Source organism: Pseudomonas moraviensis subsp. stanleyae (assembly GCF_036283065.1).
In the GTDB taxonomy this organism is placed as follows: domain Bacteria; phylum Pseudomonadota; class Gammaproteobacteria; order Pseudomonadales; family Pseudomonadaceae; genus Aquipseudomonas; species Aquipseudomonas stanleyae.
Window position 1 is genome coordinate 1 of the sequence record NZ_JAADJI010000004.1, and the last position, 230,686, is coordinate 230,686.

General features: G+C 60.1%; 200 protein-coding genes, 1 tRNA gene and 4 pseudogenes (1 of these 205 cut by a window edge). 95 read left to right on the forward strand and 110 right to left on the reverse strand.

The window, feature by feature from the left end; translation table 11 throughout:
- Positions 1-60 precede the first annotated feature (60 nt).
- Positions 61-498 (reverse strand): multidrug/biocide efflux PACE transporter, encoded by a 438-nt coding sequence (locus tag GXB78_RS07475; protein WP_329514949.1) that lies wholly within the window; start codon positions 496-498, stop codon positions 61-63.
- 89 nt (positions 499-587) lie between these two features.
- On the opposite strand from GXB78_RS07475, the gene GXB78_RS07480 reads away from it, so the two are divergent.
- Positions 588-1,442 carry a LysR family transcriptional regulator gene (locus tag GXB78_RS07480; protein ID WP_329514950.1) on the forward strand — a complete coding sequence of 285 codons (855 nt, stop codon included), beginning with the start codon at positions 588-590 and terminating at the stop codon, positions 1,440-1,442.
- 106 nt (positions 1,443-1,548) lie between these two features.
- On the opposite strand, the gene GXB78_RS07485 is transcribed toward GXB78_RS07480, so the two are convergent.
- From GXB78_RS07485 to GXB78_RS07495, 3 genes are read right to left on the reverse strand one after another with little or no spacing between them, the layout of a single operon-like run.
- A complete protein-coding gene (locus GXB78_RS07485; protein WP_329514951.1) occupies positions 1,549-2,778 on the reverse strand; it encodes an RNA polymerase sigma factor in 1,230 nt (409 codons plus the stop codon).
- Positions 2,771-3,115, reverse strand: a complete 345-nt coding sequence (locus GXB78_RS07490) for a YciI family protein (RefSeq protein ID WP_329514952.1) — start codon at positions 3,113-3,115, stop codon at positions 2,771-2,773. The genes GXB78_RS07485 and GXB78_RS07490 overlap by 8 nt, the downstream gene beginning before the upstream one ends.
- A gap of 40 nt (positions 3,116-3,155) precedes the next feature.
- Positions 3,156-3,581 carry a YybH family protein gene (locus GXB78_RS07495; RefSeq protein WP_329514953.1) on the reverse strand — a complete coding sequence of 142 codons (426 nt, stop codon included), beginning with the start codon at positions 3,579-3,581 and terminating at the stop codon, positions 3,156-3,158.
- Between the two features lie 142 nt (positions 3,582-3,723).
- Between GXB78_RS07495 and GXB78_RS07500 the strand changes: the two genes are divergently transcribed.
- Positions 3,724-4,209, forward strand: coding sequence for a GNAT family N-acetyltransferase (locus tag GXB78_RS07500; protein WP_329514954.1), 486 nt, complete (start codon positions 3,724-3,726; stop codon positions 4,207-4,209).
- Positions 4,210-4,362: 153 nt separating this feature from the next.
- Here GXB78_RS07500 and GXB78_RS07505 read toward each other — a convergent pair whose 3' ends face one another.
- The 3 genes from GXB78_RS07505 to GXB78_RS07515 all read right to left on the reverse strand — a co-directional run bounded on the left by GXB78_RS07505 (position 4,363) and on the right by GXB78_RS07515 (position 6,157).
- A complete protein-coding gene (locus tag GXB78_RS07505) occupies positions 4,363-4,851 on the reverse strand; it encodes a GNAT family N-acetyltransferase (RefSeq protein ID WP_329514955.1) in 489 nt (162 codons plus the stop codon).
- An 88-nt stretch (positions 4,852-4,939) separates the two neighbouring features.
- Positions 4,940-5,425 carry a GyrI-like domain-containing protein gene (locus tag GXB78_RS07510; RefSeq protein ID WP_329514956.1) on the reverse strand — a complete coding sequence of 162 codons (486 nt, stop codon included), beginning with the start codon at positions 5,423-5,425 and terminating at the stop codon, positions 4,940-4,942.
- A gap of 69 nt (positions 5,426-5,494) precedes the next feature.
- Complete coding sequence (locus GXB78_RS07515) at positions 5,495-6,157, reverse strand: LysE family translocator (RefSeq protein WP_329514957.1); 663 nt, start codon at positions 6,155-6,157, stop codon at positions 5,495-5,497.
- Between the two features lie 138 nt (positions 6,158-6,295).
- Here GXB78_RS07515 and alaC point away from each other — a divergent pair, with 138 nt between their 5' ends.
- Positions 6,296-7,513: an alanine transaminase gene (gene alaC / locus GXB78_RS07520; protein ID WP_329514958.1), complete on the forward strand. Its 1,218-nt coding sequence runs from the start codon at positions 6,296-6,298 to the stop codon at positions 7,511-7,513.
- A 235-nt stretch (positions 7,514-7,748) separates the two neighbouring features.
- Here the strand turns inward: alaC and GXB78_RS07525 are convergent, their stop codons facing one another.
- Both GXB78_RS07525 and GXB78_RS07530 read right to left on the reverse strand, forming a co-directional pair.
- A complete protein-coding gene (locus GXB78_RS07525; RefSeq protein WP_065616750.1) occupies positions 7,749-9,101 on the reverse strand; it encodes a GntP family permease in 1,353 nt (450 codons plus the stop codon).
- An 82-nt stretch (positions 9,102-9,183) separates the two neighbouring features.
- Positions 9,184-9,717 carry a gluconokinase gene (locus GXB78_RS07530; RefSeq protein ID WP_252873248.1) on the reverse strand — a complete coding sequence of 178 codons (534 nt, stop codon included), beginning with the start codon at positions 9,715-9,717 and terminating at the stop codon, positions 9,184-9,186.
- A 216-nt stretch (positions 9,718-9,933) separates the two neighbouring features.
- On the opposite strand from GXB78_RS07530, the gene gntR reads away from it, so the two are divergent.
- Entirely contained in the window at positions 9,934-10,965 is a 1,032-nt protein-coding gene (gntR, locus tag GXB78_RS07535; RefSeq protein ID WP_042607241.1) for an HTH-type transcriptional regulator GntR, read from the forward strand.
- 139 nt (positions 10,966-11,104) lie between these two features.
- Here the strand turns inward: gntR and GXB78_RS07540 are convergent, their stop codons facing one another.
- Positions 11,105-11,977 (reverse strand): LysR family transcriptional regulator, encoded by an 873-nt coding sequence (locus GXB78_RS07540; protein WP_329514959.1) that lies wholly within the window; start codon positions 11,975-11,977, stop codon positions 11,105-11,107.
- A gap of 122 nt (positions 11,978-12,099) precedes the next feature.
- Between GXB78_RS07540 and GXB78_RS07545 the strand changes: the two genes are divergently transcribed.
- On the forward strand, positions 12,100-12,540 hold the full coding sequence (locus tag GXB78_RS07545; RefSeq protein ID WP_329514960.1) for a PACE efflux transporter: 441 nt from the start codon (positions 12,100-12,102) through the stop codon (positions 12,538-12,540).
- Between the two features lie 125 nt (positions 12,541-12,665).
- Positions 12,666-14,090, forward strand: a pseudogene (locus tag GXB78_RS07550) (MFS transporter).
- 135 nt (positions 14,091-14,225) lie between these two features.
- Here GXB78_RS07550 and GXB78_RS28105 read toward each other — a convergent pair.
- The 6 genes and pseudogenes from GXB78_RS28105 to GXB78_RS07575 all read right to left on the reverse strand — a co-directional run bounded on the left by GXB78_RS28105 (position 14,226) and on the right by GXB78_RS07575 (position 19,641).
- Positions 14,226-14,765 carry a methyl-accepting chemotaxis protein gene (locus GXB78_RS28105; protein ID WP_253505351.1) on the reverse strand — a complete coding sequence of 180 codons (540 nt, stop codon included), beginning with the start codon at positions 14,763-14,765 and terminating at the stop codon, positions 14,226-14,228.
- A gap of 3 nt (positions 14,766-14,768) precedes the next feature.
- A pseudogene (locus tag GXB78_RS28110) lies at positions 14,769-15,545 on the reverse strand (PAS domain-containing protein); the annotation flags it as partial.
- 562 nt (positions 15,546-16,107) lie between these two features.
- Complete coding sequence (locus GXB78_RS07560; RefSeq protein WP_329514962.1) at positions 16,108-17,121, reverse strand: ABC transporter substrate-binding protein; 1,014 nt, start codon at positions 17,119-17,121, stop codon at positions 16,108-16,110.
- Positions 17,118-17,645: a sigma-70 family RNA polymerase sigma factor gene (locus tag GXB78_RS07565; protein ID WP_329514963.1), complete on the reverse strand. Its 528-nt coding sequence runs from the start codon at positions 17,643-17,645 to the stop codon at positions 17,118-17,120. The genes GXB78_RS07560 and GXB78_RS07565 overlap by 4 nt, the downstream gene beginning before the upstream one ends.
- 123 nt (positions 17,646-17,768) lie before the next feature.
- Complete coding sequence (locus GXB78_RS07570; protein ID WP_329514964.1) at positions 17,769-18,560, reverse strand: phosphate/phosphite/phosphonate ABC transporter substrate-binding protein; 792 nt, start codon at positions 18,558-18,560, stop codon at positions 17,769-17,771.
- 139 nt (positions 18,561-18,699) lie between these two features.
- Positions 18,700-19,641, reverse strand: a complete 942-nt coding sequence (locus GXB78_RS07575) for a fatty acid desaturase (protein WP_329514965.1) — start codon at positions 19,639-19,641, stop codon at positions 18,700-18,702.
- Positions 19,642-19,965: 324 nt separating this feature from the next.
- Here GXB78_RS07575 and GXB78_RS07580 point away from each other — a divergent pair, with 324 nt between their 5' ends.
- Positions 19,966-20,388: a GNAT family N-acetyltransferase gene (locus GXB78_RS07580; RefSeq protein WP_329514966.1), complete on the forward strand. Its 423-nt coding sequence runs from the start codon at positions 19,966-19,968 to the stop codon at positions 20,386-20,388.
- Positions 20,389-20,503: 115 nt separating this feature from the next.
- On the opposite strand, the gene def is transcribed toward GXB78_RS07580, so the two are convergent.
- The 3 genes from def to GXB78_RS07595 form a co-directional block, all read right to left on the reverse strand.
- Positions 20,504-21,043 (reverse strand): peptide deformylase, encoded by a 540-nt coding sequence (def, locus tag GXB78_RS07585; RefSeq protein WP_329514967.1) that lies wholly within the window; start codon positions 21,041-21,043, stop codon positions 20,504-20,506.
- Positions 21,040-21,996 (reverse strand): YihY/virulence factor BrkB family protein, encoded by a 957-nt coding sequence (locus GXB78_RS07590; RefSeq protein WP_137213982.1) that lies wholly within the window; start codon positions 21,994-21,996, stop codon positions 21,040-21,042. Before GXB78_RS07590 ends, def begins: the two co-directional genes overlap by 4 nt.
- A gap of 163 nt (positions 21,997-22,159) precedes the next feature.
- Entirely contained in the window at positions 22,160-22,351 is a 192-nt protein-coding gene (locus GXB78_RS07595) for a CsbD family protein (protein ID WP_042607250.1), read from the reverse strand.
- A gap of 194 nt (positions 22,352-22,545) precedes the next feature.
- On the opposite strand from GXB78_RS07595, the gene GXB78_RS07600 reads away from it, so the two are divergent.
- Complete coding sequence (locus tag GXB78_RS07600) at positions 22,546-22,923, forward strand: hypothetical protein (RefSeq protein ID WP_042607251.1); 378 nt, start codon at positions 22,546-22,548, stop codon at positions 22,921-22,923.
- Positions 22,924-23,081: 158 nt separating this feature from the next.
- Here GXB78_RS07600 and fadD1 read toward each other — a convergent pair whose 3' ends face one another.
- Positions 23,082-24,779 (reverse strand): long-chain-fatty-acid--CoA ligase FadD1, encoded by a 1,698-nt coding sequence (gene fadD1 / locus GXB78_RS07605; protein WP_123418887.1) that lies wholly within the window; start codon positions 24,777-24,779, stop codon positions 23,082-23,084.
- A gap of 341 nt (positions 24,780-25,120) precedes the next feature.
- On the reverse strand, positions 25,121-26,815 hold the full coding sequence (gene fadD2 / locus GXB78_RS07610) for a long-chain-fatty-acid--CoA ligase FadD2 (protein WP_329514968.1): 1,695 nt from the start codon (positions 26,813-26,815) through the stop codon (positions 25,121-25,123).
- 225 nt (positions 26,816-27,040) lie between these two features.
- Between fadD2 and GXB78_RS07615 the strand changes: the two genes are divergently transcribed.
- Both GXB78_RS07615 and GXB78_RS07620 read left to right on the forward strand, forming a co-directional pair.
- On the forward strand, positions 27,041-27,985 hold the full coding sequence (locus GXB78_RS07615; RefSeq protein ID WP_329514969.1) for an alpha/beta hydrolase: 945 nt from the start codon (positions 27,041-27,043) through the stop codon (positions 27,983-27,985).
- A gap of 42 nt (positions 27,986-28,027) precedes the next feature.
- Entirely contained in the window at positions 28,028-28,498 is a 471-nt protein-coding gene (locus GXB78_RS07620) for a MaoC family dehydratase (protein ID WP_003227420.1), read from the forward strand.
- A gap of 253 nt (positions 28,499-28,751) precedes the next feature.
- On the opposite strand, the gene GXB78_RS07625 is transcribed toward GXB78_RS07620, so the two are convergent.
- A complete protein-coding gene (locus tag GXB78_RS07625; RefSeq protein WP_329514970.1) occupies positions 28,752-29,219 on the reverse strand; it encodes a ferritin-like domain-containing protein in 468 nt (155 codons plus the stop codon).
- A gap of 206 nt (positions 29,220-29,425) precedes the next feature.
- Here GXB78_RS07625 and GXB78_RS07630 point away from each other — a divergent pair, with 206 nt between their 5' ends.
- A complete protein-coding gene (locus tag GXB78_RS07630; protein ID WP_003227425.1) occupies positions 29,426-29,662 on the forward strand; it encodes a DUF3820 family protein in 237 nt (78 codons plus the stop codon).
- A gap of 30 nt (positions 29,663-29,692) precedes the next feature.
- Positions 29,693-30,874 carry an aminotransferase class V-fold PLP-dependent enzyme gene (locus GXB78_RS07635; protein WP_329514971.1) on the forward strand — a complete coding sequence of 394 codons (1,182 nt, stop codon included), beginning with the start codon at positions 29,693-29,695 and terminating at the stop codon, positions 30,872-30,874.
- Here GXB78_RS07635 and GXB78_RS07640 read toward each other — a convergent pair.
- The 4 genes from GXB78_RS07640 to zwf all read right to left on the reverse strand — a co-directional run bounded on the left by GXB78_RS07640 (position 30,871) and on the right by zwf (position 34,473).
- Positions 30,871-31,353, reverse strand: coding sequence for a peptidase associated/transthyretin-like domain-containing protein (locus GXB78_RS07640; protein ID WP_329514972.1), 483 nt, complete (start codon positions 31,351-31,353; stop codon positions 30,871-30,873). The two genes, GXB78_RS07635 and GXB78_RS07640, sit on opposite strands and share 4 nt — an antisense overlap.
- Positions 31,354-31,623: 270 nt before the next feature.
- Positions 31,624-32,289, reverse strand: coding sequence for a bifunctional 4-hydroxy-2-oxoglutarate aldolase/2-dehydro-3-deoxy-phosphogluconate aldolase (locus tag GXB78_RS07645; RefSeq protein ID WP_016773539.1), 666 nt, complete (start codon positions 32,287-32,289; stop codon positions 31,624-31,626).
- A 17-nt stretch (positions 32,290-32,306) separates the two neighbouring features.
- Entirely contained in the window at positions 32,307-33,020 is a 714-nt protein-coding gene (pgl, locus tag GXB78_RS07650) for a 6-phosphogluconolactonase (protein ID WP_329514973.1), read from the reverse strand.
- The gene (zwf, locus tag GXB78_RS07655; protein ID WP_016773537.1) at positions 33,007-34,473 is read right to left on the reverse strand and encodes a glucose-6-phosphate dehydrogenase; all 1,467 of its coding nucleotides are present in this window, start codon (positions 34,471-34,473) and stop codon (positions 33,007-33,009) included. The genes pgl and zwf overlap by 14 nt, the downstream gene beginning before the upstream one ends.
- Before the next feature lie 226 nt (positions 34,474-34,699).
- On the opposite strand from zwf, the gene GXB78_RS07660 reads away from it, so the two are divergent.
- On the forward strand, positions 34,700-35,560 hold the full coding sequence (locus GXB78_RS07660) for a MurR/RpiR family transcriptional regulator (protein ID WP_169842436.1): 861 nt from the start codon (positions 34,700-34,702) through the stop codon (positions 35,558-35,560).
- 219 nt (positions 35,561-35,779) lie between these two features.
- Here GXB78_RS07660 and GXB78_RS07665 read toward each other — a convergent pair whose 3' ends face one another.
- From GXB78_RS07665 to edd, 11 genes are all read right to left on the reverse strand, one after another.
- On the reverse strand, positions 35,780-36,634 hold the full coding sequence (locus GXB78_RS07665) for a D-hexose-6-phosphate mutarotase (protein WP_329514974.1): 855 nt from the start codon (positions 36,632-36,634) through the stop codon (positions 35,780-35,782).
- 298 nt (positions 36,635-36,932) lie between these two features.
- Positions 36,933-38,282 (reverse strand): carbohydrate porin, encoded by a 1,350-nt coding sequence (locus GXB78_RS07670; protein ID WP_329514975.1) that lies wholly within the window; start codon positions 38,280-38,282, stop codon positions 36,933-36,935.
- A gap of 191 nt (positions 38,283-38,473) precedes the next feature.
- On the reverse strand, positions 38,474-39,634 hold the full coding sequence (locus GXB78_RS07675) for an ABC transporter ATP-binding protein (protein ID WP_329514976.1): 1,161 nt from the start codon (positions 39,632-39,634) through the stop codon (positions 38,474-38,476).
- Positions 39,635-39,636: 2 nt separating this feature from the next.
- Entirely contained in the window at positions 39,637-40,482 is an 846-nt protein-coding gene (locus GXB78_RS07680) for a carbohydrate ABC transporter permease (RefSeq protein ID WP_042607262.1), read from the reverse strand.
- The gene (locus GXB78_RS07685) at positions 40,475-41,383 is read right to left on the reverse strand and encodes a carbohydrate ABC transporter permease (RefSeq protein WP_042607263.1); all 909 of its coding nucleotides are present in this window, start codon (positions 41,381-41,383) and stop codon (positions 40,475-40,477) included. Before GXB78_RS07685 ends, GXB78_RS07680 begins: the two co-directional genes overlap by 8 nt.
- A 119-nt stretch (positions 41,384-41,502) precedes the next feature.
- The gene (locus GXB78_RS07690; RefSeq protein ID WP_329514977.1) at positions 41,503-42,804 is read right to left on the reverse strand and encodes an ABC transporter substrate-binding protein; all 1,302 of its coding nucleotides are present in this window, start codon (positions 42,802-42,804) and stop codon (positions 41,503-41,505) included.
- A gap of 118 nt (positions 42,805-42,922) precedes the next feature.
- Positions 42,923-44,182 carry a D-mannose isomerase gene (locus GXB78_RS07695; RefSeq protein ID WP_329514978.1) on the reverse strand — a complete coding sequence of 420 codons (1,260 nt, stop codon included), beginning with the start codon at positions 44,180-44,182 and terminating at the stop codon, positions 42,923-42,925.
- A 199-nt stretch (positions 44,183-44,381) separates the two neighbouring features.
- Positions 44,382-45,851 carry an ATP-binding protein gene (locus tag GXB78_RS07700; RefSeq protein WP_329514979.1) on the reverse strand — a complete coding sequence of 490 codons (1,470 nt, stop codon included), beginning with the start codon at positions 45,849-45,851 and terminating at the stop codon, positions 44,382-44,384.
- Positions 45,841-46,572: a response regulator gene (locus GXB78_RS07705; RefSeq protein WP_039758123.1), complete on the reverse strand. Its 732-nt coding sequence runs from the start codon at positions 46,570-46,572 to the stop codon at positions 45,841-45,843. The genes GXB78_RS07700 and GXB78_RS07705 overlap by 11 nt, the downstream gene beginning before the upstream one ends.
- Before the next feature lie 179 nt (positions 46,573-46,751).
- Complete coding sequence (locus tag GXB78_RS07710) at positions 46,752-47,711, reverse strand: glucokinase (RefSeq protein WP_329514980.1); 960 nt, start codon at positions 47,709-47,711, stop codon at positions 46,752-46,754.
- Positions 47,708-49,534 (reverse strand): phosphogluconate dehydratase, encoded by a 1,827-nt coding sequence (gene edd / locus GXB78_RS07715; protein WP_071173347.1) that lies wholly within the window; start codon positions 49,532-49,534, stop codon positions 47,708-47,710. Before edd ends, GXB78_RS07710 begins: the two co-directional genes overlap by 4 nt.
- A gap of 220 nt (positions 49,535-49,754) precedes the next feature.
- Between edd and gap the strand changes: the two genes are divergently transcribed.
- The 9 genes and pseudogenes from gap (at position 49,755) to GXB78_RS07755 (ending at position 60,386) form a co-directional block, all read left to right on the forward strand.
- On the forward strand, positions 49,755-50,756 hold the full coding sequence (gap, locus tag GXB78_RS07720; protein WP_016773526.1) for a type I glyceraldehyde-3-phosphate dehydrogenase: 1,002 nt from the start codon (positions 49,755-49,757) through the stop codon (positions 50,754-50,756).
- Between the two features lie 199 nt (positions 50,757-50,955).
- Positions 50,956-51,483, forward strand: coding sequence for an RNA polymerase sigma factor (locus GXB78_RS07725; protein WP_329514981.1), 528 nt, complete (start codon positions 50,956-50,958; stop codon positions 51,481-51,483).
- A gap of 110 nt (positions 51,484-51,593) precedes the next feature.
- Positions 51,594-52,559, forward strand: coding sequence for a FecR family protein (locus GXB78_RS07730; RefSeq protein ID WP_329514982.1), 966 nt, complete (start codon positions 51,594-51,596; stop codon positions 52,557-52,559).
- Between the two features lie 122 nt (positions 52,560-52,681).
- Positions 52,682-55,267 carry a TonB-dependent receptor gene (locus GXB78_RS07735; RefSeq protein WP_329514983.1) on the forward strand — a complete coding sequence of 862 codons (2,586 nt, stop codon included), beginning with the start codon at positions 52,682-52,684 and terminating at the stop codon, positions 55,265-55,267.
- A 111-nt stretch (positions 55,268-55,378) separates the two neighbouring features.
- Positions 55,379-55,975, forward strand: a complete 597-nt coding sequence (locus GXB78_RS07740) for a biliverdin-producing heme oxygenase (RefSeq protein ID WP_329514984.1) — start codon at positions 55,379-55,381, stop codon at positions 55,973-55,975.
- Between the two features lie 152 nt (positions 55,976-56,127).
- Entirely contained in the window at positions 56,128-56,538 is a 411-nt protein-coding gene (locus GXB78_RS07745) for a YbaN family protein (RefSeq protein ID WP_329514985.1), read from the forward strand.
- A 441-nt stretch (positions 56,539-56,979) separates the two neighbouring features.
- Positions 56,980-57,987, forward strand: a pseudogene (locus tag GXB78_RS28115) (PDC sensor domain-containing protein); the annotation flags it as partial.
- A 102-nt stretch (positions 57,988-58,089) separates the two neighbouring features.
- Positions 58,090-58,845: a methyl-accepting chemotaxis protein gene (locus GXB78_RS28120; RefSeq protein WP_455710272.1), complete on the forward strand. Its 756-nt coding sequence runs from the start codon at positions 58,090-58,092 to the stop codon at positions 58,843-58,845.
- A gap of 191 nt (positions 58,846-59,036) precedes the next feature.
- Positions 59,037-60,386: a CoA transferase gene (locus tag GXB78_RS07755; protein ID WP_329514987.1), complete on the forward strand. Its 1,350-nt coding sequence runs from the start codon at positions 59,037-59,039 to the stop codon at positions 60,384-60,386.
- A 197-nt stretch (positions 60,387-60,583) separates the two neighbouring features.
- Here the strand turns inward: GXB78_RS07755 and arcD (GXB78_RS07760) are convergent, their stop codons facing one another.
- Positions 60,584-62,011: an arginine-ornithine antiporter gene (gene arcD, locus GXB78_RS07760; RefSeq protein WP_329514988.1), complete on the reverse strand. Its 1,428-nt coding sequence runs from the start codon at positions 62,009-62,011 to the stop codon at positions 60,584-60,586.
- Positions 62,012-62,449: 438 nt separating this feature from the next.
- On the opposite strand from arcD (GXB78_RS07760), the gene arcD (GXB78_RS07765) reads away from it, so the two are divergent.
- The 6 genes from arcD (GXB78_RS07765) (at position 62,450) to GXB78_RS07795 (ending at position 69,567) form a co-directional block, all read left to right on the forward strand.
- Complete coding sequence (gene arcD / locus GXB78_RS07765) at positions 62,450-63,877, forward strand: arginine-ornithine antiporter (protein ID WP_329514989.1); 1,428 nt, start codon at positions 62,450-62,452, stop codon at positions 63,875-63,877.
- A 35-nt stretch (positions 63,878-63,912) separates the two neighbouring features.
- A complete protein-coding gene (gene arcA, locus GXB78_RS07770; protein ID WP_064364996.1) occupies positions 63,913-65,169 on the forward strand; it encodes an arginine deiminase in 1,257 nt (418 codons plus the stop codon).
- A 69-nt stretch (positions 65,170-65,238) separates the two neighbouring features.
- Positions 65,239-66,249, forward strand: coding sequence for an ornithine carbamoyltransferase (locus GXB78_RS07775; RefSeq protein ID WP_329514990.1), 1,011 nt, complete (start codon positions 65,239-65,241; stop codon positions 66,247-66,249).
- A 189-nt stretch (positions 66,250-66,438) separates the two neighbouring features.
- Complete coding sequence (arcC, locus tag GXB78_RS07785) at positions 66,439-67,368, forward strand: carbamate kinase (RefSeq protein ID WP_329514991.1); 930 nt, start codon at positions 66,439-66,441, stop codon at positions 67,366-67,368.
- A gap of 62 nt (positions 67,369-67,430) precedes the next feature.
- Positions 67,431-67,793, forward strand: a complete 363-nt coding sequence (locus tag GXB78_RS07790; protein ID WP_329514992.1) for a DUF5064 family protein — start codon at positions 67,431-67,433, stop codon at positions 67,791-67,793.
- 265 nt (positions 67,794-68,058) lie between these two features.
- Positions 68,059-69,567 carry a sigma-54-dependent transcriptional regulator gene (locus GXB78_RS07795; protein WP_329514993.1) on the forward strand — a complete coding sequence of 503 codons (1,509 nt, stop codon included), beginning with the start codon at positions 68,059-68,061 and terminating at the stop codon, positions 69,565-69,567.
- Positions 69,568-69,784: 217 nt separating this feature from the next.
- Here the strand turns inward: GXB78_RS07795 and GXB78_RS07800 are convergent, their stop codons facing one another.
- Entirely contained in the window at positions 69,785-69,952 is a 168-nt protein-coding gene (locus GXB78_RS07800; RefSeq protein ID WP_329514994.1) for a hypothetical protein, read from the reverse strand.
- A gap of 65 nt (positions 69,953-70,017) precedes the next feature.
- Here GXB78_RS07800 and gcvH point away from each other — a divergent pair, with 65 nt between their 5' ends.
- The 6 genes from gcvH to GXB78_RS07830 all read left to right on the forward strand — a co-directional run bounded on the left by gcvH (position 70,018) and on the right by GXB78_RS07830 (position 77,300).
- Positions 70,018-70,401 (forward strand): glycine cleavage system protein GcvH, encoded by a 384-nt coding sequence (gene gcvH, locus GXB78_RS07805; protein ID WP_039758162.1) that lies wholly within the window; start codon positions 70,018-70,020, stop codon positions 70,399-70,401.
- An 11-nt stretch (positions 70,402-70,412) separates the two neighbouring features.
- Positions 70,413-73,265, forward strand: a complete 2,853-nt coding sequence (gene gcvP / locus GXB78_RS07810) for an aminomethyl-transferring glycine dehydrogenase (RefSeq protein ID WP_329514995.1) — start codon at positions 70,413-70,415, stop codon at positions 73,263-73,265.
- 179 nt (positions 73,266-73,444) lie between these two features.
- Positions 73,445-74,821, forward strand: a complete 1,377-nt coding sequence (locus tag GXB78_RS07815; protein ID WP_329514996.1) for an L-serine ammonia-lyase — start codon at positions 73,445-73,447, stop codon at positions 74,819-74,821.
- 152 nt (positions 74,822-74,973) lie between these two features.
- Entirely contained in the window at positions 74,974-76,098 is a 1,125-nt protein-coding gene (gcvT, locus tag GXB78_RS07820) for a glycine cleavage system aminomethyltransferase GcvT (protein ID WP_329514997.1), read from the forward strand.
- 403 nt (positions 76,099-76,501) lie between these two features.
- Positions 76,502-76,714: a cold-shock protein gene (locus GXB78_RS07825; protein WP_003227496.1), complete on the forward strand. Its 213-nt coding sequence runs from the start codon at positions 76,502-76,504 to the stop codon at positions 76,712-76,714.
- A 97-nt stretch (positions 76,715-76,811) separates the two neighbouring features.
- On the forward strand, positions 76,812-77,300 hold the full coding sequence (locus GXB78_RS07830) for an RDD family protein (RefSeq protein ID WP_329514998.1): 489 nt from the start codon (positions 76,812-76,814) through the stop codon (positions 77,298-77,300).
- Between the two features lie 133 nt (positions 77,301-77,433).
- Here GXB78_RS07830 and nadA read toward each other — a convergent pair whose 3' ends face one another.
- From nadA to GXB78_RS07925, 19 genes are all read right to left on the reverse strand, one after another.
- Positions 77,434-78,492: a quinolinate synthase NadA gene (gene nadA / locus GXB78_RS07835; RefSeq protein WP_016773509.1), complete on the reverse strand. Its 1,059-nt coding sequence runs from the start codon at positions 78,490-78,492 to the stop codon at positions 77,434-77,436.
- Between the two features lie 271 nt (positions 78,493-78,763).
- Positions 78,764-78,839, reverse strand: a tRNA-Lys gene (locus tag GXB78_RS07840).
- A gap of 63 nt (positions 78,840-78,902) precedes the next feature.
- Complete coding sequence (gene queC / locus GXB78_RS07845) at positions 78,903-79,595, reverse strand: 7-cyano-7-deazaguanine synthase QueC (protein WP_329514999.1); 693 nt, start codon at positions 79,593-79,595, stop codon at positions 78,903-78,905.
- Between the two features lies 1 nt (position 79,596).
- Positions 79,597-80,244 carry a 7-carboxy-7-deazaguanine synthase QueE gene (gene queE / locus GXB78_RS07850; RefSeq protein WP_329515000.1) on the reverse strand — a complete coding sequence of 216 codons (648 nt, stop codon included), beginning with the start codon at positions 80,242-80,244 and terminating at the stop codon, positions 79,597-79,599.
- A gap of 167 nt (positions 80,245-80,411) precedes the next feature.
- Positions 80,412-81,251: a tol-pal system protein YbgF gene (gene ybgF / locus GXB78_RS07855; protein WP_329515001.1), complete on the reverse strand. Its 840-nt coding sequence runs from the start codon at positions 81,249-81,251 to the stop codon at positions 80,412-80,414.
- Between the two features lie 6 nt (positions 81,252-81,257).
- A complete protein-coding gene (gene pal, locus GXB78_RS07860) occupies positions 81,258-81,755 on the reverse strand; it encodes a peptidoglycan-associated lipoprotein Pal (protein ID WP_003178634.1) in 498 nt (165 codons plus the stop codon).
- 52 nt (positions 81,756-81,807) lie between these two features.
- Entirely contained in the window at positions 81,808-83,088 is a 1,281-nt protein-coding gene (gene tolB, locus GXB78_RS07865) for a Tol-Pal system beta propeller repeat protein TolB (protein ID WP_016773506.1), read from the reverse strand.
- 17 nt (positions 83,089-83,105) lie between these two features.
- Positions 83,106-84,182: a cell envelope integrity protein TolA gene (gene tolA / locus GXB78_RS07870; RefSeq protein ID WP_016773505.1), complete on the reverse strand. Its 1,077-nt coding sequence runs from the start codon at positions 84,180-84,182 to the stop codon at positions 83,106-83,108.
- A complete protein-coding gene (gene tolR / locus GXB78_RS07875; RefSeq protein WP_160767866.1) occupies positions 84,182-84,634 on the reverse strand; it encodes a protein TolR in 453 nt (150 codons plus the stop codon). The genes tolA and tolR overlap by 1 nt, the downstream gene beginning before the upstream one ends.
- A 23-nt stretch (positions 84,635-84,657) precedes the next feature.
- Entirely contained in the window at positions 84,658-85,353 is a 696-nt protein-coding gene (gene tolQ / locus GXB78_RS07880) for a protein TolQ (RefSeq protein ID WP_008080223.1), read from the reverse strand.
- Positions 85,343-85,810 (reverse strand): tol-pal system-associated acyl-CoA thioesterase, encoded by a 468-nt coding sequence (ybgC, locus tag GXB78_RS07885; protein ID WP_253504768.1) that lies wholly within the window; start codon positions 85,808-85,810, stop codon positions 85,343-85,345. The genes tolQ and ybgC overlap by 11 nt, the downstream gene beginning before the upstream one ends.
- Positions 85,811-85,937: 127 nt before the next feature.
- Positions 85,938-86,999: a Holliday junction branch migration DNA helicase RuvB gene (gene ruvB, locus GXB78_RS07890; protein WP_024014087.1), complete on the reverse strand. Its 1,062-nt coding sequence runs from the start codon at positions 86,997-86,999 to the stop codon at positions 85,938-85,940.
- Complete coding sequence (ruvA, locus tag GXB78_RS07895; RefSeq protein WP_024014088.1) at positions 87,000-87,608, reverse strand: Holliday junction branch migration protein RuvA; 609 nt, start codon at positions 87,606-87,608, stop codon at positions 87,000-87,002.
- Positions 87,609-87,722: 114 nt separating this feature from the next.
- Positions 87,723-88,250 carry a crossover junction endodeoxyribonuclease RuvC gene (gene ruvC / locus GXB78_RS07900; protein ID WP_016773501.1) on the reverse strand — a complete coding sequence of 176 codons (528 nt, stop codon included), beginning with the start codon at positions 88,248-88,250 and terminating at the stop codon, positions 87,723-87,725.
- Between the two features lie 157 nt (positions 88,251-88,407).
- Positions 88,408-89,154 carry a YebC/PmpR family DNA-binding transcriptional regulator gene (locus GXB78_RS07905; RefSeq protein ID WP_034153419.1) on the reverse strand — a complete coding sequence of 249 codons (747 nt, stop codon included), beginning with the start codon at positions 89,152-89,154 and terminating at the stop codon, positions 88,408-88,410.
- Positions 89,155-89,273: 119 nt separating this feature from the next.
- Positions 89,274-91,049: an aspartate--tRNA ligase gene (gene aspS / locus GXB78_RS07910; RefSeq protein WP_329515002.1), complete on the reverse strand. Its 1,776-nt coding sequence runs from the start codon at positions 91,047-91,049 to the stop codon at positions 89,274-89,276.
- A gap of 98 nt (positions 91,050-91,147) precedes the next feature.
- Positions 91,148-91,369 carry an FmdB family zinc ribbon protein gene (locus GXB78_RS07915; RefSeq protein ID WP_016773499.1) on the reverse strand — a complete coding sequence of 74 codons (222 nt, stop codon included), beginning with the start codon at positions 91,367-91,369 and terminating at the stop codon, positions 91,148-91,150.
- 130 nt (positions 91,370-91,499) lie between these two features.
- Positions 91,500-91,838, reverse strand: a complete 339-nt coding sequence (locus tag GXB78_RS07920; RefSeq protein WP_329515003.1) for a ribbon-helix-helix domain-containing protein — start codon at positions 91,836-91,838, stop codon at positions 91,500-91,502.
- A 181-nt stretch (positions 91,839-92,019) separates the two neighbouring features.
- Entirely contained in the window at positions 92,020-92,490 is a 471-nt protein-coding gene (locus tag GXB78_RS07925) for a Dps family protein (RefSeq protein ID WP_016773497.1), read from the reverse strand.
- Between the two features lie 310 nt (positions 92,491-92,800).
- On the opposite strand from GXB78_RS07925, the gene GXB78_RS07930 reads away from it, so the two are divergent.
- The gene (locus GXB78_RS07930) at positions 92,801-93,403 is read left to right on the forward strand and encodes a cold-shock protein (protein WP_329515004.1); all 603 of its coding nucleotides are present in this window, start codon (positions 92,801-92,803) and stop codon (positions 93,401-93,403) included.
- A 65-nt stretch (positions 93,404-93,468) separates the two neighbouring features.
- On the opposite strand, the gene GXB78_RS07935 is transcribed toward GXB78_RS07930, so the two are convergent.
- The 3 genes from GXB78_RS07935 to GXB78_RS07945 form a co-directional block, all read right to left on the reverse strand.
- Positions 93,469-93,675, reverse strand: coding sequence for a SlyX family protein (locus GXB78_RS07935; protein WP_329515005.1), 207 nt, complete (start codon positions 93,673-93,675; stop codon positions 93,469-93,471).
- Between the two features lie 3 nt (positions 93,676-93,678).
- Positions 93,679-94,104 (reverse strand): HIT family protein, encoded by a 426-nt coding sequence (locus GXB78_RS07940; RefSeq protein WP_329515006.1) that lies wholly within the window; start codon positions 94,102-94,104, stop codon positions 93,679-93,681.
- A 450-nt stretch (positions 94,105-94,554) separates the two neighbouring features.
- Positions 94,555-94,917: a hypothetical protein gene (locus tag GXB78_RS07945; RefSeq protein WP_329515007.1), complete on the reverse strand. Its 363-nt coding sequence runs from the start codon at positions 94,915-94,917 to the stop codon at positions 94,555-94,557.
- 75 nt (positions 94,918-94,992) lie between these two features.
- On the opposite strand from GXB78_RS07945, the gene GXB78_RS07950 reads away from it, so the two are divergent.
- Entirely contained in the window at positions 94,993-96,357 is a 1,365-nt protein-coding gene (locus GXB78_RS07950; protein ID WP_329515008.1) for an OprD family porin, read from the forward strand.
- A gap of 108 nt (positions 96,358-96,465) precedes the next feature.
- Here GXB78_RS07950 and GXB78_RS07955 read toward each other — a convergent pair whose 3' ends face one another.
- Both GXB78_RS07955 and GXB78_RS07960 read right to left on the reverse strand, forming a co-directional pair.
- Complete coding sequence (locus GXB78_RS07955; protein ID WP_329515009.1) at positions 96,466-97,308, reverse strand: mechanosensitive ion channel family protein; 843 nt, start codon at positions 97,306-97,308, stop codon at positions 96,466-96,468.
- A 165-nt stretch (positions 97,309-97,473) separates the two neighbouring features.
- Entirely contained in the window at positions 97,474-97,959 is a 486-nt protein-coding gene (locus GXB78_RS07960) for a YajQ family cyclic di-GMP-binding protein (protein WP_016773491.1), read from the reverse strand.
- A gap of 140 nt (positions 97,960-98,099) precedes the next feature.
- Between GXB78_RS07960 and GXB78_RS07965 the strand changes: the two genes are divergently transcribed.
- Genes GXB78_RS07965 through GXB78_RS07975 form a run of 3 tightly spaced genes read left to right on the forward strand, consistent with a single transcriptional unit; the run spans position 98,100 to position 101,687 of the window.
- On the forward strand, positions 98,100-99,017 hold the full coding sequence (locus GXB78_RS07965; protein WP_329515010.1) for a putative 2-dehydropantoate 2-reductase: 918 nt from the start codon (positions 98,100-98,102) through the stop codon (positions 99,015-99,017).
- Positions 99,018-99,062: 45 nt separating this feature from the next.
- Entirely contained in the window at positions 99,063-101,099 is a 2,037-nt protein-coding gene (locus tag GXB78_RS07970; protein ID WP_329515011.1) for a sensor histidine kinase, read from the forward strand.
- Between the two features lie 3 nt (positions 101,100-101,102).
- Complete coding sequence (locus GXB78_RS07975) at positions 101,103-101,687, forward strand: cob(I)yrinic acid a,c-diamide adenosyltransferase (protein ID WP_329515012.1); 585 nt, start codon at positions 101,103-101,105, stop codon at positions 101,685-101,687.
- Positions 101,688-101,800: 113 nt separating this feature from the next.
- Here GXB78_RS07975 and GXB78_RS07980 read toward each other — a convergent pair whose 3' ends face one another.
- The 4 genes from GXB78_RS07980 to secA all read right to left on the reverse strand — a co-directional run bounded on the left by GXB78_RS07980 (position 101,801) and on the right by secA (position 107,618).
- On the reverse strand, positions 101,801-102,748 hold the full coding sequence (locus GXB78_RS07980; protein WP_329515013.1) for a Nudix family hydrolase: 948 nt from the start codon (positions 102,746-102,748) through the stop codon (positions 101,801-101,803).
- Complete coding sequence (locus tag GXB78_RS07985; RefSeq protein WP_329515014.1) at positions 102,745-103,377, reverse strand: glutathione S-transferase family protein; 633 nt, start codon at positions 103,375-103,377, stop codon at positions 102,745-102,747. The genes GXB78_RS07980 and GXB78_RS07985 overlap by 4 nt, the downstream gene beginning before the upstream one ends.
- A 159-nt stretch (positions 103,378-103,536) precedes the next feature.
- Positions 103,537-104,754, reverse strand: coding sequence for a bifunctional glutamate N-acetyltransferase/amino-acid acetyltransferase ArgJ (argJ, locus tag GXB78_RS07990; protein ID WP_065616720.1), 1,218 nt, complete (start codon positions 104,752-104,754; stop codon positions 103,537-103,539).
- A 122-nt stretch (positions 104,755-104,876) separates the two neighbouring features.
- A complete protein-coding gene (gene secA, locus GXB78_RS07995) occupies positions 104,877-107,618 on the reverse strand; it encodes a preprotein translocase subunit SecA (RefSeq protein WP_329515015.1) in 2,742 nt (913 codons plus the stop codon).
- A 308-nt stretch (positions 107,619-107,926) separates the two neighbouring features.
- Here secA and GXB78_RS08000 point away from each other — a divergent pair, with 308 nt between their 5' ends.
- Positions 107,927-108,382 (forward strand): DUF721 domain-containing protein, encoded by a 456-nt coding sequence (locus GXB78_RS08000; RefSeq protein WP_329515016.1) that lies wholly within the window; start codon positions 107,927-107,929, stop codon positions 108,380-108,382.
- Positions 108,383-108,472: 90 nt separating this feature from the next.
- On the opposite strand, the gene GXB78_RS08005 is transcribed toward GXB78_RS08000, so the two are convergent.
- The gene (locus tag GXB78_RS08005; RefSeq protein ID WP_329515017.1) at positions 108,473-109,960 is read right to left on the reverse strand and encodes a helicase HerA-like domain-containing protein; all 1,488 of its coding nucleotides are present in this window, start codon (positions 109,958-109,960) and stop codon (positions 108,473-108,475) included.
- Positions 109,961-110,146: 186 nt separating this feature from the next.
- Between GXB78_RS08005 and GXB78_RS28285 the strand changes: the two are divergent.
- From GXB78_RS28285 to GXB78_RS08025, 5 genes and pseudogenes are all read left to right on the forward strand, one after another.
- Positions 110,147-111,178 (forward strand): annotated as a pseudogene (locus GXB78_RS28285) (HAMP domain-containing protein); the annotation flags it as partial.
- Positions 111,179-111,271: 93 nt separating this feature from the next.
- On the forward strand, positions 111,272-112,036 hold the full coding sequence (locus GXB78_RS28290) for a methyl-accepting chemotaxis protein (protein ID WP_425375757.1): 765 nt from the start codon (positions 111,272-111,274) through the stop codon (positions 112,034-112,036).
- A gap of 217 nt (positions 112,037-112,253) precedes the next feature.
- Positions 112,254-113,345, forward strand: coding sequence for a glycosyltransferase family 4 protein (locus GXB78_RS08015; RefSeq protein ID WP_329515225.1), 1,092 nt, complete (start codon positions 112,254-112,256; stop codon positions 113,343-113,345).
- Between the two features lie 4 nt (positions 113,346-113,349).
- Positions 113,350-114,108: a DUF2334 domain-containing protein gene (locus GXB78_RS08020; protein ID WP_329515019.1), complete on the forward strand. Its 759-nt coding sequence runs from the start codon at positions 113,350-113,352 to the stop codon at positions 114,106-114,108.
- Positions 114,105-115,103 (forward strand): lysylphosphatidylglycerol synthase transmembrane domain-containing protein, encoded by a 999-nt coding sequence (locus GXB78_RS08025; RefSeq protein ID WP_329515020.1) that lies wholly within the window; start codon positions 114,105-114,107, stop codon positions 115,101-115,103. Before GXB78_RS08020 ends, GXB78_RS08025 begins: the two co-directional genes overlap by 4 nt.
- Here the strand turns inward: GXB78_RS08025 and GXB78_RS08030 are convergent.
- Both GXB78_RS08030 and purU read right to left on the reverse strand, forming a co-directional pair.
- Positions 115,087-115,263, reverse strand: coding sequence for a hypothetical protein (locus tag GXB78_RS08030; RefSeq protein WP_329515021.1), 177 nt, complete (start codon positions 115,261-115,263; stop codon positions 115,087-115,089). The two genes, GXB78_RS08025 and GXB78_RS08030, sit on opposite strands and share 17 nt — an antisense overlap.
- Positions 115,264-115,344: 81 nt before the next feature.
- Positions 115,345-116,193 (reverse strand): formyltetrahydrofolate deformylase, encoded by an 849-nt coding sequence (gene purU, locus GXB78_RS08035; protein WP_016773477.1) that lies wholly within the window; start codon positions 116,191-116,193, stop codon positions 115,345-115,347.
- A 337-nt stretch (positions 116,194-116,530) separates the two neighbouring features.
- Between purU and mvaT the strand changes: the two genes are divergently transcribed.
- Positions 116,531-116,908, forward strand: a complete 378-nt coding sequence (mvaT, locus tag GXB78_RS08040) for a histone-like nucleoid-structuring protein MvaT (protein WP_016773476.1) — start codon at positions 116,531-116,533, stop codon at positions 116,906-116,908.
- A 96-nt stretch (positions 116,909-117,004) separates the two neighbouring features.
- Here mvaT and sbcB read toward each other — a convergent pair whose 3' ends face one another.
- Entirely contained in the window at positions 117,005-118,435 is a 1,431-nt protein-coding gene (sbcB, locus tag GXB78_RS08045; protein WP_329515022.1) for an exodeoxyribonuclease I, read from the reverse strand.
- Between the two features lie 267 nt (positions 118,436-118,702).
- Here sbcB and GXB78_RS08050 point away from each other — a divergent pair, with 267 nt between their 5' ends.
- The 6 genes from GXB78_RS08050 to GXB78_RS08075 are packed head-to-tail and all read left to right on the forward strand — an operon-like array spanning position 118,703 to position 125,413.
- Positions 118,703-119,431, forward strand: coding sequence for an RDD family protein (locus GXB78_RS08050; RefSeq protein WP_329515023.1), 729 nt, complete (start codon positions 118,703-118,705; stop codon positions 119,429-119,431).
- Positions 119,428-120,405, forward strand: a complete 978-nt coding sequence (locus GXB78_RS08055) for a stage II sporulation protein M (protein ID WP_329515024.1) — start codon at positions 119,428-119,430, stop codon at positions 120,403-120,405. Before GXB78_RS08050 ends, GXB78_RS08055 begins: the two co-directional genes overlap by 4 nt.
- A complete protein-coding gene (locus tag GXB78_RS08060) occupies positions 120,392-121,930 on the forward strand; it encodes a DUF4129 domain-containing protein (RefSeq protein ID WP_329515025.1) in 1,539 nt (512 codons plus the stop codon). Before GXB78_RS08055 ends, GXB78_RS08060 begins: the two co-directional genes overlap by 14 nt.
- The gene (locus GXB78_RS08065; protein WP_329515026.1) at positions 121,927-123,090 is read left to right on the forward strand and encodes a DUF4350 domain-containing protein; all 1,164 of its coding nucleotides are present in this window, start codon (positions 121,927-121,929) and stop codon (positions 123,088-123,090) included. The genes GXB78_RS08060 and GXB78_RS08065 overlap by 4 nt, the downstream gene beginning before the upstream one ends.
- The gene (locus tag GXB78_RS08070; RefSeq protein WP_329515027.1) at positions 123,087-124,088 is read left to right on the forward strand and encodes an AAA family ATPase; all 1,002 of its coding nucleotides are present in this window, start codon (positions 123,087-123,089) and stop codon (positions 124,086-124,088) included. Before GXB78_RS08065 ends, GXB78_RS08070 begins: the two co-directional genes overlap by 4 nt.
- Positions 124,085-125,413: a DUF58 domain-containing protein gene (locus tag GXB78_RS08075; RefSeq protein WP_329515028.1), complete on the forward strand. Its 1,329-nt coding sequence runs from the start codon at positions 124,085-124,087 to the stop codon at positions 125,411-125,413. Before GXB78_RS08070 ends, GXB78_RS08075 begins: the two co-directional genes overlap by 4 nt.
- On the opposite strand, the gene GXB78_RS08080 is transcribed toward GXB78_RS08075, so the two are convergent.
- The 4 genes from GXB78_RS08080 to GXB78_RS08095 form a co-directional block, all read right to left on the reverse strand.
- Positions 125,414-129,475: an Ig-like domain-containing protein gene (locus tag GXB78_RS08080; protein WP_329515029.1), complete on the reverse strand. Its 4,062-nt coding sequence runs from the start codon at positions 129,473-129,475 to the stop codon at positions 125,414-125,416.
- Positions 129,468-133,565 (reverse strand): Tc toxin subunit A-related protein, encoded by a 4,098-nt coding sequence (locus GXB78_RS08085; protein WP_329515030.1) that lies wholly within the window; start codon positions 133,563-133,565, stop codon positions 129,468-129,470. The genes GXB78_RS08080 and GXB78_RS08085 overlap by 8 nt, the downstream gene beginning before the upstream one ends.
- A gap of 65 nt (positions 133,566-133,630) precedes the next feature.
- A complete protein-coding gene (locus GXB78_RS08090; RefSeq protein WP_329515031.1) occupies positions 133,631-137,278 on the reverse strand; it encodes a Tc toxin subunit A in 3,648 nt (1,215 codons plus the stop codon).
- A 150-nt stretch (positions 137,279-137,428) separates the two neighbouring features.
- Positions 137,429-140,614, reverse strand: coding sequence for a hypothetical protein (locus GXB78_RS08095; protein ID WP_329515032.1), 3,186 nt, complete (start codon positions 140,612-140,614; stop codon positions 137,429-137,431).
- 463 nt (positions 140,615-141,077) lie between these two features.
- Between GXB78_RS08095 and GXB78_RS08100 the strand changes: the two genes are divergently transcribed.
- Complete coding sequence (locus GXB78_RS08100; protein ID WP_329515033.1) at positions 141,078-141,455, forward strand: DUF6124 family protein; 378 nt, start codon at positions 141,078-141,080, stop codon at positions 141,453-141,455.
- A gap of 93 nt (positions 141,456-141,548) precedes the next feature.
- Here the strand turns inward: GXB78_RS08100 and GXB78_RS08105 are convergent, their stop codons facing one another.
- Together GXB78_RS08105 and GXB78_RS08110 are read right to left on the reverse strand one after the other, a co-directional pair.
- Entirely contained in the window at positions 141,549-141,908 is a 360-nt protein-coding gene (locus GXB78_RS08105; protein WP_329515034.1) for a PilZ domain-containing protein, read from the reverse strand.
- 238 nt (positions 141,909-142,146) lie between these two features.
- Positions 142,147-142,533 (reverse strand): tetratricopeptide repeat protein, encoded by a 387-nt coding sequence (locus tag GXB78_RS08110; protein ID WP_208939991.1) that lies wholly within the window; start codon positions 142,531-142,533, stop codon positions 142,147-142,149.
- A 172-nt stretch (positions 142,534-142,705) separates the two neighbouring features.
- On the opposite strand from GXB78_RS08110, the gene pyk reads away from it, so the two are divergent.
- Positions 142,706-144,157 (forward strand): pyruvate kinase, encoded by a 1,452-nt coding sequence (gene pyk / locus GXB78_RS08115; RefSeq protein WP_024014116.1) that lies wholly within the window; start codon positions 142,706-142,708, stop codon positions 144,155-144,157.
- Positions 144,158-144,327: 170 nt separating this feature from the next.
- Here the strand turns inward: pyk and GXB78_RS08120 are convergent, their stop codons facing one another.
- Genes GXB78_RS08120 through GXB78_RS08130 form a run of 3 tightly spaced genes read right to left on the reverse strand, consistent with a single transcriptional unit; the run spans position 144,328 to position 147,135 of the window.
- Entirely contained in the window at positions 144,328-145,071 is a 744-nt protein-coding gene (locus GXB78_RS08120; RefSeq protein WP_329515035.1) for an enoyl-CoA hydratase-related protein, read from the reverse strand.
- Between the two features lie 29 nt (positions 145,072-145,100).
- Positions 145,101-146,036: an iron-sulfur-binding ferredoxin reductase gene (locus GXB78_RS08125; protein ID WP_329515036.1), complete on the reverse strand. Its 936-nt coding sequence runs from the start codon at positions 146,034-146,036 to the stop codon at positions 145,101-145,103.
- A complete protein-coding gene (locus GXB78_RS08130) occupies positions 146,029-147,135 on the reverse strand; it encodes a GGDEF domain-containing protein (protein WP_329515037.1) in 1,107 nt (368 codons plus the stop codon). The genes GXB78_RS08125 and GXB78_RS08130 overlap by 8 nt, the downstream gene beginning before the upstream one ends.
- Before the next feature lie 438 nt (positions 147,136-147,573).
- On the opposite strand from GXB78_RS08130, the gene GXB78_RS08135 reads away from it, so the two are divergent.
- The 8 genes from GXB78_RS08135 to GXB78_RS08170 all read left to right on the forward strand — a co-directional run bounded on the left by GXB78_RS08135 (position 147,574) and on the right by GXB78_RS08170 (position 164,898).
- Entirely contained in the window at positions 147,574-149,097 is a 1,524-nt protein-coding gene (locus GXB78_RS08135; protein ID WP_329515038.1) for a fumarate hydratase, read from the forward strand.
- A 199-nt stretch (positions 149,098-149,296) separates the two neighbouring features.
- Entirely contained in the window at positions 149,297-153,778 is a 4,482-nt protein-coding gene (locus tag GXB78_RS08140) for a SpvB/TcaC N-terminal domain-containing protein (RefSeq protein ID WP_329515039.1), read from the forward strand.
- Positions 153,775-156,558 (forward strand): RHS repeat domain-containing protein, encoded by a 2,784-nt coding sequence (locus GXB78_RS08145; protein ID WP_329515040.1) that lies wholly within the window; start codon positions 153,775-153,777, stop codon positions 156,556-156,558. The genes GXB78_RS08140 and GXB78_RS08145 overlap by 4 nt, the downstream gene beginning before the upstream one ends.
- Complete coding sequence (locus GXB78_RS08150) at positions 156,548-159,187, forward strand: RHS repeat domain-containing protein (protein ID WP_329515041.1); 2,640 nt, start codon at positions 156,548-156,550, stop codon at positions 159,185-159,187. The genes GXB78_RS08145 and GXB78_RS08150 overlap by 11 nt, the downstream gene beginning before the upstream one ends.
- A gap of 84 nt (positions 159,188-159,271) precedes the next feature.
- On the forward strand, positions 159,272-161,032 hold the full coding sequence (locus GXB78_RS08155; protein WP_329515042.1) for an ATP-binding protein: 1,761 nt from the start codon (positions 159,272-159,274) through the stop codon (positions 161,030-161,032).
- Positions 161,032-162,360 carry a sigma-54-dependent transcriptional regulator gene (locus GXB78_RS08160; RefSeq protein WP_329515043.1) on the forward strand — a complete coding sequence of 443 codons (1,329 nt, stop codon included), beginning with the start codon at positions 161,032-161,034 and terminating at the stop codon, positions 162,358-162,360. The genes GXB78_RS08155 and GXB78_RS08160 overlap by 1 nt, the downstream gene beginning before the upstream one ends.
- A 371-nt stretch (positions 162,361-162,731) precedes the next feature.
- Positions 162,732-164,051 (forward strand): MFS transporter, encoded by a 1,320-nt coding sequence (locus GXB78_RS08165; protein ID WP_024014128.1) that lies wholly within the window; start codon positions 162,732-162,734, stop codon positions 164,049-164,051.
- A gap of 217 nt (positions 164,052-164,268) precedes the next feature.
- Positions 164,269-164,898 (forward strand): flavin reductase family protein, encoded by a 630-nt coding sequence (locus tag GXB78_RS08170; protein WP_329515044.1) that lies wholly within the window; start codon positions 164,269-164,271, stop codon positions 164,896-164,898.
- Here GXB78_RS08170 and GXB78_RS08175 read toward each other — a convergent pair whose 3' ends face one another.
- Both GXB78_RS08175 and GXB78_RS08180 read right to left on the reverse strand, forming a co-directional pair.
- A complete protein-coding gene (locus tag GXB78_RS08175; protein WP_329515045.1) occupies positions 164,899-165,141 on the reverse strand; it encodes a hypothetical protein in 243 nt (80 codons plus the stop codon).
- 42 nt (positions 165,142-165,183) lie between these two features.
- Positions 165,184-165,537 (reverse strand): putative quinol monooxygenase, encoded by a 354-nt coding sequence (locus tag GXB78_RS08180; protein WP_329515046.1) that lies wholly within the window; start codon positions 165,535-165,537, stop codon positions 165,184-165,186.
- A gap of 396 nt (positions 165,538-165,933) precedes the next feature.
- Between GXB78_RS08180 and GXB78_RS08185 the strand changes: the two genes are divergently transcribed.
- Positions 165,934-166,863, forward strand: coding sequence for an AraC family transcriptional regulator (locus tag GXB78_RS08185; protein WP_042607330.1), 930 nt, complete (start codon positions 165,934-165,936; stop codon positions 166,861-166,863).
- 195 nt (positions 166,864-167,058) lie between these two features.
- Here the strand turns inward: GXB78_RS08185 and GXB78_RS08190 are convergent, their stop codons facing one another.
- Together GXB78_RS08190 and GXB78_RS08195 are read right to left on the reverse strand one after the other, a co-directional pair.
- Entirely contained in the window at positions 167,059-168,507 is a 1,449-nt protein-coding gene (locus GXB78_RS08190) for an aldehyde dehydrogenase family protein (RefSeq protein WP_329515226.1), read from the reverse strand.
- Entirely contained in the window at positions 168,507-170,144 is a 1,638-nt protein-coding gene (locus tag GXB78_RS08195) for a 5-guanidino-2-oxopentanoate decarboxylase (RefSeq protein ID WP_329515047.1), read from the reverse strand. The genes GXB78_RS08190 and GXB78_RS08195 overlap by 1 nt, the downstream gene beginning before the upstream one ends.
- A 219-nt stretch (positions 170,145-170,363) precedes the next feature.
- Between GXB78_RS08195 and GXB78_RS08200 the strand changes: the two genes are divergently transcribed.
- Entirely contained in the window at positions 170,364-171,245 is an 882-nt protein-coding gene (locus GXB78_RS08200) for a LysR substrate-binding domain-containing protein (RefSeq protein ID WP_329515048.1), read from the forward strand.
- 196 nt (positions 171,246-171,441) lie between these two features.
- On the opposite strand, the gene GXB78_RS08205 is transcribed toward GXB78_RS08200, so the two are convergent.
- Both GXB78_RS08205 and GXB78_RS08210 read right to left on the reverse strand, forming a co-directional pair.
- Positions 171,442-172,056: an NAD(P)-dependent oxidoreductase gene (locus tag GXB78_RS08205; protein ID WP_329515049.1), complete on the reverse strand. Its 615-nt coding sequence runs from the start codon at positions 172,054-172,056 to the stop codon at positions 171,442-171,444.
- 45 nt (positions 172,057-172,101) lie between these two features.
- A complete protein-coding gene (locus GXB78_RS08210) occupies positions 172,102-172,980 on the reverse strand; it encodes an MBL fold metallo-hydrolase (RefSeq protein ID WP_329515050.1) in 879 nt (292 codons plus the stop codon).
- Positions 172,981-173,093: 113 nt separating this feature from the next.
- Here GXB78_RS08210 and GXB78_RS08215 point away from each other — a divergent pair, with 113 nt between their 5' ends.
- Positions 173,094-173,999 (forward strand): LysR family transcriptional regulator, encoded by a 906-nt coding sequence (locus GXB78_RS08215; protein WP_329515051.1) that lies wholly within the window; start codon positions 173,094-173,096, stop codon positions 173,997-173,999.
- 217 nt (positions 174,000-174,216) lie between these two features.
- Positions 174,217-174,393: a hypothetical protein gene (locus tag GXB78_RS08220; RefSeq protein ID WP_016773438.1), complete on the forward strand. Its 177-nt coding sequence runs from the start codon at positions 174,217-174,219 to the stop codon at positions 174,391-174,393.
- Between the two features lie 133 nt (positions 174,394-174,526).
- Here the strand turns inward: GXB78_RS08220 and GXB78_RS08225 are convergent, their stop codons facing one another.
- Complete coding sequence (locus tag GXB78_RS08225; RefSeq protein WP_329515052.1) at positions 174,527-175,417, reverse strand: helix-turn-helix domain-containing protein; 891 nt, start codon at positions 175,415-175,417, stop codon at positions 174,527-174,529.
- A gap of 174 nt (positions 175,418-175,591) precedes the next feature.
- On the opposite strand from GXB78_RS08225, the gene pobA reads away from it, so the two are divergent.
- Positions 175,592-176,785 (forward strand): 4-hydroxybenzoate 3-monooxygenase, encoded by a 1,194-nt coding sequence (gene pobA, locus GXB78_RS08230; protein WP_329515053.1) that lies wholly within the window; start codon positions 175,592-175,594, stop codon positions 176,783-176,785.
- Positions 176,786-176,864: 79 nt separating this feature from the next.
- On the forward strand, positions 176,865-178,382 hold the full coding sequence (locus tag GXB78_RS08235; protein WP_329515054.1) for an MDR family MFS transporter: 1,518 nt from the start codon (positions 176,865-176,867) through the stop codon (positions 178,380-178,382).
- Positions 178,383-178,466: 84 nt separating this feature from the next.
- Here the strand turns inward: GXB78_RS08235 and GXB78_RS08240 are convergent, their stop codons facing one another.
- The 4 genes from GXB78_RS08240 to GXB78_RS08255 form a co-directional block, all read right to left on the reverse strand.
- Positions 178,467-179,315 (reverse strand): cache domain-containing protein, encoded by an 849-nt coding sequence (locus GXB78_RS08240; RefSeq protein WP_329515055.1) that lies wholly within the window; start codon positions 179,313-179,315, stop codon positions 178,467-178,469.
- 235 nt (positions 179,316-179,550) lie between these two features.
- On the reverse strand, positions 179,551-180,408 hold the full coding sequence (locus GXB78_RS08245; protein WP_329515056.1) for an ATPase: 858 nt from the start codon (positions 180,406-180,408) through the stop codon (positions 179,551-179,553).
- Positions 180,409-180,524: 116 nt separating this feature from the next.
- Positions 180,525-181,517 (reverse strand): NAD-dependent epimerase/dehydratase family protein, encoded by a 993-nt coding sequence (locus GXB78_RS08250; protein ID WP_329515057.1) that lies wholly within the window; start codon positions 181,515-181,517, stop codon positions 180,525-180,527.
- A gap of 107 nt (positions 181,518-181,624) precedes the next feature.
- On the reverse strand, positions 181,625-182,512 hold the full coding sequence (locus GXB78_RS08255) for a LysR family transcriptional regulator ArgP (protein ID WP_329515058.1): 888 nt from the start codon (positions 182,510-182,512) through the stop codon (positions 181,625-181,627).
- A gap of 96 nt (positions 182,513-182,608) precedes the next feature.
- On the opposite strand from GXB78_RS08255, the gene GXB78_RS08260 reads away from it, so the two are divergent.
- From GXB78_RS08260 to GXB78_RS08300, 9 genes are all read left to right on the forward strand, one after another.
- Positions 182,609-183,211, forward strand: coding sequence for a LysE/ArgO family amino acid transporter (locus GXB78_RS08260; protein ID WP_329515059.1), 603 nt, complete (start codon positions 182,609-182,611; stop codon positions 183,209-183,211).
- A 175-nt stretch (positions 183,212-183,386) separates the two neighbouring features.
- Positions 183,387-183,983 (forward strand): superoxide dismutase, encoded by a 597-nt coding sequence (locus tag GXB78_RS08265; protein ID WP_016773431.1) that lies wholly within the window; start codon positions 183,387-183,389, stop codon positions 183,981-183,983.
- 329 nt (positions 183,984-184,312) lie between these two features.
- On the forward strand, positions 184,313-186,364 hold the full coding sequence (locus GXB78_RS08270; RefSeq protein ID WP_329515060.1) for a putative bifunctional diguanylate cyclase/phosphodiesterase: 2,052 nt from the start codon (positions 184,313-184,315) through the stop codon (positions 186,362-186,364).
- 216 nt (positions 186,365-186,580) lie between these two features.
- Positions 186,581-187,939, forward strand: coding sequence for an imelysin family protein (locus tag GXB78_RS08275; RefSeq protein WP_329515061.1), 1,359 nt, complete (start codon positions 186,581-186,583; stop codon positions 187,937-187,939).
- 278 nt (positions 187,940-188,217) lie between these two features.
- Positions 188,218-189,645 (forward strand): di-heme oxidoreductase family protein, encoded by a 1,428-nt coding sequence (locus tag GXB78_RS08280; RefSeq protein WP_329515062.1) that lies wholly within the window; start codon positions 188,218-188,220, stop codon positions 189,643-189,645.
- Positions 189,646-189,672: 27 nt separating this feature from the next.
- A complete protein-coding gene (locus tag GXB78_RS08285) occupies positions 189,673-190,737 on the forward strand; it encodes an imelysin family protein (RefSeq protein ID WP_024014143.1) in 1,065 nt (354 codons plus the stop codon).
- A 14-nt stretch (positions 190,738-190,751) separates the two neighbouring features.
- Positions 190,752-191,852, forward strand: coding sequence for a DUF1513 domain-containing protein (locus tag GXB78_RS08290; RefSeq protein ID WP_329515063.1), 1,101 nt, complete (start codon positions 190,752-190,754; stop codon positions 191,850-191,852).
- Between the two features lie 659 nt (positions 191,853-192,511).
- On the forward strand, positions 192,512-193,660 hold the full coding sequence (locus GXB78_RS08295) for an efflux RND transporter periplasmic adaptor subunit (RefSeq protein WP_329515064.1): 1,149 nt from the start codon (positions 192,512-192,514) through the stop codon (positions 193,658-193,660).
- 13 nt (positions 193,661-193,673) lie between these two features.
- Positions 193,674-196,700, forward strand: a complete 3,027-nt coding sequence (locus GXB78_RS08300; protein ID WP_329515065.1) for a multidrug efflux RND transporter permease subunit — start codon at positions 193,674-193,676, stop codon at positions 196,698-196,700.
- A 179-nt stretch (positions 196,701-196,879) separates the two neighbouring features.
- Here the strand turns inward: GXB78_RS08300 and GXB78_RS08305 are convergent, their stop codons facing one another.
- The 5 genes from GXB78_RS08305 to colR form a co-directional block, all read right to left on the reverse strand.
- Complete coding sequence (locus GXB78_RS08305; protein ID WP_016773424.1) at positions 196,880-197,107, reverse strand: hypothetical protein; 228 nt, start codon at positions 197,105-197,107, stop codon at positions 196,880-196,882.
- A gap of 2 nt (positions 197,108-197,109) precedes the next feature.
- Positions 197,110-197,826, reverse strand: coding sequence for a lipopolysaccharide kinase InaA family protein (locus GXB78_RS08310; protein ID WP_329515066.1), 717 nt, complete (start codon positions 197,824-197,826; stop codon positions 197,110-197,112).
- Positions 197,827-197,828: 2 nt separating this feature from the next.
- Positions 197,829-198,497, reverse strand: coding sequence for a class I SAM-dependent methyltransferase (locus GXB78_RS08315; protein ID WP_329515067.1), 669 nt, complete (start codon positions 198,495-198,497; stop codon positions 197,829-197,831).
- A gap of 151 nt (positions 198,498-198,648) precedes the next feature.
- Positions 198,649-199,932, reverse strand: a complete 1,284-nt coding sequence (locus tag GXB78_RS08320) for a sensor histidine kinase (RefSeq protein WP_329515068.1) — start codon at positions 199,930-199,932, stop codon at positions 198,649-198,651.
- Positions 199,922-200,605 (reverse strand): two-component system response regulator ColR, encoded by a 684-nt coding sequence (colR, locus tag GXB78_RS08325; RefSeq protein ID WP_041479855.1) that lies wholly within the window; start codon positions 200,603-200,605, stop codon positions 199,922-199,924. The genes GXB78_RS08320 and colR overlap by 11 nt, the downstream gene beginning before the upstream one ends.
- A gap of 211 nt (positions 200,606-200,816) precedes the next feature.
- Here colR and GXB78_RS08330 point away from each other — a divergent pair, with 211 nt between their 5' ends.
- Complete coding sequence (locus tag GXB78_RS08330; protein ID WP_329515069.1) at positions 200,817-201,560, forward strand: phosphatase PAP2 family protein; 744 nt, start codon at positions 200,817-200,819, stop codon at positions 201,558-201,560.
- Positions 201,561-201,748: 188 nt separating this feature from the next.
- On the opposite strand, the gene groL is transcribed toward GXB78_RS08330, so the two are convergent.
- The 4 genes from groL to GXB78_RS08350 form a co-directional block, all read right to left on the reverse strand.
- The gene (gene groL / locus GXB78_RS08335) at positions 201,749-203,395 is read right to left on the reverse strand and encodes a chaperonin GroEL (protein WP_016773419.1); all 1,647 of its coding nucleotides are present in this window, start codon (positions 203,393-203,395) and stop codon (positions 201,749-201,751) included.
- A 50-nt stretch (positions 203,396-203,445) separates the two neighbouring features.
- Entirely contained in the window at positions 203,446-203,739 is a 294-nt protein-coding gene (locus GXB78_RS08340; RefSeq protein WP_007916610.1) for a co-chaperone GroES, read from the reverse strand.
- Between the two features lie 260 nt (positions 203,740-203,999).
- Positions 204,000-204,476, reverse strand: coding sequence for an FxsA family protein (locus tag GXB78_RS08345; protein WP_137214053.1), 477 nt, complete (start codon positions 204,474-204,476; stop codon positions 204,000-204,002).
- A 71-nt stretch (positions 204,477-204,547) separates the two neighbouring features.
- The gene (locus GXB78_RS08350) at positions 204,548-205,273 is read right to left on the reverse strand and encodes a HugZ family pyridoxamine 5'-phosphate oxidase (RefSeq protein ID WP_329515070.1); all 726 of its coding nucleotides are present in this window, start codon (positions 205,271-205,273) and stop codon (positions 204,548-204,550) included.
- Between the two features lie 163 nt (positions 205,274-205,436).
- Between GXB78_RS08350 and GXB78_RS08355 the strand changes: the two genes are divergently transcribed.
- Positions 205,437-206,195, forward strand: a complete 759-nt coding sequence (locus GXB78_RS08355; RefSeq protein WP_329515071.1) for an SDR family oxidoreductase — start codon at positions 205,437-205,439, stop codon at positions 206,193-206,195.
- Positions 206,196-206,327: 132 nt separating this feature from the next.
- Here the strand turns inward: GXB78_RS08355 and apbC are convergent, their stop codons facing one another.
- On the reverse strand, positions 206,328-207,422 hold the full coding sequence (gene apbC / locus GXB78_RS08360; protein WP_329515072.1) for an iron-sulfur cluster carrier protein ApbC: 1,095 nt from the start codon (positions 207,420-207,422) through the stop codon (positions 206,328-206,330).
- Between the two features lie 306 nt (positions 207,423-207,728).
- Between apbC and metG the strand changes: the two genes are divergently transcribed.
- The 8 genes from metG (at position 207,729) to GXB78_RS08400 (ending at position 214,528) form a co-directional block, all read left to right on the forward strand.
- The gene (gene metG, locus GXB78_RS08365) at positions 207,729-209,780 is read left to right on the forward strand and encodes a methionine--tRNA ligase (RefSeq protein ID WP_329515073.1); all 2,052 of its coding nucleotides are present in this window, start codon (positions 207,729-207,731) and stop codon (positions 209,778-209,780) included.
- 114 nt (positions 209,781-209,894) lie between these two features.
- Positions 209,895-210,464 (forward strand): Rnf-Nqr domain containing protein, encoded by a 570-nt coding sequence (locus tag GXB78_RS08370; RefSeq protein WP_329515074.1) that lies wholly within the window; start codon positions 209,895-209,897, stop codon positions 210,462-210,464.
- On the forward strand, positions 210,461-211,465 hold the full coding sequence (rsxB, locus tag GXB78_RS08375) for an electron transport complex subunit RsxB (protein WP_329515075.1): 1,005 nt from the start codon (positions 210,461-210,463) through the stop codon (positions 211,463-211,465). Before GXB78_RS08370 ends, rsxB begins: the two co-directional genes overlap by 4 nt.
- The gene (locus GXB78_RS08380) at positions 211,452-212,435 is read left to right on the forward strand and encodes an RnfABCDGE type electron transport complex subunit D (RefSeq protein ID WP_329515076.1); all 984 of its coding nucleotides are present in this window, start codon (positions 211,452-211,454) and stop codon (positions 212,433-212,435) included. Before rsxB ends, GXB78_RS08380 begins: the two co-directional genes overlap by 14 nt.
- Entirely contained in the window at positions 212,432-213,034 is a 603-nt protein-coding gene (locus GXB78_RS08385; protein ID WP_329515077.1) for an RnfABCDGE type electron transport complex subunit G, read from the forward strand. Before GXB78_RS08380 ends, GXB78_RS08385 begins: the two co-directional genes overlap by 4 nt.
- Positions 213,034-213,606 (forward strand): Rnf-Nqr domain containing protein, encoded by a 573-nt coding sequence (locus GXB78_RS08390; RefSeq protein WP_329515078.1) that lies wholly within the window; start codon positions 213,034-213,036, stop codon positions 213,604-213,606. Before GXB78_RS08385 ends, GXB78_RS08390 begins: the two co-directional genes overlap by 1 nt.
- The gene (nth, locus tag GXB78_RS08395) at positions 213,603-214,241 is read left to right on the forward strand and encodes an endonuclease III (RefSeq protein ID WP_016773410.1); all 639 of its coding nucleotides are present in this window, start codon (positions 213,603-213,605) and stop codon (positions 214,239-214,241) included. Before GXB78_RS08390 ends, nth begins: the two co-directional genes overlap by 4 nt.
- A 107-nt stretch (positions 214,242-214,348) precedes the next feature.
- Positions 214,349-214,528 (forward strand): PA3496 family putative envelope integrity protein, encoded by a 180-nt coding sequence (locus tag GXB78_RS08400; RefSeq protein ID WP_329515079.1) that lies wholly within the window; start codon positions 214,349-214,351, stop codon positions 214,526-214,528.
- Between the two features lie 87 nt (positions 214,529-214,615).
- Here the strand turns inward: GXB78_RS08400 and GXB78_RS08405 are convergent, their stop codons facing one another.
- Positions 214,616-215,242: a response regulator transcription factor gene (locus tag GXB78_RS08405; protein WP_129997567.1), complete on the reverse strand. Its 627-nt coding sequence runs from the start codon at positions 215,240-215,242 to the stop codon at positions 214,616-214,618.
- A gap of 432 nt (positions 215,243-215,674) precedes the next feature.
- Here GXB78_RS08405 and GXB78_RS08410 point away from each other — a divergent pair, with 432 nt between their 5' ends.
- Entirely contained in the window at positions 215,675-216,388 is a 714-nt protein-coding gene (locus GXB78_RS08410; RefSeq protein ID WP_329515080.1) for a hypothetical protein, read from the forward strand.
- A 124-nt stretch (positions 216,389-216,512) separates the two neighbouring features.
- Here GXB78_RS08410 and GXB78_RS08415 read toward each other — a convergent pair whose 3' ends face one another.
- Positions 216,513-217,730, reverse strand: a complete 1,218-nt coding sequence (locus tag GXB78_RS08415; RefSeq protein ID WP_011335737.1) for an argininosuccinate synthase — start codon at positions 217,728-217,730, stop codon at positions 216,513-216,515.
- Positions 217,731-217,859: 129 nt separating this feature from the next.
- The gene (locus tag GXB78_RS08420) at positions 217,860-218,774 is read right to left on the reverse strand and encodes a flagellar protein MotY (RefSeq protein WP_329515081.1); all 915 of its coding nucleotides are present in this window, start codon (positions 218,772-218,774) and stop codon (positions 217,860-217,862) included.
- A gap of 160 nt (positions 218,775-218,934) precedes the next feature.
- Between GXB78_RS08420 and pyrC the strand changes: the two genes are divergently transcribed.
- Positions 218,935-219,981, forward strand: a complete 1,047-nt coding sequence (pyrC, locus tag GXB78_RS08425) for a dihydroorotase (protein ID WP_016773405.1) — start codon at positions 218,935-218,937, stop codon at positions 219,979-219,981.
- Positions 219,978-220,655: a ribonuclease T gene (gene rnt / locus GXB78_RS08430; RefSeq protein WP_016773404.1), complete on the forward strand. Its 678-nt coding sequence runs from the start codon at positions 219,978-219,980 to the stop codon at positions 220,653-220,655. The genes pyrC and rnt overlap by 4 nt, the downstream gene beginning before the upstream one ends.
- A 73-nt stretch (positions 220,656-220,728) precedes the next feature.
- Here the strand turns inward: rnt and GXB78_RS08435 are convergent, their stop codons facing one another.
- Complete coding sequence (locus GXB78_RS08435) at positions 220,729-221,331, reverse strand: peroxiredoxin (protein WP_003227723.1); 603 nt, start codon at positions 221,329-221,331, stop codon at positions 220,729-220,731.
- Positions 221,332-221,643: 312 nt separating this feature from the next.
- Between GXB78_RS08435 and GXB78_RS08440 the strand changes: the two genes are divergently transcribed.
- Complete coding sequence (locus GXB78_RS08440) at positions 221,644-221,862, forward strand: bacterioferritin-associated ferredoxin (RefSeq protein ID WP_003227725.1); 219 nt, start codon at positions 221,644-221,646, stop codon at positions 221,860-221,862.
- Positions 221,863-222,062: 200 nt separating this feature from the next.
- A complete protein-coding gene (gene bfr, locus GXB78_RS08445) occupies positions 222,063-222,536 on the forward strand; it encodes a bacterioferritin (RefSeq protein WP_042607368.1) in 474 nt (157 codons plus the stop codon).
- Positions 222,537-222,725: 189 nt separating this feature from the next.
- Here bfr and grxD read toward each other — a convergent pair whose 3' ends face one another.
- From grxD to GXB78_RS08460, 3 genes are all read right to left on the reverse strand, one after another.
- Positions 222,726-223,067: a Grx4 family monothiol glutaredoxin gene (gene grxD / locus GXB78_RS08450; RefSeq protein ID WP_130912021.1), complete on the reverse strand. Its 342-nt coding sequence runs from the start codon at positions 223,065-223,067 to the stop codon at positions 222,726-222,728.
- Between the two features lie 97 nt (positions 223,068-223,164).
- On the reverse strand, positions 223,165-225,270 hold the full coding sequence (locus GXB78_RS08455; protein ID WP_329515082.1) for a molybdopterin oxidoreductase family protein: 2,106 nt from the start codon (positions 225,268-225,270) through the stop codon (positions 223,165-223,167).
- A 135-nt stretch (positions 225,271-225,405) separates the two neighbouring features.
- Positions 225,406-225,696, reverse strand: coding sequence for a hypothetical protein (locus GXB78_RS08460; RefSeq protein ID WP_042607370.1), 291 nt, complete (start codon positions 225,694-225,696; stop codon positions 225,406-225,408).
- 406 nt (positions 225,697-226,102) lie between these two features.
- Here GXB78_RS08460 and argF point away from each other — a divergent pair, with 406 nt between their 5' ends.
- Positions 226,103-227,023 carry an ornithine carbamoyltransferase gene (gene argF, locus GXB78_RS08465; RefSeq protein WP_329515083.1) on the forward strand — a complete coding sequence of 307 codons (921 nt, stop codon included), beginning with the start codon at positions 226,103-226,105 and terminating at the stop codon, positions 227,021-227,023.
- Positions 227,020-228,129, forward strand: coding sequence for an ABC transporter ATP-binding protein (locus GXB78_RS08470; protein ID WP_329515084.1), 1,110 nt, complete (start codon positions 227,020-227,022; stop codon positions 228,127-228,129). Before argF ends, GXB78_RS08470 begins: the two co-directional genes overlap by 4 nt.
- A gap of 119 nt (positions 228,130-228,248) precedes the next feature.
- Here GXB78_RS08470 and GXB78_RS08480 read toward each other — a convergent pair whose 3' ends face one another.
- Complete coding sequence (locus tag GXB78_RS08480) at positions 228,249-229,031, reverse strand: PhzF family phenazine biosynthesis protein (RefSeq protein ID WP_329515085.1); 783 nt, start codon at positions 229,029-229,031, stop codon at positions 228,249-228,251.
- Between the two features lie 99 nt (positions 229,032-229,130).
- Positions 229,131-229,601, reverse strand: a complete 471-nt coding sequence (gene ybaK, locus GXB78_RS08485; RefSeq protein WP_329515086.1) for a Cys-tRNA(Pro) deacylase — start codon at positions 229,599-229,601, stop codon at positions 229,131-229,133.
- 351 nt (positions 229,602-229,952) lie between these two features.
- Here ybaK and GXB78_RS08490 point away from each other — a divergent pair, with 351 nt between their 5' ends.
- Positions 229,953-230,686 carry the 5' portion of an MIP/aquaporin family protein gene (locus tag GXB78_RS08490; RefSeq protein ID WP_329515087.1) on the forward strand. The gene runs 118 nt beyond the window's last position, so the window shows 734 of its 852 coding nt (coding positions 1-734); its start codon is at positions 229,953-229,955; its stop codon lies off the right edge, out of view.

Genomic DNA, 230,686 nt, shown 5'->3' on the forward strand with positions numbered 1-230,686 from the left:
ATCTTTAAAATCAAAGTCAAAAGATCGCAGCGTTCCGCAGCTCCTACAGGGGGCTCGGCGTTAGCTTTCACATGTGCGGCGGGTCATGAAGCGCTCGCGCAGTACGTCGTAACCCCAGTGGTAAATGTAGGTGTATGGCAGGAAAAACAGCAGCACGCCGATGTCGAGCAACAACGCCTGCCACAGACTGACCGACAGCCACCAGGCAATCAGCGGCACGCCCATCACGATCAGTCCGCCTTCGAACAGCAAGGCGTGCACCACGCGGACCCAGGCGTTGTGCGCTATGTCCATCCGCGCCAGAGCACGGTCGAAAAATCGGTTGAACACCACGTTCCACGCCAGCGCCAACATCGCAATCAATACGGTCACCGCGCCCATGTCGAGCAGCGGCTTTTGCATGATCCACGCCAGCAACGGTGTGCAAATCAGGATGGCGAGAAATTCGAAACCTACAGCCTGGAAAACGCGTTCGGTGATGGACTTGTGGGCAGTCATGGCCTGACTCCTTGTTTGACGATGGTTGCCATGATCCAACTGAATACCGATACTTCATAACCAATAACCATCGATCAAGGCGATAGTTCATGGCTTCGCAGGAAGTGCTGTTGGCGTTTGTCCAGGCAGCGACGCAAGGCTCGTTCTCTGCGGCGGCGCGCAAGTTGGGGCGTAGCCAGTCGACTATCAGTGCAGCGGTGGCGAGCCTGGAGATCGATCTGGATCTGCAACTGTTCGACCGCAGCAGCCGCAAGCCGACCCTCACCCCCGCCGGCCACGTCATGCTGCAAAAAGCCGAGGCGATTCTGGCTGCCATCAGTCGTCTGGAAATGAGCGCACGGCAATTGGCGCAAGGCGTGGAACCGAAACTGACCGTGGCGATTTCCGATACCTATCAGTCTTATCGTTTCGAGGCGGCACTGGTGAGTTTCGAGCAGCGCTATCCGGAGCTGGAGCTGGAATGTCTGATTGCCGAATGCGATGACCTGATTGAACTGGTCCAGCGCGGCCGGGCGCATCTGGCCTTCGCGGAAATGCAGGACAACTACCCGCCGGATCTGGTGACCTCGACCGTCGCCGAGCGCACGGAGATTGCCCTGTTCGTCAGCCGCGAGCATCCATTGGCGAAGCTTGAGCATGTCGATCAGCAGATCCTCGAGCAACACCGCGAGCTGCGTCTGGCGACTATCGTCAATCCCTATGACAGTCGCGGCAAAGGCCGGGTGTGGTCGGCGCCGAGTTATCTGATGTTGCTGGAGATGGCTGAAAAAGGCTTTGGCTGGGCACCTTTGCCTAGGTGGCTGGTGCAGCGTTATGCCCATGATTTGCTGGTGGAGTTGAAGGTGCGCGGCTGGCCGAAACCGGTGTTTGTCGATGCCTTGTGGTCACGGTTGTATCCGCCGGGGCCGGCGGGAAGCTGGTTGTTGAGCAAGATGCTCGAATAAGCGGTGCTGCCATTCGCGAGCAGGCTCGCTCCCACAATTGGAATACGTTCACCTGTGGGAGCGAGCCTGCTCGCGAAAGGGCCAGCATCGCCAACGCAGATCCAGATCAATCCAGTTCCTTCAGTCGCCCCTCGATAAACCGCCGCTCCGGCTCCTGCCGCGTCAGCTCCAGCGCCCGCTGATACGCCGCCCGCGCTTCCTCCACCCGCCCCAACTGCCGGCAAAACTCCGCCCGCGCCGAATGCGCCAGGTGATAATCCTGCAACTCGCCCCGCGCCAGAATCCCTTCGATCAACAACAACCCGGCCAACGCCCCATCACGCTTGGCCACCGCCACCGCCCGGTTCAGCTCGATCACCGGCGACGGCAGCGCGCGCAGCAAGACGTCGTACAGACCGACAATCTGCTGCCAGTCGGTTTCTGCCGCCGACGGCGCTTCCGCATGCACCGCTGCAATTGCCGCTTGCAGGCAATAGGGCCCGAAGCGCCGCGTGCTCAGCGCGCGCTCGACCAGCGCGCAACCCTCAGCCATTAAACCGGCATCCCACAACGCGCGATCCTGATCGTCGAGCAGCACCAGTTCACCGCTTGGCGAAGTGCGTGCCGGTCGGCGGGATTCGTGCAGCAGCATCAGCGCCAGCAGGCCCATGACTTCCGGTTCCGGCAGCAGCTCCATCAACAAGCGCCCCAGGCGGATCGCTTCGCGCGTCAGATCCTCGCGGGTCAGCTCTGCACCGACCGAAGCCGAATAGCCTTCGTTGAACACCAGATAAATCACCCGCAACACGCTGTCGAGGCGCTCGGGCAATTCGTTCAGCGTAGGCACTTGATAAGGGATTTTTGCGTCGCGGATCTTCGCTTTGGCACGGACGATGCGCTGGGCGATCGCCGCCGGTGCCGAGAGAAAAGCACGGGCGATTTCTTCGGTGGTGAGGTCGCAGACTTCGCGCAAGGTCAGCGGCACTTGCGCATCCGCCGCCAGCGCCGGGTGGCAGCAGGTGAAGATCAGCCGCAAGCGATCGTCTTCCACGTCTTCACCACTCCAGTCAGCCTGTTCCAGCTCATCGAGTTGCGCCAGCAGCAGCGGTTGCGAAGCCTTGAACCGCGCGCGCCGGCGCAGCACATCGATGGCTTTGAAACGTCCGGTAGAGACCAGCCAGGTGCGCGGATTGTCCGGGACGCCGTCGCGTTGCCAGCGTTCGACCGCGACGAAGAACGCCTCGTGCAAGGCTTCTTCGGCGAGGTCGAAATCACCCAGCAAGCGAATCAGCGTCGCCAGGATCCGCCGCGAATCCTCGCGGTAGGCCTGCTCGACCCGCGCCCTGACGTCAGACATTCAACTGCCGCACCGGACGCACTTCAACGCTGCCGACCCGGGCTGCGGGAATGTTGCCGGCGACCTGAATCGCTTCGTTGAGATCCTTCGCATCGATCAGGTAGAAACCGGCCAATTGCTCCTTGGTTTCAGCGAAAGGCCCGTCGGTGATCGACAACTTGCCGTTGCGCATGCGCACGGTGGTCGCGGTCTGCACCGATTCCAGCGCTTCGGCGGCGATCATCCGCCCGCTGCCCTGCACCGACTCGGCGTACGCCCAGCATTCGGCGTCCTCGGGACTGTCGGGCAACGAGTGCAGCAGGCGTTCATCGCTGTAGACCAGGCAGAGATATTTCATGGCGATCTCCTGATTCGAACGGATCAACTATGGCTGAAGATCAGGGTTGCACATCGAACAGCGTCGCGCCGCTCATCGGATCGAACGGTGCTGACCAGTGCTCGTGAGCAATCTTCCACGCCCCGCCAACCTGCCGATAACAGGCAGTGACCCGCATCCAGCAACTCTGGGTTTCGCCCTTGTCATTGGTGCCGCCGCAATTGGCCACCCAGTGAGCGAAGGCGATGTTGTCGGCGCTTTCGATGGCGATTTCGTGGAACTCGAAGATGTGCGGGCCTGGGCACATTTCCATGCACTCGACCCAGTGCGCACGGTACGCCGCTTTGCCTTTGAATTGCAGGGCCTTGATCGCATCGAACGAGACGATGTCATCGGCATACAAGGCCATGACTTTCTCGACGTCCTTGGCCATCACCGCTTCGCGATAGCTGTTGATCAGGGTCTGGATATCAGTCTGTGCGCTCATGGTGTTCTCCGTGGTTTTTGTTGTGAAGACACCCTTAGTCGTTTGCCCTTTGCGCAGATCGACAGGGCAAACAAAAAAATTTCGCTGCCGACAATGTCGCTAGAATCCGAGGCTCACTCTTTGTAGGAAAAAGGAAATTCCCGTGTCAGCCCAACTCGTGCCGTACGACAGCCTCAGCCCTTTGCAGCGTCAGCAAGTCGAGGCCATTGAAATTCACCCCGAGCAAATCAAATTCTCCGGCGACATCCACGGTGCCTTGCACACCCTGCTGTCGAAGCCCGGCCCCGGCGTGAAAGGTTTTGCCCTGCTGGCGGACGACGTACCGGTGGCATTTTTGCTGCTCAAGCGCCCGCCGGTATTGCCCGACTGGGCCAACGAACACAGCGCCACGTTGCATGCCTTGCAGGTCGATCGCCACGCGCAGGGCAAGGGCTACGGCAAGGCTTGCCTGCAAGCGCTGCCCGCTGTCGCGCGCGAGGCCTGGCCGGAGATCAAAGGACTGGAATTGTCGGTGGACGCTGATAACGAGGCGGCGATTGCGCTGTATGCCAGGCATGGCTACGTCGATAGCGGCGAAGCGTACAAGGGCCGGATCGGTTACGAACGGCGGATGGGGCTGTTTTTCTGAGTCTCCAGAAACGCCGACAACAACCTTCGCTGACCCGACACGATCCCCGGTAGGAGCTGCCGAAGGCTGCGATCTTTTGATCCTCAGCTTTTTAAGCAAGATCAAAAGATCGCAGCCTTCGGCAGCTCCTACAGTTTCGAGCGGCGTTGTGGATCAGAGCGTCAGGATCATCTCGTGCCACGCCATGCCGCCATGGTCGGACTCCGAGGGTTTGATGTAGGCAAAACCAAACCCGGCATACAGGGCGATGTGCTGCTCTTTGCACATCAGATGAATCGTCGCTTTATCCATCACGCGCATGCGCTCGATGAATTCGCCGAGCAGGCGCTTGGCCAGGCCCTGCCCCTGGTAATCCGGGTGTACTACCACTGACATGATCACCACGTTCGGGCCTTTCGGGTCGTGGCCGATCAGTTCCTTGAAGGCCTCGTCGGACATCTGCACGTCGAACGCCGCGCCGGCATTGATGAAACCGGCGACTACACCGTCCACCTCGGCGACGACAAAGCCGTCCGGCCAGGTGGCAATGCGCGTGGCGATCTTCTCGCGGGTGGCGGCTTCGTCGCCTTCGTAGGCGACGGTTTCGATGGCGTAGCAGCGCTCGAGGTCGGCGGCGCTGACGTTGCGGATCACGGTGTTCATGGCAACTCGGAAATCAGTGGAAACAAGGCCCGCCAGCATAAAGCACAACCACCGGGGCGGACATGCTGCGCCTCGATTGTTACGCCGCTCAGGCCTTGATCGGCAGCCAGACTTCCAGGGTGCCGGTGTTGAGTTTCGGATTGAAATCCTCGCTGTAGCGCTCGAATTCCGGTGCGTCCGCCGCTTCGTGGCCGGACTGCGGCAGCCAGGTGTTCCAGATGTACTGGAAGGTGTCAGGGAGTTGCGTCAGTGACCCCTTGTGCTCGAACACCGCATATTTCTGCGGCTGGATTTCAACCCATCGATACTGCTCCGGCAGCTCGTCGAGCTTGTCGATCTGCACCCCTGCGATGTATTCGAAACCGCCCTCGCCGTCCGCGTTGCAGCAAACGCCGTAGGTCACTTCGTTGACTTGCGCGGGGATTTTTCCCAAGTGCGGGATCAGTTTGTCCCACAACGCGGGGATGTCTTCGGTGGTCTCCTGAGTGAATCGCCCGCCAAAACCGGCAATCAACAAAAACGGCCCGTGTTCGAAGCGAGGTTCGGCTATTTCCACGCGTGTTTGTTCATCCATGACGCGGCTCCTCAGAACGGTAAAGTGGGTTCGGCTGGGAGTATAGAAAGCCCGACCCATTTCGCACGTTTACAGCGCATGCAACTGCTCGACGGCGCCTGAACCGACAAACTCGTTGTAACCCGAAACGATCACGTACACCGCGAAATAGCAGAAGATCGCTGCCGATGCCAGATAGGAGTAGCGCAAAAGCTTGTCGCCCAACAACTTGCCACCGTGGCTGGCGGCGAAACACAAACCGGCCGACCACAGCAGCCCGGCGCAGAGAAAGCCGCCCAAAAACAGCGCCGAACTCAACGGACCACCGCCACCGGATCGCGCGATCAACGTGCCGCCGACCGCAGCAAACCAGAGAATCGCGCTTGGCGACGACATGGCGAGAAAGATGCCGCGAAAGAATTCCTTGCGATGTGAGTTCTGCCCCACCTCGGCCGTCTCCGCCAGCAGCGCTTCGTGATGAATCGCCGAGTAGATCATCTTCGCCGCGAAGTAGATCAGCAGCGCCGAGCCGCCAATCCACAGGACCCAGCGCAGGCTTTCGTATTGCAGCAAAACGGTCATCCCGGCCAGTGCCAGCACCGCATAAATCAGGTCGCCGACGCAGGTGCCCAGGCCGAGGGCGAAGCCCTGAAAGTAGCCGCGCTGCATGGCCAGGGTGATCATCGCGATGTTGGCCACGCCGATATCCAGGCACAGCGAAAGGCTCAGCAGGAAGCCGCTGGTGAATTCCATTGACCGATTTTCCTTGAAAAAAATGTTTACAACCGCGCTGGACAGTATGCCATCACTGCCCTTATCTTCCGCCACAGGTCACCGCAGTGACCAGCGTCGCTCGGACGGTTCCGGGCGCTTACGTTATCCGAGGCAACAATGGCCGAACAAGGTTCGCCGCGCCGCTTTGCGCGCATAGATCGACTCCCCCCTTACGTTTTCAACATCACCGCCGAGCTGAAGATGGCCGCTCGCCGCCGTGGTGAAGACATCATCGACCTGAGCATGGGCAACCCCGACGGCGCCACGCCGCCGCACATCGTCGAAAAACTCGTGCAGGTCGCCCAACGTGAAGACACACACGGTTACTCGACGTCCAAGGGCATTCCGCGCCTGCGCCGGGCGATTTCCAACTGGTACAAGCAGCGCTACGAAGTCGATATCGACCCGGAAAGCGAAGCCATCGTCACCATCGGTTCCAAGGAAGGCCTGGCGCATTTGATGCTGGCGACCCTGGATCAGGGCGACACGGTATTGGTGCCGAACCCGAGCTATCCGATTCATATCTACGGCGCGGTGATTGCCGGCGCTCAGGTGCGTTCGGTGCCGCTGGTGCCGGGGGTGGATTTCTTCGATGAGCTGGAGCGCGCGATTCGCGGGTCGATCCCCAAGCCGAAAATGATGATCCTCGGCTTCCCGTCGAACCCGACGGCGCAGTGCGTGGAGCTGGATTTCTTCGAACGGGTGATTGCCCTCGCCAAGCAGTACGACGTGCTGGTGATTCACGATCTGGCTTACGCCGACATCGTCTACGACGGCTGGAAAGCGCCGTCGATCATGCAGGTGCCGGGCGCCAAGGACATCGCGGTAGAATTTTTCACCCTGTCCAAGAGCTACAACATGGCCGGCTGGCGCATCGGGTTCATGGTCGGCAATCCGGAACTGGTCAGCGCCCTGGCGCGGATCAAAAGCTACCACGACTACGGCACCTTCACCCCGCTGCAAGTGGCGGCGATTGCCGCGCTGGAAGGTGATCAGCAATGCGTGCGCGACATCGCCGAGCAGTATCGCCAGCGCCGTAACGTGCTGGTCAAGGGCCTGCATGAACTGGGCTGGATGGTCGAGAATCCGAAAGCGTCGATGTATGTCTGGGCGAAGATTCCGGAGGCGTATGCGCATCTCGGCTCGCTGGAATTTGCCAAGAAACTGCTGGCCGAGGCCAAGGTCTGCGTGTCGCCGGGGGTGGGGTTTGGTGAGTATGGCGACGACCACGTGCGCTTTGCCCTGATCGAAAACCAGGACCGCATCCGCCAGGCCGTGCGCGGGATTCGCGGGATGTTCCGCGCGGATGAGTTAGTCGCAAGAACTGGCGGCTAACGCAGTACCTGCAGAACAACACTTATGTGGCGAGGGAGCTTGCTCCCGCTGGACTGCGCAGCAGGCCCAAATCCTGCAATCGCGGGCTGTCTGGTTCACTGGGTGCAGAGGTTTTTACGACTGCTGCGCAGCCGAGCGGGAGCAAGCTCCCTCGCCACAACATCGTGTGACCACAGATTTTTTACCCACAAAAAAACCGCATCACTGCGGTTTTTTTGTGCCTGCAAACGGCCGCTTAAACGAACAGCGACAACAACAGGATAAAGCCCAACGCGACGATGGACAGAATGGTTTCCATCGCGGTCCAGGTCTTGAAGGTTTCGGCCACGGTCATGTTGAAGTACTGCTTGACCAGCCAGAAACCGGCGTCGTTGACGTGGGACAGGATCAGCGAACCGGCACCGGTAGCCAGTACCAGCAGTTCACGGTTGACGCCCGGAATCATGCCGACAACCGGCACCACAATACCGGCACCGGTGATGGTCGCCACGGTCGCCGAACCGGTGGCGATACGAATCACCGCCGCCACCAGCCACGCCAGCAGGATCGGCGAGATCTGCGCGCTCACCGCCATGTGGCCGATCACGTCACCTACGCCGCTGGTCACCAGCATCTGCTTGAAGCCACCGCCGGCACCGATGATCAAGATGATCGCGGCGGTTGGCGCCAGACTCGCGTCCAGCCATTTCAGCATCTGGTTGGAACCGATGCCCTGCTTGTAGCCGAAGGTGTACAGCGATAGCAGCAACGCCAGCAGCAGTGCGGAGATCGGGTGGCCGATCATGTCCATCCAGATGCGGAAGAAGTTGCCGTCCGGCAGCGCCACGTCAGCGAAGGTTTTCAGCAGCATCAGGAACACCGGAAGCAGCACGGTGACCAGGGTGATGCTGAAGCTCGGCAGGATGGCCGAATCGTTTTCGCGGGCCAGTTGATCGACCAGTTCCTGATTCGGGTGACCTGGGATGTGCTTGGCGATGAAGGTACCGAAGATCGGACCGGCAATGATAGCGGTCGGCAGCGCGACGATCAGGCCGTAGAGAATGGTCTTGCCGATGTCAGCGCCGAACACGCCGATGGCCAGCAGCGGACCCGGGTGCGGTGGCACCAGACCGTGCACGGCAGAGAGGCCGGCGAGCAGCGGGATACCGATCTTGATGATCGACACGCCGGTGCGGCGCGCTACGATGAAAACCAGCGGAATCAGCAGCACGAAGCCAATTTCGAAGAACAGCGGAATGCCCACCAGGAACGCGGCGAACATCATTGCCCATTGCACCTTGTCCTTGCCAAAGGCGCGGATCAGGGTCTGGGCGATCTGATCGGCGCCGCCGGATTCGGCCATCATCTTGCCGAGCATGGTGCCCAGGGCGAGGATGATGCCGACGAAACCGAGTACGCCACCGAAGCCGTCCTGGAACGCCTTGATGATGGTGTTGATCGGCATGCCGGAAGTCAGGCCGAGGAACGCGGCGGCGATGGTCAGGGCAATAAAGGGGTGAATCTTGAATTTGGTGATCAGGATAATCAGGCCGATTACCGTGACCACCGCATCGAGCAGCAGGAACGTCTCGTGGGACATGCCAAACATGGGGGGTGTCTCCTGGATTGTTGTTGTTATTAAAGCGGGTTGAACAGAAGTCGGGAGGACAGCGCTGTCTTTTTCAACATACTCATACCGCTTGTTTCAGGCCGTTGGCCTGCCACCAGACGTGAGCCTGCAGGGCCAGCTCTTCGACGCTGTGAACGGAGGCATTGAGAGCCAGGGTCAGCGGCTCGCCCTTGGGCGATTCGAGGGTGGCGAACTGGCTTTCGATCAACGTCGCCGGCATGAAGTGGCCCGGGCGGTGCGATACACGCTCGGCGGCGACTTCCGGAGTCAATTCAAGAAACACGAAGCCCAGGCCCGGCAAGGCACTGCGCAGACGTTCGCGGTAACTGTGTTTAAGGGCCGAGCAGGTCAGCACCGGGCGCTGGCCTTCGGCATCGACGCGACGCAGTTCATCGCACAGGCTGTCGAGCCAGCCGGCACGGTCTTCGTCGTTCAGGGGGATCCCCGCGCTCATCTTTTCGATGTTCGCGGCCGGATGAAAAGTATCGCCTTCAATGGCAGTGGCGCCGCTCAAATGGCACAGGGCCTGGCTGACGCACGTCTTGCCGCAACCGGCAACGCCCATGATGACCAGGGCGGTGATGGGATGACTCATATAACACCTCAGCGCGCAGACAGCGCTACCTTTGCTAGCTATGACTCTAGTGCACAGGCAGAAGTTGCCGACGCCTTCTTGTCGTTTTTTTGGGTTGCAGCAGGTTTGTTCCCGAAGCCAAAGAGCACAGATCAGGCAGGACCGCGCTCACGCATTTGCAGCTGCATCAGGACAGCGCTACCTTAGTGCCTTGATTTTTGTTTGGCAAGCCGCCCGATGACCTCCCCCAAGAACGATAAAAATACCCGCACCACCGGCCGTCCGACCCTCAACGAAGTAGCCCGCCTGGCCGGCGTCAGCCCGATCACGGCCTCGCGCGCCTTGCGCGGGGTGAGCACGGTGGCCACCGAACTGGTGGAAAAAGTGCAGAAAGCCGCGCTCGAACTCAACTATGTGGTCAACCCCGCCGCCCGCGCGCTGGCCTCGGCGCAGAGCCATTCGGTGGTGGTGCTGGTACCGTCGCTGTCCAACCTGCTGTTCATCGACACATTGGAAGCCATTCATCGGGTGCTGACGCCCAAGGGCTTCGAAGTGTTGATCGGCAACTTCCACTACTCGCGCGATGAAGAAGAGAACCTCCTGCGCAATTACATGGCCTATCAGCCGCGCGGGTTTCTGCTGACCGGTTTTGATCGCACGGAAAGTTCGCGGCGGATGATCGAGCTCAGCAACATCCCCTGCGTGTACATGATGGAGCTGGACAGTGCTGCCGGAGTCAATTGCGTGGGCTTTTCGCAGTTGAGCGCCGGCGAGACTGCCGCCGAACACCTTCTGTCTCGCGGGCGCAAGCGCCTGGCCTACATTGGCGCGCAGCTGGATCAGCGTACGTTGTTGCGTGGTGAGGGTTTCCGCAAGGCACTGCAGAAGGCTGGCCGCTACGACCCGGATCTGGAAGTGCTGACGCCGCGTGCTTCGTCGGTGGGTTTGGGTGGCGAGTTGTTTCTGCAACTGCTGGCGGCGCATCCGGATGTCGATGCGATTTTCTTCGGCAACGATGACCTGGCCCAGGGTGCACTGTTGGAAGCCTTGCGCAACGGCATCAAGATTCCCGAGCAAGTGGCGATTCTCGGTTTCAACGATCTGCCGATGTCCGAGCACATGGTCCCGCGCCTGAGCAGCATCAACACCCCGCGTGAGGCTATCGGCCGGCGCGCGGCGGAACAGATGCTGACGTTGATGGCGGGCAACAAAGTAGCGCGGCCGGTAGAGGATATGGGGTTTGAATTGAAGGTTCGCGAGAGTACCTGATCCTCCGCTGATCGTGGGGTCAAACACAATTCCTGTGGGAGCGAGCCTGCTCGCGAATGCGGTGTGTCAGGTTAGCAAGGCGCGACTGACATGACGCCTTCGCGAGCAGGCTCGCTCCCACAGGGGATCTCTACCAAACTCAATGGCTGAGCAGGTCAACCAAGGCCTGTGCGCCCTTCTGCAATGGCTGGCTCTTGAGCCACACCGCGTGCACCGGCAGGACCAGGCCATTTTCGATGTTGCGAAAATTCAGCCGTTTCAAGCGTCCGGCCTCCAGCCACGGCTGCACCACCGATAGCGGGAAATTGCCCCAGCCCAATCCCGCTTCAACCATTTCCATCGCCGTCTCGAGATTGTCCGTGCGCCAGTAGGATTCAGCCACCAATGGCCGCGTCTCGCTGATTGGCAAGTCGCGGCTGGCGACGATGATCTGCCGCACCTGCACCAGATCTTCGAGAAACACATCGCGCCCCTGCAGCAACGGACTGTCCGCCGCCAGCGTGGCGATCATGCGTTCGCTGCCGACGAACTGGAAACGCTCCAGCGCATTTACGCTCAACCCGGCGAAGGCCAGGCACACGCTGACCCGGCCGCTGTGCAACATCGCCAGCACATCATCCTGCGGCGCGGTCAGCACTTCGATGTCGAGCAACGGATGTCGCTCGGCAATCACTTTGATTGCTGCCAGCAAGCGCCGTCGATCAAGGTCCGCGACCACGCCAATCGACAACCTGCTTTCCAGCCCCAGCGACAACTCCACCGCGTGCACCTGCAACTGCTTGAGCTGCTCGGCGATCAGTCGCGCGTGCGGCACCAGTGATTGGGCCATCGCCGTGGGTTGCGGCTCGCGATGGCTGCGATCGAACAACGGGTAACCGAGTTCGGCTTCAAGATTGGCGATGCCCATGCTTACTGCCGACGGCACCTTGCCCAACTGTCGCGCCGCTGCGGAAAACGAACCGCGCTCGATGACCGCGAGAAACAATTCAATGCTGTCGCTGTTGAAATTCAAACGATCCACCTATCAATAAAACTGAAAGCTACCGACTTTTTCTGTCAGGTCTATTGAAGCTATCTTTCGCCGCCTTCGCCAGCCCTGCTGGCCAACATTCGGCAAGAAAGAGGCAAATCTGCATGCAAGGCGTGAAACGTAAACTGGTCTACGTGTCGCTCTATGAAGTGATCGGCATGACCTTCTCCGCCCTCGGTCTGGCCCTGTTGTCGGGCACTTCCCCGGGCAGCACGGGACCACTGGCAGTGATCATCACCAGCATCGCCGTGACCTGGAATTTCATCTACACCTCGTTGTTCGAACGCTGGGAAAGTCGCCAGATCTCGCGCACCCGCACAGTAAAACGGCGCATCGCCCATGCGGTCGGCTTTCAACTGACGCTGATCGTGTTCCTGATTCCGCTGATCGCATGGTGGATGAACATCAGTCTGGTGCAGGCATTCCTGCTGGATCTGGCGCTGATCATTTTCATCCCGTGCTACACATTCGTGTTCAACTGGCTATTCGATCGGATCTTTGGCCTGCCGAGCTCGGCGCTGCCGGATTCTACCGCTGCGGCATAAATCACTAATTCGTAAGCAGATATTGCGGGAATGTAGCGGCTTAACCGAGTTACCCGCCCATATTCACAATCCGCGAACACCGATAGCAGGCTAAGCTTTTCCATCAATAAAAAATGGATCAGCTCATGACTGCTCACACTTCCGCTGCCGCGCACAGGGACGGCATAGACCCGGTACGCGCCGCCGAAATTTCCGCCCGCATCGATCGGCTGCCCGCCGTCGCCACGATCTGGCGTCTGGTGGCGCTGCTGTCGATCGGCGGATTTTTCGAACTCTACGATCTGTTCCAGACCGCCTATATCAGCCCCGGCCTGATCCGCGACGGCCTGTTCGCCACCGGCAACCAGGGCGTATTCGGCTTCTCCGATCAGGCGGCTTTTGCTTCGGCGACTTTCCTCGGCCTGTTCCTCGGCGCCAGCCTGCTCAGTCCGTTGGCCGATCGTTTCGGTCGCCGGGCGATCTTCACCTTCGCACTGATCTGGTACACGCTGGCGACCGTTCTGATGGGGATTCAGACCTCGGCGCTGGGCATCATCGGCATGCGTTTTCTGGTCGGCATCGGCCTCGGTATCGAGTTGGTGACCATCGACGCTTACCTCTCGGAACTGGTGCCCAAGCGCATGCGCAGCTCGGCGTTTGCCTTTGCGTTTTTCGTGCAGTTCCTCTCAGTGCCGGCGGTGGCTTTGATGTCGTGGTGGCTGGTGCCGCAAGCGCCGTTCGGCGTGTCTGGCTGGCGCTGGGTGGTATTGGCCAGCGCGGTGTTCGCGCTGTTTATCTGGTGGCTGCGCAAGCGTCTGCCGGAATCGCCGCGCTGGCTGGCGCAACACGGTCGCTTCGATGAAGCCAATCGCATCCTCGATAACCTCGAAGCGCGCTGCGCCAAGGATCACGGCAAAGCGCTCGATACGCCGGAACCGGTGCCGGTGGATGTCGAAGGCAAGGGCCGCTTCGCCGATATCTGGCAACCGCCCTAACGGCGCCGCGCGTTGATGCTGATCGTTTTCCACATCTTTCAGGCGATCGGTTTCTTTGGTTTCGGCAACTGGTTGCCGGCGCTGCTTTCCGGCCAGGGTGTCAGCGTCACCCACAGTCTGATGTACGCGTTCATCATCACCCTCGCCTACCCGCTCGGGCCGTTGCTGTTCGTGAAGTTCGCCAACCGCTTCGAAAACAAATGGCAGATCGTCGGCTCGGCCCTCGGCGCGATGACCTTCGGCACCCTGTTCGCCCTGCAGACCAGCGCGTTCGGGCTGATCTTCTGCGGGGTGATGATCACCTTTTGCAATGCCTGGCTGAGCTTCAGTTATCACTCCTATCAGAGCGAACTGTTCCCGACCAACATTCGCGCTCGTGCGGTCGGATTCTGCTATTCGTTCAGTCGTTTATCGACGGTGTTCAGCAGTCTGCTGATCGGCATGTTTCTGGACAATTTCGGCACGCCGGGAGTGTTGGCATTCATCGCCAGCAGCATGCTGATCGTAATGCTGACCATCGGCTGGTTCGGCCCACGCACGCGCAATCTGGCCCTGGAGAATATTGCCCATCGCTGAAGGCCAACACAGGACTCCACTGTGGGAGCGAGCCTGCTCGCGAAGGCGCCGTGTCAGACAGGCATGTATTAGCTGACATAACGCTTTCGCGAGCAGGCTCGCTCCCACATTGGGCATTGGTGATGTTGAAACAGGTCAGTTCAATTGCAGGGTTTCATTGAACTGGCTGATCGCATCCACTACATGCCGCGAACCCTGCTGAATCTCGAGGATCACCTCGCCCGCCTCGTTCGCCAGTTCCACGCCCAGCCCGGTGCGACTCAAACTCGATTGCATGCTCGACACTGCGCTCAGCGACAGGTCATGGTTCTTGCGCACCACGTCGACGATTTCCACAGTCGCCTGACTGGTGCGCGCCGCGAGGCTACGCACCTCGTCCGCTACCACGGCAAATCCGCGCCCGTGTTCCCCGGCACGCGCCGCTTCGATCGCGGCGTTGAGCGCCAGCAGGTTGGTCTGATCGGCAATGCCGCGAATGGTCTGAACGATGCTGCCGATGATGTCCGACTGTTTGCTGACCGCATCGATGCTCACCGCCGCTTCGTTCAGATCGCGGGAAATGTCCTGAATGATCTGCACGGTCTGCTGCACCACTTGTGAGCCTTTCTGCGCGCAGGCGTCGTTTTGTACCGAGGTGCTGTGGGCCGATTCCGCAGCGTTTTGCAGGGTGGTCATCTGTTTGGTGATGTCACTGGCGAACTTGACCACTTTGTACAAGCGGCCCTTGGCGTCGAACAGCGGGTTATACGAAGCCTCCAGATAAACCATCTGCCCGGATTTGTTCTTGCGCTCGAAACGGTGCGAGTGATATTCGCCGCGATTGAGCGAAGCCCAGAACGCTTTGTACTGTGCGGATTCGGCTTCGGCGCGGTGACAGAACAGGCTGTGGTGCTGGCCGACAATTTCGTTTTGCGAGTACTGCATGGTCTGCAGGAAGTTATCGTTGGCCCTGATGACATTCCCTTCGGGAGTGAACTCGATCACCGCCATGGAACGGCCGATCGCCGCCAGCATGGCTTCCTCTTCGTGCTCTTTGTTGATGCGCGCGGTGATGTCCGCCGCAACCTTGATGACACTTCTGACCTGTTTGTCGGGACCGAACACCGGCATGTAACTGGCTTCGAGCCAAATCTCGCGGCCGCTCTTGTTCAGGCGCAGGAAAGTGCCGCTGAGCGGTTCACCGCGGGCCAGGTCGCGCCACAACTTTGCGTAATCTTCGCTGCGATAAAAGCTTTCTTCACAGAAGATCCGATGGTGTTTGCCGCGCACTTCATCGGCGCTGTAGCCCATGGTCTTGCAGAAGTTCTCATTGGCGTCGAGGACGATGCCTTCCGGGGTGAACTCGATCATCGCCATCGAGCGGCTGATCGCTTCGATTTTCGCGTTGGCCTCGGTCAGCGCACAGCTGAAGCGCTCGATTTCCCGCAGGTCAGCCTTGCGATGTAGGTTGAACATGGTTGTATCACCTTCCGCGCGTTCTTTTGATTTGATGAAAGTTCAGGTCTTCCAAGATCCATCACTACGTTCCACAGAACAGGCTCACGCCTTCCTCCAAGGGAGGAAGTTGTCAGGTGATAAACGATGATCAATCGGAGGGGTCGTGCAGCGACGCTCTGATCAAGACATCCTTTTCTTGATAGCCCGCATGCGGGCCAGCCCTAACGCGTAGAAGAACTTCCATGTAGGTGATGCTCCTTGTTGGTTCAGTGTCGGTGCCTTGAATTGCGCACTCTGGCAGCATGAATCACGGACCAACCGGTGCCGTCGCCTGTCGGCATGACGGTCGACATGGTTAGTTACCTGCAAGGATAGCCAGCCTGACGCCGGGCGCAAGGCCACTAGTCGGCCAGTATCTGGCATTTTTTGCACAAGAAACGGTTCAGCGCGGGGAAATTGGTGACCAGGGCAGGCGCTTTCGCGAGCAGGCTCGCTCCCACAGTTGGTACGCATCCCAATGTGGGAGCGAGCCTGCTCGCGAAGACGTCATGTGATGCACCACAGAAACATCGGAGAAGAACTACAAACTCCCCTTCACCTTATTCGCCACCTCCCCCGGCACCCAAGCCGCCCACACCTGCGGCTGATCACGCAAAAACGCCTCGGCCACCGCCCTTGGTTGCAAGCGTTTTTCACTCATTCCCGCCAACGTCTGGTTGAGCAGATCAATCGGCAGATCGACTTTTTCAAAGAACGCGACCAACTCCGGATACTGCGCCTTGAACGGTGCGGACACGCCAATCGCCAGGCTTGCCGGCATTGACCGCGTGCCTTTTGGATTCGGGTTGTTGGCATCGGCCAGGGTCTTCCACGCCTCGGCATCGAACGGCGGCTCTTCGAGCTTCACCAGTTTGAAGCGCCCGAGCAGCGGCGTCGGCGACCAGTAATAGAACAGCACCGGTTTGCCGCGTTTGATCGACGACGCCACCTCGGCATCCAGTGCCGCGCCAGAGCCGGTGCGGAAGTTGACGAAGCTGTCGGTCAAGCCATAGGCCTTGAGCTTCTGGCTGTTGACGATTTCCGAAGTCCAGCCGGTCGGGCTGTTGAGAAAACGCCCACGGCCCGGGTCTTCCGGGTCACGGAACACATCCTTGTAGCGCGGCAGATCGGCGACCGATTTCAGTTCCGGCGCCAACGCCTTGATCCCGCGTTCCGGGTCACCCTTGATCACATATTCCGGTACCCACCAGCCCTCGGTGGCACCTTTGACCGTGTCGCCGAGGCCGAATACCTTGCCCTCGGCGGCAGCCTTGACCCACGCCGGACTGCGCCCGGCCCACTCTTCGCCGATCACCTGAATATCGTTCTTCGCCAACGCCGCCTCCAGGCTGACCGTGCTGCCCGGCAACGTGTCGGTCGGATAGCCATAGCCTTTTTCGACGATCAGGCGCAGCACCTCGGTGATGAAGCTGCCGCTTTCCCAAGTGATGTCGCCGAAGTGAATGGGTGCGGATTTCTCCGCCGCTGAAACAGCGCCGACGCTTAGGCTCAGCGCCAGCAGCGTGCGGCCGAGCAGGGTTTTGATCGATCTCATGCGGACCTCTTTTCTTCCAGGAATTGATTGGCGCTGTGGCGATCGCACAGCGCCTGGGAACGAGCCATGTACACGCTCACCGAACGTTGCGAGATGCCCAGTTCGGCAGCGATTTGCGGGTAGGTCAGGCCATCGATGCGCGCCAGCAGAAACGTCGAACGGACCTTGGCCGGCAGGCGATGCAGGCTGCGGTCGAGGCGATCGAGGGTTTGCGCAAGCTGTGCGAGGTCTTCAGGCGAAGTTGCGACATCAAGATCGGACTGCAGAAGATGGCGACGCTGCAGATCAGCACGGCGCCAGTGTTGGTAGAGCAGACGCTGCGCGATCGTCGTCAGCAAGGCGCGAGGTTCGCGAATGGCAGTCAGCGATGGGGCTTCGAGCAATTGGGCGAAGGTTTCACAGGCGATGTCCTCAGCGCCGGACACGTCAAGCAGGTGTCGACGCAGGCAATTGCAAAGCCAGCCGTAGTGCGCGCGGAACAGACATTCCACGGTGTCGCGATGGGATTGATCGGCGCCGGACATAGTGGCTCCTCGGTAAGGGTCGCTGAATGTCCGGTGTTCCGGTGGCGCGATCGTAGCAAGGCGCCTTATGCGTTAATAATATTTAAATCTTATGCTTATATTCGATTTGGGAATTTCAACTGACTAGCGCAAATAGCGGTAACTGCGATCTGCCGCCTCCCGTTGATAGTCAAGGAGGACCTGATAGTCGTCTTCGCTGGCCGGGAGAATTTCAGGCAAACCCAAGGTCTGCACCACATCAGGCAATTCATTCAAGGTGCGATTCATCGCTTGCAGCAGCCGTTCGACCTGCTCGTCGCTGGCACCGGCAGCCGTAATGAATGGCAGCGTCGGACTCGACGCACTGCGCCCAACTACACGCAAACCGCTGACTTCTTCCGGTGCATGCCGGGCGATGTAGGTGAACGTTACGCTGTCGATAGCGGCCAGATCGGCAAGGTTTTCCCGCAGCCAGCGCAGGCTTTCGCGGTGACCGCCACTGATGCCGACACTGGCGAAAAACCGGCCGTTTTCCTGCAGCGGCGCCAGACGCTGGCGCAGCAGATTCATGCCGCTGTTGGAGTCTTCGCTGTTGATCACGCCACGGCTGTGGCGAAAGTCGCCCAGCGAGTAGCGCGGATCAGCGGCGCGGCCAAGGATCAGGCTGCAATGCTGGCCGGCGCTGGCGTCAGGCAATTCATAGCGCGGTCGGCCAATGAGGCGGATCCGGCCACACAGCGCTGTCATCAGCGGATAGCCGCAGGTCTGGGTGAGCAGCAGATGCGGCGATAGCCACAGTTCGGGCAGCGTCAGCTTTGTCGCGTCGAGTCGGCTGTGGCCCAGGTATTCGAGGATGCGCGCCAGCCACTGCTCGTTGGCCACGCGGACGGGCTCGGGGGCTGGATACATCGGTAGCTCGGCGTGGTGTTGGGTCATCGAAGCTTTTCCATTCGGTGAAATACCCTGTGGGAGCGAGCCTGCTCGCGAAGGCTTTGTCCCATTCAGAATAGTTTGGACTGATACACCGTTTTCGCGAGCAGGCTCGCTCCCACAGGGGTTTGCGGTGGCCTGACAATTAGTGAAACGGATGTTCCGGGCTATCAATCGGTTTGAAGCCATTGCGCCGCCACAATTGCCCATATCCGCGCACGACAAATCCGCCACTGCGAGCAATCCAGCGCTCACGGTGCATCCGGTAGACCCTCGGCAAGTCGTACCACGCCAGCCCCGGCAAGTCGTGATGCACCAGATGAAAATTCAGGTTGAGAAACAGCCAGCGCCATGGCCAGCCTGCTTCGTTGAGCACGGTACGTTGCTCGGCCTGTGCATGCGGTCGATGCTCGTGAAACGAACGGATCATGGCAATCGACAGCGCCGGTACGCTGATCAACAGCAGGTAATGCCAGACCGGCAGGACGCTGTGACTGGCGATGAACCAAAGCATCAGCAGGGTGACGAAACCGTGGTTCAGCCACATCAGCCAGGCCTGCGGATCGAGGTTTCTCAAGCGCTGCAGCTCCTCACGCGCCAACCCGATCAACGCCAGCGGCGCGCCAATCACAAAGCGGCCGAGCAGTGTCTTGTTCAGCCAGTGCAGGCTGCGCTCGAACATCGAGCTGCCCTGCCAGTTCGCCGACTTCAGATAGCGACTTTCCGGATCGACACCGGGCACCGTCAAGTCTTCATCGCGGTGATGACGCAGATGACTGTCGCGGTACAGGGTGTACGGATACCACACGGCAAACGGCGCGTAGCCGAGGATTTTATTGACCAGAGTCCAGCGAGTCGGATGACCGTGGAGCAGCTCATGCTGCAGCGACAGCCACAACACCAGCAGCGGGATCAGCAGCAACGTGCTCAAGCCGCGTCCCAGCCAGGCGCTGTCAAGCACAATGGCGAACCAGCCGGCGTACACACCGATCAGCAACAGCCAGGTCGGCCATTCGCTGCGGGCGGTAAAGCGCTGGCGCAGGGTCTCGATTTGCTGGCGATGCTCGGCATCAAAGTAAAAAGCCATGGCGTTGCTCGGAACGGGAATCGTCCCCTTCTGTGCAACGACGGCTTTGAATCTTGCAGATTATTTTTTCAGATGGCGTGGAAGCCCGAGAAACGGGCTTCCGAATGGTTTGCTCAATGGCCGAAGATGTCGACTTTCTTGGCTTTCTTTTCCGCGCGTTTTTCAATCGCGGTCTTGGCCGGCTTCTTCTTCGCGGCTTTCTTTGAATCCATACCTTTGGACATGATCGATACTCCACTCACAGGGGTGTGAGTTCAGGTATACACCTATCCGCAAGCGCGCGTTCTTTTATAATCAGCGCTTTTCGCAGCGACAGCCGAACCCATGTCCGACATCCACTACAGCCAGCTCGACGAATCGTTGTGGCCGCTGATGAACAAGTTCTACCGCAGCCACCAATCGTCGATGAAAGCCGTGCGCGAGGCGCAGTTGTGGGTCGCAAGGCGCAGCGAGATTGTAGCGGCGCTGTGCCTGCGGCGGGTATCGGGCGGGCATTGGCTGACCGGGTTGTTTGTTGATCCGCAATGTCGTGAGCAGGGTGTTGCTGCGCAGTTGATTGCGACGGCGGTAGCTCAGGTGAACGAGCCGGTGTGGCTGTTCTGTCATCCGGATCTGCGCGGGTTTTATGAGCGGCGCGGATTCAGCTTCGACCCGCCGCTGCCGCAAGCGATGGCCGAGCGGTTGAGCCGGTACGCGCGGAGCAAGCCGATGATTGCGATGGGGCTCAATCCCGCAGATTTACGCTGAAACCCTGTGGGAGCGAGCCTGCTCGCGAATGCGGTGGGTAAGCGCCGAATCTGGTTCTGATATTCCGCGTTCGCGAGCAGGCTCGCTCCCACAGGGGTTGATGGTGTTCTGACAATCAGTCATCAGCGTTGGGATCAAGATCCGGGAATAGCACTTCGGTAAAGCCGAACTTGCTGAAGTCGCTAATTCGCGACGGATACAGCCGGCCGATCAGGTGATCGCATTCATGCTGCACCACGCGTGCATGAAACCCCGAGGCCACACGCACGATCGGCTCACCCTTCGGATCAAAGCCCTCGTAGCGAATCTGCTGATAGCGATCCACTGCGCCGCGCAGGCCCGGCACCGACAGGCAGCCTTCAAAGCCCTCTTCCATCAGCGGATTCAACGGCGTGATCAGCGGATTGATCAGGATCGTCTGCGGCACCGCTTCGGCGTCCGGGTAACGCTCGCTGTGCTCGAAGCCGAAGATCACCAGTTGCAGGTCGACGCCGATCTGCGGCGCCGCGAGGCCGACGCCGCCGACGCTTTCCATGGTCTGGAACATGTCGTCGATCAGTTGCCACAGCTCGGCGCTGTTGAACATCTCCGGCGGTACCGGCGGGGCGATGCGCAGCAGGCGCTCATCGCCCATTTTCAGAATTTCACGAATCATGGTCGCGCTTCATCAGTGTCCGGCTTGAGCGAATGATCGCGGCCCAGGCCCGAGACGTGTTGTTTGGTGGATTCGTCGGGCTCGCCAGGGGCTTTCTCGCCCTTGTCCTTGCCTTCGGCGGACATGTGCTCGATCACCGCATTCATTTCCGCGCCGAGCAACAGCACCGCCGCAGAAATATAGAAATACAGCAAGAGCACGATGATCGCCCCGATGCTGCCATACATCGCGTTGTAGTTGGCGAAGGTTTTCACGTAGAAGGCAAAGCCCAGTGAAGCGAGAATCCACACCACCACCGCCAGCACAGATCCTGGGGTGATGAAGCGGAAGTCCTGCTTGACGTCAGGCATCACGTAGTAGATCAGCGCCACCGCGACCATCATCAGGATCACGATCACCGGCCAGCGTGCGATGGTCCACACCGTGACGATGAAGTCTTCCAGCCCCACCTGTGCGGCGATCCAGCCCATCACTTGCGGCCCGAGCACCATCAGCGCGGCGGCGATCAGCAGCATGCCGGCGATGCCGACGGTGTAGACGATCGACAGGGGAAAGCGCTTCCAGACCGGCCGGCCTTCGACCACGTCGTAAGCGGCGTTCATTGCGCTCATCATCAGGCGCACGCCGGCGGACGCGGTGTACAGGGCAATAACAATACCGATTGAAAGCAGGCCACCCTTGGATTGCTGCAACTGGTCGATCACCGGGTTGACCTGCTCCAGCGCCTGCGGCGGCAGGACCAGTTCGGATTGCAGGCGCAGCCAGGAGAAGAAGTCCGGCAGGTGCAGGAAACCGATCAGCGCGATCAGGAAAAGAATGAACGGAAACAGCGAGAACAGCATCTGGTAGGCCAGTGCCGAGGCGTAGGTCGACATTTCGTCATCGACGAATTCAGTGACCGTGCGCACCATCACCCGGTGCAGGGGCAGACCTTTCATGTCCGGAAATATCATTCGCGTCTCCTTGCGCCGCAAAAGGTTGAAGTCGTGGCGACTCAGGGGCCGTTGTTTACCTCAAGGTAGCCTGTTTGGCGATCCTTTGGCGGATGACCGCAGGGTTCTGATACAAAAACGGCCATCCTTGGATGGCCGCTCGTGTGATTCGTTCAAGGCTTGCTTACGCCTTGTCGACGCCCTTTTTCACAGCGTCCTTGGCGTTGCCGACCGCTTGCTGGGCTTCGCCTTTTTTCTCTTGGACTTTGCCTTCAGCACGCAGCTTGTCGTTGTCAGTAGCTTTGCCGACGCCTTGTTTGACGTTGCCGACGGCTTCGTTGGCCATGCCTTTTACTTTATCGCCTGTGCTGCTCATGGTGTTTCTCCGTGATGCATGTAGGGAAGAAAAGTCATTACGTAACGATTGACCGGTGCGCTTGGCGCCGAGTTTCATTTATTTTGCCGGCATTTCGTCGCGATCCGCAGGTTGCGCTTTATGTTTGCCGGCGTTGCCCCGAGAATGCTCAGCCTATGGGCGTTGCGCCCCGCACACCGATTCGCAGGAATGTCATGAAGCTCAATAAAACCCAGGCCATCGCCCGTCGCAACCAGCAACTGGGCGGCGCCGTGCTCGGCACCAACAACTGCCACTTCGCCGAACTGAACCGCAACCGCAACATCTGGTGGTTTGACTTGCCGGTATCGCGCCTGGCCATCGGTCAGTACGAGTGGATTCACTTGCTGCTGCACACCCCGGCCACCGACGAGTTGCTGCACCTGAAAGTGCCGACGGTGTTCCTGCGCGAAAAGCTCGAAGGCCTGGTGATTCGCAACGAAGGCAAGCGCAAGGCGGCGCTGAGCCTGGAATTGAGTGCGGACAAGGATTCGTATCTGCAGGACATGCGCCCGGCGGGGACCAATGTGAATTTCGCGCCGTTTCGTCAGTAACAGCTTCGCGAGCAGGCTCGCTCCCACACTCAACCGCGTTCGCCAGTTGCAACACGGTCAAATGTGGGAGCGAGCCTGCTCGCGAAGGCGGCTTCACAGTTGATACAAGTCTAAAGTCACGCACCAACAAAAAGCCCCGCATCTGCGGGGCTTTTTATTTACGCGGCAGACTTGGCCTTGAGCTTCTTCAGCTCTTCATCCCGCAATTCGCGGCGCAGGATCTTGCCGACGTTGGTGGTCGGCAGCGCGTCGCGGAATTCCACCGAGCGCGGCACCTTGTAGCCGGTGACGTTGGCGCGCATGTGGTCCATGACCTGTTCTTTGGTCAGGGTCACACCCGGTTTGGCGACGATGAAAATTTTGATCGCCTCGCCCGATTTCTCGTCCGGTACGCCAATCGCCGCACACTGCAACACGCCCGGCAAAGTCGCCAGCACGTCTTCCAGTTCGTTCGGATAGACGTTGAAACCAGACACCAGAATCATGTCTTTCTTGCGATCGACAATGCGCATGTAGCCGTCCGGCTGGATCAGCGCGATGTCACCGGTTTTCAGCCAGCCGTCGCTGTCGAGCATTTCATCGGTGGCTTCCTGACGCTGCCAGTAGCCCTTCATGACTTGCGGGCCCTTGACGCACAGTTCACCGATTTCGCCCAGCGGCTGCTCGACACCGGCATCGTCGATGACTTTGCACAGGGTCGACGGCACCGGAATGCCGATCGTGCCGATCTGGATGTGCTGGATCGGGTTGACCGTGGCCACCGGGCTGGTTTCGGTCATGCCGTAGCCTTCGCAGATGGCGCAACCGGTCACGGCTTTCCAGCGCTCGGCTGCGGCCAATTGCAGGGCCATGCCGCCGGACAGGGTGACTTTCAGCGCGGAGAAATCCAGCTTGCGGAAACCTTCGTTGTTGCACAGCGCCACGAACAGCGTGTTCAGCCCGACGAAACCGCTGAACTTCCACTTCGACAGCTCCTTGACCATCGCCGGCAGGTCGCGCGGGTTGCTGATCAGGATGTTGTGGTTGCCGATCAGCATCATCGCCATGCAGTGAAAGGTGAACGCATAGATGTGATACAGCGGCAGCGGCGTGATCAGGATCTCGCAGCCTTCGTTGAGGTTGGAGCCCATCAGCGCCTTGCATTGCAGCATGTTGGCGACCAGGTTGCGGTGGGTGAGCATCGCGCCCTTGGCCACACCGGTGGTGCCGCCGGTGTATTGCAGCACCGCGACATCGCCGCTGTCCGGGTTCGCTTCGGCCACTGGCTGGCCGTGGCCCTTGCTCAGCACGTCGTTGAACTTGATGGCTTTGGGCAGGTGATAGGCCGGGACCATTTTCTTCACGTACTTGATGACGCTGTTGATCAGCAGGCGCTTGATCGGCGGCAGCAGGTCGGCGACTTCGGTGACGATGATGTGCTTGACGCCGGTCTTCGGCACTACGGCTTCGGCCAGGTGCGCCATGTTCGCCAGGCACACCAGTGCTTTGGCACCGGAGTCGTTGAATTGGTGTTCCATTTCCCGCGCGGTGTACAGCGGGTTGGTATTGACCACGATCAGCCCGGCGCGAATGGCACCGAAGACCGCGACCGGGTACTGCAAGACGTTGGGCAGTTGCACGGCGATTCGATCACCGGGCTGCAAGTCGGTATGCTGTTGCAGATACGCGGCAAAGGCACCGGACAGCTCGTACAGCTCACCATAGGTGATTGTCTTGCCCAGGTTGCTGAAAGCCGGTTTGTTGGCGAAGCGTTGGCAGGATTGCTTCAACACTGCCTGAATGTTCGGATACTCGTCTGGATTGATCTCGGCTGCGATTCCAGCCGGGTACTTATCCTTCCAAAAGTCTTCGATCATGGAAGCCCACTCCTCAGCAACGCGAATTCTTCACCGCATTTGATGCGATTATTATTGGTGTGTGTTTTGTATTGGTGAATCCGGCGTTTTACAGGCCGAGAAGTCACAAAGCGCGCCGAGAGTAGCAGCTTTGCCAAGGGTCGACCAGAGCCAAACGTGGGCCCTACAGTCATATTGATGACTCAAGACTTGCCAGCGGTCATTTTAGAGCAAAAATCCTATAACTCCCTAAAACCCCCGAATTCAGCGGGCACAAAAGATTCGCGAGCAGGCTCGCTCCCACAGTAAACATCGATACCTGTGGGAGCGAGCCTGCTCGCGAATGTCACAAGCGCTGCGGTTCAGGCCTGGGCAATATCGCGCAACTCGCGCCGCAGAATTTTCCCTACAGGCGTCATCGGCAACGACTCACGCAGCACGATGTGTTTCGGCACCTTGTAGGCCGTGAAATTCTCTTTGCAGTAGGCCTTCAGCTCTTCCAGGCTGACCCCGCTTTCCCGCGCCACCACAAACAGCTTCACCGCCTCACCCGAACGCTCGTCCGGCACACCGATCACCGCGCAGTTGGCGACTTTCGGGTGCGCCATGACCACGTCTTCGATTTCGTTGGGATAAACGTTGAAACCGGAGACGATGATCATGTCCTTCTTGCGATCGACGATGCGCACAAAACCGTCGGGGTCGATCACCGCAATATCGCCGGACTTGAACCAGCCCTCGGCATCGAGCACTTCGGCAGTGGCCTCGGGTTTGTTCCAGTAGCCCTTCATGATCTGCGGGCCTTTGATGCACAGCTCGCCACGCTCGCCCGGCGGTTGCTCGACGCCGTCATCGTTGATGATTTTCACCAGCGTGCCCGGCACCGGCAGGCCGACAGTGCCCAAGCGCGATTGGTCGCCGTAAGGGTTGGTGCAGGCCACGGGCGAAGTTTCGGTCAGGCCGTAGCCTTCGGTGATACGGCAACCGGTCATCTGCTCCCAGCGCTCGGCGGTGGCCTTGACCAGCGCGGTGCCGCCGGAGTTGGTCAGCTTCAGGCTGGAGAAATCCAGGGTCTTGAAATCGGGATGATCCATCAGCGCAACGAACAAGGTGTTCAAGCCCAGCAGCGCCGAGAAACGCCAGTTCTTCAGTTCCTTGATGAAGCCGGCGATGTCGCGCGGATTGGAAATCAGCACGTTGTGGTTGCCCGACACCATCATGCACATGCAATTCGCGGTGAAGGCATAGATGTGGTACAGCGGCAGCGGCGCGATCATCACTTCCTGGCCTTCACGCAACAGCGGCTGACCGTCCGGGCCGAGCTGTGCCAGACAGGCGCGCACTTGCTGCATGTTCGCCACCAGATTGCCGTGGGTGAGCATCGCGCCTTTCGCCAGGCCGGTGGTACCGCCGGTGTATTGCAGCACGGCGATGTCATCGAGGCCGACGTTAAGCGGCTTGATCCCCAGGCCGCGGCCCATGCGCAGCGCGCTTTTGAACGAGATGGCCTGTGGCAGCGAATATTCGGGAACCAGTTTTTTCACCTTGCTGACCACGGTGTTGACCAGCCAGCCCTTGGCGGCGGGCATCAGGTCGCCCATCTTCGCTTCGATCAGGTATTGGATGTCGGTGTCAGGCAGCACTTCCTGGACTTTCTGCCCGAACAGGTTCAGGTAGACCAGCGCCCGCGCGCCGGAATCCTTGAACTGGTGGCGCATCTCCCGTGGCGTGTACAAGGGATTGGTGTTGACCACGATCAGCCCGGCGCGCAGTGCGCCGAACACGGCAATCGGATAATGCAGGACGTTGGGCATCTGCACCGCAATGCGATCACCCGGCACCAGATCAGTATGAGCCTGCAGGTAACCGGCAAACGCCGCGCTCTGGCGCTCGAGTTCGGCGTAGGTCAGGGTGATGCCCATGCTGCTGAACGCCGGGCGGTCAGCGAATTTCTTGCAGGAACGCTCAAACACTTCGATGACCGACTTGAACTCGCCCATGTCGATGTCCAGCGGTACGCCGGCCGGGCGTTTGTCATTCCAGAAATCAGGTTGCATTGTTCTTGTCCTCTTTACCTGAGCCGATCCGGGAGCCGCTTTCTGTCGTTTCTGCTTCGTCCATGGAAGGCGAAAAGCACAAAGCGGAGCTTCACGGACACTAGCAGCTATGGCCAGTGAGGCAAATATGACGCAAGCCGTCATTGATCGCGTGAATCTTCCTGCCGTGGCGTGGGCTGATCAGACGCGCTATACACTGTGGCGATGCTGAGCAAAGGAATCGCCATGACCCACGACACCTTCTGGCTGGACGCAAGTGACCGCAGCCGCCTGTACGTCAACCGCTGGCTGCCGGCCACGCCTTTGAAAGCGGTGATTCTCGTCGTCCATGGCATGGCCGAACACAGCGCTCGCTACGCCCGTCTCGCCGACACGTTTTGCGACAAAGACTATGGCGTCTACGCACCCGATCTGCGCGGCCATGGCCGCACCGCCGACAACGGCACCCTCGGCCACTTTGCCGATGACGATGGCTGGTGCAAGGTCGTAGGCGATCTGGCCAGCCTCAACCAGCACATCGGCCAGCAGCATCCCGGCGTGCCGATCATTCTGCTCGGCCACAGCATGGGCAGTTACCTGGCCCAAGCCTATCTGCTGCACCACAGCGCAAGTCTGCATGGGGCGATTCTCAGCGGATCGAATTTCCAGCCAGTGGCCCTGTATCGCGTCGCCCGGCAGATTGCCCGGCTGGAAAAACTGCGGCAGGGCGGCAAGGGCCGCAGCGCGTTGATCGAGTGGCTGTCGTTCGGCTCGTTCAACAATAAATTCAAACCGCTGCGCACCCGCTTCGACTGGCTGAGCCGCGATCCGGCCGAGGTCGACAAGTACGCCGCCGACCCGTTGTGTGGCTTTCGCTGTACCAATCAGTTCTGGATCGACCTGCTCGGCGGCTTGCAGCAAATCAGCAAAGCGTCCAATCTCGCGCAGATCGATCCGGGCCTGCCGCTGCTGGTGATTGGCGGCGAATGTGATCCGGTGAGCGAGGGCAAGCGTCTGACTGATCTGGCCAACGCCTTGCGCAGGGCCGGCAGCCAGCACCTGCAACTGAAGATCTACCCGCAGGCCCGGCACGAATTGTTCAATGAAAGCAATCGCGACGAAGTGACCGCCGATGTGCTCGCCTGGATCGATCAGGCCTTGAGCCATCCGCGCCCGCAGCGCAGCGAATAATTTTTTGTGGATTCACTGAATCCGTCACAGGAATCGAAACCGATGACCCAGGTTACCAACATCCCTTACGAAGCCCTCGAAGTCGGCCAGACCGCCAGCTACAGCAAGACTGTCGAAGAGCGCGACATCCAGCTGTTCGCCGCGATGTCAGGCGACCACAACCCGGTGCACCTGGACGCCGAGTTTGCCGCAGCGAGCATGTTCAAGGAACGCATTGCCCACGGTATGTTCAGCGGTGCGCTGATCAGCGCCGCGGTCGCTTGTGAACTGCCTGGGCCGGGCACTATTTATATCGGTCAGCAGATGAGTTTTCAGAAACCGGTAAAGATCGGCGACACGCTGACGGTGCGTCTGGAAATTCTCGAGAAGCTGCCGAAGTTTCGTGTGCGCATTGCCACTCGGGTGTTCAACCAGCGTGACGAGTTGGTAGTGGATGGCGAGGCGGAGATATTGGCGCCGCGCAAGCAGCAGACGGTGACGTTGCCGACTTTGCCGGCGATCAGTATTGGTTGATTGATTGATGGGGTGTCAGGTAGATCTTCTCCCCCTCACCCCAGCCCTCTCCCCCACGGGGGCGAGGGGGAAAGGGAGCCGACTTCCTGGCTTTTCAAATCCTGAGTTCGACTGGATATTTCACAGCGACGTAACTTTCAGGAACACCTCGGTCAGTCCCCTCTCCCTCCGGGAGAGGGCTAGGGTGAGGGGCTTTTCCTGCGGGCACAAAAAAACGCCAGACTAGCTGGCGTTTTTTGTAGCCGACTAACTCTTACGAGTTGGCACGAGCCTGGTTACGCAGGGCTTTCACCTGGTCGTGGTTGCGTTGTACGCCGTGATACTGACGCTCAACCAGATCCTTGATGCCTACCAGATTGTGCTTGTTGATTTTCTCGAGGGCTTCACGATAAGCCTTCAGCGCATGGTCTTCACCGCGCTCGGCTTCGTTCAGCACAGCTTCTTCGTCTTTGCCGGTGAACATGGATTTTACGTCAACCCAGCGACGGTGCAGGTCACCGGCAACGCTGGTCGAAGTTTCCGGATCACCGCCCAGCGAACGTACCTGAGCCTGCAGCTCGGCAGCTGCGGTGGCGCAATCGGCGGCGCGAGTCACAAACAGAGATTTCAGTTCAGGATGCTTGATGTCTTCGGCGCAAGTCTTGAACCCTTCCTGACCGTCCTTGCAGGTTTCAATCAGGTCATTGAGTACCGAGATGGATTCTTTGTTTACGTCAGTCATTTTCCAATTCCTTGCGGTTGGTTGAAGATGCAAGGGATATTGCAGTGTGCGTGCCAGTTTGCTTTGCGAGAATAAAACCTTGTTTTTCATGGACTTATAAAACATTGAACCATCTGTATGCTGGTTTTTTGCATGATCTGTCATTTGGCCTGCATGCAGAATGCCTGTATTTTCCCTGCTGTAATGTGAATCGATGAAGCGTGCTGATGAATCCGGAAAAACTCGAACTGCTGATCACCCGCGAGATGCCTTTCGGCAAGTACAAGGGCCGAATCATTGCCGACCTGCCTGGCCCTTATCTGAACTGGTTCGCCCGTGAAGGCTTTCCCCACGGCGAACTCGGTGGCCTGCTTGCGCTGATGCAGGAGATCGACCACAACGGCCTGTCCGACCTGCTCGAACCGCTACGCGCCAAACACGGCAAACCCGCCCCGCGCCACTGACGCGCCCTCCTCTCTTGAGCCTTGTCGACCATGCCTGACAACACCCGCCGCGCCCGTGATGAAGCCTTCTGGCAAACCTTCGCCGACCGATACGATGTGCAGCCCGGCCCGGTCAACCTGGAGAACGGTTACTTCGGGCGCATGTCGCGCACGGTGATCGAGGAATACCAGCGCAACATCGAGCTGATCAACACCAGCAACTCGGTGTACGTGCGCCAGCGCTTTGAGCAACACGACAACCTCGAGATCCGCGCGCAGGTGGCCGAATTGATCGGCGTACGCGCGCAAAGCGTGGCCCTGACGCGCAATGCCACCGAAGGCCTGCAATCGCTGATCCGCAATTACAATCGCCTGCAACCGGGCGATCAGGTGCTGATCTGCGATCTCGAGTACGACACGGTCAAGGGCGCCATGCGCTGGCTGGCGAAACATCGTGGCGTCGAGGTGATCGAGATTGCCCACCGCCATCCGGCCAGCTTCGACAGCTTGCTGGAGACCTACCGCGAGGCTTTTCTCCGCTACCCGAAACTCAAATTGATGGCCCTGACCCATGTCACCCATCGCACCGGCCTGGTCATGCCGGTGCAGGCCATCGCTGCATTGGCGAAGGAGCATGGCGTTGACATCATCCTCGACGGCGCCCACGCCCTCGGCCAGATCGAATTCGATCTGCAAGCGTTGGGCATCGCTTTCGCCGGCTACAACCTGCACAAATGGATCGGCGCGCCGCTGACCCTCGGCTTCATTTATATCGCCCCGCAGCGTCTGGCCGACATCGATCCAGACATGGGCGAGATGCATTATCCGGTCACCGACATTCGCGCGCGCACCTCGTACAGCACGCCTAACATCCCGGCGCTGATGACCTTGCCGCTGGTCTTCGAAGAGCACAATTCCCTCGGCGGTGCCGCAGCCAAAAGCCCACGCCTGAACTACCTGCGCAACCTATGGGTCAGCGCCGTGCGGCACCTGCCGGGCATCGAAGTACTGACGCCGGACGATCCGCAACTGTATTGCGGGATCACCGCGCTGCGTTTCACCCGCCAAGCCGATCAACAGGCGATGGCCGAGCGCCTGCTCAGCGAATTCAACCTGTTCACCGTGGTGCGCACCGGCGCCGCGTGCGGGCCGTGTATCCGCATCACTCCGGGGCTGACCACCACGGCTGGCGAGATGGAGCAGTTGGTCCACGCATTGAACCAGCTGCGCTAGAACGGCGCAGCGGAGTTTTTTTCGTAGCCTTCGAGGCCAAGCTGCGACGACACGGCGAAGGTGTCGATGCCGAGGGTCTGGCAGGCGAAGGCACCGTCTTCGAGATTCTCGCCAGCGATCGGCTGCAACACCAACCGCAAGGCGTCCTCAGCGATCGCCTCACAACCGCAGCGACCGGGCAGGTGCAAGGTGCCGGCCCAGGCTTCGTGGTGAGCTTGCGCTCCTGCTTCATCGCCGGGAATAAACACGTTGAGGCTCAGGCAAGCAGTGCCGGGGGCCGGGCGATCCGGATAGATGCTGGTAAAGCGCACGATGCCATGGCTATCGGTGGATTGACTGCCGGAGAGGCTGGTGCCGCCATCAACTCGCTGTTGAATGCGCACCAGCGCACCGATGACCGGCTCGCTGGTCATCGCATCGACCAGCGCCAGACGCAGGATCAGCGGCAGGCCTTCGACACCCTGGCTGATATTGCGCACCCTGGATCCGGCTGCGGGCCGATCGGGCCGGCCAAGAGGCCGTTGCTTCGGTTGATAAAGGGATTGTGGCGCAAGGGTCAGAGACTGAAGGTCGTCCATGAGGCGTTCTCTCTTCCATAAGATGAACGCAGGTTAACCCCGGCAAACGGACCGCGTGCGTTAACTATGTATCGCGGCATGTATGTTTACTTTCTTCGGCGCAAAAAAAAGGTGCGCCGACCAAGCGCACCATAAAGCCGTAAAGCACACAACGAGGTGTAGGGGTAAAGATCAGTCCAGCAGCGCCAGGGCTTCGGCGGTGCATTCCTGAATGCGCGCCCAGTCGCCGTTCTTGATCCACTCCGGATCAAGCATCCAGCTACCGCCCACGCACATGACGTTTTTCAGCGCCATGTAGCTTTTGATATTGGCCGGACCGACGCCGCCAGTCGGGCAGAATTTCACTTCGCCAAACGGACCGCCGAGGGCCTTGATTGCCGCCACGCCACCGCTGACTTCCGCCGGGAACAGCTTGAAGCGGCGATAGCCCAGACCGTAGCCTTCCATGATCCCCGAGGCATTGCTGATCCCCGGCAACAGCGGAATCGGGCTGTCCACGCTGGCTTCGAGCAGGTCGCGGGTGATGCCCGGGGTGACGATGAATTGCGAACCGGCCGCTTCCGCCGCCGCGAGCATGTTGCGGTCGAGCACGGTGCCAGCACCGGTCATCAGTTCCGGGCGCTGTTCGCGCAGGATCTGGATCGCTTTGAGGCCGAACTGCGAACGCAGGGTCACTTCCAGCGCGGTCAGGCCACCGGCAGCGAGGGCGTCGGCCAGCGGCAGCACGTCCTGTTCGCGAGCGATGGTGATCACCGGCAGAATCCGCGCCTTGGCGCAGAGACTGTCGATCAGGGCAACTTTGTCCGCCATGGAAACGGTCGGGGATGGGGTTGTCATAGCGGCTGTTCCTTGGCTCATGGGCACCAGTAAATCTCTAACGTAGGTTGCAGAAACGCGCGCACCGGCATGGCCGAGACGTCATCGGATGCCAGCGCGGCATTCAGAGTGGTCAGTTTCGATTGACCGGAAATCGACAGAATCTTGTGCCGGGCCGAGGCCAGCAGTGCACGGCTCATGGTCAGGCGCTGACGCGGCACGCTTGGCGCCAGCATCGGCCAGCAACGACGCGTGCCTTCGGTTTGCAGGGCTTCGGCGAGGTTCGGGCTGTCGGGGAACAGCGATGCGGTGTGGCCGTCATCACCCATCCCCAGCACCAATACGTCGATCGGCGGCAGCTCGGCGAGCAGACGGTCGGCCTGTTCAGCAGCCTGTTCGACGTTGGCCGCCGCACTGTAGAGGCTGAGGAACTGTGCCTTGGCCGCCGGGCCTTTGAGCAGGTATTGCTTGAGCAGGCCGGCATTGCTGTCGGCGTGCTCGACCGGCACCCAGCGCTCGTCGGCCAGGGTCACAACGACTTTCGCCCAGTCCAGCTCCTGCTTGGCCAGGTGCTGGAAAAATGCTACCGGGCTGCGCCCGCCGGACACCACCAGCACCGCGTTGCCGCGTGCCGCAATCGCTTCGCTCAGTTGCTGGGCAACGTTCAGCGCCAGACCTTCGGCGAGCAGCACCGCGCTGTTGAATTCGCGGGCAGTCACGCCCGTTGGCAGTTGCACATCAGATATCGCCATACCACGACCTCCCGTCCCGCGTGATCAATGCAATGGAGCTCATCGGCCCCCACGACCCGGCCGCATACGGCTTGGGCGCGTCACCGGATTTTTTCCACCCGGCGATCAACTGGTCACACCACTTCCACGCGGCTTCGATTTCATCTTTACGGACAAACAGGTTCTGATTGCCGTTCATCACTTCCAGCAACAGCCGTTCGTAGGCGTCGGGGATCCGCGCGCTACGCCAGGTGTCGGAGAAATTCAGTTGCAGCGGCCCGCTGCGCAGTTGCATGCCCTTGTCCAGGCCCTGCTCCTTGGTCATCACCCGCAAGGAAATGCCTTCGTCCGGTTGCAGGCGGATGATCAGTTTGTTGCTGATCTGCAGGCGCTGCTCAGGGGCGAAGATATAGTGCGACGGTTCCTTGAAATGGATGACGATCTGCGACAGCTTCTGCGGCATGCGCTTGCCGGTGCGCAGGTAGAACGGCACGCCGGCCCAGCGCCAGTTACGGATATCGGCACGCAGGGCGACGAAGGTTTCGGTGTCGCTCTGGGTATTGGAATTCGGTTCTTCGAGGTAACCGGGAACGGATTTCCCCTCGCTGTGTCCGGCGATGTACTGGCCGCGCACCACTTGCGTGGTCAGGCCTTCCGGGCTGATCGGCGCCAGCGCCTTGAGCACCTTCACCTTTTCGTCACGGATGCTGTCGGCGGACAGGTCGGCCGGCGGGTCCATGGCAATCAGGCAGAGCAGCTGCAACAGGTGATTCTGGATCATGTCGCGCAGTTGGCCGGCCTTGTCGAAATAGCCCCAACGGCCTTCGATGCCAACCTTCTCGGCCACGGTGATTTCCACGTGGGAGATGTAATTCTGGTTCCACTGGGTTTCGAACAGGCTGTTGGCGAAACGCAGGGCGATCAGGTTCTGAACGGTTTCTTTGCCCAGGTAGTGGTCGATGCGGTAAGTGCGGTCTTCCGGGAAGAACTGCGCGACGGCATCGTTGACCTTGCGCGACGACTCAAGGTCAGAGCCGATCGGCTTTTCCAGCACCACCCGGGTATTTTCGGCCAGACCGACTTTTTCCAGGTTCTCGCAGATCGCGCCGTACACCGCCGCCGGAGTGGCGAAGTAGGCGATCATGCGCTGGCTGCTGCCGGCCAGTTCCGCCAGCGCCACGTAGTCTTCGGCCTTGAGGAAGTCGACGTGCAGATAGGTCAGGCGCGCGAGAAAGCGCTCAGCTACGGTTTCGTTCAGCTCTTTGCCGACGTAACGGCGCAATTCGGCGGCGATGAACGCCATGTGCTGCTGCTCGCTGCCGGGCTCACGGGCCAGCGCGATGATGCGCGTGTCCTCGTGCAGCAAGTCGGCACCGTCAAGGTGATACAGGGCAGGAAACAGCTTGCGCAGGGCCAGATCGCCCAGCGCGCCGAACAAGGCAAAGGTGCACGGTTCAACCGTAATGGAAGGCATGATGTTTGTTCTTTTATCAAGTTAAGCTACAAATACCTTTTTTCAAGGCATCACTCAAGGGAAAATGTAGTAATAACCACAACATTTTCCCACAATGCACAATCCGAGTGGTGGTCGCCCGGACGCATCAGTAGGATAGGCCACCGTCACGGGCCATATCAAAGGCCCAATTTGCATAGCCCGACGCAACTCTGCGTTGGTGAATCAGGAATTCCATATGGACCGCGTGCGAAATTTACTGGAACAGATCCAGAGTCGCCTTGAAGAGCTGAACAAGGCCGAACGTAAGGTCGCCGAGGTGATCCTGCTCAACCCACAGCAGGCCACCCGCTTCAGCATCGCCGCCCTCGCCCAGGCCGCCTCGGTGAGCGAACCGACGGTCAACCGTTTCTGCCGTTCGTTCGGTGTCAGCGGTTATCCCGAACTCAAGCTGCAATTGGCCCAGAGCCTGGCCAGTGGCGCGGCGTATGTCAGCCGCGCGGTCGAGGCTGACGACAATCCCGAAGCCTACACGCAGAAGATTTTCGGCAGCGCCATCGCCTCGCTTGACAGTGCTTGCCAGGCGCTGGACCCGAACCTGATCAGCCGCGCCGTCGACCTGTTGATCCAGGCGCGGCAGATCCACTTCTTCGGCCTCGGCGCTTCGGCTCCGGTGGCACTGGATGCGCAACACAAGTTCTTCCGCTTCAACCTCGCCGTCACCGCGCATGCCGATGTGCTGATGCAGCGGATGATTGCCTCGGTGGCGCACACCGGTGAGCTGTTCGTGATCATTTCCTACACCGGGCGTACGCGCGAACTGGTGGAAGTGGCGCGGATTGCCCGGGAGAACGGCGCGTCAGTGCTGGGCCTGACCGCGGAAAATTCGCCGCTGGCCAAGGCCAGTACCCTGAGCCTGAATATTCCGTTGCCGGAAGACACCGACATTTATATGCCGATGACGTCGCGGATCATCCAGCTGACCGTGCTGGATGTGCTGGCGACCGGGATGACCTTGCGCCGTGGCGTGGATTTCCAGCCGCATTTGCGAAAGATCAAAGAGAGTTTGAATGCCAGCCGGTATCCGGTGGGTGATGAGTTCAATTGAAGCGTTAAATGCGAAAAGCCAACCCTCACCCCAGCCCTCTCCCGGAGGGAGAGGGAGCCGACGGAGGTGTCTCGCGCTGGACATCGACCTGAATGACCGAGTCGATTATGGATTCACCGACATTCGTTCAGGTCGGTGGATCTCCTGAATATCCCCCATTCGGTCCCCTCTCCCTCTGGGAGAGGGCTAGGGTGAGGGCCCGCGCTCCAACTGACACACTCAAGCCGCCGCCCACGCCTGCAAACTCAAATGCGCCTTCTCCCCCGGCGCCAGGTGCAGACTGTCCGTTCCGCCCGCCGCTGCTTCCACGCAAACAAACTCGGAAATCTCGTCCCAGCTCACTCCCAGCAACGGTCGCGCGCCGGGATGCCACACCACGGTGTCACCACTGTCGCCGGTATCGATGCACAACTCGCGCTGCCAGGCGTGATCCTTGATCTGCAATTCGCCGTCATGCTGGAACACCCGCTGACAACCGCCATCAACCCGCAACTCACCTTCCTGCTGACAGACCTGACGGTTCAACTGGTCATAACCCTGTGCGCCTTCGAGGCCAGACAGCGCTATCTCACCGACATCGCCAATACGCCAGTAAGCGTGCAAAGCCTGGCTCAACTGGCACGGCATGTCGTCCTGATGCTCGGTGCTCAAGCGTAATTCCATGCGTTCGCCCAGATGCGCGTGCAGGTCGACCTGCCAATCGCACAGCTGCAGTTGCCAGTGCAGGCGCACGCCATCCTCGGCGCTGCTGCTGTCGAGCAGTTTCCAGTCGAGCAGCCGCGCCCAGCCATGTGACGGCCAGGCGTTTTCGCTCGGATGACGGCCATACCAAGGCCAGCACACCGGCACGCCACCACGGATCGCGCCGACATGCGGCCACTTCGCCGCGCACCACAACCACGGCTTCTGCCCACGCGGTTGAAAGTGCAGCAATTGCGCGCCTTGACGACTGAACACCGCCTGACACAGCGGATGATCGATCACCAACACGTCGCGCATCTGATAGCGCTCCCAGGCGAACACCGGTCGCTCGCGCAGGGACTTGAAAAAGCGTTGCAGCGGATGCTCATGCATTTGCCACGATCCTGAAAATCATCGAGTACCAAATTCCACATTGCTTTTGTGGCGAGGGCGCTTGTCGAATCGTCGCACCGTCCCGCCGGACTGCGAAGCGGCCCAAAAACCATTTACTGCTGTGTGTCAGCAAGACTGCATTGACCGGGTCTACGACTGCTGCGCAGCCGAGCGGGAGCAAGCTCCCTCGCCACAAATGCGTACGACACAAGGCTTGTATACGGGTCTGGCAAAAAAAAGCGGACAGCCTGGGCTGTCCGCAAAATGCGCACATAGAGAGGAGCTTATCGCAGACGCGTCAGAACGTTGACTGAATTTTCAGGCCAGCGACCAAAGCGTTATCGACTTCATCCACACCGCCCGGATGGGTGATGTATTGCAGGTTGGGACGCACGGTCAGCCAGTTGGTGACGTGGATGCCGTAGTTGAGCTCGTAGTTGTATTCGGTTTCACGAATCGGCGAGAACGCGGCGTTGTCGTAGTCGGACACACCGTTGGAAGCGTTCAGCAGTTCAGCGTTGCGCTTGACGTCCTTGTTGACGTGGATACGCGCCGCGCCAATACCGATGTCATCCTTCGGACGTGCATCGAACGGGCCTTTGTAGACAAACATCACCGACTGGTAGTTGTCGATGAAGTTGGTGTCCTTGTCGTGGAAGGTCGCGTTGGCAGCGATGTTCAGACCGCGAGTGGCATCACCGTTGTGGCTGGTGAGTTGTTGTTGCGCGACGAACCAGTAGCCGTGCTTGCTGTTGTGCGACTTGTAGTCGTCACCGGTGGTTGCTGCGTCGAAACCGTTGACGTCTTCGCGAACGTCGTCGGCGTCGGCCGTGCTCTTGTAGTAACCGACGCGGTATTCGCCCGGCAGGCTGTTGACCTTTGGCGACCAGACCAATTCAACGGGCAGAACGGTACCCTTGGTGCCGCTGCCGCTGAGCTTGAAGCCGTTGCCGTGTTCCAGCTGCGACGGGTTCTGGTTGTACGCACCGATCTGTGCGTAGAGCTCGTCGTTGATGTTGTACTTCACACGGATCGCGGCCTGGCTGACTGGCCAGTTGTACCAGATGTTGGTCGCCCAGTTACCCACTTGCGAACCGCAGAACGCGAGGTTCTGGAAGTCGCACGGGAAGGTGTTGAAGTCTTCGCCTTCGCCGAAGTAACCGGCCTTGACGTCGAGCTTGTTGTCGAAGAACTGGTGCTGAATCCACAGCTGGGTCAGACGCACCATGTGGCCACGGCCGTAGACTTCCTGCGAGGAGCTGAGGGTGCCGGCACGCGGATCGCCAACGCGGTCGTTGGAGATGTTGTAGCCGTTACGGTTGGTCAGCTGGATCTTCGCTTGGGTGTTGTCCCAGCCCCACAGCTTCTGCAGGTCGAGGGCCACGCCGAGGCCGAACTGGTCGCTGTAGCGGCCGGTCTTGTCGTCGTCATAACCGCCGTGAAGATTGGCGCCCATCTCGCCAACGTAGTCGGCCTTGATGTCGATACCCTGCTCGATCAGCCTGGTGCGCTCGCCGCCCCAGTCGCCGGTCATCCATTTGGAGTCGGAGCTGAAGGCATCCGCCGCCATTGCGTTACCGGCCAGCACCAGTGCAGCTGCCGCTGAAACCTGGCAGATCAACCGGGCATTGACGTGTTTCTTTTTCATCCCTACATCCTCGTCTTTATTGTTATTAACTGTTTTTATCTAACGCGGTTTACATAAAGTGCGACGAATGACAGGCCATTCACCGCGTGCTCCTTGTAGGAGTGAGCCTGCTCGCGATAGCGGTTTGACATTCAACATCTCTGTCGACTGATACACCGTCATCGCGAGCAGGCTCACTCCTACATTGTTTTTCAGCGCCCTTTGAACTGCGCCACGTTCGCAGACCGCGCATCGGTCTGTGGTTGGCCGGCAGTGCCCAGACGCTCGCCGGTATTGGCATCAAACAACAACACTTTCGATGGATCGAACTGCAGCGTCAGGCTTTCGCCCACCTGCGGTGCCACGTCCGGTGCCAGTCGGCAGCAGACCTTGGTGTCATTCAGGTTGACGAACACCAGGGTGTCCGGCCCGGTCGGTTCCGTGACCTGCACTTCCGCGCGGATGCTCGGCAGGCCATTGCCCTCGCCGTTCGCCAGACAGATCTGCTCCGGCCGCAGGCCGAGGATCACTTCGCGATCTTCAAGCCCGGCGTCCTGCATGCTCATCGGCAATTCACAACGCGCCTGACCGCTGTCGAGCAGCGCCAGCAGACGACCATCCTTGCGCTGCAGACGCAGGGGGATGAAGTTCATCGGCGGCGAACCGATGAAGCTGGCGACGAACAGGTTCGCCGGGTCGGTGTAGATGTCTTTCGGCGTGCCGAACTGCTGGATGATGCCGTCCTTCATCACCGCCACTTTATCGCCCAGAGTCATCGCTTCGATCTGGTCGTGGGTCACGTAGACCGTGGTGGTTTTCAGGCGCTGGTGCATCAGTTTCATTTCGGTACGCATCTCGACGCGCAGCTTGGCGTCGAGGTTGGACAGCGGTTCGTCGAACAGATAAATCTTCGGACGCCGCGCCAGGGCACGACCCATCGCCACGCGCTGTTGTTGACCACCGGAGAGCTGGCCCGGCTTGCGATTGAGCAGGTGTTCGATCTGCAGCAGCTTGGCCACGCGGGCGACTTCTTCGTCGATCGCCGCCTGGGGCATCTTGCGGATTTTCAGGCCGAACTCGATGTTTTCGCGCACGCTCATGGTCGGGTACAGCGCGTAGGACTGGAACACCATGGCGATGTCACGATCCTTGGGGCTCATGCCGCTGACGTCCTGATCACCGATCATGATCGCGCCGCCGGTGATGGTTTCCAGACCGGCGATGCAGTTCATCAAGGTCGATTTGCCGCAGCCCGACGGGCCGACGAGGATCAGGAATTCACCATCCTTGATCGACAGTTCGATGTTCTTCAGGGTGTCCGGCAGGCCGGCCCCGTAGGTCTTGTTTACGTTGCGAAGTTCAAGCGTAGCCATGATTACCCCTTGACCGCGCCGGCCGTCAGCCCGCGCACGAAATACTTGCCTGCGACCACATAGACCAGCAGGGTCGGCAGGCCGGCGATCATCGCCGCTGCCATATCCACGTTGTATTCCTTGGCGCCGGTGCTGGTGTTGACCAGGTTGTTCAGCGCCACGGTGATCGGTTGCGAATCACCGCTGGAGAACACCACCCCGAACAGGAAGTCGTTCCAGATCTGGGTGAACTGCCAGATCAGGCAGACCATGATGATCGGCGTCGACATCGGCAGGATGATGCGGCGGAAAATCGTGAAGAACCCGGCGCCATCCAGGCGTGCAGCCTTGACCAGCGCATCGGGAATGCTCACGTAGTAGTTGCGGAAGAACAGCGTGGTGAACGCCAGACCGTAAACCACGTGAACGAAGACCAGGCCGGTGGTGGTGCTCGCCAGGCCCATCTTGCCAAGGGTGAACGAGGCCGGCAGCAGCACGGTCTGGAACGGCAGGAAGCAGCCGAACAGCAACAGACCGAAAAACAGCTGCGAACCCCGGAAGCGCCACATCGACAGCACGTAACCGTTCAACGCACCGATGGCGGTGGAGATGATTACGGCCGGTACGGTGATCTTGATCGAGTTCCAGAAGTAGCCATCAACCGTGGCCCAGGCCTTGACCCAACCGATGCCGCTGACCACGGTCGGCCAGCTCAGCAGGTTGCCGGTGCTGATGTCTTCCGGTGTCTTGAAGCTGGTCAGCAACATGACCACCAGCGGCACCAGATAGAGAAACACCGCGAAGATCAGCACCGCATAGATTGCGATGCGGCTCAAGCTGATAGCGGGTTTGGCAGCGAGACTAGTCATTACGCTTGGTCCTCAGCTCGGAGTACAGGTAAGGCACGATGATCGCGAGGATCGCACCGAGCATCAGAATCGCACTGGCCGAGCCCATGCCCATCTGGCCGCGACTGAAGGTGAAGGAATACATGAACATCGCTGGCAGGTCGGAGGAATAACCCGGCCCGCCGGCGGTCATTGCCGCAACGAGGTCGAAGCTCTTGATCGCGATGTGCGCAAGGATCATCACCGCACTGAAGAACACCGGACGCAGGCTTGGCAGCACGACTTTCCAGTAGATGCGCGGCATGCTCGCGCCGTCGATCTGCGCGGCACGGATGATCGATTGATCGACGCCACGCAGGCCGGCGAGGAACATCGCCATGATGAAGCCCGAGGCTTGCCACACAGCGGCGATCACCAGGCAATAAACCACGCGATCCGGGTCGATCAGCCAGTCCAGACGGAAGCCTTCCCAGCCCCAGTCACGCAACAATTTGTCCAGGCCCATGCCCGGGTTGAGCAGCCATTTCCACGCAGTACCGGTGACGATCATCGAGAGCGCCATCGGGTACAGGTAAATGGTGCGGATAAAGCCTTCGCGACGGATGCGCTGGTCGAGGAACACCGCCAGCAACACGCCGATCACCAGGGTGATGCCAATGAACATGCCGCCGAACACGGCGAGGTTCTTGCTCGCCACCCACCAGCGATCGTTGTCGAACAACCGCGCGTATTGCGCCAGACCGGCCCACTTGTAGTTGGGCAGAAAGGTCGACGTGGTGAACGACAGAATGAACGTCCACAGGATGTAGCCATAGAAGCCCACCAGCACGATGAACATGCTCGGCGCCAGCACCAGTTTCGGTAGCCAGCGCTGCAATGCATCGAACGGCGAGGCCTTGCTGAACACAGCAACAGAACTCATGAGCAAATCCAGAAAAGAAAGAGAAGAACAGCTGCAAGCTGCAAGCTACAAGACCAACAGCGCGCAAGCCTTTAACTTGCAGCTTGAAGCTTGAAGCTTGCAGCTCGCCGCCAAGGCGCTTATTTAGCCGACTGCACTGCCGCGCCAAGTTTCTTCGCCGCATCAGCCGGGTCGGCTTTCGGGTCGTTGATGTAGTTGGTGACTACGTCAAAGAACGCGCCCTGCACGGCCAGCGTGGTCGCCATGTTGTGCGCCATGCTTGGTTGCAGGCCGCCGGACTTGGCGTCCGCGAGGAAGTCCTTGGCAGCGGTCTGTGCGCAGGAATCGAAGCCGAGCTTGTCCATGTTGTTCAACATGTCGTTGCGTACCGGGATCGAGCCTTTGTTGATGCTGAAGACTTTCTGGAAGTTCTCACCCAGCACGACCTTGGCGATGTCCTGCTGACCGGCCGCCGTGCCTGCGTCCTTCTGCTTGAACACGGCCAGCGAGTCGATGTTGTAGGTGAACGCCTTGTCGGTGCCCGGGAACGCTACGCACTCGTAGTCCTTGCCGGCGACTTTCTTGGCGGCGGTCCATTCGGACTTGGCCCAGTCACCCATGATCTGCATGCCGGCCTTGCCGTTGATGACCTTGGCCGCTTCGAGGTTCCAGTCCTGACCTTTGCCGTCAGCGTCCATGTAGGTCGCGACTTTTTTCAGCTCGGTGAGCGCCTTGACCATTTCCGGACCGGTCAGCGCCTTGTTGTCGAGATCGACCAGGGCTTTCTTGTAGCCGTCCACGCCCATGACCGAGAGCACCACGGCTTCGAACACGGTGCTGTCCTGCCAAGGCTGACCGCCGTGGGCGAGCGGAATGAAGCCCGCGGCTTTCAGCTTGTCGCCGGCAGCGTAGAATTCTTCGAGGGTGGTTGGATTCTTGGTGATACCGGCTTTCTTGAAGACTTCCGGGTTGATCCACAGCCAGTTGACGCGGTGAATGTTCACCGGCACGGCCACGTAATCACCGTCGTACTTCACGGTATCGGAGACTTTCTTGTCGAGCAGGCTGTCCCACTTTTCCGACTTGGCGACGTCTTTCAGCACGTCGGTGTCGAGCAGTCCGGTCGACGCCCATTCCTGGATGTCCGGGCCTTTGATCTGCGCAACGCCAGGCGGGTTACCGGCAACGGCGCGGCTCTTCAGCACGGTCATGGCAGTCGCACCGCCACCACCGGCGACAGCGCCGTCCTTCCAGGTGAAACCGTCTTTTTCGACTTGGGCCTTGAGCACATCAACAGCGGCTTTTTCGCCACCGGAAGTCCACCAGTGCACGACTTCGACCGAACCTTTGGAATCGGCAGCGGAGACACTGAACGGCAGGATTGCGAGCGGGAACAGGGAGGTGACAGAAATGACAGTAGCGAGGCGAGAAATCGCATTCATTCGAGATGTACCTTTCTTGTTGTTATGCATTGCAAGTCTGGTGCTTGCGCTGCACGGAGTTTAAACAGAGCGTTTCGCTTCGCAGGTAACGAAGGGACGCGTAAATGTCACGACATGGTTACACAGGAACAGGCCGAGATAACCGCGCCAAAGCCGTGGCCATGCTCGGCGCCAGCGGCAACCGCGGAATCAGCACAGCCTGCCAGGCGTGATAAAGATCGGGCTTGCCCGGCCAGATATCGGCACTGGGCACATTCTGTGGATTGAGTTCGTGGTGCCAGCTGCCGTTGCAGCGGTCGATGAAATTCGTCTCACAGAATTCCCAGAACAGTCGGTACCAGCTTTCGTATTGCGCGTCGCCGGTGCGTTTGAGCAAGGCACTGGCGGCGGCGCTGGCTTCGGCATGCGTCCAGTGCAGGCGATGGCGGACCACGGCCTGGTTATCCCAGTCGAGGGTGTAGACGATGCCCGGCGCACCATCGACATCCCAGCCGTGGCGGCAAGTGTTTTCAAACAGCTTTTGCGCATCAAGGGCCAGCCAGCCCGGCGTGAGCATACCCGCCTGCCCCCGCGCGGCTTCGAGGTGCAGAAGCAATCGCGCCCACTCGAAACCATGGCCCGGCGTGGTGCCGTAAGGACGGAAACCGTCAGCAGGATTGTCGTGGTTGTATTCGCGCAGCGGCTGCCAGTCGCGATCGAAGTGTTCGATGACCATGTAATCATTGGCCGCCGCGTGACCGTGGATCACCCGTTCAACGATGCGCTGCGCGCGCACCAGCCAGCGCGGATCCTCGGTGACATCGGCCAGCGCAAGGAACGCTTCGGTCGCGTGCATGTTGCTGTTGGCGCCGCGATAGGCTTCTTCTTCGCTCCAGTCGCGATTGAAGAATTCGCGCATGGCGCCCTCTTCTTCGCTCCAGAAATAGGTGTCGATGATGTCGATCGCATCATCGAGCAAGGCCTGGGCGCCGGGCCGTTGCGCGACCACGGCGGAACTGGCGGCGAGCGCGACAAAGGCATGCAGATAGGCGTTCTTGCCGGTGTTGTCGTCGCGGTGTTCGGCCACCGCAAACCAGCCACCGTGCAACGCATCACGCAGTGGCCCGCGCAGAGCGGCGATGCCGTGGTCGACCAGCTCGGCAAACCCCGGCAGCCCCTGAATGTGGGCCATGGCGAAGCTGTGGGTCATGCGCGCGGTGTTCATGGTTTCGGCTTGCGCGTGCGCCGGCAAATGGCCGCGCTCGTCGAGATTGCCGAAACCTTCGGGCAGCTTCGCCGCCTTGGCGAAATCCAGCAGACGCAGGCCTTCGGCGGCGAGCCATTGCTGGTGGGCAGGGGCGTTCAGCCAACTGCTGAAGTCTGGGTGAAAGGTGTCCATGGAGTGACCCTTTTTTGTTGTTAGGACTGCGGGCAGTCTAAACAACGGGCCGGGGCGGGCTTGTAACGAAGGGGACGGTGTTTGTCACTGGCTTGTGACATTAGCAAAGCAAAGTCAAAAGATCGCAGCCTTCGGCAGCTCCTACATGGAAATGCATTCCCAAATGTAGGAGCTGCCGAAGGCTGCGATCTTTTGATCTTCAATCTACCGAGCGCGGCAACTGCAACGTCACTCGCAACCCGCCTTCACGCAGGTTCTGCAGCGTCACCTCACCGCCGTGGCTGTGGGCAATGTTGCGCGCAATACCCAGACCGAGTCCGTAGCCCTGCTGCTGCCCCGCCAGGCGGAAGTGCGGTTCGAACACCTGCTCCAAGCGCTGCTGCGGTACGCCCGGCCCTTCGTCATCGACGTGCAGGACAAAGGCGCTGTCATCGTCATCAATGTGCAGGTGCGCGTTCTGTCCGTATTTCAAGGCGTTGTCGATCAGGTTGCCGATGCAGCGCTTGAGCGCCAGCGGTTTGCCCGGATATGCCGACAGCGCGCGGCCATGCTGGGTTACGCGGCCATTGCCGTTCGGCGCCAGATACGGCTCGACCAGGCAATCGAGGACGTGATTGAGATCCACCGGCTCGATGTTCTCGTGGATGTCGGTGTCTTTCACGCATTGCAGCGCGCCCTTGACCAGCAGCTCCAGCTCATCCAGATCGCGGCCGAACTTGGCTTGCAGTTGTTCGTCTTCGAGCAGTTCGACGCGCAAACGCAAGCGGGTGATCGGCGTGCGCAGGTCGTGGGAAATCGCGCTGAACAACTGGCTGCGTTCGGTCAGGTAACGGCTGATGCGTTCGCGCATGGTATTGAACGCGCGGCCGACTTCGACCACTTCACTGCCACCGCCCTCCGCCACTGGCTCGACATCGGCGCCCAGCGACAGATCCCGCGCCGCCCGCGCCAGACGCTTGAGCGGGCGACTCTGCCAGTGCACCAGCAGGCCGATGAACAGCAACAGAAAACCGCTGGTGAGGACGATGAACCACACCTGCTGCGCCGGCAGGCCTTGCTCTTCGAGACTGGTGTACGGCTCGGGCAGCAACGAGGCGATGTACAGCCACTCGCCCGGGGCCATCTGAATTTGTGTGACCAGCACCGGCGGGTTCACCGGTTCCAGGGTCAATGCGTAATGCGCCCAGGAGCGCGGCAATTCATCGAGTTTCAGTCCGGCGTTGAAAATGCGCAGGTCTTCGGGGCTGACAAAGGTCACCGAAATATCCGTGTCATGGCCGAGGGACTGGCGCAGCACTTCGTCCACCGCTTGCATCACCGCGGCTTTGCGCGGCGTTACTGGCAGCACGTCCATGCCCAGCGGCTTGTCGTTGAGGGTCACGACAAATCGGGTGCCGCCCATGCTGCGCAATTGATCGAGCACCAGCGGGCGATAGGCCACCGGCAAGGAACGGAAATAACTGACGCTGGCGGTCATCGAATGGGCCAGGCTGCGGGCACTGGTGACCAGGCCTTCGAGCTGGGTGGCGCGCAGTTGCGAAACCCAGATCACACTCGACAACGTCTGTGCGAACAGCACCGCCAGCAGGGTCAGCAGTAACATCCGCCCGAGCAGCGAACGCGGCACCGGCACGCGGCCGGCGAACTTGCGCAGTGACTCAGTGAGCATTGCCGGCAACCACATTGGCTGCCAACTGGTAACCGCTGCCACGCACTGTGCGAATCAGTCGTGGCGGTTTTTCGGTGTCGCGCAGGCGTTGGCGCAAACGGCTGACGGCCATGTCGACGATGCGATCGAGCGGCATCAGATCGCGGCCACGGGTGGCGTTGCCGATGGTGTCGCGGTCGAGGATTTGCTGCGGGTGGTCGAGAAACAGTTTCAGCAAAGCGAAATCGGCGCCGGAAAGAATCACTTCCTCGCCGTCGGTGTGGAACAGCCGATGGCTGACCGTGTCCAGGCGCCAGTCGTCGAAGGCCAGCACTTCACTGCCGCTGCGTTCGTGGGCGAATTGCGCGCGGCGCAACAAAGCCTTGATGCGCGCTTGCAGTTCGCGCGGGCTGAACGGTTTGCCGAGGTAGTCATCGGCGCCGAGCTCGAGACCGATCACCCGGTCGGCTTCGTCGGAACTGGCGGTCAGCATGATGATCGGCACCTGCGCCTGGCGCGGATGCTGGCGCACCCAGCGGCACAGGCTGAAACCGTCTTCGTCGGGCAGCATCACATCGAGGATCACCAGATCGCTCGGCGCCTCGTTGAGCGCCTGACGAAAACCGGCACCATCGGCGGTGGCCCGCACCTGAAACCCGGCGCGGGTCAGGTAGGTTTCCAGCAACTCGCGTATTTCCTGGTCGTCATCGACCAACAATATCGACTTGTTGACTGAGCTCACTTCGAAGGCATCCTTGTTGTTGGAGTTGGGGCGGATTATGCCTTAAGCGCTGATTTTACAAACACCACAAAACCATTGTAGGAGCGAGCCTGCTCGCGAATCGGTTTTACCTTCAACACATTTGCTGACTGATACACCGCTTTCGCGAGCAGGCTCGCTCCCACAGGGGTGATTGCATCTCAGGTTCGGATTGCCTGGTCCAGGGCGACGCCGGCGCCGACCAGGCCGGAATACGGCGCCGTCACCAGCCACACCGGGATGCCTTTGAAGTAATCGCTCATGCAGCCCTTGTCGGCGAAGCAGCGGGCAAAGCCGCTTTCGAGGAAGAAATCGGCGAAGCGTGGAATCACCCCGCCAACGATAAACACGCCGCCGCGCGCGCCGGTGGTGAGCACGTTGTTACCGGCAACGCGACCGAGCCAGCAGCAGAACTGCTCGAGCACTTCCAGGGCAATCGGGTCACCGGCCAGACCGGCGGCGGTGATTGCTTCCGGCGTTTCAAGCTTTGGCTCATGACCATCCACCGCGCAGATTGCCCGGTAAAGGCGCGGCAAGCCGCCGCCGCTCAACGCGGTTTCCGCGCTGACATGGCCGATTTCGTTGTAGATGTGTTGCCACAATTGCGTTTCGCGCGGGCTGCTCAGCGGCAGATCAACGTGGCCGCCCTCGCCCGGCAGCGCCGCAAAGCGCCCGTCGCCGAGATCGAGCAAGGTGCCGACACCCAGGCCAGTGCCCGGGCCGATCACCACCGCCGGGCGCAACGGCTCCGGCGTGCCTTCGCAGACCACGCGGAATTCGCCGGGCTGCAAACGGGTCATGCCCAGTGCCATCGCCGAGAAGTCGTTGGTCAGCAACAACTGCTCGACCTGCAAGGTCTTGCAGAACGCGCTGCGACTCAGCCGCCAGTGATTGTTGGTGAACTTGAATTCATCGCCGCTCACGGGGCCGGCCACCGACAGGCACACCGAACCGATCGAACCCGGCGTCAGGCCGAGCCCGCTCAGGTACAGGCCGATCGCCTCTTCCGGCGTGGCGAAGTCGGCTGTGGCCAGCACCTGAACCGATTGCAGTTGCTGGTTTTGCCACAACGCGAACCGCGCGTTGGTGCCTCCGATGTCACCGACCAAAGCCAGTTTCAATTAAGCGTCTCCAGGGCAGAAGTGAAGGCGCTGGCGCCCTGCTCCGCCGAGCTGAAGGCCATGCGCATGAAGCCAAACAGCTCGCGGCCGCTGCCAATGTTGTTGCCCAACAGGCCCTTGGCAGGTTCGCGCGCTGCAAATTCGGCGGCGTCGACCTTCAGTTCCAAGGTGCCTTTGACGCCATCGACGCGGATGATATCGCCCTCTTGCACCCGCGCCAAAGCACCACCGACATAAGCTTCGGGGCTGACGTGGATCGCCGCGGGGATTTTCCCCGAGGCGCCGGACATACGCCCGTCGGTAACCAGCGCGACTTTGAAGCCGCGATCCTGCAGCACGCCGAGGAACGGCGTCATCTTGTGCAGCTCTGGCATACCGTTGGAGCGAGGGCCCTGGAAGCGCATCACGGCAACGAAATCCTTCTCCAGCAGACCGGCCTTGAATGCGTCCGCCAAGTCCTGTTGGTCCTGGAAGACCATCGCCGGGGCTTCGACGATCTGGTTTTCCAGCGCAACGGCAGAAACCTTCATCACACCGCGACCGAGGTTGCCTTCCATCACTCGCAAGCCGCCCTCTTGCGAGAACGCACGGGACACCGGACGCAGGATGTTTTCGTCGAGGCTGTCGGTCGGCCCTTCGCGCCAGACCAGCTCACCGTTATCGAGGAACGGCTCCTTGGTGTACTGGCTCAGGCCGTGGCCGAGCACGGTGTTGACGTCTTCGTGCAGCAGACCGGCGCCAAGCAGTTCGCGGATCAGGAACGACATGCCACCAGCCGCCTGGAAGTGGTTGATGTCGGCCTTGCCGTTCGGGTAGACGTGGCTCAGGGTCGGGACGACTTCGGAGAGGTCGGCCATGTCCTGCCAGGTCAGTTGAATGCCCGCCGCCATGGCGATGGCCGGCATGTGCAGAGTGTGGTTGGTCGAACCGCCGGTGGCGTGCAGGGCAACGATGGAGTTGACCAGCGCTTTCTCGTCGACGATTTCGCCGATCGGCATGAAGTTGCCGTTCTGCTTGGTCAGGCGCGTCACCTGATGCGCGGCTTCGCGGGTCAGCGCGTCGCGCAGCGGCGTGTTCGGGTTGACGAAAGAGGCGCCCGGCAAGTGCAGGCCCATGACTTCCATGAGCAACTGGTTGGTGTTGGCGGTACCGTAGAAAGTGCAGGTGCCCGGGCTGTGGTAGGACTTCATCTCCGATTCCAGCAGCTCTTCGCGGGTCGCCTTGCCTTCGGCGTACTTCTGGCGAACGTCGGCTTTTTCCTTGTTGGAAATCCCCGACACCATCGGCCCGCCCGGTACGAAAATGGTCGGCAGATGACCGAAGCGCAGCGAGCCCATCATCAGGCCCGGCACGATCTTGTCGCAGATGCCGAGCATCAGCGCGCCGTCGAACATGTTGTGCGACAGCGCCACGGCAGTCGACATGGCGATCACTTCGCGGCTCGGCAGGCTCAGTTCCATGCCCGGCTCGCCTTGGGTCACGCCGTCGCACATCGCCGGAGTGCCGCCGGCGAACTGGCCGACCGAGCCGATTTCGCGCAGGGCATTCTTGATCTGTTGGGGGAAAACTTCGTACGGCTGATGCGCCGAGAGCATGTCGTTATACGAAGACACAATGGCGATGTTCGCCGAGTTCATCATCCGCAGGCTGTGCTTGTCTTCGCTGCCGCAACCGGCCACGCCGTGGGCGAAGTTGGCGCATTGCAGCTTGCCGCGCATCGGGCCGTCGGTGGCCGCGCCGCGAATCAATGCAAGGTAAGCCTGACGCGTGGCGCGGCTGCGGGCGATAAGCCGTTCGGTGACCTCAAGAACGCGGGGATGCATGTGTAGAACTCCAGGCTAACGGATGTGGCGACCTGATTGTCTATGCTGGTCAAACGCCGTTGTTGTTGGAATGACAGACGGTTTCTTTGACCATTCGGACCAGTTGATTCAGGTCACTCGTTGTAGATAAAACAAAATATTGCCACTAAAAAGGCTTGTTTTCTATTTTTATGCGAATAATCTTGTAATTCCAACAACAAAACGACGGCGGCGCTGTTCCATGACTCTTCGAATCGCAATCAATGGTTTTGGCCGCATCGGCCGTAATGTGCTGCGCGCACTGTATACCCAAGGCTATCGTCAGGACCTGCAGATCGTCGCGATCAACGATCTGGGTGACAGTTCGATCAATGCCCATCTGCTCAAATACGACACCGTCCACGGCACTTTCGACGCCGAAGTTGCCCACGATAACGAAAGCCTGACGGTCAATGGCGACCGCATTGCGGTCAGCGCCATTCGTAACCCGGCCGACCTGCCATGGGCCGCGGAAAAAATCGACGTGGTCTTCGAATGCACCGGTCTGTTCACCGACCGCGCCAAAGCCGCCGCGCATATCAGCGCCGGCGCCCGCAAGGTGATCATCTCAGCGCCGGCCAAAGGCGCCGACGCCACCGTCGTCTACGGCGTCAACCACGACATTCTGCGCCAGTCGCACCAGATCATTTCCAACGCTTCGTGCACCACCAACTGCCTCGCGCCAGTGGCGCAGGTGCTGCATCGCGAGCTGGGTATCGAAAGCGGCTTGATGACCACCATTCACGCCTACACCAACGACCAGAACCTCACCGACGTCTATCACAGCGACCCGTACCGCGCCCGTTCGGCCACGCAGAACATGATCCCGAGCAAGACCGGCGCTGCCGAAGCGGTGGGCCTGGTGCTGCCGGAACTGGCCGGCAAACTGACCGGCATGGCCGTGCGTGTGCCGGTGATCAACGTCTCGCTGGTCGACCTCACCGTGCAACTGAAGAAAGAAGCCAGTGCCGACGAAGTCAACGCACTGCTGAAAGCGGCCAGCCAGCATTCGAAAATTCTCGGTTACAACACCTTGCCGCTGGTTTCCAGCGACTTCAACCACAACCCGCTGTCGTCGATCTTCGACGCCAACCACACCAAAGTCAGCGGCAAGTTGCTCAAGGTGCTGGCCTGGTACGATAACGAATGGGGCTTCTCCAACCGCATGCTGGATAACTGCCTGGCGTTGTGTAACGCCGAATAATTGCGGATATCCCCAAACCTGTGGGAGCGAGCCTGCTCGCGAAAGCTTTCTGTCAGTGGATATGGAATTGACTGACACGACGCCTTCGCGAGCAGGCTCGCTCCCACAGGGATATGCATTGCAATCGATGAAATCAGCGCTTGACCATTCAGTTGGATGATAAGCATTATCATTCGCTCGAAATGGATCAGGTCCTCCCGTGAGTCAATCGCGCTTCAACAACGTCTTCCTCGCCCAGCGCACTTCCCTGCTGCGCACGCTGGAACGGATGGTCAACAATCACAGCACCGCTGAAGACCTGTTGCAGGAGACCTACCTGCGCGTGACCCGGGCGTTGAGCGAGCGGGCCATCGATCACCTTGAACCCTTTGTCTTCCAGACCGCGCGCAATCTGGCGCTGGATCATTTGCGTGCGCGCAAGATCCATGCGCGAACCATGGTCGATGACGTTCCCCAAGCCGTGGTGCAGAGCATCGCCGCGCCCGCCAGCAGCGCCGAAGACGCCGCCCACGCCGAACAACTGCTGGAGCGTTTGAACGTGAGCCTCAGCCAACTCAGCCCGCGCCAGCAGCAGATCTTCATCCTCAGCCGCCTGCACGGGCACAGTTATCAGGAAATCGCCGACGAACTGAACGTGTCGCTGAGCACCGTGCAGAAAGAACTGAAACTGATCATGTCGATCTGCATCGGCGTCGCCGAACGACATAACAGCAGCGGCAAGCTTTGAGCTGCAAGCTACAAGTAAAAACAAAAAGCAGTAAGGCATCCGGCTTGCAGCTTGCAGCTTGCAGCTTGAAGCTAGAAACTGCTTCTCGCCAGAAGCCCCGAGGAACCACCGTGACGGATACCCACCGCTCGCCTTCGCCCGATTCGGCGCGGGACGCTGCAGCAGCAATGGACCAGGCGCTGGACTGGCTCATCGTGCTCGGCAGCCCGGACGCGGAACAGACCCGGCAATTTCATGCCTGGCTGGCGGCTGATCCGTTGAATGCCGAGGCGTTCGCCAAGGCCCAGGCGATCTGGGACGGCCCGCAAGTCGCGCTGTGCGCCGAAGCCCTGGCAGCAAAACCGGCCAAGATCACTTTCCTCAAACGCTTGCGTCCGCACTGGAAACCGCTGGCCACTGCTGCGGTGCTGGTGCTCGGGCTGTTCAGTTTCAGCAACCTGCCGATGCGTCTGCAGGCCGATCATCTGACCGTGGTCGGCGAGCGCCAGCGCTTGCAACTGGAGGACGGCTCGAAGGTTCTGCTCAACACCAATTCGGCATTCTCCAGCACCATCAATGACCAGCAACGCGTGGCCCGGCTGTTTCAAGGCGAGGCGTTTTTCGAGATTGCCAGCGGGCGCAATCTGCCGCTGGAGATCGACGCCGGCCCGGTAACGGCCAGTGTGCACGACACTGCATTTGCCGTGCGCAATCTCGACGGGGTCGCGCAAGTGAATGTGCAGCGCGGCGATGTCGATCTGCGCGCCACCCACAACGATGCCCGCGTGCGCCTGCGTGCTGGGGAAAGCATTCGCATCGGCCCCAACGGTTTTGATCGCCCGGCCAAACTCGACAGCAATACCGATCTGGCCTGGGTTGAAGGCCGCCTGGTGTTCGAGAACTGTCCGCTGAACCAGGTGCTCGCCGAGCTGCGCCGCTACTATCCGGGCTGGATCATCAACAACAACGAGCAACTGGCCGACGTCGCCGTCACCGGCAATTACCGTCTCGACCAGCCGCTCGACGTGGTCCGCTCCCTCGCCCACATCACCTCGGCGCGACTGCAGGAATTCCCGGCGCTGGTGATCTTGAACTAAATGAGAATTATTTTTACTCGATAGCCAACGGTAGTACGTCTCGTTATAGCCAATGCAATTGATTCGCATCTAACCATGCCGATCAGCACCTATAAAGATTCGTGCGACACGGAGCGCTATCGATGTCCTCACGCCTTACCCGCCAGACCTCTTCCCCTTCCCGCGTACTGTCGCTGCTGACCGCGGCCATTCTCATGGCCAGCACCGCGCCGCTGCTGGCAGCTGCCGAGCAACCGGCGCGCAACATGGGCAATTACGCGTTCGCCATTGGCCAGCAACCGCTGGTCTCGGCACTGAACGCCTTTACCGCCGTGACCGGTTGGCAGGTCGGCTTGCCGGCAGAGCTGGGGCAGAACGTTTCATCGCCCGGCGTGCGCGGTTCGCTGCCGCCGGAGAAAGCCCTGGAGCGCCTGTTGGTGGGGACCAACCTGAGCTTTCGCAAGCTGGGCAACAACAACATCGTGCTGGAAAAACGCAGCGGCAGCGGCACGCTGAATCTCGATCAGGTGACCATCAGCGCCACCCGCCAGGAACAGTCGGTCAACAGCGTGCCTTCAACAGTCAGCGTGCATGATCGCGTTGAACTCGATCGCAACAACGTCAACACCATCAGGGATCTGGTGCGCTACGAGCCGGGCGTTTCCGTCGGCGGCGCCGGCCAGCGCGGCGGCATCAGCGGCTACAACATTCGCGGTATCGACGGCGACCGCATCCTGACCCAGGTCGACGGCGTGGAAATCCCCAACGGTTTCTTCAACGGCCCATACGCCAAGAGCCAGCGCAATTACGTCGACCCGGAAATCGTCAAGCGCGTCGAAATCCTCCGCGGCCCGGCCTCGGTGCTGTACGGCAGCAACGCCATCGGCGGCGCGGTCAGCTATTACACGCTGGACGCCGACGACATCATCAAACCGGGCAAGGATGTCGGCGCACGTCTGAAAAGCGGCTACAGCTCCGCCGACGACAGCTGGCTGAAATCCGCCACCGTCGCCGGGCGCAGCGGTGAGTTCGACGGTCTGCTGCATTACAGCCAGCGCGACGGTCACGAAAGCGAATCCTTCGGCAGCCACAACGGCACCGGTCTGGACCGCACCGCCGCCAACCCGGAAGACGTGCGCACGAGCAACGTGCTGGCCAAGCTCGGCTGGAACTACAACGACGATTCGCGCCTGGGCCTGACCTACGAGAAATACAAGGACGATCGCGACACCGATCAGAAAAGTGCCTACGGCGGCCCGTACTTCAACGGCGCGCCGACTATTCCAAGCAGCGTTCTGCCCGGCGGCATGTACCAGTGGCGCACCGGTAACGACACCATCACCCGCGAGCGTTTTGGCATCGAACACTCGTTCGCCCTCGACAGCCTGCTGGCAGATAACGTGAAGTGGAGCCTCAACCACCAGATCGCCAAGACCGACCAGAGCACCGAAGAGTATTACTTCCCGATCACTCGTAAAGTACTGCGTACCCGCGACACGATCTACGAGGAAAAGCAGTGGGTGTTCGACGCGCAACTGGACAAGGCGTTCGCCATCGGTGACACCGATCACCTGCTGACTTACGGCACCACCATCAAACAGCAGAAAGTCACCGGCTCGCGCAGCGGCGACGGCACGTGCGTGGCGGTCGGTCGCGGCTGCACGGCGATTGGCGCGACCAGCGCGGCGGACGTGCTGGCCAAGGCCACTGATTTCCCCGATCCGACCATCAACACTTACAGCCTGTTCGCTCAGGATCAGATCAGCTGGAACGACTGGACCTTCCTGCCGGGCCTGCGCTACGACTACACCCAGCTCAAGCCGCACATCACCGAGGAATTCCTCAACACCGTGAATGCCGACGGCAAAGGCACGGTCAGCGACAAGAACAAGACCTGGCACAAAGTCTCGCCGAAATTCGGCCTGACCTATGCGCTGACGGAAAACTACACTTGGTACGGCCAGTACGCCGAAGGCTTCCGCACGCCGACGGCGAAAGCCCTGTACGGGCGTTTCGAGAACAACACCAGCGGCTACACCGTGGCGCCCAATTCCGACCTTGAGCCGGAAAAAAGCAAAGGCTTCGAAACCGGCCTGCGCGGCAATTTCGAGCAGGGTTCGTTCGACGTCGCGGTGTTCTACAACAAGTACCGCGACTTCATCAATGAGGACGCGGTCAAGCCGGGTGATGACCAGTTGACCTTCCAGAGCCACAACATCAAGCGCGCCACGATCAAGGGCGCGGAAGTCAAAGGTCGCTTGAATCTGGATGCCTTCGGCGCGCCGCAAGGCCTCTACACGCAAGGCTCGATCGCCTACGCCTACGGGCGCAACAACGACAACGGCGAGCCGATCAACAGCGTCAACCCGCTCACCGGCGTGTTCGGCCTCGGTTACGACCAGGACACCTACGGCGGCCTGCTGAGCTGGACCGTGGTGAAGAAGAAGGACCGTGTCGACGACAGCAACTTCAAATCGCCGGACGGCGTCAGCAGTCAGTTCAAGACCCCGGGCTTCGGCATTCTCGATCTGGCCGGCTACTACAAAGTCACCAACGACGTCACCGTCAGCGGCGGCCTCTACAACCTCACCGACAAGAAATACTGGCTGTGGGATGACGTGCGCGGTTACGACAGCGTCGGCGAAGCCTCGGTGACGCAACCGGCCAACCTCGATCGCCTGACCCAACCGGGACGCAACTTCGCGATCAATCTGATCTGGGACATCTGATCCCGCCGGCCTCACTGCGCACGTTATCGCCGCGCAGTGAGGTTTTTTTACTGTCCGGCGCCCGCCCGTACGTCTTGTTATCAAGCGCCTCATTTATCAAGGACACCCCCAATGACTGCCTCGGAAAAAGCCCTGCGTTCGCAACGCCTGAACCAGATCACCCATGAGCCGCACAGCAAACTCGATGCGCTGGTCAAAGCCCACGCACCATTCGAAACCCGCGCCAGCTTCGCCCGTTTCGTCGTTGCGCAATACCTGTTCCAGGCGGAACTGGTCGAGCTGTACAACGATGCTGAACTGACCGCGATCGTCCCCGACCTGCCGGCCCGCTGCCGCGCCGAAGCGGCCAAGGCTGACCTCGCCGACCTCGACAGCGAAGTCCCGGCCCCGGTGGCCGGCGCCCTGAAAAACCCGAGCAAGGCGCGCGCACTGGGCTGGATCTTTGTTTCGGAGGGTTCCAAGCTTGGCGCGGCGTTTTTGATCAAACGCGCGGTGGCGCTGGAGTTGAGCGAAACCTTTGGGGCCAGGCATTTGGCCGAACCGCAAGGTGGCCGTGCCGAGGGCTGGAAGAGCTTTGTGCGCACCCTCGACGCGCTGCAGTTCACGGCAGAGGAAGAAGCCGAAGTGGAGCAAGGCGCGCTGGATGCGTTCAACCGCTTCACCGTGTTGCTGGAACGGGCTTATGCCGTCGAAGCCGAACCTGCCTGAGAGCCACGCTTAACCGGTGTAGGAGCTGCCGAAGGCTGCGATCTTTTGATCTTCAAAGCAACATCAAAAGATCGCAGCCTTCGGCAGCTCCTACAGGGGTTGCCGTAAGTCTGTAAGATCCCCGTTCCGCTCCAGAAGCCGCCGCTGAGCCCATGCCCGCACCCGCCCCATCAAAACTCGTCCGTCTGCTGTTCGCCCTGCTGGCCTATGTCAGCCTCGGCATTGGCCTGATCGCCATTGTCGTGCCCGGCCTGCCGACCACCGAGTTCATCCTCCTTGCCGCGTGGGCGGCGACCCGCAGTTCGCCGCGCCTGAGTGCCTGGCTGGAAAACCATCGTCTGTTCGGGCCGATCCTCAGTAACTGGCGCAACGGCAAGATCATCGCGCGCAAGGCCAAGCTCAGTGCCACCGTGAGCATGCTGCTGTGCGCAACGTTGATGCTGGTGCTGCTCGATCACGGCTGGCCGATCTATCTGGCGATCGCCGGGATGGGCTTGGGCAATCTGTGGATCTGGTCGCGACCGGAAACAGCCGCTGCCGTCACGAAACATTCCTGTAATTAAAGACTTTTCAGCACTTTCCCCTGCGCAAACGTTTAGCTGCGACCGTCTGTCGGCGAGCGCCTCATGCCGTCTCGCTTGACGCCGATGAGCATTGAATGGCGCTGAATGGATTTGGCAAACCGGGCTGCGGCCCAGGCCACCTGTTTATTCCATTCGCGAGATCGCCCCATGTTCGACGCTCTGTCCATTCGCCTGAAAATCGTCCTGCTCTCCGGCCTGTGCCTGCTCGGAGTGGTGGCGCTGATTGTCAGCATGAACATTTACCAGACCAACCAGAACGACGAACTGGTCAGTCAATCCAGCAACCAGTTGCTCACCGCCAGCGTGCAGAACCTGTTGCAGGCCAAGGCTGCCGAGCAAGCGGTGCGCGTGCAGAAAACCTTTGGCGAAAGCCTGCTGGTGGTCACCGCCCTCGCCGACCAGATCAAGGATCTGCGGGCGATGGCGGCCAAGCGTTCGCTCGAAGCCGGTGCGGTTCGTGAAGAGTTGAACCAGAACCTGAAAACCGCCTTCGAGCGCAACGACAAAGTGCTGGGCATCTGGCTGGCTTTCGAACCCGACGGCCTCGACGGCAAGGACAGCGAATTCGCCAACGACGCTGCACGCCAATCCAACGAAGCCGGGCGCTTCGCTTCGTACTGGAGCCGTGCCGCCGGCGCCGCGCTGAACACGATCATGGTCGAAGATGACCTGACCAAAACCACCCTCAGCGTCAGCGGCACGCCATACAACAGTTGGTACACCTGCCCTCGCGACAACAAGCGCACCTGCCTGCTCGACCCGTATGCCGACACCGTCGGCGGCAAGGAAATGCTCATGACGACCATTTCCGTACCGCTGCTGATCGACGGCAAAGCCATCGGCGTGGTTGGTGTCGACATCGCGCTCGATGCCTTGCAAGCCGCCGCCGTCGACTCGCAACGCAGCCTGTTCAACAACGCCGGGCACATGTTGATTGTTTCCGGCAGCGGTGTGCTGGCGGCTGACAGTGCTGACGCGACGCGGGTCGGCAAAAAAATCAGCGAGACCCTTGGCGCTGACGGCAAGGACGTATTGCAACTGGTCGGCAGCGGCACCGCGAAAATTCTCGAACAGGGCGATTTGATTCGCGCGGTTTACCCAGTCGATCCTATCGGCAATTCGCGCGCTTGGGGCGTGGTCATCGACCTGCCCGAACACGTGCTGTTGGCCGATTCGGTCAAGCTGCAAGCGGTGCTCGATGACGCGCAACAAACCGGCGTGATCACCGCGCTGCTGGTCGCGGGCGTGGCCGGTCTGGTCGGCCTGCTGCTGATCTGGCTGACCGCCTCCGGCGTCACCCGTCCGATCAACAGCGTCGCCGACATGTTGAAGAACATCGCCAGCGGCGAAGGCGATCTGACCCAGCGGCTGAATTACAGCAAGAAAGACGAACTGGGCGAACTGGTGAACTGGTTCAACCGCTTCCTCGACAAGCTGCAACCGACCATCGCGCAGATCAAACAGAGCATCACCGAAGCCCGTGGCACGGCTGACCAGTCTTCGGAAATTGCCCGGCAGACCAGCGAAGGCATGCAGGTGCAGTTCCGCGAAATCGATCAGGTCGCCACCGCGTCCAACGAAATGAGCGCCACCGCCCACGACGTCGCCAACAGTGCCTCGAACGCCGCCAACGCGGCCAAGGGTGCCGATCAGTCGGCGAAGGACGGCATGGCGATCATCGAGCGCAGCACCCGCGACATCAATCAACTGGCCGACGAGGTCAGCAAAGCGGTGACCGAGGTCGAAGCGCTGGCGGTCAACAGCGAGCAGATCGGTTCGGTGCTGGAAGTGATCCGCAGCATCGCCGAACAGACCAACCTGCTGGCCCTCAACGCTGCCATCGAAGCTGCGCGCGCCGGCGAAAGCGGTCGCGGTTTTGCCGTGGTCGCCGACGAGGTGCGCAACCTGGCGAAACGCACGCAGGATTCGGTGGAGGAAATCCGCCTCGTCATCGAGCGCATCCAGACCGGCACCCGTGGCGTGGTAGCGACCATGCACTCGAGCCAGACCCAGGCGCACAACAACGCCGGGCAGATTCGTCAGGCGGTCGATGCACTGGGCAAGATCAGCGACGCGGTGACGGTGATCAGCGACATGAACCTGCAGATTGCCAGCGCCGCCGAAGAGCAGAGCGCCGTGGCCGAAGAGGTCAACCGCAACGTCTCGGCGATTCGCACCGTCACCGAAACCCTCACCGAGCAAGCCACCGAATCAGCGGCGATCAGCAGCCAGCTCAACAGCCTCGCGAGCCAGCAGATGAAATTGATGGATCAGTTCCGCGTGTAACAATCCAGCATAAATCCCTGTGGGAGCGAGCCTGCTCGCGAAGAAATCGTCATATCCAACATCAGTGTTGGCTGACACGACGCCTTCGCGAGCAGGCTCGCTCCCACAGGGGAAATGGGTTCACATCCTGGTTTCATCTAAACCGCGATTTTTTTGCACTATCATCGCCCTCTCGCTCCGGAGGGCCTTCGATGACTGATCTGCTCACGTCCATCCAAACCGCGCTCGACCTGCCCCGCAGGCCAATCCCCTTCAACGGTGACGGCACGCTGCCCTCGGCATTCGCCGTCACCGAGCTGGCCTGCGCCAGCATCGCCGTTGCCGGGCAAGCAGTCAGCGAATTGCTCCACCAGCAAACCGGTCACTTGCCTGCGGTTGCAGTCGACCGCCGCCTGGCCTCGTTCTGGTTCTCCACCTCGCTGCGCCCGATCGGCTGGCAAGTGCCGCCGTTGTGGGATCCGGTCGCTGGCGATTATACGACCCGGGACGGCTGGATCCGCCTGCACACCAACGCCCCGCATCACCGCGCCGCCGCTGAACGCGTGCTCGGTGCGTGCGCAGATCGTGTAGCGATGGCGGCGAAAGTCGCACAATGGCACAGCGCGGATCTGCAACAAGCGGTAGTCGCCGCCAAGGGTTGCGCCGCTGAAATGCGCAGTTGGGCGCAGTGGCAGCAGCACCCGCAAGGGCTGGCGGTGAATGCCGAGCCGCTGGTGCAATTTATCGAGCAGCCGGATGAGAACCGGACAGCGTGGCAAGGTTCGATCGCACGACCTCTGGCCGGAATCAAGGTGCTGGACCTGACCCGCGTCCTCGCCGGGCCGACCGCCAGCCGCTTTCTCGCAGGGCTTGGCGCCAATGTGTTGCGCATCGATCCACCGAGCTGGAACGAACCCGGCGTGGTTCCGGAAATGACCGTGGGCAAACGCTGTGCGCGGCTGGATTTGCGGATTCCAGCGGATCGCACAGTGTTTGAGAATTTATTGAAAGACGCCGACATTCTGCTGCACGGCTATCGCGCCGATGCACTGGAACATCTGGGATTTGGTATTGAGCGCCGTCGGCAACTGGCACCGGGACTGATCGACGTCTGCCTCAACGCCTACGGCTGGAGCGGGCCCTGGCAGAACCGCCGGGGTTTCGACAGCCTGGTGCAGATGAGCAGCGGCATTGCCGAAGCCGGACAGCGCTGGAAGCACAGCGATAAACCGGTGCCGCTGCCGGTGCAGGCGCTGGATCATGCGACCGGGTATCTGATGGCGGCGAGTGCGATCAGGTTGCTGACTGAACGACTGGCCAACGGACGCGGGGGTTCGGCACGGTTGTCGCTGGCACGTACGGCGAAGCTGTTGATTGAGCATGGGCCGGGCATGCTTGAACCGCTGCGGGCCGAAGACGCGCTGGATCAGGATTCGGCGCTTGAACAGACCGCGTGGGGTCCGGCGCGGAGGTTGCGCGTACCGGTGCAGATCAGCGGGGTGGCGGTGCGGTGGGATTGGCCGGCGATGGAGTTGGGCTCACATCCTGCGCAGTGGCTCTAGAAGAAGCCCCTCACCCCAGCCCTCTCCCGGAGGGAGAGGGGGGCCTACCGAGGTGTCTTGCGCTATACGCCGACCTGAAAAAACCAGTCGATTATGGATTCGGTAAAGGTCTTTCACGTCGGCGTAATTCGCCAATATCCCACAATCGGTCCCCTCTCCCTCTGGGACAGGGCTAGGGTGAGGGGCGGCTTTTCAGATCACAACGACAACACCCCGCTATACAACCCATAAGCCGCCAGCCCCGCGCCAATCACCACGCAGGCAAAAATCCCTTTCTCTACCATGGTAAAAACCGGCTGGCCCTGTTCATGCTTGGCCTTGGCAAACAGGATCACCCCAGGGGCATACAACAGCGCCGACAGCAGCAGATACTTCACCCCGCCGGCATACAACAGCCACACCGCGTAAACCAGTGCGATGCCGCCGATCAGCAGATCCTTGGTGCGTTCGGCCGAGGCGTGTTCGTAGGTTTCGCCGCGCCCGCTGAGCAGCACCGCGTACGCCGCCGACCATAGGTACGGCACCAGAATCATCGACGAGGCCAGGTAAATCAGACTGGTGTAAGTCCCCGCCGAGAACAGCGTGATCAGCAGGAAAATCTGGATCATCGCATTGGTCAGCCACAGCGCATTGACCGGTACGTGATTCTTGTTTTCCTTCTTCAGGAACGCCGGCATGGTCTTGTCCTTGGCCGTGGCGAAGAGGATTTCTGCGCACAGCAGAGCCCACGACAGCAATGCGCCCAACAGCGAAATCGCCAGCCCGACGCTGATCAGCAACGCGCCCCACGGCCCGACAATGTGTTCGAGCACCGCCGCCAGTGAAGGGTTCTGCAGATTGGCCAGTTCCGGCTGGCTCATGATCCCCAGCGACAGCACGTTGACCAGCACCAGCAGCGCCAGCACGCCGAGAAAGCCGATCACCGTGGCGCGGCCGACGTCGCTGCGTTTCTCCGCGCGGGCCGAATAGACGCTGGCGCCTTCAATGCCGATGAAGACGAACACGGTGACCAGCATCATGTTGCGCACCTGATCCATCACCCCGCCGAAGTTCGGATTGCTGCGGCCCCAGATGTCGCGGGTGAAGATGTCCGCCTTGAACGCCACGGCAGCGATGACGATGAACATGATCAGCGGCACGACCTTGGCCACGGTGGTCAACTGGTTGATCAGCGCCGCCTCCTTGATCCCGCGCATCACCAGAAAATGCACCGCCCACAACAGCACCGAGGCGCAGCCGATGGCGATCGGCGTATTGCCCTGGCCGAACACCGGAAAGAAATAGCCGAGGGTGCTGAACAGCAGGACGAAATAACCGACGTTGCCCAGCCACGCACTGATCCAGTAACCCCAGGCCGACGAGAAACCCATGTAATCGCCGAACCCGGCCTTGGCGTAGGCATAGACGCCCGAGTCCAGCTCCGGTTTGCGATTGGCCAGGGTCTGAAAGACGAACGCCAGCGTCAGCATGCCGATCGCGGTGATGCCCCAACCGATCAGGATTGCCCCGGCATCGGCGCGCGCCGCCATGTTCTGCGGCAGAGAGAAAATCCCCCCGCCGATCATCGACCCCACCACCAGCGCGATCAACGCACCAAGGCGCAGCTTTTGCGTCGGTTGCGACATGCAGATCTCCTTGGAAAAGCCGCTGTTGCTCATTTGTAACAACAGCTGACTAAAAAGCTAAGAGTAGATGACGTTTATCAGGTAATGCCTGATCGAGGACACTTTTATATAGCTGATGACGATAACGCGTAGCACGTTAAGTCAGTTTTGTGCGCTGATCCTGATAATTCGATTCTGTACTGAAAACAGATGACGGACATTTGCCAAACGCGCAAAAGCAACTAGCGTCATAGTTCGAAAGCATTAATAGCTATTCCCAATTGCGTTAGCGAAACGGCTCTGGAACGGGCCTCCCAGAGCACCGAGTCTTGCCCCGCAACGGGTGGATAAGTCATTCATTAACAATGGAATGTGACCATGCACTGATCCAAGTCAGCTGTTCGAACAGACAACGGTACTAGGCTGTGAGCTCTCCTTTCCTGCAATGGAGTCATGCAAATGTCTGAAGCGCCCGGAAAACTAAGACTCGGTGCACTGGTTGCACTGGTAGTCGGTTCAATGATCGGCGGCGGGATATTTTCCTTGCCACAAAACATGGCTGCCAGCGCCGACGTCGGTGCCGTGCTGATCGGCTGGGCCATTACCGCCGTCGGCATGCTCACCCTCGCTTTCGTCTTTCAGACCCTCGCCAATCGCAAGCCTGACCTGGACGGCGGGGTCTACGCCTACGCCAAGGCCGGATTCGGCGACTACATGGGTTTCTCGTCCGCCTGGGGCTACTGGATCAGTGCCTGGCTGGGCAACGTTGGCTACTTCGTTCTGCTGTTCAGCACCCTCGGCTACTTCTTTCCGATCTTCGGCGAAGGCAATACGCCGGCGGCGGTGATCGGCGCGTCGTTGTTGCTGTGGGGCGTGCATTTTCTGGTGCTGCGTGGGATCAAGGAGGCGGCGTTCATCAACCTCGTGACCACTGTCGCCAAGGTCGTGCCGCTGTTGCTGTTCGTGCTGATCGCCATCTTCGCGTTCAAACTCGACATCTTCACCGCCGACATCTGGGGCGTGAAAAACCCTGATCTGGGCAGTGTGATGAACCAGGTGCGCAACATGATGCTGGTCACCGTCTGGGTGTTCATCGGCATCGAAGGCGCGAGCATCTTCTCCGCCCGCGCCGAGAAACGTTCGGATGTGGGCAAGGCGACCGTGATCGGCTTCATCACCGTGCTGCTGTTTCTGGTGCTGGTGAATGTGCTGTCGCTGGGCATCATGACCCAGCCGGAACTGGCAAAACTGCAGAACCCGTCGATGGCCGCCGTGCTTGAACACGTCGTGGGCCACTGGGGCGCGGTGCTGATCAGCGTCGGTCTGATCATTTCGCTGCTGGGGGCGCTGCTGTCGTGGGTGCTGCTGTGTGCGGAGATCATGTTCGCCGCCGCCAAAGACCACACCATGCCGGAGTTTCTGCGCAAGGAAAACGCCAACCACGTGCCGGTCAACGCCCTGTGGCTGACCAATGCGATGGTGCAGATTTTCCTCATCATCACGCTGTTCTCGGCCAGCACTTATCTGTCGCTGATCTACCTCGCCACCTCGATGATTCTGGTGCCCTACCTGTGGTCGGCGGCCTATGCCCTGCTGCTGGCGGTGCGCGGCGAGAGCTACGAAGGCTTTGCCGCCGAGCGGCGCAAGGATCTGATCATTGGCGGTATCGCCCTGATCTATGCGGTGTGGTTGTTGTACGCCGGCGGGGTCAAGTACCTGCTGCTGTCGGCCCTGCTCTATGCGCCTGGGGCGATCCTGTTCGCCAAGGCCAAGCTGGAACTCAAACAACCGGTTTTCACCACCGTCGAGAAGCTGATTTTCGCCGCAGTGGTCGTGGGCGCCGTGGTGGCGGCCTACGGTCTCTACGATGGCTTCCTGACGCTGTAACCCCTGATTGATCTGTCATCTGGAGGAACACAGAAATGACCACGGAAAAAGTGAAGTACGGCGTCCACTCCGAAGCCGGGAAACTGCGTAAAGTCATGGTTTGCTCCCCAGGTCTGGCCCATCAGCGGCTGACCCCGAACAACTGCGATGAACTGCTGTTCGACGACGTGCTGTGGGTGGCGCAGGCCAAGCGCGACCACTTCGACTTCGTCACCAAGATGCGCGAGCGCGGCATCGACGTGCTGGAAATGCACAACCTGCTGACCGACATCGTTGCCATCCCCGAGGCGCTGGACTGGATTCTTGAACGCAAGGTCACTGCCGACTCGGTAGGCCTGGGCCTGATCAGCGAAGTGAAATCCTGGCTGAAAAGCCTCGAGCCACGGCACATCGCCGAATTTTTGATTGGCGGCGTCTCGGCCGATGATCTGCCGGACAGCTTCGGTGGCAAGACCATCCAGATGTTCCGCGACTTCCTCGGCCACTCCAGCTTCATCCTGCCGCCGCTGCCCAACACCCAGTTCACCCGCGACACCACCTGCTGGATCTACGGTGGCGTGACGCTAAACCCGATGTACTGGCCGGCGCGCCGTCAGGAAACCCTGCTGACCACCGCCATCTACAAATTCCATCCGCAATTCACCAACGCCGAATTCGAGATCTGGTACGGCGACCCCGACAAGGATCACGGCAACTCGACGCTTGAGGGCGGCGACGTCATGCCGATCGGCAACGGTGTGGTGCTGATCGGCATGGGCGAGCGTTCATCGCGTCAGGCCATCGGCCAACTGGCGCTGAACCTGTTCAACAACAAGGCTGTGGAAAAAGTCATCGTCGCCGGCCTGCCGAAGTCTCGCGCGGCGATGCACCTGGACACCGTGTTCAGCTTCTGCGACCGCGACCTGGTGACGATCTTCCCGGAAGTGGTCAACCAGATCGTCGCCTTCACCCTGCGCCCTGACGAAAGCAAGCAGGGCGGCATCGACATCCGCCGCGAAGAAGGCAGCTTCCTCGACACCGTCGCCGCTGCGCTCAACCTGCCGAAACTGCGCGTGGTGGAAACCGGCGGCAACAGCTTCGCCGCCGAGCGCGAGCAATGGGACGACGGCAACAACGTGGTGGCGATGGAGCCCGGCGTGGTCATCGGCTACGACCGCAACACCTACACCAACACCCTGCTGCGCAAGGCTGGCGTTGAGGTCATCACCATCAGCGCCGGCGAACTCGGTCGCGGCCGTGGCGGCGGCCACTGCATGACCTGCCCGATCATCCGCGACCCGATCGATTACTAAACCTCTGAGCCCTGGCCGGCACTTACCCAGTGCGGCCAGGGGGATAACCGACACCGAAGGAGATCCATCATGGCTTTTAATATCCACAACCGTAATTTGCTGAGCCTGGAACACCACACCCCTCGCGAATTGCGTTATCTGCTCGACCTGTCCCGCGATCTCAAACGCGCGAAATACACCGGCACCGAGCAGCAACACCTGAAGGGCAACAATATCGCCCTGATCTTCGAGAAAACCTCGACCCGCACCCGTTGTGCATTCGAAGTGGCGGCCTATGACCAGGGCGCCAACGTCACCTACATCGACCCGAACTCCTCGCAGATCGGCCACAAGGAAAGCATGAAGGACACCGCCCGCGTGCTCGGGCGCATGTACGACGCTATCGAATACCGTGGCTTCAAACAGGAAATCGTCGAAGAGCTGGCCAAGTTTGCCGGTGTGCCGGTGTTCAACGGCCTGACCGATGAATATCACCCGACCCAGATGATCGCCGACGTGCTGACCATGCGTGAGCACGCCGACAAGCCGATCCATGAAATCAGCTACGCCTACCTCGGCGATGCGCGCAACAACATGGGCAACTCGCTGCTGCTGATCGGCGCCAAACTCGGCATGGACGTGCGCATCTGCGCGCCAAAAGCCCTGTGGCCGCTGGACGAGCTGGTGGCGCGCTGCAAAAAATACGGTGAGGAAAGTGGTGCGCGCATCACCCTCACCGAAGATCCGAAGGAAGCGGTCAAAGGCGTCGATTTCATTCACACCGACGTCTGGGTGTCGATGGGCGAGCCAGTGGAAGCCTGGGCCGAGCGCATCCAGCAGCTGCTGCCGTATCAGGTCAACGCCGAGCTGATGAAAGCCACCGGCAACCCGCGCACCAAGTTCATGCACTGCCTGCCGGCGTTCCATAACAGCGACACCAAGGTCGGCAAACAGATCGCCGAGCAATATCCGCATCTGAAAAACGGCATCGAAGTGACCGACGACGTGTTCGAGTCGCCGGCCTGCATCGCCTTCGAGCAAGCGGAAAACCGCATGCACACGATCAAGGCGATTCTGGTTTCGACCCTGGCTGATCTCTGACGCCACTGCGCTCCCACTGAAGGAACAGGAGCCAAAGGTGGGAGCGAGCCTGCTCGCGAAAGCGTCATTTCAGACAACATCACTGTTGAATGACATACCGCATTCGCGAGCAGGCTCGCTCCCACAGGTTCCCGGTTTCGACAGAGAGATCGAGTCGTTTGCCACTCCTCTGCTTAGAAGGATTGCACCATGCGTATCGTCGTAGCCCTGGGCGGTAACGCCCTGCTCCGCCGTGGTGAGCCGATGACCGCTGACAACCAGCGCGCCAACATCCGCATCGCCACCGAGCAAATCGCCAAGATCCATCCCGGCAACCAACTGGTCATCGCCCACGGCAATGGCCCGCAAGTCGGGCTGCTGTCGCTGCAAGCGGCGGCCTACACTTCCGTCACTCCGTACCCGCTGGACGTGCTCGGCGCCGAAACCGAGGGCATGATCGGCTACATCATCGAACAGGAACTGGGCAATCTGCTCGACTTCGAAGTGCCGTTCGCCACCCTGCTCACCCAGGTCGAAGTCGACGCCAACGACCCGGCCTTCAAGAACCCGACCAAGCCGATCGGCCCGGTGTATGAAAAAGCCGAAGCGGAAAAACTCGCCACCGAGAAGGGCTGGGCGATTGCTGCCGACGGCGACAAATTCCGCCGCGTCGTCGCCAGTCCACGGCCGAAACGCATCTTCGAAATCCGCCCGATCAAGTGGCTGCTGGACAAGGGCAGCATCGTCATTTGCGCCGGTGGCGGCGGCATTCCGACCATGTACGACGAGCAGCGCAATCTCAAAGGCATCGAGGCGGTGATCGACAAGGACCTGTGCTCGTCGCTGCTCGCCGAGCAACTGGAAGCCGACCTGCTGGTGATCGCCACCGACGTCAACGCGGCGTTCATCGACTACGGCAAACCCACTCAGAAAGCCATCGCCGAAGCCCACCCGGACGAACTCGAACGCCTCGGTTTCGCCGCCGGCTCCATGGGGCCGAAGGTGCAGGCAGCCTGCGAATTCGCGCGCCATACTGGCAAGGTCGCGGTGATCGGTTCGCTGGCTGATATCGAAGCCATCGTCCAGGGCACCGCCGGTACGCGGGTCAGCACGGCGAAGCCGGGGATCAGCTACCGATAACAATAAACACCGGGGCAGATTCAACACCTGCCCCGCTCCCATGCCTTGAAAGGAGTAGCTCAATGGCCCAATTCGAACCCGGTCACCTGCATATCGAGCGGCACGCGTTGACGCCGGATGACGTCAATTACAACGTGCATCTGGACTATGAAGTGTTCACCGATCCGCAGAAAGGCAAAGGGATTCAGTTCACCCTGCATGGCAGCATGCAGGGCAAGGACATGAAGGAGACGTTTTTCCTGCCCAAGGAAGAGGCCTACAACTTCGCCCGCGATGTCACGCGGATCGCCGAGAAGTACGGAATCCCCAAGGCTCACAGCCAGATCGGCTCGGTGCACAAGCATTACGATCTGATGTTCGAAGACATTCGGCAGAAGTTGAATATGCAGTCCGGGGATCCGGTCAATCCCGAGCATTTCGAATAAAAATCAAAAGCCCCTCACCCTAGCCCTCTCCCGGAGGGAGAGGGGACCGATTGGGGGATGCTGCAGCATTGCTGCCGACCTGATGTTGCATCACTGAATCCATAATCGACCGGTTTTCTCAGGTCGATGCATAACGCCCAGACGCCTCGGTCGGCCCCCTCTCCCTCCGGGAGAGGGCTGGGGTGAGGGTGCTTTTGCTTTCACCTCTATCCAAGCCCAAGGCATACTTGCCCCCCTCCGCTCTGCAGATCACTGAACCGCCCCCATGCGTATCCACGTCAGCTTCATCGACCGCGTCGGCATCACCCAGGAAGTCCTGGCTATCCTCGGTGGGCGCAATCTCAATCTGGATGCGGTGGAGATGATTCCGCCGAACGTCTACATCGACGCGCCGACCCTGAGCCCGCAAGTGCTCGAAGAACTGAAAGATGCGCTGTTTCGCGTGCTCGGCGTGGTAGCGGTAACCGTGGTCGATATCCTGCCCGGCCAGCGCCGGCATTTGCAGCTCGACGCATTGCTCGCGGCGATGACCGATCCGGTGCTGGCGCTCGACAGCGCCGGCAAGGTGTTGCTGGCCAATCCGGCGTTGATCGCGTTGTACGGTCGCGAACCGGCCGGCGAAAGTGTCTCGGCGCTGTTCAATGATCCCGGCCTGCTCGACACCCTGCTCGAAAACGGCTTCCGCCTGCCGCTGCGCGAAATCACTGTCAACGGCCAGACCCTGTTGCTCGACGCCACGCCGATCACCGACGCCGGCGCCCTGCTCACCCTCTATCAACCGAACCGCATCGGCGAACAACTCTCGGCTTTGCACCACGACCACGCCGAAGGCTTCGACGCGCTGCTCGGCGAGTCCCCGGCGATCCGCACGCTCAAGGCCCGTGCGCAACGGGTCGCGGCCCTTGATGCACCGCTGTTGATTCAGGGCGAGACCGGCACCGGTAAAGAACTCGTCGCCCGCGCCTGTCACGCGATCAGTGCGCGGCACAGCGCTCCTTTTCTGGCGTTGAACTGCGCGGCACTGCCGGAAAACCTCGCCGAGAGCGAACTGTTCGGCTACGCCCCCGGCGCCTTCACCGGCGCCGCGCGTGGCGGTAAACCGGGACTGATGGAACTGGCCAACCAGGGCACGGTGTTTCTCGATGAGATCGGCGAGATGTCGCCGTACTTGCAGGCGAAACTGCTGCGTTTTCTCAACGACGGCAGCTTTCGTCGAGTGGGCGGGGATCGTGAAGTGAAGGTCAACGTGCGCATCCTCAGCGCGACCCACCGCAACCTGGAAAAAATGGTCAGCGAAGGCCTGTTCCGCGAAGACCTGTTTTATCGCCTCAACGTGCTCAACGTCGAAGTGCCGCCGCTGCGTGAACGCGGCCAGGACATTCTGCTGCTGGCGCGTTACTTCATGCAGCAGGCCTGTGCGCAGATCCAGCGCCCGGTCTGTCGTCTGGCACCGGGTACGTATCCGGCGCTGCTTGGCAATCGCTGGCCGGGCAACGTGCGGCAGTTGCAGAACGTGATTTTCCGCGCGGCGGCGATTTGCGAAAGCAGCCTGGTCGATATCGGCGACCTCGACATCGCCGGCACCTCGGTGGCGCGCCAGGCCGACACTGATGTGGAAAGTCTCGAACAAGCGGTCGAATCGTTCGAAAGGGAGCTGCTGGAAACGCTCTATGTCAGCTATCCCTCGACCCGCCAACTGGCGAGCCGCCTGCAGACCTCGCACACCGCCATCGCCCATCGACTGCGCAAGTACGGCATCCCGAACAAACCCTGAGAGCACCTCATATCCCTATTGCGGGAAATTCCCCATGTGGGAGCGAGCCTGCTCGCGAAAGCGGTCTATCAGCAAAATAGCTGGCGCCTGACACGCCCTCTTCGCGAGCAGGCTCGCTCCCACAAGTTTTTATGGCGAATTCGAAATCCGTTCAAAAACGACCTCCATCTGTACCGAAAGCGCTACAGCGGAACGATATCGCTACACGCTCCCTTGATCACCGCTGCGCAAGGCTTTGATCCCGTTCAGCTTTTATCCTCGCACCTGGCTGTAGCGATTTCGCTACAGAAGCAACTTCCCGCAAAACACCGCATCCAGCCAAACCATTGATTTGCATGAATAATTCAACCTTGGCCGCATTCTTGCTACCTGTCTCCTCATCCATGAGGGCTTCCCCGCCCCACGCTTACCACCGCGTCCACCAGACGAGTCTGGCCCTGAGGAGTTTCCATGAGCGAGTTGCGTTTTACTGAAGATCACGAATGGCTGCGCACCGAAGCCGACGGCAGTGTCACTGTCGGCATCACCGCATTCGCGCAGAACGCCCTGGGCGACGTGGTGTTCGTGCAACTGCCTGAGCTGCAGGCTTACGAAAAAGGCGCCGAAGCCGCCACCGTGGAATCGGTGAAAGCCGCCAGCGGTGTGTACATGCCGCTCGATGGCGACGTGCTGGAAGTCAACCCGGCGCTGCAAGATGCTCCGGAACTGGTCAACGAAGACCCGCTGGGCGAAGGCTGGTTCTTCCGCTTCCAGCCAAGCGACGCCGCCGCTGTCGGCAAACTGCTAGACCAGGACGCCTACGACCGTCTGATCAAAGCCCAAGCCGAAGCCTGAGGAGTTACGCCATGACCGCCATCAATCTCGGCACCGCCAACGAATTCATCGCCCGTCACATCGGCCCGCGCGCCGGTGATGAGCAAGCCATGCTCAACAGCCTCGGCTTCGACTCCCTCGAAGCCTTGAGCGCCAGCGTCATTCCGGAAAGCATCAAGGGCACCAGCGTGCTCGGCATGGACGACGGCCTCAGCGAAGCCGACGCGCTGGCGATGATCAAGTCGATCGCGGGCAAAAACCAGCTGTTCAAAACCTACATCGGCCAGGGCTACTACAACTGCCACACGCCGTCGCCGATCCTGCGCAACCTGCTGGAAAACCCGGCCTGGTACACCGCTTACACACCCTACCAGCCAGAAATTTCTCAGGGCCGTCTCGAAGCGCTGCTGAACTTCCAGACCCTGATCAGCGACCTCACCGGCCTGCCGATCGCCAACGCATCCTTGCTCGACGAAGCCACCGCCGCTGCCGAAGCCATGACCTTCTGCAAGCGCCTGAGCAAGAACAAGGGCAGCCACCAATTCTTCGCCTCGATCCATAGCCACCCGCAAACCCTCGACGTGCTGCGCACCCGTGCCGAGCCTCTGGGCATCGATGTCGTTGTCGGCGATGAGCGCGAGCTGACCGACGTGACGCCATTTTTCGGCGCACTGCTGCAATACCCGGCGAGCAACGGTGACCTGTTCGACTACCGCGAACTGACCGAACGCTTCCACGCCGCCAACGCGCTGGTGGCCGTGGCCGCTGATCTGCTGGCACTGACCCTGCTCACCGCACCGGGCGAGTTCGGTGCTGACGTGGCGATCGGTTCGGCGCAACGCTTCGGCGTGCCGCTGGGCTTCGGTGGCCCGCACGCCGCTTACTTCTCCACCAAGGATGCGTTCAAACGCGATATGCCGGGCCGTCTGGTCGGTGTCTCGGTTGACCGCTTCGGCAAGCCGGCCCTGCGTCTGGCGATGCAGACCCGCGAGCAACACATCCGTCGCGAAAAGGCCACGTCGAACATCTGCACCGCCCAGGTCCTGCTGGCCAACATCGCCAGCATGTATGCCGTTTATCACGGTCCGAAAGGACTGACCCAGATCGCCAACCGCGTGCATCATCTGACCGCGATCCTGGCCAAAGGCCTGACCGCTCTCGGCGCTCAAGTCGAACAAACCAGTTTCTTCGACACCCTGACCGTCGCCACCGGCGCACACACCGCCGCACTGCACGACAAGGCGCACGCTGCGCAGATCAACCTGCGTGTGATCGACGCCGAACGTCTGGGCCTGTCGGTCGACGAAACCACCACCCAGGCGGATATCGAAACCCTGTGGGGCCTGTTCGCCGACGGCAAGACCCTGCCGGACTTCGCTGCGCTGGCTGCTTCGGTACAGAGCAGCATCCCTGCTGCGCTGGTGCGTCAGTCGCCGATCCTCAGCCACCCGGTATTCAACCGTTATCACTCGGAAACCGAGCTGATGCGCTACCTGCGCAAACTGGCCGACAAGGACCTGGCACTGGATCGCACGATGATCCCGCTGGGCTCGTGCACCATGAAACTCAACGCTGCCAGCGAAATGATCCCGGTGACCTGGGCCGAGTTCGGTGCGCTGCACCCGTTCGCCCCGGCCGCACAAAGCGCCGGTTATCAGCAACTGACTGACGAGCTGGAAGCGATGCTCTGCGCCGCCACCGGTTACGACTCGATCTCGCTGCAACCGAACGCCGGTTCGCAAGGTGAATACGCTGGCCTGTTGGCGATCCGCGCCTATCACCAGAGCCGTGGCGATGAGCGCCGCGACATCTGCCTGATCCCGTCGTCGGCCCACGGCACCAACCCGGCCACCGCACAAATGGCCGGCATGCGCGTGGTCGTTACCGCGTGCGATGCGCGCGGCAACGTCGACATCGAAGACCTGCGTGCCAAAGCCATTGAGCACCGCGAGCACCTCGCCGCGCTGATGATCACCTACCCGTCGACCCACGGCGTGTTCGAAGAAGGCATCCGCGAAATCTGCGCGATCATTCACGACAACGGCGGCCAGGTGTATATCGACGGCGCCAACATGAACGCCATGGTCGGCCTCTGCGCCCCGGGCAAGTTCGGCGGCGACGTCTCCCACCTGAACCTGCACAAAACCTTCTGCATCCCGCACGGCGGTGGCGGCCCGGGCGTCGGCCCGATCGGCGTCAAATCGCATCTGACCCCGTTCCTGCCGGGCCACGGCCAGATGGCACGCAAGGAAGGTGCGGTCTGCGCGGCGCCGTTCGGCAGCGCAAGCATTCTGCCGATCACCTGGATGTACATCCGCATGATGGGTGGCGCCGGGCTGAAGCGCGCTTCGCAACTGGCGATCCTCAACGCCAACTACATCGCCCGTCGTCTTGAAGAGCACTATCCAGTGCTGTACTCGGGCAGCAACGGCCTGGTCGCACACGAGTGCATCCTCGATCTGCGTCCGTTGAAAGACAGCAGCGGCATCAGCGTCGATGACGTCGCCAAGCGCCTGATCGACTTCGGCTTCCACGCCCCGACCATGTCGTTCCCGGTCGCCGGCACGCTGATGATCGAGCCGACCGAAAGCGAATCCAAGGAAGAGCTGGACCGTTTCTGTGACGCGATGATCCGCATCCGCGAAGAAATCCGCGCAGTGGAAAACGGCACCCTGGACAAGGAAGACAACCCACTGAAAAACGCCCCGCACACCGCAGCGGAACTGGTCGGCGAATGGACCCATCCGTACAGCCGCGAGCAAGCGGTTTACCCGGTCGCGTCGCTGATCGAAGGCAAATACTGGCCGCCGGTCGGCCGGGTCGACAACGTCTTCGGCGATCGCAACCTGGTATGCGCCTGCCCGTCGATCGAAAGCTACGCTTAAGAGCGGCAGCTGCAAGTTTCTAGCTGCAAGCTGCAAGTTAAAGGCGGATCGGCTTTTTACTTGCGGCTTGCGTCTTGCTGCATGTATCGCGGCGCGAATACCAGCTGCAAGGAAAACCCGATCCGCTTTTACTTGCAGCTTGCAGCTTGAAGCTCACAACTGCTCCGCAGGAGCCCCCCATGTCGTTAAGCGTGTTCGACCTGTTCAAGATTGGCATCGGTCCCTCCAGTTCCCATACCGTCGGCCCGATGCGCGCCGCTGCGCGTTTCGCCGAGGGTCTGCGCCGTGAAAACCTTTTAACCAGCACCGCCAGCGTGCGCGTCGAGCTGTACGGTTCGCTGGGCGCTACCGGCAAAGGTCACGGCAGCGACAAAGCCGTGTTGCTCGGCCTTGAAGGCGAGCACCCGGACACGGTCGACACCGAAACCGTTGCCGCGCGCTTGCAGGAGATTCGCGGCAACGGCCGGCTGAATCTGCTCGGCGAGCACAGCATTGCGTTCAACGAGAAAGAACATCTGGCAATGATCCGCAAACCGTTGGCCTACCACCCCAACGGCATGATCTTTCGCGCCTTCGATGCGGCCGGAATTCAGATTCGCAGCCGCGAGTACTATTCGGTCGGCGGTGGTTTTGTCGTCGATGAAGATGCCGCTGGCGCTGACCGCATCGTCGAAGATGCGACGCCGCTGACTTTCCCGTTCAAAAGCGCCAAGGACTTGCTTGGCCATTGCGCCACCTACGGGCTATCGATCAGCCAGGTGATGCTGACCAATGAAAGCGCCTGGCGCCCGGAAGCGGAAACCCGTGCCGGCCTGCTGAAAATCTGGCAGGTGATGCAGGACTGCGTTGCTGCCGGCTGCCGAAACGAGGGGATTCTGCCGGGTGGTTTGAAGGTCAAGCGCCGGGCCGCAGCGTTGCATCGGCAACTGTGCAAGAACCCGGAATCGGCCCTGCGTGATCCGCTGTCGGTGCTTGATTGGGTCAACCTCTACGCACTGGCGGTCAACGAAGAAAACGCCAACGGTGGGCGCGTGGTCACTGCGCCAACCAATGGCGCGGCCGGGATCATTCCGGCGGTGCTGCATTACTACATACGGTTTATCCCCGGGGCGAATGACGACGGCGTCGTACGCTTTCTGCTGACCGCTGCCGCGATCGGCATTCTTTACAAGGAAAACGCTTCGATCTCCGGCGCCGAAGTTGGCTGTCAGGGTGAAGTCGGTGTGGCCTGTTCGATGGCGGCCGGCGCCCTGTGCGAAGTGCTCGGCGGCAGCGTGCAGCAAGTCGAGAACGCCGCGGAAATCGGTATGGAACACAACCTCGGCCTGACTTGCGACCCGATCGGCGGCCTGGTGCAGGTGCCGTGCATCGAGCGCAACGCGATGGGCTCGGTGAAAGCCATCAACGCCGTGCGCATGGCCATGCGTGGCGACGGCCAGCATTTCGTCTCCCTCGACAAAGTCATCCGCACCATGCGCCAGACCGGCGCCGACATGAAAAGCAAATACAAGGAAACCGCCCGCGGCGGCCTGGCGGTCAACATTATCGAATGCTGATCACGAACCAAGCCAAACGAAAATTGACCACCTCTCCCCCAGGGAGAGAAACGTAATTAGCCCCCTCTCCCTCCGGGAGAGGGCTGGGGTGAGGGGCTTTTGATCTTGATCTTTCCGCTTACCCCCAAACTCAAATTTTCAAGGAGCCACGCATGTCCACCGAACAACTGTCGAAAACCCCGCTGCACGCGCTGCACCTCGAACTTGGCGCGCGCATGGTGCCGTTCGCCGGCTATGACATGCCCGTGCAATACCCGCTCGGCGTGATGAAAGAACATCAGCACACCCGCGAACAGGCCGGGTTGTTCGACGTCTCGCACATGGGCCAGATTCGCCTGACCGGTGCCAGCGCCGCCAAAGCCCTGGAAACTCTGGTCCCGGTGGACATCATCGACCTGCCAGTGGGCATGCAGCGTTATGCGATGTTCACCAACGAAAGCGGCGGCATCCTCGACGACCTGATGGTCGCCAATCTTGGCAATGACGAGTTGTTCCTGGTGGTCAACGCCGCGTGCAAGGATCAGGATCTCGCGCATTTGCAAAAACACATCGGCGATCAGTGCACCATTACGGCGCTGTTCGAAGAGCGCGCCCTGCTCGCTTTGCAAGGTCCGGCAGCCGTAACCGTGCTGGCGCGTCTTGCGCCGGACGTGGCGACGATGACTTTCATGCAGTTCAAGCGTGTGTCATTGCTGGGTGTGGATTGCTTTGTCAGCCGTTCGGGCTACACCGGTGAAGACGGTTTCGAAATCTCGGTACCGGCCGCTGAAGCGGAAAAACTCGCTCGCGCCCTGCTCGCCGAGCCAGAGGTCCAGGCTATCGGCCTCGGCGCCCGCGATTCGCTGCGCCTGGAAGCCGGCCTGTGCCTGTACGGCCACGACATGAACACCGAAACGACGCCGATCGAAGCGAGCCTGCTCTGGGCCATCTCCAGGCCACGCCGCGCCGATGGCGCACGGGCCGGCGGTTTCCCGGGTGCGGATCAGATTTTCGCCCAGCAACAAAACGGTGTCGCCCGCAAACGCGTCGGCCTGCTGCCACAGGAACGCACCCCGGTGCGTGAAGGCGCAGAAATCGTCAACGAGGCAGGCGAGATTATCGGCAGCGTCTGCAGCGGCGGCTTCGGTCCGACCTTGGCCGGGCCGTTGGCGATGGGCTACCTCGACAGCGCTTATGGTGCGCTGGATACGCCCGTGTGGGCCATTGTCCGTGGGAAAAAGGTGCAGATGCTTGTAAGCAAAATGCCATTTGTTCCACAACGCTACTATCGCGGTTGATCGACTGTTTCTATAAGTAACGCGCTTGCGTTATACGTGCACTAATGTGTAACGCAATCGCCATAAAACAGTGCGTTTTTTTACATCCGTTTCGAATATGAACGTTGCTTATAACGTTTGCAAAAAATAGAACCAGACAATCGTCTAAGACTGTACTAGTGAACTGATGAACTGCCATCAAAGGCAGTAAAACCGGGGCCTTCGCGGGGCTTGTTTTTTCTCCCGTAGTTGGCGTAGAGTTTGTCCACTGTGTTTGCATGGGTCAGCTTGGAATCGTGACCTGGGCAGTAGCCTACAAGTTAGCTACATCCCGCTCGACGTCTTCTTACTCCTTGCAACCAGCTCCAGTACTCTTTCATGTGAAAGGGGCTGTCATCAATTTATGCGTCAAAGGAAATAAGAAATGTCCACACGTCAGAGCGGTACCGTCAAGTGGTTTAACGACGAGAAAGGTTTTGGTTTTATCACTCCAGAAAGCGGTCCGGATCTGTTCGTACATTTCCGCGCCATTCAGGGCAACGGCTTCAAAAGCCTGAAAGAAGGCCAGAAAGTGACTTTCGTTGCTGTGCAAGGCCAGAAAGGCATGCAGGCTGACGAAGTACAAGCAGAAGCTTGATCTGCTGATACGAAAAAGCCCCTGATATTGATATCAGGGGCTTTTTTGTGCGCGCCAATCCGTAAAATGGCGCTTCCATCCGCATCCCGAGGCTGCCATGTCGAAACACCTGCTCACGCCGCAAGGGGACTTTCCTCCCGTTGCTCTTGGTCGTCGTCTGGCTGCGATGTTCTATGACTTCCTGCTGTGCACCGCCCTGCTGATCGTCACCGGTTTCATTTACAAGTTGATCCAGGCCGCGATCATTGGCGAAGAACGCCTGCGGGCGATGACCGATGCCGGCCAGCTCGACGGCGATCCGCTTTATTCCACGGTACTGCTGTTGGTATTGTTCGGCTTCTTCGCCAAGTTCTGGACCCATGGCGGGCAGACACTCGGTATGCAGGTGTGGGGCATTCGCGTGCAGAACGCCAACGGCACAGCGATCAGCCTGTGGCAGGCGCTGTTGCGCTTTATGGTGTCGATCGCGTCGTGGTTGTGTATCGGGCTGGGTTTCTTCTGGTCGCTGTTCGACAAGCAGAAGCGCACCTGGCATGACATTTATTCGGATACCCGCGTGGTGCGGATTCCGAAAAAGAGCAAATAACCGCCTGACACCGAATACCGCTGTGGGAGCGAGCCTGCTCGCGAAAGCGCTGTATCAGTCAATGTTTTAGTCGACTGACACACAGCTTTCGCGAGCAGGCTCGCTCCCACAGGTTTTGTGTTGTTTGTGAACCTTATGCGTTACCGGCCAATTTCATCCGCGCTGCCTGGGTGAAGTCGAGCATGCGCTTCAAAGGGCGGATCGCTTGGGGAATCAGCGCCGGATCGACAAAGATCTCGTTCGTGCCTTCCTTCAAGCTCTTGAGTGTTCGCTCAAGGGTATTCATGGCCATCCACGGGCAATGTGCGCAGCTGCGGCACGCCGCGCCGTTACCGGCAGTAGGCGCCTCGATGAAGACCTTGTCCGGGCAAAGCTGCTGCATCTTGTAGAAGATGCCACGATCGGTGGCGACGATCAGGGTCTTGTTCGGCAGGCTCTGTGCGGCTGCGATCAACTGACTGGTGGAACCGACGGCGTCCGCCAGCTCGATCACCGATGTCGGCGACTCCGGGTGAACCAGAATCGCCGCGTCCGGATACAGCGCCTTCATGTCCTCGAGCTGCTTGGACTTGAACTCTTCGTGAACGATGCAGGCACCGTCCCAAAGCAGCATGTCGGCGCCGGTCTTGCGCTGAATGTAAGTGCCCAGGTGCTTGTCCGGGCCCCAGATGATCGTCTCGCCGTTGTCCATCAGGCTTTCGACGATTTCCAGTGCGCAGCTCGACGTCACCACCCAGTCAGCCCGAGCCTTCACCGCGGCGGAGGTGTTGGCGTAAACCACCACGGTGCGCTCCGGATGCTGATCGCAGAACGCCGAGAACTCGTCGACCGGGCAACCCAGGTCCAGCGAGCAGGTCGCCTCAAGGGTCGGCATCAGCACGCGTTTTTCCGGGTTGAGAATTTTTGCCGTCTCCCCCATGAACTTCACGCCGGCGACCACTACTGTCTTGGCAGGATGGGCGTTGCCGAAGCGGGCCATTTCCAGGGAATCGGAAACACAGCCACCGGTTTCTTCGGCCAGGGCCTGAATCACCGGATCGCAATAGAAGTGAGCCACGAGCACCGCGTCCTGAGCCTTGAGCTCGGCGGCGATGGCGGAACGGTAGTAGGCCTCCTCCTCTGCCGTCAGCGGTTTGGGCTGCTTGGCGTCGAGGTGGGCTTGAACCAGAAGGCGTTCGGAAATCTGCGTCATGTTCGCAAGACCTGCAGGCGCATTCGCGCGAAAGTCGAGTATACACCCGGCTCCGGACCGCTAGAGGGTACCGCCGGGAAAGTGAGGATCATCAGGCACGGACAGCGTTGAAGCTGCGCAAGGCTACAGAATATCCCGTTGATACAAAAGATGATTCTGACCTGTGTCAGGCCGGGCGGCGCTGCAACGCAGAGCAGCCGAATCGCGGGCAAAAAAAAACCCGGAAATCCTCACTTTCGTGGGCCTTCCGGATTTTCTAAACCGCCAAATATGGTGGGTCGTGTGGGATTCGAACCTACGACCAATTGGTTAAAAGCCAACTGCTCTACCAACTGAGCTAACGACCCGCTGTGTGGTGGCGCGTATAATACTGATTTTTAAGGACTATTCAACACCTTTTTTGAAAATAATCAAAAATAAGGTGTTGGATCCGCCACACCAGCTGCCGCGAAGCCGTCTGCACGCAGGCGGCAGCTGTCGCATTTGCCGCAGGCGCGGCCGTCATCGTCGGCCTGATAGCAGGAAACGGTGAGCCCATAATCCACGCCGAGCTTCACGCCAGCCTGGACGATCTGCGCCTTGCTCAGGTTCTGCAACGGTGCCTGAATGCGGAAGCCGTTACCTTCCACGCCAGCCTTGGTCGCCAGATTGGCCATGCGCTCGAACGACTCGATGAACTCGGGACGGCAATCGGGGTAGCCGGAATAATCCACCGCGTTGACGCCGATAAAGATGTCGCGGGCGCCGAGCACTTCGGCCCAACCCAATGCCAGCGACAGGAACACGGTGTTGCGCGCCGGCACATAAGTCACCGGAATGCCTTCGCCCAGCTCCTCCGGAATGTCGATGCTGGTATCGGTCAGCGCCGAGCCGCCCATGCCGTTGAGGTTCAGGCCAATGACCTTGTGCTCGACCACACCCAGATCGCGAGCGACGCGGGCGGCGGCGTGCAATTCGGCATGCGATCGCTGGCCGTAATCGAAGCTCATGGTGTAACAGGCGTAGCCTTCTGCGCGAGCCATCGCCACGACGGTGGCCGAGTCGAGGCCGCCGGACAGCAGAATGACTGCACGTTTTTCGGTGGTATTCATTTGTTCAGTCATCTCAGCGCCCCGGCTCGTCGTTCCAAAGATATTTATGCAGCTGCAATTGCAGGCGTACCGGCAGGTTATCCGCCACTACCCAGTCTGCCAGTTCACGGGCATTGAGGTCGTGGTGACTTGGGGAAAACAGCACTTCGCCAGCTCGCTGGTCGAGACCGTACTGGATCAGTTTCGATACCGCCCAGTCATAGTCCTCACGCGAGCAGATGACAAACTTCACCTGATCGTTGCGGGTCAGCAGCTCGATGTTCTCGTAACGGTTGCGATGGGCTTCTTTCGAGCCCGGCGTTTTCAGATCGACGACGCGACTGACACGCGGATCGACAGCGGATACGTCAAGGGCGCCGCTGGTTTCCAGCGACACCTCGTAACCGGCATCACATAAGCGTTCAAGCAAAGGAATGACATTCGGCTGGGCCAACGGCTCACCGCCGGTGACACAGACGTAGCGCGGACGATATCCGGCCACTTGCTCAAGGATGTCGTCGAGGGTGCGGACGGTGCCGCCGCTGAACGCATAAGCGCTGTCGCAGTACTGGCAACGCAACGGGCAACCGGTCAGGCGCACGAAAACCGTGGGCAGCCCGGCAGTCCGAGTTTCCCCCTGCAACGAGTAGAAAACTTCGGTGATTCTCAATGTGTCTTGCATAGTCGCCACGGGCGTAACAGCTAAACAGGCTGTCCGCCTCCGTCAGGCACTTCAGGCAATCCCGCCAACGCGTAGACCGCAAGAAGCGTGTTTCAGAAAAAGGGCGTGAATTCTAACGAAAAAACCCGCGACAAGCGCGGGTTTCTTCAAAACACGGATAAACAGGCTTACATGCGCTGCAGATCACGCTGAGCCAGCTGCGCGGCGGACGTGCCCGGATATTGGGACACCACCTGCTGCAGAATGCCTTTGACCTTGTCGGTGTGACCGAGGCGGCGCTCTACGTCAGCCAGTTTGTACAGCGAGTCCGGCACTTTATTGTGCTTGGGATACAGCTGCGAAACCTTGGCAAAGGCCTGACCTGCACCTTGCAGATCACCCTTGGCCAGGTTCACTTCGCCCAACCAGTACTGGGCGTTGCCCGCGTACTGGCTGTTCGGGTATTTGCGCAGGAAAGCGGCGAAGGCCTGGCTGGCCTTGTCGAAATCCTTGGCTTTGATCAGGTCGAAAGCGGCATCGTAATACAGCTTTTCCTTGGCCGGATCAGCCGGTTCGCTACCCGCAGCAGGGCCTTGGGCTGCCGCAGCAGCACCCGCGCCTGCAGCAGCACCGGCGGCAGCACTTGCATCGCCACCGGCAGAAGAATTCTCGGGAGTCGCGGCTGGTGCAACGCCGGATCCTATGCGCCGATCAAGATCCTGGTATCGCTCCAGGGATTCCTGCTTCATGCGCGCAACCTGATTCTGCAGTTCTTCGATCACGCCCTGTTGGCGCGAGATCTGATCCTGCATCTGTTGCAATTGGTTGAACAGCATGCCTTGTGCCGAGGCAGGGGCCGAAGCCGCTCCCCCGGCATAGGCGCCGTTCGTACCGTAACCCGCAGGCGGATAACTGCTCCCGCTATTGTTATAACCGGAGTTGTCATCGACCACAGGAACCGCAGCCCACGCCGCAAGCGGCGCAAGGCTGAGAGCCAGAACAGTTACAGCACGACGGCACGTTCGCATATCGAATTACTTACGCAGTTCGACGCGACGGTTCTGGGCCCAGGACTGCTCGTCGTTGCCGGTAGCAACTGGACGCTCTTCGCCGTAGGAAACCAGTTCCAGCTGAGCTGGGGAAACACCTTGCAGTACCAGGTAGCGCTGAACGGCTTTCGCACGACGCTCGCCCAGTGCCATGTTGTACTCACGAGTACCACGTTCGTCGGTGTTGCCTTCCAGAACAACGCGAGCGCCGTTTGCTTTCAGGTCTTTGGCGTGAACGTCCAGAGCGCGCATGGCTTCTGGCTTCAGGTCCGAGCTGTCGTATTCGAAGTAGAAGGTGGTGATTGCGCGCAGAGCAGCTTCTTCGCTCAGGGAACCGTCAACGGCACCAGTGTTTGCGCCGTAACCAGCGTTTGGATCAACAGCGCCTTCACCGGCGTTGTCGCCGCCTTTGGACGAGCAACCTACAGCTACAGCCATGGCCAGAGCCAGCGCAGCAAATTTACCAAACTTCAGCATTTCCATCGTGAAACTCCTAATGAACCCCAGTGTGTTAAGTAAAACGTGTAGCGCCCGCTCACTTCAGGTAAGGGGACCAGGACGGTTCTCTGACTTCGCCTTGAGCGGTAGGAAGCGGGAGCCTCACGCGTCCATTGATGGACACGAGCATCAAGACTCCCCGGCCCTGTTGGCGGGTGGCGTAGATTACCATGGTGCCGTTGGGCGCAACAGTAGGTGACTCGTCCAGAGTGCTATCAGTGAGGATCTTTACACTACCCCGCTGCAGATCCTGAGCTGCCACCTTGAAATTGGTGAAGCCATCCTGACGATGAATCATCACCAAAGTCTTTTCATCAGCCGACAGTTTCGGGTTGGCGTTGTAGTTGCCAACGAACGTCACACGCTCGGCACCACCGCCACCAACGCTGGTTTTATAGATTTGCGGCTTGCCGCCACGGTCGGAGGTGAAGTAGATGGTCGAGCCATCCTTGCCCCAGAACGGTTCGGTATTGATCCCCTGGCCGTTGGTTACACGGCTGATCTGACGCGAACCGAGGTTCATCACGTAGATGTCCGGGTTGCCGTCTTTCGACAGCACGAATGCCAGGCGATTGCCATCCGGCGACCAGGCTGGCGCGCCGTTGAGGCCTTCGAAATTGGTGATCTGCTCACGGCGACCGGTGTCGATGTTCTGCATGAAGATGCGCGGACGCTTCTGCTCGAACGACACGTAGGCGATACGCTTGCCATCCGGTGCAAAACGCGGCGACAGGATCGGCTCACGCGATTGCAGCAGAGTCACTGCGCGGGCGCCGTCATAGTCGGAACGTTGCAGGGTGTAGCGCGTGTTCTTCTCGGAGAAACGCTCGGCCGTTACGTACAGCAGACGCGTCGAGAAAGCACCCTCGATACCGGTCAGCTTCTGGAAAGACTGGTCGGAAATGAAGTGCGCCATGTCACGAATCTGATCGGTCGTGCCGGAAACACTGCCGTCAGCCACTTTCTGCTCGGTGGCGACGTTGAACAGTGCCCACTGCACCTGCAGGCGACCGCCCGCCGGAGCGATGCTGCCGACCATCATGTATTGAGCACCCACCGCCTTCCAGTCACGGAAGATGATTTCGCTCGGCTGGCTTGGCTGGCTGATCATGTTGGCTTTTGGAATCGGCGAGTAATAGCCCGAGTTGCGCAAGTCGTTGCCAATGATTTCAGCCATGTCGTCTGGCAGCACGGCGCCGCCCTGCATGCCGAACGGTACGACGGCGATCGGAGTAGCCCGATCGCTGCCGCTGGTGACCAGAATGTTCTTTTCATCTGCCGCCGCGATCCCTGCCATGCAGCAGATCACGACCAGCATTCCTCGAAGAAGGTTTCTCACAAGGCTAGATCCTCAGGTGTGAATGTCATCTTGAATGAACGATACGGAGCGAAATCGCTCGGCTTCATTCCCTGCATTTCTGTCAAACGTCCAATATTCTTCACTGCCGCAACTGCCGAAGCATCGAACGGACCGTCGCCGCTGGATTTGGCCACGCTGACCGAAGTCACCGTACCATCCGGCAACATGCCGATTTGCAGCACGACCGTCATGCCTTTGCGCGCCGAAGGTGGACGAGCCCAGCCTTCTGCTGCGCGAGCGCGAATCAGGTCATCGAAACTGCCGGCAACCTCGTCACCCTGCTCATCTGCCAGGGCCTGCTGGCGCTGTGGCGTGTCGGAAAGCAAATCTGCCAAGGCCTGGGCCTTTTTGTCTTCGGCGGATTTGCGTGCCGCTTCCTGCGCTTTTTTCTTCGCAGCATCGGCAGCAGCTTTCTTCTTCGCGTCTTCGGCGACTTTCTTCTTCGCCTCTTCAGCTTCAGCTTTTTTCTTGGCGTCTTCGGCGGCTTTCTTTTTCGCGTCTTCGACGATCTTTTTCTTGGCTTCTTCGGCAGCGGCTTTCTTCGCCTCTTCCTCAGCAGCCTTCTTCGCTTCGTCTTCGGCCTTCTTCTTGGCTATATCAGCCAATTGTTTCTCTTCGGCCTTTTTCGCTTCGGCTTTCTTCGCGTCGTCGGCTTTTTTGGCTTCATCAGCCTTTTTTGCTTCGTCGGCTTTTTTCGCCTCGTCGGCCTTCTTGGCTTCTTCGGCCTTTTGAGCCGCTTCCTCTTTCTTTTGTTCCGCCGCCTTCACCGCTTCCTGCTCGATCTTTTTCTGTTCCATCTGCTCGACTTCGGTCTGGCGCGCGGCGGATTTCTTCGCCTCACCCGCAATCTTCTGATTGGTCTGGGTGGTTGCCTGACTTTTCGATTTCAGTTGGTACAGAGTCGCCTGGACGATCGGCTTGGCCGGCGGCAGTTCGGGCGTGAAGGCAAAACTGACGAACAGCATGCCGAATACCAGCACGTGCAGGACAATTGCCAGAACACTAGGCCAGAAGTAGCTTTCCGAGGCGGACGGCTCTCGCTGTTGCTGCATCAGGGGGCCTCGGTAATCAGACCAACGTTACCGACCCCGGCTTTCTGCAACCCGCCCATGGCACCCATGACGGCGCCGTAGTCGACAGTCTTGTCGCCACGAATGAACACCTGGGTGCGTTTGCCGCCCTCGGTGCCGGCGCGAATGATCTTGGTCACCGCGTCGGTCATTTGCGGCAGGGTCATGGCCCTGTCCTGTTGCTTCTCGGTGTCGACTTCGCTGCCAAGGTTCCAGTAGTAGGTCTTGTCAGCCTTGATCGAAATGGTCAGGACCTGGGTGTTGTTGTCCTGCGGCAAGGCTTCGCTGGAAACCTTGGGCAGATCAACTTTCACGCCCTGATTGAGCATCGGCGCGGTCACCATGAAGATGACCAGCAGCACCAACATCACGTCGATGTAGGGCACCACGTTCATCTCGGCGACCGGCTTGCGCTTTTTGCGGGCTCGAGCGATTAAAGCCATCGGGAAATACCTGCTTATTCTTCGCTGGTGTGCACTTTGCGGTGCAGGATCGCCTGGAATTCATCGGCGAAGGTGTAGTAGCGGCCCAGCAAGGTTTCGCTGCGCGCAGCAAAACGGTTGTAAGCGATGACCGCCGGGATCGCAGCGAACAGGCCGATCGCGGTGGCGATCAGGGCTTCGGCGATACCCGGGGCAACGGTGGCCAGGGTCGCCTGCTGGGCGCTGGCCAGGCCGCGGAAGGAGTTCATGATCCCCCACACGGTGCCGAACAGACCGATGTACGGGCTGACCGAACCGACGGTGGCGAGGAACGGCAGGCTCTGCTCGAGTTTCTCTTCTTCGCGCGAGATGGCCACGCGCATCGCACGGGCGACACCTTCCATCACGGCTTCAGGATCGACACCTGGCTGCTGACGCAGACGGGAGAATTCCTTGAAGCCGGCACGGAAGATCTGCTCCACGCCCGAATCCGGATCAGGGTTGCTGCCGGCCTGACGGTACAGTTTCGACAGGTCGATACCCGACCAGAAGCGCTCTTCGAAGCTCTCCAGGGCGCGTCGACCGGCACGCAGCAAATTGCTGCGCTGAAAGATCATGATCCATGAGGTCACCGATGCGGCCACCAGGGTCAACATTACCAACTGCACCACGATGCTGGCATTGCTGACCAGGCTCCACATGGAGGAATGGTCGACGACGTTAGCTTCCACGCTTTATCTCCTGCTTTGAGTGTGTACCCGGGCCGACCGCGTCGGCGAAGGCCGCACGCAGGTCTTCGGGAAGGGCCCGGGGTTTCAAACTGTCGGTGCGCACGCAGGCCACCAAAAACTGCCCTTCGCAGAGCAGCACATTATCCGTGGCCCGCCTGACCTGCTGTCGGAAGCGCAGGCTGGCACGGTTCAATTCGATTACATCAGCGCTTACCAGCAGTTCGTCATCCAGTCGCGCCGGCGCGTGGTAGCGCGCTTCGCTGGAATGCACGACGAACAACAGGTCCTCTCCGGCAAGCTGCGATTGAGCAAAGCCCAGTTCCCGTAGCCGTTCGGTTCGAGCCCGTTCCATAAACTTGAGGTAATTAACGTAATACACGATGCCGCCCGCATCGGTGTCCTCGTAATAAACGCGACAACGATGTGCGAACGGCTCAAGCCCGTTTTGCGCGCGCATACTCTAGTGCTTACTCCTCAGGTTGCCAATCCGGCCAGACAACTGTTTTTCGTGGTTTCAAAGCTTTAACGCAAAAGTACCGTCGTCTGACAGTACAAACCCTGAATAAATCACCAACAAATGTGTATCAATCGTCGACGGCGTCGAGAAACTCGTCTGCCACGGGCATCTCTCCCATGCGTGACGGAACGTTCAAACCGAAATGCAGATAGGCATGACGCGTCACCACCCTGCCCCGTGGCGTGCGCATGATGTAGCCCTGCTGGATCAGATACGGTTCGAGCACGTCTTCAATGGTGTGGCGTTCTTCACTGATCGCCGCCGCCAGACTGTCGATACCGACGGGGCCACCGTCGAACTTCTCGATCATGGTCAGCAGCAGCCGCCGGTCCTGGTGATCGAAACCGTGTTCGTCGACATCCAGCAGATTGAGCGCGAGATCCGCCACCGCTTTGGTGATGTGGCCCTTGGCGCGAACTTCGGCGAAGTCCCTGACTCGACGCAGCAGACGGTTGGCGATACGCGGCGTGCCACGAGCACGACGGGCTATCTCGAATGAACCTTCCGGATCCAGCGGCAGACCGAGAATCGCCGCCGAGCGACTGACGATGGTTGCCAGGTCCGCGGTGCTGTAGAACTCCAGGCGCTGGACAATACCGAAGCGATCACGCAGCGGATTGGTCAGCATGCCGGCGCGAGTGGTAGCACCGACCAGAGTGAACGGCGGCAGATCGAGCTTGATCGAGCGCGCCGCAGGGCCTTCGCCGATCATGATGTCGAGCTGGAAATCTTCCATCGCCGGGTACAGCACTTCTTCAACGATCGGCGACAGACGATGGATTTCGTCGATGAACAACACATCGTGCGGTTCGAGATTGGTCAGCAATGCGGCCAGATCACCGGGACGCTCGAGCACCGGGCCCGAAGTGCTCTTGATCGACACGCCCATTTCCTGGGCAATGATGTTGGCCAGCGTGGTTTTGCCCAGCCCCGGCGGGCCGAAGATCAAAGTGTGATCGAGGGATTCGCTACGGCCACGGGCGGCCTGGATGAATAGTTCCATCTGCTCGCGCACGGTCGGCTGGCCAATGTAGTCGGCCAGACTGACCGGGCGAATCGCTCGGTCCTGGACTTCTTCGCGCTCGCGCGGGCTGTGCGCGGCGGCGATCAGACGATCAGCTTCAATCACTTAAATCATTCCCTTCAGAGCGCGGCGGATCAGGTCTTCGCTGCTCAGGTTCTTGTCTTTGATCGCGGAAATCGCCTTGCTCGCTTCCTGCGGCTTGTAGCCCAGCGAGATCAGCGCGCTGACCGCATCGGTCTCGGCGCTGTTGACCGGCGCCGGGCCGTCCGGCTGATTCGGCACCAGTGCGAACATCGCCGGCGAGGTCTCCCAGGCCTTGAAGCGATCCTTGAGTTCGACCAGCAAACGCTCGGCGGTCTTTTTGCCAACCCCCGGCACCTTGGTCAGCGCGGAAGTATCCTGGGACTGCACGCAGCGCACCAGCTCATCGACTTCCAGGCTCGACATCAACGCCAGCGCCAGTTTCGGCCCGACCCCGTTGAGACGAATCAGCTCGCGGAAAAAGTCTCGCTCGCGCTTGCCGGCAAAACCATAGAGCAATTGCGCATCTTCGCGTACGACCAAATGGGTGTGCAGGGTCAGCGGTTCGCCGACCGACGGCAGGCGATACAGGGTGGTCATCGGCACTTCCACCTCATAGCCGAGGCCGTTCACATCGAGAATCAGGTGCGGCGGCTGTTTCTCAGCCAGGGTGCCGCGCAAGCGTCCAATCACGTTTGAAATCCTTGAGCGCTGGCCAGCCGTGGGCTGGCGACGATTGAAGGTGACTGCCGTGCCGACAACACAGGCACCGCAAGGCCACTTTCAGGAAAATTGATGCTGATGCTATCAGAGACGCAGGCGCCCGCCACGACTGCGTGCGGTTCCCAGACCGTGGGGGAGCAGGCTCGAGCGTGTATGCGCATGGCAGATGGCGATCGCCAAGGCGTCGGAGGCGTCGATTTGCGGCTTGCTGGTCAACTTGAGCATGTGCATGACCATCATCTGCACCTGCTCCTTATTGGCCGCACCCGTGCCAACCACGGCCTGTTTGACTTGCGTGGCAGTGTACTCGGCAATTTCCAGACACTCTTCTGCACCGGCGACAATCGCCGCGCCACGCGCTTGGCCGAGCTTCAGCGCCGAGTCGGCGTTTTTCGCCATGAACACCTTTTCGATGCCCATGGTCACCGGGCCGTAGGTCTTGATGATTTCGCGCACGCCGCGATAGACGATTTGCAGACGCTCATGCAGCTCGCCGGACCCGGTGCGAATGCAGCCCGAAGCCACATAGATGCAGCCGCCCCGCCCGGTATCGCGAACGATCCCGTAACCGGTGATGCGCGAACCGGGGTCGATACCAAGAATTAGAGTCATAACGCCTGCAGATTCATAAAAAACGATTTACCTGACATCCAATAGCAAATGTGGGAGCGAGCTTGCTCGCGAAGGCGGTATGTCAGCAGATACAGGTGCTGAATGACACACCGCTTTCGCGAGCAGGCTCGCTCCCACAGGGAAGACTAGTCGCTAATCAGCCTAGCTGAGCAGCGACGTCTTCCGGGATATCCGCGTTGGAATAGACGTTCTGCACGTCATCCAGATCCTCGAGCATGTCGATCAGCTTGAGCACCTTCTCCGCACCTTCCAGATCCAGTTCGGCGCTGGTGGTCGGCTGCATGACGATTTCCGCGTCGTCGCCCTTGAACCCGGCCGCTTCCAGCGCATTGCGCACCGCATAGAAGCTGGTGAAGGAGGTGAACACGTCGATCGATCCGTCTTCGTGGGTAACCACGTCATCGGCATCGGCTTCCAGCGCCGCTTCGGTCAGTGCGTCTTCATCGACGCCCGGAGCGAAGCTGATCTGGCCCTTGCGCTCGAACAGATACGCCACCGAACCGTCGGTGCCGAGGTTGCCGCCACACTTGCTGAACGCATGACGCACGGCTGCGGCGGTACGGTTGCGGTTATCGGTCATGCACTCGACCATCACCGCCACGCCGCCCGGGCCGTAACCTTCGTAGGTCAGCTCTTCAACGTTGTCCGCTTCAGTGGCACCGGCACCGCGCGCGACCGCGCGGTCAATGATGTCGCGGCTCATGTTGGCGCTCAACGCCTTGTCCAGGGCCAGGCGCAGACGCGGGTTGGAACCCGGATCACCGCCACCCTGACGGGCCGCAACGGTCAGTTCACGGATCCACTTGGTGAAGATCTTGCCCCTCTTGGCATCCTGACGTTCTTTGCGGTGCTTGATGTTTGCCCACTTGGAATGACCTGCCATAACTTGCTCCGAATGCTCTTTGAAACCTTGCCCGCCCTGCCGAGGCAGTGGCCGGCAATTGAAAAATTCGACCTGAGAAAGAAAAAAGGCGCATCCGAAGATGCGCCTTCAGGCCCGTCTTACTCAGCCTTTGGCGTTTCGCGCAGGCGAATGTGCAGCTCGCGCAGCGCCTTGGCATCGACCACGCCCGGAGCCTGCGTCATCACGTCGGCAGCACTCTGGGTTTTCGGGAAGGCGATCACTTCACGGATCGACTGGGCGCCGGTCATCAGCATCACCAGACGGTCCAGACCGAAAGCCAGGCCACCGTGCGGCGGTGCACCGTACTTCAGCGCGTCGAGCAGGAAGCCGAACTTCTCTTCCTGTTCCGCTTCGTTGATGCCCAGCAGACGGAATACCGCTTGCTGCATTTCCTTGCGGTGGATACGGATCGAACCGCCGCCCAGCTCAGTGCCGTTCAACACCATGTCGTATGCGCGGGACAGCGCACCGGCCGGGTTGGCTTCGAGTTCCTGCGGGGTGCACTTCGGTGCGGTGAACGGGTGGTGCAGCGCGGAGAAGCTGCCGTCGTCGTTTTCTTCGAACATCGGGAAGTCGACGACCCACATTGGCGCCCACTCGCAGGTCAGCAGCTTCAGGTCGTGACCAAGCTTGATACGCAGCGCGCCCAGGGCTTCGCTGACGATCCTGGCCTTGTCGGCACCGAAGAACACGATGTCGCCATCGACTGCGCCAACGCGATCGAGGATCACGTTGAGCTTGTCTTCAGGAATGTTCTTCACGATCGGCGATTGCAGACCTTCAACACCGGCAGCACGCTCGTTGACCTTGATGTACGCCAGGCCCTTGGCACCGTAGATGCCGACGAACTTGGTGTAGTCGTCGATCTGCTTGCGCGGCATGCTCGCCCCGCCTGGAACACGCAGTGCGGCGATGCGGCACTTGGGATCGTTGGCCGGGCCGCTGAACACCTTGAATTCAACTTCCTTGAGCTGGTCGGCAACGTCGACCAGTTCCAGCGGAATGCGCAGGTCCGGCTTGTCCGAACCGTAGCGGCGCATGGCTTCTTCGAAGGTCATGTGCGGGAATTCGCCGAATTCCAGATTCAGCACTTCCTTGAACAGGTTGCGGATCATCTGCTCGGTCAGGCCCATGATCTCTTTTTCATCGAGGAAGCTGGTCTCGATGTCGATCTGGGTGAATTCCGGCTGACGGTCGGCACGCAGGTCTTCGTCACGGAAGCATTTGGCGATCTGGTAGTAACGGTCGAAGCCGGCGACCATCAGCAGTTGCTTGAACAGCTGCGGCGATTGCGGCAGGGCGAAGAACGAACCGGCGTGGGTACGGCTTGGCACCAGATAGTCACGCGCACCTTCAGGGGTGGCACGGGTGAGGATCGGCGTTTCGACGTCGAGGAAGCCGTTCTCGTCGAGGAAGCGACGGATGCTGGTGGTCATGCGCGAACGCAGACGCAGCTTCTCGGCCATTTCCGGACGACGCAAGTCGAGGAAGCGATAGCGCAGGCGGGTTTCTTCGCCGACATCGGAAAACTCGTTGAGCGGGAACGGCGGGGTTTCCGACTCGTTCAGCACTTCGAGTTCGTAGCCCAGCACTTCGATCATGCCCGAGGCCATGTTGGCGTTGGTCGCACCGGCCGGACGCAGACGCACCTTGCCGGTGATTTTCACCACGTATTCGCTGCGCACGCGATCGGCGGCGGCGAAGCTCTCGGCGCGATCCGGATCGAACACCACCTGAGCCAGACCGTCACGATCACGGATATCGAGGAAAATCACCCCGCCGTGGTCGCGGCGACGGTGAACCCATCCGCAAAGGGTAATTTCCTGGCCTTCCAGGCTTTCGTTCAGTTGGCCGCAATAGTGGCTGCGCATCATGGTGTGGTTCGCTTCTCGTAATTCGAAATTCGGTGGAGCAACCGTCGCTTTCAAGCAAGGCGGCCACTCACGCGTGTCGTTCGTTCAGGGTTTGAACCCTAGTCAGCTTTGTCGCCACCGGCCAGATTCTTCTTGGCTCCGGTCTTGAAATCGGTCTCGTACCAACCGTTGCCGCTGAGGCGAAAACCCGGCATGGACAGCTGCTTCTTCAGTTCGGGCGCCTGACAGGCGGGGCAGTCGACCAACGGTGCGTCGCTGATCTTCTGAATGGCTTCCAACTGATGACCACAGGAAGCACATTGGTAATCGTACATTGGCATGGGGGTGTCTCGGCGATCAGATTGTTGCCGCGCGCAGGGCTTTGCGGCGAAAGCGCGGGATTATATCGATTAAATGCAGGCTGTGCAGCCGTAACACTGCACAGCCTGCAACCTCGTTGCAACCGCCGTTTCAGGGCGAAACTGCGGGTGCGAGGTCTTTGATCCCGTTCATGACGCAAACCACCCGTACCAGCGCACTGAAGTTCTTCACCCCGCCGTGACGCAGATGCACCTCACGGTCGACATGGGACAGCAGTGTGCTGATCGAACAGTGATTGGCCTCGGCCATGCCGCCGAGGATATTCCAGTAGACCTGCTCGAGGCGCAGGCAGGTCGCAAAACCGTTGAGACGAATCGATCGCGACAACGGCCGGATCAGATTCATGTCGAACCCGCTGACAAACGGGTCGACCTTTATTACGTGCCGCGAAGCCGACATCCTGTCGCTTCGCCTGTCTCCTTCCACCATAGCGTTGACACTCCTTTGCCATGACTGCTGATTTATAAGGCAACATCCTGCGCCTTCATAAAAACCCAGTGACAAAGTTCGCGCCATACGACTTGTTGACCAGCCTCGTAGGATAAGCCAACGACAGTGGTAAGAGTCTGGACAGCGTGCGGACGACCTCAAGCCGTCCGCAGCGGCCGGATCACTCCTCGAGCAGCGCGCGCAGCATCCATGCGGTTTTCTCGTGCACCTGCATACGCTGGGTCAGCAGGTCAGCGGTCGGCTCGTCGCTGACCTTGTCCAGCAGCGGGAAGATCCCCCGCGCTGTGCGGGTCACCGCCTCCTGGCCCTCGACCAACTGCTTGATCATGTCCTCGGCGCTCGGCACACCGACTTCTTCCTTGATAGAAGAAAGACGGGCGTACGTCGCGTAGGCACCCGGTGCCGGGAAGCCCAACGCACGGATACGCTCGGCGATCGAATCGACGGCCAGCGCCAACTCGTTGTACTGCTCTTCGAACATCAGATGCAGCGTGCGGAACATCGGGCCAGTGACGTTCCAGTGGAAGTTATGGGTTTTCAGATACAGCACGTAGGTGTCCGACAGCAGTCGCGACAGCCCTTCGACGATGGATTTGCGGTCTTCTTCGCTGATACCGATATCAATTGCCATGCTTACCCCCTAACAGTGATTGAATTCATCCAGCAGGTTCAGCCCCACTTTAGCAAGGCAAGCGCAGGCTCGCAGCTATGAATCCGCACGCAGAGTGCGACAAATCGACCGTTTCCCTGCCGCTGGCCGGGCTGATTTGAGTAGCCGCAGGCTTTGCTGTTAAATAGGCAGTGTGTCGCCATCCCCCATTTTCCGGGGTGTTGCGCATAGGCTGATCCGTGTACGTGTCCACCGCCTCTTATTTTGTCCTGAAGCGAACCGTGCGCCTTCAGCTCTTCCTTGTGAGCCGTCATAACGTGAGCCAATCAAAATGTTGAAAATCGTCCACCTGCTAATGGGCGCAGCAGCCTTGCTGCTGTCGTTCATACCCAGCCTGAAAGCCGAAGCCGTTCCTTACCTGCAACAGCCCGATGCACTTTACCTGGCCTTTTTCGGCCTGCTGAACCTGGTCATCGCTCCAGTGATCCCCTACTGGAACAAAGGCCCGCGCCAGCATCTGCAAAATCTGGTCAGCGCCCTCCTGGTGCTGACTGTCGTCCTGCAAACCCTGACCCTGATCGCGCCGATGCCAGTCATCGCTGGCCAGCCGGCCGTGTTGTTCAGCCTGGCGATCGCGCTGGTTGCCGTGCTGTTGCACCTGGCCGTCAGCTTCTACAAGTCGTCACCGGCCGCTGCGCCGACCAGCTATGACATGAGCAATCGCGATACCGGCACCGTGAAGTGGTTCAACACTTCCAAGGGTTTCGGCTTTATCTCCCGGGATTCCGGCGATGATATTTTCGTGCACTTCCGCGCCATTCGTGGCGAAGGCCACCGTGTTCTGGTCGAAGGCCAGCGCGTCGAGTTCTCGGTGATGAACCGCGACAAAGGCCTGCAGGCCGAAGACGTGATCGCCGCACTGCCGCGCCGCTGATCCAAAGCAAAAAAAAACCGCGAACAGCCTGGCTGTCCGCGGTTTTTTTATGCCTGCCGAATGGCTCAGTAATGCGGCGGTGGCGTGTCTTCTTCAAAGGCACCGAACTGCCCGACCATCTCTTCGTGACGCTTGATCAGCGCTTCCATCTGCAATTGCAGGCGCTCGATGACTTTCTGCTGGGCCACCAGTACATCGTTCAATGCTTGAATGGTGTCATCCTGAAACGCCTGACGGCTTTCAAGATCGGTAACGCGCTCTTCAAGGCTCATGACTCAGCCCTCCACAAAGGTGAATTCTTCGGTCAGCACCAGACGCAAGCGTTCGCGAATGACCGCAACCTCCTCGGCGCTGTACGGCTTGGCGGGGTGCTTGCCCCAGATCGGCGCCGGCCACGCAGCATCATTGCGTTTACGCACGATGACATGCATGTGCAGTTGACTGACAACGTTACCCAGTGTTGCGACGTTCAGTTTGTCAGCGTCGAACGAATCCTTGAGCAACTCGGCCAGCGTCGTGGTTTCCTGCCAGAGCTGCTGCTGATCGGCGACATCCAACTGAAACAACTCGCTTATATCCTCGCGGCGAGGCACCAGGATGAACCACGGGTAATTGCTGTCGTTGGACAGCAACAGCCGGCACAACGGAAAGTCGCCGATGACCAGGGTGTCCTGTTGAAGTCGTGAATCCAAGGCAAACACTGTACGTACTCCCGGCTGTATCTATAACTCAGCTTAGCGGCGGCTCTCGAGAGACAGCGCGCCAAGCGACAGAACGGCAGCATACCTGCGAATGCAGTGAGCTTCACTCTGCCCCGGCAGTTAATCGCCAGCCGCTTCGACATGAGACATTTGTCCGTGCCGCGCACCAACATAAGCCATGACATGAGCCTTGACGTGAAAAGCCGGATGAAAAGTCTTGATCTGCCAAGCCTCGACTCACTCATCGCCAGATCACCTCAGGGCCATTGGTGATTTTTTTGCACCAAAACTGCACAACACGTCTACGCTCAGTGGGTCGGGCATCCGCCAAATACTCAATGCGGGGTGAACCGGTAACGTTTTTGGTTGTCCTGCGCGCCTTTGGTGCGTTGCAACACCATTGGGAGATCGTCGTCAAGCCCGGGATAAAATGGGCGCAGGACCCCGTTTTCACAAGGTTTTCACATATGCGGGTACTGCCTGAAAAAATAACCGCACCGATTTTGCGGTTTGTGCACGCTTGTTGCATTCGTAACGGTATGGACTATAAGCGCACCACTGGAAGTGGTCGCCTGAAGCCAATAAAAACAGTGGCAGGGTTGCCCGATGGAGATTCAAGCGTTTTGCCAGGGACTCTTTTTTAGCGATGCAAAAAGGCCCGGAAACAGCGATAAAGTTGTCAGTCCGGCTGCATCGGTACTGTGAATTTGCGACATCCAGCGCTCCTTTTGCGACAACGCCGTAAAGAAGCTGAAAGGTTGGTTTCGCAAGTATCGCCAACATTGTCAGCGTGATATAAGTTTGCGCCGACACAAAAAGAAAGAGCCGCCCAGATAATAAAACAGGTGGGACGGCAGTACTCTTCTAAAACCAAAGGAGCAAATCACGATGCGCGTGATGAAGTGGAGCATGATCGCACTGGCAGTTGCTGCAGCTGCTGGTTCTCAGTTGGCTACGGCCGCACCATTTGTAAGTGACCAGGCAGAAGCCAAAGGCTTCGTTGAAGGCGCGACACTCACTGAAACGGTGAAGAACTACTACTTCAACCGTGACAACAAAGATGGCGGCGCTGATCAGAAAGACTGGACCCAGGGTTTTCTGACCAATTTCACCTCCGGCTATACCCAAGGTACCGTTGGTGTTGGTATTGATGCGTTCGGTTATCTGGCGTTGAAACTCGACGGTGGTGACGGTACTTCCGGCTCGGGCAACATGAGCCGCAGCGACACCGTTGACCCATTCAATGATTCGCGTGACGTCAATGACAGCCAGGGCAAAGCCGGCGCAGCGATCAAATTCCGCGTATCCAAGACCGAGCTGAAATTCGGCGACATGCAGCCTAGCACCTCGCCTGTATTCGCTGTGGGTGGTTCGCGCATCCTCCCGCAAAGTGCCAGCGGCTTCCAGCTGCAGAGCAGCGAGATCAAAGACCTTGATCTTGAAGCCGGTCACTTCTACTCGGCGACCAGTCAGGACAAGAACTCCCGTGAGGGCGGCCTGTACTCCAACTACTCGGGCATCGAAGCCAACTCCATCGATTACTTCGGCGGCAAATACGGCATCACCGATAACCTCAGTGCATCGCTGTATGGCGCCAAGCTGGAAGACATCTGGAACCAGTACTACGCCAACGTGAACCTGACCACGCCATTGGGTGGTGACACGTCGTTGAACACTGACTTCAACATCTACCGCACCACCGACACCGGTGATAAAGATGTTGGTGACATCAGCAACACCACGTTCTCTCTGGCAACTGCGCTGTCGTTCCTGAAGGCACACACCTTCACCCTGGCCTTCCAGAAGGTCAATGGCGACACGCCGTTCGACTATATCGGCGTGGGCAAGAACAACCGTGGCGGCGACTCGATTTTCCTCGCCAACTCCATCCAGTACTCTGACTTCAACGGTCCTGGCGAGAAATCGGTTCAAGCCCGTTACGACCTGAAAATGGCCGAGTACGGTGTTCCTGGTCTGAGCTTCATGGTTCGCTACGTCAAAGGCTGGGATATCGACGGTACTGGTCTGGCTGACAACAGCCAATATCGCACCAGAACTGGCGCACCTCTTTACGGTGAAGATGGTGAGCACCACGAAACCAACTTCGAAGCCAAATATGTTGTTCAGTCTGGCCCGGCAAAAGATCTGTCCTTCCGCATTCGTCAAGCTTGGCACGTTGCCAACGATGACCAAGGTGAAGGTGATGTCAAAGAGTTCCGTCTGATCACCGAGTACCCGCTGAACATCTTGTAATAGTCAGTGGTTAGTTTTAAAGCATGAAAAAAGGCCCATCTTTCGATGGGCCTTTTTTATTTTCACCGGGATTCTAAGACTGGCGAATATTACTTAGCTAGCAACCTATCATTGCGCCGCCGATTCCTGCACTACGCGTATAACGCGCTGCGGAAATGGAATATCAATACCGGCACTCTTCAAACGATCACGCGCCTGCTCATTAAACATGAACATCACATCCCAATAATCCGCAGTTTTAACCCACACCCGCAGCGAGACAGTGATCGAACTGTCGCCCAGTGTCGAAATTACCGCCTGTGGCTCCGGGTCCTGCATGACGCGGGCATCCTTGGCCAGATCCAGCAGCACCTGACGGGCCTTTTGCAGATCCGCTTCGTAATCCACGCCCACGTCGAACACGACTTTGCGGGTTGGCTGACGATTGGTGTTAGTGATGATGCCGTTGGACAGATTGCCGTTGGGCACGATGATGGTCTTGTTGTCGCCGGTGCGCAGCACGGTGTGGAAAATCTGGATGCTGTCGACGGTACCCGCCACGCCTTGGGCTTCGATCCAGTCACCGATACGGAACGGACGGAACAGCAGAATCAGCACGCCGCCAGCGAAGTTCGCCAGGCTGCCCTGCAAGGCCAGACCGATTGCCAGGCCGGCAGCACCGATGGCCGCGACGAACGAAGTGGTTTCGACGCCGATCATCGACGCGACGCTGACAATCAGCAGCACCTTGAGAATGATGTTGGCCAGGCTGCTGATAAAGCCTTGCAGCGCCAGGTCGGCATTGCGCAGGGCCAGCAGCCCGCCGAGTTTTTGCGTGACCTTGTTGATCAGCCACCAGCCAATGGCCAGGGTAATCACTGCGAGCAGCACGCGGCTGCCGTATTCCATGATCATCGGGATCCACGCCTGGGACGCCTTGACCAGGTGGTCCACTTCCGCATTCAAATCCATGTTCTATCTCCTGATTTCCGGCTTCCCGGGGTATACACAAAAAAATGTGGGAGCGAGCCTGCTCGCGAAAGCGCTGTGTCATTCAGCAATAAATTGACTGACACATTGCATTCGCGAGCAGGTCGAGGCGTCGAACCGTCGCTCCCACACAGTCACAAAACAAGCTTAGTCGCGGAAGTTGTTGAACTGCAGCGGCATGCCGAATTCCTTGGCACGCAGAGCCGCGATGGCTTCCTGCAGGTCGTCGCGCTTCTTGCCGGTGACACGCACCTGCTCGCCCTGGATGGCGGCCTGTACCTTGAGCTTGGCTTCCTTGATGTGGCCGACGATCTTCTTCGCCAGCTCCTTGTCGATGCCTTCCTTGAGGATGGCGTCCTGTTTCATCAATTTGCCGGAAGCGTAAGCGTCCTTGACCTCGAGGCACTGCACGTCGATCTTGCGCTTGGTCAGCGCCAGCTTGAGGATTTCGATCATCGCTTCGAGCTGGAACGCGGCTTCGGCGGTGAGGCTGACGGTCAGGTCTTTTTCCTTGAACTCGAAGCTGCCTTTGCCTTTCAGGTCATAACGACGATCGAGTTCCTTCACGGCGTTCTCGACCGCGTTGGTGAGTTCGTGTTTGTCCAGTTCGGATACCACGTCGAACGACGGCATGTAATCTCTCCAATAAAAAGGCGCGCTCGATGTACATGGAGCGCGCTTGGCTTGCGGTTAAAATCGGGCTCATTATAACGGGTCTTTTCCTACCGATACGGCGAGCCGCACATGCCTGCAAGCAATCGAGCAAAAAACTGATGTCGACGATCTGGCATGTACTGGGCGCCGGCAGCCTCGGCACACTCTGGGCGACCCGTCTGGCCCGCGCCGGCTTGCCCGTGCGGCTGATCCTGCGTGACGCGGCGCGCTTGCGAAGCTATGCGGTGACTGGTGGATTAACCCTGGTAGAAAACGGACAAGCTCATATCTATGCAGTTCCCGGCGAAACCCCGGACAGCCCCGAGCCCATTCGCCGTCTGCTAGTCGCGTGCAAGGCCTATGACGCCGAAGAGGCCGTCGCCCGCCTCGCTTCACGCCTCGCTCCGGATGCCGAATTGATCCTCCTGCAAAACGGCCTTGGCAGTCAGGACGCCGTTGCCGCGCGGGTGCCGCAAGCGCGCTGCATCAGCGCATCCAGCACCGAGGGCGCATTTCGCGACGGCGATTGGCGCGTGGTATTTGCCGGCCACGGTTTCAACTGGCTGGGCGATATCGGCAATCCGCTGGCGCCGGTCTGGCTCGACGATCTGCAAGCGGCAAACATTCCCCATGAATGGAGCGCAGACATTCTCACTCGGCTGTGGCGCAAACTGGCGCTGAACTGCGCAATCAACCCGCTGACCGTGCTCCACGACTGCCGTAACGGCGGGCTGACAACGCATCACTGCGAAGTCGCCACGCTTTGCGGCGAACTGGCCGAACTGCTCGAGCGTTGCGGCCAACCCGCGGCGGCGGAGAATCTGCAAGCGGAAGTCGAACGGGTAATCCACGCCACCGCTGCCAATTATTCCTCGATGCATCAGGACGTCGCCGGCCAGCGCCGCACCGAAATCAGTTATCTATTGGGCCACGCCTGCAAAGTCGCCGAGCGCCATCAGTTGCACCTGCCGCACCTGCAGCAGTTACAGCAACGTCTGGTGGCTCATCTGCGCAAGCGTGGATTGCCCAGCGACTGAGCAGCCGCTAGGCTGACAACTTGTTCCCCTGCAGCGATAAACCTGATGCCATTGCGCCAGCGCCTTGAAAACCTGCCGGTCGGCCAGAAACTGCTGGCCGCCCTGCTGGTGTTGTTGACCACGGTTCTGCTGGTCGCCAACCTGACCTTTATCAGCGCCGCCTATTACATTTCCCAGGAAAGCATGGCACCACAGGCGCTGCAGACCATCGGCCGGCTGATCGCCAATCCAAGTCTGGTCAGCGACGCGCTGGAATCACCGCGCAGCGCCGAGCGCCTGCTCAAGGAACTCGACAGTTATTCACCGCTGCGCGCCGCCGCCCTGTACGACGGCAAGGGCGAACGTCTGGCACAAGTGCAGCGCGGCGAAAAGCTCAGCCTCCCCGAGCGCTATCGCCATGTCGAGGCGTGGCAACTCACCGAGTTTCGCAGCAATCAACTGATCACCCTGCCCCGCCCCGGTGCAGCGCCGGGGCATCTGTTGCTGGTCGCCAGCAGCGAATTGCCGATGGCGTTCTACACCGGCACGCTGACCGCCAGCCTCGGCATCCTGATCTTCAGCGTCTTGCTGTGGCTGGTGATTGCCCGGCAGATCAAACGCCTGATCACCCGCCCCATTCACCAGCTCGAAGAGCTTTCGCGGCAGGTCACCCGCGAAGAGAACTACGCCCTGCGCGCTGCCCGCGGCAATCACGACGAAATCGGCAGTCTGGCCGAGGCGTTCAACACCATGCTCTCGCGCATCGAAGCCCGCGAGCAGCAGCTCAAACGTGCCCGCGACGACTCGCAGGCCGCTTACGATCAGGCGCAGGGGCTGGCCGAGGAAACCCGCCACACCAACCGCAAACTGGAGCTGGAAGTCCAGGTGCGCAGCAAGATCGAGAAGAAGCTCACCGGCTTCCAGAATTATCTCAACAGCATCATCGACTCGATGCCTTCGGCGCTGATCGCTCTCGACGAGCAGCTTTACGTCACCCAGTGGAACCAGGAAGCCAGCGCGCTCTCCGGCACGCGCCTGGATGAGGCGCTGAACCAGCCGATCTTCCTCGCCTTCGAGCCGCTCAAGCCATTCCTGCCGCAGCTCAAGGCCACCGTCGAACAACACACCGTGGCCAAAGTCGATCGGGTGACCTGGTTCAAGGACGATGAACCCAAACACTACGCACTGACGTTTTATCCACTGATGGGCGGTGCCGGGCGCGGCGTGGTGATCCGTATCGACGACATCACCCAGCGCCTGTCGCTGGAAGAAATGATGGTGCAGTCGGAGAAGATGCTCTCGGTCGGTGGCCTTGCGGCTGGCATGGCCCACGAGATCAACAACCCGCTCGGCGCGATCCTGCACAACGTGCAGAACATCCGCCGGCGTCTGTCGGCGGATCTGCCGAAGAACATCGAGACTGCTGAGCAACTGGGCATTGAACTGGATGCCGTTAATCGTTATTTGCAGGGCCGCGAAGTCCCGCAATTGCTCGATGGCATTCAGCAGGCCGGCGCCCGTGCAGCGAAAATCGTCACGCACATGCTCAGCTTCAGCCGCCGCAGCACCCGCCAGATGGCGCCATGCGATCTGCCGGCGCTGATCGATCAAGCCGTTGAAATTGCCGGCAACGACTTCGATCTGGCCATCGGTTTCGACTTCAAGGGCCAAGCCATCATCCGTCAGTTCGACCCGGCACTTGGGCCGGTGCCGGGCACCGCCAACGAGCTGGAACAGGTGCTGCTCAATCTGCTGAAAAACGCCGCCCAGGCGATTCATCAGCGCGAAAACGACAGCGAACCGGGCCGGATCATTCTGCGCACCAGACTCAATCCGCCGTGGGCCGAGATCCAGGTCGAGGACAACGGCATCGGCATGAGCGAGAACGTACGCAAGCGCACCTTCGAACCGTTCTTCACCACCAAGGAAATCGGCCAGGGCACGGGCCTGGGCCTGTCGGTGTCCTACTTCATCATCACCAACAACCACAAGGGTCAGATGGAAGTGCAGTCGGCACCCGGCCAGGGCACCTGTTTCACCCTGCGTCTGCCGTTGGTGCAACCGGCGCCATTGACCACCGAAACCAATTCACTACCGAGGTAACCCATGGGCTTTCGCTTGTCGAAGATCTACACCCGCACCGGCGACAAAGGCGAAACCGGCCTCGGTGACGGCCGTCGTGTACCCAAGGATCATCCGCGCATCGAGGCGATCGGCGAGATCGATACGCTGAACAGTCAGGTCGGCGTGCTGCTGGCCGGTCTGCTCGCCGAGCGCGAGTTGCATCCGGGGCTGAATGAAATCATCGAGGTGTTGGCACCCTGTCAGCATCGCCTGTTTGACCTTGGCGGTGAACTGGCGATGCCGGCGTATCAGGCCTTGAACGAGGCCGAGATCGAGCGGCTGGAAGCGGCAATTGATGTGTGGAATGAAGAGTTGGGGCCGCTGGACAATTTCATCTTGCCGGGCGGTTCGATGTTGATTGCGCAGGCGCATGTTTGCCGCAGTCTGGCGCGCAGTGCCGAGCGCCGTTGCCAGCATTTGAACTCGATCGAGCCGTTGGCCGGGGTTGGCCTGGCGTATATCAATCGGTTGTCGGATTTGTTGTTTGTGGTGGCGCGGTTGATTGCGCGGCGGCAGGGGGTGGCGGAGATTTTGTGGCAGCCGGCTGCGAAACCTGGAGGAAAGTAGCGTCTTTCAGGGCGCCTTCGCGAGCAGGCTCGCTCCCACATTTGTCTGCATTCTGACTGGAGAAATGCAATCCATTGTGGGAGCGAGCCTGCTCGCGAAGAGGCCGGTAGCCCTTACACAGAATCCGGCCAAAACGCCCGAATCCCCGCCACACCCTGAGCCCCAACATCCCAAGCCTTCTCACGTTCCGCCGGCCCTACCCCACCAAGCAGAAACACCGGCTTACTAAAGCCTTCGATCAACGCCCCAGCCTGCTGCCAACCCAACGGCTGCGCGTCCGGATGAGTCAAGGTGGGCTGCACCGGCGACAGGGTGACGAAGTCGACGCCCATCTGCTCGGCCAGCGCCAGCTCTTCAGCGTTATGGCATGACGCCGCAAGCCAGCGCTCGGCCGGCAGCGGACGCCCTGCCGCCGCGTATTTGCGCAGTTGCGCAGCGGTGATGTGCCAGCCGGCAGAAGGGAAATCGCCGAGCCATTCGAATGGTCCCTTGATCATCAACTGCGCCTTGCCCGCGCACAGACCCACCGCATCCACCGCCAGATCACGGTATTTCGGGTCGTAGCCGTTCGGTGCGCGCAGCTGGACCAATTTGATTCCGCCGGCGATCGCTTTCTGAATCCCGCGCAACAAGGCCGGGCCTTCGAGGTCTTCCGGAGTGATCAGGTATTCGGCAGGCAAACGCGCTGCCGCGACGATCGGCTGGTTGGCCGCCGGGAACTCATAGTTGATCAACTCCCGGGCGCTGACCCAGGCCAGTGGCTGGCCTTCAGCACCGTGCGGTTCGCCGCTGAACGCCGAGACTTCCCAGACATCCAGCAACACCTGTTTGTCCGGGTAATCGTGGCGAACCTTGATCAGTGGGCGGGCAGCATCAACGACGATGCCCAGCTCTTCGTGCAGCTCGCGAGCCAGTGCCGATTCGACTGATTCCTCAGCCTCGACCTTGCCACCGGGAAATTCCCACAAGCCGCCCTGATGCTGGGTGTCGGCCCGCCGGGCGATCAGAATTTTGCCGGCGCCGTCACGGATGACGGCAGCGGCGACGTGGACGCGTTTCACGGGTTTAACTCCTCCAGTCCAGCCTTGTGCCACGCTTTGAACGCGGGCCATTGGTAGACGGTTTCAACATAAGCTTCGTCGACTGCCGGCAGCTTCACCTGATAGGTGCGCAGGCGCACGGCGATCGGCGCGAAGAAAGCATCGGCGAGACTGACCCGACCGAACAGGTATGGCCCCTCTTCCGTTGCCGCCGCGCGGCATTCAGCCCAGAGCGCGAGCATGCGTTCGATATCGACCTTCACTTCTGGCGGCACCGGGTTCAGCGGCGCATCCTGGCTGAGGTTGAACGGCATGTGGTTGCGCATGGCGAAGAAACCGCTGTGCATTTGTGCGCAGGCCGAGCGCGCCTGGGCACGGGCGAAAGTATCGCTGGGCCAGAGTTGTTCGGACGGAAACTGCTCGGCGAGGTATTCAGCGATGGCCAGCGAATCGGCGATGGTGCCGCGGGTGGTTTGCAGCAGCGGCACCTTGCCGCTCGGCGAATGCTTGAGCAGGCGCTCGCGGGTGTCGGGCTTGCCGAGTTTGATCAGCTCTTCGCTGTAGGGTGCGCCGGTCAGTTCCAGCGCCAGTGCCGCACGCAGGGACCAGGAGGAAAGCAGTTTGTCGCCGATGATCAGGTGCAGGGACATGGGGTGGCGCCTTTTCGTCAGAGGAATGCTTCTGAATGGGTTGTGTCCGGACCGCCGTTTTCGCGAGCAGGCTCGCTCCCACGATGGACCGAGCTGCAGCGAAAATCCCCTGTGGGAGCGAGCCTGCTCACGAATCGAGCGACTCGGTCCCTGATCAGGTCAAGTGCGGTATTCAGCGTTGATCTTCACGTATTCATGCGACAGGTCGGTGGTCCAGATGGTTTCGCTGCAATCGCCGCGACCCAGTTCGATGCGGATGGTGATTTCTTCCTGCTGCATCACCGCCGAGCCCTGGGCTTCAGTGTAGGTGGCCGCACGGGCGCCACGGCTGGCGATGCACACGTCGCCGAGGAATACGTCGATCTTGCTCACGTCCAAGTCCGGCACACCGGCACGACCCACGGCGGCGAGGATGCGCCCCCAGTTCGGGTCGGAGGCGAACAGCGCAGTCTTGATCAGCGGCGAGTGCGCCACGGTGTAACCGACGTCCAGGCATTCCTGGTGATTGCCGCCGCCATTCACTTCTACGGTGACAAACTTGGTCGCACCTTCGCCGTCACGCACGATGGCCTGGGCCACGTCCATGCACACTTCGAACACCGCCTGTTTCAGCTTGGCAAACAGCTCGCCTTCCGCGCGGGTGATTTCCGGCAGCGCGGCTTTGCCCGTAGCGATCAGCATGCAGCAGTCGTTGGTCGAGGTGTCGCCATCGATGGTGATGCGGTTGAACGACTTGTTGGCACCGTCGAGCATCAGGTTGTGCAGCACGTCGCGGGAGACTTTGGCGTCCGTGGCGATGTAACCCAGCATGGTTGCCATGTTCGGACGAATCATGCCGGCGCCTTTGCTGATGCCGGTGACGGTGATGGTCACGCCGTCATGCTCGAACTGGCGGCTGGCGCCCTTCGGCAAAGTATCGGTGGTCATGATGCCGGTGGCGGCAGCTTCCCAGTTGTTTTCCGACAGGTCATCCAGCGCAGCTTGCAGTGCACCTTCGATTTTTTCGACCGGCAGCGGCTCGCCGATCACACCGGTGGAGTACGGCAGAATCTGGCTGGCATCGACGCCGGTCAGCTCAGCGAGTCTGGCAGTGGTGCGCTCGGCGGCGGCCAGGCCTGGTTCGCCGGTGCCCGCATTGGCATTGCCGGTATTGGTCAGCAAGTAACGCACGGCGTTGTTCACGCGTTTTTTCGCCAGGATCACCGGCGCGGCGCAGAACGCGTTCAGGGTGAACACGCCAGCCACGGTCGAACCTTCTGCACAGCGCATCACCACCACATCCTTGCGCCCGGGGCGCTTGATGCCGGCCGAGGCGATACCGAGTTCAAAACCGGCAACCGGGTGCAACGTTGGCAAAGGACCAAGACCAACAGCCATGAATGCGCTCCTTACTCAATGATGTCAGCACCGCCACGGGAAAGGACGGTGGGATAAATGGCAAAACGCCGCGACGGCAGGAGCCGGTCGCGGCGCGGGGTGTTCAGCGATTGAAACGGGTTTTACTGGATCTGCCCGTGGCAATGCTTGTATTTCTTGCCCGAACCGCAGTAGCACAGTTCGTTGCGGCCCAGCTTCTGTTCGTTGCGCACCGGGGCAGCGGCAGTGGCCAGCGCCACATCGACCTCTTCTCCCAGCGCTTCCGGCTGATCCAGCCCAGGCGCTTCGGCGTGTTCGAACTGCATGCGCGCCGCCAGTGCTTCGGCTTCCTGACGCAGGCGTTGCTCTTCGGCTTCCGGATCTTCGCGGCGGACCTGAACGTGGGAGAGCACGCGGATCGAGTCGCGCTTGATCGAATCGAGCAGCTCGGAGAACAGGGTGAACGACTCGCGCTTGTATTCCTGCTTCGGGTTCTTCTGCGCATAACCGCGCAAGTGAATGCCGTGACGCAGGTGATCCATGGTCGACAGGTGGTCTTTCCACAGGTCGTCGAGTACGCGCAGGACAATCTGCTTCTCGAACGAGCGCAGCGCCTCGGCACCAGCCTGGTCTTCTTTCTCGTTGTACGCGGCGATCAGCTCGGTCATGAGCTTCTCGCGCAGGGTTTCTTCGTACAGGTGATCGTCTTCGTCGAGCCATTGCTGGATCGGCAGTTTCACGCCGAAATCGCTTTCGATCGACGCTTCCAGACCGGCCACGTCCCACTGCTCTGGCAGCGACTGCGGCGGAATGTGCGCGCTGACGGTAGCGTTGAGCACGTCCTGACGGAAGTCGGCGATGGTTTCACCGATGTTGTCGGCGGCCAGCAACGTGTTACGCATGTGATAGATCACTTTACGCTGTTCGTTGTTGACGTCGTCGAACTCGAGCAATTGCTTGCGGATGTCGAAGTTGCGGCCTTCAACCTTGCGCTGCGCCTTCTCGATCGCGTTGGTCACCATGCGGTGCTCGATCGCTTCGCCCGGCTGCATGCCCAAGGCTTTCATGAAGTTCTTCACCCGGTCAGAGGCGAAGATGCGCATCAGGCTGTCTTCCAGCGACAGGTAGAAGCGGCTCGACCCGGCATCGCCCTGACGGCCGGCACGGCCACGCAGCTGGTTGTCGATACGGCGCGATTCGTGACGCTCGGAAGCAATCACCTGCAAGCCGCCGGACTCCAGCACTTGCTGGTGACGCTTCTGCCAGTCGGCCTTGATCTGGGCGATCTGCTCAGGGGTCGGGTTTTCCAGCGAAGCGACTTCCACTTCCCAGTTGCCGCCCAACAGGATGTCGGTACCACGACCGGCCATGTTGGTGGCGATGGTCAGCGCACCGGGACGACCGGCCTGAGCGATGATTTCAGCTTCTTTTTCGTGGAACTTGGCGTTGAGAACCTTGTGTTCGATGCCTTCTTTGACGAGCAATGCGGACATGTGCTCGGAAGTTTCGATGGTCGCGGTACCTACCAGCACCGGACGACCGGCCGCCATGCTTTCCTTGATGTCCGCCACGATTGCCGCGTATTTCTCTTCGGCGGTGAGGAACACCAGGTCGTTGTAGTCTTTACGCGCCAACGGCTTGTTCGGCGGGATGACCATGACTTCCAGACCATAGATCTGGTGGAATTCGAACGCTTCGGTGTCGGCGGTACCGGTCATGCCGGACAGCTTGGTGTACAGACGGAAGTAGTTCTGGAAAGTCGTCGAGGCCAGGGTCTGGCTCTCGGCCTGAATGTTCAGGCCTTCCTTGGCTTCGATCGCCTGGTGCAGGCCTTCGGAGAGACGACGACCCGGCATGGTCCGACCGGTGTGCTCGTCGACCAGTACGACCTGGCCGTCCTGCACGATGTATTCGATGTTGCGGTTGAACAGTTTGTGCGCACGCAGACCGGCATAGACGTGGGTCAGCAGGCCGAGGTTGTGCGCCGAGTACAGGCTCTCGCCTTCGGCCAGCAGGCCGACGCGGGTGAGCATTTCTTCGATGAACTGGTGACCGGCTTCGTTGAGTTCGACCTGACGGGTCTTTTCGTCAACGGTGTAGTGGCCGGCCTTGGTGACCTGGCCTTCGACTTCCTCGACGTGCAGTTCCAGCTGCGGGATCAGTTTGTTGATCTCGGTGTACAGCTTGGAGCTGTCCTCGGCCTGACCGGAGATGATCAGCGGGGTACGTGCTTCGTCGATGAGGATCGAGTCGACTTCGTCGATTACGGCAAAGTTGAGTTCGCGCTGGAATTTTTCATCCATGCTGAACGCCATGTTGTCGCGCAGGTAGTCGAAACCGAATTCGTTGTTGGTGCCGTAGGTGATGTCGGCGGCGTAGGCGGCACGCTTTTCTTCCGGCGGCTGGAACGGCGTCACGACGCCGACGGTCAGGCCGAGGAATTCATACAGCGGGCGCATCCAGTTGGCGTCGCGGCGGGCCAGGTAGTCGTTCACGGTCACAACGTGCACGCCCTTGCCGGACAATGCGTTGAGGTAAACACCCAGGGTGGCGACGAGGGTCTTGCCCTCACCGGTGCGCATTTCGGCGATCTTGCCTTCGTGCAAGGTCATGCCGCCGACGAGTTGCACGTCGAAGTGGCGCATGCCCATCACGCGCTTGCCGGCCTCGCGGGCTACGGCAAAGGCTTCCGGCAACAGCTTGTCGAGGGTTTCCCCTTTGGCGATACGGGCCTTGAACTCGGCGGTCTTGGCACGCAATTGATCGTCCGAAAGGGCCACCATTTGCTCTTCGAAGGCATTGACGAGCTGCACCGTCTTGAGCATGCGTTTGACTTCACGCTCGTTCTTGCTTCCAAAAAGTTTCTTTAACAAAGGCGCAAACATATCGGCAGGATCTTCCACACTAAAGGGATGGAGGGCGGCCCCGTGAGTCGCCCGTGCAGCCCTCATGGCCGCATGCGAACGAGCATTCTACCCGGAAACGGTGGTGAGGAAAGTGGCGATGTTCCACGATGCTGGCACTGCGCTTTGACGGGGCTCACTTAAAATAGGGGCGTTTTGCTCAACTTCAACCCGTCGGGGGAAAGAAGTCAGGCGTTGATTTAATGAGCAAAGCAGGGACAAAAGCAATGGGCCAGTGGTTCCACAGCTTTCTGCTAACATGGCGCCTCTGTTACCTAAGGTGTTCGATCATGGCGTTTCGCCCTCTCACGGCCAGAGCACCCGCCGCTCTGTTACGTGAAGCCAAACCGCTCAAAGCCATCCTCGGCCATGCCCAGCGCCTGGAGCATTTGCAGCGCTTGCTCGAAAGCCAGCTGCAACCGGCCGCGCGCGAGCATTGCCGTGTGGCCAAGTGGCGCGAAGGGGAGCTGTCGCTGGTGGTCACTGACGGCCATTGGGCGACGCGCCTGCGCTACCAGCAGAAACGCCTGCAACGGCAGTTGCAATTGTTCGAAGAATTCGCCAGCCTGACCCGGATCAAATTCAGCGTGCGCCCGCCGATCATTCAGCATCGGGCAGCTGGGCACACGATGGATCTGTCGAGCAGTGCGGCGGAGACGATTCAGTCGACGGCCGACGGGATCAGCGATCCGGGATTGCGCGCTGCGCTGGAGCGGTTGGCGGCACATGCCAAGGGTAAAGCCTGAAGCAAAATCAAAAGATCGCAGCCTTCGGCAGCTCCTACAGAATGAATGCATTTCAACTGTAGGAGCTGCCGAAGGCTGCGATCTTTGCTTTTAGCGGCGCTTGCTGCCGCCGAGCAGCGACCCCATCAACCCGCGCACCAACTGCTTGCCGAGATTATTGGCCGCGTGACGCATCGCCGATTTCAGTGCCTGCCCTGCCGCCGTGCCGAGGAACTCTCCTGCGCGATCAGCCAGGCTTGGCTCTGCGGCCGCCGGTTTGCCCGCGGGGGTTTCAGCCTCGGGCGCCAGCCCTTTGCGTCCCATCAGAATTTCATAAGCCGATTCCCTGTCGATCGGCTTGTCATAACGCCCCTTGAACGGCGAGCCGGCGATCAGCACGGTGCGCTCGGTTGCAGTCAACGGGCCGATCCGCGATTGCGGCGGTGCCACCAGCACGCGCTGGACCATTTCCGGGGTGCCCTTCTCGGTCAGCGTTCCCACCAGCGCTTCGCCAATCCCCAGTTCGGTCAGCACCGACAGGCTGTCGAACGCCGGATTCGGCCGAAAGCCGTCCGCCACGGCACGCAGGGATTTCTGCTCTTTGGCGGTGAACGCACGCAGACCGTGCTGAATGCGCAAGCCCAACTGCGCCAGCACATCGTCCGGCAGATCCGCCGGCGACTGGGTGACGAAGTACACGCCCACGCCTTTGGAACGAATCAAGCGCACCACTTGCTCCAGGCGTTCCTGCAAAGCCTTGGGCGTGTCGCCGAAGAGCAAGTGCGCCTCGTCGAAAAACAGCGCCAGCAGCGGCTTGTCGGCATCGCCGCGCTCGGGCAGTTGCTCGAACAACTCGGCCAGCAGCCACAGCAGGAACGTTGCGTAGACCTTCGGCGCCTCGTGCACCAGCCGACTGGCGTCGAGCAGATGGATGCGTCCACGGCCATCGGCGCCCGGGTGCAGGATGTCTTCGAGTTGCAGCGCCGGCTCGCCGAACAGCGCCTCGGCGCCCTGCTGTTCCAGCGTCGCCAAACGGCGCAGCAGTGCCTGGCTGGAACCGGTGGTCATCAGCGCGGCGTCTTCGCCGAGCAACTGCGGATTGTCCTTGAGGTGATTGAGCAGCGCTTTCAGATCCTTGAGATCGAGCAGCAACAGCCCTTCGCGATCCGCCACTTTGAAGGCCGCGTACAGCGCCGACTGCTGACTGTCGGTCAGCTCGAGGAGGCTGCCGATCAGCAACGGGCCCATTTCGCTCAGGGTGGTGCGCAGCGGATGACCGGATTCACCGTGGATGTCCCACAGCGTCACGGGATAAGCCTGCGGCGTGTGACCGAGCCAGGGCATGCCGGCGATGCGCTCGGCTACTTTGCCCTGCGGGTTGCCGGCAGCACCGAGGCCGCACAGGTCGCCCTTGATGTCAGCGGCAAACACCGCCACGCCAGCATCGCTGAACGCTTCGGCCAGACGCTGCAAGGTCACGGTTTTACCAGTGCCGGTGGCGCCGGCGATCAGCCCGTGGCGGTTGGCCAGGCGCATGGCCTGAGCGATGGGTTGCGCGGCCGGATCAGCGCCGATAACGAGTTGCGAGGAGTCAGGCATTTTCTCACCCAATGGTTAATCTTTGATGACACATGGCCGATACATAAAGTGAACGAACCCGTCAGAAAATCGGGTCAGACATTTCCCTAAGGAGAGCCGGAAATATCAGTTTTTCAACCTTGCCCATAGTGCGCGCCTCTATCAAAGCACGCCCAGGACATTAAGACCTTAGCGGAACCCCAAGCCATGAACAAAAACCTGCGCTTCAGCCATAAGATTTTGCTTGCCGCCGCTCTCATCGTCATTGCCGCTTTCGCCTCGTTCACGTTGTACAACGACTGGCTGCAACGCAATGCGATTCGCGATGATCTGAACAACTACCTCAACGAAATGGGCGAGGTGACTGCCGGCAATATCCAGACCTGGCTCAGCGGGCGCATCTTGCTGATCGAGAACGCCGCGCAGAACATCGCCATCAACCCGGAACCTGCCACGGTCGCCAGCCTGCTCGAGCAGAAAAGCCTGACTTCGACGTTCATGGCCACCTATCTGGGCGATGCCACCGGGCACTTCACCATCCGCCCGGACGTGAAAATGCCGGACGGTTTCGATCCGCGCGTACGCCCTTGGTATAAAGGCGCCGAAAGCAGCAGCACTTCAACCCTGACCGAACCCTACATCGATGCGGCCACCGGCCAGTTGATCATCTCCATCGCCACCGCGTCGAAAAAGGCCGGGCAGAGCGTCGGCGTGGTCGGCGGCGACCTCAGTCTGCAATCGCTGGTCGATACCCTCGCCGCGCGGGACTTCGACGGCATGGGCTATGTGTTCCTGATCAGCGCTGACGGCAAGATCCTCGTGCATCCGGACAAGGCTTTGGTGATGAAGTCGCTCAAAGAAGCCTACCCGCAGGACACGCCGCAGATCAGCAGCGATTTCAGCGAAGTGACGGTCGACGGCAAAACCCGCATCGTCACCTTCGCCCCGATCAAAGGCCTGCCGTCGGTGAACTGGTACATCGGTCTGTCGATCGACAAGGACCAGGCCTACTCGATGCTCAGCGAATTCCGCACCTCAGCGGTAATCGCGACCATTATTGCCGTGGCAATCATCATCGCCCTGCTCGGCATGCTGATTCGCCTGCTGATCCAGCCGCTGCACGTGATGACCCGCGCCATGGAAGACATCGCCGATGGTGAAGGCGACCTGACCAAGCGCCTGAACATCGTCAATAACGATGAATTCGGCACCCTCGGCACCGCTTTCAACCGCTTCGTCGAGCGTATTCACGGTTCGATCCGCGAAGTGTCCTCAGCCACCGGCCAGGTCAACGAAGTCGCCCTGCGCGTGGTCGCTGCGTCGAACTCGTCGATGTACAACTCGGATCAGCAAGCGTCGCGCACCAGCAGCGTCGCCGCCGCGATCAATCAGCTCGGCGCCGCCGCCCAGGAAATTGCGCGCAACGCTGCGCAAGCCTCGAATCAGGCCAGCGACGCCCGAGGTCTGGCCGAGGATGGCCAGCAAGTGGTCGAGCGCAGCATCAAGGCGATGAATCAATTGTCGAGCATGCTCAGCGCGTCGAGCACCAACATCGAGTCGCTGAACAGCAAGACTGTCAACATCGGTCAGATTCTCGAAGTGATCACCAGCATTTCCCAGCAGACCAACCTGCTCGCGCTCAACGCTGCCATCGAGGCGGCACGTGCGGGTGAGGCAGGTCGCGGCTTTGCCGTGGTGGCCGACGAAGTGCGCAACCTCGCGCACCGCACTCAGGAATCGGCGCAGCAGGTGCAGACCATGATCGAGGAGCTGCAAGTCGGCGCCCGGGAATCGGTGAGCACCATGAGCGACAGTCAGCGCCACAGCCAGGACAGCGTCGAGATCGCCAACCTTGCCGGCGAACGCCTGAACAGCGTGACCCTGCGCATTGGCGAAATCGACGGCATGAACCAGTCGGTGGCGACCGCGACCGAAGAGCAGACTGCGGTGGTCGAGTCGATCAACGTCGACATTACCGAGATCAATACGCTGAACCAGGAAGGCGTGGAGAACCTGCAAGCGACCTTGCGCGCGTGCTCGGATCTGGAGCAGCAGGCTTCGCGTCTCAAGCAACTGGTGGGCAGCTTCAGGATTTAAGCTGCGGCGACTGGCCTCTTCGCGAGCAGGCTCGCTCCCACAGGGAAAAATGCATTCCATTGTGGGAGCGAGCCTGCTCGCGAATATCTACCTTTAAACAAAACCCCACTGACACCCCACCGCGCAATCCCGACCGAACATCTATTCTGGATAACGGTCAACCAAGGGAGAACAACACAGCGGAGGGTTGCTCACCGTGCATATCGCCGACATCACCATGTTCTACGCCCCGGCCAGCGGAGGCGTACGGACTTATCTGGATGCCAAACACCGTCGCCTCGGCGACCGCAACGCCATTCGTCACAGCCTGCTGATCCCCGGCGCACGACTGGGTGAACATGACGGCATTTATACGGTTCCAGCGCCCGCGCTGCCCTTCGGCAAAGGCTATCGCTTCCCGCTGCGCCTGGCGCCATGGCGAAACGTCCTGCAGGATTTGCAGCCGGATCTGATCGAAGTCGGCGATCCCTACCTCACCGCGTGGGCGGCGCTGGATGCCCGGCGGCAGCTGGATGTACCGGTGATCGGTTTTTATCACTCGGATCTGCCGCTGCTGGCGGGTAATCGCATGGGCCATTGGGTCACGCCGAATGTCGAGGCGTACGTTACCCGCCTCTATGGCAATTTCGACCGCGTTCTCGCGCCGAGCCAGGTCATGGCCGACAAGCTCACCGGGCTTGGCGTGCGCAATGTTCATGTGCAGCCGCTGGGCGTTGATCTGCATACCTTCCATCCCGACGCCCGCGACGCCGGCCTGCGGGCCGAACTGGGGATTGCCGAAGACACCCGCCTGCTGGTCTTTGCCGGGCGCGGTTCCAAGGAGAAAAACCTCCCGGTGCTCCTCAAGTGCATGCAGCGCCTTGGTCCGCGCTATCACTTGCTGCTGGTCGGCTCGTCGATGCCCGCTGCGGTGCCGGACAACGTCAGCGTCATCGACGAATTCTGCCCGGCGCCAAAAGTCGCGCGGCTGATGGCCAGCGCCGATGCGCTGGTGCATGCCGGTGATCAGGAAACTTTCGGTCTGGTCATTCTTGAAGCCATGGCCTGCGGCATTCCCGTGGTGGCGGTGGCGGCCGGTGCGTTTGAAGAGATCGTCAATGATGCCTGCGGTCTGCTCTGTGCGCCGAATAATCCTCAGGCGATGGCCAACGCCGTGCGCGAGCTGTTCAGTCGCGGCTGTGATCGGCTCGGCCGTCAGGCCCGCCAGCACGTAGAACGGCATTACGCCTGGGACACCGTGGTCGACAGCCTGCTCAGCCACTACCACGCGGTGCTCGGGCATACGTTGCCAAGGGTGGCCAATGGTTGAGCAAATGAAAACGGTTTGTCTGGTGTTGCATGATGTGGCGCCCTCGACCTGGGCGGACTACCAGCCCTTCGTCGAGGCCGTCGATGCCTTGGGCAAGGTGTCGATGACGTGGCTGGTGGTGCCGGACTTTCACCGCCACGATGCGCTTGATGCCAACCCTGCCTTCCGGCGAGTGCTCGATGCCCGGGTTGCCCGCGGCGATGAACTGGCGCTGCACGGTTATTACCACGACGATCAGGAACCCCTGCCACACACACCGCGCGATTGGTTCATGCGGCGGGTCTACACCCATGAAGGCGAGTTCTATCGCCTGTCCCGCGAAGTCGCCCTCGCCCGCCTGCATGCCGGTCTGGAAATTTTTCAGCGCTACGATTGGCCGGTGCACGGCTTCGTCGCCCCGGCCTGGCTGATGAGCGACGGCACCCGCCAGGCCTTGCGCGAATTGCCGCTCACTTACACCAGCGATCCGCAGCATCTTTATCGCTTGCCCGATTTCAGCGCCATTGACGCCCCCGGATTGGTCTGGAGCGCGCGCAGTGCCTGGCGGCGTGGCTTGTCGAAAATCCTCAGCGACCAGCGTGAACAACGTTGGCGCGAGGCGCCGGTGATTCGCCTGGGTCTGCATCCGGTCGACATGCGCCACCGTTTCTCTCGAGATTATTGGTTGCACACGTTGCAACGCCTGCTGGCGGAAGGACGCGTGCCGCTGACCAAGATCGACTGGCTCGAACAACAACGCGGTCAACTGGAACGTGCGGCATGAAGCGCAGCCTGTTGTTGCTGATCGGCCTGCTTGCGGCAGTGCTTATTCCGGTGTTGCTTGGCGGCGGCGAAACCTGGGCACGCCTGCGCAGTTTTCCGCTGAACTGGTTGTTGATCATGTTCGGCATGATCCTGCTCTGCTGGGGCATCAATACCCTGCGCCTGCGTTTGCTGCTCGGTGACCAGCGTGAAAAGGTCGCACCGTTGAAAAGTCTCGGGGTAGTGATGGCAGCCGAGTTTGCCTACTGCGCCACGCCCGGCGGCAGCGGCGGACCGCTGACCATCATGGCCTTGCTGGCCCGTTGCGGCGTGCGTCCGGCGCGGGGCAGCGCAGTGTTTGCCATGGATCAGCTCAGCGATCTGCTGTTCTTCCTCTGCGCGCTGAGCGGGATTCTGATCTACGCGCTGTTCCAGCACCTGAGCGATCGTCTCGAGTGGCTGCTGACCGTCAGCGCCGTTTCGCTGTTTGGCGGCTTGTTCAGTTGCGTGTTGATTGCGCGTTATCACCGCGCATTGATCCGCCTCAGTGGGCGGCTGTTGGCGGGGATGAATGTAACGGCGCGCACCCGCCGACGCTGGGCGCGCAAGTTGCTGCACTTTCTCGCGGCGTTTACCGATACCTTGAAACTTCCCTGGCAGACGCTGGTTCAGGTGTTCGCCCTGACCTGCGTGCACTGGCTGCTGCGCTACAGCGTGCTATATCTGGCCTTGCGCGGGCTCGGTGCCGACTTGCAGTGGGCGTGGAGTTTTCTGGTGCAAATGCTCTCGCTGGGTGCCGGCCAGTTCAGCCTGTTACCCGGCGGCGCGGGGGCGGCGGAATTGACCTCGGCCGCGCTGCTCGCGCCCATGGTAGGTAAATCCACCGCTGCGGCGGCGATTCTGATCTGGCGGGTGGTGACGTATTACTTCTATCTGCTGGTTGGCGGCCCGGTGTTCGTGTTGATGCTGGGCAAGCCGTTGCTGAAGAAGTTGATGAACGTCAGGCAGGCTTCTTAGGTTCGCCCTGCTCTCGTTTCACCTGTTCCCACAACTCGGCGGCGCCGGGGAATTCAGTGCCATCCTCGGGGCTCATGTCGTCGGGGTCGTAGCGACTCAGGCAACCTTCACCAAGGGTGGCGGGCGCTTTGGAAGTGGCTTTGTCCAGTGGATCGTTCATGGCTTTTCCTCGGGCTCAAATGACAAGGGCCTGAGCGATTCAACGCCCAGGCCCTTGGTTTTTCAAGCAGGTCGTGCGCTATCAGAACACAACCGTCTTGTTGCCGTGCACCAGCACGCGGTCTTCGAGGTGATAGCGCAGGCCGCGGGCCAGCACCATTTTCTCGACGTCACGGCCGAAACGCACCATGTCTTCGATGCTGTCGCTGTGGCTGACACGCACCACGTCCTGCTCGATGATCGGGCCGGCGTCCAGCTCTTCGGTCACGTAGTGGCAGGTCGCGCCGATCAGCTTGACGCCACGCAGCGACGCCTGGTGATAAGGCTTGGCGCCGACGAACGAAGGCAGGAAGCTGTGGTGAATGTTGATGACCTTGTGCGCGTATTCGCGGCACATGTCCGGCGGCAGGATTTGCATGTAGCGCGCCAGCACCACCACTTCGGCGTCGTGCTGCTTCACCAGGCGCGATACTTCATCGAACGCTGGCTGCTTGTCCTGCGGATTGACCGGCACGTGGTAGTAAGGGATGCCGTGCCACTCGACCATGCTGCGCAGGTCGTCGTGGTTGGAGATCACGCAGGAGATTTCGCAATCCAGTTCGTCGCTGTGCCAGCGGTGCAGCAGGTCGGCCAGGCAGTGGGATTCGCGGCTGGCCATCAGCACCACGCGTTTCTTCTGCTCGGTGTCGGTGATGCGCCAGTCCATCGAGAATTCTTCGGCGATCGGCGCGAACTTCTCGCGCAACTCTTCGATACCGAACGGCAGCGAATCGGCACGGATTTCGTGACGCATGAAGAACCAGCCCACTTGATTGTCAGAGTGGTGGCTCGCTTCGGTGATCCAGCCGTTATGAGAGGCCAGAAAATTACTGACTTTGGCAACGATGCCAACGCGGTCCGGGCAAGATATCACCAGCCGAAAAGTGCGCATGAGGGGGAAACTCCAGAACTTCACAAAGGCCGCCATTCTAGCGACTGTGCAGGAAAACTGCAGTACGCATGCGCGCCGGAGCGCAACGAAGCTTGGCGAAACGACTTTCTGACGCGGGTCTTCGTCAAGACCGTGACGCTTTAGCGAGGTTTTTGTCAGACAACTGTAAATATCTATGCTGACTGCATCACATTATTTAACTGAACATTCAATTGCCGGCTAATCCCTGTAACTCATTTAAATAAAAAGCCGATCTAAATGTTTACTTGATGAAACAGCCTGACTATTATTGCGGCACTGTCCCCTGTCATTCAGCATTCTACAAAAGGTAGTACTCATGTCCTTGATCAACGAATATCGCGCCACCGAAGAAGCCATCAAAGAGCTGCAAGCCCGTCTGAAAAACCTGTCCGAAGACGACAAACTGCAAGCCGAACTGGAATTCGAAGGCAAACTGCGCACGCTGATGGGTGAATACTCCAAGTCGCTGCGTGACATCATCGCGCTGCTGGACCCGGAAGCCAAATCCAAGGCTCCACGTGGCGGCGCAGTGAAAACTACCGGCACCAAGCGTGCACGCAAAGTTAAGCAATACAAAAACCCGCACAACGGTGAAGTCATCGAAACCAAAGGTGGCAACCACAAGACTCTGAAAGAGTGGAAAGCCAAGTGGGGCGGCGACGTGGTTGAAGGCTGGGCGACCCTGCTGGGCTAAGCCGCAACGTCTTCGCCGAGCGATCCGCGAAGAAAAAACGCCAGCTAGCGCTGGCGTTTTTTTATGCCCGTAAATTAATTCCGGGTATGTTCGATTTCAAAGATTCAAACGTTTGCGTAATGCCTGGACATAGTTCTGCCAGTCATTGAGTACCTCTCTCTGCATTGGCGTCGCACTAAGCGACCATTGCTCGGCAGCCTCGATAAATGCCTGCACGGTATTCGGCGCACCTGCCTCGGGTTGCGTCAGACGCTGCTGACAAAATAATTTCCAGCGCTCCTGCTCGGCAACATCCAGGGTGTCCGGAAAGTTGCGCGCTCGATATCGAAAAAGTAATTCGGGCAAACGTTCATCATCGAAAGGCCACTGCTCTTGCGCCAATTGCGCAGGATCGGCCGTTCGAACTTGTTCGCATAGCCGCCGATCGCGATCACCGATAAATCCATCGTACAACTGCTGCTCGGGATCTTCGCTGGGGGTGAAATCTTCGCTGGCATAAATCGCCGCGATTTTATCTTTCCAGAGTTGTTGTGCGTCAGTTAGTCGCACTGTGCGCTCCTGATAAAGCGCCATATCCAGACCGAGGCGTTGCCGGTCTTCTGCGCGCAATACCTTCAGCGGTGCCACAACCGGGCATCGATTGATGTGAATGAGCTTGAGCGGCACCGGCAGTTCACCTTCGGCCAAGTCATCGCGGCGGGTATACAAGCGCTGGCGCAGAGTTTGCGCATCGAGATCCAGCAGCCCCTGCGGATCGAGATGCAAGTCACAGACGATCAAGGCGTTGCGATTTTTCGGGTGCCAGGCCAGCGGCAGGACCACGCCGACATAACTGCGCGCCGCCGAGAAACGCCCGGACACATGCACCAGCGGCTGCAGCAGACGAATCTGGTCCATGACTTTCTGTTTACTGCGCAAATGGAACAGCCAGTCGTAGAGCTTGGGCTGTTTCTCGCGAATCAGCCGCGCCAACGCGATGGTAGCGCGCACATCCGACAGCGCCTCGTGGGCATGCCCGTGATCGATATGGTTGGCCGCCGTGAGACGTTCGAGCTTGAGGGTCACCCGGCCTTCATCATCGGTCGGCCAGACCAGACCATCAGGGCGCAATGCGTAAGCGGCGCGCACCACATCGATCAGATCCCAGCGACTGTTACCGCCCTGCCACTCCCGCGCATAGGGGTCGAAGAAGTTGCGATACAGGCTGTAGCGAGTCATCTCGTCGTCGAAACGCAAGGTGTTGTAACCGGCGCCACAGGTGCCCGGTGCGGCCAGTTGCGCATGCACGCGAGTCATGAAATCAGCTTCGCTCAGGCCCTTTTCGGCGAGCTGGCCGGGGGTGATGCCGGTGATCGCACAGGCGGCCGGGTGCGGGAGGATGTCTTCGCTGGGCTGGCAATACAGATTCACCGGCTCGTCGATTTCGTTGAGCGCATGGTCAGTACGAATTCCGGCGACTTGCAGCGGACGGTCGTTGCGCGGATTGATGCCAGTGGTTTCGTAGTCGTACCAGAAGATTGAAGTCACGGGCGAATCCTGAACAGAAGATCGGCGAAGTCTAGGCGCTCCAGGGTTGCCACGGCCAGCCTCGCAGCCCTTGAACAGCAATTTCTCCAGATTCCTACAGCTGAATTGCATTTCCCTTGTGAGAGCGAGCCTGCTCGCGAAAGCTTTCTGTCTGTTGCAAATGGACTGACTGATCCACCGCATTCGCGAGCAGGCTCGCTCCCACACCCGAGAGGCTGCTAGCATCAGGCGCAATTGCATCCCGAACAGGCGAACATCAGGTAGCCCATGCTCGAGCCCACAGCACCGCCAAGGAAAGCACCGCTGGCCCCGCCGCTGGATACGCGGCATCAGGTCGAAACGCCGGAAGGCGTCGACCTGCCGTTGCGCCCTGCCGGGTTGATGGTGCGCGCCGTGGCGTTTGCCATCGATCTGGGCATTCGCGGCCTGATTCTCGGCGTGCTGTTTATCGCACTGGCATTTCTCGGCAAGCTCGGCATGGGCCTCGGTTCTTTGCTGCTGTTTGCCATCAGCTGGTGGTACATGGTGCTGTTCGAAGTGCTGCGCCAGGGCCGCTCGCCGGGTAAGCAATGGCTGGGTTTGCGTGTCGTCCACGATGACGGCACGCCGATCGGCTGGTCGGCCTCACTGCTGCGCAACCTGCTGCGTTTTGTCGATCTGTTGCCCTTCGGCTATTGCCTCGGTGCGCTCAGTTGCTTGCAACATCCGACCTTCAAACGCCTCGGCGATATTGCCGCTGGCACCCTGGTGGTCTACAGCGAGCGCGCGCTGAGCCGACCGCAATTGCCTGATGCCGAACCTCGTCGCTGCCCCGTCCAACTCTCCCTGAGCGAACAACGCGCGGTGCTCGGTTTCGCCGAGCGGCAGGCCGAGTTGTCGCCGGCACGGGTCAGCGAGCTGGCGGCATTGCTGGCCCAGCCGCTGCATATTTCCGCGCCCAAGGCCGTGTCCGAACTCAATGGCATCGCACGCGGACTGCTGGGGCCGACCCCATGAAGCAAAGCCTGTTCGAAAGTCGCCACAAGGCCGAATGGGAGCACTTCGCCTTGGCGCTCGAGCACCTTGAACAGGGCAAGGACACCGCGCAAGTGGCAGCTTTTCCCAAGGCTTATCGGCGCCTCTGCCAACATCTGGCCCTGGCTCAGGCGCGGGGCTACAGCAGTTTTCTGATCGATTCGTTGCAACAGCAAGTGCTGCGTGGTCATCAACAGCTGTATCGGCATCGCAGCCGCCTCGGCGCGCAAATCATCAGTTTCATACTCGCCGATTTCCCGCGGCTGGTGCGCGAAGAATGGCGCTTCATCGCGGTCGCCAGCCTGCTGTTCTTTGGCAGTCTGATCGGTTTCGCCGTGCTGATTTATCAGTTTCCGGAACTGATCTACAACCTGATCCCCGCCGAACAGGTTCGTGAAATGCAGGGCATGTACGACCCCGTCGCCGGCCACCTCGGACGCTCGGCGGAACGCGCAGCGAGTGAAGACTGGGTGATGTTCGGCTATTACGTGATGCACAACATCGGCATCGCCTTTCAGACCTTCGCCAGCGGTTTGCTGATGGGCGTAGGCAGCGGTTTTTTCCTGCTCTACAACGGCATGATCATTGGCGCGGTGGCCGGACATCTCAGCGAAATCGGTTTTGGCCAGACCTTCTGGTCGTTCGTGATCGGCCACGGTGCATTCGAACTGACCGCCATTGCCCTCGCCGGTGCAGCGGGCCTCAAGCTGGGCTGGGCGCTGATTGCACCGGGGCGCCTGACCCGCGGCGAGGCACTGCGCCTGGCCGCGCAAAAAAGCGTGTTGCTGGTGTGCGGGGTCATGCTGTTCCTGTTGATCGCAGCATTCATTGAGGCGTATTGGTCGTCGAAAACCAGTGTCGCACCGCTGACCAAATACGCCGTCGGCGCCGCGTTGTGGCTGGCCGTTGCGGTTTACCTGTCGTTTGCCGGAAGGACCCGCCATGCGCCTGAGTGACGCCAGCGTAGTGATCCGCCCGCGCACGACCTGGGAATCAATGGACCTGGGTGTGTTGATGAGCCAGCAGCATCGCCGGTTGTTGATGACCAGTTGGGCGATCATCACCCTGCCGCTGTTCGCCCTGCTCAGCCTGTTGCTGTGGGATTCACCGTCGCTGGCGGTGTTCATTTTCTGGTGGCTGAAACCGGCCTACGAGCGCCTGCCGCTGTACATCCTCTCCAAAGCGCTGTTCGGCGAAACGCCAACCCTCAAACAAGCCCTGCGTGAATGGCCGCGCCTGCTCAGGCCGCAATTGCTGGCCAGTCTGACCTGGCGACGGCTGAGCCTGAGCCGCAGCTTTGTACTGCCGGTGACGCAACTCGAAGGTCTCGACGGCGAGGCCCGACAACAACGTTTGCAAGTGCTGCTGCAACGCAACGGCGGCGCCGCGCAATGGCTGACAGTTATCGGCGTGCATCTGGAAACCGCACTGTGGATCGGCCTGATGGTGCTGTTCTACATGCTCTTGCCGCAGCAGATCGAAACCGATTGGGACTGGCAGTCATTGCTGCTCGCGGCCGATCAGGACTGGCGTTGGCTGGAGCACCTGACCAACGCTTTTTACGCGCTGATCCTGGTGGTCTGGGAGCCGGTGTATGTTGCCTGCGGCTTCAGCCTCTATCTGAACCGGCGCACGCAACTGGAGGCCTGGGATATCGAGTTGGTGTTCCGCCGTTTGCGCCAGCGCTTGAACAACGGCGTGCTCGGTGTGTTGCTCGCCGCGTGCCTGTTGCTGCCGAACCTGCAACCCGTATGGGCGGCTGATACGCCGGACGCGCCACGACTGCTCAATCAGCCGCTGACCAGTCAGGCCGCGCACGCCAGCATTCAGTCGCTGCTGGAACAACCGCCGTTCAAGAACAAAGAGAGCGTCACCCGCTATCGCTTCGGCGATGACCCGGCGAGTCCGGCCAGGGACAAGCAAACGGGCAAGGCACCGCAATGGCTGAAGACCCTGCTCGGCTGGCTCGACGGTCGGCACCTCGATACCCTCGCCGGCGTGATTGAAGTGCTGCTGTGGGGCGCGTTGATCGCGGCGCTGGGCTGGCTGATCTGGCGTTATCGCGAATTTCTCCAGGCCTTTGTCAGCCGCCGACCGACCCTGCCAACGCGCAGCAAACGCCCGGCGCCGCCACAGGTTTTCGGCCTCGACCTGAACCGTGATTCCTTGCCCGCAGACATCGCCGCCAGCGCCGAACAATTGTGGCTCAGCGAACCTCGCGCCGCGCTGGGCCTGCTCTATCGCGGCCTGCTCAGCCATCTGCTGCACGATTTCGACCTGACGCTGAAAGCCGCCGACACCGAAAACCAGATCCTCGAACGCATTGAACAACTGCAACGCCCGGACCTGCTCGCCTACAGCCGCAACCTAACGGTTCACTGGCAGAACATGGCCTATGGGCACCGGGTTCCAGCCGCGCACCTGCAAGCCGAACTGTGCGACGGCTGGCGTGAATTGTTCAGCAAAGGGGCTCGGCATTGAACCGGCGCATCGGCTGGTCGCTGGGTGCATTGGCGCTGTTGCTGCTCGGCTGTCTGAGCCTGTTTGTGTTTCTCAAAGCCCGGCCGTATCAGGAAGTCATTGATCACGGCCCCTCGCCCACGGCGCAAGCCAACCCGTATCTGGCGGCAGAAATGTTCCTGCGCGAACGTGGTCTGGCGGTCAATCACGCCGAAACGCTGGCGGTGCTGCCGCAGATCGATCCGCACAGCCACACCCTGCTCTTGTTCGGCGAACGCGCACGGATGACGCCGCGTGAAGTCGATCAGGTGCTGAACTGGACTCGCGCCGGCGGGCGTCTGGTGTTTGTCGCCGAGTCGCTGTGGGATGCGCAGACCCGGCAAAGCAACGATCTGCTGCTCGACCGCGTGCAACTGCACCAATCCCTGAGCAAAGACTTGAAAGATCCTCCGGCAGAAGTGGAAAAGGATCGCTTCCCGAAACTGACCAAACTGTATCTGGAAGACGAAGACGCGCCGGCCTACGCCGGGTTCGACACCGACTTCCACCTCGATGACCCGAACAACGTTGCGCAGGCCTGGGCCAACAGCGCCAAAGCCACGCACATGATGCAACGGGTATACGGCCTCGGCACGGTCACCGTGGTTACCGATGCCGAGCTGTGGAAAACCCCAGCCATCGGCCAATACGACAACGCCTGGCTGCTCTGGTACCTGAGCGCCGACACCGACGTCACGCTGGTTTACAACACGGCGCACGATGGCCTGTGGACGTTGCTCTGGCGCTACTTTGCGCAAGCCATCGTCGCCCTGCTCGCCTTGATCGGCCTTTGGCTGTGGCAGGCAAGCGTGCGTCACGGCCCGGTGCAGATGCCGGCGCCAGCGGGTCGGCGGCAACTGCTCGAGCATTTGCGCGCCAGTGCCGATTTCCTGCTGCGCCACAACGGCCAGCAAGCGCTGCTGCAAGCCTTGCAACAGGACATCTTGCGCCGCGCCCGCCGCCGCCATCCCGGTTTCGATCAATTGAATGTCGCCGAACAGTGGCTGGCGTTATCGCGCCTGACCCGGCAACCCACCCGCGCCATCAGCCAGGCCCTGAGCCCACGAGCGAAGCAGCGCTTGTCCAGCGCCGAATTCAGCCGGCAGGTCGCTCACCTGCAAACCTTGAGGAACGCGTTATGACTGAACAGATCGAGCCCGGCAGCGCGACGCATGCCGCTCAGCAACGCCAGCGTGCCAGCCAGTTGGCACAGGCGGTGCGCAACGAATTGAAAAAAGCGCTGATCGGCCAGGATGCGGTGGTTGACGACGTGCTGACCGCGCTGATTGCCGGCGGCCACGTGTTGCTCGAAGGCGTGCCCGGTCTGGGCAAGACCTTGCTGGTGCGGGCACTGGCGCGTTGCTTTGGCGGTGAGTTTGCACGCATCCAGTTCACTCCGGATCTGATGCCCAGCGACGTCACCGGCCACGCCGTCTACGACTTGCAGAGCGAGCAATTCAAACTGCGCAAAGGCCCGCTGTTCACCAATCTGCTGCTGGCCGATGAAATCAACCGCGCTCCGGCGAAAACCCAGGCAGCGCTGCTCGAAGCCATGCAGGAACGTCAGGTGACGCTCGAAGGTCGCGCGCTGCCGATCGCGCAGCCGTTCATGGTGCTGGCGACACAGAATCCGATCGAACAGGAAGGCACCTATCCGCTGCCGGAAGCCGAACTCGACCGCTTCATGCTCAAGGTGCGCATGGATTATCCCGATGCTGATCAGGAATTGAACATGGTCCGTCAGGTCTGCCGTTCGAGCCGCGCCGACATGCTCGATGTGCAGCCGCTGCGCACCGTTTTGCAGGCCAAGGATGTACAAGCGCTGCAACGGATTGCCAGTGATTTGCCGCTCGACGATCAGGTCCTCGACTACGCCGTGCGCCTGGCGCGCAGCACGCGTACCTGGCCGGGGCTGACCCTCGGCGCCGGGCCGCGCGCCTCGATTGCCCTGGTTCGGTGTGCTCGTGCCCGGGCGTTGTTGCGCGGCGGCGAGTTCGTGATTCCGGATGACATCAAGGGCTGCGCGCTGGCGGTGCTGCGCCATCGCGTGCGCATCGCGCCGGAGCTGGATATCGAAGGTCTGCAGGTCGATCAGGTGCTCGCGCAATTGCTCGATCAAGTGCCGGCGCCGCGCCTGTGAAACCCTCGCGGCTGCTCCTGATCTGGCTGGGCCTGCTGCTGGGCGTGAGCATTGTGCTCGGCGCGCTGCAAGCGTTGCAGATCGACATTCCGTCCAGCCTGATTGCGATCAATTGGGGTTTGCTCCTGGCGCTGTTGGCCTTGGCGGTTATCGACGCTGTGCGCCTCAGACGCCTGCCCTCACCGCGCATCAAGCGACAGATGCCCGGCAGTCTGGCATTGGGACGCTGGGCAGAGGTGCAGCTGGACATTACGCATGACTACGCCGCGCCACTGACTATTGATCTCTTCGACCACGTACCCGACGGCCTCGCGTTTGAACATCTGCCGATGCCTGTCGAGCTGCAACCTGGCCATGTCAGCCAGATCACCTACCGACTGCGTCCGGGCCAACGCGGGCATTTCGGCTTCGAGCACTGTGAAGTCAACCTGCCCAGCCCGCTGGGTCTGTGGGCAGGAAAGTGCCTGCTCAAAGTCGTCGATCAGACCCGCGTCTATCCGGATTTTGCCCGGCTTTATGGCGGTCAGTTGCGCGCCGTCGACAACTGGCTCAGCCAGCTCGGCGTACGTCAGCGACAACGTCGCGGTCAGGGTCAGGAATTCCATCAACTGCGCGAATTTCGCGAAGGCGACAGCCTGCGCCAGATCGACTGGAAAGCCACTGCCCGTCAGCGCACACCGATTGCCCGCGAGTATGAAGATGAGCGCGATCAACAGATCATCTTCCTGCTTGACTGCGGCCGGCAGATGCGCAGCCAGGACGGTGAGCTGTCGCACTTCGACCACGCACTCAATGCCTGTCTGTTGCTCGCCTATGTGGCGTTGCGCCAGGGCGATGCGGTGGGATTGAGTACGTTCGCCGATGATCAACCGCGCCATGTCGTGCCAGTCAAAGGCAGCGGGCAACTGAACGTGCTGCTGAACACGGTTTACGACCTCGACAGCACACAGCATCCGGCTGATTATCAGGCCGCCGTCAACCAACTCCTGACGCGACAAAAGCGCCGGGCGCTGGTAGTGCTGGTGACCAATTTGCGCGATGACGATGATCAACTGCTCGGTGCGGTCAAACGCCTGAGCGCGCAACACCGGGTGCTGGTGGCGAGCCTGCGTGAACAGGCGTTGGATACATTGCGCCAGACCACGGTGCAAACAATGCCCGAGGCACTCGCCTACTGCGGCACCATCGATTTTCTCAATGCCCGCTCGCAACTCCATGAGCGGCTGACTGCTCATGGCGTTGCAGTGATGGATGTTCGGCCCGCCGAGTTGGGAGCCGAACTGGTGACGCAGTATCTGAACTTGAAAAGCAGTGCGGCGCTTTGATCACCCCAAGATCGGAACATGCACGGACTTACTGTCCGAAGTGCCGTCAGGGTTCTCGACTCTGACCTCCAGGGAAACGGTTTCCGACGCGTCCATGACTCTCCAATGAGTTTTGAATTCACCGGCGGTATCTGTACTGGAATCGAGGAACGGCTTGCCGTTAATGGACACGAGAATTTTCCTTTTGGCTATCGGCTGTCCAGACGTCTTATCCACGATCGACGCCACCATGCCGACAAAGTCGTTCACTACGGCCGGATTCGGCGAAGCGACAACAGACTTCACCGCTGCTGGACGCTCAGTGACGGTCAACCAGAGCGTTTTTACTACCCAGCCAGCCAAACCGCCCTTTACCGACGCCCACACCGCAGCCTCGCCTGCTGCTCCCAAGACAATGCGCGCCGTTGCCTTGCCTTCGGCATCCGTCAGGGTTGTCGGCAGCGAAGTGCGGTCGTACTCCCACATCACTTCGACATTGGCCAAGGGTTGCGCGGTACTGGCTGACACTACCAGGACTTGCGCGGTCATCTCCTGCCCCGGATACCCGGTCAGATCATCGCTGATCACTTCCTTGATCTCCCGGGGCTCGTGCAGAACAAACGGTAAAGAAATCGATTCCGAATACAGCGCATCGCCCACCGTAGCGGTCAGTTGCGCCGCACCCGGTGTTGTCGGCACAAACCGTATCCGCGCTTCACCGTAGAAGTTGGTAATGGTGGTCACCTCACCAAGGTCCGGACTGCACCAGACAACCTTCATCCCCACCATCGGTCTGCCACTGATGCCCGACACAATGGTGATCCGCTCAGATACAGCCTCGCCCCAAAACAGCGTCTGACTGCTGCGCGAACGATCCGCAATTTTTACCACCTGCGCGCCTTGCCCCAGCGACATTGCAATAACCGGAGAAAGCCTCGCCAACCGCGCCGAGGAAAAGCGCAGGCCGAAACGCCCGTCCTTGAGGTCGCCCGCGTTGAACCGATAGGTCATTCCGGCGCTCGAGAAAAGCCTGGGGTCACCCAGACGTGGCTCCTCGAAGCGCATGCCCAATTCCGCCGGCCCGGTGCCGGTCATGCCCAGTGTCAGATATTGCTCATGCAGCGCACTGCCCGGCGGAGCACTCACGCGCAATTGGTGCTGCCCCTTGCGCCGGGGGAATTCAGCGCTATGGCCCAGTGGCTGAAACGGTCGGGAGTCGAAACTGTATTCCAATCCGGCCCAGGGATCCCCTTCCAGCGCTAGAACCTGCATGGAGCGGCGCTCTTCAAAACGGTCATAAGGGCTGATTACCGCCGCTGTCACCACATGCTCACCTGCAGTGGTTGGCGCAAAGGGAAAACCACTCCAGCCGTCGGACCCCGTCCTGTGCTCTTCGCTGCTGCCGTCGCCTGTCCATTGAACAGGCACTTGTTCCAGAGCGAGGTCGGGACGATAAGGGGAGCGTACCTTCAGCCACATCCACGCAGGATCCTGCCCAATGACCGGATCCACCGCAGATGCACGGGCGTCCTCGATCGTGATTTTATTGTGGCCCAGGGTCATCGTATTGATGTCGCTCAAGCCATGGGAACTGATAATGAACCGAAGTTCGAAAACTCCGGGCTTGGTACTTTTTGAACAGTCCAGGGTCCAGGTAAACCCGCTGTCGTCCACAACATTTTCGCTTTTGGGGGGTGGGCTCAGCTCGATTCCGAGCTCTGCTGCCGGGCTTCCATTCCACAGCAGATCCATGGCGATCCCCACTAAAGGACTCAGCGCATTGGTGCGGAAGATATAGCGATGTATTGCGCCAATACACGGAAAGAGCGGCTGCCCCCTGAGATCGGTCATCTGATCCAGGACCACGGTGATTTCGTCATGGAGGTCAGGTGATAACAGCCGGCAAGAAAAATCCTTGTTCGTGAGAGTGTCGGTGAGCAAACTCACCTCGAAAATACTGCTGGTACTTTCGATACGATCAGAGCTGAACAACCAACTCAGATCTTCCCCTTCGCGCAATATTCTCGGTATATCAAGGTCGCTCACCGCAAGCCCGATCTCTGGCTTTGCGTTGCGCCAACCGAGCGTAATTGCCTTGCCAATCAGCGGGCTGTTCTCAACTGCACGGACCGTCAGGATGTGCGTCTTGCCTCGCTTGCAAGCGATTCCGTCATTGATAATTGGAAAGCCATCAAACGTGATGCTGACCTTGTCCTTCCACTCGTCTTGTGCAAACGCCGTGACCGAAAACGTGTGTCCATTTGCCGGCCCGCCTTCGTAGGCACTCACACTGGCGGTAATCGTCTCGTTGCTCAAAGCCTTCGACGGCCAGTAATACAGGCTGGCCCAGCCCCCACTGCCAGTACGAGACTGGACAATACCCTCGGGGGTTTGCCAGTGGACGAACGCATCAATTACTGGCTCACCGGCACCTTTGTCAGTGACATGCACCACCTGCACCCGCATCAAGGTCTTTTCGTAGTTCTCGACAACCGGCGAAATATTCGGGCCGCGCGTATCAGCGATCCTGACCTTGTTGCGCGCCAGCGACATGGGTTTACGCGGCGATGGCAGTAACAGCTTCGAGCAGACCAATGCCAGTTCGAAGCGACCATCCAGCCAGTCCTCGCAGGCCAGCGTCCAGAGACTGTCGTCGCCATTGAAAGCGACCGGTTGCTGGAGTGGCGGGTTGACCCTGACCTTCAACTCTTCATGCCCGACGCCGCTCCAGTGCAGCGATAGATCAGTCGCCAGCAAAGGGCTGTCGGCGGGCAAGCGCACGATGAAGGGGTAATCAGTGCCGCGATTGGGATAACCGGTCGCGCTCCACTGGGTTACCTGCCCTTCGACAACGCAACGCAAGTCCATCCAGGGATCGGTCGCCAGCACCGTGACTGAAAATTCCAGGGTCACCTCGCCACTTGGGTAATAAGGGCTGTCGACCGACGCGGTGAGGACCAAATCGCCTGCTTGCTCAGGAACGAAATCGAAGTAGACCAAGCCTTGTTCATCGGTAGTGCTGGTGCCCAGCACACCTTGCCCGGCAGTCGTCCACCGGACTTCCCGGCCATCAAGCGCCTGACCGGTGTAGAACGACACAACCTGCACACCCAGGCGGACACTTTGCGCATACTCCAGAACAGGGTAATAGGCCGCGTTCTGTACTTCCCGAAGCGCTAATCGATGATGCCCCAACGACACGTCCATCGTGTATGGCTCGGCGTTGTATTGGTTCACCAGACTTATCGTGAAGTCATGAGCCTTTTCCTCCCCCATATCCGGGCAATCGAGCAACCACTGCGACAGTAGCGGTTGATAGGCGCCCCAGTCGGGGGTCGCCTTGACTGACTCCATCGGGTTGCCGTGAATGCTCAATGCGGTATCTGTATCCAGCCAGGCGCTGCCGTCTGCAGGGATAAAAGACAGGCCGTGTGGAATGTACAGAGAGTCGTCCGGGTCAACGCCAAGGGAAGCGCCCAGGCAGAGGTATAACGTCTGGCCTGGTGGCAGATCTTCGTTATCCAGCCGCACCGTCTGCAGTTGCAGCGGTTCAAGTTTCAGTTGCAGGTCGATTCGAGTGATGCAGATTGCCGACCGATTGTCGCCCGTGTTGTCAGGAACACCGCTGACCTCAAAGCTCAATGCGTCATCTCTGACGAATTCCAATTGATCCAGCGACCGTTGATACGCGCGCGGCTTGAATTCCAGCGGCTGTCCCGCCAGCCGTCGGGCATTTTCGAGCTCCGGATTCCGGCCTTCTTGCGCCGTGAGTTCGATGCTCATCAACACTTCACCGCGCTTGCGGATGTGCAACCAGCCCGATTCGCCCGACCATGACACGCCGGGCCGCAGTTCACACAGAAACGTCAGTTCGTAACCGACGTGGGCACCGGGGGTTTTGGGAGCCTTGACTTCCTGTGTAGCTGAAGCCCCGACACCGACCTCCATGAAATTGACAAACTCGCCATCATAAAACTCGCTCGCCAGGCCAACCCTACCGCTGGTACGCCACTCTCTTAGCCGATCATTGAAGTCACCATTGAGCAGCAGACTTTCATTTTTTTGCACGACGGGCTCATTCATGATCGCTGGCTCCATTGCTCTGGTTCTTCAGGCTGGTGTTTTCAGCCTCGGTCACCAGGTCCGCGACCTTTTGGGCGTACGTCGGCTCGCCGGTCTTGATGGAGTACCGCACGCGAAGAATGATATTGGTCAAGGATTTGAGCATTGCCGCTTGTGGCTGATTAAGCGGGCGAGGAAAACTCAGCCGCCAATGGGAAACGGCACCCGTGTATTCAAACGGGTTGAGCAATCCTTCGTCGGGTTTCTGGTTGGTCTGGCCATTATCGCCAAGCCCGACCGACAAAACGATCTGCTGACCGCTACGCAGGTTGAACAGCAGATCGCCAGGTGCGATTGCGGTGGGCTTATGCAAATACTGCACAGACTGTGTGGTCGGTCGGGTCGCGGTCACGCTACTGATCTGCAGCAACGTTGCCCGCACATCCTCGTAGGGACCGGCCAGCACAGGCAGATCGACTTCCACGGAACTGATCTGCCTGCAGAAATGCCCAGGATGATCACGGTCGAACAGCAACTGGGTCAGTCTGAACTCCAACACACCTGTTGCCATCAATTGCGCGTGTGCATCTGCCCAGCTGGATATGCCCTCTTGAGGCTCGATTCTGTCGTCGTACAACTGCTGCAGGGAAATGGTTTTGATCAGTTCCGGCCGCCGCTCGTAGCTTTGCAAGCGCCTGCGCTCCTGGTCCAGCAGGTACATGTGCAGTTGTTCACCAGAGCCCAGACCATAACGGTGATCGAGCCAGGCCTGAGGCAAAGGGACGGGGGCATCATAATCTCCGGTTTCGGCAGCCAGTGAGGCCTGAGCGCTGAGGCACAGGCTGACGACCGCGTCGTACGCCTGATAGTGCAGCGCCTTGAGCTGGCCAAGCATCCAGCCGAACAGCTCGGCATTGCTCGCGCGTTTCTTGAGGAAGTTGTACATGGTCAACGCTTGGCTGTTGGCCCTGAGCGTCTGTTCAAGGCTGGACCTCGCCGCGCTGACCGCATGGCTTTGCGCTTCAATCTGCGCATCGATTGCACCCACCTCCGCCAGCGCCTGATCGCGTTGCAGCGCCCACTCACTGCGGCGACGACGATAACCTTCGGTGGTGGCCTGTCGGTCGGCGTCGATTTGCAACAGTGATGAAGAAACCTCCAGGCCGAAAGCCACTGCATCGAAAGCGTGTTCGGGTTTGAAGCCACCGTTGGAAGTACCATAAATTTTTGGCAACGCCGCGATGACACCCCCTGCCACTCTGACGACTTTGGCCTGCAGCGCTGATGTTTTCGACTGGTGCAGACTGGCCATGACCTGATACTCGATCGGCGAAACGTTTTCGCTGTAACGCGTTGCATAGGCGTCGGCCCGGTCCTGCGCCATTGCCCGACTCTGCTTCAGCGCTGTGACATTCGCCTCCAGCTGGGCGATGGATTGTTCCTGCACCGTTTCGGCATAGCGACCCAGCTCCAGCAAATGGTTCTGCTGTGATTCTTCCTGCTCGGCACGGTCGCGTTGTTCGAGCAGACGCAGCACCAGACTGCCGAAATCTCGCAGGCTCTGTACTCCGCGCAACGCGACTTCGAACGTGACCCGCCAGCGATACGCATTGACCACCAGCCGCCCGCCCATCGGTCTGGGCCCGGCTGCGCTACCAGCGGCCAGATCGCGGAGCAATTGCCTGGGATCAGTCATCGGGCTGAACAGCAACACGTCCAGCGGTTTGCCATCGATCGTAAGATTGTTGCGCAGGTTATCAAGGCGTTGCTGCGGCTTTGCAAACAGGTCGAGCAGCGATTGGTTGATCGGAATTCTAAAAGGTTCGCAGGCCAACAAACCCAGGATCGGCGGGGTATCGGAAGCGATCGGGTAATCCGCCAGGTTGAAATCCAGCGTTGTTTCAAGCGCTTCGAGCAGGGGTCGCGATTCGCACTGCTCCAAAAGGTTTTCCACGGTGTCGGTCTGCCAACGAGTCGCTGTGTCGGCGGTGGGCGCCTTGCCCATCAGAAACCCGGCCTGGACATAGCACAGCTTGGCGGCCACCAGACTGTCACGGGTCAATTGGCGGTAATACCAATCGCCCCACGCCATCAGGTTTTCTACATAGTCGGTGAACATCAGGATCTGAAAATGCGCGGGTGCGGCATAGCCAATGGCATCCGGATCAAGGGGATTCTGGATTTCCCACCCTGGATTGCCCGGCGCTGTTGCGATATCCAGAGGCCGGCAACGCCAATACGCCGGTTTCGGGTTCGTGATCGGAACTGGCGGATTGGCCGGATCCGCGGTGGCCTGTGGATCGAATACGTAATGCAGCCAGCTCTGCGCTTCCTGAAAGCGTTCTTCGTCGCGCAACCGGGTGGCGATCAAATGCGGCAGGTGAAAAAACAGCTCCCAGAAGTTCAGACCATTGGCACCGCCGAAAGCACCATTGGGTGGTTCAACGAACTCTGCGCCAGTCGGCGACGGTTCGCGAATGAACTGGTTGGACCAGTCCAGCACGGCGTCCACGGAAATATTTGAGCATCGCACCAGTTCCGAGCCAAACAAGGAATTGAGCCGAATGAATTTCAATGCCAGTCCAGCTTGATTGAATGAAAGAAACTGTGCCCCGTCGGTACTGTTCTTGTGCAGAGTTGGCGGGACGAAGTCGATGAGATCGACAATCGTCAGGTCGAACTCTTTCTGTCCTGTCGGGGAAGTGGGAGAGGCGAATAAAAACGTGACTGGCGTGGGCCAGGTGCCTTTCGTCCGCGAGGAAGTCCACGACTGAGTTGCCCAGCCCCCGCCTGCATTCTGTTCTTCGAGGATCGGCGGCGGGTCACTATCAGAAGGCTGACCTGCAATTTGCAGCACCATTGTCAACCGAGCGCTGTCCAGGCCGGTGGGGCTGCAAAAACCCTGCACCGTCAGCACATCTTTGTCATCCGCGCGCGTTGCCATAACGTGCAGGTCGAGATAGGGCGTCAGGGAACCATGGCTCTTTATGCGAGTGACAACAGTCACCTGACTGTTCAGTGGGTGCTGAACCGTATCGTTGCTGACGAATCGCTCCTCAAGCGCCAGATCCAGCCATGCGCCACCGTCCAAAAGGGGGCGCATCAGAACGTCGTAGACACCATGCACCCGCAGACTGCCGGATGGCGAAGATAGGTTGCCCGTCAGTAAAATCCCCAACTTGCCCTTCGGATTCAAATAATCGACCTGCACCGTCGCAATCAGTCTGGAGCTCGCCAACCCCCCGTTCTTGTGTTCTGAACTGTGCACACACAACGGCGCAGACCACTGCCCGTTCTGCTTCATGAATGCCAGATTGATCACCAGTTTGCTCGGGCTGAGCGCCTCCGCTGCGCTAGCGACTACCGCGTCGCGCCATTCGGCCCAGACCACACATAACCGGCCATTCCAGAACACCGGGCGAATATCCAGAACCTGATCGGCGGTCGGGATTTCCACGGCTTGCCATTCACTCCAGACCGCCGGATTGACCGCTACGCTGGTTGCGCCCAGCTCGATCTCGGCCTTGCGCCAGAAATACTGAAACGGTTGCACCCGCTGCCGCCCCAGAAAGTAGTAATCGGCTTTGGCCGGTGTCACGCCGTCCATGAAGCAGCTGGTCACATCGAGATCGCAGATTTGTTCGAATGCCTGCAAATAATCCTGCAGCGCAGCCTGCACGGTATCTCTGTCCAAACGGGCCTGGTTCAAGTTGTTTTCCAGATTCTTGAACAGACTGGTTTTGCGCAGTCGCACCGATGGAACGATGAAGTTTTCCGCATAGCATGAAATCTGGTGGGGCACGGTCCAGTCGGGATAATTGCTGAAAATCTCCCATTCGCGCAGATGACGCTTGTCGAACTCGTGATCCTGGAACCCTGGTTCCAGCTTTCGATACACCGCATGGATGTACTGCTGCACACAACTTATCGCTTCGGCAACTCTGGAACTCTTGACCTGATAAGTATCCAGAGGGTCCATGCGCAGCAATTCAAACAAGTCTTCAGGTGTTTTCAGAAAAGGGTATTTATCATTGGCCACTTGACCGATGCAGTATTCGAGCAGTGCCGAGCGACGTTTTTCCAGCAGCCCGCCAATATTACTCAGTGCCATGATCTTGCTCCTTGGAATATGGCCCGGGGAAAAACGTTCGCCAGGCGGTACGCAACGCCCTGCCGCTACTCCTTGGCAAAGGTAATGGCATTGGGGAATATTCTTTCGCTTTCCCCAGACTGAGAGCGAACACCGAACACGAATGTGCCGCCCGTCTTGCTTGAGACAAAAACCCGGGTAAGCCCCTGCTGATCAGTGAACCCCTGCGCCGGCCGAACAGTGATGGCATCCATCTTCGCGGGCGGAACGCTCTTGCCGAACCACTCCACGAGCGAGTTTTGTCCGCGGTTTCCGTAGGCGTCCTCCAGCACCGCATACAGCTCTACTTCATGACCGTGTTTCACTGTTTCCAAAGGCGTAGGTGAAAGTTCCGCAATCGGAAACGATAACGTAGTGAAGTCGGCGGTGATTTCTATGGGAGGGGCGTATTGCGGCTCGAACAAGTCCAGCCAAAACATTGGCGTGTCGCGGCCCATGACCTTGCCGGGGATAAATTCGGCCAAAAGTGTGCCGTCCGTGCCGGTCGCCTTGTATGCAATGGTTCCCAATGTGGCGCGCCAATAAACATTGACGCCACTCAGCGACTTTCCATTGGCGTCTTTGAGGGTCACTTTATAAGTGACTTTTTCGCCTGGTTTGTTGGCCACCACGGTGCTGTGATCCACCACTTCGCACGTGATTGTGACCAGTTCTTTGACGTCGCCGGGAACATGCACGATCGGGGCACGAGTATCGGACTCGCCAAGCAGCGCATGTTCCGCGGCATCGGCATAGGATTTTTTGTCGACGGTTTCGGGCAGATTACCAATGAGAAAAATCGTTAACGCATCCATGCCGGTCTCGGTGGACAGCGCCAGAACGCGCATCAACAAATCGAGCTGGGCAAGGTTTTTCAACACCTTCAGGTCGGGATCGATGCGGCTCACACATTCGCGCACTTCCTGAACGCTCCAGCCAAAAAAATCGGCCAGTTTGATCGCCGCCGCCTGTTGTGCCAGCCATCTCGCATCTCCGGTGACATCCGGCAATGCGTTGACCTGACGCAGGTAGTCCAACAGCTTCTCTGGCGCTTGGCCGCTCGAGGTTGAGGCAAGAGCGAAAGCGCGCGTGAGCGTGGTCAGGTAATAAAGAGTGCGCACCGTCAACGCATGTTTGTCGTCCTGAACCAGCCAGTCCTTGTAGCCGCTATCCAGATAATCCTGCAACAGCGCCGCGCTTAACCCCAGTGTCGACACCACCTCACTGCGCCGGCGAACTTCAGCCAGTAGATCGAATGACGCGTCGGCAGCTCGGAAGCGAATTCGGCCGGCCCCTTCGCTCCCCGTATCCGTTTGCTCCAGCACATGCAGCAGCAATTGATGCACCGTGACGTCTGCCCAGTTCAGGACCGGCAATGCTTGATCCACGCCAACACCGGCGTATGCCGCCAGCGTCTCCTTGACCAGCGAAGTCTGCGCATCGCGCATCTGTAAAAACGCGCTGACCATGCTGTCGATGATGTTCTGCCGCAACACTGGCTCGATCTCACCCAAGGCGCTGTCGACCGCCCAAGCGATTTTTTTATGGACGGAGGCCAGATACATCTCAGCGCTTCCCTCCAGAGGCAGGATCAAACCATGCCCGTCGGTTATCGGCCCCAGGTTGTCGGCGGATGTCGCGAGAAATTCGATCCAGTCCGCGGCCCCGGCTGCCGGAACGCCTGCCATGAGAAACGTACTATTGGACAACTGTGCAGTCGGCAGCAAATTGCGAATCTGCTCGAAAAACTGCTCATCCTGTTCGGATGGATCCTGAGCCGCTGGCGCAGCGACCGCATGCTGCAACACCCACAACACCGGCAGATTGTTTTGCGCGCACCACTGCACGCAACTTTGCATAGCCTCGATCAGTTCCAGTGCATCCGGTGAACCGTCCGGTACATCGTGGATGACAGGAGTACCGGCCAAGCCATTGACCCAGTCATCGCCACCCAGGATCGATAGCATCAGCACGCCTTCAACCGGAGTGATGTTCAACAGCCGAGCCAGCCTCACCAAACGGTAGAAGCTCGAGATGATCGCTGCGTTGCGCTTCAATTTGTCGGTAAAGCCATGAGCCTTGGCCACTGCGTTCGCCAACACGTAATAAGTCTGCGGATCAATCGCCAGACCACTGCAGAGCTGGCTGATCGTCAGATCCACCTCGCCCGGTATCGGCGCGACCGCAAACTCATCGTTGTCGAGCTTGAAAGGCTCGCGATAACCGGTTTGAAAATTGAACACCTGATCGAATTGCGAGAGCGCTTCACCGCGGCCATAAACCGACAGCTCACCCACAAACACAGCAAAGTCCCCGGCGGTGCATTCGTAGCGCTCGCGCAACGTCTGGAACAACCCAAGCGCATGAACCGCGCCACTGGAGATGTCCATCTCGTTGCTGTGACCTTTCGTTGAATTGCCGCGCCCTGTTGCCCGGATGACCGATGTCAACACTGTGTCCACCTGTTCGAACGGCAATCCTGTCCAGTTGGCCAGGCGCACCATCTGATTTATCCGGGTATATCGGTTGAACCCGATGGCTTCGTCGGGGCTGACCGTCAATCGAAGGAAAGGCTTGGTTGCAGGATCGATTCGCAATGCGGGCGCAGTGTTGTCATTGATATAGATCGACCCTGAGCGCTCGCTTTCCGGATGCTCGGGCTTGACATCGGCATAAGTCACATTGGCCGAGCGCACGGGAGCAAAGTCGCCAATCGACAGCAGGGCTTCGATTTGTCGACTGTCGAGTTTGGTGCGCCCACCCAAGAACACCACCTGATTGAGATTCTGGTATTTGTCGAGGTTGGTGGTACCAAAGTTGTGCGCAAAAAAAGCTTCGCGAAGTTCGAAATCCGCACGCTTTTCTGTCAGCAACAGGCGCTGATAAGGGCCAAGCCGCGAGGCATGGGCGAAACCCTTTGCAGTATTGGCACCTCGAGCATTGGCTTGCAGAAAATAGGGATAAGCCAGGTCGACCCGGTGCTCGAAATCGCCCACCGACAAGTCGTGAAACTGCGCGATACCATCAATCGTGACCCAATGCTGGTAATAAGGCAGGCCATTGGGATAGCGGGCTTCGATCAGTGCGTCTTCGGTCGACTTGATATCCGTGTTCGCCTTGATGAATTTCTCCAGCACCTCGACGATGATGTCTACAGACGAGATCGATTGATAAACCGCATTGAAGTCGACGTTCAGTGCCAGCAAATCCGTGCGCCGGTTATGCAGCGCATATTTTTCTTCCTTGTTGATGCCCTCCAGACGGTCACGAACCCAGCGCAACAAGTCGATCAGATAGGCTACTGGCGACCAGATGGACTCCAGCGCATCTGGCGGGCACAACGCGGAAAAATCGGTACCGATCAGAGCGTGATAATTGGGACCGTCCACGATCGATAACAAACCGCTGGAGCTGCGCTTTGGCGCGGGCCTGGTGCCCCTCAGCGTCTGCTCGATAAATTGGCGCCGCTGAGACGTGGCTATGCTGTTGGCGCCGCGCCAATATTGTTGCGCTTGCTCAACGCTGAGCTGATGCTCCTGGAGCATGCATTGAACACCCCTTTCAACCAGTGGATAAATTGATCCACCGTTTTGCAGGTATGTTTCGAGGTTCTGCAGTCCGACGTTCTGTGCTCGTTGTTCCTCGCTGAACAACTGATCGAACAGTTGCAGGGCGGGACGGCGCGAATCAACCATGATCAGATTCCTTTAGGCGACAACTGGCCCGCGCAGCCTGACGTCCTTCGTCAGGCTACACATTCAGTAAGTACGATTGAGCGCTTCGAACGTCGCCAAGTCCACTGTCAGTTATGACAGGTTTTATAGCCGTTCGTCGGAAGCCGCGTTTCAGGAATTGTCGTTGCGCAAGCGTGCGGCTTCGACTTCAAAACGCGCACTGTCGGCCCAATCGGACACCGTCGCGTCATCCGCCGCGTCAGTCAGCGTCTGCCGGAATCGGTACCAGTTACCCGCCAGAGGCAGTTGCCTTGTCGCCTCCCCGCGCCAGTGCTCATCGATCACAGGTAACTGAGCCAGCCACTGAACATCCGGGTTGTACCAACTCACGACGGCGCCCACGCCCGGACGGCCCTTGCCGCTGAACTGCACTGGATGACTGACCCAGCGTCCCGGCGCCGGCTCGTCGAGGGCAGGCACAAAAGTACCCAAAATGACCGAGCGCAGGGTTTCAAATGATTCGAACCCGTCCAGTGATGCGATTGCCTCCAGCCGGTAAAGCCCCCCGTCGGGCGGACTTGCAGCGAGCATCACTGACCAGGTGCGATTTTCCTGCACGATGGCGCTTGCCGGTTCTGAGCGCGTGGCTCCGACCAGCGTCACCGTGACCGTATCGCCCGGCACGCCAAAACCGCACACCACAACCTGCTGTCCGATGGCATCGCCCTCGATCGGGGTTTCAAGGAAGGGGGCAGCTGGCACAACGTCAAAGTGCAGCGGCTCGCTGTCTTTCGACTCCTGCAGTTTGCCGCTTTCATCCGTGAATCTTTGCCGGGCCCAGATCGTTTTGCTGCCCACCGGCAACGTCACTTCGGCTTGCCAAATGCCCGCCCCACCCACAATGACATCACTGAGCAGAGGTTCGGCAAGCCCTTGCAGACAGACTTCGACAACCCCGCCCCTCATGCCCGTCCCCTTGAGCAACGCGGTTCGTGGCAACTTGCCGTTTGGTATCGGCTGGAGAAATTCCGGCGGCAGCAGCACCACCGTGAATTCATGCTCGTCACTGTGTAGCGACGGTCGACCGTCCAGTGTCTGCTGGGCGTCAAAGGTGTAGAGCCTGAATTGCTCAAGGCTCAGGTCAATCGACCAGTTGCCATCCTGGCTCAATATTTTCGGATCGCCCAAGGGGCGATCAAACTGCTTGTCGCGCAGTTGCAAAGTGGCGCCCACCATACCCATCGCGCCCTCGACCGTTACAGCACGACCGACTTGCGAGCCGTCCGGCGGCTGGGTGATCACTGGCGTGACCATCGCTCTCCTGACAATGAAGGTCGTGGATGTCGGCTGCGAAGTTTGCTGAGCGGCGAGTTGGGTTACCGTGACGGTATGTGTGATATCCAGGGCAAATTCTTTGTCGCGCCTGAACTGCCACGTGCCAGCACTGACGATGCCCTTGTGCACAATGCCGGTTTCGTCGCTGTACTCAATGTTCACGGTTGCACCCGGCCAGCACGTGCCGCTGAACCTGGGCGAAAGTCCGTCATCTTCAGGCTCGTTCAGGCCAGGGGCCTGCGGCGGGATGGTGACTTTGAGGACAAACCAGTTTGGTGACTGGTGACCGTCGAGATATTGCTTGATGTGGACCTGGCGCTCGAACGACGGTCCCCAGACCGTTGAAGCCTTGGTCGACCACCGCCCGCCAGCAACCTCTACTGCTGGCGCTTCGAGATCCCCGCTATTGGGCCTGCGTGGGTTCACCGTGGCGCCGTTGAAACCTTTGCCGCTGAAGGTCGGTTGGTAGTCGTTGGTGAATTGCACATCACTGACATCGGGGAGGGTATTTTTTACTTCGAAGGTCAGCGGCAGCGAGTCGATCCAGCCGCTGGCGTTGTCTCTGATCTTCTGGACGGCGTTGATTTTACAGGTGCCAAATTTCCAGCCCGTTACGGTGGTGCTCCAAGTGCCGTTGCGCTGTACTTGTGCATTTGGAGGCGCGACCGGCATTGGGTCGGCTGGACTTTCGAGGATCGTGAACTCGATTTCGGTTCTGAGCTTCTCGTCGAAATGTCCGGTGCCGGAAAATGTGATCGTTTCATTGGCTTGCGTATATGTGACCGTCGGCTTGCCCGTGCGTACTCGTATGCCGAAGGGTTCACTTGTTATTGAAGTAATCCCATTGACTGTGTGCGTGCCGAAAATCGAATGCGGGCCGGGTGAAAGGGTGCCTTCTCGGCGCCATTCTCCAGTCACGGGATCAGGCCAGCCCACGGTCACGGCGTTGCTTCCCATTTGCTCTGAATACACGTCGACCCTGTTCTGATAGAACCCCGTGGCGCCGGTCCCCTCGAACATCGTTTTGGCTTCCACGATTGGCGGCGAAGCGGGGTTGGGCTTTGGCGCTGTAAATACTGGAGGCCCGATAACGTAAAACTCTTGAGGATCCCCAAGGTCGGCAAAGATTCCGTTCAGACTCTGTTGGGCAACGAGGGTGTAGCGAGCCCCTCGCGCAAAAGTATAGGTACTGGTTGCGGCCCAGTCGCCGTCGGAAACCGCAGTGAAAGAGACGGCAGGCAACGTTGAACCTTTTATGTAAACCGTGATTGTGGCGCCTTTGTACGCCCCGCGCCCCTTGATTACGGGTTGAACACTCTCGACGGGCAGACTGATATTCGGGGACGTGATTTGGATTTTGTTCAGAACGGTGAACGTCCACGTTTCGGTATATCGACCCAGCGTTCCGTCGACGTCTTCACGGATCAGCAGCTCGTGCACGCCTTGAAGAAGACCGGTCGATAATGTGACAGTCCACGGTCCATGATCTGGAGTAGTGTGCGTCGTACTCATTACGGCTTTGTCGGCAGGACGCACAAGCTTTATCACACTGCCTGAGCGGGCAGTACCTGACACCGTCCCGCCGACTGTAACAACTGCTTTGGGGTGGAACTTGGCAGGAGCTCTCACTACAAGATGCTGGGAGGTCCAGTTTGACCAGTCGCCCTTGTAATCCCACTGACCATCAAATCGAGCGGAGGCACTTTCCTTCAGTCCGCTGATACGAACCGTATGCCAGGTGTAATCCCTGTACTTACTATCGATGACCCGCATGTAATCACCCGCAGCGGTGTGGAAATCGAGGTGCACGTTGTGATCCAGGCCATCTCTTTGCGGAATATTGAACGTTATGTCCATGGTTGTACCGACGAGCAAAACCTGACCGGCGTAATAAAACTGCAGGCCGTCAATCAACACTCCTGGCTTAACGTTACAGGCGTCTCGTAACGGGACAGTCGGTTCTTCGTTGTTGAATGCGCCCTGTTCAGGACTATCAGCACCTTGTTTCGAATCCTCGGACATGATGAGCTTCCCTTGCTTGCCACCGGCAGTTGTTAAGGGCATTGAACATGGGAACTAAGCACCCGCCACCTGTCAACTCTGACAGTCCCGACCAGCGGTAACTATTCCCACGCCGCAACATGCAGACGTCCTTCAGCCGTTAACACGCGGCTACATCAGGTTGCGCCGTTGCCTACACATCACTCAGAATCCGCCGGCTTGTGCGCTTTGAAGCTGCCCCGTAACGTGATCCGTGCCGCTGCCAATCAGTGGTCGGGTTTAGTCGCCCGGTAGGTATATGAAGGTGCATAAGCGTCATCCAGTCGGGTAATCCCTATCCCCGCACTCGATGGTGGCTGTGCGCAGGGCGCCTTCGGGCGCGCCGGTAATTCGTATGCCTCCCGGTCGACTAACCTGCGTTCAGCCGCCACCCCTTTTCGTTTAGTCGCGAACAGGTGCTGGCCCTCATCGAGGCAATACGACAATGATCAAACCAACACCCAATCCCCCGGAAACCGAAGGCTCGACCTCCCCCTACGCTTCCCCCGATTCCACCAGACTCCACGAGGCCGCCGAAAAAGCCCTCGACCACTACCTGAAAAAACCCGCATCTGCGCCATCGTGCAATTCCGTCGATCGCGGCATGCAGATGTTCATGGTCGCGCCTGACATCAACCCCGAAGCCATGGCCATCCAGACTTACGAAACCTTTTCTTCGGTCAGCATTCTGCTGCTCGACCTGGCGGACAGCCTAGAGGACAAGCCACGGCATCTGGCGATGGCGATCTATCAGTTGAGTGAGATGGGGTTATTGCTGGCGGAAAAGGCGCTGGATCAGGAGCGGGCGATCACGATCGCGTGACGACAAGATCAACAGATCGCAGCCTTCGGCAGCTCCTGGAGTTGGAATGCATTCCCCCTGTAGGAGCTGCCGAAGGCTGCGATCTTTTGCTGTTCAGGCGGAAGCCGGCAACGGCTGAAAACTGAAGTATTGCTGCAGCGCCAGCACCAGCTCGCCGAACTCCGCCGGCGCGCGACGCAGGATGAAACCGGCGTCGTAATGCCGCGGCGTCGCGTCTTCATGGCACCACACGCAGCAGGCGCTGAAATCGATGACCTGCTGGCTGCCATCACGGGCCGGGACTTTGAGGCGTAACTGGAAATCCGCACCGACCATCATCGGCAACTGGCTGATCAGCATCAGCCCGTCCGCCGACACATTGCCGAGAAAGCCGACGGGTTTGTCGGTAACGCTGTTGAATACTCTGAGGTAGTACGGCAACTGGTGCCGTTCGATCCGGCGGTCGGTAAACATGATGTGCTGTTCGCCATGCAGGGCTCCGCAAGGAGCCGCACCTGTGCTTCGGAACGAACCTGCGCGGCAGGCCCGCTCTCCCCGCTTCCGGTGTGACGGTCGTAACGATCGTAACGATCGCCGTCACCTTGTAACTGCCAGTCGCAGGTGTTGCGCCGTTATCGAGACAAGTCTCGAAACGGTTTCCTTGACTATAGCGGAGCTTGTACAGACGGCCAGATTTTGTACGACAACACTGTCAGAAGCGTGTCGGCCGCACCACCGCAGCAGCGCTGCGTGTCGGGTAATGGCCCAGGCTCTGCAAGGTTTCCAGACGCGCGCGGGCGCGGTAGGCGTATTCGCTGTTGGGGTACGAAGCGATGATGAATTGATAAGTCTGTACCGCGTCGATGTAGAGCTTCTGCCGTTCCAGGCACTGGCCGCGCATCATCGACACTTCCGGCCACACGTACGGACGGGCGCGGCTGGCGCGTTCGACCTTGGACAGTTCGAGCATGACCTGCTCGCAATTGCCCCGCTCGTAGGCGCTGTAGGCGTTGTTCAAATGATGGTTCATCGACCAACGGGTGCAGCCCGTCACGGCGAGGACGCTGAGGGCAAGGGCGGCAATGGGCAACAATCGCATGGGGGTTCTCCTGTCTTGTGCTCTGTATCGACCCCTGGTCGGAAATCTTCAGGCGCGCAGATCGCAAAGTTGCCGCGTTCAATAAAGAAAACGATAAGTAGTGCATTCGAACAATGACTACACCCTTCGAGCATAGTAGCCTCTGCCTGCGCTTGAACTCAGGAGTCTTTGCATGTCCGTCCGTCGTACCAAAATCGTCGCTACCCTTGGCCCGGCCAGTAACTCGCCGGAAGTTCTCGAACAGCTGATTCTGGCTGGTCTGGACGTCGCCCGTCTGAACTTCTCCCACGGCACCCCCGACGAGCACAAGGCTCGCGCGAAGCTGGTGCGTGACCTCGCAGCCAAGCACGGCCGCTTTGTCGCCCTGCTCGGCGACCTGCAAGGCCCGAAAATCCGTATCGCCAAATTCGCCAACAAGAAGATCGAGCTGAAGATCGGTGACAAGTTCACCTTCTCCACCAGCCATCCGTTGACCGAAGGCAACCAGCAAGTGGTCGGCATCGACTACCCGGATCTGGTCAAGGACTGCGGCGTGGGCGACGAGCTGCTGCTCGACGACGGCCGCGTGGTAATGCGCGTTGAAACCGCCACCGCCACCGAGCTGCATTGCGTCGTGACCATCGGCGGCCCGCTGTCCGATCACAAGGGCATCAACCGTCGCGGAGGCGGCCTGACTGCCCCGGCCCTGACCGAAAAAGACAAGGCTGACATCAAGCTCGCCGCCGAAATGGAAGTCGACTACCTCGCGGTGTCCTTCCCGCGTGACGCCGCCGACATGGAATACGCCCGTCAACTGCGCGACGAAGCCGGCGGCACTGCCTGGCTGGTGGCGAAGATCGAACGCGCCGAAGCCGTGGCCGACGACGAAACCCTCGACGGCCTGATCAAGGCTTCCGATGCAGTAATGGTTGCCCGTGGTGACCTCGGTGTGGAAATCGGCGACGCCGAGCTGGTGGGCATTCAGAAGAAAATCATTCTGCACGCACGTCGCCACAACAAGGCGGTGATCGTCGCGACCCAGATGATGGAGTCGATGATCCAGAACCCGATGCCGACCCGCGCCGAAGTGTCCGACGTGGCCAACGCCGTGCTCGACTACACCGACGCCGTGATGCTCTCGGCCGAATCCGCTGCTGGTCTGTACCCGCTGGAAGCCGTGCAGGCAATGGCGCGCATCTGCGTCGGCGCCGAGAAACACCCGACCGGCAAGACCTCCAGCCACCGCATCGGTAAGGAATTCAGCCGTTGCGACGAAAGCATCGCGCTGGCGACCATGTACACCGCCAACCACTTTCCGGGCGTCAAAGCGATCATCGCCCTGACCGAAAGCGGTTTCACCCCGCTGATCATGTCGCGCATCCGCTCCTCGGTGCCGATCTACGCGTTCACCCCGCACCGCGAAGCCCAGGCCCGCGCGGCGATGTTCCGTGGCGTCTACACCATCCCGTTCGACCCGGCCTCGCTGGAACCGCACGAAGTCAGCCAGAAAGCCATCGACGAGCTGACCAAGCGCGGCGTAGTGGAAAAAGGCGACTGGGTCATCCTGACCAAGGGCGACAGCTACCACACCACCGGCGGCACCAACGGCATGAAGATCCTGCATGTCGGTGATCCGCAGGTCTGAGTGAACGGCAGCTGAAACGCAAAAGCCCCGCCATGTGAATGGCGGGGCTTTTTTGCTTATGATTCAACAGATATTTTGTCTGGTAAGGCCCTTTCGCGAGCAGGCTCGCTCCCACACTTGAAATGCAATCTCCTGTGGGAGCGAGCCTGCTCGCGAAGGCGTCTTAACACTCAGCGAAAAAACCCGGTCAGCGCCGCCACTGCCTCCGGCGAACGCAACCGCTGGGTGAACAACGCGCCCTCCTCCTCGATCACCTTGCGCAGCAGATCCCGATCCGGTGCTCGCATCAATTGCTTGCTGATGCGCACCGCTTGGGCCGGCAATTCATCAAATCGCAGCGCCACTTCCCGCGCCTTGCTCAACGCCGCTTCACCGCTGTCCAGCGCTTGGGTGGCAATCCCCCACTGCGCTGCCTGTTCGCCGCTGAAGCCTTCCCCCAGCAACAATAACTCCGCCGCTTTTGCTTGCCCGAGCAAGCGCGGCAGGATCAGGCTGGAACCGAACTCCGGGCACAACCCGAGGTTGACGAACGGCATGCGTAGCCGGGCGTCGCGGCTGACATAGACCAGATCGCAGTGCAGCAGCATGGTCGTGCCGATACCCACCGCGGCACCGGCGACGGCCGCGATCACCGGTTTGCGGCATTCGAGCAGATTGAGCATGAAGTGAAACACCGGGCTGTCGAGGTCGCTCGGCGGTTGTTCGAGGAAGTCGGCGATGTCGTTGCCGGCGGTGAAACATTCGGCACTGCCAGTGATCAGTACGGCATTGATTTCAGGGTCGCTGTCGGCCTGTTTCAATGCTTCGGCGAGGCGGCTGTACATCGCGCGGGTCAGGGCGTTTTTCTTGTCGGGGCGATTGAGGCGCAGGGTCAGCAGACCGCGTTCGCGTTCGCGCACAATGGTTTCAGGCATGGCATGTCTCGCGTCTGAAAGGTCAGCGCTCAACCACGGCTCAGGAACACGTCGGCCAGCAGTTGGTTGCGCGGCAATCCGGCCAGGTACAGACGCTTGGCGAAGGCGTCGACGCTGGCCGTCGAGCCGCAGACTAAGGCCAGGGTTTGCCGGGAAACAAGGCGCAGTTGCGCCAAAGCGGCGGCCGACTCGGCCGCGGTCCACAGCTCGACGCTGAGGTTTTCCCGCTGCGCAGCCAGTGCGGCAAGGGGTTTGGCCAGATAATGCTCGCGCTCGTCATGGGCCAGGTGAATGACGCGGATGGCGCCTTGGTGATCCTGACGCAAGGCTTCGCGCAGCACACCGAACAACGGACCTAAACCAGTGCCGGCGGCCAGCAGCCACAGTGGCCGGGCGTGCCAGTCCGGATCGTAGTGCAAGGCACCGCCGCGCAGTTCGCCGAGACGGATCGAGTCACCGATCTGCAGCTGGCGTGCGGCATCGATGAATTCGCCGGGCTGGCGGCAATCGAGGTGAAATTCGAGGAAGCGGTCTTCCTGCGGCAGGCTTGCCAATGAATACGGACGGGCAATGTTGCCGATCCACAGCACCAGATGCTGACCGGCGCTGTAGCGCAGTGGCCGCTGCGGGGTCAGGCGCAGACGCAGAACGCTGTCGCTGAGCCAGTCCAGTGCTTCGACCACGGCCGGCAGACCGTCGGTAACCGGATCGAAGGTATGCACCTGCAAGTCCTCGCTCACCTGACATTGGCAGGCGAGGCGCCAACCGTCCTGACGTTGCTCGGCGCTCAAGGCGTCCGGGCGATTGTCAGCGGGCAGGCCTTGCACGCATTGCACCAGACAGGCGTGGCAACTGCCGGCGCGACAGCTGTAGGGCACGGCGACGCCGTTCTGATTGAGAGCATCGAGCAGATTGCTGCCCCGCTCGACCGTCCACTGCCGATTACCGACGCGCAGTTCAGGCATCGACGTTCTCCCACGCGGCGGCACAGCGATTGCGCCCGTCGCGCTTGGCGCGGTACAGCGCCTGATCGGCACGCTGCAACGCCTCATCCAGATCATCGCCAACGCACAACAGGGTCATGCCCGCCGACAGGCTCAGGTTGCGCACTTGCAGGCCCATCAATTCGACCTCGCTGAAGGCAATGCGCAAACGCTCGCAACAGGCGGTCAGGCGTTCGGCATCGCAATCGGGCACTAGCACCACGAATTCCTCGCCACCGTAACGCGCCAGCACATCGCCGTCGCGCAGGCAGGCTTGCGCCACACCGGCAAACGCTTGCAGCACCTGATCGCCGGCGGCGTGGCCGTGCAGGTCGTTGATGCGTTTGAAGTGGTCCAGATCGATCAGCGCCAGCCCGTGCATCACGTCGCTGTCCAGCGCATTCAGCTCGCGCGAGGCGATGCGCAGGAAATGTCGGCGATTGAACAGCCCGGTCAATTCATCGGTGGCAACCAGATCTTCGAGCTGGCGCATCATCCCGCGCAGGGTGTCCTGATGCGCCTGCAAGGCAAACCGACGCTGCCGCTGGCGTTGCCGCGAAACCTGCACAAACCGCGCGTAGAGCACCAGCCACGCCAGCACCATCGCCAGAATGCACACCTGCAACGCCGCGAGTGCAGGTTCGGCCAGGCGAAAGTGATAAGCGTCCCACAGGGTAATCGCGCAAAAGCTGAAGAACACCAGCAGCGCGCAGCGGATGAACACCTGTCGAGTGAGATGGAACAGGCCGAACAGCAGGATCAGCACGTAGAACACCAGGAACGCGCCGCGCGCCTCGTCTACATGAGCAATCAGCCACGTCTGCCAGCCCAGCCCCATCAGCACTTGCGCTTCGGTCAGGCTGGGGTCGGCGAAGCGCTGGTTGCGCCCGCTCCAGAACAACCCGAACAGCGTCGCCTGGCTGATCACCACCAGGGCGCTGCCGATGGCCACGCCACTGAGTGATTGCTGGTAATGCCCGGTAAAAAACGCCAGCCACAGCAGCAGCAAAGCCAATCCGTAGGTGGCCGCAGCGAGGGCGAAGCGTTTGAGCAACAGGCGTTGAATGGCGTTATGGGTCAATCGTTGACTCACCGTGCGATAGGAGGCTGACCGAGTGTCCTACTCTACAGACCGGATGCCACTTTAGAGGCCCGGTCGCTAAATGACCACCGATTTTCGGGCCGGGAAAATGGCGTCAAAAGTGTGGCCCGCCCGGCCCGGAAGGGCAGCTACAAGCCGCAAGCTTCAAGCGGCAAGCTCAAGCTGTCCGCGTACTGCTTTAACTTGCCGCTCGAGGCTTGCAGCTTGCAGCTGCTGCAATGAATGACTGCTGGCGCGTGTACGCCCCATCGAGCCGCGGTATACTGCCGCGCCTTTTTAGCGTCGCGCCACAGAGGGACAGCTACGAGCCGCAAGCTTCAAGCGGCAAGCTCAAGCTGTTCGCGTACTGCTTTAACTTGCCGCTCGAAGCTAGAAGCCTGTAGCTTCCCCACCGTTTTTTTTCGAGGAGCGCGACTCATGACCGTGATCAAGCAAGATGACCTGATTCAGAGCGTTGCCGACGCTTTGCAGTTCATTTCCTATTACCACCCCGTGGATTTCATCCAGGCGATGCACGAAGCCTACCTGCGCGAAGAATCGCCAGCGGCCCGTGATTCGATGGCGCAGATCCTGATCAACTCGCGCATGTGCGCCACCGGCCACCGCCCGATCTGTCAGGACACCGGTATTGTTACCGTGTTCGTCCGTGTCGGCATGGACGTGCGCTGGGATGGCGCCACCATGGGCCTGGACGACATGATCAACGAAGGCGTACGTCGCGCCTACAACCTGCCGGAAAACGTCCTGCGTGCTTCGATCCTGGCCGACCCGGCGGGCGCCCGCAAGAACACCAAGGACAACACCCCGGCCGTTATTCACTACTCCATCGTCCCGGGCAACACCGTGGAAGTGGACGTAGCGGCCAAGGGCGGCGGTTCCGAGAACAAGTCGAAAATGGCCATGCTCAACCCATCCGATTCGATCGTCGACTGGGTACTGAAAACCGTGCCGACCATGGGCGCCGGCTGGTGCCCGCCGGGCATGCTCGGTATCGGCATCGGCGGCACCGCCGAGAAAGCCGCGGTGATGGCCAAGGAAGTGTTGATGGAATCCATCGACATCCACGAGCTCAAGGCCCGTGGCCCGCAGAACCGCATCGAAGAAATGCGTCTGGAGCTGTTCGAGAAGGTCAACCAGTTGGGCATCGGCGCCCAGGGCCTCGGTGGCCTGACCACCGTGCTCGACGTGAAGATCATGGACTACCCGACCCACGCCGCTTCACTGCCGGTGTGCATGATCCCCAACTGCGCCGCCACCCGTCACGCACACTTCGTGCTCGACGGTTCCGGCCCGGCCTCGCTGGAAGCGCCACCGCTGGACGCCTACCCGGAAATCGTCTGGGAAGCCGGCCCTTCCGCGCGTCGCGTCAACCTCGACACCCTGACCCCGGAAGACGTGCAAAGCTGGAAGCCGGGCGAAACCGTGCTGCTCAACGGCAAGATGCTCACCGGTCGCGACGCTGCGCACAAGCGCATGGTCGAGATGCTCAACAAGGGCGAAACCCTGCCCGTAGATCTGAAAGGTCGCTTCATCTACTACGTCGGCCCGGTCGATCCGGTCGGTGACGAAGTGGTTGGCCCGGCTGGCCCGACCACCGCGACGCGGATGGACAAGTTCACCCGGCAGATCCTCGAGCAGACCGGCCTGTTGGGCATGATCGGCAAATCCGAGCGCGGCCCGACCGCCATCGATGCGATCAAGGACAACAAGGCTGTGTACCTGATGGCCGTCGGCGGCGCCGCTTACCTGGTTGCGCAAGCGATCAAGAAGTCCCAGGTGCTGGCATTTGCCGAGCTGGGCATGGAAGCGATCTACGAGTTCGAGGTCAAGGACATGCCGGTCACCGTTGCGGTGGACAGCAAAGGTGAGTCGGTGCACATCACCGGTCCTGCTATCTGGCAACAGAAGATCAGCGAAAGCCTGGCGGTAGAAGTGCAGTAAGCCTCTGGCGTGATGAAAACGGCCGGTGCATCCGCAAAGATGCCCGGCCGTTTTTTGTTGGTGCTAACCGATCGCGATAATAACGCTGGCAATGCACATAAAATGATCTTGTGCACCTGTCATATCTGACAGGTCCATTTCCCGGCTACTCCTGTTAGCGTCTATCCATACGCCTTACGCAGCGCGAATGGATTCGACCATGGCCGATCAAGATCTCAGCATCACTGCTCCCTCCATCGCCCGGAGCTCATCGATCGCCACCATCGGCAAGAGCTGGAGCGCCGTAGGGCCGACCGCCTCGGCTGGATGCGATTTGCCGATCCCGCTATCGAGCGGTCGTGGCTACGGCCCGCAAATACCCCTGTCAATCAACAGTCAGAGCGGTAACGGCCCGTTTGGCCTTGGTTGCAACCTGGGCCTGAGCCAGATCAGCCGCCGCACCAACAAAGGTGTTCCACGCTATACCGAGCACGATGAAATCATCGGTCATGACGGCGAAGTGTGGATGCCCGAGCTGGATGACGACGGCAACCTGAAATGGCGCAGCGAAAACAGTTACCGCGGCGTCTCTGTTGCCGAGCACAACGTGCTGTCTTACCGGGCGCGAATTGAAAGTGATTTTTCCCTGCGCGAATGCTGGCATCCGGCTGACGGTGGTCGCCCCTTCTGGCTAGTGCACGGCGCTGACGGCACGCTGCATGTCTATGGCAAAACGGCCGCCGCACGCCGCGCCGACCCCGACGACGAATCGCGTATCAGTAGCTGGCTGCTGTGCGAAAGCATGAACGCCCATGGCGAACATATCTGTTACGAGTACAAACCCGACGACCAGCCTGACGAGCAAGACCCGACTCACGACTACCGCGCCCAGCGTTATCTGCGACGGGTGTGTTACGGCAATGCCACGGCGAGCGACCGCCTCTATAGCTGGGACTTTGACCGGCCGACGGACCTGCCCTGGCACTTCCAGTTGCTCTTCGATTATGGCGAGCGCAGCAACTCGTTGAGCGAGGTCCCGACCTACGATGAAGCGAACCGCTGGCAGCTGCGACCGGATCCGTTTTCCAGCTATGGCCAGGGTTTTGAACTGAGCACTCGCAGGCTCTGCCAGCAGGTGTTGATGTTTCATCACTTCCCCGAGGGCCTGGCGACAGAGGCAAAACTTGCACGTCGCCTGCTGCTGGAATACCGACCGATCCAGAACACTGGGCAGTGGACCTACAGCCAGATCAGCGCAGCGCACTATCAGGCCTTTGACGCCAAAGGCCAGGTCGAGCACTCGCCACCGATGGAATTCGAGTACTCCCCCTTCCAGATCAATAAAACACCGGCGCGCCTGTTGGAAAACCAGACCCAACCGGGCATCGAAGACGGCGGGTTCTACCAATGTGTCGATCTGTATGGCGAGGGTGTGCCGGGCTTTCTCTGCCGCTACGACAACGCCTGGTATTACCGTGAACCGCTGCGCGCGGCGCCTGGCACCGACCTGATCGGTTACGGCCCATGGGCTTTGCTGGACAAGATTCCCGTGGCAGATCGCAACCGCGCCGTGGCGCAACTGATTGACCTGACCGGCGATGGGCGCCTGGACCTGATCATTGCCCGGTTGGGTTATTGCGGGTTTCATGCCCTGAATGCACAGCGACAATTCGAATTGTTCAGCGCTTTCGATAAATTCCCCAGGGAGCACCAGGATCTGGCTTTGATCATGGGGGACTTTAGCGGGGACGGTTTGATGTCTGCGGCCAGCATCAGCCCCAACCTTGTGCGTCTCTATGCCAGCCTGCGGGAAAAAGGCTTCGCCGCCGCACAAGAAATACCCCATGAATACGCTGGCGACCGTTTGCCGGTGTTCAGCAACTCGCCAACCGAACTGGTGCTTCTGGGTAACCTGCTCGGCAGCGACATGCCCGAGCTGTGTCGCATCCGCCATGACGAGGTCCGCTGCTGGCCGAATCTTGGTCACGGCAAATTCGGCAAGGGTCGCAAGATCAGCGCCCTGCCCTTCACCTACGAAGAATTCGACGCCTCGCGAGTGCGTCTGGCCGACCTCGATGGCTCCGGCGCGCCGGCATTGATCTATCTCAAATCCGAGGGGTTCGACATTTACCTGAACCGGGGCGGCAATGGTCTGGAGCAGATTCCCGTCAGCGTGCCGTGGCCTGAGAAGGTGCGCTATGACCGTTTGTGCCAGGTCAGTTTCGCCGACCTGCAAGGCCTCGGTTGCGCCAGCCTGATTCTGACGGTACCGCATATCCAGCCTCGGCATTGGCGCTACGATTTCGTTGCGGCCAAGCCCTATCTGCTGGTCAACAGTAACAACAACATGGGCTGCTCTTGCAGCGTGACTTATCGCAGCTCGGCCCAGGAATGGCTGGATGAAAAGGAGCGGCTGCTGGCGCTTGAGCGGGCACCGGTATGTCATCTGCCGTTTCCGCTGGCTGTGGTGAAAAAGCAGGAGCAACACGACGAGATCACCGATAACCGGTTGACCCAGTCATTCATCTGGCGCGAGGGATTTTACGACGGCAGGGAACGGGAATTTCGCGGGTTCGGCTATCTGCAGCAACTTGACTGCGAAGTCGGAACCGACCCCTCAGAGCCAGGTTTCAGCGAGCCGGTCCAAACGTGCACCTGGTTTCACAACGGTGAGGAAATCAATCGTTCGCGCGACGATTATTTCAGCGCGGACGTGGGCGCCTGCCCTTTGGGCGAAACCTTGTTCAGTCGTTACCACCCCAAAGGTGAAATCGATGAGCCCGTCACTCCAGAGGATGCCGACAGTCGCTATCGAGTTGCGCAGGCGCTGGTTGGCTCGGTCGCTCGAACAGAAATTTTCCCCTACCGCGCCGATGCGCAGGCGCCCGGTGCAGCCGCGCCGTACTCGGTAGAGGAGAAGCGTTATCTGGTGCGCGAGGTGCGGCCGCAGGGGCAATATGCCGCAGCCGTTCTGCTGCCCCTTCAGGTCGAAGCAATAAGTTATCAGTACGACGGTTTTATCGATGACCCGCTGTGCCGCCACGATGTCACCCTGCGCTGGGACGCTTATGGCGCCGCGACCCACGCACTTACGGTCAGCTATGCGCGCAGGTTGACCGCCCAGAGCCCGCCCCCCTTTACCGAAGATCACCTGAATCAATGGTGGTCCGACGCACACGACGACGCGCAGCAATACTTTTACATCAGTGAAACCCGTGCGCGTCTGATCAACCTGCCAGAGCCACAGCAATGGCGATTGGGCTTGCCGTATCTGGAACGGGGCGATGCGCTGAAATTTGCCAAAGGTACGCTCCCCGGCGAGCTGAACCCGTCACAGGTGTCTTTTGAATCGTTGAGAAAGCTGCAGGATTCGCAAGAATGGGCCATCGAACGGGTACTGACTTCCCAATCCATACAGCGCTATGTGGACGTAGAGGGCATTGAACTGGATGACGGCGTCGCCGGATTCGAAGCCCTGTCGCATTCTCTGGAGCTTGCCCTGCTGGATAAAACCGCGCTGGACGCTTATAGCATTGTGCCGGACGTGAATATCCGCGAGGCCCTCGCGGCAATTGGTTACGACCCCATGCAACTGCTGTTCGAAGCGCCGCCGAGCGAGGAACAAAACCTTTGGTCGTCGCGGTTCAATCTGGCTCGGTATGGCGGCTTGCAAGCGTTCTACAAAGTGCTCGATTTCAATGAAACGCCAAGCCATGGCGTGACCAAAGCCGAATACGATCAACACTACCTGGCGGTCATGCGCATGGAGTTGCCCGACGAGTGTGCGGTCGAGGTAGCGGAGTTCGATTACCACGCCCTCAAACCCAGGCTGATCAAGGACGCCAACGACAACTTCGAAGAAGTCATTTACGAGCCTTCCGGCCAGCCACTGGTCGTCAGCTTTTACGGTACCGAAAATGGTGAACCTGCCGGATTCGAGAAGCTGGGCGATGGCTGGACCTTGCCGGACACCAGTCCGGAATACGCCATCCAGTTTCCAGAGGACACCGTAGGCAAAGCAGCAAGTACGCTGCACAAAAACCCGTTTAGCTGGATGGGATCAATCCCCTCCTCCACGCTTCGAAACCGGTCGATCATGCAAGGCGACCTGTTGCCCGGCGGGCAGATCCGTGCCAGTGCCCGTCGCCGACTTGCGCAAAGCCACGCCCTGACGCCTGAAGACCAGCAATTGATCGAGGCAATTGAACTGGCTTACCGAGAACCGGTACACACCGTGGTGCTCAGCGCCGACCGCTACCCTACAGACCCAGTCGTCGCGCAGATCCAGATTGTCAAAACCTGTGTCGACGGCTTTGGTCGGGTACTGCAAACCCAGCAAAAGGTCGACCCGGGGCTGGCTTATGTGGTGGGCGAGCACGGTGAATTACTCATCGAAGAAGGTGAGCAACCGACGCAGACACGCTGGCGTATCAGCGAACGCGTCGAGTACAACAACAAGGGTTTGCCGATCCGCCAGTTCCGCGCGTTTTTCGCTAACACGCACCGCTACGTCAATGATCAATCGCTGCGCAAGCTCGGGCTCTTCGATCAGCTGTTCTATGACGCGCCGGGGCGCCTGGTCACGCTGGTTAATGCCAAAGGCTACTTTTCCCGCGAGACTTATCATCCCTGGTACCACACCAGCGAGGACTGCAACGACACCGCCGAGGAGGTGGTGCCCTCGAGTGAGTCGGGAGCATGACCGCCTCCCTGCACTGGCGCACGCCGGCCTTGGCCGTCAATGACAGCCGCGGCCTGCCGGTCCGACAGGTCACTTACTTGCGTACCGTGGCAGAGGACGCGGTGAGTGCTGTTGTGACGTCTCAGGAACACGATGTGGCCGGACATCCAGTCGCGCAACATGATCCGCGCCTGCCCATTGCAAACACCACCACTGTTTATTCCCTCAATGGCGATGCGCTGTTCACCGACAGTGTCGATAGCGGCTGGCGTTTGCTGCTGCCGGGGTTGGCCGGTGAGCCCCGGCAACGCTGGGACGAGCGCGGCCATGTCTGGCAATCGACCTTTGACGACCAATTGCGTGTGGTGCAGCTTGAAGTCTCGGGAAACGGCGAAAATCAGCTCGATATCTTCACTTACGCGTGCGGCTCTGCCGAAGCCGATTCCAACCTGCGCGGCCGGTTGATCCGGCAGAAGGATCCCTCAGGTTTGCTGGAAATCACCAGTTATGCCCTCACCGGGCAGGCACTGGTAGAAAAGCGCACTTTTCAAGATAACCAAGCGTTCACCAGCCGTCTGGTGTTCAGCCCGCTGGGCGCGGTGCTGGAGCAAATCGATGCCGGCGGCCATCGCAGAGCCTCCCGCTTCGGTCTTGCCGGGCAACTCAGGCAAATGGAGCTGCAAATCCAGGCGCAGGTCACGCAAGTTCTGCAGGATACCCAGTACAACGCCAACAACCAGATCATCGCGCAGCTGGCCGGCAACGGTGTGCTCAGTCAGTGGACGTATGACCCGACCGACGGACGCCTGCACATGCAGACCAGCGGAAAGACCAGGCAATCCCGATTGCAGGATCTGGAATATTTCTACGATCGCGTCGGCAATATCATCCGCATCGAAGACCACGCCTTCGAGCCGACCTGGTTCGCCAATCAACGGGTCGACGGCCACCGTGAATTCAGCTACGACTCCCTGTACCGGTTGATCCGCGCGACCGGTCATGACGACGCCCTGCCCCCGGACATTCCCGGCCTGCCGCAACCGCCCAACGAGAAAAACCGCCTCAACTACACGCAGACGTATAGCTACGACGATGGCGGCAATCTGACCGAACTGCGTCATCAGCGCGACGGCAACAGTCGTACCCGGCGCATGTACATCGACGATCAAAGCAATCGCGCGGTGCGCTGGGAAACAGGTGATGAGGTCCCGGACTTCGACGCTCTGTTTGACCTTCATGGCAATCAACACAAGCTGCGACACGGTCCGTCATTGCACTGGAACAGCCGGGATGAACTGCAGCGCGTGGAACTGCTTATCCGCCAGGACAGCGATAACGATGCCGAGTATTACCAGTACAGCCAGGGCCAACGGGTCTTCAAATGTCATGAATGGTTCACCGACAAGATCCGCCACTTCCACCAGGTGCGCTACCTGCCGGGCCTGGAAATCCGCAGCAAGGACAACGGTGAAGAGCTGCACATCATCAGCCTCGGTAATGCGCGCTGCCTGCATTGGGCGCAACGTTCAACGCCGATAGACGACCAGATGCGTTACACCCTCGAAGACCACCTCGGCTCCTGCGTGATGGAGCTCAATGAAGACACCGTGGTCACCAGCGCAGAAGGCTATTACCCATTCGGCGAAACCGCGTGGATGGCGCCGGAGTCGGAAATCGAATACCGCTTCATCCGCTATTCCGGCAAGGAAATGGATGTCAGCGGTTTGTACTACTACGGCGCCCGTTATTACGCGCCGTGGTTGCAGCGGTGGATCAGTACTGACGCCGAGCAGGCGGACGGCCTGAATTTATATGCATTCGTGGGAAATAATCCGATCCGTTTCGTCGATCCGGACGGCAACAAGCGAGCAGAAGGCGTGATCATGCTGTATTCGGCGTTCGCATCCGCCGTGGAAGGTCATTCCGAAGCAGTACTGGGGCAGCTGCACAGCATCATTCATCAGGATGTTGCACTGAACATGGCAATGAATCTGGCGGGAGAAACCCTCAGAGGAGTTATCGGTTATGAGGGTGGATCCCTCGGTGGTACGCAATTTGACACCATGATCCCCGCCCTTAAAGTAGAGGCAAATGTGTTGAAACCCTCAGGCTTGATTGGCGGCAACATCGGTGGGGATGTCGCCGCGGCGGTCGGCGAACCACTGGCTGACCATGTCAGGCTTCGTGTCGGTCCTTTGATACCGCAGACCTCGCAGATGTCCGTCGGCGCGATCGATCAAAGTCTGGGAATTCAGGAATCGGTCAGGGAGATCAACTCCTGGAAAGACTTCAGGAGGGAGCTGCTCCATCCGGCACTCAATGCGATCACCAACCCATTGTTTTGGATGAACAGAGTATTCGCATCGGTAATCCCCATCATTCCCGGCGCACTCAATATGGGAAGCCGGGCGCAGGAAGCACAAGACATCAAGAACCGCCTCGATCCGGTGAAAATCGAAAAGATCGAGAAAATGCTCAGCGACTGGAAAGCAGCCATCGAAGGACGATCTGCGTGGGCAGAGAATGCCTTTGATGCACTGGGCGTTGACAGTGTTTCGCCCACCAAGGTGCTGCCGAATGCAAATGGCAACACCTCCAGCGAAACGTTGGCAGTCATCACGCGTTCCGGCCTGCAGCAAAGAAACCGGGCTGTACTTGCAAACATCGCGCAAGCGCAGGCCGGCCTCGCGCATTACAAAGAGATGGGGTCGACGGACAACCAGTACTTGGCAAGGCAGCGACATCGGGCGGCGAAAAAAACCGGTAGCTCACTGGTCACCAGGTTCAAGAATGGGCAGTGAATCCATGCATGCGCACACGCCGTCCTTGTCGGCCACGGACGGCCGAGGCTTGCCTGTCCGTCAGGTCGATTACCTGCGCAACGTGGCCGGCTCTTCCCCCAAAGCCCTCGTGACTCGCCAGCAATACGATGTCGCCGGCCGTCTGGCCGTGCAGCAGGATCCGCGTCTGGCCCTTGCAAACGTCAGCATCGTTTACGCGCTGAACGGTGCTGCGCTTTACACCGACAGTGTGGACAGCGGCAAGCGTCTGGTGCTGCCAGGCCCGGCGGGCGAGCCAGTGCAGCGATGGGACGGCCGCGATCAGCATTGCCAGTCGTCATTCGACGAGCAACTGCGCATGGTGATGCTCCAGATCACCGGCAACGACCAGACGCAAATCGATACCTTCACCTATGCCGACGGTTATGCCGATGCAGGTTACAACCGCCGTGGCCAGTTGATTCAACAGACAGATGCCTCCGGTTCGTTCGAAGTGGTCAGTTACGCGCTCACCGGCCAGCCAGTGGAAGAGATCCGCCTCTTTCACGACCGCCAGTCTTTCACCAGCCGTCAGGTATTCAGCCCGCTGGGCGCGGTGCTGGAGCAAACCGATGCCGGTGGGCATCGCAGAACCTCCCGCTTCGGTCTTGCCGGGCAACTCAGGCAAATGGAGCTGCAAGTCCAGGCGCAGGTCACGCAAGTTCTGCAGGATGCGCAGTACAACGCCAACAACCAGATCATCGCGCAGCTGGCCGGCAACGGTGTGCTCAGTCAGTGGACGTATGACCCGACCGACGGACGCCTGCACACGCAGACCAGCGGAAAGACCAGGCAATCCCGATTGCAGGATCTGGAATATTTCTACGATCGCGTCGGCAATATCATCCGCATCGAAGACCACGCCTTCGAGCCCGTCTGGTTCGCCAATCAGCGGGTCGACGGGCATCGTGGATTCAGCTACGACTCCCTCTACCGGTTGATCCGCGCGACCGGTCATGACGACGCCCTGCCCCCGGACATTCCCGGCCTGCCGCAACCGCCCGACGAGAAAAACCGCCTCAACTACACGCAGACGTATAGCTACGACGACGGCGGCAATCTGAGCGAATTGCGTCATCAGCGCGACGGCAACAGTCGTACCCGAACAATGTATATCGACGACAACAGCAATCGCGCGGTGCGCTGGCAAACAGGCGATGAGGTCCCGGACTTCGATGCCCTGTTCGACCCCCATGGCAACCAACGCAAGCTGCGACACGTTCCGGCACTGCACTGGAACAGCCGTGATGAACTGGAGCGCGTGGATCTGGTTATTCGCCCGGACAGCGCCAACGACAGCGAGTATTACCAGTACAGCGCCGGCCAACGGGTTCTCAAATGTCACGAATGGTTTAGGGGAAACACCCGCCACTTCCACCAGGTGCGCTACCTGCCGGGCCTGGAAATCCGCAGCAAGGACAACGGTGAAGAGCTGCACATCATCAGCCTCGGTAATGCGCGCTGCCTGCATTGGGCGCAACGTTCAACGCCGATAGACGACCAGATGCGTTACCCCCTCGAAGACCACCTCGGCTCCTGCGTGATGGAGCTCAATGAAGACGCCGTGGTCACCAGCGCAGAAGGCTATTACCCATTCGGCGAAACCGCCTGGATGGCCCCGGAGTCGGAAATCGAATACCGCTTCATCCGCTATTCCGGCAAGGAAATGGATGTCAGCGGTTTGTACTACTACGGCGCCCGCTATTATGCGCCGTGGTTGCAGCGCTGGATCAGTGCCGATCCGGCGGGGGACGTGGATGGTTTGAATCTGTACGGTTTCGTCGGTAACAACCCAATCGTCCATGTCGATCAGACCGGTGCCTTCAAAGTGGTTTTTGACCTGCTCAGAAAAGCGGTCGGTATCTTTGATAAAGCGCAAACTGCCGCGGAGCAACTGCACAACCTGACCACCGAATTCGATGGCCTGATTCCTGAAGGCAAGAACATCGAAGAGGTGCGCAAAAGCATGACGTTCGGCAAGTTCATCACCTCCCGGGCCGGTATCAAATCGGTCTTTTACGGTATCGGCAAAGGCATCGCCATCGGCAGTGTCATCGGCACCGTGGTACCCGGAATCGGCAACGCCATCGGTTCCGGCGCAGGGGCAATCGCGGGGGCAATTGTGTTTCCGGTATTGCGTTACCACTTCTTCAAGAAAGGTTTGAAAGCAGCGCAGACACTGCACACCCAAGAGCTCAAGGACGGGCTGACGACGCTGGGTGACCGCGCTGCAAAAGCCGTGGACAGTGCGAAGGATCTGCTCGATGGAGGTGCCGCGCTCATCGAGAGCATCAAGACCTTCACTGATAACCTCAACAGCTACTCCGAGCACATCCAGAAAATGTTCTACGCCCAACTGGACGCACTGGATGCAGAAAAACAGCGTCAGGTCATGAAGCTGGCGAGGAACGGCGAAGACCCGTTCGAAGCCATCGACAAGGTGTTGCAAACCGCCCAGGCGATCAGCGAAGCGCCGAGCGAGACGCATGGCGTGACCGAACGCCTGCAGCAACTGGAGCGCTCGCTCGCTGCCGAACCTGGCAGCCGACCAGTGCCGAAGCCGAGGTTGAATCTTGCGCATCGACGTCAGGTTCAGGAGACCGCTGTATAGGTAACATGGCCGGCGCGAACTGCGCGCCCGGCCACCCCGGCCCATGCTATCGTGCCCGCCCGTCCTGCCATCCGTTCACCCAGCATGCTGCCGACTTCCCGTACCCTGCGTCTGTCGTTGTACTCCCTGCTGATCATCGCCGGCACGGTCGTGGCCGCGACGCTCGCGATGCGCCACGCCGAGCGTCAGGCGCTGGAAGAAGACGCTGCTCGCGCCAACCAGCAACTGGGGCTGTACGCCAACTCATTGCACACCCTGATCGACCGCTACCGCGCCCTACCCGCCGTGCTGGCGCTGGACCCGCAATTGCGTTCGGCACTCGCCGGCCCGGTCGATGACGCGCAGCAAGCGGCATTGAATCTGAAGCTGGAAAAGATCAACGGCGCGGCGCAGTCCTCGACCCTTGAACTGCTTGATCGCAGCGGATTGGCGGTGGCGGCGAGCAACTGGCGGCTGCCGAGCAGTTATGTCGGCCACAACTATGGGTTTCGCCCGTATTTCAGCCAGACCCGCACCCAGGGCACCGGGCGTTTTTACGCAGTGGGTGTGACCAGCGGGATTCCCGGTTATTTCCTTTCCAGCGCCGTACTTGGCGACAACGACGAGTTTCTCGGCGCCATGGTGGTCAAGCTGGAATTCCCCGAGCTGGAGCGCGAATGGAGCCAGGGCAGCGACACGCTGCTGGTCAGCGATGCGCGCGGGATCATCTTCATTGCCAATCAGCCGGGCTGGCGTTATCGCGCCTTGCGACCGTTGAGCGCCAGCGATCTGGCCGAGATCAAAACCACGCGCCAGTACGACAAGCAATCGCTGGTGCCGCTGACCCATTTGCCGCTACGGCGCTTCGATGACAACAGCGATCTGCGCCGGGTCGAAGGCCCGCAGGGCACGGCGGATTATTTGTGGGAATCGCTGCCGCTGACGACCGAAGGCTGGACTCTGCACCTGTTGCGCCGCCCGCAAGTGGCCTTCGAGGATTTGCGCAACGCCGCGCTGGCCGCCGCCGGTGTGTGGCTGGCGCTGGTGTTCCTGCTGCTGTTTCTCAATCAGCGCTGGCGGCTGGCCAAGGTGCGTCAGCGCAATCGCGAAGAACTCGAGCGTCTGGTCGAGGAGCGCACCCGCGACCTGCGCACTGCTCAGGAAGGTCTGGTGCAATCGGCCAAACTCGCCGCGCTGGGGCAGATGTCCGCCGCACTGGCACACGAAATAAACCAACCGCTGACCGCCCAGCGCATGCAACTGGCGACCCTGCGCCTGCTGCTCGAACATGGCCGCGTCGATGACGCCTACAAGGCGCTGAAACCGGTGGACGACATGCTCACGCGCATGGCCGCCCTCACCGGCCACCTCAAGACCTTCGCGCGCAAAAGCCCGAGCGGTTTGCGCGAACGTCTGGATCTGGCGACGGTGGTCGATCAGTCGCTGCAATTGCTCGACGCGCGCCTGCGTGACGAGCAGGTCAGTCTGGTCCTGCATCTGACACGCCCGGCGTGGGTGCGCGGTGATGCGATTCGTCTGGAACAAGTGCTGATCAATCTGTTGCGCAATGGCCTGGATGCAATGCAGGGCAAAACCTGCAAGCGCCTGGAAATCCGTCTGGAAGCGGATGAACAATTGTGGCGGCTCAGCGTCAGCGACAACGGCGGCGGCATCGCCGAAGAGCACCTGGGCCAGGTGTTCGATCCGTTCTTTACCACCAAACCGGTAGGTGACGGCCTGGGCCTGGGACTGGCAGTATCCTTCGCCATCGTGCATGAATCCGGCGGCCGCCTGAGCGCCGAAAATGGCGACCACGGTGCAGTGTTCAGCCTGACCCTGCCAATCGATCTGGAGGCACACATCTGATGCTCGACTCGGTGATGGTGGTCGACGACGAAAGCAGCATTCGCAACGCCGTCGAACAATGGCTAAGCCTGTCAGGGTTCCAGGTGCAGCTGTTCAGCCGCGCCGAAGAATGCCTCGCCGCGCTACCGGAGCATTTTCCCGGGGTGATGCTCAGCGATGTGCGCATGCCCGGCATGGACGGTTTGCAATTGCTCGCCGAGGTGCAAAAGCGCGACGCCGATCTGCCGGTGATTCTGCTCACCGGCCATGGCGACGTGCCGATGGCGGTCGAAGCGATGCGCGACGGCGCCTACGACTTTCTGGAGAAACCGTTCAGCCCGGAAACCCTCCTCGGCAGCCTGCGCCGGGCGCTGGACAAACGCCGTCTGGTCCTGGAAAACCGCGCCCTGCACGAACTGGCCGACAACCGCGCGAAGCTGGATGCGACGTTGCTGGGCGTGTCCCGGGGTTTGCAGACGTTACGTCGGCAGGTGCTTGATCTGGCGACGTTGCCGGTCAACGTGCTGATCCGTGGCGAAACCGGCAGCGGCAAGGAACTGGTCGCGCGTTGCCTGCATGATTTCGGCCCGCGCGCCAGCAAACCGTTCGTGGCGCTGAACTGCGCGGCGATCCCGGAACAACTGTTCGAGGCCGAGCTGTTCGGCCATGAAAGCGGCGCGTTTACCGGCGCCTCGGGCAAGCGCATCGGCAAACTGGAGTACGCCGATGGCGGCACGCTGTTTCTCGACGAGATCGAAAGCATGCCGCTGGCCCAGCAGGTGAAATTGCTGCGCGTGTTGCAGGAGCAAAAGCTTGAACGGCTGGGCTCGAACCAGAGCATTCGCGTTGATCTGCGTATCGTCGCGGCGACCAAACCGGACCTGCTCGACGAAGCCCGCGCCGGGCGTTTTCGTGAGGACCTGGCTTATCGCCTGAACGTCGCCGAACTGCGCCTGCCGCCGCTGCGTGATCGGCGCGAAGACATTCCGTTGCTGTTCGAGACCTTTGCGCAGAATGCCGCTCAGCGTCTGGGCCGAACATTTCCGCCGTTGACCGGTGCGCAGTTGAGCCACCTGCTCAGCCACGACTGGCCGGGCAACGTCCGCGAACTGGCCAACGTTGCTGAACGTCAGGTGTTGGGGCTGGATGAACCGGTGGTGGGGATTGATCCGGGGCAATCGCTGGCAGCGCAGCAGGAAGCCTTCGAAGCGCAATGCCTGCGCGCGGCGTTGACCCGGCACAAAGGTGATGTGAAAGCCGTGCTCGAAGAACTGCAACTGCCGCGCCGCACGTTCAATGAAAAGATGCAGCGGCATGGGTTGAGTCGGGAGATGTTTTTGGCGGAGTGACTGTTTGTGTGGCTGAGATCCATCCCCCTCACCCCAGCCCTCTCCCCCAGGGGGGCGAGGGGGAAGGGAGCCGATCTTCATGCTTTTCCGAATCTGTATTCGACTCGATATTTCAAGTCGATGTAACCCACAAGAACACCTCGGTCAGTCCCCTCTCCCTCTGGGAGAGGGCTAGGGTGAGGGGCTTTTGATCTTCACGCCGATAAGCGGAAATCCGCTCACCCAGCCCAATCAGTCGGCACAAATCCGCTCATTCATCCCCGCCACCCCCTCTAAACCGGCCCTCCGCCCCTTGGCACAGCTCCTGCTATAGCCCCAGCAGGCTGCGTTCCGACGCGCTCCACAAAAACAATTAAATGAAGGATCCTTCAATGGATAACTCCAACGCCCTGCCCCTTGGGTCGGCTGCCGTGCCGGCCAAACCGAGAACCACCGCCAGCCGGATCAAATCGATCTTCAGCGGCTCTGTCGGCAACATGGTCGAGTGGTACGACTGGTATGTGTACGCCGCCTTCTCCCTGTACTTTGCGAAAACCTTTTTCCCCGCCGGCTCCACCACCGCGCAACTGATGAACACTGCTGCGATCTTCGCCGTGGGCTTTTTGATGCGCCCGATCGGTGGCTGGCTGATGGGCATGTACGCCGACAAGGTCGGGCGCAAGAAAGCGCTGATGGCCTCGGTGTACCTGATGTGCTTCGGCTCGCTGCTGATAGCCCTGAGCCCGAACTATGAAACCATCGGCATCGGCGCGCCGATCCTGCTGGTGTTCGCCCGCCTGCTGCAAGGCCTGTCGGTCGGCGGCGAATACGGCACCTCGGCGACTTACCTGTCCGAGATGGCGACCAAAGAGCGTCGCGGCTTCTTCTCCAGCTTCCAGTACGTAACCCTGATCTCCGGCCAGCTCATCGCCCTCGGCGTGCTGATCGTGCTGCAGAACATGCTGACCACCGAACAGCTGTACGCGTGGGGCTGGCGTATCCCGTTCGCCATCGGTGCGCTCTGCGCAGTGGTGGCGCTGTACCTGCGTCGCGGCATGGAAGAAACCGAGTCGTTCACCAAGAAAGAAAAGTCCAAAGAAAGCGCCATGCGCACCTTGATGCGCCATCCCAAAGAGCTGTTGACCGTGGTCGGCCTGACCATGGGCGGCACCCTGGCGTTCTACACCTACACCACCTACATGCAGAAATACCTGGTGAACACGGTCGGCATGAGCATCTCCGACTCGACCACCATTTCCGCCGCCACGCTGTTCCTGTTCATGTGCCTGCAACCGATCATCGGTGGCCTGTCGGACAAGATCGGCCGGCGTCCGATCCTGATCGCCTTCGGCGTGCTCGGTACGATCTTCACCGTGCCGATCCTGATGACCCTGCACACCATCCAGACCTGGTGGGGCGCGTTCTTCCTGATCATGGCGGCGCTGATCATCGTCAGCGGCTACACCTCGATCAACGCGGTGGTCAAAGCCGAATTGTTCCCCACTGAAATCCGCGCCCTGGGCGTTGGCCTGCCGTACGCACTGACCGTATCGATCTTCGGCGGTACCGCCGAATACATCGCGCTGTGGTTCAAGAGCATTGGCATGGAAACCGGTTACTACTGGTATGTCACCGCGTGCATTGCCGTGTCGCTGCTGGTGTACATCACCATGAAAGACACCCAGAAGCATTCCCGGATCGTCACTGACTGATCGCACCGCATCGCTGGCAGGACACAAAATCCGTGTCCTGCCCCGAACCCGTAGGAGCTGCCGAAGGCTGCGATCTTTTGATCTTGATCCTGAAAAAGACAAAATCAACAGATCGCAGCCTTCGGCAGCTCCTACAGAGCCTTGTGTCCGGGTGGAAATATGCGCTGGGGCCTTGCACTATGACTGCATCCGAATGCAGCTCAGGAATCCGCTCCCCATGCCCGATGACATCCACTTCTACGAACCCGCCAACGGCCACGGCCTGCCTCACGATCCGTTCAACGCCATCGTCGGCCCGCGGCCCATCGGCTGGATCTCCTCGCAGGATGCCGAAGGCCGGCTCAATCTCGCGCCGTACAGTTTCTTCAACGCCTTCAACTACGTTCCGCCGATCATTGGTTTTTCCAGCGTCGGGCGCAAAGACAGTCTGAACAACATCGAGCAGACCGGGGAGTTCGTCTGGAACCTCGCCACGCGCCCGTTGGCCGAGCAGATGAACCAGAGCTGCGCGATGGTCGCGCCTGAGGTCAACGAGTTTGAACTGGCGGGGCTGACGACCGTGGCGTCGAAGGTGATTTCGGTACCACGGGTCGCCGAAAGCCCGGTGTCCTTCGAATGCAAGGTCACGCAGATCATTCAGTTGCAGCGCGCCGATGGCGAAACCGTGCCGAGCTGGCTGATGCTCGGTGAGGTAGTGGCCGTGCACATTGCCAAATGGCTGCTCAAGGACGGCATTTACGACACCGCCGCCGCACAACCGATTCTGCGCGGCGGCGGGCCGGCGGATTATTTCCAGCTGGGGCCTGAAGCACTGTTCAAGATGTGGCGCCCGGGGGCGCAGAAATAACTACCAGATCAGCTCGGCGTCATCAGTGACGCCCTTGAGTTTGTCCAGCTCGTTGATGGCCGCATCATCGGCAGCGATGGCGCCGGCAAACACCTGCTCGTTGAGCAATTTGTGAAAGCGCGGTGCGCCGCCATCGACCAGGGCCTTGACCGCGATGGCCGCGTAATAACCCTTGTTGCCGCCCAGCTCGACGGGGACGACTGCGGAAACTGCTTCGAAGCGTTCAAACTCTTTACGTGCCATGTCGCGGATCCTGGCTCAATCAATAAGCCGGACATTAAACCCTCAACCGGCGAGTTTGTGTATCGGCGCCGGGCATTGACCGAGGGCCTGCGCGGCGGAAACGTCCCTGAAGGTGTGAAAGTCGAGGCTATTGACCACGAGGTCCTGGACCAGCTCGGCGAAGACTTCCATCGACGGACTGTTGAAATACGCAGTCATCATCTGCTGGCTGCTCCAGTAACCGCTGACCAGCCACAGGTCGGCGTCGCACTGCGATTGTTGCAACGAGAAACTCAGGCAACCGGGCGCCGCGCGCGAGACCTCGATCAAAGCGCTCAGGCGCACACCGAGTTCCGCCGAACGCCCGGCCTGGGCACGAACGAAGGCCATATGACTGACAGGCATTTGCTTGGACATGATCAACCCTCCATGAAATCGCGTGGCAGCCGGGGGACGGGCTGCGACTGAAGCAAAGATTAAGGGCCGGGGCGGCTGCGCCGTTAGTCGATTCCTGCCTTCGCGTTGCACAATCCTGCGAGACTGCGCAGACGACCTGTAACAACCTGTAAACCCGCGCAACACGTCTGTCATACGCGTTTTGTGTAGGAGCTGCCGAAGGCTGCGATCTTTGGCTTTTGCCTTGAAGATCAACGGATCGCAGCCTTCGGCAGCTTCTATAGAATCGTATGGCGGGAGACCTGCGCGCACCTGCGGGCAGAATCAGGCAAGCATTTGGCAGAATGTGTCTACCGCCGCTGCTTGCACAAACATATGCTCTGCTGCATTCCCCCTCACTTGCCGAGGATGCCGTGCATGACGTCATTCGATCGTTTTCAAGCCGAACCCAGCGCCGACATGGAAAAGCAGCGCGCGGAGCTGGCGGCGATCATCCGCCGCAACACCAGCGATGATGGCAGCTACCAGACCGCCATTGGCTCGCTGGTCATGTCGCGCCACACCAAATCCCATGACTTCGCCCCGGTGCTCGCGCAGCCGGCGCTGTGCATCATGGCGCAGGGCCGCAAAGAGGTGCGCCTGGCTGACGAATTCTTCAATTACGATCCGCTGAATTATCTGGTGGTGTCGGTTTCGATGCCGCTCAGCGGCCGCGTGGTCAATGTTTCGCCGGAAGAACCGATCCTCGCTGTGCGCCTGGATATCGACCCGACCGAAATCACCGCGCTGATCGCCGACGCCGGCCCGATGGGCGTGCCGACGCGCCCGACCGGCCGTGGTCTGTACGTGGAAAAAATCGACAGCGCCATGCTCGACGCGGTGCTGCGTCTGGCGCGGCTGCTCGACGCACCGAAAGACATCGCCATGCTCGCGCCGCTGATTCGCCGAGAGATCCTGTATCGCCTGCTGCGCAGTCCGCAGGGTCATCGTTTGTATGAGATTGCGATTGCCAACAGCCAGAGCCATCGCATCAGCCAGGCCATCAAATGGCTCAACGGCAACTTCGAGCAGCCGCTGCGCATCGATGATCTGGCGCGGGAAGTGAACCTCAGCGTGTCGACGCTGCATCACCGCTTCAAGGCGATGACCGCGATGAGTCCGTTGCAGTATCAGAAGCAGCTGCGCCTGCAAGAGGCGCGGCGCCTGATGTTGACCGAAGGGCTGGAAGCGTCGGCGGCGGGGTATCGCGTGGGTTATGAGAGCCCATCGCAGTTCAGCCGCGAGTACAGCCGCTTGTTTGGCGCACCGCCGTTGCGGGATCTGGCGCGGTTGCGGCTTTCGGTGTGAGGCCTTAGAAGCCCCTCACCCTAGCCCTCTCCCAGAGGGAGAGGGAACCGATTGGGGAATATTGCAGAGGTTCACCGACTTGAACGATTACCTTTGAATCCATAATCGACTCGATTTTTCAGGTCGGCGAACATCGCAAGATACCTCGGTCGGCTCCCTCTCCCTCCGGGAGAGGGCTGGGGTGAGGGTTGGCTTCTACACCGATCGCACGACATGCTTGATTTCCTGAAACACCGCCAACCCCCAAGGCCCCAGCTCACGACCGACACTGCTCTGCTTGTAACCGCCCCATGCCGCCTGCGGGAAGATCACCTGCGGTGCATTGATCCACACCAGCCCTGCCTGCAAGGCATTGGCCACGCGCTCTGCTGCGGTGGCATCGCGTGTCACCACACTCGCCACCAGGCCGAACTGCGTGTCGTTGGCCAAGGCAATCGCTTGCGCTTCGCTGCCGAAACTGCGCACACACACCACTGGGCCGAAAATCTCTTCACGCCATAACGCGCTGTCCAGCGGCACGTCGGTGAACACCGTCGGTTGCAGGAAATAACCGCGCGGCAAATCCGCCGGACGATTGCCACCACAGAGCAAACGCGCCCCCGCACTCAGGCCACGATCAATATGCCCGAGCACCCTTTGGTATTGCGCCTGATTGACCAGTGCGCCCATCTCCACGTCCGGGTCGAACGGATCGGCTACTCGAATCGCCTGGGCGCGTTTTTGCAGACGCTGAAGGAATTCATCCATCAATTGCTCGGCGACCAGCACCCGACTGGTGGCCGAACACATTTGCCCGGCGTTGAAGAACGCACCGCCACACGCCAGTTCCACCGCCAGCTCAAGATCGGCATCCGCCAGCACCAGCAACGACGATTTGCCACCCAGCTCCAGGCTGACTCCCTTCACGGTTTCCGCAGCGCGTTGCATCACTTGCATGCCAACCGCGTTGCTGCCGGTGAAGGATATCTTGGCGATACGTGGATCCGCCGACAACGGCGCGCCCACCGCCAGACCCGTGCCGCAGACCAGATTGAATACGCCGTCGGGCAAACCGGAATCAGCGATGATCGCTGCCAGTTCCAGCTCTGGCAGCGGCGTCACCTCCGAGGGTTTCAGCACCACGCAGCAACCGGCGGCCAGGGCTGGCGCGAGTTTCCATGCGGTGGTGACCATGGGGAAATTCCACGGCACGATCAGCCCGACCACGCCGCACGGCTCACGACGCAGGCGCGCGCTGAAATCCTCGCTGGGCAGCGGCAAGTTGCTGTCCTGCCTGGCGTCGAGGCCTTCGGCGAGTCCGGCGTAATACTCGAACGTGGCGATCACGTCATCGACATCGATCGCCGCTTCGAACTGCGGTTTGCCGTTGTTGCTCGATTGCAGGTTCATCAATTGTTCGCGAGCGTTGCGCACGCCATTGGCAATGTTGCGCAGGATCGCAGCGCGCTCGGCGCCGGTGGTCTGCGACCAGTGTTCGAACGCATCGGTCGCGGCGCTGATCGCTTGGTCGACGGCCTGCTCGTCGCCGCCATTGACCGTGGTCAGCAGCGCTTCGGTAGCGGGGTTGATCACCCGCAGGTGTTCGCGGCCGGAGGACCATTGTCCATTGATGTAGAGGCCATCGAGCGTGGTTGGGAAACTGATCATTGGGCCACCGCCTGGATCCACTGGTTCTGGTCGATTTCAATCAGCGTCGGGCCTTGCCGGTCCGTCGCCTTGCGCAGCGCTGCGCGCAGTTCGTCGATGCTGCTGATGGCTTGCGCAGCGCAACCGAGGCCCTTGGCTACGGCGACAAAATCCGGGGTATAGATGTCCACGCCGACCGATTCGATGGCGCGGTTGACCATGTACTTTTTGATCTCCTCGTAACCCTGGTTATTCCACAGCAGGACGATCACCGGCACCCGCGCTTCGACGGCGCTGGCCAGTTCCGGCAGAGTGAATTGCAAGCCGCCGTCGCCGATCAGGCACACCACGGGCGGACGGGCGCCGTTATCGAGTTGTCTACCGAGCCACGCACCAATCGCCGCCGGCAATGCATAGCCGAGGGTGCCGTAGCCGGTGGATGCGTTGAACCAGCGGCGTGGGCGTTCGGGATTGAAGGTGAGGTTGCCGGTGTACACCGGTTGCGTGGAATCGCCGACGAACACCGCGTCGGGCAATTCGTGCAGTACGGTTTCAAGGAAACGCGTCTGCGCCAGGGTCGGCGCATCCCAGTTCGCGGCCAGCTCATCACGCAAACGCGCAGCCCGAGCCTGACCCCAATCGTTGCGGCGCTCGGCCAGCGGCTTCTGCGTCAGCGTGCTGAGCAATGCCTGCGCGGCGTTGCGCGAATCAGCGACCAGTGCGACGTGCGGCGGGTAGTTGCGCACGGTCTGATCGGCATCAATGTCGATGCGCAGCAGCTTGCCGGGAATCTCGAAGCCGCCGGCGAACGTGACGTCGTAATCGGTCTCGGCCAGCTCGGTGCCGATCGCCAGCACCACGTCGGCTTCGGCAACCAGTGCGCGGGTGGCGACCAGGCTTTGCGTCGAACCGATCAACAGTGGATGGTTTGTCGGCAGCATGCCTTTGGCGTTGATGGTCAGCGCCACCGGAGCGTCGAGCAACTCGGCGATTCGCCTCAGCTCCGGCGCCGCGTCGATAGCACCGCCGCCAGCGAGAATCAGTGGTCGTTGCGCGCTGGCGAGCAGTTCGCTCATGCGATTCACGGCAGTCGGCGCGGCGCCGGCACGGTCGATATTCACCGGCACGCTGGCGAGCAACTCATCGGCCTCCTCCACCAGCACGTCCAACGGAATTTCGATGTGCACCGGCCGTGGTCGCCCGGCCTGGAACAGCGCGAACGCGCGCGCCAGCACAACCGGCAGTTCGGCGGCGGACATCAGCGTATGCGAGAACGCCGCGACGCCGCCGACCAGTGCGCTCTGGTTCGGCAGCTCATGCAACTTGCCGCGGCCACCGCCCAACTGGCTGCGCGATTGCACGCTGGAGATCACCAGCATCGGAATCGAATCGGCGTAAGCCTGGCCCATGGCGGTGGTGATATTGGTCATGCCCGGGCCGGTGATGATAAAGCACACCCCCGGTTTGCCGCTGGTGCGCGCATAGCCGTCGGCCATGAAGCCGGCGCCCTGTTCGTGGCGAGGCGTGACGTGGTTGATGCTTGAACGCGCGAGGCCTCGGTACAGCTCAACGGTGTGCACACCGGGAATGCCGAACACCTGCTCGACCCCGTAATTCTCCAACAGCCTGACCAGTACTTCGCCGCACGTTGCCATGTTGATTGCCCTTTCGTTCACTGAAACTCCCCCTGTGGGAGCGAGCCTGCTCGCGAATAGGCGGCCCAGCCAATATCCATGTCGAACCTTGAACCGTCTTCGCGAGCAGGCTCGCTCCCACAGGGTCGGTGGAGTGCCCATTGGAACGGCGCGCAACTGGCAGCAACAATCGATTAAAAGTCATACTAGCCATGTCCTCACGTCATACCTCGGATCGCCATGAAACGCCTGCCACCCCTGCCCGCTCTGCACACCTTCTGGATCACTGCGCAATGCTGCAATTTCACCCGCGCCGCCGAGCAGCTGCACATCACTCAGGGCGCGGTGAGCCGGCAGATCGCCGGGCTGGAGGAACAGCTCGGTTATCCGCTGTTCATCCGTCTGGCCCGAGGTTTGGCGCTGACGGCCGAAGGCCGCGAATGGCTGCCGCAAGTGGAGAAAGTCTTCGGGTTGATCAGCGATGCAACCGAGCAGATCGGGCTAAGACATCAGACGTTGCAACTCAAGGCCCCGAGCTGCGTGATGCGCTGGCTGCTGCCGCGTCTGCTGCAATGGCAGAAGGAACGCCCGGACGTGCCGGTGAAACTGACGGCCTCGCTGCAGCACGGCGTGGATTTTCAGCGCGAGCAATTCGATGCCGCCGTGATCTACGGCCCGCCTCCGGACAATGCGCCAGGCGCACTGCATTTGTTTGACGAACAGCTGACACCGGTCTGCTCGCCGCAATTGCTCAAAGGCTCGCCCGCGCTGAATTCACCGCAGGATTTGCAGGAACATTTGTTGTTGCATCCGACCCACGACATTCAGGACTGGTCGGTATGGCTCGATGCGGCGGGTTTGCAGCTCAGCAATCTCGGCAGAGGCCAGCATTTCGAAACGCTGGATCAGGCAATGTCGATGGCCTCCCATGGGACAGGGGTGGCCATCGGGGACTGGTCGCTGATTGGTGATGATCTGAACGCCGGGCGGCTGGTGATGCCGTTTGCGTTGAAGGTGAAGACGGGGTTGGCGTATTACGTGGTGGTGCCTGCCACAGCCGAGCCGTCGCCGCAATTGGAAGAGTTGATGCTCTGGCTGGTTGAGCAGGCTCATTTGCGCTGAAGCCTCTCCCCTCACCCTAGCCCTCTCCCCAGGGAGAGGGAACTGATCGGGGGATGCTCAAAAAATTCACCGACCTGGCACAGCCGCGCCGAATCCATAATCGACACAGTCATTCAGGTCGATGCATGACGCAAGACGACTCGGTCGGCTCCCTCTCCCCCCGGGAGAGGGCTGGGGTGAGGGGAAAGGGTTCGACTCAGTAACCGACGGTGTAGCGCTGGCGCGAATGCTTCGGCGTTTCCACTTCATCAATCAGCGCAATCGCGTAATCGGCAAAGGTGATCCAGCTGCGCCCTTCGGCACTGACCAATAGATGATCCTTGCCGACGCGATACTGGCCGCTGCGCTCACCCTCGACAAACTCCGCCGATGGCGACACAAAGGTCCAGTCCAGTTCCTGCTCCTGACGCAGCGCTTCAAGAAACGCCGCCCCGGCACTCGCCTCGGTTTTGTATTCGGCCGGGAAACCGGCGCTGTCGATCACCTGCGTGTCATCCGGCAGCAACAGCGAACCGGCGCCGCCCACCACCAGCAGGCGCTTGACTCCGGCCTGCTTTACCGGCCCGACAATCGCCGAAGCTGGCACGCTGGCGAAGTGGGCTGCGCTGATGACCACGTCGTGACCGGCCACTGCCGCTTGCAGCGCCGCCGAATCCAGCACATCGAGATTCTTGCTGACGACACCCGCGCGTTCGCCGATCTTCGAGGTATCGCGGGCGATGGCGGTGACGCTGTGGCCGCGACGCAGGGCTTCTTCCAGCAGTTGGCTACCGGCACGTCCGGTGGCGCCGATGATTGCGATCTTGCTCATGACATTCTCCAGTTGGCTTGAAAATGCTGCGTGTTCAGGTTCGGCTTACCACTGCATCTCGCCCTTGGCGACTTTCGCGCTGAGTTCCAGCGAGCTTTCCTCGCCGAGTTGCGGGTAGCGTTTTTTCATCGCTGCGATCAGCGCAGCGGAATCCTTGGCCTTGGCGGTTTCGGCATCGAAGGCCTTGATGTAATCGGCGGTGAATATCACGCTGGCCAGCGAGCGGCTGCTGTCAGCCAGATAATGGCCGGGCACCACGGTTTGCGGTTTCAGGCTTTCGATGGTGTGCAAGGTGTGCAGCCAGTCGGCGTGGGATTGCGCGGTCTGGGTGTCGGCCATCCACACATGAATGTTCTCGGCGACCACCACGCCACCGACCACCGCTTTCAGCGATGGAATCCATACGAAGCTGCGATCCGGCTGTTTGCCGTCGAGGCCAATCACCTGCAACTTCTTGCCTTCCAGCGTCAGACTGTCACCTTTGAGCACTTCAGGAACAATGGTTGTCGCCGGCACGTCGGCGCCCATTTTCGGCCCCCAGTAGGCCAGTTTGCCGTCGACAGTGTGCTTGATGTGATCGACGGTCGGCTGCGAGGCCAGCACCTTTGCTTGCGGGAACGCCTTGGTCAGGGTCTCGAGGCCGAAGTAGTAATCCGGATCGCCGTGGCTGATGTAGATGGTGGTCAATTGCTTGCCGCTGGCGCGGATCTTTTCCACCACCTGCTCGGCCTGGGATTTGCCGAATTGCGCGTCGACCAGAATCGCCTCTTTCTCGCCACTGACCAGCACCGAGCTGACCGGGAAGATCGCTTCGCTGCCCGGATTGTAGACATCCAGGCTCAGCTCGGCAGCGGACGCATGGGCGGCAAAGCCGAACAACGCCGAGGCGAGCAGAACGCGTTTGAATTGGGTGAAGCCGATCATCTGTTGCTCCGAATTTCAAATGCCAGACTGGCGATGCAACAGAGCTTAGTTGCCAGACTCAGTACAAAAAATGCGATGCTTGAACATAGTTTGTTTCTGAAAGCGGGCAAATCATGGATCGGCTTCAAGCAATGCGGGTCTTCGTCACGGTGGTGGATCTGGGCAGCCAGTCGGCGGCGGCCGATCACCTCGACCTGTCGCGGCCGGTGGTCTCGCGTTATCTGGCGGAGCTGGAAGACTGGATCGGCGCGCGGCTGATGCACCGCACCACGCGCAAACTGAGCCTGACCGCCGCCGGCAGCGAAATCCTCCCGCGCTGTCGGCAGATGATCGACCTGTCGCACGACATGCAGGCCGCCGTCAGTGAACCCGATGATGCGCCGCGCGGACTGCTGCGGGTCAGCGTCAGCACCTCGTTTGGCCAAGCGCAATTGGCCGATGCGATGGCGGCATACGTCAAGCGTTACCCCGGTGTGAGCATCGATCTGCAGATGCTCGATCGCACGGTGAATCTGGTCGATGAGCGCATCGATCTGGCGATTCGCACCAGCAACGATCTCGATCCCAACCTGATCGCCCGGCGTCTTACCGTGTGTCGTTCGGTGGTCTGCGCGGCGCCGGCTTATCTGCTGGAGCATCCGGCGCCGTTACGGGTCGAGGAGTTGAGCCGACACAATTGCCTGACGCACTCTTACTTCGGCAAGAGTCTGTGGCACTTCGAGGAGGATGGCGAACCGGTATCGGTGCCGGTGCAGGGCAATATCAGCGCCAACGAAGCCAGCACCTTGCTGCGCGCAACCCTGGCCGGCGCGGGCGTGGCGATGCTGCCGACCTATCAGGCCGGGGTGCATATTCACAACGGCGAACTGCTGCGCTTGCTGCCTCATGCCGAGCCTCGGCAGATGAACATCTATGCGGTGTACGCCTCACGCAAACACATGCCCGCGGCACTGCGCAGCATGCTCGATTTTCTCGTTCAGCGTTTCCCGGAGAACCCCGCCTGGGATGTCGGCCTGTAAACCCGATCACTTGTGGGAGCGAGCCTGCTCGCGAAAAGGCCAGTACGTTCAACATTGATGTCGCTTGCGCCACCGCCTTCGCGAGCAGGCTCGCTCCCACAGGGGCATCACTCCGCTGAATGGCCATGTAAATCTTCAAGCGCACTCGCTGGCAAGTGTGCACCGCTGACCTATGCTCAAAGTAATACCGCAAGGTAGACGTTCAGAGGTCTACGCCATGAACATCAAAACAAAAAGATACGCCGCCATCTTCATCACCTGCGCCGCCACGCTGGCGCTGTACGGCACCGCTGCCTGGCGGGTCGAGCAGTTACGCCAGCTGCCGCGCGAGTATGCGAGTTGCAACTATGAGCGGTGCATTCCGCACAATGCCACGCTGAATGCATTGCGCTGACAAGACTGACCTGGAATGCATCCCTTGTGGGAGCGAGCCTGCTCCCGAAAGCGGTGTGCCAGTCAACCAGGATGCTGAATGAAAGGCCGTATTCGCGAGCAGGCTCGCTCCCACAGGAGGTCTTGCGGTGTTTTCAGGATTGCTGCTCGGCCTTCAAGCGGTCGCGGAATGCCTTTGGCGAAATCCCCACCCGGCGGCGGAACAGCCGCGTGAAGTTGGTCGGGTCGGAAAAACCCAACAACTCCGACATCTCGTAAATCGTCATGCTGGTGTAGGTCAGCAGACGCTTGGCTTCGAGCAACTGGCGCTCGTGCATGATCTGCAGCGCCGGTTGCCCGGCCAGTTCACGGCAGGTGCCGTTGAGGTGCGATACGGAAATGCCCAGGCGATGGGCGAGGTCTTCCACTTTAACGTGCTGGCGGTAAGTCTCTTCCACCAACTGAATGAAGCCATTGAGGTATTCGCGCTGACGTTGCGGGCGCTGACTGGCCTTGTGGCGGACGATCGCCTGACGGCTGACCCAGACCATGATCACGCTGACCAGCGAATGCATGAGCATTTCCCGCGCCGGTTGATGGCCGTTGTACTCGGCCTGCAATGCTGAGAACAGGCTGTTGAGGTAATCGCCATCCTTGCCGGCCGGGTAGTTTTCCGCGCGGGCCAGGGCGTGCACCGAATCGCCCAGTTGCGTCTGCAAATGGTTGATCAGTGGCGTCGCCAGGGTGACGATGAAGCCCTCGACGTCCTCGGAAAAGCGAAAGCCGTGCACCGACAGAGGTGGCAGCACTTGTATCGCCGGCGTCTCGAGCTGCGTGCGCTGGCCTTCGATTTCAAGCTCTGCCTGACCTTTGAAAACGAACAGCAGCTGGCACAGATCTGCGTGGCGGTGAGGTTTGATTTCCCATTGATGTTCGCGACTGCGCGAGGAAATGGTTTCACAGTGCAGCAAGTCCGGGGTCGGCCAGTCCAGGCTTTCACCATAGAGCTTGAACACCGGAATCGAAGGCAGGGCAGGCTTGTTCATACTTCAATCCAGGCCTCGGGTTTATGGGCGATAATCGCACCGATTGGCAGAATGTACAGGTATCGGCTCAGTTTTCACCTTCAATTGACAGACCCGCAAGGGAAAAATGCAAGCACTCGATCCATAAATCATTCACCGGCTATTGCTGCGTGAAGCTTGCGAGTCATAAAAACAATGAAAACCCTGAAAACCCAAGTCGCCATTATCGGCGCCGGTCCATCCGGACTGCTCCTCGGCCAGTTGCTGCACAACGCTGGCATCGACACCCTGATCCTCGAACGCCAGACCCCTGACTACATTCTTGGGCGCATCCGTGCCGGTGTGCTTGAACAAGGCATGGTAGAGCTGCTGCGTCAGGCCGGGGTCGGTCAGCGAATGGATGCTGAAGGTCTGGTTCATGGCGGTTTCGATCTGGCACTGGACGGTCGTCAGGTGCACATCGACCTGCACGCGTTGACCGGTGGCAAAACCGTAATGGTCTACGGCCAGACCGAGGTCACCCGCGACCTGATGGCCGCTCGTCGGGAGGCCGGCGCGCCGACTATTTATCAAACGAGCAATGTCGTTCCCCACGGCATGAAAAGCGACGAAGCTTTTGTCGCCTTCGAAAAGGACGGTGAATCGTGGCGCGTCGACTGCGATTACATCGCCGGTTGCGATGGCTTCCACGGCGTCGCGCGGCAGTCGATTCCTGCCGATTGCCTGAAGATCTTCGAGCGGGTTTATCCGTTCGGCTGGCTGGGCATTCTTGCCGACACACCCCCTGTTCACGATGAACTGGTCTACGCCCGTCACGAGCGCGGCTTCGCCCTGTGCAGCATGCGTTCGGCCACGCGCACGCGCTATTACCTGCAAGTGCCGGCGGATGAAAATGTCGATGACTGGAGCGATCAGCGCTTCTGGGATGAGCTGAAAAAACGCCTGCCGGTGGCCCTCGCGGAAAAACTGGTGACCGGCCCTTCGATCGAAAAAAGCATCGCGCCGCTGCGCAGTTTTGTCGTCGAACCGATGCAGTACGGCCGTATGTTCCTGGTCGGCGACGCCGCGCACATCGTCCCGCCCACCGGTGCCAAAGGCTTGAATCTGGCGGCCAGCGATGTCAGCACGCTGTTCAATATTCTGCTCAAGGTTTATCGCGAAGGCCGCACTGATCTGCTGGAAAAGTACTCGGAGATTTGCCTGCGCCGGGTGTGGAAAGCCGAGCGGTTTTCCTGGTGGATGACGTCGATGCTGCATCGCTTCGACGAGCACGATGAATTCAGCCAGCGCATCAGCGCTTCGGAACTGGACTACTTCGTCAGCTCGGAAGCCGGGCAGAAAACCATTGCAGAAAATTACGTCGGGCTCCCGTACGAGGCTATCGAATAGCTTCCTATCGACTTACACTGGCGAGCACCTACCCGCGCGCGATGGCCGCGCGGGTCAATCAATGCCCGCAGGCTCGCCCGTGACCAATCTCAATCACCCTGAAACGCCCAAACCGGCCATTCGCAGCGTGCTGGTCGCCCTGATGATGGCGATTTTTCTCGGTGCGCTGGACCAGACCATCGTCGCCGTGTCGATGCCGGCGATCTCCGCGCAATTCAAGGACGTCAGCCTGCTGGCCTGGGTGATTTCCGGCTACATGGTGGCGATGACCGTAGCGGTGCCGATCTACGGCAAGCTCGGCGATCTGTACGGACGGCGCAAACTGATGCTGTTCGGCATGGGCCTGTTCACCCTCGCCTCGCTGTTCTGCGGCATGGCGCAGAGCATGGAGCAGCTGGTGCTGGCGCGCATTCTTCAGGGCATCGGCGCTGGCGGCATGATCTCGGTGAGTCAGGCGATCATCGGCGACATCGTCCCGCCGCGTGAGCGCGGGCGCTATCAGGGGTACTTCAGCAGCATGTACGCCGTGGCCAGCGTCGCCGGCCCGGTGCTCGGTGGTTACATGACCGAATACCTGTCGTGGCGCTGGGTGTTTCTGATCAACCTGCCGCTGGGCCTCGGCGCGTGGTGGGTGGCGCGGCGCAACCTGCGCGGGTTGCCGATTCCGCAGCGCAAACCGGTGATCGATTATCTCGGCACGGTGCTGATGATCATCGGCCTGACTGCGTTACTGCTCGGCATCACCGAAGTCGGCCAGGGCCATTCATGGCGCAGCAGCGAAGTGCTCGGCCTGCTCGCCTGCGCCGTGATCGTACTGGCGTTGTTCGTCTGGCATGAGCGCCGGGCACGCGAGCCGTTGCTGCCGATGCACCTGTTCGCCAACCGCAATGCCCTGCTGTGCTGGTGCACGATTTTCTTCACCAGTTTCCAGGCCATCTCGCTGATCGTGCTGATGCCGCTGCGCTTTCAAAGCGTCACCGGCGCGGGCGCCGACAGCGCCGCGTTGCACTTGCTGCCATTGGCGATGGGCTTGCCGATCGGCGCCTATTTCGCCGGTCGCCGTACCTCGATTACCGGACGTTACAAACCGCAGATTCTCACCGGGGCGATCCTGATGCCGATCTCGATTCTCGGCATGGCCTTCAGTCCGCCGCAAGCGACGTTGCTCAGCGGGTTGTTCATGTTGCTCAGCGGTATTGCCGGCGGCATGCAGTTCCCGACCTCGCTGGTCGGTACGCAAAACTCAGTGGAACAACGCGACATCGGCGTCGCCACCAGCACCACCAACCTGTTCCGCTCACTGGGCGGTGCGGTGGGCGTGGCGTTGATGTCGGCACTGTTGCTGGCATTGCTGCACGACTCCAGCTTCGCCCACCTGGCGAGCAGTTCGCTGATCAGCGAGGGGCACACGGGCAACGTCCTGCTCGATGGTTTGAACGCAGCACCCGGAGATGCGCAGAACGCCTTGCGCGCGGAACTGCTGGTGACCTTCCGCCACTTGCTCTGGGTCAGCACCGCGGTGTCGCTGCTGGGGCTGGCAGCGGCGATTGCCATGCCGAACAACCTGCTGCGCGGACGCGAACACGGCGTCCGCTGACAGCAAAGATCGCAGCCTTCGGCAGCTCCTACAGAAGAACCCATTCCCATGTAGGAGCTGCCGAAGGCTGCGATCTTTTGATCTTCAAGGGCTGTAGTAACCCACCGCGACGAGGAAATGCCCGACCTTTTTCAGGTAGGCATGCTTGTCCTCGATCTTGCCGGTCACCGGGTTTTTCCAGCGATATTCATATTCGCCTTCATCCTGCTTGCCGATCAGCGCCAGAATCGGCTCCCCCACCGGTTTTCCTTCCGGATCCTTGACCTTGCCAAAATCAGTGTTGATCAAGCGCAGGTTGGTGCCGTGTGCGACGTAGCGCTGGTTGTTCAGATCGACCACGAACACATACAGATCGTCCTGCAGATAACCACCCTTGAGCGAGTTGATCGCGGTCAGCGTGCCCTTCTCGTCCGTGCCCAGATCCGTCGCGGCTTTGTCCAGCAAAGCCTTGGCCTGCTCGGCAGAGGCCCGCGGCAAGTAGTAGCCGACGGCAAGAATGCGCTGGCCGACGCGCTGATAGAACACATGCTTGCGCTCGACCTTGCCGTCGGCCCAGTTCTGCCAGCGGTATTCGGCCTGCTGGATGCCGTTGCCTTCCGGCACCTTCAGCGCGTCCTTGAACGCCTTCTGCAGATCCGGCCCGAGCACTTCGCTGACATCGCGGCCGATCAGCGCCGAAGACGGCCCGCCACTGGCAAGCATGACGCCGTTGGTGTCGAGGACGAACACGTAGCGATCCTTGTCGACGAACTCCCCTTGGCGGCTGAACGCAGCGAACGCCTTGTCGCCATTGTCGTGGTAATAGGCCAAGGCTTTTTCCAGCAGGGCGATAGCGGCCTGGCTGTCATCCCTGGCGGCGGTGGCGGCGCTGGCCTGGCCGAAACCGGCCAACAACAGCAGGCCGAGCCAGGCCACCTTATGCAAAAACCCCATAGCGCATCCCTCGTTCTTTTTGGTGTTTCAAGAGCGTAGACGGCTTGCGGTCATGTAGAGATATTCAGAGCGTTTCTGAACATTGCACAGCTTTTGTGGCGAGGGAGCTTGCTCCCGCTCGGCTGCGGAGCAGTCGCCAGCCCTGAAGGATCGGACTGGCTGGAGAAACAGTGGGAGCGCTTCGCACTCCAGCGGGAGCAAGCTCCCTCGCCACAGAAAATTTTGCTCACCGACCTTACGGACGGGAATTGATCTGCTGCTGCAGGTTCTGGATCTGCGCCTGCAAGGTATTCAGGTTGCGGGTCATCTGCGCGCGGAACGCATCGAACTCGGCGGTATTGCCGCCACCCTGTGGCGCGGCCGGGCGGTTGTCCTGCTGACTTTTCAACACCACGATGTCCTGCTCCAGACGATCGATCGCCGCGCTCGGGTTGCCCTGCTTCTTCAGCGCGGCGATATCGGCGCCGAGGCTTTTGAACTGGGCGTCGAAGGTTTTCAACTGCGCATCGACCCTGCTGGTATCGGCCGGCGTGCTTTTGATGGTCGCAAGCTCGGCACTCAGGGCTTTGACCTGCGCCTGCAATTGCGTATTGGCGTTCTGCTGTTCGGTGGTCTGCGCGGTCATCTGCGCCAGGCGCTTGTCCAGCTCGCTGGCCTGACCGGCGACGCCTTGCTGCTGCTTGCTCTGGTCGAGCAGCTTGCCTTCGAGTTGTTTGATCTGCAGCTTCAGCGCTTCGCTGTCGCTGCTGACGTTGCTCTGGCTGGCGACGACCTTGCCGGAAATATCCTGCAGGCGCCCCGCCGCTTCTTCGCTGATGCGCGCAAAGCTTTCCTGGGTGGCGACCAGTTGCTGCTCCATCAGCGAAATCTGCTGGAAGCTCCACCAGGCCAGGCCGATGAAGGCGAAAAACAACGCGCCGACCAGCGCCCACAGCGGCCCGGTGCTGGCGGCCTTGACCTTGACCACTGGCGCGCTGCGCGAATGCACGGAAGTGCGGGGGCTGGGCGGGATGTCATCATCGTCGAACGGATCGGCGCGCAGGCTTGGCACGTTATCGAAATCGTCGTCGTGGGCATCATTTCGCATGGACATTGAGGCAACCTTTGGCAAACGCGGTGATGGCTAAATGCTGCGAAGTATAACCGCCGCAGCCGCAGGCATTGACCCTCAAGCCGCAAGGCGGTTCATTGCCGCCCGGCCGAATCGTTTCAACGGATGTCCTGGGCTTTCCACCACGCACAGAACTCATCGAGGGCAGCCCACAGGCTGACTTTCGGGTCGTAGTCGAGATAATGCCGGGCGCGGCTGATATCCAGGGTGAAATTTTTCTTCATGACTTGCATGCCCAAGCGCGACAGGGTCGGCTCCGGACGTCCGGGCCAGAGCATGCACGCGCCTTCATTCAGCGCCGCGACGCTGTAGGCCAGACCGTAGGAGCGGTATTTGCGCACCTGATCGACTTCCATCCGCCGCATCACGTAATTGACCACGTCCCACAGCGGCACCGGCGTACCGTTGCTGATGTTGTAGGCCTTGCCCAGCGCCGAACCTTGGGCCAACAGGCTGCTGAGCATGGCTTCGTTGAGGTTCTGCACGCTGGTGAAATCGACCTTGTTCAGGCCGTTGCCGATGATCGCCAGACGGCCCTTGCGCTGCATCTTCAACAGGCGCGGGAAGATGCTCATGTCACCGGCGCCGGTGACAAAACGCGGGCGCAGGGCGATGGTTTCCAGACCGAATTCCTGGGCACCGAAGACTTTTTGCTCGGCCAGATATTTGGTCGCGGCGTAGGCATGCTTGAAGCGCTTGGGCACTTGCTCTTCGGTCAGACCGAGATGGTCGCGACCATCGAAATAGATCGACGGCGACGACAGATGCACCAGCCGCCGCACCCGCTGCTTGAGGCAGGCTTCGACGACGTTTTCAGTGACTTCGACATTGCCGTGATGAAAGTCCTGATAACGCCCCCACACGCCGACGGCACCGGCGCAATGCACCACCGCTTCGACGTCGCGGCACAGGTCGCGCACCAGGTCGGCGTCGGTCAGGTCGCCCGGCACAAACTCCGCACCGCGGCGCACCAGGTGCTCGACGCTCTCGGCCCGGCGACCGTTGACCCGCACTTCAAGGCCCTGCTCCAGGGCGAAACGCGCAAACCGCCCGCCAATAAAGCCGCTGGCGCCGGTAACCAAAATCTTCATCAAAAAACTCCAGGAGAACAGTTGCAAGCTTCAAGCTACAAGCTGCAAGTTGAAACGGTGCGCGAGCGCTTTACTTGCAGCTTGCAGCTTGACGCTTGCCGCTGCTCTCAGGCCACTAGCCATTGCTTTGCGGAGCGCAGCAGTTGTTCGGTGAGCAGGTTCAGCAACTGGCCGCCGTTGCGCCAATGATGCCAGTACAGCGGCACGTCGATCGGTTTATCTGGCAGCAATTCGCGCAGCACGCCGCGTTGCAATTGTTCGCGCACCTGCAGTTCCGGCACCAGACCCCAGCCGAGGCCGGCTTCGGTCAGGCGAATGAAGCCTTCGGAGGACGGGCATAAATGGTGCTCGAACGCGCCGTCGACGCCCAACAGCGCCAGATAACGATGCTGGAGGAAATCGTCCGGGCCGAATACCAGCGCCGGAGTGCGCGGCAGCTGTTCGGCGCGCACGCCATCGGGAAAATGCCGGGCGATGAAGGCCGGGCTGGCAAGAGCACGATAGCGCATGGCGCCGAGCAATACGCTGCGTGCGCCAGCCACCGGACGCTCGCTGGCGCACAGGCACGCGGCGACTTCACCGGCACGCATACGCTTGAGGCCGACGGTCTGGTCTTCGACGATCAGATCGAGCAACAAATGTTGCTCAGCGCAGAAATCGCCAACGGCCCCAGCCCACCAGGTGGCGAGGCTATCGGCGTTGAGGGCGATGCGCAGGCGATCCGGCAGGCCTTCTTCGTCCAACGCCGGCACCGCCGACTGCAAGTCGCGCTCGAGCAAACGCACCTGCTGCACATGGTTGAGCAAGCGCCGGCCGATTTCCGTCGGCGCTGGCGGTGTTTCGCGCACCAGCACCGGCTGGCCGACCCGCGCCTCGAGCAATTTGATGCGCTGGGAGATGGCCGACTGCGACAAGCCGAGCACCTGTGCGGCGCGATCGAATCCGGCCTGCTCGACCACGGCGGCCAGCGCGGAAAGCAATTTATAGTCGAACATCAGTTTTCCTAATGGGCGATCAGCACTATTGGTTTTTCTTATACAGGCACACACCGGAGAATAGCCAGCAAGCACTCTCTTTCAAGGATATCTCCCATGTGGCAAAGCTATGTAAACGGCCTGTTGGTGGCGTTCGGCCTGATCATGGCGATCGGCACGCAGAACGCGTTTGTATTGGCGCAGAGCCTGCGCCGTGAACACCATTTGCCCGTGGCGGCATTGTGCGTGGTGTGTGATGCGATTCTGGTGGCGGCCGGGGTATTCGGCCTGGCAACGATCCTGGCGCAGAACCCGACCCTGCTGGCGATCGCCCGTTGGGGCGGCGCGACATTTCTGATCTGGTATGGCAGCCAGGCGCTGCGCCGGGCCTGCTCGAAGCAGAGCCTCGAGCAAGGCGAGAACCAGACCGTGCGCTCGCTGCGCGCAGTCATGCTCAGCGCGTTGGCGGTGACCTTGCTCAATCCCCACGTTTATCTCGATACGGTTTTATTGATCGGCTCGCTGGGCGCGCAGCAATCGGTGCCCGGCGCTTATGTGGTCGGCGCGGCGAGTGCCTCGCTGCTATGGTTTTTCACCCTGGCTCTTGGCGCCGCATGGCTGGCACCGTGGCTGGCCCGGCCGAGCACCTGGCGCATTCTCGATCTGGTCGTTGCGTTGATGATGTTCGCCGTCGCCGCGCAACTGGTCATCGCTGGATAATTAATCCAGAGGGCTCTGGAACCTCTATCCCACACAGTTGTTGCGTGGTTAAGGCGCGACCCCGGTGCTATGATCCGAACCCTGCGCCGCAAAGAGTAAAAACTCGCCGGTGCATTTCCGGCCGCCCGTGATCGGCCTTGCGCTCACCGCAACAGACCTGATTAGGAGAATCATCATGGCTTTCGAATTGCCGCCGCTGCCTTACGCACACGATGCCCTGCAGCCGCACATCTCCAAGGAAACCCTGGAGTTCCACCACGACAAGCACCACAACACCTACGTCGTGAACCTGAACAACCTGGTGCCAGGCACCGAGTTTGAAGGCAAGACCCTGGAAGAGATCGTCAAGACTTCCTCGGGCGGCATCTTCAACAACGCCGCTCAGGTCTGGAACCACACCTTCTACTGGAACTGCCTGGCGCCAAACGCCGGCGGTCAGCCAACCGGCGCACTGGCAGATGCCATCAACGCAGCGTTCGGTTCGTTCGACAAGTTCAAGGAAGAATTCAGCAAAACCTCGATCGGCACCTTCGGTTCCGGCTGGGGCTGGCTGGTGAAAAAGGCTGACGGTTCCCTGGCCCTGGCCAGCACCATCGGCGCCGGCAACCCGCTGACCAGCGGCGACACCCCGCTGCTGACCTGCGACGTCTGGGAACACGCTTACTACATCGACTACCGCAACCTGCGTCCGAAGTACGTTGAAGCGTTCTGGAACCTGGTCAACTGGAAGTTCGTGGCCGAGCAGTTCGAAGGCAAGACCTTCACCGCCTAAGCTGCACGCCAGACAGGAAACCCGGCTTCGGCCGGGTTTTTTTATGCCCGGCGCATGGCGTTTGTCGCACGGCAAAAGCAGCTTCGCGCCGTTTGCCGCGAGCTCATAGCCGACTACCATAAGAGACAGGAAAAAATCTTTGACCCGGTGCTCAAGTTGCGGGCATTTGCAACCGACACAGTTGATTCAGAGCTATTACTCAAATGACCACATGGCGGCCAGGATACCGGCGAATTTTCCCGTGCCTGATTGTCCCTTTGACTGCCAACCCGGGATTGCCAATACTCATGGCAACTTGACGCTACCCGCACGGAACAAGGAATAACCCTTTGAAGCTGGAACTCAAGAACAGCTTGTCGGTGAAGTTGCTCCGGGTCGTGCTCCTGTCGGCATTGATCGTAGGCGTAGTCTTGAGCTGCGCGCAGATTGTCTTCGATGCCTACAAGACCCGTCAGGCCGTCGCCGGCGACGCCGAGCGCATCCTCGACATGTTCCGCGATCCTTCGACTCAGGCGGTCTACAGCCTGGACCGGGAAATGGGCATGCAGGTGATCGAGGGGCTGTTCCAGGACGACGCCGTGCGCCAGGCCTCCATCGGCCACCCCAATGAAGCGATGCTCGCGCAGAAGTCCCGCGAGTTGCAGCATTCCAACAGCCGTTGGCTCACCGATCTGATTCTCGGCCAGGAACGCACCTTCACCACGCAACTGGTCGGCCGCGGTCCCTACAGCGAATACTACGGCGACCTGAGCATCACCCTCGACACCGCGACCTATGGCGAAGGGTTCATCGTCAGCTCAGTGATCATTTTCATCTCCGGCGTGCTGCGCGCCCTGGCGTTAGGGCTGGTGCTGTATCTGGTCTATCACTGGCTGCTGACCAAACCGTTGTCGCGGATCATCGAACACCTCACCGAGATCAATCCGGACCGTCCCAGCGAGCACAAGATTCCGCAGCTCAAGGGCCACGAAAAAAACGAGCTGGGCCTGTGGATCAATACCGCCAACCAGTTGCTCGAGTCCATCGAGCGCAACACCCACCTGCGCCACGAAGCGGAAAACAGCCTGCTGCGCATGGCCCAGTACGACTTCCTCACCGGTCTGCCGAACCGCCAGCAATTGCAACAGCAACTGGACAAGATTCTCGTCGATGCCGGCAAATTGCAGCGCCGCGTCGCCGTGTTGTGCGTCGGACTGGATGACTTCAAAGGCATCAACGAACAATTCAGCTACCAGACCGGCGACCAGTTGCTGCTGGCCCTGGCCGATCGCTTGCGCGCCCACAGCGGTCGCCTCGGCGCCCTCGCCCGCCTCGGCGGTGATCAGTTCGCGCTGGTGCAGGCCGACATTGAACAGCCTTACGAAGCAGCGGAACTGGCGCAAAGCATTCTCGATGACCTCGAGGCGCCCTTCGCCCTCGACGATCAGGAAATCCGCCTGCGCGCGACCATCGGCATCACCCTGTTTCCGGAAGACGGCGACAGCACCGAGAAGCTGTTGCAGAAAGCCGAGCAGACCATGACCCTGGCCAAGACCCGCTCGCGCAATCGTTATCAGTTCTACATCGCCAGCGTCGACAGCGAGATGCGCCGCCGTCGCGAGCTGGAAAAAGACCTGCGTGACGCGCTGATCCGCGATCAGTTCTACCTCGTCTACCAGCCGCAGATCAGCTATCGCGACCACCGCGTGGTCGGCGTCGAAGCGCTGATTCGCTGGCAGCACCCCGAACACGGCCTGGTGCCGCCGGACCTGTTCATTCCGCTGGCCGAACAGAACGGCACGATCATCGCCATCGGCGAGTGGGTGCTCGATCAGGCCTGCAAACAATTGCGCGAGTGGCATGATCAGGGGTTCGTCGATCTGCGCATGGCGGTCAATCTGTCGACGGTGCAACTGCACCACGCCGAGCTGCCGCGGGTAGTCAACAACCTGCTGCAGATGTACCGCCTGCCGCCGCGCAGCCTGGAACTGGAAGTCACCGAAACCGGCCTGATGGAAGACATCACCACCGCCGCACAGCATCTGCTCAGCCTGCGCCGCTCCGGTGCGCTGATCGCGATCGACGACTTCGGCACCGGCTATTCATCCCTCAGCTATCTGAAAAGCCTGCCGCTGGACAAGATCAAGATCGACAAGAGCTTCGTCCAGGATCTGCTCGATGACGACGATGACGCGACCATCGTTCGCGCGATCATTCAACTGGGCAAGAGCCTGGGCATGCAGGTGATTGCCGAGGGCGTGGAAACCGCCGAGCAGGAAACCTACATCATCTCCGAGGGTTGCCACGAAGGTCAGGGCTACCACTACAGCAAACCGCTGCCGGCGCGCGAGCTGGGTATTTACCTCAAGCAGGCGCAACGCAGTAACGCGGCGATTCTTTAAAGATCAAAGATCGCAGCCTCAAAGATCAAAAGATCGCAGCCTCGTTGCACTCGTCAGCTCCCACAGTGAAACGAGCTGCGATCTTTTGATCTTCTTGCGCAAATAAGAAATATTTCCAAGCACGCCTTTACACATAATGCGAAAGATTTGCATTATGTCGCAGTTTTGCGCGCCCCCGGCGCCAGTCCACTCAACTACCGAAGCAGGATGTTCGCCATGATTCGTATGCCTCTGGCTACCGCCAGTCTGCTGGCCATCGCTATTTCCCTCGCCGGTTGCGGCGAAGGCAAGGACAAAGAAAAAGCCTCCGAAATGACTCCGGCTTCCAGCAGCGCTGCTCCAGCCCCGGCGCCGGCCGCTGCACCTGCTCCTGCTGCCGGTAAAGTTGACGATGCCGCCGCCAAGGCTGTGGTCGCGCACTACGCCGACATGGTCTTCGCCGTTTACAGCGATGCCGAATCCACCGCGAAAACCCTGCAAACCGCCGTCGACGCGTTCCTCGCCAAGCCGAACGCCGACACCCTGAAAGCCGCCAAGGCTGCCTGGGTCGCCGCGCGCGTGCCATACCTGCAAAGCGAAGTGTTCCGTTTCGGCAACACCATCATTGACGATTGGGAAGGTCAGGTTAACGCCTGGCCACTGGACGAAGGCCTGATCGACTATGTCGACAAAACCTACGAGCACGCGCTGGGTAACCCGGGCGCTACTGCCAACATCATCGCCAACACCGAAGTTCAGGTCGGCGAAGACAAGGTCGACGTGAAAGAAATCACTCCGGAAAAACTCGCCAGCCTCAACGAGCTGGGCGGTTCCGAAGCCAACGTCGCCACTGGCTACCACGCCATCGAATTCCTGCTCTGGGGCCAGGATCTGAACGGCACCGGCCCAGGTGCTGGCAACCGTCCTGCCTCCGACTACCTGGAAGGCGCCGGCGCCACCGGCGGCCACAACGAGCGTCGTCGTGCCTACCTGAAAGCCGTGACCCAACTGCTGGTCAGCGATCTGGAAGAAATGGTCGGCAACTGGAAGCCGAACGTGGCCGACAATTACCGCGCCACGCTGGAAGCCGAGCCAGGCGAAGCCGGCCTGCGCAAAATGCTCTTCGGCATGGGCAGCCTGTCCCTGGGTGAACTGGCGGGCGAGCGCATGAAGGTTTCCCTGGAGGCCAACTCCCCTGAAGACGAGCAGGATTGCTTCAGCGACAACACCCACTACTCGCACTTCTACGACGCCAAAGGCGTGCGTAACGTGTACCTGGGCGAGTACACCCGTGTTGACGGCACCAAACTGACCGGCGCCAGCCTGTCGTCGCTGGTGGCCAAGGCCGACCCGGCCGCCGACACCGCGCTGAAAGCCGATCTGGCCGCGACCGAAGCGAAGATCCAGGTCATGGTCGATCACGCCAACAAGGGTGAGCACTACGACCAGTTGATCGCTGCCGGCAATACCGCGGGCAACCAGGTTGTTCGCGACGCCATCGCCGCACTGGTCAAGCAGACCGGTTCGATCGAAGCCGCCGCCGGCAAACTCGGCATCAGCGACCTGAACCCGGACAACGCCGATCACGAGTTCTGATCACCGCGTCCGCGTCAAAAAGAGGCGACCTTCGGGGTCGCCTTTTTCATACCTGGCACACCGCTGTCCCTGTGGGAGCGAGCCTGCTCGCGAAGGCTTTATCCGGCGCGGCATTTTCAGCGCGTCGGGCGTCGCTTTCGCGAGCAGGCTCGCTCCCACAGTGTTGGCATCCGCTTCACGGCTTGCGTGATATCAAGCAAACGATAATTCCTCTTATTCAAACTCCCCCGCCCTGTTAGACTTTGCGCCTTTGTTTTCGTCCGTTTGCAGGATGTCTGATGCCGTCGTTGCCGCTTCGCTTGTCCGCACTGTTGCTGGCCCTGGGCCTGAGTGCCTGCGATGACGCCCCGCGTTTCACCGCGGCCGAGCCGGGTGAAGCGCGTTCGGGCGGTGCGGCGACTGTGCGCAAGAGCGATCAGAACGCGTTCTCCCTGCCATCGGCCAACCTGCCGCCGTCGCGGCGGGTGGATTTCAGTGTCGGCAACAGCTTCTTCCGCAGCCCGTGGGTGATTGCGCCGTCGACCACCACAGCGCGCGACGGCCTCGGTCCGCTTTTCAATACCAACGCCTGCCAGAACTGCCACATCAAGGACGGTCGCGGTCATCCGCCGGCACCTGATGCGACCAATGCGGTGTCGATGCTGGTGCGCCTGTCGATTCCCGACGCGCCGCCCTACGCCAAAGTCATCGAACAGCTCGGCGTGGTGCCGGAGCCGGTGTATGGCGGGCAGTTCCAGGACATGGCTGTGCCCGGCGTCGCTCCGGAAGGCAAGGTGCGCGTCGACTACACGCCAGTGCCCGTACGGTTCAAGGACGGCACGGAAGTGGAGTTGCGCAAACCGACCCTGCAGATCACTCAACTCGGTTACGGCCCGATGCATCCGGACACGCGTTTCTCCGCGCGGGTGGCGCCGCCGATGATTGGTCTGGGCCTGCTCGAAGCGATCCCCGAAGAGGCGATCCTCGCCAACGCCGCCGCCCAGGCGAAAGAGAACAACGGCATCAATGGCCGGCCCAACCGGGTTTGGGATGACCAGTTGCAGAAAACCGTGATCGGCCGGTTCGGCTGGAAAGCCGGGCAGCCGAATCTCAACCAGCAGAATGTTCACGCGTTCTCCGGTGACATGGGCCTGACCACCGGCCTGCGGCCTTTCGACGACTGCACCGAGGCGCAGACCGCCTGCAAACAGGCGCCGAACGGCAATGGCCCGGACGGCGAACCGGAAGTCAGCGACAACATTCTGCGCCTGGTGCTGTTTTACAGTCGCAATCTGGCAGTGCCGGCGCGCCGTGGCGTCAATGACCCACAGGTGTTGGCCGGCAAGAACCTGTTTTTCCAGGCCGGTTGCCAGTCGTGCCACACGCCCAAATACACCACCGCCGCCAACGCCGCCGAACCTGAGCTGGCCAATCAAGTGATTCGTCCGTACAGCGATTTGCTCCTGCACGACATGGGCGACGGCCTGGCGGACAACCGCACGGAATTTCAGGCCTCCGGCCGCGACTGGCGCACGCCGCCGCTGTGGGGCATCGGCCTGACGCAAGCGGTCAGTGGCCACACGCAGTTTTTGCACGACGGCCGCGCTCGCAACCTGCTCGAAGCGGTGCTCTGGCATGGCGGGGAAGCGACGGCTGCGCAGCAACAGGTTTTGTCTTTCAATGCCGAGCAGCGCGCTGCGTTGCTGGCGTTTCTGAACTCACTTTAAATACTGAAAAAGCATCGGGAGCCCGACATGTTCCGTCCCAAGTTACTGTTCACCAGCCTTGCCGCGCTCGCCCTCGGCGCCTGCTCGCCGCAGGATCCGCAAGCGGTCACCTCGGCGGCGATCGCCAAATCGGTGATCCTGCCGACCTACACCCGCTGGGTCGAAGCCGACCGGCAACTGGCGGTCAGCGCCCTCGCCTACTGCCAGGGCAAGGAAAGCCTGGAAACCGCCCGCGCTGATTTCCTCCACGCGCAGAAAGCCTGGGCCGAGCTGCAACCGCTGCTGATCGGTCCGCTGGCCGAGGGTAATCGTTCGTGGCAAGTGCAGTTCTGGCCGGACAAGAAAAATCTCGTCGGCCGTCAGGTCGAGCAATTGGTCGTCGCCCAGCCGCAGATTGATGCCGCTGCGCTGGCCAAATCCAGCGTCGTCGTGCAAGGCCTGTCGGCTTACGAATACATCCTCTTCGACGCCAAGCCTGATGTCGCCAACGATGCGCAGAAAGCCAAATACTGCCCGCTGCTGATCGCCATCGGCGAACGCCAGAAGCAACTGGCCGAAGAAATCCTGCAGGGCTGGAACAACACCGACGGCATGCTCGCGCAGATGAGCAAATTCCCCAACCAGCGCTACGCCGACTCCCACGAGGCAATCGCCGATCTGCTGCGCGTCCAAGTGACTGCACTGGACACCCTGAAGAAAAAACTCGGTACGCCGATGGGCCGTCAGAGCAAGGGCGTGCCGCAGCCGTTCCAGGCTGATGCGTGGCGCAGCCAGTCGTCGCTGACCGCACTGGAAGCCAGCCTCGCGGCGGCCAAAACCGTTTGGGAAGGCGTCGACAACAAAGGCCTGCGCGGTCTGTTGCCAGCCGAGCAGAAACCCTTAGCGGACAAGATCGACGCCGCATACGCCGCCTCGCTGAAGCTGTTCGACAGCACTCAGCGCTCGCTTGGCGAAATGCTCGAAGACGACGCCGGTCGCCAGCAACTCAACGATATCTACGACAGCCTCAACGTCGTCCATCGCCTGCATGAAGGCGAGCTGGCCAAGGCGCTGGGCATCCAACTGGGCTTCAATGCCAACGACGGTGACTGATGAGGGCGAGTGCCATGCTGCGACGTCAGGTTCTGACTTTAGGTAGTGCACTGCTCGGAGCAGTGACGCTGGGCGGCTGGACGCTGTTCAAACGCAAGGATCAGAGCCCGTTGCTGTTGTCGGCGCGCGATGACAGCGACGGCAAGCATTACGCCGTCGGTTATCGGCTCGATGGCACGCGGGTGTTCGCCACCCACGTCGGTCAGCGTTGCCATGACATCATCAACCACCCGACGCAGCCGCTGGCGCTGTTCGTCGCGCGGCGTCCAGGCACCGAGAGTTACCTGATCGATCTGCGCGACGGCAAGTTGCTGCAGACCGTGACTTCGCAGCCGAACCGGCACTTCTACGGCCACGCCGTGGTGCACAAGGACGGCGAGTACCTGTACGCCACCGAGAACGACACGTCCGATCCCGGCCGTGGCCTGCTCGGCGTGTACAGGTTCGAAGGCGAGCGGCTGGTGCACACGGGCGAGATTTCCACCCATGGCCTCGGCCCGCATCAGGTGTCGTGGATGCCCGACGGCGAGACCCTGGTGGTGGCCAACGGCGGCATTCGCACCGAGGCGGAAAGCCGCGTCGACATGAACCTCAACGCCATGGAACCGAGCCTGGTGCTGATGCAGCGCGACGGCACATTGCTGAGCAAGGAAACCCTCGCCCAGCAGATGAACAGCGTGCGCCACCTGGGCATCGCCAGCGACGGCACCATCGTCGCCGGCCAGCAATTCATGGGCGCGTCCCACGAGCGTTCGGAGTTGCTGGCGATCAAGCGGCCGGGGCAACCGTTCGTGGCGTTCCCGGTCGCAGAACCGCAGTTGCAGGCGATGGGGCATTACACCGCTAGCGTCGCGGTGCACAGCGATTTGCGCCTGGTCGCATTGACTGCACCGCGTGGCAATCGCTTCTTTATCTGGGATCTGGACAGCGGCGAACTGCGCCTCGATGCGCCTTTGCCTGATTGCGCCGGCGTTGGAGCGGTGAAGGATGGTTTTGTCGTGACCTCGGGTCAGGGCCGCTGCCGCTACTACGATTGCCGTCAGGCACAACTGCTGGCCAAGCCGCTGGAATTGCCGGCGGGGCTCTGGGACAACCATCTGCACCTGATGGCCTAGGCACCACCCAATTTGTGGCGAGGGAGCTTGCTCCCGCTGGACTGCGCAGCAGACCCAAACCCGGCAAACCGGTTTTTTCAGATACACCGAGCACAGCGGATTCGCGGCGGCTGCGCCCCCGAGCGGGAGCAAGCTCCCTCGCCACACTCATCATTCGGCTCAGGGGCGGGGGCACTGCTGAACAGCGAAGACCAAAACAGAGACCATCCCTCCCAAATGCCCAAACACCCCTGTGGCGAGGGAGCTTGCTCCCGCTGGACTGCGCAGCAGACCCAAACCCGGCAAACCGTTTTTTTCAAATACACCGAGCACAGCGGATTCGCGGCGGCTGCGCCCCCGAGCGGGAGCAAGCTCCCTCGCCACAGTCATCGTTCGGCTCAGGGGCGGGGGCACTGCTGAACAGCGAAGACCAAAACAGAGACCACCCCTCCCAAATGCCCAAACACCCCCTGTGGCGAGGGAGCTTGCTCCCGCTGGACTGCGCAGCAGGCCCTGCTTTTGCACAAAAAGAGCAGCCGCTTCGCGCCTCAGCGGGAGCAAGCTCCCTCGCAACATGGATTCCGGTGTGCAGCACCTGTAATAACTGCCAGTTGGAATCCCCCCTGTACTCGGAGTAATGTGCCCGCCTGTCTCATGATTTAATCCAAGGAACTGGACATATGCTGCGTCGCCGCATGCTGATCATGTTGGGTGTTGTGTTGCTGATCGTCCTGGTGCTGGGCGGATACAAGGCCTTTTCGATCTACACGATGATCCAGGGCTTTTCCAAACCGAAACCACCCATCAGCGTCGCCGTGGCCACGGCCGGCGAACAGCCGTGGCAGATGCGTTTGCCCACTGTCGGTTCGCTCAAGGCATTGCAAGGTGTCGACTTGAGTCTGGAAGTCGCCGGCACCGTCACTGAACTCAAATTCGAATCCGGGCAGAAGGTCAAGGCCGGGCAACCGCTGTTGCAACTCGACAGCGCCGTGGAAACCGCCTTGCTGGAAACCGCCCGCGCCGATCTCGGCCTGGCGCAACTGGACTTCGGCCGTGGCGCGCAACTGGTCGACAGCCGCGCGATCTCCAAAGGCGAATTCGACCGCCTCTCCGCCGTGCTGCAAAAGAACAAGGCCACGGTCAATCAGCTCAATGCTTCGCTGGCGAAGAAACGCATCGTCGCGCCATTCAGCGGCACCATCGGCATCCGTCAGGTCGACGTCGGCGACTACCTCGCCAGTGGCACCAAAATCGCCACGCTGCAAGACTTGAGCAGCCTCTACGCCGACTTCTACGTACCGGAACAAGCGGTGCCGAAACTCGCTATCGGCCAGCCCGTGCAGTTCACCGTCGCCGCTTATCCGGGACAGAACTTTGTCGGCAAGATCAGCGCGATCAATCCAATCGTCGAAAGCACCACGCGCAACATCCTCGTCCGCGCCACGCTGGCCAACCCCGACGGCAAGTTGCTGCCTGGCATGTTCGCCAGCCTTGAGGTGCTGCTGCCTGATCCGCAGAAGCACATCGTCGTACCGGAGAGCGCGATTACCTACACCCTGTACGGCAACTCGGTTTACGTGGTCGGGCAGAAGAAGGCTGAGGACGGCAGCGTCGCCAAGGACGACAACGGCCAACCGCTGCTGATCGCCGAACGACGTTTTGTCGAGACCGGTGAACGCCGCGATGGCCTGGTGATGATCAACAAGGGCGTGCAGAGCGGCGAACAGGTAGTGACGGCTGGCCAGATCAAACTGGACAACGGTGCCTCTATTGCCATCAGCGACGACAAGACCCTCGGCGAGCAGAACAGTCCGCCTCGCGCCGACTGATCAAGGAATCTCCATGGCTTTTACCGATCCGTTCATCCGCCGCCCGGTGCTCGCCACCGTGGTCAGCCTGCTGATTGTGCTGCTGGGCTTTCAGGCCTGGAGCAAGCTGCCGCTGCGCCAGTACCCACAAATGGAAAACGCCCTGATCACGGTGACCACGGCCTATCCCGGGGCCAACGCCGAAACCATTCAGGGCTACATCACCCAACCGATGCAACAGAGCCTGGCCAGCGCCGAGGGCATCGACTACATGACCTCGGTCAGTCGGCAGAACTTCTCGGTGATTTCGATTTACGCGCGCATCGGTGCCAATACCGACCGCTTGTTCACCGAGTTGCTGGCCAAGGCCAACGAGGTCAAGAACAAACTGCCGCAGGACGCTGAAGACCCGGTGCTGAGCAAGGAATCCGCCGACGCCTCGGCGCTGATGTACATCAGTTTTTTCAGCAAGGACCTGAGCAATCCGCAGATCACCGATTACCTGTCACGGGTGATCCAGCCGAAACTGGCGACGCTGCCGGGCATGGCCGAAGCGGAGATCCTTGGCAATCAGGTGTTCGCCATGCGCCTGTGGCTCGACCCGGTGAAACTCGCCGGCTTCGGCCTCAGCGCCGCTGACGTGACCGCTGCGGTGCGTCAGTACAACTTCCTCTCCGCCGCCGGCGAAGTGAAAGGCGAGTACACCGTCACCAGCATCAACGCCAACACCGAACTGAAATCCGCCGAAGCCTTCGCGGCGATTCCGCTCAAGGTCGATGGCGACAGCCGTGTGTTGCTGCGCGATGTCGCGCGGGTGGAAATGGGCGCGGAAAACTACGACTCGATCAGCTCGTTCGGCGGCACCCCGTCGGTATACATCGGCATCAAGGCCACCCCCGGCGCCAACCCGCTGGACGTGATCAAGGAAGTCCGCAAGCTGATGCCCGAGCTTGAAGCACAGCTGCCGCCGAACCTGAAAAGCGAAATCGCCTACGACGCCACACTGTTCATTCAAGCCTCGATCGATGAGGTGGTGAAAACCCTGTTCGAAGCGGTACTGATCGTCATCGTCGTGGTGTTCCTGTTCCTCGGCGCATTGCGCTCGGTGGTGATCCCGGTGGTGACCATCCCGCTGTCGATGATCGGCGTGATGTTCTTCATGCAGATGATGGGTTACTCGATGAACCTGCTGACGCTGCTGGCAATGGTGCTGGCCATCGGTCTGGTGGTGGACGATGCGATCGTCGTGGTGGAAAACATCCACCGGCACATCGAAGAAGGCAAGACGCCGTTCGATGCAGCGCTGGAAGGCGCGCGGGAAATTGCCATGCCGGTGGTGTCGATGACCATCACCCTGGCGGCGGTGTATGCGCCGATCGGATTCCTTACCGGGCTGACCGGGGCGTTGTTCAAGGAGTTCGCCTTGACCCTGGCCGGTGCGGTGGTGATTTCCGGCGTCGTCGCCCTGACCCTGTCGCCGATGATGTGCGCGTTTCTGTTGCGTCACGAAGAGAATCCCAGCGGACTCGCCCATCGCCTCGACCGGGTCTTCGAAGGCCTCAAGCGCCGTTATCAAAGCATGCTGCACGGCACGCTCAATACCCGGCCGGTGGTGCTGGTGTTTGCGGTGATCGTGCTGTGCCTGATTCCGGTGTTTCTCAAGTTCACCAAGTCGGAACTGGCGCCGGACGAAGACCAGGGCATCATTTTCATGATGGCCAGCGCACCACAGCCGACCAACCTCGACTACCTGAGCACCTACACCGACGAATTCATCACCATCTTCAAGGAGTTTCCCGAGTACTACTCGTCGTTCCAGATCAACGGCTACAACGGCGTGCAGGCCGGTATCGGCGGTTTCCTGCTCAAGCCATGGAACGAACGCAACCGCACGCAGATGGAAATCCTCCCCGAGGTGCAGAGCAAACTGGAGAGCATTCCCGGCTTGCAGATCTTCGGTTTCAACCTGCCCTCCCTGCCCGGCACCGGTGAAGGCTTGCCGTTCGAATTCGTGGTCAACACCGCCAATGACTACGAGCTGCTGCTGCAAGTCGCCGAGCGCATCGAGAAGCGCGCGATGGAGTCGGGCAAGTTCGCCTTCGTCGACCTCGATCTGGCGTTCGACAAGCCGGAAGTGGTGGTCGATATCGACCGCGACAAGGCTGCGCAGATGGGCGTGTCGATGCTCGATCTTGGCGGCACGCTGGCGACCTTGCTCGGCGAGGCGGAGATCAACCGCTTCACCCTCGACGGGCGCAGCTACAAGGTCATCGCCCAGGTCGAACGGGCCTACCGCGACAACCCGGACTGGCTGAACAATTACTACGTGAAAAACACTCAGGGCGAGTTGCTGCCGCTGTCGACCCTGATCAAGGTCAGTGACCGCGCAAGGCCGCGTCAGCTCAATCAGTTCCAGCAGCTCAACGCGGCGAAGATTTCCGGTTTCCCGCTGGTAAGCATGGGCGAAGCCATCGACACGGTACTGCAGATCGCCCGCGAGGAAGCACCGGCCGGATTTGCCTTCGACTACGGCGGCGCCTCGCGGCAGTACGTGCAGGAAGGCAGCGCGTTGTGGGTCACTTTTGCCCTGGCGCTGGCGATCATCTTTCTGGTGCTGGCTGCGCAGTTCGAAAGCTTTCGTGATCCGCTGGTGATTCTGGTGACCGTACCGCTGTCGATCTGCGGCGCGTTGATTCCGCTGTTCCTCGGCTGGTCGAGCATGAACATCTACACCCAGGTCGGGCTGGTGACGCTGATCGGCCTGATCAGCAAGCACGGCATCCTGATCGTCGAATTCGCCAACCAGTTGCGCAAGGACAAGGGCCTGAGCGCCCGTGAAGCTGTCGAGGAAGCAGCGGCGATTCGCTTGCGCCCGGTGCTGATGACTACCGCAGCAATGGTGTTCGGCATGGTGCCGCTGATTCTGGCGACCGGTGCGGGCGCCGTAAGCCGCTTTGATATAGGCATGGTGATTGCCACGGGGATGTCGATTGGCACGTTGTTTACGTTGTTCGTGCTGCCGTGCGTTTACACCTTCCTGGCGAAACCGGATCGCAAATAACACGCATCATCCTGTGGGAGCAAGCCTGCTCGCGAAGGTGTGTCAGTCGACATCAATGCAGCTGAACCAGCGCATTCGCGAGCAGGCTCGCTCCCACAGGGATGCACCTATATCCATCAAGATTTCGGCAAAAAAAAGGCCTCGCAACTGCGAGGCCTTTTATTTGGGCTTCAATCGTTTCAACTGGCTGGCCTCATTCCCTGAGACAGTCCGAACATGAACAACAGCAAATCATGATCGGGCTGGGTCGCCACGGAGGCTTTCGCCACCCGTGGAACCGAACAATGAGCGTCGTTCCCGGACGCTCCTATGACCTGCATGCGCGGCTGCTCCCAGGCAGCCACCGCCAGTGAAGCAACTGCCAAGGCCCCGACCAGGAACAAACCTCGTGCAATTTCGAGTTTCATCGCTATAAACCTTTGATAGCGCTGCCAAACGCCGTCTCATAAAAGTAGACGAGTTTTTTCCAGTCGGCATCGCGGAACGACGAATGGCGACGCAATTGCTTCATGTCGTGCTGCGCTGCGCTATATGCCGTCAGGCGCTGGCGGCATTTCTCCAGGTCGATCAACGCGACTTCAACCTGCGCCGCTTCGCCTTCACCGCTCACCCGCACGAAAACATGCTTGATATAGATGCAGCTGTGCTGCCAGCGGCCTTTGTGCATGCGCGCCAGGTTCTCGGCCAGGTCCTTGAGCACGCGCTCGTAAACCACGTCGCCACATTGATCGCGACCACCCGCGGCGGCCAGCCAGTGTTCCAGCTCCTGGAAACCATCGAGCGATTTGGTGACGAGCAGTGCGCGCCATTTATGCTGCGGATCCGGCTGAGCGCCGCAGAAGACGATTTGCGGAACACGTACACCGAGTTTGCTTACCCCGGTCAGCGCATCGAGCTCACGCAATACGGTCGGGCGACCGAACGGGTGCAACCAGCTGCGATAGATGTGTCCGGTCTGACGCTTGGCATACAGCAACTGGCCGTCACGGCCGACGATGCGCTGCACACCACTTTCGCCACCGCGGCGCACGTTGGGCTCTTCAACCCATTCGCCACGCTGGGCCCAGTAATAATCGAAACCATCCTGTGGAGCGACACTCGCTTCAACTGCTGCTTGCACTGCCATCTCTACCTCTTGCGTAATACGTAAACCCGCCACATCGCATAGAGCGGTATAAAGTCCAGTTGTTCCTGAATGCGGAAACCCGCCTGTTCAAATTCTTTCTCAATTGTCGCGGCCGGAATCAGAAAGCGATTCTGGTAGTCACGATTCGGCCGGTCGAGCTCGGCGCGTTTGCGCTTCCACGCCTTGAAGTTGCCGTCCACCCACAATGAAACAATCACGCTGTCACGGGTAACCCGCTCGAATTCACGCAGGATCACCTTACGGTGCTCGGCTTCACCAATATGGTGAAGAAGGCGCATGCAGAAGATGCTGTCGACCGCGTTATCCGGCAGAGCAATATCGAACGCCGAGGTGTGCAGCGGTTGTACACGCTTGACCACATCGGCCGGTTGCCCTTGCAGCGCGGTCTTGATCATCGACTCGGAATTGTCCGCACCGATGATCACCCGATTGGGCTTTTCCGCGAGCATTGGCCAGAAGCGCCCGGCACCGCAGGGTAAATCCAGCACCAGACCGGGATCCCCCGCGAGCGCCAGAGCCTTGCGCCCCAATTGCTCGTCGCGCAAGTGCGACAGGCGGCGGCCAAGGCTCTCCTTGTGCTTGCGCAGGTAGCGTTGTGCGTGTTGGTCGTCGTACTTTTCGGAAAAATCGAGCTTGATCGGGCCGGCCATCATCTGGACTCCTGAGTTCTGATGACGCCACCTTAAGCAGCGGCGTGTCAGCGTCAGGTCATCCAATTGTGAAAATTCTGTCAGGTAAATCTGTAAAGTATTACAACGTTATACAGGATTTAGACAGGTGCGCGGGAGTAGACTCGAGCCACTATTTGCCGGCATTCACGCCAAGATCTACCTCGAATCGGCAGCCATTGGGGTCCATCGTGCTCAGGCTGACCGTCCAGCCCTGGTTTTCGCAGATGCGCTGCACCAGCGACAAGCCAAGGCCCAGCCCCTCGCCCCGCTTTTCGCTGCCGCGCACGAACGGCTCGAACATCGCCTCGCGTTTTTCCTCGGGAATGCCCACCCCCGAGTCCTCGACGACAAAGCCGTTGGCAGTGAGGGTCAGGCGAATGAAGCCCTCTTCTGTGTAATGCAGTGCGTTGCGCAGCAAATTGCCCATCACCGCATTGAGCAAGGTCGCGTTGAAATGAGTGTCTGGTGGGTTACCCGGCTCGAACATCAGCGTCAAGCCCTTGCGCTCGATCGGATCGCGCCACAGGCACAGCAGGCTTTCCGCTACTTGCGTGAGGTTCTGCTGCGGAGCGGCGCCGGCCTCTTCGTTCTGCGCGCGCGCCAGCATCAGGAAGGTCTGCACCAGCTCGCGCATCTCCTCGCTGGCCCGGGCAATGCGCTGGACCTGGGCGCGGCCACGCTGATCGATGCCGGGGTTTTCCAGCAGCAGTTCGCAGGAACTGGCAAGGACCATCAGCGGCGTGCGCAATTCATGGCTGACGTCGCTGGTGAACAAACGTTCGCGGGTCAGCGCCTGCCGCAAGCGTCCCAGCGTGGCATCGAATGCCACCGCCAGTTCGCCGACTTCATCCGCCGCGTAATCTGGCGCCAAAGGTGGCGCCAGCCCGAGCAATTGGTCGCGATGGCGGACCTGCCGGGCCAGGCGCACCACCGGCGCCATCACCTTGCGCGCGAGCACCCAGCCGAGAAACACCGCCAATGCCAGGCTGAGCACGAAGCCCACCAGCACCACGGCAAACAGCACGCGCTCGCGCTCTTCGAAATCACTTTGATCCTGCAGCAGTACGTAGCGCCGGCCATCCACCACTTCGACCATGGCGTGATAGGACAGCTGTTCGCGAAAGACCTCATGAAAACCGGCATCGAGGTGACGCAGATCCTTGGGCAGGTCGAAATCCCCCGGCCCGCCGCTGAAATAGAACAGCTGATCCGGCTCGGGGCGGTGGCTCCAGTCGGAGACGTTGTCCATCAGCAGCAAACGTTGCAGGTCGCCGCCGAGCCCTGCGGAAATCAGTTTCTCTTCCACCAGGTGCACCGTGGCGACGATGCCCATGGCGAAAGCTCCCGCCACCAGCGCACTCATCAGCGCAAAGGCGATAATGATCCGCTGGGAAAGACTCTGCTTAAACTCCATCACGCCCCTCGGCCAAGCGATAACCGACACCGTGCACGGTGTGCAGCAGTGGCTTGGCGAATGGCTTGTCGATTACCTGGCGCAACTGGTGAACATGGCTGCGCAGGCTGTCGCTGTCCGGACAGTCATCGCCCCACAGCGCTTCTTCGAGAATTTCCCGACGCAGCACGTGCGGGCTCTTCTGCATCAACACCGCGAGCAGCTTGAGGCCGACCGGGTTGAGTTTGAGCAGCTTGCCTTCGCGGGTCACTTCCAGGGTATCGAGGTCGTAGCTCAGATCACCGACCTGCAACGCACGACGGCCGCCGCCCTGGGCACGACGCATGACCGCTTCGACGCGCGCCGCCAGTTCGGACAGGGCGAAGGGTTTGATCAGGTAATCGTCGGCACCGGATTTGAAGCCCTGCAGCCGGTCGTCGAGTTGATCGCGGGCGGTGAGCATGATCACCGGCGTGTCGCGCCGGGCATCTTCACGCAGGCGTTTGCACAAGGTGTAGCCGTCGATGCCGGGCAGCATGATGTCGAGCACGATCAGGTCGTAATGCTCGGTGGCCGCCAGATGCAGACCAGACAGACCATCCTGGGCGCAATCGACGGTATAGCCCTTGAGGCCCAGGTAATCGGCCAGATTGGCCAGGATGTCGCGGTTGTCTTCGACCAGCAGAATTCGCATGGGCACCTCCTCCGAACGGGGTAACGGCCGTCTTGGCCCGCGCAGCTTACGGCCAAGTGTGGCTGAGGGCTAGGGGCGTTTTTCGATAAACCTGCACTGCGCGCGCTGCGACGTTTTTTTCACTTTCGGTTAACAAATCGCCGACGCCAGCGCGCGCAGACTCCGCGCAATCTCGCTCTTTCCACTCCCTTCATCGACCAAGGAATCTGCCATGGTGTCGACCTCTGCCCTTCCCGCTTCAAGACCACTTAACGGGTGGTTGTGTCTGGGCATTCCCGCAGCGGCGGCGATCATTCTGCTGTTACTCGAACTGACCGATCTGGACATGGATCTGGCGCGAATGTTCTACGACCCGGTCGCGGGAGATTTCATCGGGCGGCACAGCTATTTTCTTGAAGACATCCTGCATGACCGGGCGAAACAGGTGGTCATCGGCTTCTCGGTGTTTGCCATTCTGGGTTTCATCGGCGCGTTTTTCATCGAACGGCTGAAACCGTTCAAGCGTGAATTGGGCTGTCTGGTGCTGTCGCTGGGGCTGGCGACTTCATTTGTCACTCCGGTCAAAGCCGTCACCGCCGTGCAGTGCCCATGGAGTCTGGAGCAATTCGGCGGTCACGAGACCTATAGCAAACTGATGGAGCATCGTCCCGCTACCGACAAGCCGGGACGTTGCTGGCCGGGCGGCCATGCGGCGACCGGGTTTACCTTGTTCGCGTTGTTCTTCGTGCTGCGCGACCGCCGCCCGCGACTGGCGCGGCAGGCGTTTGTATTTGCCTTTGCGCTGGGCTCGGTGTTCTCGATCAGCCGGATGATGCAGGGCGCGCATTTCTTTTCGCACAACGTGTGGACGGCGATCTTCTGCTGGCTGATTTGTCTGGGGGCCTATTACTGGGTGCTTTATCGCCCTGAAAGCAAGACTGCAACAGCTGTCAAAGCACGCCCCGTCAGCGCCTGAAATGGGGAACCTGTGGGAGCGAGCCTGCTCGCGAATGGTCGGGTCAACTGGCTTATATGCCGGATGAAAAACCGCTTTCGCGAGCAGGCTCGCTCCCACAGGGGATGTGGGTAAGTCTGGGATTTGGGCAATAAAAAACCCCGCTGACTTTCGCCAGCGGGGTTTTGCGTTACAGGGCCAGGGCTGGCTTACATCATGCCGCCCATGCCACCCATGCCGCCCATGTCTGGCATACCGCCGCCAGCTGCACCTTCTTTCTTCGGTGCGTCAGCAACAGCTGCTTCGGTGGTCAGGATCAGACCGCCGATGGAGGCTGCGGCTTGCAGAGCCGAACGGGTTACCTTGGTTGGGTCCAGGATACCCATTTCGATCATGTCGCCGTATTCGCCGGAAGCAGCGTTGTAACCGAAGTTACCTTTGCCGTTCTTCACTTCGTTGACGACTACGCTTGGCTCGTCACCGGAGTTGGCAGCGATCTGACGCAGCGGCGCTTCAACAGCGCGACGCAGCACAGCGATACCGACGTTCTGGTCAGCGTTGTCGCCGGTCAGCTCGGTCAGTGCTTCCAGAGCACGGATCAGCGCCACGCCACCGCCAGGTACCACGCCTTCTTCAACGGCTGCGCGGGTTGCGTGCAGGGCGTCTTCAACGCGGGCTTTCTTCTCTTTCATTTCAACTTCGGAACCAGCGCCAACCTTGATCACTGCAACGCCGCCGGACAGCTTGGCCAGACGCTCTTGCAGTTTTTCACGGTCGTAGTCCGAGGAAGTTTCGGCAACCTGGGCACGGATCTGAGCGATACGGCCTTCGATGTCTGCCTGCACGCCAGCACCGTCAACGATGATGGTGTTTTCCTTGGACAGGGTTACGCGCTTGGCGTTACCCAGGTGCTCCAGGGTGGTGCTTTCCAGGCTCAGACCAATCTCTTCGGAGATGACGGTACCGCCGGTCAGAACGGCGATGTCCTGCAGCATGGCCTTGCGACGGTCGCCGAAGCCCGGTGCCTTGACGGCAGCGACTTTGACGATGCCACGCATGTTGTTCACAACCAGAGTCGCCAGGGCTTCGCCTTCAACGTCTTCGGCCACGATCAGCAGTGGACGGCCGGCTTTGGCAACGGCTTCCAGCACTGGCAGCATTTCGCGGATGTTCGAGATCTTCTTGTCGACCAGCAGGATCAGCGGGCCGTCGAGCTCGGCAACCATGGTGTCCGGCTTGTTGACGAAGTATGGCGACAGGTAGCCACGGTCGAACTGCATGCCTTCTACAACCGACAGTTCGTTTTCCAGGCCCGAGCCTTCTTCAACGGTGATCACGCCTTCCTTGCCGACTTTTTCCATGGCTTCGGCAATGATGTCGCCGATGGAGTTGTCGGAGTTGGCCGAGATGGTGCCGACCTGAGCGATGGCCTTGAAGTCAGCGCATGGCTTGGACAGGGCTTTGAGCTCTTTGACAATGGCGATGGTCGCCTTGTCGATGCCGCGTTTCAGGTCCATCGGGTTCATGCCGGCAGCGACGGCTTTCAGGCCTTCGTTGACGATCGACTGAGCCAGAACGGTAGCGGTGGTAGTACCGTCACCAGCGTCATCGTTGGCACGGGAGGCAACGTCTTTGACGAGCTGCGCGCCCATGTTTTCGAAGCGGTCATCCAGTTCGATTTCCTTGGCGACGGAAACGCCGTCCTTGGTGATGGTCGGAGCGCCGAAGCTCTTCTCGATAACCACGTTACGGCCTTTCGGGCCCAGGGTCGCTTTTACCGCGTCAGCCAGAACGTTGACGCCTTTGAGCATCTTGGTACGGGCGGCATCGCCGAACTTAACTTCTTTAGCAGCCATGATCGATATTCCTTAAATACTTTGTAGTAGCGGGAAAATGAACGGGGATATCAGCCTTCGATAACCGCGAGGATTTCGTTCTCGCTCATTACCAGCAGGTCTTCGCCATCGACTTTCACAGTGTTGCTGCCGGAGTAAGGACCGAACACAACCTTGTCGCCTTCCTTCACGGACAGTGCACGCACTTCACCGTTTTCCAGAGCTTTGCCCGGGCCTACAGCGAGAATCACACCGTGGTTGGCTTTTTCAGCAGCCGAACCTGGCAGGACGATACCGCCAGCGGTTTTCTTTTCTTCTTCGCTGCGACGGATGACGACGCGGTCATGCAGAGGACGAAGCTTCATTGTCGATCTCTCCTAATTGTGGTTTTCATCGGCCGGTTGTAGTCCCGGCGGGTTTAACGAATCCGGCCTGCGCCGGTTGCGGTCCGTCGAGCGAACCGCGCAAGTCTGTCCGGTTTGAATACCGGAAACCTTTCGGTGACCGATACATAGGGGCGTACAAGCCGATTACAAGGGCTGGCGGAAAAAATTTTTCATTCAGACACACTGAATAACGGCCATAAAAGAACACGGCACCCGCAGGTGCCGTGTCGATGCTGATGTCACTTGTTGTCGCGGTGTTCGAACTCGCCTTCGATCACGTTCGGCTCTCGACCAAGCGGCTCGCGCGGGGCCGGGCCACCACGGGGTTGCAGGTCGTCGGCGAAAGCACGCTGGCGCATGGCCTGGTCTTCGGCGCGCTGGCGCATCTTGTTCGCCAGCAGACGCCGGGTGACCGGCAACAGCATGACCAGACCGACCACGTCACTGATGAAACCGGGAATGATCAACAGGCCACCGGCCAACGCCAGCATCAGGCCTTCGAGCATGGTCTGCGCGGGCAATTCGCCGCGGTTCAGACTTTCCCGGGCACGCAATGCGGTGGCCAGACCGGCGACGCGCAGGACGAACACACCGAACGCCGAGCCGAGAATGATCAGCAGCAGGGCCGGGAAGAACCCGATAGAGCCTGCCACTTTGACGAATACGAACAGCTCCAGCACTGGAAACAGCAGAAAGAGCAACAGAAAAGGGCGCATCAAAGTTTCCTCAACGCAAGAAATGCCTTGCAGTAAGCCTTAGATGACGTCGCCCTTGCGTGAATTCAAGCTTAACTTTGCGCTTTTTTCGGCCAGAACTGGGCGTGAGCCAGAGAAACCAAGGCCTCGCGCACTTGTGTCGGCGTATTACATGGTGCCGCGAAGGGCAACCAGTACAGCGCCTGGCCGATACGCAAGTGCATGCCTTCGCTGTCGATGCCGGCCAGTTGCGCCGGCACGCTGTTCGGCAGTCCGGCTAGTTCGACGTAATGCGCGATGGCCTTGGCGTGATCGCTGTTCATGTGCTCGACCATGCTGATTTCCGCCTTGCCGGCGAACGGGTTGGCCAGGGTCAGATGGTCGATCCAGTGAATCGCACCGAAACCGCCGATGTAGCGATGGCGCACCGGATCGAGCACCCAGAAATCGAAATCGTGGGCCTGGTGATAATTCTGCGAGTCGGGGAAATAGCGGTAATAACGCTCGGCGGCAGCCTCGATGGCTGCCGGATCTTCGAGCTTCTGCGCTTGCGCCAGATAAGTCAGACGCCCGACCGCCTGCACATCGTCGGCCTCGCGCTCGCCTACCAGCATCGAGCACTTCGGATCTTTTTGCAGGTTATGCGTGTGCTGGGCGATGCGGCTGATCAGGATCAGCGGCCGGCCCTGCTCGTCGAGGCAATACGGCACAACAGAGCCAAAGGGAAAACCCGGCATGGATTTGGAGTGGGTCGACAGCACTCCACGGTATTCCTTGAGAAGCAATTCTCGGGCATTCTTCGCCACTTCAGCGCTCAATTTGTGACTCCTTAAATGGGTTCCGTCTAGAAAACGGACAGGCGCGCAGCGAAAAGTAACCGGCGCGCATCGGGCAATGTTCCTGTGCAATCTGGCCCGGACCGGTGCCGATCAAGCGTTGCCGACAACAAAAACAACTCAGACCTGCCAGCGGGACATGCGAATGCAACTCAACGACAAAGTAATCATTATCACTGGCGGTTGCCAGGGTTTGGGCCGTTCCATGGCCGAGTATTTCGCCGGCAAGGGCGCGAAACTGGCCCTGGTCGATCTCAATCAGGAAAAACTCGACGACGCCGTCGCCGCCTGCAAAGCCAAGGGTGTCGAAGCGCGCAGCTACCTGTGCAACGTCGCCAATGAAGAGCAGGTCGAGCACATGGTCGCGCAGGTGGCCGAAGACTTCGGCGCGATCCACGGCTTGATCAACAACGCCGGGATCCTGCGCGATGGTCTGCTGCTGAAGGTCAAGGACGGCGAGATGAGCAAGATGAGCCTGGCGCAGTGGCAGGCGGTGATCGACGTCAACCTGACCGGCGTGTTTCTTTGCACCCGAGAAGTCGCGGCGAAGATGGTCGAGCTGAAGAACAGCGGCGCGATCATCAACATTTCCTCGATCTCCCGCGCGGGCAACGTCGGCCAGACCAACTACTCGGCGGCCAAGGCTGGCGTCGCGGCGGCGACCGTGACCTGGGCGAAGGAGCTGGCGCGTTATGGCATTCGTGTCGCGGGCATTGCGCCGGGCTTTATCGAAACCGAGATGACCCTGGGCATGAAACCGGAAGCTCTGGAGAAAATGACCTCGGGCATTCCGCTCAAGCGCATGGGCAAGCCGCAAGAGATCGCCCATTCGGCGGCGTATATCTTCGAGAATGACTACTACACCGGACGGATTCTGGAGATGGATGGCGGGTTGCGGATCTAAGTCGCATTACAAAACCCAATGTGGGAGCGAGCCTGCTCGCGAAGGGGTCGTATCAGGCAACTGATGAGTTGAATGACACACCGCTTTCGCGAGCAGGCTCGCTCCCACAGGTTTTTCGGCGCCGCTGATGGATCAATCGTCGCTGATGGTGATATTCGGCATCGCCGGCGTGGCTGCTTCCTGCAACACGATTCGCGCGCCGACGTGGCGGGCCAGTTCCTGATAGACCATGGCGATCTGGCTGTCCGGCTCGGCAATCACCGTCGGTTTGCCGCCATCGGCCTGTTCGCGGATCAGCATCGACAGCGGCAGCGAAGCCAGCAGTTCGACGCCGTACTGGGTCGCCAGTTTCTCACCGCCGCCTTCACCGAACAGATGCTCGGCATGCCCGCAGTTCGAGCAGATGTGCACGGCCATGTTTTCCACCACGCCCAGCACCGGAATGTTGACCTTGCGGAACATTTCCACGCCTTTGCGTGCGTCGAGCAGCGCCAGATCCTGCGGCGTGGTGACGATCACCGCACCCGCCACCGGGACTTTCTGCGCCAGGGTCAGCTGGATATCGCCGGTGCCCGGCGGCATGTCGATGACCAGATAATCCAGATCGCCCCACGCAGTCTGCGTGACCAGTTGCAGCAGCGCCCCGGAAACCATCGGCCCGCGCCAGACCATCGGCGTGTTGTCGTCGGTCAGGAATGCCATCGACATGACTTCCACACCGTGGGCCTTGAGCGGCACGAACCACTTCTGATCCTTGATTTCCGGGCGGGTGCGCTCGGGGATGCCGAACATGATGCCCTGGCTCGGGCCATAGATATCGGCGTCGAGAATGCCGACTTTGGCGCCTTCACGGGCCAGTGCCAGCGCGAGGTTGGCGGCGGTGGTGGATTTGCCCACGCCGCCTTTGCCGGAGGCGACGGCAACCACATTCTTGACGTTGGCCAGCCCCGGAATCTGTGCCTGGGCCTTGTGCGCGGCGATCACGCTGGTGACTTCGACGCGGGCGATGACCACGCCGTCGAGGTTTTCGATGGCCAGTTGCAGCAATTGCGCCCAGCCGCTCTTGAACAGGCCGGCGGCGTAGCCGATTTCCAGCTGCACATTGACGCGGTCACCGATGATCTCGATGTTTTTCACGCAACCGGCGCTGACCGGGTCCTGGTTCAGGTAAGGGTCGGTGTATTGGCTGAGGACGGCTTCCACCGCTGCGCGAGTGACGGCGCTCATGGGCAACTCCGATAACAAGACTGGAAAGGATGGCGGCTATCGTACCGCGCAGATTCGTTTGTGGTGAGCGCGATTTATCTGCAACCACCATTTGTGGCGAGGGAGCTTGCTCCCGCTCGGCTGCGCAGCAGTCGCAATCAAGGGATAACTGACCAATGAGGATCGGGCGGCTTCGCCACCCAGCGGGAGCAAGCTCCCTCGCCACAGTGATTGTGTCCGCCTCAGCATCAAACAGCGCACAGGGTGAAAAATATGCGCCGGCGCTTTATAGTGGCCGACCTCCGTTTCATCAAGTAGCGAAGCCCCATGTCCGAGCCACGCAAGATCCTCGTCACCAGCGCCCTGCCCTACGCCAACGGTTCGATCCACCTTGGCCACATGCTGGAATATATCCAGACCGATATGTGGGTGCGCTTCCAGAAGCATCGCGGCAACCAATGCATTTATGTCTGCGCCGACGACGCCCACGGTTCGGCGATCATGCTGCGCGCGGAAAAGGAAGGCATCACCCCGGAACAACTGATCGCCAACGTGCAGGCTGAACACAGCGCCGACTTTGCCGATTTCCTGGTCGGTTTCGACAACTTCCACTCCACTCACGCCGAAGAAAACCGTGAGCTGTCGAGCCAGATCTACCTCAAGCTGCGTGACGCCGGGCACATCGCCCAGCGCTCGATCACCCAGTATTTCGACCCGGAAAAGAAAATGTTCCTGGCCGACCGCTTCATCAAGGGCACCTGCCCGAAGTGCGGCACCGAAGACCAGTACGGTGACAACTGCGAAAAATGCGGCGCGACCTACGCACCGACCGACCTGAAGGATCCGAAGTCGGCGATTTCCGGCGCCACCCCGGTGCTCAAGGATTCCCAGCACTTCTTCTTCAAGCTGCCGGACTTCCAGGACATGCTCCAGGCCTGGACCCGTAGCGGCACTTTGCAGGACGCGGTGGCCAACAAGCTTTCCGAATGGCTGGATGCCGGCCTGCAACAGTGGGACATTTCCCGCGATGCGCCGTACTTCGGTTTCGAGATTCCGGGCGAGCCGGGCAAGTATTTCTACGTCTGGCTGGATGCGCCGATCGGCTACATGGCCAGCTTCAAGAACCTCTGCGACCGCACGCCGGAACTGGACTTCGACGCGTTCTGGGGCAAGGACTCCACCGCCGAGCTGTATCACTTCATCGGCAAGGACATCGTCAATTTCCACGCGCTGTTCTGGCCGGCGATGCTCGAAGGCGCCGGCTTCCGCAAGCCGACCGGCATCAATGTGCACGGCTACCTGACCGTCAACGGCCAGAAAATGTCGAAGTCGCGCGGCACGTTCATCAAGGCCCGCACTTATCTCGATCACCTGTCGCCGGAATACCTGCGCTATTACTACGCGGCCAAACTCGGCCGTGGCGTCGATGACCTCGACCTGAACCTCGAAGACTTCGTACAGAAGGTCAATTCCGACCTGGTCGGCAAAGTGGTCAACATCGCCAGCCGTTGCGCCGGTTTCATTCAGAAGGGCAACGGCGGCCTGTTGGTCGACAACAATGCCGCGCCGGAACTGACCGAGGCCTTCCTCGCCGCCGCGCCGAGCATTGCCGACGCCTATGAAGCCCGCGACTTCGCCCGTGCCATGCGTGAAACCATGGCCCTGGCCGACCGCGCCAACGCGTGGATCGCCGACAAGGCCCCGTGGTCGCTGAACAAGCAGGAAGGCAAGCAGGATGAAGTCCAGGCGATCTGCGCCACCGGCATCAACCTGTTCCGCCAGTTGGTGATCTTTCTCAAACCGGTACTGCCGCTGCTGGCCGCTGATGCCGAGGCGTTCCTCAACGTCGCGCCGCTGACCTGGAATGACCACACCACGCTGCTGGCCAACCATCAGCTGAACGAATTCAAACCGTTGATGACCCGCATCGACCCGGTAAAAGTGCAAGCCATGACCGACGCCTCGAAAGAAGACCTGACCGCCAGCCAGACCGACACCGGCGAAGCCAAGCCTGCGGGCAACGGCGAACTGGCGAAGGATCCGCTGTCGCCGGAAATCGACTTCGATGCTTTCGCCGCCATCGACCTGCGCGTCGCGCTGATCGTCAAGGCCGAACACGTGGAGGGCGCCGACAAGCTGCTGCGCCTGACCCTCGACATCGGTGACGAGCAACGCAACGTGTTCTCCGGGATCAAGAGCGCGTATCCGGACCCGTCGAAACTCGACGGTCGCCTGACCATGATGATTGCCAACCTCAAGCCACGGAAAATGAAGTTCGGTATTTCCGAGGGCATGGTGATGGCCGCAGGTCCTGGCGGTGAAGAGATCTACCTGCTCAGCCCGGACAGCGGCGCCAAGCCGGGTCAGCGCATCAAGTAAGACGTTGCGATAAAACGATCCCACCGACGTGCTCTGCATGCCGGTGGGATTTTTCATATCTGGCCGGATAGTGCCTAACCTTAAAAGATACCCGCCCGTTTCGCTGGCAGAACCATGACCGAACTCGTGTTAACGCTGATCAGTGCTGCGCTGCTCAACAACTTCGTGTTGCACTGGCCGCTGGGCGTCGCTCCGCTGCTGGCGGGTAGCCGACGGCAAGTGCATGCGCTGGGGTTGGCGACGTTGTGCCTGATGATGATCGTCGGCGTCATCGGTCAGGCGATCTGGCAGTGGATGCTGGTGCCACTGCAGCTTGAAGCGCTGCGTCTGTTCGTGTTCCTGCCGCTGAGTGTGTTGTTGATCGCGCCACTGCTGAAACTGCTGGCGCGCGGGCTGCCTGAGTGGCCGTTCGCTGGGCTGTGGCCGCTGTTGCTATGCAACGCCGGCGTAGTTGGGCTGGCGCTGATCAACGCGCAGAACGATCACGGCCTGCTGCACGCGACAGCCCTGAGCCTCGGCGCCGGGCTGGGTTTCTGGCTGGTGCTGAGCGTGTTCTGCGATCTGCGCGAGCGCACGGCCGATAACGACATTCCTCTGCCCTTTCGCGGCCTGCCGATCGATCTGATCAGCGCCGGACTGATTGCAGTGATTTTTCTCGGATTCAGTGGATTGATCAAAACATGAGTCTGATTCAACGCATCGATGCCCTGCTGCCGCAGACCCAATGCGGCAAATGCGGCCACCCCGGATGCAAACCCTATGCGCAAGGCATCGTTGACGGCGAGCCGATCAACAAGTGCCCGCCGGGCGGCGAGGAAACCATCGCTGCCCTGGCCGAGCTGTTGAAAATACCGGTGCTCGAACTGGACATCAGCCGGGGTGCGGCGCCACCGCAGGTGGCGTTCATCCGCGAGGCCGAATGCATCGGCTGCACCAAGTGCATTCAGGCCTGCCCGGTCGATGCGATTGTTGGCGCGGCAAAACTCATGCATACCGTGTTGATCGACGAATGCACTGGTTGTGATTTATGCGTCGCGCCTTGCCCGGTCGATTGCATCGAAATGCATCCGCTGCCTGCTAACACCATTCCAGTGGTCGGCGGTCTCGCATTCGATCTCGCAGAACAGCGTGCCCGCGCCGAAAAGCGTGACCACGCGCGCCAGCGTTTCGAGCGCCGCAACCAGCGCCTGCTCCGCGAAGAACAGCAAAAGCAGGCCGAACGTGAAGCGCGAGCTGCGCGTGCGGTACAGCCGCAAGTTTCGACCGCCGACCCGGTGCAGGCCGCGCTGGAGCGGGTGCGCGCGCAAAAGGCGGCGAACGCCGATGCGGCGCTGAAGAAGGCCAAGGTCGATGTGGCGATGAGCCGTGCGCAACTGCACAAATCGCTGAAAGCCTTTGGTCACCCGCCGACATTCGAGCAGCAGTCGCAACTCATTGTCCTGCAGCAACAATTCGAAGCTGCCGAGCAAGCGTTGGCGAATCTTCAAAGCAGCCAACCGGCAACTCCCGTCGCCCCTGCTCCGACCAACGACGCGGAGTTGAAGCGGGCCAAGATCCAGTTGGCCATGCGCCGTGCCGAACTGAAAAAAGCCCAGGCAGCAGAGGCTGCGCCGGAGCAGATCGCGGCGCTGGAACAAGCCGTGACTGACGCCGAACGCCGGGTGCAAGACCATGCCGCCTCTTGAGGCAGCGGACGTTCGCCTGCAACAGGCGATGAATGCTGTGCTGCTCGCAGCGCTGCCGGGGCTGTTCGCGCTGTTCTGGCTGTATGGCTGGGGGGTGTTGATCAATCTTTTGCTGGCGGTTGCCAGCGCGCTGATCGTCGAAGCTGGCGTTGCCCGTCTGCGTCGGCAAGCGGTGCAACCTGTGTTGCGCGATGGCACTGCGTTGGTCAGTGCTATGTTGCTGGCCGTTGCGCTTCCGGCCTATTGCCCGTGGTGGCTGACGGCCACTGCGAGCGCTTCAGGCCTGTTGTTCGGCAAACATCTGTACGGCGGCGTCGGCAAAAACCCGTTCAACCCGGCCATGCTTGGCTTTGCCTTGAGTATCGCGCTGTTCCCGCAAGCAATGACGCACTGGCCCGGTCATGGCCTTGATTTCGTTCCGGCGCTGCAACAGGTTTTCAATCCAGCCCCGGCGCCGGACGCTTGGGTTCAGGCCACGGTACTGGACACTCTGCGCATCAATAAAAGCCTGACCATGGACGAGTTGTTCGCCAGTAACCCGGCCTTCGGCGGTTTTGGTGGGCGGGGTGTGGAATGGGTCAATCTGGCGTTTCTGCTCGGCGGCCTGCTGCTGATGCAGCGGCGAATCTTTTCCTGGCATGCGCCGGTGGGCATGCTCGCCAGCCTGTTCGTCATCAGCCTGCTCTGCTGGAACGGCTCGGGATCGGATTCCCATGGCTCGCCACTGTTTCACCTGCTTAGCGGCGCCACGATGCTCGGCGCATTTTTCATCGTCACCGAACCGGTCTCCGGGGCGAAAAGCGCTCTCGCCCGACTGCTGTTCGGCGTGGGGGTCGGCCTGCTGACTTATCTGATTCGTACGTGGGGCGGTTACCCCGACGGCGTCGCGTTTGCGGTATTGCTGATGAATCTTCTGGTGCCGACGCTGGAGCGCTTCGCCGCGAGCCGCCAGCCTGCGGTGAACCCATGAATCGCTCGGCGAGTGTCGTGACAGTTGTGCTGCTGGCACTCGTTGGTGTGAGCGCGACATACGTGCTGCAGCGCAGCATTGCGCCACAGATCGCCAGGGAGCAACGCTTGCTCGACAGCCGCAAACTGCTCGATATGCTTCCTGCCGGGTACTACGACAATCAGCCGCTGGAGCAACCGCTGACGCTGGTCGACTCAGCGCTGCGCCATAGCAATTTGTCGGGCGGCTATCGCGCGACCCGATCCGGGCGAACGGTGGCGGTGCTGTTGCGCAGTCGCAGCCAAGGTTTCGCGGGCACTGTCGAGCTGCTGATCGCCATTGATGCCAACGGCAAACTCCTTGGTGTAAAAACCCTTGAGCAGCGCGAAACGCCAGGATTGGGCGGTTACCTCGGTGAATGGCCAAATGCCTGGCTGCAGAGTTTCATCGGTAAATCTCGCAGCGAACCGACAGACGCCGGTTGGGCGCTGAAAAAGGATCAAGGGCAGTTCGATCAGATCGCCGGGGCGACCATTACCTCCCGCGCCGCCATCAATGCGATGCATGATGCACTGCGTTATTTCGATGAGCATCGGGCGCTGCTGTTGGAGACTCGCTAATGAAACGCAGGGGGAGTTTATTGCTGCTGGTGCCGCTACTGGGCGCCACACAAACCTTGAACGCTGCGCTGGGGATGACTTTGATGATCGGCGCCGTGCTCGGTGTTTTTGCCGTCTGCATGTCGCCGCTGCGCGAGCGCCTGACGGGCACCAGTGCGCTGCTCGCCAGCCTGATACTTGCCGCGACGGTGACCAGTAGCGAGAATCTTGTGGCGCAGCGCTGGTTCTTGCCATGGCAGCAGACGTCTGAGCTTTATATTGGTCTGATCGCCTTGCACTGCGTCGTGCTTGAATTCCACGGCTTCTTCCGCGAGCCCTTTGCTGCCAGCTTCAAACGCTGTGCCATGTTCGGCGCGCTCATGCTGGTCATCGGCGGGCTGCGCGAGATCATCGGTCATGGCACCCTTGGCCGAGGCCTTTCGGCGCATTGGCAAGGTCTGGTTTTATTCCCCGAAGGCCTGCATCTGTTTACGCTGGTTCCCGGCGCTTTTGTTTTATCGGGTCTGCTTCTCGCCGCTCGTCAGGCGTGGACACGCCGCAACTCTGTCATCAAGGAAACGCATCGCCCATGAATGCTGCAAAACGTCTTGAGATATTTCGCCGACTGCACGAAGACAATCCCGAGCCGAAAACCGAGCTGGCCTACTCTTCGCCGTTCGAGCTGCTGATTGCGGTGATACTTTCGGCACAGTCCACCGATGTCGGCGTAAACAAGGCCACCGCCAAACTCTTTCCCGTCGCCAACACGCCCGCCGCGATTCATGCGCTGGGTGTCGAAGGGCTGTCCGAGTACATCAAGACGATTGGCCTGTACAACAGCAAGGCGAAAAACGTTATCGAAACCTGCCGTTTGCTGGTTGAACGTCACGGGGGCGAAGTTCCGCAGACTCGGGAAGAGCTGGAAGCCCTGCCCGGCGTCGGGCGCAAGACCGCCAATGTGGTGCTCAATACGGCTTTCCGCCAACTGACCATGGCGGTCGACACGCACATCTTCCGCGTCAGCAACCGCACCGGCATCGCGCCGGGGAAAAATGTGGTGGAAGTTGAAATGAAGTTGATGAAGTTTGTACCGAAAGAATTCCTGCTCGACTCGCACCATTGGCTGATTCTGCACGGGCGCTACGTGTGTCTGGCCCGTAAGCCGCGCTGCGGCAGCTGCCGCATCGAAGATCTGTGCGAATACAAACATAAAACTTCCGACGATTGAGCCGTCATCAGCTTTTTGCATCCGTCGATTGAAAAAATCTTTTTTACCCGCCGCAGTAATGTCGATATAAGGAGCGCCAAAGGCAGTCTTAGCCGGGAGTTGACTTCATGAGTACCGACACAGAGCAACTGGATGTTGAAGAAGATCTTATTGCCGCCGACCCCGATGACGCAGAACCGGTGGTTGAAGTGGCCAAGACCAACCTCAGCAAGCGTCGCACAATCGACAACCTGCTTGAGGAGCGTCGACTGCAAAAGCAATTGGCCGACTACGATTTTGATCTGTGATACCTGAAGGCCTCCGAAGCGGAGGCTTTTCATTTTCTGCGACAACCGAGCCTGATCGGCCCATGACGTTCTCAGTTGTCGATTCGCTCAGACCAGGCCATTGCGCTGCGCCAGCTCGATCAGATCAACCAGAGAACGCGCATTGAGTTTCAGCAACAGGCGAGTCTTGTAAGTGCTCACGGTCTTGTTGCTTAAAAACATGCCGTCAGCGATTTCCTTATTGGTCTTGCCGCGTGCCAATTGCTGCAACACCATCATTTCCCGGCCGGACAGACGATCGACCATGTCCGCTTCACTGGCATTGCCCAGACTGGTGCGCACGGTGTGCAGGGCCTGATTGGGGAAATAGCTGTAGCCGGAAAGAACTGCCTTGATTGCGCTCAGCAACTCGGTCAGATCCTGCTGTTTGCACACGTAACCCGCTGCACCTGATTGCATGCACCGCATTGAAAAATGTCCGGGAGCCTGGGAAGTCAGCACCAGCACTTTCACCGGCATGGCGGTGGAAGTCAGGCGCGCAATAACTTCCAGTCCGTCGAGTTTGGGTATGCCAATATCCAGAATGACAAGATCCGGCATTTGTTCACGAGCAATTTGTAGTGCATCAACGCCATTATCCGTTTCTGCAATGACTTCGTAGCCATGCCGTTCCATCAGCATACGTACCGCAAGTCGAATGACGGGGTGGTCATCCACGATCAGCACTTTATTCATGGGCAAGTCCAGTTTTCGCTGTTCGAATTTTTAGAACACGCACGATATCCCAGTCACTTGCCTGGACGCATAGCAACTTTTACACGCACTTGCATCGAGAGACATTCCCTACAGGCATTGAGGATAATTCCCACAAATAGACCCCGCCGCATTCATCGCAACCGCCCCCATCGTTCAAGACCGCACCGAATTCTCCGTTTACTGCGCCCGCGTCCTACGCAGCTCTGAATGCTCATTCCTCCATTCGAAACGCCATGAGCGCTCTTGCCGGCTACCAATTCGACATATGAAGTAACGATCCGCTGTTACTGCGAATTCGACACGCCAGCAGGCTTTCCATAAAACTTGAAACAACAGTCTGAAACTTCAATTAAGGCTTTTGCTATATATAGAAATATTCAACCTCAAGCAAAAAAACATAGAACTTAAACCATGCTCAAGATAAAGAACAAAATCACCAACCCAATGACAGTCATCGCGATATTCGCCATCCTTTCGGAAACTTCGGCGGCGGTCTCGCTGCCGTTTCTCGCCAACAAGGAGCGGGAAATTTATGTCTGGTTTCTGATCAGCTTTCCGTTTTACTTGTTATTTCTTTTTTTTATCACTCTCAACTTCAACTATCGCTCGCTCTACTCACCCTCGGATTTCGGCAAGGACAAAAATTTCCTGAAAGCAGCTGAAAACGCAGAACGTGACAGCGAACGCAAAGTACCGATGCGCAAAACCGATGGATCGTGCGGTTTCGAGATAACCAGCTGCGTGGTATCCAGCAACACAGGGGGCGGCGGATCCCAGCATTCATGCAGGATTCACAACGCGCCTGACCCACCGACCGATATCGATGGCCAAGCGAACCCCGTGGTCCAGACGATCAAACTGTCACCGCTGATAAGCGAACTGAACATCATCGACGCGAGAGACGTTGACGCGACCAGGGAGTTCGATGCAATTCTCGACACTCTGCGCAGCGCCGGTAGAAAAAATCCGCGAGTGCTGGTTTTTCTGTCGAATCATGTTTCGGACTCTCTTGCGCATACTTCACTGCAACAGATCAAACAGGCGAAGAAAAGCTCAGGTGCAACACTGTGTGTCGTTTACAACCTGTGCACACAGACAGTTACCCTGCTGGGGCGAACCAGCTGACAGGCATGACACATCCCCGCGCGCAGGCAAACAAGAGAAACGGCTTGATGAACCCGATGAAAATTCCGAAAAAAAAGGCGGCCCTGAACAGGCCGCCTTTTTATTGCGCGTCGCTCTGAATCAATCAGAACAATTTGCGGCCCTTGTTGGCAGCAATGCGCATGCGCAGCGCGTTGAGCTTGATGAAGCCCGCCGCATCCGCCTGGTTGTAAGCGCCGCCATCTTCTTCGAAGGTCGCAATGTTGGCGTCGAACAGCGAATCGTCGGACTTGCGCCCGGTTACGATCACGTTGCCTTTATACAGCTTCAGACGCACCACACCGTTCACGTTGACCTGCGAAGCGTCGATCATCTGTTGCAGCATCAGACGCTCAGGGCTCCACCAGTAACCGGTGTAGATCAGGCTGGCGTACTTGGGCATCAGCTCGTCTTTGAGGTGAGCGACTTCACGGTCCAGAGTGATCGATTCGATGGCGCGGTGAGCGCGCAGCATGATCGTGCCGCCCGGGGTCTCGTAGCAGCCACGGGACTTCATGCCGACGTAGCGGTTTTCGACGATGTCGAGACGACCGATGCCATGCTCGCCGCCGATCCTGTTCAGCGTCGCCAGTACCGTGGCCGGGGTCATTTCGACACCGTCCAGCGCGACGATGTCGCCGTTGCGGTAGGTCAGCTCCAGATATTGCGGGGTGTCGGGAGCCTTCTCCGGGGAGACGGTCCAGCGCCACATATCTTCTTCGTGCTCGGTCCAGGTGTCTTCCAGCACGCCGCCCTCATAGGAGATGTGCAGCAGGTTGGCGTCCATCGAGTACGGGGATTTTTTCTTGCCGTGGCGCTCGATCGGGATCGCGTGCTTCTCGGCGTAGTCCATCAGCTTCTCGCGGGACAGCAGGTCCCACTCGCGCCATGGCGCAATGACTTTCACGCCTGGCTTGAGCGCGTAGGCGCCCAGCTCGAAACGCACCTGGTCGTTACCCTTGCCGGTGGCGCCGTGGGAAATGGCGTCGGCGCCGGTTTCGTTGGCGATTTCGATCAAACGCTTGGCGATCAGCGGACGGGCGATGGAGGTACCCAGCAGGTACTCGCCTTCGTAAACAGTGTTGGCGCGGAACATCGGGAACACGAAATCACGCACGAATTCTTCGCGCAGATCGTCGATGTAGATTTCTTTGACGCCCATGGCCTGAGCCTTGGCGCGGGCCGGCTCGACCTCTTCGCCTTGACCGAGATCAGCGGTGAAGGTCACCACTTCACAGTTATAAGTATCCTGCAGCCACTTGAGGATCACCGAAGTGTCCAGGCCGCCGGAATACGCCAGAACGACCTTGTTTACGTCCGCCATGCCATCACTCCACGGGGTTCTACGGAAAGCCGGGGAGTCTACCGCTCAAACGCGATAATTTACAGAGGCGCGACAGCTTAAGACGACAAAGCGACAGAATCTGTCGAGAGCGCGACGATGACCGGCGAGTCAGGAAGTCGCTGCAGCCGTTGCCGGCGTACTCGCTTGCGGTGCCGGAGACGGGGCGGTGGTCGGTGCGACGCGTGCCAGTTTTACGTTGACCCGACGGTTCTTCGCGCGGTTGGCCTTGTTGGTGTTCGGCACAATCGGGTACTGCTCGCCGTGGAAACGCACGGTGATCTGCGATTCCTGGATGCCGTTGGCTTTGAAGAAATCAACCACCGCCAGCGCCCGGCGGCGCGACAGCTCACGGTTGGTCAGGCGATTGCCGCTGTTGTCGGAATAGCCGTCGAGCTCGATGTGGTTCACCGTCGGATCGGCCTTCATGTACTCGAGCATGACTTGCAGCTTGGCCTTGGCAGCCGAATCAAGATCAACGCCCTCCCCCGGGAAGCCGATTTGCGATTGCTTGATCTGATCAAAATTCTGCGGCAGCAACTTCGCCACGCAAGTCTGGTAATCGTTGAACGCCTTGCTGAACTTGACCGGCAACAGACGCACTTCCGAGACTCGCCCATCGCCAGACGCACGGCGCACAACCGGGCTGCGGCCGTCCAGCAGACCGCTGATCAGTCCACCGGCCTGCGACTGCGAACTGTTGAACAGGACGTTGCCACTGCCCAGACGCACAGAGCCCAGATTGATGTCGCCACGCCCCGGCTGCCACGGTGCAGCCGCCGCCAGCAAGGTCGCCGAACCGCCGCCGAGCATGGCGTTGTAGGCATTGAGACGAAAGATCGCCTGCTCACCGGCCTTGCGCACGAACTCGCCCGAGCCGAAATCAGTGATCGGTTGCGTCAGGCGGCATTCGAACTTGTCGCCGGCGACCGTCCACTCAATGTTCTCCAGACGGGTCTGGTAGGTCAGCGCCATCGCAGGAAGGCTGGCAAACACACTGAGCAGGGCTAGATAACGCTGGCGCACGGGAGGCTCCATTGGCTTGTGAAACACAAACACCGATTCACACAATGTTTACGGCATACCTTCGGGATATCGGACGCTTGTGGCAAAACTTGATAGCGGGTGCCTGCAAGAGTCTTTTCCGGTAGCATTCGCCTCAGTTTGACCCGCCTGGAATCCCCTCATGTCCGACCGCCTGACCCTGCTGCGTCCCGACGACTGGCACATTCATCTTCGCGATGGTGCCGTGTTGACCAATACCGTTGCCGATGTGGCCCGCACCTTCGGGCGCGCGATCATCATGCCGAACCTGGTGCCGCCGGTGCGCAACGCCGCTGAAGCCGACGGCTATCGTCAGCGCATTCTCGCTGCCCGCCCGGCCGGCAGTCAGTTCGAGCCGTTGATGGTGCTGTACCTCACCGACCGCACCCAACCGGAAGAAATTCGTCAGGCCAAGGCCAGCGGTTTCGTCTACGCCGCCAAGTTGTACCCGGCCGGCGCGACCACTAATTCCGATTCCGGTGTCACCAGCATCGACAAGATCTTCCCGGCGCTGGAAGCCATGGCCGAAGTCGGCATGCCGCTGTTGATCCATGGTGAAGTCACCCGTGGCGACGTCGATGTGTTCGATCGCGAAAAGATCTTCATCGATGAGCACATGCGCCGCGTGGTCGAGCGCTTCCCGACATTGAAAGTGGTGTTCGAACACATCACCACCGGCGACGCCGTGCAGTTCGTCAACGAGGCCTCGGCCAACGTTGGCGCGACCATCACCGCGCATCACTTGCTGTACAACCGCAACCACATGCTGGTGGGCGGGATTCGGCCGCACTTCTATTGCCTGCCGATCCTCAAGCGCAACACCCACCAGGAAGCCTTGCTCGATGCCGCCACCAGCGGCAGCGCCAAATTCTTTCTCGGCACCGACTCGGCGCCCCACGCCCAGCACGCCAAGGAAGCCGCCTGCGGTTGCGCCGGTTGCTACACCGCCTATGCCGCCATCGAGATGTACGCCGAGGCGTTCGAACAGCGTAATGCGCTGGACAAGCTCGAAGCCTTCGCCAGCCTCAACGGCCCGCGCTTCTACGGCCTGCCGGCAAATACCGATCGCATCACCCTGGTTCGCGAAGAATGGACCGCCCCGACCAGCCTGCCATTTGGCGAGCTGACCGTTATCCCGCTGCGCGCCGGTGAAAAACTGCGCTGGCGCCTGCTGGAGGAACACGCGTGAGTGAAGACAATTTCGACGATGAGCTGGACGGTCAAGGTGGCGGCGGCGGTTCCCGTCACCCGATGGCAGCCCGTTTTCGCGGCTACCTGCCGGTTGTCGTCGACGTAGAAACCGGTGGCTTCAATGCAGCCACCGATGCCCTGCTGGAGATCGCCGCGACCACCATCGCCATGGATGAAAAGGGTTTCGTCTACCCGGATCACACCTACTTCTTCCGTGTCGAGCCGTTCGAAGGCGCCAACGTAGAAGCGGCAGCGCTGGAGTTCACCGGGATCAAGCTCGATCATCCGTTGCGCATGGCCGTCAGTGAAGAAACCGCGCTGACCGACATCTTCCGTGGCATCCGCAAGGCGCTGAAAGCCAACGGCTGCAAACGGGCGATTCTGGTCGGGCACAACAGCAGCTTCGATCTGGGCTTTCTCAACGCAGCAGTTGCGCGCCTGGACATGAAGCGCAACCCGTTCCATCCGTTCTCCAGCTTCGACACCGCGACCCTGGCGGGTCTGGCGTACGGCCAGACCGTACTGGCGAAGGCCTGTCAGGCGGCTGGCATCGATTTCGACGGTCGGGAAGCGCACTCGGCGCGCTACGACACCGAGAAAACCGCTGAGCTGTTCTGCGGCATCGTCAATCGCTGGAAGCAGATGGGCGGCTGGGAAGACTTCGACGACTGATCCTCGTCGAGCAAATCCCGCGCATGAAAAAACCGGCCGCATGGGCCGGTTTTTTATACCTCGACGTTGCGCCTTACAGGGCAGCAGCGTTCTCGGTCAGGTAAGCCGCAACGCCTTCTGGCGAAGCGTTCATGCCTTTGTCGCCTTTCTTCCAGTTGGCCGGGCAGACTTCGCCGTGCTCTTCGTGGAATTGCAGTGCGTCGACCAGACGGATCAGCTCTTCCATGTTACGGCCCAGCGGCAGGTCATTGATGATCTGCGAGCGAACCACGCCTTTGTCGTCGATCAGGAACGCGCCACGGAAAGCCACGCCGCCTTCGGATTCAACGTCGTAAGCCTTGGCGATGTCGTGCTTCATGTCGGCAGCCATGGTGTATTTCACCTGACCGATGCCGCCATTGTTCACTGGAGTGTTGCGCCAGGCGTTGTGGGTGAAGTGCGAGTCGATCGACACAGCGATCACTTCAACGTTGCGTGCCTTGAAGTCAGCCATGCGGTTGTCCAGAGCGATCAGCTCGGACGGGCAGACGAAGGTGAAGTCCAGCGGGTAGAAGAACACCAGGCCGTATTTGCCTTTGATGGCCGAGGACAGGGTGAAGCTGTCAACGATCTCGCCATTGCCGAGTACGGCCGGGACGGTGAAGTCTGGGGCTTGTTTGCCTACGAGTACGCTCATTGATATCTCCTGGTGTAAAGACTTGAAGTTCAGGGTCCGGGCCAGCCTGCCACCCTCAGGCGACAGCCCTGTGACACGAACCCTCTTCGCAAGGGACGACCATCATACACTGCGTGTTTGGCCTGTCCGTAACGGATTTTCCCTGTACGGCTATCCATTGCGTATTCATTGGGTCAGACGAGCGCCTGACAAATACCGTTCGTCAGGCACCGGCAAATTGGCTGCGAAGCGTTCCGAAAGCACTTTGACAATCATTCTCGTTAACATTAAGATCCATCGCAATTGAGTCACAACCAGCGACGGTTCTTACTTATGTATGTTTGCCTCTGCACTGGCGTCACCGACGGACAGATCCGCGAAGCGATCTATGAAGGTTGCTGCAGCTACAAAGAAGTTCGCCAGGCCACCGGAGTCGCCAGCCAGTGTGGCAAATGCGCCTGCCTTGCCAAGGAAGTGGTGCGCGAAACCCTGACCAAGCTGCAAACCGCCCAGGCAGCAATCCCTTACCCGGTAGAATTTACTGCCGCGTAAATGCCCCATTTCAAAGAACCGGACTTGATGTCCGGTTTTTTTATGCCTGAAAATCAATTGCTTAGCGTGCAGACGCGGAACACAAACATTCTTATTCCGATTAATTTTCATTTATTATTCAATAACTTAGGTTTGACACTTATAAATACCAAGCTCAAACTCCGCCTTATATACGGTTAATACAGGGCAGGACTCCGATCATGAAAGGCGACATTACAGTCATCCAGCATCTCAACAAGATCCTTGCCAATGAGCTGGTCGCGATCAATCAGTACTTCCTGCATGCGCGCATGTACGAAGATTGGGGTCTGAACAAGCTTGGCAAGCACGAATACAAAGAATCCATCGATGAGATGAAGCACGCGGACAAGCTGATCAAGCGCATCCTGTTCCTCGAAGGCCTGCCGAACGTGCAGGACCTGGGCAAGCTGCACATCGGCGAACACACCCGCGAAATGCTTGAGTGCGACCTGCGCATCGAAAAGACCGGCCACGCCGATCTGAAAGCCGCCATCGCCCATTGCGAAACCGTTGGCGACTTCGGCAGCCGTGAGCTGCTCGAAGACATTCTCGAGTCGGAAGAAGAACACATCGACTGGCTGGAAACCCAGCTTGGCCTGATCGACAAGATCGGTCTGGAAAACTATCTGCAATCGCAGATGGGCGAAGAGTAGGAGCTGTCGAGTGAAACGAGGCTGCGATCTTTCGCGATTTGAGCCTTAACTTCGCAATACCTATGTAAACGCCAACAAAAAAGCCCCGCCCTCTATCGAGGAGCGGGGCTTTTTATTGGCTGAAGATCAAAAGATCGCAGCCTCGTTTCACTCGACAGCTCCTACAACAGCTCCTACAGGAGAAGCGAATCAGGCTTCGGACTTGTTCGCCGCTGCCGCTTCGACAGCCGACTTGATGGTGCTTTGCAGCGAACCGTCTGCAGCCATCTCGGTCATGATGTCGCTGCCGCCGATCAGCTCACCGCCGACCCACAGTTGCGGGAAAGTCGGCCAGTTGGCGTACTTTGGCAGATTGGCACGGATTTCCGGGTTCTGCAGGATGTCCACGTACGCGAACTTTTCACCACAGGCCATCACAGCCTGCGCAGCCTTTGCGGAGAAGCCGCACTGCGGGGCATTCGGCGAGCCTTTCATGTAAAGCAGAATGGTGTTGTTGGCAATCTGCTCTTTAATCGTTTCGATGATATCCATGGAGCACCTCGGCTGAACTTTCCGACTCAGAGGTCGGCACGGTGGCGCATTGTAACGGAATCCCGAGCGCCATGCTCGGTCTCCCCGACAGACCCGCTCAAGCTGCCGCCACCGTCACCGGCACACCGTTCAACGCCGCATTGCCCGACAATTCGTCGAGCTGACACTCGTCGGTCAGGTCGTTGGCGCTCGACCCCGGCTGGCCACTGGCGATCGCCATCTGCACGCCCGGGCGCGCATGCCCCCAACCGTGGGGCAGGCTGACCACGCCCTTCATCATGTCGAGACTGGCGAGCACTTCCACTTCGATCTGCCCGACCCGCGAACTCACCCGAACCCGTTGCCCGTCGGCCAGACCACGACTGGCCAGATCATCCGGATGCATCAGCAACTGATGCCGCGGCTTGCCCTTCACCAGTCGATGAAAGTTGTGCATCCACGAATTGTTACTGCGCACATGGCGGCGGCCGATCATCAACAATTCATCGGCAGCCGGTGCCTGCAATGCAGCAAAGCGTGCGAGGTCGGCGAGAATCTCCGGCGGTGCGGCCTGAATATGCTGATTCGGCGTTTTCAGGCGTGGCGCCAGATTCGGCTTCAGTGCGCCCAGATCAATGCCGTGCGGATGATCGAACAGCGTAGCCAGCGACAGCTTGTACTCGGACGCGTCACCGTAGCGGCCCATGCGCAGGCCCATGTCGATCATCTTCGCCGGCGGCATGGTCGGCTTCAGCTCTTTGCCGGTTTTCTCGGCGAACGCCTTGGCCAGCCCGACGAAGATCTCCCAGTCATGCAAAGCACCCTCGGGCTTGGCGAGAATCGCGCGATTGAAGCGAGTGACGTTGCGCACCGCGAACAGATTGAAGGTGGTGTCGTAGTGATCGTTCTCCAGCGCCGAAGTCGACGGCAGGATCAGATCGGCGTAGCGCGTGGTTTCGTTGATGTACAGGTCGATGCTGAGCATGAAGTCGAGGCCGTCCAGCGCCTGCTCCAATTGCCGGCCGTTGGGCGTCGACAACACCGGGTTGCCGGCCACGGTGATCAACGCGCGGATCTGCCCTTCGCCTGCGGTGAGCATTTCTTCGGCCAGCGCCGACACCGGCAACTCGCCGCCGTATTCCGGCCGTCCGGAAACCCGGCTCTGCCACTTGTTGAAATGCCCGCCCGAGGTTGACGCCACCAGATCCACCGCGGGCTCGGTGCACAAGGCACCGCCAACGCGGTCGAGGTTGCCGGTGACCAGGTTGATCAGTTGCACCAGCCAATGACACAAGGTGCCGAAGGCCTGGGTCGAAACGCCCATGCGTCCATAGCAGACCGCACTCGGCGCGGCAGCGAAGTCGCGCGCCAGTTGACGGATCTGCTCGGCAGGCACCGCGCAGAGCGGGCTCATGGCCTCGGCGCTGAACGCCGCCACCGCGCTGCGAACCTCGTCCAGGCCATCGACCGGCAAATGGCTGTCGCGGGTCAGACCTTCGCTGAACAGCGTATTGAGCATGCCGAACAGCAACGCTGCATCGCCGCCCGGGCGGACGAATACATGCTGATCAGCTATCGCTGCGGTTTCGCTGCGCCGCGGATCGACCACCACCACTTTGCCGCCGCGCGCCTGGATCGCCTTCAGGCGCTTCTCGACATCCGGCACGGTCATGATGCTGCCGTTGGAGGCCAGCGGGTTGCCGCCGAGGATCAACATGAAATCGGTGTGATCAATGTCGGGAATCGGCAACAGCAAACCGTGGCCGTACATCAGGTAGCTGCTGAGGTGATGGGGCAGTTGATCGACCGAGGTTGCCGAGTAGCGATTGCGCGTTTTCAGCAAACCGAGGAAGTAGTTGCTGTGGGTCATCAGGCCGTAGTTGTGCACGCTCGGGTTGCCCTGATACACCGCAACGGCGTTCTGCCCGTGACGTTCCTGAATCGCCGCAAGCTTCTCGGCCACCAGCGCAAACGCCTCGTCCCATGCGATCGGCAGCCATTCGCTGCCAACGCGGCGCATTGGCTGACGCAGCCGGTCGGGATCGTTCTGGATATCCTGCAGGGCCACGGCTTTCGGGCAGATATGCCCGCGACTGAAGGTATCGAGGGCATCCCCCTTGATCGAGGTGATCGCGACGTTGCCATCGGTTTCTGTGGTTTCGATGGTCAGCCCGCAGATGGCTTCGCACAGGTGGCACGCACGGTGGTGAAGAGTCTTGGTCATGGCCAGTCTCTGTCTTGTTCGGAGGCAGGCAATCACGCCCGCGGGATCAAAACTATGGCCCGTGCACAAAAGCCGCGCCAGCGACGTTCGTCTTGTGAATCGACGGTTATCAGGGCAGCCGATAAACCGTCGCGATCAATTCGACGGCAACTGCGGCGGTGCAGCCAGCTGGATTTCCTGGATGGTTTCGATCTGCTCATGGGCGACATGCACGCCGGTGAGCTCGCCGATCAAACGCCAGTGTTCGTCGAGCCCGGCGCTGATGGTGGCCATGCGATCGATCATGTGCCGGCCAGCGGATTTGACCACTTCGTCCTCACTGCGCAACAACTCGAAGGACATCGAGGTGACTGACGCAGTGAGATGGGTCAGAGAGCGAGCCGTGTGGCCCAGCAGCTCCATTAACAGTTGTTCTTTCGATTCCATGCGGAGGCTTCCTGCGTCGCTCGAAACTTATTTATAACCCAGCACTTTGCTTTAGCAAATGTTTCAGTCTGAACATCCGACCAAGCGAATCCGTGGCGCGACGGTCGTAAAGCGACCAAAGCCGCGCCGATGCCGTCGCGGCGGATTGCCAAGCGCGGCGGGGCCAGTGTACAAAGAAGCTCGCTGCTGTATTGAACCCCGGCTTCAACATGCGTGACCGAAACGTACGGTCCGCTCTCCGAATCCCGCTGAAACCGTAGCCTATTGGCGTAACGCGACATTTAGTGTCAATATCGCGCCTCCCCCTATTTCGTCGCCCCGTGCGGCTTACGCCGCAGGTCTCGCCCGTTGTTCCGTTAAACAAGGCTTTGAGCATCTGCGGTCTGTAGCAAAAAGGTAGTCAATGATGAGCGCAAGGCACTTTCTCTCCCTGATGGATTGCACGCCCGAAGAGCTGGTCAGCGTGATCCGTCGAGGCGTTGAGCTCAAGGACCTGCGTAACCGCGGCGTACTGTTCGAGCCTCTGAAAAACCGCGTGCTGGGGATGATCTTCGAGAAATCCTCGACCCGTACCCGGATCTCCTTCGAGGCCGGCATGATCCAGCTCGGCGGCCAGGCGATCTTCCTGTCCCCGCGCGACACCCAACTGGGCCGTGGCGAGCCGATCAGCGACTGCGCCATCGTCATGTCGAGCATGCTCGATGCGGTGATGATCCGCACCTTCGCCCACAGCACCCTTACCGAATTCGCCGCCAACTCGCGCGTGCCGGTGATCAACGGCCTGTCCGATGATCTGCACCCGTGCCAGTTGCTCGCCGACATGCAGACGTTTCTTGAGCACCGTGGCTCGATCCAGGGCAAGACCGTGGCCTGGATCGGTGACGGCAATAACATGTGCAACAGCTATATAGAAGCGGCGATCCAGTTCGATTTCCAACTGCGCGTTGCCTGCCCGGAAGGTTACGAGCCGAACCCTGAGTTTTTCGCCAGGGCCGGTGATCGCGTCACCATCGTCCGTGACCCGCAAGATGCCGTGCGCGGTGCACACCTGGTGAGCACCGATGTCTGGACTTCGATGGGTCAGGAAGAGGAAACTGCCAAGCGCCTCAAGCTGTTCGCGCCGTTTCAGGTCAACCGTGCCCTGCTCGACCTCGCTGCCGAGGACGTGCTGTTCATGCACTGCCTGCCGGCGCACCGTGGCGAAGAAATCAGTCTCGACCTGCTCGATGACCCGCGCTCCGTCGCCTGGGATCAGGCAGAAAACCGTCTCCACGCACAGAAGGCCCTGCTCGAGTTCCTCGTCGAACCGGCATATCACCACGCATGAGCCATGAACTACTGCTGAACCTGCGCAACCTCGCTTGCGGCTATCAAGATCAACGCGTGGTGCAGAACCTCAATCTGCACCTCAACGCCGGCGACATCGGTTGCCTGCTCGGCTCGTCGGGCTGCGGCAAGACCACCACCCTGCGCGCCATCGCCGGTTTCGAACCGGTGCATGAAGGCGAAATCACCCTCGGTGGCGAAACCCTCTCCAGCGCCGGTTTCACCCTGGCGCCGGAGAAACGCCGGATCGGCATGGTGTTTCAGGACTACGCGCTGTTCCCGCATCTGAGCGTGGCCGACAACATCGCCTTCGGCATCCGCAAGCACCCGCACAAGACGCGCGTGGTCGAGGAACTGCTGGAACTGGTCAACCTGAAAAATCTCGGCAAGCGCTTCCCTCACGAGTTGTCCGGCGGCCAGCAACAGCGGGTCGCCCTCGCCCGCGCCCTGGCGCCGGAGCCGCAACTGCTATTGCTCGACGAGCCGTTCTCCAACCTCGATGGCGAGTTGCGCCGCAAGCTCAGCCATGAGGTGCGCGACATTCTCAAGGCTCGTGGCACCAGTGCGATTCTGGTCACCCACGATCAGGAAGAGGCCTTTGCCGTCAGCGACCACGTTGGCGTATTCAAGGAAGGTCGGCTGGAACAGTGGGATACGCCGTACAACCTCTACCACGAACCGGCGACGCCCTATGTCGCCAGCTTCATCGGTCAGGGCTATTTCATTCGCGGTCAGCTCGTCAGTCCGGAGTCGGTGCAGACCGAACTCGGTGAACTGCGCGGTAATCGCGCCTACACCTGGCCGATTGGCGGTGCGGTGGATGTATTGCTGCGTCCGGATGACATTGTTTATGCGCCGGACAGCCCATTGCAGGCGCAGATTGTCGGAAAGACGTTCCTCGGCGCAGCGACCTTGTATCGCCTGCAACTGCCGACCGGGGCGCAACTGGAATCGATCTTTCCCAGCCATGCCGATCATCTGGTTGGCGCGCAGGTCGGGATTCGCGTAGCAGCGGATCATCTGGTGCTGTTCCAGGCCTCCGGCAGCACGGCGGCGCAGATTCCGACGGTGGAAAACGGCGTGCGCCGATTCAGCACCAGCCTCTGATCCGCACCGGATAAAATTGTGGGAGCGAGCCTGCTCGCGAATGCGGTGTTTCAGTCGCCGAAGATGTTGACTGAAAGACCGCCTTCGCGAGCAGGCTCGCTCCCACAGTTGGTTTTGCCTCAGCCTAAAAACAGGGTGCCACTGGCCACCAGCGTCGCATTGCCGCCAATCTTCACCCGCTCACCTTCCAGCCGACAGAACAACTCGCCGCCCCGCGCCGAGCGCTGGCACGCGGTCAGGTTCGTTTTGCCCAGACGCTTGGACCAGTACGGAATCAGGCTGCAGTGCGTCGAACCGGTCACCGGGTCCTCGTTGATGCCGATCGCCGGGGCGAAATAGCGCGAGACGAAGTCGTGCTGATTGCCGCGCGCAGTGACAATCGCGCCCAGCCACGGCAGTTTCGCCAGCGCAGCCATGTCCGGTTTGCAGTCGAGCACGGCCTGTTCCGACTCCAGCACCACGAACAGCTCGTTGGAGCCGAGCACATCGACCGCCTCAACGCCGAGCGCCCGCTCAACATCCAGTGTCACACCAATTTCCGAAGGCACGATGGTCGGGAAATCCAGCCACAGGCGGTCGCCTTCGCGGCTGACACTCAGCGGGCCGGACTTGCAGATGAAGTCGATACGCTCGGCGCTTTCCTTATGGATTTCGAACAGCACAAATGCGCTGGCCAGGGTCGCATGCCCGCACAGCGGCACTTCGGTGGTCGGCGTGAACCAGCGGATATGCCAGGCCTGCCCTTCGCGCACCAGAAATGCGGTTTCCGCCAGGTTGTGTTCGGCAGCGATTTTCTGCATCAAGTCATCGGCCAGCCAGCTGTCGAGCCGATAGACCATCGCCGGGTTGCCACTGAACGGCCGATCACTGAACGCGTCGACCTGATGAAACGCAAGCTGCATGATTTTCTCCCTGAATTGGTCGCCCGAGCATGCAACGGCTGCCCGGATCAGTGCCAGTGACAGAAACGCAATTTTTTCTTCATACAGCTCGCACGCTTGTTACGTGCGACCGATATCGGCGAACTTCGCCTGGGTGTGCTCGGCCAATACCGCTGGCGCCAATTCCACTTCCAGCCCTCGCCGGCCGGCACTCACATAGATAGTCGCAAAACCCTGAGCGGAATTATCAATGAAGGTGCGCAGGCGTTTCTTCTGCCCGAGCGGGCTGATGCCGCCCAGTAGGTAGCCAGTGGAACGTTGTGCAGCAGCCGGATCGGCCATTTCGACTTTCTTCACTCCGGCAGCCTGGGCCAATGCTTTGAGGTCGAGCGTTCCGACGACCGGCACTACGGCCACCAGCAGTTCACCTTTTTCACTGGTGGCCAGCAGGGTTTTGAACACCTGCGCCGGTTCGAGTCCAAGCTTCTCCGCTGCCTCCAGCCCGTAGGACGCGGCCTTCGGATCATGTTCGTAACTGTGCACGCGATGTTCGGCACGAACTTTTTTCAACAAGTCCAACGCTGGGGTCATGGCAGCTCCGGGTTCGGCAATCTCAGAAAAAACCTGCGGCCGATTCTAGGTCATCAACTGGCAAAAGGCTCTATTCCAAGCCGCGATTCCCGCGGCCTCGAGGTCAATTCACCCGGAGAGCCGCCCCGATCATTCACGTGGCGAATAGTTATATTGTGACTGACGGTTCACTTTCGACCTTTGACAGGTTTGTTTCTTGTCTATATTTTTTCGAATCTGAATAATGTAAGAATCATGCTCAGCGCAGTACCCAGCAGTAACCCGGGAACCGAATGGGGATTCCGACCCGGTGAAGATCGCGCCCTGCTCCGTTGGCAAGGCGCCACACAAGAAAAAGAACCGAGGTTTTCAATGACAGCTGCTTTACCGCAACCTTCGCTTTCCGGCCAATGCATAGCCGAGTTTCTCGGCACCGCCCTTCTGATCTTCTTCGGCACCGGATGTGTCGCCGCGCTCAAAGTCGCGGGCGCCAGCTTCGGCCTGTGGGAGATCAGCATCATCTGGGGCGTCGGCGTGAGCATGGCGATCTACCTCACCGCCGGGGTTTCCGGCGCGCATCTGAACCCGGCCGTGAGCATCGCTCTGGCAATCTTCGCTGACTTCGAAAAGCGCAAACTGCCGTTCTACATCCTTGCGCAAATTGCCGGCGCCTTCTGCGGCGCGCTGCTGGTCTATACGCTTTACAGCAATCTGTTCTTCGATTACGAACAAACCCACCAGATGGTGCGTGGCTCGGCCGCCAGCCTGGAACTGGCGTCGGTGTTCTCCACTTACCCGAACCCGGTGCTGTCGACGGCTCAGGCATTTCTGGTCGAGATGATCATCACCGCGATCCTGATGGGCGTAATCATGGCCCTGACCGATGACAACAACGGTCTGCCTAGAGGCCCGATGGCGCCGCTGCTGATCGGTTTGCTGATTGCCGTGATCGGCAGTGCGATGGGCCCGCTGACCGGTTTTGCGATGAACCCGGCGCGTGACTTCGGTCCGAAACTGATGACTTTCTTTACCGGTTGGGGTGAAATTTCCTTCACCGGTGGACGTGATATTCCGTATTTCCTGATTCCGATTTTTGCACCGATTGT

Coding starts and splice junctions, on each gene's coding strand:
- GXB78_RS07475 (WP_329514949.1), bottom strand. CDS start 498: ATGACTGCCCACAAGTCCATCACCGAACGCGTTTTCCAGGCTGTAGGT.
- GXB78_RS07480 (WP_329514950.1), top strand. CDS start 588: ATGGCTTCGCAGGAAGTGCTGTTGGCGTTTGTCCAGGCAGCGACGCAA.
- GXB78_RS07485 (WP_329514951.1), bottom strand. CDS start 2,778: ATGTCTGACGTCAGGGCGCGGGTCGAGCAGGCCTACCGCGAGGATTCG.
- GXB78_RS07490 (WP_329514952.1), bottom strand. CDS start 3,115: ATGAAATATCTCTGCCTGGTCTACAGCGATGAACGCCTGCTGCACTCG.
- GXB78_RS07495 (WP_329514953.1), bottom strand. CDS start 3,581: ATGAGCGCACAGACTGATATCCAGACCCTGATCAACAGCTATCGCGAA.
- GXB78_RS07505 (WP_329514955.1), bottom strand. CDS start 4,851: ATGAACACCGTGATCCGCAACGTCAGCGCCGCCGACCTCGAGCGCTGC.
- GXB78_RS07510 (WP_329514956.1), bottom strand. CDS start 5,425: ATGGATGAACAAACACGCGTGGAAATAGCCGAACCTCGCTTCGAACAC.
- GXB78_RS07515 (WP_329514957.1), bottom strand. CDS start 6,157: ATGGAATTCACCAGCGGCTTCCTGCTGAGCCTTTCGCTGTGCCTGGAT.
- alaC (WP_329514958.1), top strand. CDS start 6,296: ATGGCCGAACAAGGTTCGCCGCGCCGCTTTGCGCGCATAGATCGACTC.
- GXB78_RS07525 (WP_065616750.1), bottom strand. CDS start 9,101: ATGTTTGGCATGTCCCACGAGACGTTCCTGCTGCTCGATGCGGTGGTC.
- GXB78_RS07530 (WP_252873248.1), bottom strand. CDS start 9,717: ATGAGTCATCCCATCACCGCCCTGGTCATCATGGGCGTTGCCGGTTGC.
- gntR (WP_042607241.1), top strand. CDS start 9,934: ATGACCTCCCCCAAGAACGATAAAAATACCCGCACCACCGGCCGTCCG.
- GXB78_RS07545 (WP_329514960.1), top strand. CDS start 12,100: ATGCAAGGCGTGAAACGTAAACTGGTCTACGTGTCGCTCTATGAAGTG.
- GXB78_RS28105 (WP_253505351.1), bottom strand. CDS start 14,765: ATGACCACCCTGCAAAACGCTGCGGAATCGGCCCACAGCACCTCGGTA.
- GXB78_RS07560 (WP_329514962.1), bottom strand. CDS start 17,121: ATGAGATCGATCAAAACCCTGCTCGGCCGCACGCTGCTGGCGCTGAGC.
- GXB78_RS07565 (WP_329514963.1), bottom strand. CDS start 17,645: ATGTCCGGCGCCGATCAATCCCATCGCGACACCGTGGAATGTCTGTTC.
- GXB78_RS07570 (WP_329514964.1), bottom strand. CDS start 18,560: ATGACCCAACACCACGCCGAGCTACCGATGTATCCAGCCCCCGAGCCC.
- GXB78_RS07575 (WP_329514965.1), bottom strand. CDS start 19,641: ATGGCTTTTTACTTTGATGCCGAGCATCGCCAGCAAATCGAGACCCTG.
- GXB78_RS07580 (WP_329514966.1), top strand. CDS start 19,966: ATGTCCGACATCCACTACAGCCAGCTCGACGAATCGTTGTGGCCGCTG.
- def (WP_329514967.1), bottom strand. CDS start 21,043: ATGATTCGTGAAATTCTGAAAATGGGCGATGAGCGCCTGCTGCGCATC.
- GXB78_RS07590 (WP_137213982.1), bottom strand. CDS start 21,996: ATGATATTTCCGGACATGAAAGGTCTGCCCCTGCACCGGGTGATGGTG.
- GXB78_RS07595 (WP_042607250.1), bottom strand. CDS start 22,351: ATGAGCAGCACAGGCGATAAAGTAAAAGGCATGGCCAACGAAGCCGTC.
- GXB78_RS07600 (WP_042607251.1), top strand. CDS start 22,546: ATGAAGCTCAATAAAACCCAGGCCATCGCCCGTCGCAACCAGCAACTG.
- fadD1 (WP_123418887.1), bottom strand. CDS start 24,779: ATGATCGAAGACTTTTGGAAGGATAAGTACCCGGCTGGAATCGCAGCC.
- fadD2 (WP_329514968.1), bottom strand. CDS start 26,815: ATGCAACCTGATTTCTGGAATGACAAACGCCCGGCCGGCGTACCGCTG.
- GXB78_RS07615 (WP_329514969.1), top strand. CDS start 27,041: ATGACCCACGACACCTTCTGGCTGGACGCAAGTGACCGCAGCCGCCTG.
- GXB78_RS07620 (WP_003227420.1), top strand. CDS start 28,028: ATGACCCAGGTTACCAACATCCCTTACGAAGCCCTCGAAGTCGGCCAG.
- GXB78_RS07625 (WP_329514970.1), bottom strand. CDS start 29,219: ATGACTGACGTAAACAAAGAATCCATCTCGGTACTCAATGACCTGATT.
- GXB78_RS07630 (WP_003227425.1), top strand. CDS start 29,426: ATGAATCCGGAAAAACTCGAACTGCTGATCACCCGCGAGATGCCTTTC.
- GXB78_RS07635 (WP_329514971.1), top strand. CDS start 29,693: ATGCCTGACAACACCCGCCGCGCCCGTGATGAAGCCTTCTGGCAAACC.
- GXB78_RS07645 (WP_016773539.1), bottom strand. CDS start 32,289: ATGACAACCCCATCCCCGACCGTTTCCATGGCGGACAAAGTTGCCCTG.
- pgl (WP_329514973.1), bottom strand. CDS start 33,020: ATGGCGATATCTGATGTGCAACTGCCAACGGGCGTGACTGCCCGCGAA.
- zwf (WP_016773537.1), bottom strand. CDS start 34,473: ATGCCTTCCATTACGGTTGAACCGTGCACCTTTGCCTTGTTCGGCGCG.
- GXB78_RS07665 (WP_329514974.1), bottom strand. CDS start 36,634: ATGCATGAGCATCCGCTGCAACGCTTTTTCAAGTCCCTGCGCGAGCGA.
- GXB78_RS07670 (WP_329514975.1), bottom strand. CDS start 38,282: ATGAAAAAGAAACACGTCAATGCCCGGTTGATCTGCCAGGTTTCAGCG.
- GXB78_RS07675 (WP_329514976.1), bottom strand. CDS start 39,634: ATGGCTACGCTTGAACTTCGCAACGTAAACAAGACCTACGGGGCCGGC.
- GXB78_RS07680 (WP_042607262.1), bottom strand. CDS start 40,482: ATGACTAGTCTCGCTGCCAAACCCGCTATCAGCTTGAGCCGCATCGCA.
- GXB78_RS07685 (WP_042607263.1), bottom strand. CDS start 41,383: ATGAGTTCTGTTGCTGTGTTCAGCAAGGCCTCGCCGTTCGATGCATTG.
- GXB78_RS07690 (WP_329514977.1), bottom strand. CDS start 42,804: ATGAATGCGATTTCTCGCCTCGCTACTGTCATTTCTGTCACCTCCCTG.
- GXB78_RS07695 (WP_329514978.1), bottom strand. CDS start 44,182: ATGGACACCTTTCACCCAGACTTCAGCAGTTGGCTGAACGCCCCTGCC.
- GXB78_RS07700 (WP_329514979.1), bottom strand. CDS start 45,851: ATGCTCACTGAGTCACTGCGCAAGTTCGCCGGCCGCGTGCCGGTGCCG.
- edd (WP_071173347.1), bottom strand. CDS start 49,534: ATGCATCCCCGCGTTCTTGAGGTCACCGAACGGCTTATCGCCCGCAGC.
- gap (WP_016773526.1), top strand. CDS start 49,755: ATGACTCTTCGAATCGCAATCAATGGTTTTGGCCGCATCGGCCGTAAT.
- GXB78_RS07735 (WP_329514983.1), top strand. CDS start 52,682: ATGTCCTCACGCCTTACCCGCCAGACCTCTTCCCCTTCCCGCGTACTG.
- GXB78_RS07740 (WP_329514984.1), top strand. CDS start 55,379: ATGACTGCCTCGGAAAAAGCCCTGCGTTCGCAACGCCTGAACCAGATC.
- GXB78_RS07745 (WP_329514985.1), top strand. CDS start 56,128: ATGCCCGCACCCGCCCCATCAAAACTCGTCCGTCTGCTGTTCGCCCTG.
- GXB78_RS28120 (WP_455710272.1), top strand. CDS start 58,090: ATGCAGGTGCAGTTCCGCGAAATCGATCAGGTCGCCACCGCGTCCAAC.
- GXB78_RS07755 (WP_329514987.1), top strand. CDS start 59,037: ATGACTGATCTGCTCACGTCCATCCAAACCGCGCTCGACCTGCCCCGC.
- arcD (WP_329514988.1), bottom strand. CDS start 62,011: ATGTCGCAACCGACGCAAAAGCTGCGCCTTGGTGCGTTGATCGCGCTG.
- arcD (WP_329514989.1), top strand. CDS start 62,450: ATGTCTGAAGCGCCCGGAAAACTAAGACTCGGTGCACTGGTTGCACTG.
- arcA (WP_064364996.1), top strand. CDS start 63,913: ATGACCACGGAAAAAGTGAAGTACGGCGTCCACTCCGAAGCCGGGAAA.
- GXB78_RS07775 (WP_329514990.1), top strand. CDS start 65,239: ATGGCTTTTAATATCCACAACCGTAATTTGCTGAGCCTGGAACACCAC.
- arcC (WP_329514991.1), top strand. CDS start 66,439: ATGCGTATCGTCGTAGCCCTGGGCGGTAACGCCCTGCTCCGCCGTGGT.
- GXB78_RS07790 (WP_329514992.1), top strand. CDS start 67,431: ATGGCCCAATTCGAACCCGGTCACCTGCATATCGAGCGGCACGCGTTG.
- GXB78_RS07795 (WP_329514993.1), top strand. CDS start 68,059: ATGCGTATCCACGTCAGCTTCATCGACCGCGTCGGCATCACCCAGGAA.
- GXB78_RS07800 (WP_329514994.1), bottom strand. CDS start 69,952: ATGGATGAGGAGACAGGTAGCAAGAATGCGGCCAAGGTTGAATTATTC.
- gcvH (WP_039758162.1), top strand. CDS start 70,018: ATGAGCGAGTTGCGTTTTACTGAAGATCACGAATGGCTGCGCACCGAA.
- gcvP (WP_329514995.1), top strand. CDS start 70,413: ATGACCGCCATCAATCTCGGCACCGCCAACGAATTCATCGCCCGTCAC.
- GXB78_RS07815 (WP_329514996.1), top strand. CDS start 73,445: ATGTCGTTAAGCGTGTTCGACCTGTTCAAGATTGGCATCGGTCCCTCC.
- gcvT (WP_329514997.1), top strand. CDS start 74,974: ATGTCCACCGAACAACTGTCGAAAACCCCGCTGCACGCGCTGCACCTC.
- GXB78_RS07825 (WP_003227496.1), top strand. CDS start 76,502: ATGTCCACACGTCAGAGCGGTACCGTCAAGTGGTTTAACGACGAGAAA.
- GXB78_RS07830 (WP_329514998.1), top strand. CDS start 76,812: ATGTCGAAACACCTGCTCACGCCGCAAGGGGACTTTCCTCCCGTTGCT.
- nadA (WP_016773509.1), bottom strand. CDS start 78,492: ATGACGCAGATTTCCGAACGCCTTCTGGTTCAAGCCCACCTCGACGCC.
- queC (WP_329514999.1), bottom strand. CDS start 79,595: ATGACTGAACAAATGAATACCACCGAAAAACGTGCAGTCATTCTGCTG.
- queE (WP_329515000.1), bottom strand. CDS start 80,244: ATGCAAGACACATTGAGAATCACCGAAGTTTTCTACTCGTTGCAGGGG.
- ybgF (WP_329515001.1), bottom strand. CDS start 81,251: ATGCGAACGTGCCGTCGTGCTGTAACTGTTCTGGCTCTCAGCCTTGCG.
- pal (WP_003178634.1), bottom strand. CDS start 81,755: ATGGAAATGCTGAAGTTTGGTAAATTTGCTGCGCTGGCTCTGGCCATG.
- tolB (WP_016773506.1), bottom strand. CDS start 83,088: ATGCTGGTCGTGATCTGCTGCATGGCAGGGATCGCGGCGGCAGATGAA.
- tolA (WP_016773505.1), bottom strand. CDS start 84,182: ATGCAGCAACAGCGAGAGCCGTCCGCCTCGGAAAGCTACTTCTGGCCT.
- ybgC (WP_253504768.1), bottom strand. CDS start 85,810: ATGCGCGCGCAAAACGGGCTTGAGCCGTTCGCACATCGTTGTCGCGTT.
- ruvC (WP_016773501.1), bottom strand. CDS start 88,250: ATGACTCTAATTCTTGGTATCGACCCCGGTTCGCGCATCACCGGTTAC.
- GXB78_RS07905 (WP_034153419.1), bottom strand. CDS start 89,154: ATGGCAGGTCATTCCAAGTGGGCAAACATCAAGCACCGCAAAGAACGT.
- aspS (WP_329515002.1), bottom strand. CDS start 91,049: ATGATGCGCAGCCACTATTGCGGCCAACTGAACGAAAGCCTGGAAGGC.
- GXB78_RS07915 (WP_016773499.1), bottom strand. CDS start 91,369: ATGCCAATGTACGATTACCAATGTGCTTCCTGTGGTCATCAGTTGGAA.
- GXB78_RS07920 (WP_329515003.1), bottom strand. CDS start 91,838: ATGGTGGAAGGAGACAGGCGAAGCGACAGGATGTCGGCTTCGCGGCAC.
- GXB78_RS07925 (WP_016773497.1), bottom strand. CDS start 92,490: ATGGCAATTGATATCGGTATCAGCGAAGAAGACCGCAAATCCATCGTC.
- GXB78_RS07930 (WP_329515004.1), top strand. CDS start 92,801: ATGTTGAAAATCGTCCACCTGCTAATGGGCGCAGCAGCCTTGCTGCTG.
- GXB78_RS07935 (WP_329515005.1), bottom strand. CDS start 93,675: ATGAGCCTTGAAGAGCGCGTTACCGATCTTGAAAGCCGTCAGGCGTTT.
- GXB78_RS07950 (WP_329515008.1), top strand. CDS start 94,993: ATGCGCGTGATGAAGTGGAGCATGATCGCACTGGCAGTTGCTGCAGCT.
- GXB78_RS07955 (WP_329515009.1), bottom strand. CDS start 97,308: ATGGATTTGAATGCGGAAGTGGACCACCTGGTCAAGGCGTCCCAGGCG.
- GXB78_RS07960 (WP_016773491.1), bottom strand. CDS start 97,959: ATGCCGTCGTTCGACGTGGTATCCGAACTGGACAAACACGAACTCACC.
- GXB78_RS07965 (WP_329515010.1), top strand. CDS start 98,100: ATGTCGACGATCTGGCATGTACTGGGCGCCGGCAGCCTCGGCACACTC.
- GXB78_RS07970 (WP_329515011.1), top strand. CDS start 99,063: ATGCCATTGCGCCAGCGCCTTGAAAACCTGCCGGTCGGCCAGAAACTG.
- GXB78_RS07975 (WP_329515012.1), top strand. CDS start 101,103: ATGGGCTTTCGCTTGTCGAAGATCTACACCCGCACCGGCGACAAAGGC.
- GXB78_RS07985 (WP_329515014.1), bottom strand. CDS start 103,377: ATGTCCCTGCACCTGATCATCGGCGACAAACTGCTTTCCTCCTGGTCC.
- argJ (WP_065616720.1), bottom strand. CDS start 104,754: ATGGCTGTTGGTCTTGGTCCTTTGCCAACGTTGCACCCGGTTGCCGGT.
- secA (WP_329515015.1), bottom strand. CDS start 107,618: ATGTTTGCGCCTTTGTTAAAGAAACTTTTTGGAAGCAAGAACGAGCGT.
- GXB78_RS08000 (WP_329515016.1), top strand. CDS start 107,927: ATGGCGTTTCGCCCTCTCACGGCCAGAGCACCCGCCGCTCTGTTACGT.
- GXB78_RS08005 (WP_329515017.1), bottom strand. CDS start 109,960: ATGCCTGACTCCTCGCAACTCGTTATCGGCGCTGATCCGGCCGCGCAA.
- GXB78_RS28290 (WP_425375757.1), top strand. CDS start 111,272: ATGTACAACTCGGATCAGCAAGCGTCGCGCACCAGCAGCGTCGCCGCC.
- GXB78_RS08015 (WP_329515225.1), top strand. CDS start 112,254: ATGTTCTACGCCCCGGCCAGCGGAGGCGTACGGACTTATCTGGATGCC.
- GXB78_RS08020 (WP_329515019.1), top strand. CDS start 113,350: ATGAAAACGGTTTGTCTGGTGTTGCATGATGTGGCGCCCTCGACCTGG.
- GXB78_RS08025 (WP_329515020.1), top strand. CDS start 114,105: ATGAAGCGCAGCCTGTTGTTGCTGATCGGCCTGCTTGCGGCAGTGCTT.
- GXB78_RS08030 (WP_329515021.1), bottom strand. CDS start 115,263: ATGAACGATCCACTGGACAAAGCCACTTCCAAAGCGCCCGCCACCCTT.
- purU (WP_016773477.1), bottom strand. CDS start 116,193: ATGCGCACTTTTCGGCTGGTGATATCTTGCCCGGACCGCGTTGGCATC.
- mvaT (WP_016773476.1), top strand. CDS start 116,531: ATGTCCTTGATCAACGAATATCGCGCCACCGAAGAAGCCATCAAAGAG.
- GXB78_RS08050 (WP_329515023.1), top strand. CDS start 118,703: ATGCTCGAGCCCACAGCACCGCCAAGGAAAGCACCGCTGGCCCCGCCG.
- GXB78_RS08055 (WP_329515024.1), top strand. CDS start 119,428: ATGAAGCAAAGCCTGTTCGAAAGTCGCCACAAGGCCGAATGGGAGCAC.
- GXB78_RS08060 (WP_329515025.1), top strand. CDS start 120,392: ATGCGCCTGAGTGACGCCAGCGTAGTGATCCGCCCGCGCACGACCTGG.
- GXB78_RS08070 (WP_329515027.1), top strand. CDS start 123,087: ATGACTGAACAGATCGAGCCCGGCAGCGCGACGCATGCCGCTCAGCAA.
- GXB78_RS08080 (WP_329515029.1), bottom strand. CDS start 129,475: ATGAATGAGCCCGTCGTGCAAAAAAATGAAAGTCTGCTGCTCAATGGT.
- GXB78_RS08085 (WP_329515030.1), bottom strand. CDS start 133,565: ATGGCACTGAGTAATATTGGCGGGCTGCTGGAAAAACGTCGCTCGGCA.
- GXB78_RS08090 (WP_329515031.1), bottom strand. CDS start 137,278: ATGGTTGATTCGCGCCGTCCCGCCCTGCAACTGTTCGATCAGTTGTTC.
- GXB78_RS08095 (WP_329515032.1), bottom strand. CDS start 140,614: ATGTCCGAGGATTCGAAACAAGGTGCTGATAGTCCTGAACAGGGCGCA.
- GXB78_RS08100 (WP_329515033.1), top strand. CDS start 141,078: ATGATCAAACCAACACCCAATCCCCCGGAAACCGAAGGCTCGACCTCC.
- GXB78_RS08105 (WP_329515034.1), bottom strand. CDS start 141,908: ATGTTTACCGACCGCCGGATCGAACGGCACCAGTTGCCGTACTACCTC.
- GXB78_RS08110 (WP_208939991.1), bottom strand. CDS start 142,533: ATGCGATTGTTGCCCATTGCCGCCCTTGCCCTCAGCGTCCTCGCCGTG.
- pyk (WP_024014116.1), top strand. CDS start 142,706: ATGTCCGTCCGTCGTACCAAAATCGTCGCTACCCTTGGCCCGGCCAGT.
- GXB78_RS08120 (WP_329515035.1), bottom strand. CDS start 145,071: ATGCCTGAAACCATTGTGCGCGAACGCGAACGCGGTCTGCTGACCCTG.
- GXB78_RS08125 (WP_329515036.1), bottom strand. CDS start 146,036: ATGCCTGAACTGCGCGTCGGTAATCGGCAGTGGACGGTCGAGCGGGGC.
- GXB78_RS08135 (WP_329515038.1), top strand. CDS start 147,574: ATGACCGTGATCAAGCAAGATGACCTGATTCAGAGCGTTGCCGACGCT.
- GXB78_RS08140 (WP_329515039.1), top strand. CDS start 149,297: ATGGCCGATCAAGATCTCAGCATCACTGCTCCCTCCATCGCCCGGAGC.
- GXB78_RS08145 (WP_329515040.1), top strand. CDS start 153,775: ATGACCGCCTCCCTGCACTGGCGCACGCCGGCCTTGGCCGTCAATGAC.
- GXB78_RS08150 (WP_329515041.1), top strand. CDS start 156,548: ATGGGCAGTGAATCCATGCATGCGCACACGCCGTCCTTGTCGGCCACG.
- GXB78_RS08155 (WP_329515042.1), top strand. CDS start 159,272: ATGCTGCCGACTTCCCGTACCCTGCGTCTGTCGTTGTACTCCCTGCTG.
- GXB78_RS08160 (WP_329515043.1), top strand. CDS start 161,032: ATGCTCGACTCGGTGATGGTGGTCGACGACGAAAGCAGCATTCGCAAC.
- GXB78_RS08165 (WP_024014128.1), top strand. CDS start 162,732: ATGGATAACTCCAACGCCCTGCCCCTTGGGTCGGCTGCCGTGCCGGCC.
- GXB78_RS08170 (WP_329515044.1), top strand. CDS start 164,269: ATGCCCGATGACATCCACTTCTACGAACCCGCCAACGGCCACGGCCTG.
- GXB78_RS08175 (WP_329515045.1), bottom strand. CDS start 165,141: ATGGCACGTAAAGAGTTTGAACGCTTCGAAGCAGTTTCCGCAGTCGTC.
- GXB78_RS08180 (WP_329515046.1), bottom strand. CDS start 165,537: ATGTCCAAGCAAATGCCTGTCAGTCATATGGCCTTCGTTCGTGCCCAG.
- GXB78_RS08185 (WP_042607330.1), top strand. CDS start 165,934: ATGACGTCATTCGATCGTTTTCAAGCCGAACCCAGCGCCGACATGGAA.
- GXB78_RS08195 (WP_329515047.1), bottom strand. CDS start 170,144: ATGGCAACGTGCGGCGAAGTACTGGTCAGGCTGTTGGAGAATTACGGG.
- GXB78_RS08200 (WP_329515048.1), top strand. CDS start 170,364: ATGAAACGCCTGCCACCCCTGCCCGCTCTGCACACCTTCTGGATCACT.
- GXB78_RS08205 (WP_329515049.1), bottom strand. CDS start 172,056: ATGAGCAAGATCGCAATCATCGGCGCCACCGGACGTGCCGGTAGCCAA.
- GXB78_RS08210 (WP_329515050.1), bottom strand. CDS start 172,980: ATGATCGGCTTCACCCAATTCAAACGCGTTCTGCTCGCCTCGGCGTTG.
- GXB78_RS08215 (WP_329515051.1), top strand. CDS start 173,094: ATGGATCGGCTTCAAGCAATGCGGGTCTTCGTCACGGTGGTGGATCTG.
- GXB78_RS08220 (WP_016773438.1), top strand. CDS start 174,217: ATGAACATCAAAACAAAAAGATACGCCGCCATCTTCATCACCTGCGCC.
- GXB78_RS08225 (WP_329515052.1), bottom strand. CDS start 175,417: ATGAACAAGCCTGCCCTGCCTTCGATTCCGGTGTTCAAGCTCTATGGT.
- pobA (WP_329515053.1), top strand. CDS start 175,592: ATGAAAACCCTGAAAACCCAAGTCGCCATTATCGGCGCCGGTCCATCC.
- GXB78_RS08240 (WP_329515055.1), bottom strand. CDS start 179,315: ATGGGGTTTTTGCATAAGGTGGCCTGGCTCGGCCTGCTGTTGTTGGCC.
- GXB78_RS08245 (WP_329515056.1), bottom strand. CDS start 180,408: ATGTCCATGCGAAATGATGCCCACGACGACGATTTCGATAACGTGCCA.
- GXB78_RS08250 (WP_329515057.1), bottom strand. CDS start 181,517: ATGAAGATTTTGGTTACCGGCGCCAGCGGCTTTATTGGCGGGCGGTTT.
- GXB78_RS08255 (WP_329515058.1), bottom strand. CDS start 182,512: ATGTTCGACTATAAATTGCTTTCCGCGCTGGCCGCCGTGGTCGAGCAG.
- GXB78_RS08260 (WP_329515059.1), top strand. CDS start 182,609: ATGTGGCAAAGCTATGTAAACGGCCTGTTGGTGGCGTTCGGCCTGATC.
- GXB78_RS08265 (WP_016773431.1), top strand. CDS start 183,387: ATGGCTTTCGAATTGCCGCCGCTGCCTTACGCACACGATGCCCTGCAG.
- GXB78_RS08275 (WP_329515061.1), top strand. CDS start 186,581: ATGATTCGTATGCCTCTGGCTACCGCCAGTCTGCTGGCCATCGCTATT.
- GXB78_RS08280 (WP_329515062.1), top strand. CDS start 188,218: ATGCCGTCGTTGCCGCTTCGCTTGTCCGCACTGTTGCTGGCCCTGGGC.
- GXB78_RS08285 (WP_024014143.1), top strand. CDS start 189,673: ATGTTCCGTCCCAAGTTACTGTTCACCAGCCTTGCCGCGCTCGCCCTC.
- GXB78_RS08290 (WP_329515063.1), top strand. CDS start 190,752: ATGCTGCGACGTCAGGTTCTGACTTTAGGTAGTGCACTGCTCGGAGCA.
- GXB78_RS08295 (WP_329515064.1), top strand. CDS start 192,512: ATGCTGCGTCGCCGCATGCTGATCATGTTGGGTGTTGTGTTGCTGATC.
- GXB78_RS08300 (WP_329515065.1), top strand. CDS start 193,674: ATGGCTTTTACCGATCCGTTCATCCGCCGCCCGGTGCTCGCCACCGTG.
- GXB78_RS08305 (WP_016773424.1), bottom strand. CDS start 197,107: ATGAAACTCGAAATTGCACGAGGTTTGTTCCTGGTCGGGGCCTTGGCA.
- GXB78_RS08310 (WP_329515066.1), bottom strand. CDS start 197,826: ATGGCAGTGCAAGCAGCAGTTGAAGCGAGTGTCGCTCCACAGGATGGT.
- GXB78_RS08315 (WP_329515067.1), bottom strand. CDS start 198,497: ATGGCCGGCCCGATCAAGCTCGATTTTTCCGAAAAGTACGACGACCAA.
- GXB78_RS08320 (WP_329515068.1), bottom strand. CDS start 199,932: ATGGAGTTTAAGCAGAGTCTTTCCCAGCGGATCATTATCGCCTTTGCG.
- colR (WP_041479855.1), bottom strand. CDS start 200,605: ATGCGAATTCTGCTGGTCGAAGACAACCGCGACATCCTGGCCAATCTG.
- GXB78_RS08330 (WP_329515069.1), top strand. CDS start 200,817: ATGGTGTCGACCTCTGCCCTTCCCGCTTCAAGACCACTTAACGGGTGG.
- groL (WP_016773419.1), bottom strand. CDS start 203,395: ATGGCTGCTAAAGAAGTTAAGTTCGGCGATGCCGCCCGTACCAAGATG.
- GXB78_RS08340 (WP_007916610.1), bottom strand. CDS start 203,739: ATGAAGCTTCGTCCTCTGCATGACCGCGTCGTCATCCGTCGCAGCGAA.
- GXB78_RS08345 (WP_137214053.1), bottom strand. CDS start 204,476: ATGCGCCCTTTTCTGTTGCTCTTTCTGCTGTTTCCAGTGCTGGAGCTG.
- GXB78_RS08355 (WP_329515071.1), top strand. CDS start 205,437: ATGCAACTCAACGACAAAGTAATCATTATCACTGGCGGTTGCCAGGGT.
- apbC (WP_329515072.1), bottom strand. CDS start 207,422: ATGAGCGCCGTCACTCGCGCAGCGGTGGAAGCCGTCCTCAGCCAATAC.
- metG (WP_329515073.1), top strand. CDS start 207,729: ATGTCCGAGCCACGCAAGATCCTCGTCACCAGCGCCCTGCCCTACGCC.
- GXB78_RS08370 (WP_329515074.1), top strand. CDS start 209,895: ATGACCGAACTCGTGTTAACGCTGATCAGTGCTGCGCTGCTCAACAAC.
- rsxB (WP_329515075.1), top strand. CDS start 210,461: ATGAGTCTGATTCAACGCATCGATGCCCTGCTGCCGCAGACCCAATGC.
- GXB78_RS08380 (WP_329515076.1), top strand. CDS start 211,452: ATGCCGCCTCTTGAGGCAGCGGACGTTCGCCTGCAACAGGCGATGAAT.
- GXB78_RS08385 (WP_329515077.1), top strand. CDS start 212,432: ATGAATCGCTCGGCGAGTGTCGTGACAGTTGTGCTGCTGGCACTCGTT.
- GXB78_RS08390 (WP_329515078.1), top strand. CDS start 213,034: ATGAAACGCAGGGGGAGTTTATTGCTGCTGGTGCCGCTACTGGGCGCC.
- nth (WP_016773410.1), top strand. CDS start 213,603: ATGAATGCTGCAAAACGTCTTGAGATATTTCGCCGACTGCACGAAGAC.
- GXB78_RS08400 (WP_329515079.1), top strand. CDS start 214,349: ATGAGTACCGACACAGAGCAACTGGATGTTGAAGAAGATCTTATTGCC.
- GXB78_RS08405 (WP_129997567.1), bottom strand. CDS start 215,242: ATGAATAAAGTGCTGATCGTGGATGACCACCCCGTCATTCGACTTGCG.
- GXB78_RS08410 (WP_329515080.1), top strand. CDS start 215,675: ATGCTCAAGATAAAGAACAAAATCACCAACCCAATGACAGTCATCGCG.
- GXB78_RS08415 (WP_011335737.1), bottom strand. CDS start 217,730: ATGGCGGACGTAAACAAGGTCGTTCTGGCGTATTCCGGCGGCCTGGAC.
- pyrC (WP_016773405.1), top strand. CDS start 218,935: ATGTCCGACCGCCTGACCCTGCTGCGTCCCGACGACTGGCACATTCAT.
- GXB78_RS08435 (WP_003227723.1), bottom strand. CDS start 221,331: ATGAGCGTACTCGTAGGCAAACAAGCCCCAGACTTCACCGTCCCGGCC.
- GXB78_RS08440 (WP_003227725.1), top strand. CDS start 221,644: ATGTATGTTTGCCTCTGCACTGGCGTCACCGACGGACAGATCCGCGAA.
- bfr (WP_042607368.1), top strand. CDS start 222,063: ATGAAAGGCGACATTACAGTCATCCAGCATCTCAACAAGATCCTTGCC.
- grxD (WP_130912021.1), bottom strand. CDS start 223,067: ATGGATATCATCGAAACGATTAAAGAGCAGATTGCCAACAACACCATT.
- GXB78_RS08455 (WP_329515082.1), bottom strand. CDS start 225,270: ATGACCAAGACTCTTCACCACCGTGCGTGCCACCTGTGCGAAGCCATC.
- GXB78_RS08460 (WP_042607370.1), bottom strand. CDS start 225,696: ATGGAATCGAAAGAACAACTGTTAATGGAGCTGCTGGGCCACACGGCT.
- argF (WP_329515083.1), top strand. CDS start 226,103: ATGAGCGCAAGGCACTTTCTCTCCCTGATGGATTGCACGCCCGAAGAG.
- GXB78_RS08470 (WP_329515084.1), top strand. CDS start 227,020: ATGAGCCATGAACTACTGCTGAACCTGCGCAACCTCGCTTGCGGCTAT.
- GXB78_RS08480 (WP_329515085.1), bottom strand. CDS start 229,031: ATGCAGCTTGCGTTTCATCAGGTCGACGCGTTCAGTGATCGGCCGTTC.
- ybaK (WP_329515086.1), bottom strand. CDS start 229,601: ATGACCCCAGCGTTGGACTTGTTGAAAAAAGTTCGTGCCGAACATCGC.